Raw genomic sequence first — 171754 nt, 5'->3', positions numbered from 1 at the left:
CTGTCCGGGATTTAGCGGAATCGCTGTCCGGGAATTACTGAAAACTGTGGCCGGAGATTACCGGAAATCTTGTCCGGACTTTACCGAAACCCGCAATTCGTTTCCGCGCAGGCTTTTAACTCTAAATTATGGCCATAGCAGTAGCTTATCGACGTTTATTGCAGCAGCGGGTCTATGCTTGGCTTCTACTACGTCAGACATCAATGAGCGCCGATTGGTCGCGCTCGACCGGGCTTTGATCTTCTCGATCTGGCTGATACTGGCTGCCGCGCTCTGTTGGTTCGAAGTCGTCTGGCGGGACGAGGTTCGCGCCTTGTCGATCGCCCTACAGGGTAACAGCTTTGTCGACATGTTCCGTCATCTGCATGGCGAAGGGCACGCGGCACTATGGTACATCCTGCTTCGGGCGGGGTATCTTGTTACCGGAGCGCCGTTGGTCCTCAAAGCATTGGCTTTCGCAATCGCCGCGACGGCTGCCTATTTCCTTGTTTATCGTTTGCATCTTCCGCGCTCAGTCCAGCTGCTCGCGCTGTTCGGCAACTTCTCAATCTACGAATATGCAGCGATGTCGAGAAACTACGGCATCAGCATGCTTTTGGTCTTCATGATCGCTGCAGCCTATGAGCGCTGGAAGCACAACAGCTTGGTACTCGGACTGCTGTTGGCATGCCTTGCAAACACCAACGTCCATTCTGTTGTTCTCGTTTGCGGTTTGCTGGCATATTGGTTTCTGGATCTAGCGCTTGCGAAGCCGCGACCAGCCCTTTCCGAATACCGTTACTTTGCGGCAAACGCGGCTATCGCGGTCTTCGGCATCGTTCTTTGCGCGGTGACGGTTTATCCGCCCTTCAACGATGCAGCGCAGATCAATCGCGGCAGCGACGGTCTGGCCATGCTTGTTCTTCGTGCCGTCATTTTCCCCGGCCTGAATTTCATCGAGTTCTATCCGACAATCGTCATCAGCCAGCTCGCTGAGCATCGGGCTCTCTTCGTTGTATTCGTCCCGCTGATGTCCGTTCTGATCTATGGGAGCGTGGTCTCGCTGGCAGCCAGGCCAGCGGCCATGGTGGCGGCCTTCCTGACGCTTGTCGGCCTTTCGCTGCTTTTCACCGTCGTCTATCCCGGCAGCTATCGGCACGAGGCGCTATGGTTGGTTTTCATGATCGCCATGATTGCGCTTTCAGCCGATATTCAGCGCACACCAATAGATGCTTCAACGCCGAGCAAAACTAGACGCGCGGTCATTAAGTTTGGCCGCCTGTGCTTCCTGATCCTGCTCGCATTGCAGGTAGTATCCGGTATCGAGAAGGCCAAACAGGTGCTGGTGACAGACACCCCTTTGAGCCGGAGCCAAGATTTTTCCAACCTTGTGCTTTCTCGTCCCGACCTGCGGGATGCCATCATCATCGCCGATCCCGACTATCTCGTGGAAGCGTTGCCTTATTACATTCCGAACAGGACCTACCTGCTGCGGGAAGGACGCTTTGGTGATGTCGTCAAATTCACGAAAAATGCGAAGCTCGAGCTTAGCCTCGCGGATATTCTGCAGGCCGCCCGCAAGCTGCATGATGATCAGCAAGTACCCGTCATTATTCTGCTCTCCCAACGACTGGACCTTATCGCAGCGCCAGTCGCGATGTCCGAAGGCTACAATTGGCAGCTGACGATCACAGCCGCGGAAATTACTGAATTTCGCGATGCAACCGAATTGATCAGACGCTTTGGCGCAGTTGCCGGAAGCGACGAGACATTTGACGCCTATCTATTGAAATGACGGCGGGACAGCCCTTTCCGAGGTGATGACGTGAAGCAGCAGAATATCGATTTTACCGATACCGATCGTCCTCTGACCGGTCGCATTTCTGACTATATTGCGATTGCGCGCCTGGACCATGTCACTAAACAGATCTTCATCGTGCCAGGTGCGGTTTTTGCATATGTGCTTCGCGGAGTGCATAACGACAATGTCCTGGCGATGGTCGTGCTTGGCCTGACGGCGGCAATCTATATTGCATCAGCAAATTACGTCATCAACGAATGGCTGGATCGTGACTTCGACAAACACCATCCGACCAAGTCACAAAGGACGGCAGTGCGGAGGGAGCTCGATCCGCGACTGGTCGTCGTGGAATGGGCGACGCTCGTAGCGTTAGGGCTGTGGTGTGCCTATTCGGCAAGCTTGTCGATGCTCGTTGCAGCAGTGCTTTTTGCCGTACAGGGTATCGTCTACAACGTCCGCCCGTTGCGGACCAAGGAAACAGCCTATCTCGACGTAATATCGGAATCGGTCAACAATCCGCTGCGTCTCTGCATTGGCTGGGCGATGATCGACGCAGGAACGCTTCCTCCGGCATCGGTGCTGCTTTGTTACTGGCTCGGCGGCGCGTTTCTGATGGCATGCAAACGCCTTTCCGAATATCGCGAGATCACCGCGTCGCATGGCCATCAGACGCTTGCACGCTATCGGGCGAGCTTTGCTCACTACACGGAAGTATCGCTGACACTTTCCTGCTTCCTGTATGCGATCCTCTCGAGCTTCTTCCTTGCTGTCTTCCTGCTAAAGTACCGCATCGAATATTTGTTGCTGATGCCACTTATAGCAACTCTATTCGTCTATTATCTGGCAATCTCCATGCAGCCTGGATCGTCGGCACAGGCACCGGAAAAGCTATTTCGCGAGCGCGGATTGATGCTGCTCATCGTGATGATCGCAATCGTCTTTCTCGCTTCGACGTTCATCAATATTCCAATGTTGGAGCAGTTTACCGCACAGCAATATATCAGCCTCGGCTAGGCGCCATGCACGCGTGTATCGATTGGAGCCGTATAAACCTTGTCGTTTTTGATGTGGACGGCACGCTCTACAGGCAGAGACCCGTGCGCCTGCACATGGCCCGCGATCTCGTGCAATTCTCGTTACGCGAGGGCAGACTTGATGTCATCAGGGTGCTTCGCGCCTTCCGCCGGATTCGCGAGGAACTGGCGGAAGCGGAGATCGAAAATTTCGAGGCGGTGCTGCTTGAAAGAACAGCCATGGCCGGCGGCTGCTCGGTAGGCCGTGTCGTTTCGATTGTCGAGGAATGGATCGAGAAGCGGCCCCTGACTTATGTCGCGGCCGCCCGCTATGCCGGCCTCAATGAGGTTCTTGCGGGCATCAGAAGAGCCGGAAAACGGATCGGCATTCTCTCAGACTATGCCCCGGCAGCAAAGCTTAGGGTTCTCGATATATCTCCGGATTTTGCCGTATCCGCGGAAGACGATGCCGTGCATCTGCTCAAGCCTCATCCGCGCGGTCTCGACACGATCATGTCGCTCGCCGGTGTAACTGCCTCAGCGACTTGCATGATCGGGGATCGGAAGGAGCGCGACGGGCTTGCTGCGCGGCGTGCAGGTGCTGCATGCCTGATCCGCGCGCCGCGCGAGACCGCCGGATGGCTTAGTTTCAAGGATTACTCCGACCCGGTCTTCGAAACCTTCCGGCACTAGAAAATCACCACTCCCGACCATCGGTGTCGGTACCGACATCGCAATGATCAAATAGATAGGGAGAGTGAGGCTCGTCACATTAGATGATCCTTGTTCAATTGAAAACATTGAGTTTTCATTTGGTCATCGTCATCAACGTCGTATTCTGTCGTCACATTCGTTGCTCCCAGGGACCCATTTTCTCACATTCGTTTATCCTAAGACCCCATTTAAGGCCCTCACTTGACGGGAAAAAACAGCGCGAATTGCCAATTGTTCAATAAAAACAACACCCACCAGCGCAATCGTATTGACGAAAAAATCATCGTTTGTAACGAACTAGAGAGAGATGGTGGGCCCGGAGGGACTCGAACCCCCAACCAAGCGGTTATGAGCCGCCGGCTCTAACCATTGAGCTACAGGCCCGGCGCAAGAAAAGGCTCGCGCTTACGACTCCGAAGCAATGGTTCCCCGGAGCCGACTTGGCTCTAACCCAATTTCTCTTTTCCGACAAGGGACTGCCGTAATACCTTCACAATCAATCCGCAAAAGCGGATCTTGAGGGATCATCAACCAAGGAACGAACCATGCTACTGACGAAAACCAGAGATTTTACTCTTGCCGCTCTTGTCAGCGCCACTTTCTTCGTACCCGCGGCTGCGGCTTTCGCCGAAGATGCCAAGCCCCGCGAAGCCGTCATCACCGTCACCGGTGAGGGACATGCGGCTGTCGCGCCGGATATGGCCGTCGTAACACTCGCAGTCGTCCAGCAGGCCAAGGCCGCGCAGGATGCACTCGACCAGAACAACAAGGCTATGGGCGCCGTACTGGCGACGCTGAAGGAAAGCGGTATTGCCGAGCGCGATCTGCAGACCTCCGGCTTTTCCATTCAGCCGCAATACACCTATCCGAACGACAAGGACGGCCGTACCCAGCCGCCGGTCCTGACGGGTTATCAGGTCAGCAATGGCCTGACCGTTCGCGTGCGCGATCTCTCCAAGCTCGGTGGGTTGCTCGACCAGGCGGTCAAGCTCGGCGTCAACCAGGGTGGCGATATCCAGTTCACCAATGACAAGCCGGATGCCGTGCTCGAAGAAGCGCGCAAGAAGGCCGTTGCCGATGCCGCCGCCAAGGCGAAGACCCTGACGGATGCCGCCGGCGTCAAGCTCGGCCGCGTCGTCGCCATCCATGAGGGCGGCATTGCAGCGCCGCCGCAGCCCTACATGCGCACGATGGCTGCATCCGCCCCGATGGACAAGGCCGTCCCAGTCGCAGCGGGCGAGAGCCAGTATAACGCATCGGTGAGCATCACCTACGCAATCCAGCAGTAGTCATAACAAAACCGCCCTTCGCTCTGATCCATGTGGATCGAGCAAAGAGCGGTTTCGCGGCCCCCGCCAAAAGGCGAAAAGGTCAGAAAACGAAAAGCGGGCGCCTTGTGCGCCCGTTTTGATTGTCAGCGGCCCAGAAGCGGGCACCCGCGAACATTGGCAAACATCATCGTATCCGGACCACGGCGGCCAAAGCCATCGACGATGACACGACGCGGCGTCACATCCACGACGCGAGCGCGGCGCAGGCCATAGCTGCGGGCAACATCCAGGGCCTGACGCGGATCGCATCCACGGCGATCAAAGCGCGGCGGCGGACGATCATAGTCCGGCGGTGGCGGACGATGACGGCCCGGGTTGACATAAATATCCACACCCTGCGCAGAGGCAAAATCCGCAGTGCCCGACAACGCGGTCACTGCGACGCAGGCGGCGACCCCCAACTTTGCCAGCATTTGTCTCATTGTGTTCTCCATGAAGCAGAAGGCTACTCTCTCATGCCTGCAATAATTGCTGAGCGAATGCTCGAGAAGTAACGGCGCAATGCTGAATGAGCTCAGAATCAGCCATTCATCCACTATTCACGTACATTGAACGCTGAAGGGAAACCAGATGGCCGATAATAGCACAACATAAAAAAATAAAGCCGCCTCCGTTTCGGAGGCGGCTTCGAATCCATCGAATATATGTGGAAAACTCGGGATCGCTGCGATCAGCGGCGAATCAGCGGGCAACCCGGCGCGTTAGCGAAGACAACGCGATCCGGACCGCGACGACCGAAGCCTTCGACAACAACACGGCGCGGCGTGACATTGTCGATGCGGGCGCGGCGCAGGCCCATGTCGCGTGCCTTGTCAACGGCAAGGCGCGGCGAGCACATGCGGCCGCGACCATGGTCATAACGAGCCTGCTGCATGCCCGGATGGAAATCGTTGGCCGACGCGGTGACGGCGGTGGCGGAAATCGCCCCGAGCGCGATGATGGCTGCAATACCTGCCTTGGCGAAAAGATTGGTCATGGTGTTTCTCCTTCAAATCCTTGCTGCGGATCGTTGCAATCCCGTCTTGGTCCGTTATCGGCCAATGCCTCTGGGATTGGGGCCACGTTAGGTCAGCCAAGCTGAACCGAACGCGAATTGGCCATTCAGATTGTATTCATGACGGTTAACAATCGGTTGACGAGAATATGCGCAGGATTCAGGCGGAAAAATGCAAGACGATTTCGCGACGATGCGGCCGGTCGCGATGCTCGAAGAGATAGATGCCCTGCCAGGTGCCGAGCGCCAGCCGGCCGTGCATCACCGGAATGCCGATCGAAACCTGCATCAGCGCGGCCTTGATATGCGCCGGCATATCGTCCGGCCCCTCCATCGTGTGCGCGATCCAGCGCATCGAGGGATCTGACGATGGCGGCACGAGCCGGCTGAAGAAAGCCTTGAGATCGGTCTTCACATCGGGATCGGCATTTTCCTGGATCAACAGGGAACAGGAGGTATGGCGCACGAAGACGGTCAAAAGCCCTTCGCCGCCGGCCGCCACCGCGCGGGTGAATTCGGCCACCTTATCGGTGAACTCGTAAAGCCCCTGTCCGTGGGTGGCGAGCGTGACGACGGTTTGCGGCATGGCATTTTCCGAACATGGCGATAGCGATCCGCATCAGCTCGGGCGCAGTGGCCGGAAAGTCAAGTCCGGCCACTGCCTTCAGTCTATAGCGAGATGACGATGTTGAAGCCGCCATAGATCAGGCGCTTGCCGTCGAAGGGCATATTTTGCATGTCATCCTTCAAACGTGGATCGGCCATGACCTTCGCCAATATCGCGTCGCGGCTTTCGCGCGATTCATAGGTGATCCATGAGAACACCACGACCTCGTCTTCCGTCGCCTGCACAGCACGCGGAAAGGATGTGAGTTCCCCATAGGGCACATCGTCGCCTATGGCCTCGACATAGCTGAGCGCGCCATGTTCCCGCCAGACATCGCCGGCCCTGCGCGCTTGCGCCTTGTATGCTTCAATCTTGCCTTTCGGCACGGCAACGATGAAACCATCGACATAGGACATTTCTGCCTCCTCTGTTCTATGTTCACCTTTAGAGGACGATTGACTGGGATCAGATCCGACATTGCCGGCAGATATTTTCCGTGCCCCTTCCGATTGATCGGAAACGGACGCGAATTCGCCGAACGATCCCGCGAAGGAATGCCAATGACGATAGAATACCAGAATGATCCCAAGCTCGAAAATGCGGCGCTCGATGCCCTGTGGGCAACCGCATGGGGCAGCTCCTCCCCACGAGATTTCCAGCCCATTCTTTCGAGAAACCTCGCGCATGTCGGCGCGTTCTCGGGCACAAGACTGGTCGGCTTCGTCAACGTCGCCTGGGATGGAGGCATTCACGCTTTCATTCTCGACACCTGCGTCGATCCGGCATTTCGGCACAGGGGCATCGCGAGCACTCTGGTCGAACGGGCAAAAATCCTGGCTCGCGAACGCGGCGCGGAATGGCTGCATGTCGATTTCGAACCGCACCTGACCCGCTTTTATCGAAAGCTCGGCTTTGCCCCGACCGAGGCCGGCCTCATGCGGCTGGGCGATTGATGCATCATCGTCGGCTAGTCTGATGAGCGAACTTGCGAGAGCAGCCAGTTGCGGAAGAGAGCCGCGGCCGGGTTCAGCAAGGCGTTCGGCGGATAGACGAGGTTATAGCTGACGGTAGCCGGCTGCACCTCCACAAAGCACCTGACCAGCTTTTTCTCACCGATATCGCGCGCCACCAGCGAGCTGCGAACGAGAGCAAAGCCTCTACCCTGCCGGCAAGCCTCCAGCATCTCGGCGAAGGAATCGAACAAAGGCGCCTCTTCCACCGCCCGCGCGATATCGAAACGCGGATTTGTCTCGTCGTCGCTCCCGCCAATGATCTGCTCATGCCAGCGCTGCCAATCCAGGATCGTATGCCGCATGCCGGAATACCGCAGAAGCGGAGCGGCTCTTATCGCCTGACGCGGCGGCAGCCGTTTGGACAGTTCCGGCGAACTGACGACGAATTCCTCGTCCGCCAGCAGCTCTTCGTACGTCAGCCCCGCATCGGCACGACCGAGCCAGATGGCCAGGTCGGTGCCACCGGGCTGAAAATCAGGCCGCTGGTAGCCGACGGCGAGCTTCACTTCGGCCTCCGGGTAACGCTGGCAGAAATCCGGCAGCCGCGCCGCCAACCACTGGCTGGAAAATTCGGGCGAGACGGAGACCGCGACGCTGCGAACCGAAATGCTCGCACGCGCCTGGTAGAGCGCCGCTTCCAGGTCGAAGATCGTACCTGAAATTGCGGGATGCAGGCGCGCACCCAATGGTGTCAGCCGCGCGCCGTTTCGGCCGCGGTCGAACAAACGCCCTCCGATCCACCCTTCCAGCTGTGCAAGCTGATGGCTGACGGCCGTCTGCGTCTGCCCGATCCGATCCGCGGCACGGCCGAAGCCGCCGGTCTCGGCAATGGCGCAGAAGGTCTGAAGCACCGAAAGCGGTGGCAACGGCCTCTTTCCCATGAAAGTTCCTCATGTATTGCGGCACAAGGCTTCATTATACACCACCACGCTTCAGGCGCATCTGTCTCCTTACGAAACATCTCGAGGTCAGCGACGGATGAATATTCTTCATGTTTACAGCTGGAAGCGCTGGATCACGCGGCTCCTGACCCAACAAGGCGCTCTTGAAAGACGATCACACATGGAAGGCCGCCGCAAGCGAGACATGTTATGCCAGACAAACCAACATCTGCTACGGGACGTCGGGCTAAGCTGCCTGGCGGAAGAGCGTCCGAATGATGGGCGTCGCTAGCCTCTGAGTGTCTTCACCCTGGTCAGATCCGGAAAGAGGCGCATCCAGAGCAATACCACGACAATGGTCCCGACACCGCCGACGATACCGGTCAAGACAGGCCCAAGCGCGCTGGCAAGCATGCCGGATTCGAATTCGCCGAGTTGGTTGGATGTACCGATGAACAGCGAATTCACGGCATTGACCCGGCCGCGCATGGCATCGGGCGTCAAAAGCTGCACGAGCGAACTGCGCACGACGACGCTGACGGTATCCGCAGCGCCGACGACGAAGAGCGCGGCAACCGAAAGGATGATGTTGCTCGACAGCGAAAAGACTATGGTGGCGACCCCAAAAATGAGCACGGCAAACAGCATCTTCTTGCCGACATCCGTCTGCAGCGGCCGCCGCGCCAGCCAGATCGACATGACCAGCGCGCCGATCGCCGGCGCGGCGCGCAACAGGCCAAGCCCCCAGGGGCCGGCATGCAGGATATCGCGCGCGAACATCGGCAGCAGTGCCGTGGCGCCGCCGAGCAGGACCGCGAAGAGATCGAGCGAGATCGTGCCCAGCATGACCGGCCGGCTCTTGATGAAGGAAACGCCAGCAAAGACGGAACTCAGCGTCACCGGCTCGCGCGACGATGGCTGCTCCCGTTCGACCCGGATCGAAATGACGTTGATGCTCGCGATGACATAAAGCACGGCCGAAACCGCAAACGGCGCAATGGGGTTGACGCCATAGAGCAAGCCGCCGAGCGACGGCCCGATGATGAAGGCCGTCTGCATCATCGAGGTGGAGGTGGCGATCGCGACCTGCAGCATCGACATCGGAACGATATTGGGCAGCAGCGCCGCCATCGTGGGGCGCTCGAAAGCTGTCGCCGCGCCCATGACGGCAACGGCGGCGAGAATGCCGGCAGGCCCTATCCAATGCAGCCAGACGGCCACCCCCAGTACCAAAGCGGTCAGCGCCTCGATCAGCTGGCAGGCAAGACCGATGCGACGCCGATCGAAGCGATCCGCGACATGCCCGACGACAAAGGTCAGAACGACCATCGGCAGGAACTGGCAGAAGCCGACCAGGCCGAGGAAAAAGGCGCTGTGGGTCTGGTCGTAGATCATCCAACCCATGGCGACCGTCACGGACTGAAAACCTATCGAGGAAAAGACGCGCGACGCGACGAATGAACGATAGCCGGGGTGACCGAGCGCGCTCGGCCGGTCAAGGTTCTGCAGGGTATCCATGAGCCTTCTTCGTCTGCCGGCACGGACGCACGCAGACACGCTTCTCAACGGTCGGAAATTCTAGAGCCCCTGCTCTGCCTGAAAGCGCGCCCTGTCAATCTCGTTTTTGCTGCAGTTGCAAATCCAGCGCGGACGGCAGATCAAATCGCGGTGAAGACGGGCTGAGAACGCCACGACTGACCCCGATCGACCAGATGGCCGCCAACTCCGTCGCAATCGCATCGATCAGCCTTGGAATATCGCGGGCGGCCGACTCGTGCAGTGCCTCCGCCACGATCAGCACCGAGCGCGTATCGTCGCGCACCGCCGACAGGCCGCTTTGGCGATTGGTCCAGCGCCTGGCATGCGCCTGCCCCGCCGCATCGGCAAAGATCACCTCCCTCGGCTCCGGATGCTCCGTCTCACCGGCAAAGGTCAGATAGGATTCGCTGCCGTTCGCATGCCGCACTTCGAGATCATCAGATATTTTCGCGAAATCGAAAACGGCGACAGGAATGGCGAACGCAATCGAGATGGCATTGCAGAGGTCGACCAGCGGATGCAGCCGCGGCAGCGATCCCTCCTGGCGAAAGCGGCGAAGCAGCGCTTCGGACGCGCAGCGATATTGCGTCGGCTTCAATCCCATTTTGGAGAAACTCCGCCGCCATGCCTGGATTTCAGCCATCTCGCCTTCCGGGCCCGCCGCCAAACGCTCCGCTGCGATCGCGTTGTATCCGGCAATCCGATCCGCGACATCGACGGCCGGGGTGATCCCTTCGGCGAACAATACGCCGGGGACGAGTTCGGGAAATTCGCTCCACATCTCATTCGAATGGCGGAAAAACATGATGTCTCCTTCTGCTGATCCTTTTGGTGAGCAGAAAACCCCGTCGGCATTGTCCGGTCTTGAATAAAATTGCAGAGGCTTCAGCCGATGGCGGCCGCATAGGCGCCCGGCGAGACGCCGAAATTGCGGATAAAGAGGCGCGTCATATGGCTCTGGTCGGAAAAGCCGCTGGCAAAGGCCGCCTCCGCCAAAGATGTGCCCGCCGCGATCAGCCGTCGTGCTTCCTGGATACGGCGCTGCATGAGGTAGGCATGGGGCGTAAGCCCCGTCGCCCTGGTGAAGGCGCGCAGGAAGCGGAAACGACTTAGCCCACACAGCGCTGCGAGTTCGGCAAGGGTCAGCGGAGCGGCGGGATCATCATCGATCAACTCACGCGCCCGGTAGACGACCGTGGGAGCTGCAGCCCCCGCGCCGCCCGATCCCTCGCGCATGGCGGCGGCAACGAGCGACAGCAGCAACCCATCCCGCAAGAGGGAATTCTCGGCCGCATCCTCGATCAGAAGCGAAAACAGGGTTTTGAAATGCCCGGCCATCTCACCGCTGCGAATGACGGGCGACGGAAACTCCACCGCGCCCAACCTGCCCTCGCCGACTTCGCGCAACAGATCGCCGATCAGCCGAGGATCGAAATAGAGCATCGACCAGGCGCGGCTTTCGCCGACGGGCATGCCGTCATGCACCTCGTTCGGGTTGACGCTGATGATGTCACCGGCTTCGGCCTGCACCATGCCTCGCCCGCTGAGCGACGCCTGCGCGCCGGCTTCAATGATCCCGATACCGAACTGATCATGCGTGTGCTTGGGGAAGCTCCGACCTGTGTCGGCCCTGACCGGCTCGATGCCGGCAACGCCAGAGCGGTATATCCTGAACTGACCGGATTTCATCCGCATCGCCTTCTCATGCCGCCGATATCGCTGGGCCAGCGATGGCATTGCCTTCAAGACGGCAGTGTCGCGCGCCCGCTAGCGGGAAGCAAGGCTTAAGCGCCTCCGGCTGCTGGCTTGTCGTCTTCCGCCGTCACCAGGGCCGCCTGAGTATTGCCGGCGACAGCGGTCGGCAGCGGCGTGCCGCGCTTGCGCTCCCGCGCCAGCGTCAGCAGGCCGGAAAAGATGATGAGGGCAATGCCGAAGGCCATGGGCATATCGATGCTGTCATTGAACAGCAGATAGCCGAAAACGATCGCCCATAGCATCTGGCTGTACTGCGGCGGCGCAACCAGATTGGCCGGCGCCATGCGCGCTGCATTCATCAGCAGCACGTTGCCGACGGCACCCAGCAGGCCATAGCTCGCGAGGAAGATCCATTGCGTCGGCGTCGGCATCGTGACTTCGGAGAGCATCAGGAAGCCGCTGACGATGAGCGTCCCGAACAGGCCCGCGCCATAGAGCGAGATGCGCTTCTCCTTCGAACCGAGCGCGCGGTTGATGACGATGGAGATTGCCGCCGCAAGGCCACCGATCGCCGCGCAGAGGTGGCCGACCGAAAGCTCGCGAAAACCCGGACGCAGGACGATCAGCACGCCGACGAAGCCGAGAATGACCGCTGTCCAGCGCTGCCAGCGCACGTCTTCCTTGAGAAAAACCACGGAGAGAATGGTGACGAAGGACGGCAGCAGGAACAACAGCGCAAAGGCTTCCGCCATCGGCAGCATTGTGAAGGCGATGACCGAGCAGATGGCGCCCGTCGCGCCGCAGACGCAGCGCAACAGCCACAAGGGACGGTTTGACGTCCTCGCGATATCGAGCCAGCTATCATCCCGCTTCTTCAGGAAGGGCACGGCGGCGAAGCCGAACAGCGCGCCGATGAAGGCGACCTGATAGGAGGGAACCACGCCATGCAGGATCTTGATCGAGGCATCGCTGAAGGCGAAGACGGCATAGGACGCGAATGCCACAAGGACACCGCGCAAAACGGAGCGGCCCGCGGCCGCGGAATTGGAATCGGCTGTAATCGAGGACATCGGAATCGTTGGAAAGTGCGATGGGAGGACACTGAATCAGATAGATACAGGCAATAGTATGATGAAATGGGCTGAATTTCGATTGGGGCGGCAATAAACTATTGTTTCGGTTGGAAGCAGGAAGCGACCACTCAGCCTCAATTGCCAATGAACCCCAACTGACTGGGGGAAATATGTCCTCTGACGGTGTAGGAAAAAGCCGTAACCTTCAGAGCATCGCTATCCACTTCGCAAGTGAACGCCACTCTCTGCCACCCATTGGGGGTTTGCACGGCAACGCCGTCACCGAATGTGCTTACATCCGAAATCATCGTCTGCGATAGTGCAGAATTGTAATAGCCTACGGCGCGGAGATCATATCCAAATTGGAGCTTTTCTTCCGAGTTGCAAAGATAACGCACTCGTTCGCGCCGTGGCAGCTTCTTCCAGGCATCGTAGTCGCTCTTCGACAGGCGGGCCATCTCAGCACCCGAATAAAGCTTCTTGGCCTGAACAGCCCGCTTCGGCACAAGTGATTTAGGCCGCGGCGGCTCGGCGACCAGCGCAGTGCCTTCGGTCGGATTGCCCTGGCTGCTCGAAGCGGATTGACTGTCAGCACTCTGCTGCGAAGGAGATGGCTTTACCGCCGGAACGACAATCTGCGGCGGGTCTTTCGCGTCATCCTTGGCCTGCTCGGCCGGAGACTGCTGCTGCGGATCGGATGAGGGCGGCTGTGCGGCCGCTTGCGCCTGCGGATCATTCGGATCGCTTGCCGGGGCCTGCGGCTGCTGCACCTGCGAATCGGAAGGTTCATTGGTTGCCAGGACATCGGGTGCCGTGGAAGAGGCTTTGGCTGCCGAGTCGCTCGCCGGCGGCTGGGCCGCATTCGCCTGCTGGTCCTTGGCGTCAGCCTGCTGGGCTTCCTGCGCCTGTTGCGCGGCTTGAGCTTGAGCCTGGGTTTGTGCGGCAGCCTCCGCAGCCGCCTGCGCCTCTGCCTGTTGCTCGGCAGCCGCATCGTTCGGCGGGGTCGGCGGCGTATCGTTCGGCTGCTCCGACGCGTCGGCCTGCTGCGTGGTATTTGCGTCCTTCTGATCGCCCTTCATATCCGGAAGTGGCGTCTCGGTAGCGGAGGGCTGCTGCTCAGCTTTCTCAACGGGCTTGTCAGCACCGGGATCATCAGGCTTGGGTGCGGGCTTTTCCGCCTTCTCCACGGGCTTGTCGGCCTTGGCCTCATCGGGTTTGGCCGGAGGCTTATCAGCGGGTTCCTTACCCTGTGGGTCGGATTGCTTCGGCGGTTGCTCGTCCGGCTTCTTTCCCTCGGGCTGCTGCGGCTCGTCCTTGGCGTCGGCCGTCTGCTGCGCGGGCTTCTCGTCAGGTCTTGGCGTCGGCTTCGGAGGCTGGTCGGGCTTCTCGTTCTCTTTCGTCGCAATTTCCTGCTTTTCCTCCTGCTGCGGCACCAGCTCGACATTGACGCTCTGCTCGGGCTTTGCCTCGGGCGGCGCCGGCAGCAGCGGCAGCAGGAAAATCGCAACGAACAGGACGTGCAGAAGGATCGACAGGACAAAGCCCGGCCTCATCTCCCTATCCCGTTTCTCCGCAACCCTTTCCATCGTTCAGCGGATGGCTCGCGAAGAGAAAGTAATCAGGCGAAAACTGCGCATCGATTCATTCGATCCCTACCGGCAAACAGATCAGAAGACGTTCAAGCCGCTGACATATGGTATACGAGAACACGCCTAGAAAGAGGCCGCTGTCAAAATCGAACTTGTCAGGCCTCCGCGCGATCCGCAATGGCGCAAAAACAAACCTGCGTGATCAAAGCGCGGGAAAACCGGCCCATCCACCGTTAGAAGAACTCGTCCAGCAACCGATAGTAAACCATCTTTTCCGCCTGTTGCTCAAAGTTTCCATACGCTTCCAGAAATGCGGAAACGAGATCCTTTCCGAAATTATGCTCGATGCTGCCACAAGCAAGTGCGATATCCTGATGGCGATCGGCAATACCGAGACGGCCACAATCGATATAGCCGCTGAACCTGTCACCGTCGGCCATGAAATTCGGCAGGCAGGCATCGCCATGCGTGACGACCAAATCTTCCGCTAATGGTCTCATCTCCTCGAGTTCGCGGAAAAGATCCTGCCCCGACCTTCCCAGCCGGGTCTCATCGAAGTCATCCTCATCGACGCGGCCTGCAGCCAGGCGTGCCCGTGCCTCGCCAATTCTGCTTTCCAGCCGATGATCGAACGGACATGCGGCGATGTCGATCGCATGCAATCGCCGCAAGGCATCCGCCAGAAGGCGCACGCGCTCGACCGGCTGCAGCAGCTTCGCACGGACAAGATCGCTGCCTGGAAGCGCGCTCATCAAAAGCCATTCGCGCTTGCCGTCCTTCTCGTGGGCAATGATGTCCGGGCAGGCCAGGCCCTGAGAGGTCAGCCATCGCAGCCTCGCGACCTCGCCGGCAAGCTCGCCCAAGGGATCGGCAAGCTCGGTCTTGAGATAGACCGGCACACGCCCATCGGCCTCAAGGTGGAAGACATGGGCAGAGGAGCGGCCAACCGCATCCTGCCGCCATTCATATCCCGTCAACGCATCGCGTAGCCGGACTGGGATGGACGTTTCCATGAATTGCGGCTTGCTTGTCATCACCAACCCCTTGATGCCGATGTCGTCAATAAAAAACCCGGCTCGCTTTCGCGAACCGGGCCTGATTCCATAAGCGCCAGTAGCAGCTTAGCTGTCGAGGAAGCTTCTGAGCTTGCGGCTGCGGCTCGGATGCTTGAGCTTGCGCAGTGCCTTGGCTTCGATCTGACGAATACGTTCGCGCGTAACCGAGAACTGTTGGCCGACTTCCTCGAGCGTATGGTCGGTGTTCATGCCGATGCCGAAGCGCATACGCAGCACGCGCTCTTCGCGCGGCGTCAAGGATGCGAGGACCCGGGTCGTCGTTTCGCGCAGGTTCGCCTGGATGGCGGCGTCGATCGGCAGAAGCGCGTTCTTGTCCTCGATGAAATCGCCGAGATGCGAATCCTCTTCGTCACCCACCGGCGTTTCGAGCGAGATCGGCTCCTTGGCGATCTTCAGAACCTTGCGCACCTTTTCGAGCGGCATGGCGAGCTTTTCGGCCAGTTCTTCCGGCGTCGGCTCGCGGCCGATCTCATGCAGCATCTGGCGCGACGTACGGACGATCTTGTTGATCGTTTCGATCATATGCACCGGAATGCGGATCGTGCGCGCCTGGTCGGCGATCGAACGGGTGATAGCCTGACGAATCCACCAGGTGGCATAGGTCGAGAACTTGTAGCCGCGGCGATATTCGAACTTATCGACCGCCTTCATCAGGCCGATATTGCCTTCCTGAATGAGGTCGAGGAACTGCAGACCACGGTTGGTGTATTTCTTGGCGATGGAGATGACGAGGCGCAGATTGGCTTCGACCATTTCCTTCTTGGCGATACGCGCTTCGCGCTCGCCCTTCTGAACCATGTGGACGATGCGGCGGAATTCCGAGATCGAAATGCCGGTTTCGGTCGCAAGGTTCTGGATTTCCTGGCGGATGTCGCGGATCGTGGTATTTTCGCTCTTGGCAAATTCCTTCCAGCCGCGTGCAGCCAGGTTTCCGATCGACTTCATCCAGTTCGGATCGAGCTCCGCACCCTGATACTGCTCCAGGAAGCTGTCGCGCTTGACGCCATAGGATTCGGCAAGACGCAGCAAGCGGCCTTCGTTCTGCACGAGACGCTTGTTGATGTCATAGAGCTGCTCGACGAGGGCGTCGATGCGGTTCTGGTTCAGCGACAGAGACTTGACCGACTTGACCAGTTCATCCTTGAGCTCCTTGTAGCGGCGCTCCTGAGCCGACGACAGCGTGCCGGAAGCCGACAGCCGCTGTTCCACCTGCTGGTCCTGCAGCTTGCGCAGCTTCTTGTAGGTTTCGGCAATAATGTCGAGCGTCGTCATCACCTGCGGGCGAAGCTCGGCTTCCATGGCGGCAAGAGAGAGAGACGATTCGTCTTCGTCCTCTTCTTCTTCCTCCATCGGCTGGCCTTCACCGCCGACATTGGTGATGTCGTCATCGCCACCCGGGAAACGGCCCCGGCGCGACTTTTCCTTTTCCTCGGCAGCCTTGCGGTCGGCCTCAATCTTCTCGGGGCTCTGGAACTGCGGGGCAGCCTTGGCTTCGGGACCGGAATAGGTGGTTTCGAGATCGATGATCTCGCGCAGCAGCGTCGTGCCTTCGTTGAGTTCGTCGCGCCAGATAATCAGCGCCTGGAACGTCAACGGGCTCTCACAGAGGCCGCCGATCATGGTTTCGCGGCCAGCCTCGATGCGCTTGGCGATCGCGATTTCGCCTTCGCGCGACAACAGCTCTACGGAACCCATCTCGCGCAGATACATGCGCACCGGGTCGTCCGTACGGTCGGTCGGCTCTTTCTTCTTGGCGGTCGCAAGCGCGGACCCCGTGGAAGGCGCCAGCTCGCCGCCTTCGCTCTCCTCGTCGCCGCCGGCATCGTCGTCGTCGTTCGAAGGAGTACCCGCCTCCTCGACGTCCTCGTCCTCGATGACGTTGATGCCCATGTCCGAAAGCATGGCCATGGTGTCTTCGATCTGCTCGGACGTCACTTCTTCGGACGGCAGAACGGCATTGAGCTCGTCCATCGTCACGTAGCCGCGCTTCTTCGCGGCCTTGATCATCTTCTTGACCGCGTCATCGGAAAGATCGAGAAGTGGGCCGTCGGAGGTGCCGTCGCGCTCGACTTCAGCTTCTTCGTTCTCTTTGACCTTTGTTGCCATCTCTATATCGTCGCTTTCCCTGACGCTGCAAACTTACACGCGGTGAAACAATCACTCTGGCTGGCGCGCCCTGCACCGGCCGCGACTCACCGACGAACACCTAACGGAATGACCTTTAATGCCCGATTAACCACGATCACCGCTACCGGAGTGCAAAGCTGGATTGCGTTTGGATTTCCGGCCATGGTATTAGGTGATCCGCTTGATCCAGTTTACCGTTCTTTCCGAAGTCAAACGGTGATTCCCAGAATTTTAGTTCTCGTCAAGCTTTTCCAGCAAAAAAGCCCATTAAATATGCGAAAAAGCCTTATCCACAGGCTCCGCACGCCGCAATTAATTGTTTCCCGTATTTAGGAAGTCCCCGCGCGATGACAAGAGCTTCCTAAACAAAGCCTCACATTTCCAGCATCGGCAGGTATTGCAGACGCCGGAAGTGTGTCCGAATAGCATCAATTCCAGTCCATTACGACCTTGCCGGAGTTGCCCGAGCGCATGGCTTCGAAGCCATCGCGAAAATCATCGATGCCGATACGGTGGGTGATGACGGGCGATACATCGAGACCGCCCTGCACGAAGGCGATCATCTTGTACCAGGTCTCGAACATCTCGCGGCCATAGATGCCTTTCAGGTTCAGCATCTTGAAGATGACTTTGTTCCAGTCGATCTCGAAACCGGCCGGCGCGATGCCGAGAATGGCGATTTTGCCGCCATTGTTCATCTTGTCGATCATGTCGCGGAAGGCGGGAGCAGCACCCGACATCTCCAGGCCGACATCAAAACCCTCGGTCATGCCGACAGCCTTCATCACATCGGCCAGATTTTCCTTGGAAGCATCGACGACGTGATCGATGCCGACCTTGCGGGCAAGTGCCAGCCGGGTGGGATTGATATCGGTGATGACGACCTTGCGGGCGCCGGAGCGCTTGGCGACCATCGCCCCCATGATGCCGATCGGCCCTGCGCCGGTGACGAGCACATCTTCGCCGACCAGATCGAAGGAAAGCGCGGTGTGAACCGCATTGCCGAACGGGTCGAAGATCGCGGCGATCTCATCCGGGATATCGTCGGGGATCGGTACGACATTGGATTCGGGAATGCAGACGAATTCGCCGAATGAGCCGGGACGGTTGACGCCGACGCCGAGCGTGTTGCGGCAGAGATGGCCCCTGCCCGCCCGGCAGTTGCGGCATTTGCCGCAGACGATGTGTCCTTCGCCGGAGACACGCTCGCCGACGTGATACTTCGTGACGGCCGAACCGATTTCGGCGATCTCGCCGCAGAACTCATGGCCGACGACCATCGGCACGGGAATGGTCTTTTGGGCCCATTGATCCCAGTTCCAAATGTGGACATCGGTGCCGCAGATCGCCGACTTTTTGACCCGAATCAGGACATCGTTCGGCCCGACCTCGGGAATCGGGACGTGCTCCATCCACAGCCCGACTTCCGGCTTGGCTTTAACAAGCGCTTTCATCATGTTCGACATGATCGGTTCTCTCCAACCAATTCAAATGATTCCAAGTTCTTTTCCGGCTTCCGCAAAGGCCGCGATCGCCCTCTCGACATCGGCCTTCGAATGGGCGGCCGACATCTGCGTGCGGATGCGCGCCTGCCCCTTCGGCACGACTGGGAAGGAAAAGCCGATGACGTAGACGCCCTTTTGCAGCATCAGCGCCGCCATATCCTGCGCGAGCTTCGCGTCGCCGAGCATCACGGGAATGATCGGATGATCGGCGCCGGCAAGCGTAAAGCCGAGCTTGGTCATCTCGCCGCGGAAGAGTGCTGCATTGCCTTGAAGCCGCGCCCGCAGCTCGCCGCCCTTGTCGATCAGATCGAAAACCTTCAGCGATGCAGCGGCGATGACAGGCGCCAACGTGTTCGAGAAGAGATAGGGACGCGAGCGCTGCCGCAGCCATTCGACGATCTCGCCTCTGGCGGAGGTATATCCACCCGAAGCCCCACCGAGCGCCTTGCCGAGCGTGCCGGTGATGATGTCGATCCGGCCCTCGACACCGCAATATTCAGGCGATCCCCGGCCATGCTCGCCGACGAAACCGACCGCATGGCTGTCATCGACCATGACCATCGCGCCGTATTTCTCCGCCAGATCGCAGACGCCGCCGAGATTGGCGATGATGCCGTCCATGGAGAACACGCCGTCGGTCGCGATCAGCTTGAAGCGACTGCCTTCAGCCTTCTTCAGCTCTTCTTCCAACGCCGCCATGTCGTTGTTGGCGTAGCGGAAGCGCTTCGCCTTGGAGAGCCGGACGCCATCGATGATCGAGGCGTGATTGAGGGCATCCGAGATGATGGCGTCCTCCTCCGACAGCAGCGTCTCGAACAGACCGCCATTGGCATCGAAGCAGGAGGAATAGAGGATCGTCGCTTCCATGCCGAGGAAGGCCGAAATCCGCGCCTCGAGCTGCTTGTGCTCCTCCTGCGTGCCGCAGATGAAGCGCACCGAGGCCATGCCGTAGCCATAACGGTCGAGCGCCTTCTTCGCGGCCTCGGCAAGCTCCTCGTTGTCGGCGAGGCCGAGATAGTTGTTGGCGCAGAAGTTGAGAACGCGGGCCCCGCCGAGCACGGCGATCTCGCCGGCCTGCTTGGAGGTAATGACGCGTTCGGCCTTGAAGAGGCCGGCCTCTTTCAGGCCGGAAAGTTCGTTGCGCAGGTGCGATAGGAATTCAGAGGTCATTGTCGCATTCCGTTACTGGTCATGGCGGAAACAGGCCGAGAAATACCATAGGATTAGCACAGCTGCTGCATTCACCAGCGGCAAAAATGCATGAAGCCATGACGCTGGCGCGATATGGAGGCATGTTGCCAGATGCTATCGCCAAAATACGCCGAAACAGATCATTTGTTACGCTTCGCGCTTGTAGCTATTGCAAAAATTACTTGACTGAGTCCATTATATTCATGAACGCGGCAGAAGCTGAATGAGGATGTCATGAACATATTCGAACGATTTTCGCTGAAAGGACGAGTGGCCCTCGTTACCGGAGGCGGACGCGGCCTCGGATTTGAGATGGCGCAGGCACTCGCCGATGCCGGCGCTCACATTATCATCAACGGGCGGACCGCGGCGACGTTGAATAGAGCCGTCGAAACCATCCGGACGAAAGGTGGTTCGGCAGAAGCTGCCGCCTTCGACATTGCCGACCGCGACGCGCAGCGCGCGGCGATGAACGACATCGAGAAAAATCACGGACGGCTCGACATATTGATCAATAATGTCGGCGCCCGCGACCGGCGCTCCCTCGCCGACTTCGACGATGAGGCGATCCTTGCCTTGCTGAATACCGACCTTGCCGCCTCGATCATGCTCTCCCGCGATGCCGCCGGTCTGATGAAGCGGCGCAATCATGGCCGGCTGATCTCGGTTACCTCGATCAGCGGCCAGGTCGTCATGCCGGGTGACTGCGTCTATCCTGCCGCAAAACAGGGGCTGACGGGGCTTATGCGCGGCATGGCGGTGGAGTTTGGCCCCTATGGCATCACCAGCAATGCCATCGCACCGGGCTGGTTCGCAACGGAAACGAACGCCGCGATGGCCGCGAATGAAGAGCTGATGCCTTTCGTGCGCCAGCGCATTCCTGTTCAACGCTGGGGGCGGCCGAATGAGATTGCGGGTGCTGCGCTGTTTCTCGCCAGCGACGCCGCCTCTTTCGTCAACGGTCATGTCCTGACAGTCGACGGTGGTATGACGGTGCGGATGTAACATTTCGATTGCCGGGTTTCGGCATATCACCGGACGGTGAATTCCGAAATTACAGCGAGGAACGCGTCCCCATAGCGTTCCAGCTTCGATTGCCCGACACCCGATATTCCCAGAAGATCCTTGCTGTTCTTCGGCCGCTCCGTCGCAAAGGCGATCAGCGTGGTATCGGGGAAGACGACATACGGCGGCACGCCCAATTCCTTGGCGATCCTGGTGCGCTCGGCTCTGAGCGCGTCGAACAGGGCCAGCTCCTCGCCGGCAAGACCATGCGCCTGCTTCTCCGGCCGCCCCGCCTTCTTGCCGCGACGTCCAGGTTCCGGCCGGTCCTTGCGGAAAAAGACCGGCCGCTCGCGCTTGAACACCGCTCTTGCCTGCTCCTCCAGCTTCATGGCCCCGAAGGCCGTGTGGTCGATGCTGATGAAACCGTTGGCCAGCAATTGCCGGAAGATCGATTGCCAGGTACGGGAGGGGATATCCTTTCCAGCACCGAAGACCGGCATGTCGACATGGCCGAAGCGTTCGGTCTTCTCGTTGACCGTCCCCATCAGCACATCGATGACGTGGCCGGTGCCGAAACGCTCGCCGGTGCGATAGACCGCGGCAAGCGCCTTGATCGCCGCTTCCGTGCCGTCCCAGGTTTCCACAGGCTTGAGGCAGGTATCGCAGTTGTCACAACCGCCATCGTGGGCTTCGCCGAAATGCGCGAGGATGGACTGACGCCGACATCCTGCCGTTTCGCAAATGGCGAGCAACGCATTGAGCTTCGCACGCTCGACGCGCTTGATCTCCTCGGATGCGCCGCCTTCATCGATCATCCGCCGCCGCTGGATGACATCGGCCATGCCATAGGCCATCCAGACATTCGAGGAGAGGCCATCGCGCCCCGCTCGTCCCGTCTCCTGATAATAAGCCTCCACGGAACCCGGCAGATCGAGATGGGCGACATAGCGCACATTCGGCTTGTCGATGCCCATGCCAAAGGCAACCGTCGCCACCAGGCACAGGTCTTCCTCCTTCAGGAAGGCATCCTGATTGGCGTCACGAAGCGACCGATCCATGCCGGCATGATAGGGTAGCGCGCGAACACCCTGCCCGTTCAGCCACTCGGCCGTATCCTCCACCTTGGCGCGCGACAGGCAATAGACGATGCCGCTGTCGCCACGATGGCCATCGAGAAAGCGCAGCAATTGCTGGCGCGGCTGATCGCGCTCGACAATCTCGTAGGCGATGTTCGGACGGTCGAAGCTGGTGGTGAAGACCTCGGCATTGTCGAGGGCCAGCCGCTCGATGATGTCCTCACGGGTATGCGGGTCGGCGGTCGCCGTCAGCGCGATGCGCGGCACACCGGGAAAGAGCTCGGCAAGCCTGCCGAGATCGCGATATTCGGGCCTGAAATCATGACCCCATTGGGAGACGCAATGCGCCTCGTCGATCGCGAACAGCGCGATCTTCGCCCGGCCGAGCATCTGGCAGAAGCCCTCGGTTGCGATGCGTTCCGGCGTCACATAGAGCAGATCGAGCTTGCCCGCGGAAATGGCGCGATAGACGTCGCTGGCCTCATCGCGCGACAGGGATGAATTCAAGGCGGCCGCCCGGATGCCGAGCTGCTTCATCGCCTCGACCTGGTCCCGCATCAGGGCGATGAGCGGCGAGACGACGATGCCGATGCCATCGCGGCAAAGCGCGGGGATCTGGAAGCACAGCGACTTGCCGGCACCGGTCGGAAACAACACGACGGCATCGCCGCCGGAGACGACATGCTCGACTACCTGCTGCTGCTTGCCGCGAAAGGCCGAATAGCCGTAGACGCGCTTCAGGACATCGAGCGGCGCCGGCGCACCCGCACGCTCGCCGAACAATGCATCGTCTGCGGAAAATCGCGGCTCTTCTCTTTCAGGCTGAGGCATCTATTCCCTATTTTCCAGCGGCACCTTTGACGCGGCCGGAAAGCACGCCGAAACCATCGATGATCGCCTCCTGATTTTCCAGCCGCAGCGCCTCGAGCTGCACTTCCTGCAAGGCGCGAATCAGCGGCTCGATCGCTTCACCGTCGCCTTCTTCGGTTGCCTCCGCAATAGCGCCCTCCAGCTCGATCTTGTGCCAGCGCAATGCTTTCGATCGCTTGTGAAGCGCGAGCGCCTGGCGATAGCCCTCGCGCGCATCCTCCATTGCGGCCTGTTCCGTCGCCGTCCACAGACGGGCATTGCGAACCTGCTGCTCCAGGCCTTTCAGCAAGGCGCCGAAATCCTGTTCTTCCAGTTGCTCGACCAGCCGCTCGCGGACGAGCTGTGGCCCGACCAGGGTAGCAGCCACCCCGAGAACCGCGGACCAAAGGCGCTGAAGTTCGCGGCTGTCGTAGTCGATGGCGGCAATCTCGTCATATTCGTCCTGCAGCAGCGCCGGATGGTTGACGATGGTCAAGGCCAGAACGCTTTCGCGAAGACTTGGAATATCCTGATGCCCCTTGATCATGGCGGAGCGCTGCAAGCGATCGGACGCTGTCGTTGGCATTGGGGGAGCGCCGCGAGCCGGACCGCCTCGACCAGCAAAAGAACGACCATTGCCGTCGCGGGAAAAGCCACGCGCCTGCTGGCCGCCGCGCTGGAATTGCGGCTGAAAGAGCCCGTTCAGCCGCTCACGCATATTCTGCTGATAGTGGCGGCGCACATCCTCATCGCCAATAACGGTGACGATGCGCCGAAGCCGCGCTTCCAGCTCCGCCCGCGCTTCCGGCGTCTCGAACGCGCCGCTGCCGGCCTCCCTCGTCCAGATCAGATCGGCGAGAGGTTTTGCCTGCGCCAGCACCTTGTCGAAAGGCGCGCGTCCGTCGTGGCGGACGAGATCGTCCGGGTCCTTGCCATCAGGCAGCAGCGCAAAGCGCACAGTGCGATTCGGCTTGATATGCGGCAGCGCCAGATCGGCGGCCCGATTGGCGGCGCGGATGCCGGCGCCGTCGCCGTCGAAACAGAGCACCGGCTCCGGCGTCATCTTCCAGAGGAGATCCAGCTGGTTCTCCGTCAGCGCCGTGCCGAGCGGCGCAACGGCATTCTCGACGCCGGCCTGATGCAGCGCGATGACATCCATATAGCCTTCGACCGCAATGATGGTGCCGGCACCATCGGCGCCCTGGGATGCGCGGCGGGCGCGGGTGAAATTATAGAGCACATTGCCCTTGTGAAAGAGCTCGGTCTCGTTGGAATTCAGGTATTTCGCGGGCGCATCCGGCGACATGGCACGGCCGCCGAAAGCAATCACCTTTTCTCTGGAAGAGAGAATCGGAAACATGATGCGGTCGCGAAAGCGATCGTAGGAAACCGGCACGTTCTCATGCACGACAAGGCCGCAAGCTTCCATCTGCTCCTTCAGCACGCCCTTGCCGGCGAGATGCTCCTTCAAGGCGTTGCGGCTATCGGACGAATATCCCAGGCGGAAAGTCTCGATGGTGCGGCCGCTGAGGCCGCGGTCACGCAGATAGGCCCTCGCCCGCGCGCCATTGGCAGTCTGCAGCTGATCCTGAAAGAACTGAGTCGCCATCTCCATGACATCGAGCAGCGAGGTGCGTTCCTTCTCCCTCTTTGCCTCCATCGGGTCGGCAACGGGCATCGGAACGCCGGCCATATCGGCAATCTGCTGCACGGCTTCCGGAAAGCTCAAGCCCTCGAGTTCGGTCAGAAAGCGGAAATGGTCGCCAGTCACGCCGCAGCCGAAGCAATGATAGCGCCCCTTGCGATCCTCGCAGTGGAAGCTCGGCGACTTCTCGCCGTGGAAGGGGCAGCAGGCCCAGTAGTCGCCACGCGGCACATTGGTCTTGCGCCGGTCCCAGGTCACACGACGGCCGATCACGTCCGAAATCAAGACGCGGTCGCGAATCTCGTCGAGAAACGTATTGGAAAATCGCATGGCTACCTCTGGCTCATTCCATATAAACAGGAATGTCGGGCATTGCCACGACGACCAAGCCACCGCCCACGGTATTCACAGCCCTTTGTCGGTGATTGCATTGCCGCCTTTCGATCACAACTCCGTGAACACGATCCCGCATTTATCCACATTCGCCCCGATAACCGAGGCTAGATTAGCCGCATCAGAAACACCGCAAAGCTCCTTCACCGCAGCTGGAACGCGCCTCGCAACACCCATCGAAGTAACCGCCTCGTACGCAAAATTCCGCGAAAAAGCAAAGGCTTGCACAGCCTCCAGTCGCCAAGCGCGAACAAGATCGGCGACCAGGACAATCAGCGGATGCAAAGCAGCCGCACCGAGGCGACACTCTCTGACGGCGCATTTGCGGCAAGGTTCGTAAGCCAAACATTATTTTTTTGTAATTTGATTGTTGGTGTGCGCCGCAATAGCGTTCATCTCACAGGGCGAGACAAGCCGGCGAAGAAACTTCTTTGCGACGCGACATGCCGAGACGCCCTGACGAACCGGAAGCCATCAGGTACGGGCTTTCAGTTTAGGAGAGGGAAATGCGCATTCTTATCGTACCCTTGGCAGCAGCAGCCGTCTTCGCCACAGCTACTTATAGCTCGGCCACGATGACCAGCGGCGCCGGCGAAAAGAATGTGCTCTATGCCGGTGCAGGATATCAGTTGCCGGCGGATATGAAGGTCCCTGCTCTTACGGCAGGCGTAAAGGTTCAAATGTCCGAACTGCCGTCGCAGGCATTAGCTTTGCCCCAGCAGATCAGGATTCTCAGATAAGTTCACCAGATACTCAGGTGGGGCACCATCCCTACCCCCGGCGCCGCCCCACCTGAGTGCCTTTGCAATAGACGTTTGATTTTTGGGCCCCACCCTGCGTCATCAAACGCCTGCAAAGCGCAAGAAGGCAGGAGCTCCCCCAGCTCCTGCCTTCTCTAATTTCTGGCCCTCTCCGATTTCACGACAATACGAGCATTGAACATATGCTGCGAAACATCATGTTTCGTTGTCGCTAATATCTTGACGCAACGCTATCGATGGATATCTTTTATTATCTACGTATATGCGATCTTAGTAATAATATCTTCGGACAATTTGAATTTTGCTCAGTTCATCGGAGACGGCTGCATGTCTTTATCCGCGAAGGAACTTGCTCAAGACCCCGAATTTTTCACGGAAATCCTCAATTATACACGAGAGATTGTATCCACTTATGATGAGAATCAGAGCGTATGCTCTGTCTTTGCTTCACAGCAGCGTTGGCTGATGGCGTTGGCGGGCTTCGCCCTCTATTGCGGCGGCATCGATGGAGAGCCGCCCGGCATCCATGCCAACCGATTTGCCAACTATATCGTCGAGCACGAGATTGCCAGCCACAACACCGCGCTCAGCTTCATTCAGGAGATGCTGGCTCTCGGCTTCCTGCGCTACCTGCCTGTCACGAGCGATCGGCGCGCGCGGCCGTTGCAGCCCACGGAAGAGGCCGCAAGGCAGCTTGCGAAATGGCTGAGCATCCATCTTTCCGTGCTGGACCGGCTGGACGGCGGCAAGCGCAATGCGCTGTTTGCCAAGCGACCGGAGTTTATCGGCGTGCTGCAGCCGGCGATTTCGGTCGGCATCATCGACAGCGACGATCTGCGCCATCCAGGGGAAACGTTCGATCTGTTCACCTGGGCGAATTCCGGCGGCGTCATTATGGATTATCTGATCTCCCGCGTCGGGATGATCAATCCGACCACCCAAAAAGCAATCGTCGGACGGATCGCATTCACGGACCTATGCAATCGCTTCCTCATCTCCAGGACGAATGCAAAACGGCTCATGAACAAGGCCATAAAGATGCAAAGCATCGGATGGACGGGATCTTCGGGGCGGAGCCAGCTTTGGCTGTCCGACGACTTCATCCAGCAATATCGAAACTATCAGGCCGAAAAATTCGCCATCATAGACGCCGCCTGGCAAAGCACTCTCGGTCTGCGGCGAACGCGCATGCCGAGAGCAAAGCTGGCCTTTACTTCAGCAGTTCCTTCAAGATAGCCGAAGCCCTGGCGAAATCCATCTGACCGGCATAGCGCTCACGCAGGGCGGCCACGCACTTGCCCATATCCTTCAAGCCCTGCGCACCGAGTTCGGCGACGATCGCGACGCAGATTTCGCGCACCTTGTCTTCGGAAAGCTGCTCGGGCATGAAGCCCTGGATGACAGCAATTTCCTCGCGCTCCTTGCCGGCGAGCTCAGGGCGACCGCCGTCGATATAGATCTTCTCCGACTCTTCCCGCTGCTTGATCATCTTGGCGAGAAGCTGCAGGATTTCGTCGTCGCTCGCCTGTTCCTTGCCCAGCCCGCGATTGGCGATGTCCTTGTCCTTGATGGCAGCAAGGATGAGACGAACGGTCGAAAGCCTCGCCGTATCCCTGGCCTTCATGGCGTCCTTCTGGGCGTTGGAAAGGGTTTCGCGGATCATGTCTTTAACTCCTTCAAGCAAGCCGGCAACGATCGGTCCGGCCACCTATATCATCTTGCCTGTCTCTTAGACCAACAATGTCGATCAATGCAATTGCGGCCGCGAGCCCGAATTCCTTGACTGGAAAGCAAAAGCGCGCATTGACCGGCTCGCCTTGTTTAGCTATGTCCATCACCTGCACATTAGATCGATAGGAAGATCTCAAGCCGCGACGCATGTCGCCGGCCGTACCTTGCTACAAACATGGCGGAACCGCCGGTCTCTTCAAGGCCGCGCCCGACGCCGGAAACGGGATGAACATGACCGCGACAGCCCCATGGACCATTGAAAAGCCAACCGCCCTCCTCGTTCTCGCCGATGGCACCGTGATCGAAGGCAGAGGCATCGGCGCGACCGGCAAGGTCCAGGCCGAAGTCTGCTTCAACACGGCGCTGACGGGTTATGAGGAGATCCTGACCGATCCTTCCTACCTCGGCCAGATCGTGACCTTCACCTTCCCCCATATCGGCAATGTCGGCACGAACGACGAAGACATCGAGGACCTGACGCCTGCCGCCCGGCACGGCGCCGTCGGCGTCATCTTCAAGGCTGATATCACCGATCCTTCGAACTACCGCGCCGCCAAGCATCTCGACCAATGGCTGAAGGCTCGCGGCATCATCGGCCTCTGCGGCATCGACACCCGCGCGCTGACCGCCTGGATTCGTGAAAACGGCATGCCGAACGGCGTGATCGCCCACGATCCCAACGGCGTCTTCGACATCGACCAGTTGAAGGCGGATGCCAAGGCCTGGAGCGGTCTCGAAGGCCTGGACCTTGCAAAGGTCGCCTCCTCCGGCCAGTCCTCGCAATGGGCGCAGACGCCGTGGATCTGGAACGAAGGCTATGGCGAACTGGGCGCCGCAGACGCAAAATACCACGTTGTCTGCCTCGATTATGGCGTCAAGCGCAACATCCTGCGCCTGTTCGCCGGCCTGGATTGCAAGGTCACCGTCCTGCCGGCGACCGCATCGACGGACGAAGTCCTCGGCCTTAACCCGGATGGCATCTTCCTTTCCAACGGCCCTGGCGATCCGGCCGCAACCGGCGAATATGCCGTGCCCGTCATCAAGGATCTGCTGAAGTCTGGAATTCCTCTGTTCGGCATCTGCCTCGGCCACCAGATGCTCGGCCTCGCGCTCGGCGCCAAGACCGCGAAGATGCACCAGGGCCATCACGGCGCCAACCATCCGGTCAAGGACCATACGACCGGCAAGGTCGAGATCGTCTCGATGAACCACGGCTTCGCGGTCGACTCGAACTCGCTGCCGGAAGGCGTTGAGGAGACTCACGTCTCTCTGTTCGATGGCAGCAATTGCGGCCTGCGCGTGTCAGGCAAGCCGGTCTTCTCGGTCCAGCATCACCCGGAAGCCTCGCCCGGCCCGCAGGACAGCCATTACCTTTTCCGCCGCTTCATCAATCTGGTGCGCGAAAAGAAGGGCGAAGCCGCTTTGGCAGAGCGCGCCTGAAAGGCGCGCCCACCCAATCGCATGAGAAAAGCCCCGGATTGATCATCAATCCGGGGCTTTTCTCTTTGTGCGTCAACTTGGGAGGTCTCTCGTCACATCCGTTCATGCTTTGCTGAAGTTCAGGCCTGCAGGCGGCGCTGCTTGACCACTTCAAGCTCGCTCATCAGGATTTCCTCGAGGAACTCGAAATCCGATTGCCCGAATTCAACCAGGCCGAATCTCAGCTTGTAGCCCCAGTTCTTGTCCTGGGTGAAATCAAGCCAGCCCAGGAGAGGACGAAGCGGCTGTTCAGGCGCGTCCAGCCAGTCCACATCCTTGCGATAGGCCTTTCCGCAACCCATCTCGCCGAGATAGGGCTCGCCCTCACGGACGAAACCGATGGCGGTGAAGCTCTGAAAGCCATCCCTCTCGCCCATTTTGACGGATGGGGAGTAGTAGACGATGCCGTCACCCGGCTTGATGCGCTTCAAGGGGGCTCGCTTGCCGTGATTCACCTGCATGAAGCCATGCTGGCGCCCAAGGCGTACGTGCTCCGCACTGGCCACTGCCAGCCAGTAGGACTTCTGCTCGGGCTCCGGCCGCCGGGACGATGTATTGGCGTGTGGCAGGAGGCGTACGGCCGCGCCCCGATTGATCTGATCTTCCCGCGGGAAAAGCGCGGCATCATTATGATTGCTTGCCTTGAATATCATGGTCGTCTCCCGTCTTTGGTATGAGACTGTTATAGACGATCATGCTGTCAATTTTTGTCAGTAGTCTTGCGACCCGACAACCGATCTCCCCACGTCAGGCGGCAACCTTCTCCGAACGCACCAGCATGTAGAAGCGCGCGCAAAGCATCGCCGCCGCAGAGGCAAGGCCGAGCAGGAAGCCGAACCAGATGCCGATGCCGCCGAAACCAAGCGGGAACGCCAGCAGCCAGGCAAGGAAGAAGCCGATCGGCCAATAGGCGATCAGCGCCATAATCATCGGGACGCGCGCATCCTTCAGGCCACGCAGCAGACCGCTGGCGATCGCCTGCAGACCGTCGACGAGCTGGAACAGGCCGGCCACCACGATCAGCGGCGCCGCATAGGCAAGCACCTTCGCCGCATCAGGGGAAGAGACATCGAGATACCAACTTCCCAACCACGCCGGAACGGTAGCGAAGAGGATGCTGCCAAAGACAGATATGCAGCACGAAACGATGAGCACCACGATGGCCGCACGCTTCAGCCCGAAATGATCGCCCTGTCCATGAGCAACGCCGACGCGCACGGTCGCCGCCTGGCTGAGGCCGAGCGGGATCATGAAGGCGATCGACGCCCATTGCAGCGCGATGCCATGGGCAGCAAGCTCGATTGTGCCGATCTGGCCCATCAACAGCGATGCGGCGGTGAACAGGCTGACTTCAGCCAGAACCGTCACGCCGATCGGGAAACCAAGCCGGACGACATCCCACAAGGCATGCCAGTCAGGTCGCCAGAATCGCACGAAAATCTCGTAACGACGCGTTTCCTGATGGGCCTGAACATAACCGATGATGAAGAGCAAACCGGCCGTCTGCACGGCAACGGAGACAATGGCCGCACCATGCAGACCCATCGCCGGCAGGCCGAAATGACCGAGCACCAGAATGTAGGCAAGCACGGCATTCATCACCAACATGGCGATGGTGACCTTGAGGATGATGCCGGCACGGCCGATGGCGCTCACCAGTGCCCGGATGACATTATAAAGCAGCCCCGGCAACACGGCGAAGTGGCCGATGTCGATATAGCCGCTCGCCAATTTCGCGACGTCAGGCTTTTGCCCTGCTGCAAGCAGAATCTCTTCGGAATAGAAGAAGGCCGGCTGCGCCAGCAGCCAATAGACTGTCACGACCCAAAGGCCCATGCGCAGCGCACGGCGCACTGACGCAACGTCGCCCCTGCCATAGGCCTGTGCCACCAACGGCATGACCGCGATGGAAAAGCCCGAACCGAAAACCAGAATTGTAAAAAGAAACTGCGCGGAGAGCACCATCGCAGCCAACTGCTCGGCGCCCAGCCGGCCGACGATCATCACGTCGGTGGTATTGATGCCGAGCTGGGCCAATTGCGCGCCGATCAGCGGGATGCCGAGCGCAAGGGTTGCACGAAAATGCGCAGACCACGAATTATTGTTTTCAGGCGCGTATGGGCGCGCAGCTACCGGCATATCCATGATGAAAACTCGATTTCTAGAATCGCGCGAGCCGCCCTACCCAAGGGTGCGCGAGCCTGCCGCATTAGCGCAACTTGGCTCAAAAAGCCAGCCGACAAGCCCATAGTGCTAAAGAATTCATCATGACATCAAAATATCTGATGAATTTTTAGGCCGCCTCGCCGGCCTGCGATTGCACCGCTACCTTCGGCTCGGTCTTGCGAACTTTCGTCAAAAGCACGACAAGCCCGATAACCACGAGAATTGCGCCCATGATGAACGGCGCACCGGCGAAGACGACAGGCGCGGTCGGCGCGGTATAGTATTGAAACAGGTATGGGAAGAGCAAAGGCCCGACGATTGCGGTGATGCTCGTCAGACTGCCGAGCGCGCCTTGCAGCTCCCCTTGGGCCGATGGGGGTACCTTGCTCGCAGCGATGGAGCGAAGCGGCGCATCCGCGACGTTCTCGATGACGGTCAGGACGATAACCGCATAGACCATCCAGCCTTGCCACGCGAAGGCGTAGCCCACCAGGCCGAGGCAGGAAAACACCAATCCAAGCAGCGCGGTCTTCCACTCGCCAAGCACGGGCACCAGCCGCGGCAGCACCAAACCCATGGAGATGGCGGCACCGATCCCATAGACAGCGAGTGAGAAACCAATCTGTCCTTCGCTCCAGTCATAGCGATAGGAGGTGACGAAGGCCCAGACTGCCGGATAGACGCCATGCGCCAGCCAGTTCAGGAACATCACGACGCAGACCCAACCGATGCCCTGGTAGCGCCGTATCTGCTTCAGCGCTCCGAAGGGATTGGCTCGGCCGATCTCGAAGGGTCGGCGATGCTTTGCATCCAGCGTTTCCGGCAACAGGAAATAGGCGCCGACGAAATTCAGGAACGCCAGAGCCGCCGCGCCATAGAAGGGCACGCGTGGACCGAACTCGCCAAGGAAGCCGCCAATGACCGGGCCGAGGACGAAGCCGACGCCGAATGCCATGCCGATCAGACCGAAATTCTTGGCACGGTTCTCGTCATTGCTGATATCGGCAATATAGGCCGAGCAGGTCGAGAAGCTCGCACCGCTGATGCCTGCGAGAATACGGCCGACGAACAGCATCCAGTAGGTACCTGCGATCGCGCAGATGAAATTGTCGATCGCAAATGTCAGCACTGAGGCGAGCAGCAACGGGCGACGGCCGAAACGATCGCTCAGGTTGCCGATCAACGGCGAAAACAGGAACTGCATCGCGGCATAGGCCAGCAGCAACCAGCCGCCTTCCGTCGCCGCCGAGCTGACCGATGCGCCCGTCAGCTCCTCCAGATATTTCGGCATTACCGGCATGATGATCGCGATGCCGATGACGTCGAGGAAGAGAATAAGGAAGACGAGGAACAAGCCTCGACGGGCGAATTTCTGATCGATCATGGAGTTGCCTTTTGGGCTCCGTCTCCATGAAAGAGACAGAACGTGAACGAAAAACCGAAGCGTCCCCATACATAAAGATTTTGGCGGAAACAATCCGTGAACGCTTCAATCTTATTGATTTATTGACCGCTTTTTTTGATCCTTGGCATAAAAGCGACTATCTGTCGCGACCGCGTCGCTGCTCGCGATTGAGAAAGTCGACAAAGGCCCTGAGTGGTGCCGGCATATGCCGTTTGCTGGCATAATAGAGGAAAGGACCGGAAAAGGCCGTGTCCCATTCCTCGAGAATCGGCACCAATTCTCCGCTGGCAATTTGCGGCGCAAGGAACTCTTTGAATGTCCTGATGATGCCGAGCCCCGCTGCCGCCGCGCTACGCTCGATGTCGATGGAATTCGTCGCAACGACCATCGGCGGAGCGATGACGATCGTCTCTCCATTCCTTTCGAACTCCCAGGCCACGACCGAGCCGCTGAGGAACCGATGGCGGATGCAGCGATGCTCCAATATGTCGCGCGGATGCCTCGGCGTGCCGTTTGCGGCCAGATAGGCCGGCGCCGCGGCAGTGATATAATGCTGTTGCCGCGGCCCGATTGGCACAGCGATCATATCCTTCTCCAGTCTCTCGTCGTAGCGGATGCCGGCATCGTAGCCGGCGGCGACCACATCGATGAATGTGTCTTCTGCAACGATCTCGACTGAGATTGCCGGATATTCCTTCAAAAAGCGGCTGATAATGTCGGGCATGACGACTATCGCGGCGACTGTCGGCACATTCAGCCGCAACGTCCCGCCGACGCTGTCGCGAAAGCTGTTGATATCGTCGAGCGCGACGGCGATCTCGCTCATGGCGGGCGTCAAGCGTTCCATCAGCCGCTCACCGGCCTCCGTCGGCGTCACGCTTCGGGTCGTACGGTTGAGCAGGCGCACCGCCAGCCGCTCTTCGAGCCGGCGGACCGCTTCGCTCAACGACGAAGCGGAAACGCCGCGTTTGCGCGCTGCTTCGCGGAAGCTGCGCTCGCGGGCGACGGCGGTAAAGGCAACCAGATCGGCCAGCGGCAAATCATCCATTGTGCAAAATTCCAAACAAGCCGTTTCGATTTACCCGAGTTATCGCACAGAGGGCGATGGAGTAAAACACCATCGACATGGGCCTCCAAAACGGGAGTGCGCCTTCGAGCAAGGAGAGTAACGATGGAAAAGCATCAATTGGGAAAGACCGGGCCGCAGGTATCGGCTCTGGGGCTTGGTTGCATGGGCATGTCCGGCATGTATGGTCCATCCGATCGCGCCGAGAGCATCGCCACCATCCATGCCGCACTCGATGCGGGGATCAACCTGCTTGATACGGGCGATGTCTATGGCATGGGCCACAATGAGATGTTGATCGGCGAAGCCATCAAGGGGCTGAAGCGGGACGACTTCCTGCTCAGCGTCAAGTTCGGCGCCCTGCGCGATCCGGCCGGCGCATGGCTCGGCTACGATGCCCGGCCGGCAGCAATCAGGAATTTCGTCGCCTATTCGCTGCAGCGCCTCGGCGTCGATCATATCGATATCTACCGCCCTGCCCGCCTTGATCCCAATGTGCCGATCGAAGATCAGATCGGCGCGATATCGGATCTCGTCAAGGCAGGCTACATCGGGCATATCGGCCTGTCGGAAGTCGGCACGGCCACCATCCGCCGCGCGGCCGCCGTCCATCCGATCGTCGACCTGCAGATTGAATATTCGCTGATCTCGCGCGGCATCGAAGCCAACATACTTCCGACCTGCCGCGAACTCGGCATCGGCATCACCGCCTACGGCGTCCTTTCGCGCGGCTTGATCAGCGGCCACTGGCAGAAGGACAACGTTCAAAAAGGCGACTTCCGCACAATAAAGCCCGCGTTTTCAGGCCGGGAACGTCGAGAAGAACCTCGATCTCGTGGAGGCGCTGCGAGAGATCGCCGACGCGAAGGGCGCAAGCGTCGCCCAGATCGCCATCGCCTGGGTTGCAGCTCGGGGCAAGGAGATCGTCCCCGTCATCGGCGCCCGCCGTCGCGACCGCCTCACGGAAGCCCTGGGAGCGCTGTCGGTCGAATTGTCGGAAACCGACATGGCTGCGATCGAACGCGCAATCCCCAAAGACGCCGCCGCCGGCGGCCGCTACCCCGAGGCGCAGCTGACGCATCTCGACAGCGAGAGATAACGAACGGAACGACTAGCCCGCTCACGGGAACTCCGGGGCGGGCAAGTCAGATCAGACGGGATTGTTCAGCGTATCGCAATCCGAGAGCTTGCCGGAATCAAAGCCCTGCTTGAACCACTTCACGCGCTGCGCCGAAGTGCCGTGGTTGAAGCTGTCGGGAACGACATAGCCCTGCGAGCGCTTCTGCAGCGTGTCGTCGCCGATCTGCTGGGCGGCGTTCAGCGCCTCCTCGAGATCACCAGCCTGCAGAATGCCCTTTTGCTGCGTGAACTTGCCCCAGATACCGGCGAAGCAATCGGCCTGCAGTTCGATGCGCACCGACATCTTGTTCGCATCCACTTCGCTCATGTTGCGGCGGGCCTGATTGAACTTCGGCAGAATGCCGAGCAGATCTTGAACATGATGGCCGACCTCATGCGCGATGACATAGGCCTGCGCAAAATCGCCGGAGGCGCCGAACTGGTCCTTCATCTGCTTGAAGAAGGCCATGTCGAGATAGATCTTCTGATCGCTCGGGCAATAGAAGGGACCGGTAGCCGCCGAAGCCTGTCCGCAGGCCGAAGGGAAGCTGCCGGAGAACAGCACCAGCTTCGGGTCCGTATAGGTCTGGCCCATCGACTTGAAGATGCCGGTCCAGGTGTCTTCCGTGTCGCCAAGCACCGTCGCGACGAACTGTTTCATCTCGTCATTGGCGGGCTGACCATTGTTCCCGGTGGATGTGCTCTGCTGATATCCGGAGCCGCCGCCTTCCAGCATGCCCGTCTGCTGCAGCAGCCCCATGACGTCGACGCCCATGGCTCGGAGGATCAGGAAGATCACGATGAGCACGATAATGGTGCGAAAGCTCAAGCCGCCGCCGCCGATCCCTCCGCCCGGGAACCGGAAGCCGCCACCGCCCCCTCCACCCATGGGCGATGAGCCACGTTCGTCCTCGATATTGTCGGATTGCCGACGCCCCTTCCAATCCATAGCGCACCTCCTGGCGATGCCTAAAAATCAAAGTCCCTTGAGGCATTTATATATCCAGGAAGTGCAACAAAGCCAGTTGGCTATCGACAGAACATCAGCTTAAACGGCGGCGTCGCCATATTTCCTTGGACAACTGCCAGAAAAGAACGACCGCAATACCTGCGACGACGACGAGCGGCGCGATTTCGCCGCCGCTGAAAGCCACCTTGTTCATGATGCGGCCTGGAACAACCGTGAATATGCCAGCACCGACGATCCCGCCGAAATAGAGGCCTCTGACAATACGTTTATGTGCCTCGATATTGTGATTGCGGGCATTGACGATGGCGCCCCAGCAACCGAACAAGACGTATATCGACAGCAGATGGATGGGACTGAAGCCATAGAACATGTTGATCTGGTGAATGAAGAAGCTCGATAGCGCGGTCACGACCATCAAGACGAGCCATATCTTGCCGAGCAGCCGATGCGTCGGTGTTCCCTTGGGCCGCAAGAGAAGATAGGCGCCGAGCAAGGCAGCGGGGACAACAGCCGCGACATGGATCTGTATCGCGAATGGGGCATCAAAAAGCGGCTCGAAAGTCATGGTCCGTATCCGGTTGAGTTTGTCGAGCCTTTCCGTGATATTGTTCTTCCCTCAATCGAAATTGCGCAAGACAACGGAAAATCTTCGTGGATCACACCTTTCTGCAATCCACGCTTCGTGAATTGCAGGTCGTCCAGCGTTCACCGCGCTTCTGGGCGACCTTTGTCACGATCGTCCTGATCTTCGCGCTGACGGGGCCATACGGCACGCTTGATCGGCTGATGCCCGCAGCACGGCTCGGCTATTGGCTCGCCCTTCACGCCATGGCCTGGTCCATCTCTATCGTCTTTTCCGTCGTCGCCGAAGTCCTCCTGCGCAAGCATTTGGCGAGCACATTCGCCCGGCTGATGATTGGCTCCGTCGCCGCCGCGTTACCGATCGGCTTCGGCATCACGCTCGTCGACTTCGCGTTCTTTGGAACGATGTCCACGGTGACCGGCAGCCTGCGTCAATCGCTAGGCTCCGTACCGCTTTGCATCCTCTTCTGTATTCTCACCTATCTGACCATGCATCGGCAGATAGCGATGGCCACCGAGGGAACAAATCTCGCGGAGGCGAAAACAACATCCGTCCCAACAGCCGAGATTCGCCCGCTGACACAACAGCCGCCGATTCTCTCGCGTTTGAAGCCGGAAAACCGGGGAGCGCTGATAAGGCTAACGGTTCGCGATCACTATACTGAGGTCGTGACAACGCGCGGTCGCGAACTTGTCCTGCTGCGCTTCGGCGATGCTCTGATGGAAGTCGGCGACATTGAGGGCATGCGCCTGCACAGATCACATTGGATAGCAACCAACCACATCGCCAGCCTGAAGCGTGACAATGGCAAGCTTTTCGTCATCGCGCGCGACGGAATGGAGATGCCCGTCAGCCGCTCTTATGCGGAGGCTGTCCGGCGTCGTTTCGGCTAATGGCGGCAAAGCTTGCAGAATTCATGTCGATTCCGCCATTTATGGGGTTCCGTTTGCAAATACATTTGCCTATAAGCCGCTTCTAGCCTGAAAATATTGCCCATGCGCCCCCGGCCGGTGATCTCCCACCCTGGCCGGCTTTTCGCGCAACAAAAAACGGATGTGAGCCCATGCCGAAGCGCCAAGATATCAAATCGATCCTCATTATCGGTGCAGGACCGATTGTTATCGGACAGGCTTGCGAATTCGACTATTCCGGCACGCAGGCCTGCAAGGCACTCCGAGAGGAAGGCTACCGCGTCATCCTCGTCAACTCCAATCCGGCAACGATCATGACCGATCCGGGCCTGGCGGACGCAACCTATGTCGAGCCGATCACGCCCGAGGTGGTCGCCAAGATCATCGCCAAGGAGCGCCCGGACGCGCTGCTGCCGACCATGGGCGGCCAGACCGCGCTCAACACGGCCCTTTCGCTGAAGCGCATGGGCGTGCTCGACCGCTATAATGTCGAGATGATCGGCGCAAAGCCCGCCGCGATCGACATGGCCGAGGACCGCGCCCTCTTCCGCGAGGCCATGGCCCGCATCGGCCTGGAAACGCCGCGCTCCATGCTGGCGAACGCCACCGACATCAAGGATGCCGACCGCAAGACACACGAGGCCGAGCGCAGCAAGCTGAAGGCGCAGCTTTCCGGCGCCGAGCTCGACAAGGCGCTCGATGCGCTCGAAAATCAGTGGAACCTCGGCGAGAGCGACCGCAAGCAGCGCTATATGAGCCATGCCATGGCAATCGCCGCCCAGGCGATCGATCATGTCGGCCTGCCCGCCATCATTCGCCCCTCCTTTACGCTCGGCGGCACCGGCGGCGGCATTGCCTACAACCGCTCGGAATTCTTCGAAATCGTCGGCGGCGGCCTCGATGCCTCGCCGACCACGGAAGTCCTGGTCGAAGAATCGGTGCTCGGCTGGAAGGAATTCGAGATGGAAGTTGTCCGCGACACGGCGGACAACTGCATCATCATCTGCTCGATCGAAAACATCGACCCGATGGGTGTGCATACCGGCGATTCGATCACGGTTGCCCCGGCGCTGACGCTGACGGACAAAGAATACCAGATCATGCGCAACGCCTCGATCGCGGTTCTCCGCGAGATCGGCGTCGAGACCGGCGGCTCAAACGTGCAGTTCGCGGTCAATCCGAAGGACGGCCGCCTCGTGGTCATCGAAATGAACCCGCGCGTGTCGCGCTCCTCGGCTCTGGCGTCGAAGGCCACGGGTTTCCCGATCGCCAAGATCGCGGCCAAGCTTGCTATTGGCTATACGCTGGACGAACTGGAAAACGACATCACCGGCGGCGCGACCCCTGCATCTTTCGAACCGTCGATCGACTATGTCGTCACCAAGATCCCGCGTTTCGCCTTCGAGAAATTCCCGGGCGCCTCCCCGGTTCTGACCACGGCCATGAAGTCGGTCGGTGAGGTCATGGCGATCGGCCGTACCTTTGCCGAATCGCTGCAGAAGGCGCTGCGCGGTCTTGAAACCGGCCTGACGGGCCTCGACGAGATCGAAATCCCCGGCACCGAAGAGGGCGAAGGCAATCGCAACGCCATCCGCGCCGCCATCGGCACCCCGACACCGGACCGTCTGCGCATGGTTGCCCAGGCGCTGCGCCTCGGCCTGACGCCGGAAGAGGTGCATGAAGGCTGCAAGATCGACCCCTGGTTCATCGCGCAATTCAAGAACATCATCGACATGGAAGCCCGCATCCGCGAGCATGGCCTGCCGCAAGATGAGGCCAATCTGCGCATGCTGAAGTCGATGGGCTTTTCTGACGCGCGTCTCGCGACGCTGACCGGCAAGCGCCCGAAGGAAGTGGCGGAGCTGCGCAACAGCCTCAACGTTCGCCCGGTCTTCAAGCGCATCGACACCTGCGCCGCAGAATTCGCCTCGCCGACCGCCTATATGTACTCCACCTATGAAACGCCTTTCGTCGGCGCCGCTCGTTCGGAAGCTCAGGTTTCCGACCGCAAGAAGGTCGTCATCCTCGGTGGTGGCCCGAACCGTATCGGCCAGGGCATCGAGTTCGACTATTGCTGCTGCCACGCCGCCTTCGCGCTGAAGGATGCCGGCTACGAAGCAATCATGATCAACTGCAACCCGGAAACCGTTTCGACCGACTACGACACCTCGGATCGTCTCTATTTCGAGCCGCTGACGGCCGAAGACGTCATTGAAATCCTCCGCGCCGAGCAGGAAAAGGGCGAAGTCGTCGGCGTCATCGTGCAATTCGGCGGCCAGACGCCGCTGAAGCTCGCCGAAGCCCTCGAAAAGAACGGTATCCCGATCCTCGGCACCGCGCCTGACGCCATCGACCTTGCCGAAGACCGCGACCGCTTCCAGAAGCTCTTGATGAAGCTCGACCTGAACCAGCCGAACAACGGCATCGCCTATTCGGTCGAGCAGGCACGCCTGGTCGCCTCGGAAATCGGCTTCCCGCTGGTCGTGCGCCCGTCCTATGTTCTCGGCGGCCGCGCCATGCAGATCATCCATTCGGAAGGGCAGCTGCAGACCTATCTGCTCGACACCGTTCCGGAACTGGTGCCTGAGGACATCAAGCAGCGCTATCCGAACGACAAGACCGGCCAGATCAACACGCTGCTTGGCAAGAACCCGCTGCTGTTCGACAGCTACCTTGCCAACGCCATCGAAGTCGACGTCGACTGCCTGTCCGACGGCAAGGACGTCTACGTCGCCGGCATCATGGAGCATATCGAGGAAGCCGGTATCCACTCCGGCGACAGCGCTTGCTCGCTGCCGCCGCGCACCCTCTCGCCGGCAATGATCGATGAGCTGGAACGTCAGGCAAAGGCCATGGCCAAGGCGCTCAATGTTGGCGGCCTGATGAACGTCCAGTTCGCCATCAAGGATGGCACGGTCTACGTGCTCGAAGTCAACCCGCGCGCCTCGCGCACCGTGCCCTTCGTCGCCAAGACCATCGGCGCACCGATCGCCAAGATCGCCGCCCGCGTCATGGCGGGCGAAAAGCTGGATGCGACCTTTGCCGCCTATGGCGAAAAGCCCGATCCGCGCAAGCTGAAGCACATCGCCGTCAAGGAAGCCGTCTTCCCATTCGCGCGTTTCCCCGGCGTCGACACGCTGCTCGGACCGGAAATGCGCTCGACCGGCGAAGTCATCGGTCTGGACACAGATTTTGCTCTGGCCTTCGCCAAGTCGCAGCTCGGTGCCGGCGTCGAACTGCCGCGTGACGGAACGGTCTTCGTCTCGGTGCGCGACGACGACAAGCCGCGCGTGCTGCCGGCCATCCGCATGTTAGCCGAATTGGGCTTCAGGGTGCTCGCGACCGGTGGAACCCAGCGCTTCCTCGCCGAAAATGGCATCGAGGCGACCAAGATCAACAAGGTGCTGGAAGGCCGCCCCCATATCGAGGACGCCATCCGCAACCGTCAGGTTCAGCTCGTCATCAACACGACCGACAGCAACAAGGCGATCTCGGATTCCAAGTCGCTTCGCCGTGCGACGTTGATGCAGAAGGTGCCCTACTACACCACCATGGCCGGTGCCGAAGCAGCAGCCATGGCGATCAAGGCGCTGAAGGCCGGGAACCTCGAAGTTCAACCGCTGCAGAGCTATTTCTGAAGCGCATAATTCGACCGCGACGGGCGTGAGCATGGTAGCCGGCTCACATTCGTCGCGGCCCTGCAAAGCGATCGAATGGCCAAGGGGCTTCAACAGGAGCTTCTCCTTAAACCTTCGAATTTTCTAGCAATCGTCTGTCGCAATCTGCTATACGTGACAGAATAACTGCTCTGATGGTTCCGAAGTACCGCTTCGGGACCTGTTTTCTTTTGTGTCTGCAGCAGAGCAACACAGGGAGTGAAGGACGAAAAAAATGGTTGATAAGGTACCGATGACACAGAACGGGTTCGTCAAGCTGCAGGAAGAACTGCGCTGGCGTCAGCAGGGAGAGCGCCCGCGGATCATCGAGGCAATTGCGGAAGCACGCGCTCATGGCGACCTGTCCGAAAACGCCGAGTACCATGCAGCCAAGGAAGCCCAGAGCCACAACGAAGGCCGAATCACCGAACTCGAAGACCTGACGGCGCGCGCCGAAGTCATCGATCTCACCAAGATGTCCGGCTCAAAGATCAAGTTCGGCGCCAGGGTGAAGCTCATCGACGAGGACACCGAGGAAGAAAAGATCTATCAGATCGTCGGCGATCAGGAAGCCGATGTGAAGGCCGGCCGCATTTCCATCTCTTCGCCGATCGCCCGCGCGCTGATCGGCAAGGAAGTCGGCGACTCGATCGAGGTCAATGCGCCCGGCGGCGCCAAGGGTTACGAAATCCTCTCCGTCACCTGGGGCTGATCGCCCGTGCGCGATCGCGAGTCAACACGCGCGAGCGATCTCCGCGAGATCGAAATCATAGCGACGAATTTCAAACGCCGGCTTTCCGGCGTGACTTCGACGATCGTGCAGTTGATTCCCAAACAGGTCGAGCTCGGTTATCATATCGCAACGCTCGGTCCCGGCCTTCCGGAAAACCTGCCACGGCTCGGCTGGCTACGCCTGCCCGGCCTCTGGACGAAGCCGCGCCGCTATAGCGTGCGCATCTGGCATGCCCGCCGCAACAATGAGATGCTCGCCGGCTTGCTGCTGCGCTCGGTTCTGCGCATGCGCCTGAAGTTGGTCTTCACCTCGGCGGCCCAGCGTCGCCATACCGGTTATACCCGCTGGCTGATCCGTCGCATGGACTCAGTGATCGCCACCAGTACACGCTCCGGCAGCTTTCTTGAGGTGCCACACACCGTCATTCAGCACGGCGTCGATCTCAATCGCTTTCATCCGCCGGAAAAGCCCGACGACCGCATGGCCGCAACGGGCCTGCCCGGCACCTATCTCATCGGCTGCTTCGGCCGCGTCCGTCATCAGAAAGGTACCGATCTTTTCGTCAAGGCGATGATCGAGCTCCTGCCGCGCTATCCGGACTGGACGGCTGTAGTCTGCGGCCGCGTGACAACCGAGCATCGTGGCTTCGGCGATGAGTTGGAGAAGATGGTGGCCGCCGCCGGCCTTTCCGATCGCATCCGCTTCTTGGGCGAGGTCGACGACATCAAGCCCTGGTATCGCCGCGCCACCCTGTATGTCGCGCCGTCCCGCAACGAAGGTTTCGGACTGACGCCGCTCGAGGCCATGGCCTCCCGCACTGCCGTCGTTGCATCGGATGCCGGCGCCTATGCCGAGATGATCGTCCCGGGCGAGACCGGCGCTGTTGTGCCGGCGGGCGATGGCGAGGCGCTGACCAGAGCGATCGCCTTCTATCTGGCCAATCCGGAAGAGGCGCGTCTTCAGGGTGAGAATGGCGTTCGCCATGTGCGCAGCGAATTCGCCCTGGAACAGGAAGCAACCGCCATCGGCGATGTCTATAGGCGGCTGCTCGTCGCCAACAAGTAAGTGGATGGATCAGCGACCGAGATCGATACGGTTGCGCTCGATGAATTCGAGCATCGAACGATCCTCCACCATGTCTTCCTCGATGCTTTTGACGATGGACAACACCTTCTCCCGATATTTCGTGGCACTGCTATCGTAGGCCCAACCTCGTGCGAGCTTCTCCATCAGCTCCTGCCGGGATTTCGTATAATAGTGGTTGAGCTGCAGGAAACCGTTCGAATAAAACTCAGGAGACTTCCGCGCACGCCGCGTAAACCGCTTGCCGGCGTCATTGGCCGTCAGATCGCCGTAAGCGCGCGTCTGGAACTGATGCACGCTGACCTCGATCACTTCACACGGGTCGACGATACATTTGAAATTGCTGACATTTTCCTTTGATGTCATCGGATCGGCGCCGCGCATCGTATAGTTCAGCGTCAAAGGGCCATCCGTCGGCGTTTCATGGCCGCTGGTGGCAAACATGTGCCAGGGCAGCGACACATTCGGAAAATCGCCGACAGCCTCCAGCGCCTCCTCGACGGTTACCGCCTGCTTCGGCAGAAGGAATTCATCGACATCGATAAACGCCATCCAGCGATAATCGCCGCCGAAATTCAGGATGGCATGGGCGAAGGTGATGACCTGGCCGTTCAGCATCGCCGAAGTCGCGGCATCGCGCATGCGCCCCGCCCAGGGAATGATCGTCAGCGCGTCCTCATTGAGCAGGCTTCGAAGAAACGAGCAGGTTTCGTCCGTCGAACCGTTGTCATAGATATAGAAGTGACGAATGCCGACCGCCTGGTGGAAGCGCACCCATTCCTCGATGTAGCTAGCCTCGTTTTTCACACAGGCGGCAATGGCGATGCCTTGGCGCCCTGCGCTTGGCTCGGGCGGATCGATGGACAGCTTTTTGGCGTCCGACGCCTTGGGTTTCAGCCAGCGCATGAGCTTCATTTCAGCAACCTTGTTTTCAATCTGCGCACAGGCTCAGCGGCCTTCGGCAAGCGTCACGTCTTCGATTTCACGGCGAATTTGTCGTCGTAACCGAAATCATATTTCAGCAGGGCCGAAATCGGAGAATAGTTGACGAAGGATACGCTGCGCTCGGCCGCAATCCGCCGCGCGAGCACGAGATGCTCGATCATACGGCCTTCAGCCCGTGCAATGCCCGAAAAAGCGGTATCGCCGACGGTCTCGTAAAAGCGAGGCTCGCCGGCATTGGATATATCGATCCCCAGGAAACCGACCTGCTGCTGCGCACAATAAAGAGCAAATTGCAAAGCCGAGACGGCGACGGACCCGCCCAGAAAAACCCCACGATCCGGAGAAAGCGAAAAACCTGCCGAACCCTCGGTGTCCAATCGCACATATTGCAGCTTCTTGAGATCGTCGAGCGAGCGGCGGCGCGCTCCATAAGGCTTGCGGATGTCGTCGATCAGAATGATGGTCTTGTCCGCCAGCCAGCTTTTGTCGATCTCGCAAAGCGCGCGTAGCACCGCCACCGAAAACAGACAAAGCGAGCCGGGAGCCACCTTCTCCCGCAGCATGTCGAGATGCCGCCAGACAAAGCGCTCATCCTCGACGGCGATTGCCAATGGCTCGGCGATCCGATCGCCGGATAGGCCTATAGCGCCGTTCAGAAGAATGGCGCTGCGGAATTCCAGAGCGCTCAGATCGCAATCGCGAATCGATGGGCCCGAGCCGACAATGTAGATCGCATCGCCGCAGCGTTCACGCAGACGATCCATGCCGGCAAGGCTGGCAACCTTGGCGCCGCGGTAAAGCACCTCGCTGACATTTTGGCTGCGGACGATGCTGAGCCCCGGAAACCAGTCCTGCACGTGAGCCCGCGAGCCGCCCAGGAAAAGGCGCACGCCGGACTTGATCAGCGACCGGTGCCAGGGGCGATCCGCCATTCGCCTAGAGCTCCACCAGGCCGAGCTTCTTGACTTGCCGGATGGTCAACATGGTGCGCACGGTATCGACATGCTCATTCGCCGTCAGGACTTCGATGACGAAATCCTGGAACCGGGTGAGATTTTCTGCAACGCAGTGCAACAGAAAATCGCTGTCGCCCGATACCATCCACGCTTGCCGAACCAGCGGCCAGGCCGCAGTCGCATTGGCGAAAGCCTTGAGATTAGCCTCCGACTGGTGCTTCAGACCGACCATGCAGAAGGCCACGAGATCGAAGCCCAGTTTCGGGCTGTTCAGCATGGCGTGATAGCCTTCGATGATGCCGGCCTCTTCCAGCTTGCGCACCCGTCGCAGGCATGGCGGCGCCGAAATGCCGACCCTATCCGCGAGCTCGACGTTGGTCATTCGCCCGTCCCGCTGGAGTTCCCGCAGAATCTTGATATCGATGGCATCGAGCTCAGCGCGAAGCACTTTTTGGCCTTTCTTTAATTCCCCCTCGCCAGCTTCTATATAAGGCAGGAAAATACGCAAGAAAGTTTCTCTAGCGTAACTGATTCTTACACAAAGCAGATTTGCCCTGTGTGTAATGCAAGGCTGCCCTTGAATAAATGCATAAGGCAATCATAAATGAAGCAGCGGATCGCGAAATCGCCTGCTTTGCGCGTTTGAAGCCGCGGTTTCCCGTTCGCTGAAATTGAAAGGACTGACTATGCCTGCCCGCCACACGAAGGTGCTTATCATCGGCTCCGGCCCAGCCGGCTATACCGCCGCGGTTTACGCTGCACGCGCGATGTTGCAGCCGGTTCTGATCGCCGGTCTCGAACAGGGCGGCCAGCTGATGATCACCACGGATGTCGAAAACTATCCGGGCTTTGCCGATCCGATCCAGGGGCCCTGGCTGATGGAGCAGATGCTCCAGCAGGCCCAGCATGTCGGCGCCGAAATCGTCAATGATCTCGTGACCGAAGTCGACACCAGCAAGCGTCCCTTCGTCGCCCGCACCGATAGCGGCCAGGTCTGGACGGCCGACACCCTCGTCATTGCCACCGGCGCCAAAGCGAAGTGGCTCGGCATCGAGAGCGAGCAGCACTTCCAGGGCTTCGGCGTTTCCGCCTGTGCCACTTGCGACGGCTTCTTCTATCGCAACAAGGACGTGATCGTGGTCGGCGGCGGCAATAGCGCCGTTGAGGAAGCGCTCTATCTCTCCAACATCACCAAATCGGTGACCCTGGTGCATCGCCGCGATTCCTTCCGCGCCGAAAAGATCCTGCAGGAGCGCCTCTTTGCCAAGGCGAACGTTAGGATTCTCTGGAACACCGAAGTGGCCGAGATCACCGGCACGCCGGCCAAGCCGCCGATGCCGCCGTCGGTCACGGGTGCTCGCCTGCGCGATGTTCGCACCGGCATCATTACCGACATGGTGATCGACGGCGTCTTCGTCGCCATCGGCCACGCGCCGGCGACCGAACTCTTCAAGGGCAAACTGAAACTCAAGGACAATGGTTATCTCTGGACCGCTCCCGACTCGACCGCGACCAGCGTCGAAGGCATCTATGCAGCCGGTGACGTGACCGACGATACGTTCCGACAGGCGATCACCGCAGCGGGGATGGGCTGCATGGCGGCGCTTGAGGCGGAACGCTACCTGACCGGGCACATGCCCGTCGCCGTAGCTGCGGAGTGATGCAGCCGATGAGGGGAAACGGCATGCCATTGGATTGGGACAAGCTGCGTATCTTTCACGCGGCTGCCGAAGCGGGTTCGTTCACGCATGCGGCGGACAAATTGCATTTGTCCCAATCCGCCATCAGCCGACAGGTCAGCGCTCTCGAGCAGGATGTCGGCATAAAACTCTTTCATCGCCATGCGCGCGGTCTGATCCTGACCGAACAAGGTGAGCTGCTCTATCGCACCGCCCATGACGTTCTCTTGAAGCTCGAAACGGTCAAGATGCAATTGACCGAGACGACCGACAAACCGAGCGGCAAGTTGCGCGTGACGACGACGGTCGGCCTCGGCCAGGGCTGGCTGACCGACAAGATCCAGGAGTTCCTGCAGCTCTATCCCGATATGCAGATTCAGCTCATCCTCGACAACGAGGAGCTGGACGTGAACATGCGCCATGCGGATTGCGCCATCCGCCTGCGCCAGCCGCAACAGTCGGACCTGATCCAGCGCAAGCTCTTCACCGTGCATATGCACGTCTATGCCGCTCCCTCCTATATCAACCGCTACGGCGAGCCGCAGTCGGTGGAGGATCTGGACGAGCATCGCATCATCAGCTTCGGCGAGCCGGCACCGAATTACCTGCTCGACGTCAACTGGCTGGAGATCGCCGGCCGCTCATCCGACAACAAGCGCGTGCCGCATCTGCAGATCAACAGCCAGACGTCGATCAAGCGCGCCTGCCTGCTCGGCATCGGCATCGCCGTCCTGCCGGATTACATCGTCGGCCGCGACCCGGGCCTCATTCAGCTCGCGATCAATGCCGATGTGCCGTCCTTCGACACGTATTTCTGCTATCCCGATGAGATGAAGAACGCGGCTAAGCTCAAGGTTTTTCGCGATTTTATCGTGGCGAAGGCTCGTAACTGGAATTTCTGACGAAGGTAAGTCACTGATAACGAAGTCTTTTTACGGCTAGTATATCAGCCACGCATATGACGCATAGCTGATATGCACAAAATAGAGTTGAAGCCTGCACATTTAACTACCATATCGATCATAGCTGATGCACACGGTGGCTTTTCCTCCCAGTTCCACCGCATTGGCTGTTCCCCTCTGGAGGTTTTTGACCTTCATACCTATAGGGCCCTGGTTTACTCCGGCGGCCCTTTTTTTTGTCCTTTTGGCCCCGAGCCTGCAAACGCATAACTGCCATGCACAAAAAAGCATTGCGCACTGCACAAATTAGCATCATAACGCACACAGCTGATGCACATGGTGGCTTTTCCTCCCAGTTCCACCGCATTGGCTGTTCCCCTCTGGAGGTTTTGACCTTCACACCTATAAGGGCCCTGGTTTATACCGGTGGCCCTCTTTTTTTGCCCAATTTCTAAGCACACACTCCAGCTGCCTTGCAGAAAATAATATTCTGCGTCGCCCTTGATATATCGGAAACTATCGATACATATATCGCAATTATTCGATATTCATGCGGTGAACGCCATGGACAAGAACGAGATATTGAAGGCCCTGGCCAACCCAGCCAGGCTCGAAATCCTCAATCACCTGAAAGACCCACAGACACATTTCCCAACCCAGGAGCATCCGCTGGAATTGGGCGTCTGCGCCAGCCAGTTCGAGCGCTGCGGCCTGTCTCAGTCGACCGTGTCAGCCCATCTCAGCACGCTGCATCGCGCCGGCCTGGTGACGACACGGCGCCTCGGCCAGTGGATTTTCTACAAGCGCAACGAGGAGATCATCACCGAATTCCTCGAAGCCATGCAGAAGGAACTGTGACCATGCCTCTTGCGCTTCTCGTTCTCGCGCTCAGCTCCTTCGCAATCGGCACCACCGAATTCGTCATCATGGGACTGCTGCCGGAAGTCGCCTCGGATCTCGCCGTCACCATTCCGCAGGCCGGCTGGCTGGTCACGGGCTATGCGTTGGCTGTCGCGATCGGCGCACCGATCATGGCTGTCTCAACCGCCCATTTGCGCCGTCGTTCGGCACTGATCATGCTGATGGGCTTCTTCATTCTCGGCAATCTTCTCTGCGCCATCGCCCCCAACTACTGGATCTTGATGATCGCCCGCATCGTCACCGCACTTTGCCATGGTGCCTTCTTCGGCATCGGCTCGGTGGTCGCTGCCAGCCTGGTGCCGGAAGACCGCAAAGCTCGCGCCGTTGCCCTGATGTTCACCGGCCTGACGCTCGCCAACGTGCTTGGCGTTCCTCTCGGCACCGCATTCGGCCAGGCTTTAGGCTGGCGCGCGCCCTTCTGGATCGTCACGCTTCTCGGCGTCGCCTCCATCGCGGGCCTCGTTGCCGTGCTGCCAAAGAATGAAGAAGCACGTCAGGGCAGCCTTGGCCGCGAAATCGCCGCACTCCGTGGCCTCGGCCTCTGGCTGGCATTGCTGACGACCGTATTCTTCTCGGCGGCCATGTTCGCGCTTTTCACCTACATCGCCCCGATGCTGCGTGACGTCACAGGCGTCTCGCCGCAGACCGTCACCTGGACGCTGCTGTTGATCGGCGTCGGCCTGACGATCGGCAATCTGATCGGCGGCAAGCTGGCGGACTGGCGCCTCGGCACAACGCTCGCTGGTGTCTTCCTGGCGATTGCCGTGACCTCAGCAATCTTCAGCCTCACCATCCACTCCGTCGTCGGCGCCGAGATCACGCTCTTCCTGTGGGCAGCCGCCGCATTCGCCGCCGTGCCTGCATTGCAGATCAACGTCGTCAATTTCGGCAAGGACGCACCCAATCTCGTATCAACAATCAACATCGGCGCCTTCAATACCGGCAATGCGCTCGGCGCCTGGATCGGCGGCGTTGTCATCGACGAGGGCTTCTCCCTGGCACAGGTGCCGCTCGCCGGCTCGGCCATGGCAATCCTCGGCTTCCTCACCGTCCTGCTGACCTTCGCCACCCTACGCCCCAAGGACGAAGCTCTCGCTTCGTCTTGATCCCTCCCTTTTATCCTCCCCAGTAGAAAGGACATTCCCAATGACTAAACTGTTCGAACCGACGAAGCTAGGCGATATCTCCATCGCCAACCGCATCATCATGGCGCCTCTGACGCGCAATCGCTCGCCCAAGGCCGTGCCGAACGATCTGAACGTCAAATATTACGCCCAGCGCGCAACCGCCGGCCTGATCATCACCGAAGCAACCGCCATCACCCATCAGGGCCAGGGCTATGCCGATGTTCCCGGCCTTTATAGCAAGGAAGCACTCGACGGCTGGAAGAAGGTGACCGACGCGGTACACGCCAATGGCGGCAAGATCGTCGTGCAGATGTGGCATGTGGGGCGTATCTCCCATACGACCCTGCAGCCCAACGGCGCCAAGCCGGTGTCATCGACCTCGAAGCGAGCTGAAAACTCGAAGACCTACCTCGTCAACAGCGACGGCACAGGCGGCTTTGCCGATGTCTCCGAGCCGCGTGCGCTCGAAGTCGCGGAAATCCCGGGCATTATCGAGGACTATCGCAAGGCGGCCCGCGCCGCGATCGATGCCGGTTTCGATGGCGTCGAGATCCATGGTGCCAACGGCTATCTGATCGATCAGTTCCTGCGTGGCGATATCAATGACCGCACCGACCAGTATGGCGGCTCGATCGAGAACCGCACGCGCTTCCTGTTCCAAGTGGTCGACGCCATCACCAAGGAAATCGGCGCGGGACGCACGGCAATCCGCATTTCGCCGGTCACGCCATCCGGCGACGCCAGCGACCAGGCCCCGCAGCAGCTCTTCACCCATGTCGTGGAAGGTCTGGCGAAATACGGCCTTGCCTATATCCATGTCGTCGAAGGCCAGACCGGCGGCAAGCGCGACTTCCTGCCCTTCGACTACGATGCCCTGCATGCGGCCTATAAGGCTGCAGGCGGCAAGGCTGGCTGGATGCTCAACAATGCCTACACCCGCGAAATGGCGATCGAAGCCGTCGATAGCGGCAAGGCCGATGTCGTTGCCTTCGGCAAGCCTTTCATTTCGAACCCGGACCTCGTCCGCCGCTTGAAGGACAATGCACCGCTCGCCCAATGGGATCAGACGACGCTCTACGGCGGCGGCGCCAAGGGCTATGCCGATTATCCGACGCTCGACGAAGCGGCCTGATTTTGGTTTTCAGCCACATTCCGATAACGGCAAGGAGCCCTCGCAACGCATATTGCGGGGGCTCCTTGCCGTTTCAAACAGGCCGAGCCGGGCGGGCTTGCGCTTATCGCATGCCTGCCCGGGGTCGCCCTCATGCTGTCGGCAGGCAACCGATCGACGCCAGACTGTTCCGCACGGCTTCGTCGATCGGCGTATGCGGCTCTTCGCCGAGCACGGCCACCAGCTTGTCGTTTCTCATCTCCAGCGGCACCTTCCAGAGATAGCTCATTTCGCGCAGCTCCCGCATGAACGGAACGAAAGGTGCGGCCAACGGCACTATGATCCAAGGAAACGCCTTGACCTTCACCGCACGCCCCAGCACCCGCCGCACGGCATCGATCATCTGCCTGCCATCGCCATCCCAGTGACCGCGCATGTGATACACGGCGAAAGCGGGGAGTTCGTCGCCCTTTTCGATCAGCCGGATCATCGTTTCCGCAACATCCGGCAGGTAAGCCCATTGATGTCCTAGGCCGGCCTTGCCAGGATAGGTAACGGCGCTGACCGGCTTGCCTGGCGTAACCATGGCCTGAGAGAACCAGCTATTGGCGCGCGAGCCACCAAAGAAATCGCCGGCGCGGACAATGATAACCGGTGTATCGCCCTGCTCTGCCGCCGCTCTAAGACGCCGTTCCATCTGCACGCGGATAGCGCCCTTACGGGTCTTCGGCCGCTGCGCACTATCTTCGCTCACATTCGGAAAGACATCCGGGCCGAAATTATAAACCGTACCCGGCAGCACAATCCGCGCACCGACGCTCTTCGCTGCCGCAATGGTATTGTCCAGCATCGGCAAGACTAACTGCCCCCAGTTGCGATAGCCCGGAGGGTTGACGGCATGCACGATGACTTCGGCTCCGGCCGCAGCCTTCAATACATCCCCGACCAGCATGGCGTCGCCCTGAATCCAGTCGAACTCAGGTTGGCGACGAGCTGCCTGCGCTACATCGCGGGTCAGAGCCCGGATGCGCCAGCCGCGGGCGGCAAGCCCCTGGGCAACGGCGCCGCCGATGCCGCCGGTCGCTCCGAGTATCAAAGCAGTCTTCGCATTTTCTGTCTGGTTGCTCATCGTCATCTCCATCGGTTTCGATGGGCTGACTATCCTTCACACACACGATAAACGAAATTGCGGAAAAATCTGCAGATGATATACATAAATGTATGACATCATCTTCTGAGCCAAGCTGGGATTTCTACCGTACCTTTCTTGCTGTGCTGGAGCATGGGTCGCTGTCGGCCGCCGCCCGCGAACTTGGCCTCACGCAGCCGACGGTCGGCCGTCATATCGACGCTTTGGAGGAATCGGTTGGTGCTGAACTGTTCACGCGTTCGCAACAGGGCCTGTTGCCAACCGACGCCGCCCTTGTTCTGAAACCATATGCCGAGACATTGGCCAGCACGACCGCCGCCCTGTTGCGGGCGGCCTCCGGTTCGAAAGACAAGGTCAGCGGCACCGTGCGTATCAGTGCCAGCGAGGTCATCGGTACGGAAGTGCTACCGCCGATCCTTGCCAAGCTGCAGGCACGATATCCCGAGCTGGTCGTGGAGCTGTCCGCCTCCGACACCGTGGAGGATCTGCTGCAGCGCGAGGCCGATATTGCCGTACGCATGGTCGCGCCCGCGCAGGAGGCGCTGCTCTCACGCCATATCGGCATCATCTCCCTCGGCCTCTTCGCCCATCGCAGCTATATCGAACGTTACGGCGAACCGGAAGCGATCGAGGAATTGCATCGACACAGGTTGATCGGCTTCGATCGCCAAACGGCCTACATACGCCTGATGCTGAAACGCTACCCAATGCTCGACGGTGTCTCCTTCGGCTTTCGCTCCGATCACAGTATCGCGCTGCATAATGCCTTGCGCGCCGGCATCGGCATCAGCTTCATTCAAATCCCCTTGGCAAGGCGCGACCCAAGCCTCATGCGCCTGTTGCCCGAGATCGAGGTGCAGATCGATACCTGGATCGTCATGCATGAAAACCTGAAGACATCGCCGCGCTGCCGCGTGACATTTGACGCGCTCGTCGCCGGATTACTCGACTATATCAAGGAAGGCGGCGCGGAGGGGCGAACATGATCAGAAAAGCAGCGGTGGAGCTGGTGCCATACGACCCAAGCTGGCCGGGCGATTTCAAACGCATCCGCGAGAAGCTGGAACGATTGTTGGCGCCTTATGTCGTGACGATAGAGCATATCGGCAGCACATCCATTCCCGGCATCGCCGCAAAGCCGCTTATCGATATCGACATCATCCTGCGCAGTTCAGCCGATGTCCTGCCAGCGACACAGATTCTCCTGGATCAGAACTACGAACCGCGCGGCAATCGCTATGACGACGATGTCTGGGCATTCATGCGGCGCGACGGCAAACCGCCGGAGCGCGTCTATCTGTGCCCACCGAGCAACCAGACGCACGAACGCAGGGTGATCTTTCGGGATTATCTTCGCAAGCACCCGGCTGAAGCGGCAGCCTACGCGAAACTGAAGCTGAAACTTGCCGAAATTCATCGGCATGACGGCGATCGCTACACCGCCGAGAAGCGTCACTTCGTCAACGCGATCATCGAAAAGGCGAGCAATCCAGGACAGCCCTAGGCACCGGGAGCGGTATCTACCGGCGGGAAACGCATCTGGCCGTCAATGACCTCCGTTTCCGGGCGGTCACCGCCATCGGCATATTCCTCATGCCATTTGCCGCCTTCATCCTGCCAGCTGATTTCGGCCGAGTCGCCTCCGACCTGCTGTTCAGCCGCGACGATCCTGGCTGCCTCCACCGCCTCGGAGTGTGTCGGAAACGCCTCCGAATAAACGTCACGGAAACGATAAGCCCACCCACCGTCATGCGGCACGATTTCGTAAACGACCTTGACCATCCGAACCCTCCTTCTCATCTGCCAAGACCTTCGGACCGGACATTGCCGGCAAGATCGCGTGCATCTGAGACGGTTTCGAGGATGCCGCGGCATTTTGGTTGGGCAGACCTATCCGCGCAGTATTCCATTAAACCGCGTTAACTGCAAATTTCGCCCTCTTCCTCGCAAGCTTGATGTGCGAAATCCTTGCTTTAGAGTGCAACCGTTAATCGGCGCAAAGGTGGGGAAAGTGATCGCAGCGAAGTGGTTTAAGCAGGAAAAGGCCCTGTTGGTGGCATTGGCGATTGCCGTCATCGCCTATGCCAGCGAGCATTCCGTGCTGGAAATGGGTCAGACAGCATCGATAATCGCGGCCGCAGCTTTGATCGCAACGATTGTATTGGTCTCCATGCGTGTTGCCCATCATGCCGAGACGCTTGCCGTCAAAGTCGGCGATCCCTACGGCACGATGATCCTCACCCTCTCCGCGGTCGCAGTCGAAGTCATCATCCTTGCCATCATGATAAGCGGCGAAAGTTCGCCAACGCTGGTGCGCGATACCATCTATGCTGCCGTCATGCTCGACATTAACGGCATCCTCGGCCTCGCCGCTCTTCTCGGCGGCCTGAAGCATGGCGAGCAGCCCTATAATGACGACTCCAGCCGAACCTACGGCGTGATGATCCTCACCGCCATGGGCATTTCGATGATCGTCCCGGAATTCATCCCTGATGCGAAGTGGCACTATTACTCCGCCTTCACCATCGTCGCGATGATCACCCTCTATGCGCTGTTCCTGCGCATGCAGGTCGGTCGCCACAGCTATTTCTTCAGCTACAGCTATCCGCGCACGGAAAAGAAGCTCGCAGCCGCCGAAGCCGAGGAGTCTCATGACGAGGAATCCACGACCACCTCGATCGTGACAATCCTGATCGGCGTCGTCCTGATCGGCGCGCTTGCGGAATTCATGTCGGCCTTCATGGATACCGGCCTCAAGGGCACAGGCGCGCCGCCAGCCATTGCCGCCATCGTCGTCGCCGCCATCTCGGCGGCACCGGAAATTCTGACGGCATTGCGCGCGGCCCTTAGAAACCGCATGCAGGCGACGGTCAACATCGCACTCGGCGCCTCGCTGTCGACGGTCATCCTGACGGTGCCTGTCATGGAGGCGATCGCGCTCTATACCGGCCAGCCCTTCATCATGGCCATGTCGCCGGTACAGACGGTCATGGTGATGATCACGCTGATCGTCGCCGCCATCAACCTCAACGATGGCGAGACCAACGCCATCGAGGGCATGACCCATTTCATCCTCTTCGCCACCTTCATCATGCTGACGGCGCTCGGTCTTTGAGTCCGATTTCAAAGGCTTGAGGCCGCAGGCGGATTCAAATCGCGAGCCACTTGATTCAGTTGATGAGCCGATGGAGAAACTGGACAACAAAAAAGCCCGCCATCTCTGGCGGGCTTCCGTTTGATCCATTCTCGGTGCTTACTTGCAGGCGCCGCAGAAGCGCTGGATGCGGCGGCAAGCTTCTTCGAGCAGCTCTTCCGAGGTCGCATAGGAGATGCGGAAGTTCGGGCCGAGGCCGAAGGCCGAACCGTGAACGACGGCGACGCCTTCCGATTCCAGCAGCTCGGACACGAAATCCTCGTCCGTCTCAATGACCTTGCCGGTCGGAGCCGTCTTGCCGATCAGGCCGGCGCAGGACGGATAGACGTAGAATGCGCCTTCCGGAACCGGGCAGGAAAGGCCCTTCGCCTGGTTCAGCATGGATACGACGAGATCGCGGCGGCCTTCGAAAATCTTCTTGTTGCGCGGAATGAAGTCCTGCGGACCGTTCAGCGCTTCGACGGCAGCCCATTGCGCGATCGAGGTCGCACCCGAGGTCTGTTGACCCTGGATCATGTCCATGGCCTTGATGAGCTGCAGCGGGCCGGCCGCATAACCGATGCGCCAGCCGGTCATCGCGTAGGCCTTCGACACGCCATTCATCGTCAGCGTGCGGTCGTAGAGGCTCGGCTCGACTTCGACCGGCGTGGCGAACTTGAACTCGCCATAGGTCAGGTGCTCATACATGTCGTCGGTCAAGACCCAGACATGCGGATGCTTAACCAGCACGTCCGTCAGCGCCTTCAGTTCGGCGTGCGAATAAGCAGCGCCCGACGGGTTGGACGGCGAGTTGAACATGAACCACTTGGTCTTCGGCGTGATCGCCTTTTCGAGATCGGCGGGCTGCAGCTTGAAGCTGTTGGCCTGCGTCGTCGCGACGAAAACCGGCGTACCGCCGCACAGCGCCACCATTTCCGGATAAGAGACCCAGTAGGGCGTGGGGATGATGACTTCGTCACCCGGGTTCAGCGTCGCCATGAAGGCGTTGAACAAGATCTGCTTGCCGCCCGTGCCGACGATGGTCTGCTCGGGAGCGTAGTCGAGATTGTTCTCGCGCTTGAACTTGGCGGCGATCGCCTTGCGCAGTTCGGGGATGCCGGCAACCGGCGTGTACTTCGTCTCGCCGCGATTGATCGCATCGATGGCGGCCGTCTTGATATTATCGGGCGTATCGAAATCCGGTTCACCGGCGCCGAGGCCGATCACGTCGCGTCCTTTTGCTTTCAGTTCGCGCGCTTTCTGGGAAACGGCGATGGTGGCAGAAGGCTTTACACGGGAAAGAGCGTCGGCAAGAAAGGCCATGATGATCGGTCCTATTCGGTTGAAAATGGCAGAAAGCCTGTGGACCAGATTTCTGCGCTAAGTTCTATGTCGAATGTACGCCGTCGTTTCAAGCACAAAGGCGTCACAGTGGCTTTATTTCATGGCTTTCCGAGCCATGCGCGCGAGCTTTTCTTATCCGGCTAGAAGCCTGCGATACCAGGCCATACGCCTCTTTGGACCCAGGCCGGATCGATCATAGCCAGTCAGTCGCAATCTTTCCGAACTTGAATCATTACGCGAAGCACCTGAATCGGATTCTGAAGAAGGTGGAAATTTCCAATAAAGAACAAATACTTCCTTGGCATCAACACCTCGCGACTGTGCTCGGACACGCCTGAGCATGCAAACCATCCCCGCCCGCAGATGAGATCGCGAGATCTGAAGAGCCTCCGCCCACCGAAAGCGAGTACACAAAGACGTTATCGTTTCCGCGATCAGCCTTGAATGGCAACCGAACGGTCCCACCTTGCAAAGCGGGACTATTGGGGAGGTCGGATGGATGCGCGTGGGCAGAACGGAGTTTTCGATCGCTTTGATGGCCTGCGCCCTGCTCTCGGCGGCATCAGCGCTTGCCGAACCGGCTCAGACCATCAAGACGCAAAGGTGAACGTCAAGGTTGAGACGATAGCGACGGGGCTGGAACACCCCTGGGCGGTCGAAGCATTGCCGGATGGCGCCTATCTCGTGACCGAGCGGCCGGGCCGCATGCGACTTGTCCGCGATGGCAGGATTTCCGCACCTATTTCCGGCGTGCCCGAAGTCTATGCGCGCGGCCAGGGTGGCCTGCTCGATGTCGCGCTCGATCCGAAATTCTCAAGCAACCGCACCCTCTACTTCACGGCCTCGGTAGAGGGCGACGGCGGAAGCGGCACGGCCGCCTTTCGCGCCAGACTGTCGCCGGACGAAAAACAACTGACCGACGTGAAACGCATTTTCCTGATGAACAAGCTGTCGCGCGGCAATATCCAATATGGTTCGCGCATAGCCATCGCTCGCGACGGCAGCCTCTTTGTCAGCCTCGGCGACCGCGGCCAGCAGGATCGCGCCCAGGATTTCCACGATGACGCCGGCTCCATCATTCATATCGGCGCCGATGGCAGTATCCCCGCCGACAATCCGTTCAAGGACGGCAACCGCGCTTTGCCCGAAATCTGGTCGAAGGGCCATCGCAATCCGCAAGGCATCACCTTCGACAGCGAGACGAACAGGCTCTATACGGTCGAACACGGCGCCAGGGGCGGCGATGAAATCAATACGCCCGAAGCCGGCAAGAATTACGGCTGGCCCGTCATCTCCTATGGCGTCAACTACAACGGTACGAAGATCGGCATCGGCACGGCAAAAGCAGGCATGGAGCAGCCCCGCTTCTACTGGGACCCCTCGATCGCGCCAGGCGCCATAGTCGTCTATCGCGGCGAGATGTTCCCGGAATGGAATGGCGAATTCCTGGTGACGGCGCTGAAGTTCGAGCTGCTGTCTCGGCTGAGCCAGGACGGCAAGGGCAAGATCACCGAACAGGAACGCATGTTTGACGATAGGTTCGGCCGCCTGCGTGACATCGCGGTCGCACCCGATGGCGCGCTGCTGATGACGACCGACGAAGACAACGGCGTCCTTCTAAGGGTTTCAAGGGCGTCGAACTAGCGCTCCACTTCCAGCGCCTTTTGCCCTTGCCGCAAGTAAAAGCAACTGCTAACGGTCACCGCTCTTCCTCCCCTTCCCACAGGATGCCGATGTCTCGCATACAGGCGAATTTGTTGTTGTTGCTTGCCGCCGCGATCTGGGGCGGCGGTTTTGTTGCGCAATCGACAGCCATGAAGACGATCGGACCCTTCTGGTTCATCGGCCTGCGATTTGCCGTGGCCACCATGGTCGTCCTGCCGTTCGTCTGGATGGAAAAGAGGAAGGCAGCAAAGCCGCTGACATCCCGCAACTGGCGCTCCTTTCTGCTGATCGGCATCGCTCTCTTCGGCGGAGCGGCAACACAACAGATCGGGCTTCTGACAACGACCGTGACGAACTCCAGTTTCATTACCGGCCTTTACGTGGTGTTCGTGCCTCTGATCGCGGTCATCTTCCTGCGCCGCTCGCCGCACTGGATCATCTGGCCCGCAGCATTGATGGCGCTCTGCGGCATCTACCTGCTCTCGGGCGGTTCCATCTCGCGCCTGACCGTCGGTGACTTCCTGACCGTCATCTGCGCGCTCTTCTGGGCGGCACAAATCACGCTTGCCGGCTCGGCCGTCAACGAAACCGGCCGGCCGCTCGGCATCTCGGCCACGCAATTTGCCGTCACCGCCGTCCTCGCTCTCGGGGTTGCCGCCGCCATCGAGCCCATCAGCATTGCCGACATCCGGGGCGCGCTCGGTGAGATCCTTTATGTCGGCATCTTTTCCTCCGGTCTGGCTTTCGCGCTGCAGATCATCGGCCAGCGTTATACGACCGCGCCCCAGGCAGCGATCTTCCTGTCGTCGGAAGCATTGTTCGGAGCTTCGCTCGGTGCCTTGCTGCTCGGCGAGACCATCGGCCCGCTCGGCTATGCCGGCTGCGCCTTGATGTTTGCAGCCATGCTGGCCGTGGAATTGGTGCCGGAATTGACGCGCCGTCGCAGCGCCACAGCGTAAAAAACGCCGGAAATGCGCGCTTTTGGCCGCCTGAAGGGATGGCCGGCCGAAATTTTTCGAACAATCGAAAACGGCCGTTCACACCAGTCGATTTGGGAAAATTTAGCCAAAACTATATCGCGAGCGATGCAAAACCCTTAGAAACTTGTTTCAAAGTGGGAAAATCTGCGAATCGCAATAACATATTCGCGTTACGGTATTGTGCCTGTTGTGCCACGTTAAAAAACTTTTGCTTGCCAATTTCCCATAAACACAGCACTCTCAACGGTGTTCGGGCATTTTTAGAGCATGGGAAGTCCTAATAGAATTGCGAGCCGGAAACGCTAATATTCCGGTCAGCTTGGTCGAGAAGCGGGGTGGCAAACATCGCATCACGTCCATGCCGAGTTACGGGGACCTTTTCCTTCAAATTCCGAGAACTGCCTGCAAGCGCTCGCAAGGGCAACACAAGTAATGCTGCCCATGTGGATGGTGGGCAGAGAGAAAAGGACCTGAGGCATGGCCGAGACTGGCACTGTAAAGTTTTTCAATACCGATAAGGGCTTCGGTTTCATCAAACCAGACAAGGGTGGCGCGGACATCTTTGTACATATTTCTGCAGTTCAAGCTTCTGGCCTGGCAGGATTGTCGGAAAACCAGAAGGTAAGCTTCGACACGGAACCGGATCGCCGCGGCAAGGGACCAAAGGCCGTCAATCTGCAGATTGCTGGCTAAGACACCTTACGGCTATCAAATTCGAGTTGAGGCCCGGCAGCAATGCCGGGTTTTGTCATTCAGTCTGCATTCACTTTGCGACGTATAATTTGCCTCTCATGAACGAGCGGGAATAGCTGTTGTCCCGCTCCCGTTAGAGGATAGGCCAATGACCATACTCGGCAAAACGCTCGTCATGTCCGCGGTCGCCGCTGCATTGACGGTCACGTCCATGAGCGCCGCTTCCGCTGATGAATACTGGCGCCATCGCAACCGCGATGGTTGGGCGCTCGGCGCTGCCGGGCTCGCAACCGGCCTGATCGTCGGCTCCGCCATTGCCAGCCAGCCACGCTATGTCGAGCCGGCACCGGTCTATGTCGATCCCGATTACGACGCACCTCCCCCGCCCTACTACTATCGCGAGCCGCCGCGCCGCGTCTATGTCGAGCGTGACGTCAGCTACTATGCGCCGCCGCCGGCATACGGCCTGCGTCCCGGATCGTCTGCATGGATGCGTTACTGCTACGACCGCTACAGAAGCTTCGACGGCCGTACCGGTACTTATGTCGGCTATGACGGCATGCGCCATTACTGCACGGCTGACTGATTTCCGGGCCGCTGTTGGTTCATAGCACGGAGAACCGAAGTACTGCTTTCAAGCCCAGTGCCGGATTGAAATGCGGAATACTTGCTGTCGCGAAACGTCCACCTTCAAGAAGGTTTCGCGGCAGCGCGCATGCACAGCCCCATCTCGGCCGCTCGACGCTCGACGCTGCATCCTTGGAGTGGCCACTCGAACAACGGCGCCGATACCTTCGCGTCCGGAGCCGTTATCGAGACGTTCCGTGACAACGTCTTGCGGTTGTCACACCAGCCCCCTATGCCCGCAGTCGTCGCGCCCAGCAGCGCGAACAAGCTTTCCAGAGGTTTGACATGGGCGTTAGGAACTATTTGATCGAAGGCGTTTCCGGGACTGGCAAGACCTCAGTCGCCACCGAATTGCAGCGGCGCGGTTACCACGTCATCCATGGTGACCGCGAGTTGGCGTATAGGGGCGATCCGGAAACAGGCAAACCGCTGGACGGCTCCGCGCATGGCGAGCACCTCCTGAATGCAGCCTTTGTACATAGACACCATCTTTGGAATGTCGACAAAGTCAGATCCCTCGTCGCCGATCGCAGCCACCCGATCTCCTTCTTCTGTGGCGGCTGCAGGAATTTCCATCGCTTTATCGATCTGTTTGACGAGGTCTTTGTTCTGAGCGTCGACCCGGACACGCTAAACCGCCGGCTTGCCGGCAGGCCAGAAGACGAGTTTGGCGGAAGGCCTGCCGAACGAGCCCTCATTATGCGACTGCACGCAACGCAAGAGGATATGCCGAAGGACGCGACAAGCATTGACGCCACTATGCCGCTCGCCAGCGTCGCTGATGACATTCTCTCCAGATGCCGCGAGGGTGGACAAGTGGCCCGCTAGAGCAATTCCAGGAAAAGTGCATAGCGGTTTTCCGCCCAGAATTGCGTAAAAACAAAAGGATAGAGCGTTCTCGCAATTCCAGGAAAAGCGGGATGGCTCCAGCGAGCGCGACGCTTTCCTTATAAGCCGCGCAGGAAAGGATTGGTGCGACGCTCGTCGCCGATCCGGCTGCCTGGCCCATGGCCGCAGATGAAGCCGACCTCATCGCCGAGCGGAAAGACCTTGTCGCGGATCGATTCCAGCAGCTGCTGGTGATTGCCGCCAGGCAGATCGGTTCTTCCGATCGAACCGTTGAACAGCACGTCGCCGAGGTGGGCGAAGCCCTGCTTGCGGTTGACATAGATGACATGGCCGGGCGCATGGCCAGGGCAATGGAAAACCTCGAATTCATGCTCGCCGAAGGAGACCTTGTCGCCCTCCTTCAGGAAGCGGTCCGGCGTGACATTGCGGACGCCGCTGATGTTGAACATCTTGCCCTTGGCTTCGATATCCTCCAGCAGAAAACGATCGTCCTCATGCGGGCCGATCACCTCGATGCCGAGTACCTCGCGCACCTCGTCAGCACCGCCGGCATGGTCGATATGGCCGTGCGTCAGCCAGATAGCCTTCAAGGTGATGCCGTTCTCGCGCACGGTCTGCAGGATGATGTCGACGTCCCCGCCGGGATCGACGACCACGCCTTCCTTCGTCTCCGGATCGAACAGGATGGTGCAGTTCTGTTCGAAAGGGGTCACCGGAATGATACCGGCCTGGAGCATGCCCATGGAGCGCCTCGTCTGTTTGATCGTCGTATCGCCGGTATAGCCGCAAACATCAGGCAAAACAGCCCCTGCCGGTGTCAAAGTAGCGCGAACGCCGCGAATTCCGGCCTGTAAAATCGAAAATGATAAAGTAATTCCGATGGTTATTGGAACGCATCACCGACAGACGCCAAGCACATGCCGCCCCGACCGGAACACTGCAGCACGCGAAGCGTTGAGAATACGTCTTTAAAGGCAGAAGGAGAGAACCAATGTCCTTTAAGAGAAATCTGTTGCTGGCCGGCTTCGTCGTTCTCGGCAGCGCAGGTCTGGCTCAGGCCGAAATGTCCGCCACGACCGCCAGCGACATCGAAGTGCGCTCAGGTCCAGGCGCGGAGTTTCCGACGGTCGGTGTTGCGACGCGCGGCTCGGAAGCGACGCTGGATGGCTGCATCGAAGGCAGCCGCTGGTGCCGGGTCGATGTCAACGGCATGCGAGGCTGGGTCTATGCGCAATATCTCAACGTCGAACAAGACGGTGCCGCTGTCGTCGTCCAGGACCATCGCGATGATCTCGGCATTCCGATGATCACCTACGAGCAGACGGACCCTGTAGAAACCGGTAGCGTCCAGCCCGTTCAGCCTGGTCCAAACGACCAGTTGCTGGGTCCCGTCGATCAAAGCGGCGGCGATGTGGTTGCAATCACACCACCTGACGAAGTCCGAAGCTATATCGACGACAATCCGGTCGATACGGTTCAGTTGAATGGAGATCTGGCTATCGGCGCCACGGTTCCGCGAAGCGTGGAGGTGCATCGCATTCCGGACTATCAATACAGCTACGTCGAGGTGAACCACCAGCCCGTACTGATCGATCCCGGCACGCGCCGGATCGTCTACGTCTACCGCTGATTCGCCCGCAAGCCCGAACAAGATGGCGAAATTGACATGCAGCTGGACAGTCGCATGTTCAAACTGCGGATTTCCCCTGAAATTATTGCAGAATTCTCCCGTTTGAGTTGCCCTTCTATTTCCAGCGATCTGTGCATGATGTACTCCTAATATCACTGAGGATTATCGCCGCTCCCTGGCATCAATCCAGGACGCGGCGAGAGGGGACCCGGAAGCGTCTTCCGGAGCAATGGGAGAAGGGTAGTCATGGAAAGTCTAGGGCCTATCATTACGCAATTGATTGCCGGTGCGATCGGTGGCAACGCCGCGAGCGCCGTTTTGAAGCAGGAGGGGATAAACCTCGTCGCCAGAACAATTGCCGGCGCGATCGGCGGCCTTGGCGGCGGCCTGATCCTGAACCTGATCGGTAGCGAAGCTCTAACCGGTCTCGTGGCGCAGGGCATATCCTCGTTGGTCGCAGGCGGCGTACTCTCCGCGATCGTCGGCGCCGTTCTCGGCCGCAAGTCGTAAACAGATCGGATCGCGCAAGCCGGGCGTCGCAACATGCCCGGCTTGCGCGCATCGATACGCAATTCTGTCTGGCAACAGCCGCCCCTCGCCGGTGCCTCGAAACGAGATGGGAGGGAATGCCGGCTCAATTGACGTTAGCGTCTTTGAGATCGGGCATATGCGGCTTTCAGGCGATGGCGCCTGCCCCCGCCCGCTATTATCCCCTGCCGATCACGCCGCCTCATCACGGGGTTAATTGCTGCTTCCCATGCGCCCCACGCACGAGTGGCAGCGGATGAAAATACAGGATATGTTGGCGTTTTAGCGGGACCGCGCTTAATTTCCCGACAAGGCAACATCGTTTGCGCCGCATGGCATTGTGCGAAGGCGGTCGGCGACGTAAAAATGCGTCAACAGAACTGACATATTTTTGCGTAAGTTTCCCGAATGCTCCATAATAGGAAAGGAAATGCCACGGTGCCACGACAGATGAGCCAGAATGCGACAAAGACGGAGCTGCTGGCCACGCCGCTGCAGAACGCTGGGAGCATCGATTTCGAGATCATCGAGCTGCTTTTCTTCGCTTACCGCGATTTCGTCTCTGATCCGGACCAGATTCTCGTCAAGAGCGGTTTCGGACGGGCCCATCATCGCGTCGTCCATTTCGTTAACCGCGAACCCGGCATGACGGTTGCGGACCTTCTGGAAACACTGCAGATCACCAAACAGAGTTTGGCGCGGGTTCTCAAACAATTGATCGATTCGGGTTATATTCGCCAAGTCGCGGGTCCGGAGGACCGGCGACAGCGCAAGCTGTACCCGACACAAGCGGGCCGCGATCTGGCACTGGCGCTGGCCGAGCCGCAATCGCGCCGCATTGAAAGAGCATTCGAGGGCGCGTCGGAAGCGACGCGCGAAAGCGTGAAGCGTTTCCTCAGGGGAATGCAGACCGAGAAATGACGGCGATCAAGCCCGCGGGGCCGGTGTGGAACGCGTCAACTCAATCGATGGGTAGGACAGGATCGAGACGGATCGAATGACGACAAAAGCAGCAATCTCGGATGACGCAGCACATCTTCTGGTCGTGGACGACGACACGCGTATCCGCGCGCTCCTCAATCGTTATCTTATGGAGAAGGGTTTCCGCGTGACGGCTGCCGCCGATGGCGCCGAAGCCCGTCGCAAGCTGGAAGGGCTCGACTTCGATCTCATCATCATGGATGTGATGATGCCCGGCGAATCCGGCATCGAGCTGACGGCAAGCCTTCGTGCCATCAAGAACATTCCGATCATCATGCTGACGGCGCTTGCGGAAGCCGATTCCCGTATAGCAGGTCTCGAGGCCGGTGCGGACGATTATCTGCCCAAGCCCTTCGACCCACGCGAACTGGTGCTGCGTGTCAACAACATCCTGCGCCGCAATGCGCCCGCGGATTCTCCGAAGATCGAGCTCGTCATGTTCGGGCCATACACATTTTCGCTCACTCGCAAGGAACTCAAGAAGGCGGCGGAACTGATCCGGCTCACCGACCGCGAGCAGGAAATCATGCTTTTGTTTGCCAAGCGCGCCGGCGAGACGATCCCGCGCCATGAGCTCATCGGCAACGATGCCGAAGTGGGCGAGCGGACGATCGACGTGCAGATCAACCGGCTGCGCCGGAAGATTGAAGATGACCCGGCCAACCCTATCTGGCTGCAGACGGTGCGTGGCATCGGCTACCGCCTTAGCATAGACTGAGATCGGCTCCGCAGGATCAGGTGATGGTGACATTCGATTCGATCAGACGCGACCAGGATCACACGCCGTCCAACGGATTGCGGTGGCTTTCGCGCTGGATGCGTCGCTATATCTTGCCGACCGGCCTCTATGCCCGCTCGCTGCTAATCTTCATCCTGCCGATGATCATCCTGCAGGCGGTCGTGACCGTCGTCTTCATGGAGCGCCACTGGCAGATGGTGACGCAGCGACTGTCGATGGCGACCACACGCGACATCGCCGCCATCATCACCATCATCCAGACCTATCCGCAGGATGCCGACTATTCCGCCATAACCCAGATGGCGCGCCAGAAGCTTGATCTCGCTATTTCGATCGAACCGGGCGGCGAGCTGCCGCCGCCCGCCGAGAAACCCTTCTTCTCGATCCTCGATGGCATCCTGAGCGACGAGATAAGAGATCAGATCAACCTGCCCTTCTGGATCGATACGGTCGGCAACTCCAGTCTGGTCGAGATCCGCATCAAGCTGCCGGACAAGGTGCTGCGCGTCTTTGCCAAGCGCAGCCAGACCTATGCCTCCAACACCCATATCTTCATTCTATGGATGGTCGGCACCTCACTGGTGCTGATCGGCATCGCCGTCCTGTTCCTGCGCGGCCAGATCCGCCCGATCCTGGCGTTGGCGCAGGCTGCCGAAAGCTTCGGCAAGGGACAGCGGCTCGAGAACTATTCTCCCCGCGGCGCCGACGAAATACGCCGCGCGGGTCTTGCCTTCATCCTGATGCGTGAGCGCATCGAACGGCAGATCGAGCAGCGCACGGCGATGCTCTCCGGCGTCAGCCACGATCTGCGCACCGTTCTCACCCGCTTCAAGCTGCAGCTCGCCCTTGTCGGCGAAAATCCGGATCTTGTCGGCCTCGGCGAAGACGTGGAGGACATGCAAAGCATGCTTGAGGGCTATATGGCCTTTGCACGCGGCGAAGCCGAAGAAGATGTCGGGCAATTCAAGCTCAGTGATATCCTCGATAAAATCCAGCAGGACTTCACGCTGCATGGCAAATCCATGAGCTTCTCGATCGACGGCGACAATCAGATCTCCGTCCGGCCGAACGCATTTACCCGTCTGGTGACCAACCTCGCCACCAATGCCCGCCGCTATGCCAACAGCCTCCGCGTCGAAGCCAGGCACAGCGCCAAATGGCTGACGATCATCTTCGATGATGATGGCCCCGGCATCCCTGTCGCGGCGCGAGACGACGTCTTCAAACCATTCTTCCGGCTGGATGCGGCCCGCAATCTCGATAAATCCGGCACTGGACTCGGCCTTGCCATCGCGCGCGACATCGCCCGCAGCCACGGCGGCAACGTCACGCTCGGTGACAGCCCGCTCGGCGGCCTGCGGGCCACCATCCGCATACCTGCCTGAGGGAGGGAGCATATGCCGATCGATATCGATGGCATGCACTGGCTGAACGCGCCGCCAATGTGGGAAGTGAACCAGGGGCGCCTGTTCGTCCGTTCCGGCGACAAGACCGATTTCTGGCAGGAAACCTATTACGGCTTCCATCGCGATAACGGTCATTTTCTCGGCATCCCGCGTCGCGGCGATTTCACCGCCGAAGCCACCTTCGTCGGCCACTATCGCGAGCTTTACGACCAGGCAGGCCTGATGATCCGCCACGATGCCAGGCACTGGATGAAATGCGGGATCGAATATACCGACGGCGCCAGGCATTTCAGCGTCGTCGTCACCAACGGCAATTCCGATTGGTCAGCGTTCCGCATCGATCATGACTTCGACGCCATGTCCGCGCGGGTCACCCGCAACGGCGATGCCCTCTTCATCCAGTATCGCACCGATCGGATGAACGAGTGGCACATGGCGAGGCTCGCCTGGTTCGATCCCACACTGGAAGACGTATTGGTCGGCCCCGCTTTCTGCTCACCGCAGCGCGAAGGCTTCGAGGCAGAATTCCTCGACTTCAGCCTGACCGATCCGGTATCGAGGGATATTCATTGAGCCCCTCCCTTTCGATTGCGAAAGGGACACCGCTCACATCATCTTTTTGCCGTTCGGCACCGGTTGAGTGACTGAGGCCAGAACGATCGCACCGGACTCGTCCTCGAAACCGAGGGTCAGCACTTCGGAGCGCACCGGCCCGATCTGGCGCGGCGGAAAATTGACCACAGCCAGCACCTGCCGGCCGATGAGCGCCTCCGGCGTATAATGCACGGTGATCTGCGCGGAGGAACGCTTGACGCCGATTTCCGGTCCGAAGTCGATCCTTAGCTTGTAAGCAGGCTTGCGCGCTTCCGGAAAGGTCTCCGCTTCGATGATCGTCCCGACACGGATATCCACCCGCTCGAAATCGCCATAGGTGATCTCTTCCGCCATGTCCCGCCCCTTATCGAAAATTCAACCGGCCAGCTCCTGCGCCCGCTTGCGCGCTGCTTCAAGAGCAGCATCGAACAAGGGCTGCATGCCGTCCTCCGCCATCAGGACGCCGAGTGCCGCTGCGGTCGTGCCGCCAGGAGAGGTCACGTTCTGGCGCAGGCGCGAAGCGTCGTCGGGAGACTGGTGCAACAATTCACCAGCCCCCGCGACGGTTTCCCGTGCGAGCCGCATGGCGAGGTCCGCCTGCAGGCCAAGCTTTCGGCCCGCCTCCGCCATGCATTCCACGAGATAGAAAACATAGGCAGGCCCGCTGCCCGAAACCGCAGTCACCGAATCGATATCGGCTTCGCCAGGCACCCATTCGACCGGGCCGGATACCTTCAACAGGTTCTGAACCAGCTGCCGCTGGCGATCGCTCACTCGCTGATTGGCGAAAGCGCCTGTCACACCGCGCCCGACCATTGCTGGCGTATTCGGCATGGCGCGTACCATCGCCGCTTCTCCCAGATGCGTTTCAAGCGCAGAGAGTGTCTTGCCGGCCGCAATGGAGACGACGACCGTCGCCTTCCCCACGAGTGGCTTGAACGGCGGCAGAACGGCGTCCATGAGCTGGGGCTTGACGGCGATGAAGAGAACTCCCGCCGTCAATCCGTTCGGAACTTCGGTGACATGGCTTGCGCCGGCATCCGCAATCATTTTCCGCATCGCTTCGGCCGGATTGGGATCGACGACGATGACCGACGATCCCGGCACGCCGTTCTTCAGCCACCCCGTCAGCAATGCGCCACCCATATTGCCCGCGCCGATCAGGATGATCGGCCCGGATGATGCAAATGCATTGGCGGATTGTTCACCTGTCATGTCACGCTTCGCCTACCGTTTCGAAAAGCACGGCTTCCATGGCGCGGTTGGCATCGAGCCCGGACCATACAACGAATTGGAAAGCCTGATAGTAAGCCTCGCAGGTGTCAAGCGCGTTGGAAAGCAACACCTCTACCTGCCGGTTGGTGGGCTCTGCGCCGCCGGACAAGAGCAGCGACTGCCGGAAGATGACAATATCTTCCTGACGCCACAGATCGAAATGGCCCATCAGCACCTGCCCGTTGATGCAGGACAGAAGCTTGATCACCTCGTTGACGCGCGGGTCCGGAACCTTGACATCGAACGCGCAGGCTATGTGCAGCGCCTCGAATTCCTCCATCCAGGAGAACGAGACGTGATAGTCGGTCCATCGCCCTTCGACGGTCATGGCGAGTTCGTCCTCGCCGGACCGTTCGAACGACCAGTCGTTGTTGGCAGCAACGAATTCGATCATGTCGACCGGATTCGATTGTCGTTCGGCTTCCATTTCCATAAGGCTCATGCAGCACCTTCTTGACCGGATCGGTTGCAGTTTTCCCGTGGCTCAACACTGAAAGAACGCAAACAATTTTACTCCGGAAACATACTCGGGATGATGTTGAACGGCTGCCAGACTAACGCTTCCACCATGCCCGGGGCTTACCAAGTCCGTTTCGAATCATCATTTAAAATCAGTGTATAGCGGCATGCCCGGCATGCCAGCCCCTGAGCGGTGATTTTGGAAACGGCACTGTGGAAAGCTCTTCCGACGCCTATTCAGAAGGGAGTCATAACCGACTCTGGCGATTGGCTTTTTTGCCTATGTCCACAGGTGGAAAAACAGGCGGAAAATTTCAGAGGAAAAAGGTGCGGCAAACGGGTGCCGCACCGGCCTGCGGGCTGAAGATAGAACTTACTTGCCCTTGGCTGCGAGCTTGGCCTCGAGCGCTTCGATTCTCGAAAGCAGCACCTCGTTTTCGTCGCGCGCCTTGACCGCCATTTCGCGAACGGCCTCGAATTCCTCGCGCTTGACGATATCCATGCTGTTCAGCCAGCGTTCGGCATGAGCATTGAACGCGGTCTCGATCTCGCGGCGCACGCCCTGGGCAGCACCGGCGGCATCGGTCATCAGCTTGGCGAATTCGTCGAAGATTCGGTTCGGTCCAGTGCTCATGGCAATCTCCTTGCAACCGTCGGCCCTAGACGGTCGGGCATCGATATGGGCCAGATAGTGCTGAGGTAGGATTTCCAAGGGGCCGATGCAAGCAAATTGAGATAGGACTGGACAACCGCGCCCGCGATCTCGGGCGGATTAACAATCGACTTGACCGTTTCGATACCGAACGCCATGTTCCGCGCACATTTTCGATATTAAGCATGATGCCGTCCCGAAATGGCACGGTGCTTTCGGGAACATGCTACAACGGGCCAGACGATCTTGCTGACATCCGCCAATCTCGCCGCCATCCTGCCGTTTCCGGACATCGATCCCGTCGCCGTCTCCCTCGGCCCGATTTCAGTCCATTGGTACGGGCTCGCCTATGTCGCCGGCATTCTGCTCGGCTGGTTCTACGCAAGGCGGCTGGTCGACAACGGCAAGCTCTGGCTGAACGATACGGCGCCGATGACGCGCCAGCATCTGGATGACTTCATCCTCTGGGTCGCCTTCGGTATCGTTCTCGGCGGTCGCATCGGCTATATCCTCTTTTACGATCTCGATCCGGTGCTGGCCAATCCGATCCGCGCCATCGAGGTCTGGAATGGCGGCATGTCCTTCCATGGTGGATTAATAGGCACGACTATCGCCATGATCTTGTTTGCAAGACGCAACCAGATTCCGGCCTGGAGCCTGTTCGACATCGTCGCTGCCGTCGCACCGATCGGCCTGTTCTTCGGCCGCGTCGCCAATTTCATCAATGGTGAGCTCTGGGGTCGGGTGAGCGACGTCCCCTGGGCGATGATTTTCTGCAGCCCGCATGTGATCGCCGCCCATAACGGCGTCTGCCCCGCCGGCCCCGATCCGCGCCACCCCAGTCAGCTTTACGAGGCCGGCATCGAAGGCATTCTGCTGTTCCTGGTGCTCTTCATTCTCACGCGCTGGGCGCTGGCATTGAAGAAGCCGGGCACAGTCAGCGGTATTTTTGTCATCGGCTACGCTTTCTCGCGTATTTTTGTCGAATTCTTCCGTCAGCCTGATGAGCAGCTCGGGTATCTGCTCGGCACGAACTGGCTGACGATGGGCATGGTGCTGTCGCTTCCGATGGTCGCCATCGGCCTTTGGGCTGTAATCCGCGCCCGGCAGGCGGCAGCGAGCCAGATGGCTTGATGTGGGGTTGAAATCGCGTGGTCCTGGCCAGAACGGCTCCCAGTCTTTCAGGGTCACGCACTAGCGAAGGCAAAGAATGACGACGGCGCTCGGGGAAAAAATCAAGGCCATCATCCGCACCAACGGGCCATTGAGCATCACGGATTATTTTTCCCTGTGTCTCGCCGATCCGGTGCATGGCTATTACAAGACGCGTGAACCCTTCGGCCAGTCCGGCGACTTCGTCACCGCACCGGAAATCAGCCAGCTGTTCGGCGAGATGGTCGGCGTCTTCATGGTGCATGCCTGGCAGCGGCACGGAACGCCGGCCGAGGTAAGGCTCGTCGAAATCGGGCCGGGCCGTGGCACGATGATATCAGACATGCTGCGCGTCATCGGCAAGCTGGCGCCACCGCTCTACGAGGTCATGACAGTGCATCTGGTGGAAACCAGCGAGCGCCTACAAGACTTCCAGCGCCAGACCCTCGAAACCTATGGCACAAAAATCTCCTGGCATACGGATTTCGGCGAGGTGCCTGAAGGTTTCACCCTGCTCGCCGCCAACGAGCTCTTCGATGCCATTCCCATCCGCCAGTTCGTTCGCACCGCCAACGGCTTTCGCGAGCGAGCGGTCGGCCTCGACGTCAATGATGAATTGACCTTCGCCACAAGCGTCGCCACGCTCGATCCGGCACTTCTTCCGGACAGCAGACTACCACCGATCGGCACTATTTTCGAGATCGCACCTGCCCGCCAGGCCGTCATGACGACGATCTGCGACCGGCTGGCGGCCCATGGCGGCACGGCGCTCGCCATCGACTACGGTCATATGACGACGGGCTTCGGCGACACGCTGCAAGCCGTGCGCATGCACGAATATGACCCACCGCTGGAGCATCCCGGCGAGGCGGATCTCACCAGTCACGTCGATTTCCAGCATCTGGCGCAGACCGCGCTCGCCTCCAACATGCACATCAACGGCTGCTGCCATCAGGGCGATTTCCTTGTCGGACTTGGTCTGTTGGAGCGGGCGGCGGCACTCGGCCGCGACCAGGATGCAGCAATTCAGGAGAATATCCGCATCGCCGTGGAAAGGCTCGCCGGCGCCGGCGAAGGCAAGATGGGAGAGCTCTTCAAGGTGCTGGCGGTCTCCAGCCCGGCGATCGATCTCCTGCCCTTTCGTCCCGTCGGCTGACGCCTGACCATCGACCCTGCGGATTGACAGCCCGCGCCGGGGTGGGCCAACATCCCGGTCAAATCGAACTGCTTCGCCGCAGCTGCGTTATTCATCGCACGACTGGCCAACCAAGACATCAAGGAACTCTCTCGTTGCCGACACCACTAGCAAGCACGCTACTGAGCGCCGCCGAGGTTGCCGGCATTCGCCACGGCTATTTCACCCGCGCCGGCGGCGTTTCCGAAGGCCTTTATCGCGGGCTGAATGTTGGTCTCGGCTCGCATGACGATCGCGAGCACGTGCAGGAAAACCGCCGCCGCGTCGCCGACTGGTTCGGTCTGCCACTCGCGCAGCTTGCCACCGTGCATCAGATCCATTCGCCCGATGTCGTGACCATCGGCGCGCAATATGACGGCAGCCGGCCGCAGGCCGATGCGATGGTGACGGCAACGCCGGGCATCGCGATCGGCGTACTCGCCGCCGATTGCGGCCCCATTCTCTTTGCCGATCCGGAAAACCGGGTCGTCGGCGCCGCTCATGCCGGCTGGAAGGGCGCGCTGACGGGCGTGCTCGAAAACACCATCGACGCGATGGTCGCGCTCGGCGCGAAGCGTGAGGCAATCGTCGCCTGCCTTGGGCCTTCGATCAGCCAGTCGAGCTATGAAGTTGGCCCCGAATTCGTCGACCGTTTCCTGGCGCACGATCCGGACTACGCCGGATATTTCGCCCCATCCGAACGGGCCGGTCACGCCATGTTCGATCTGCCGTCCCTGACCGTCGACCGCCTGCGCAAGGCAGGCGTCACGGCCGAAAGCCTGAACCTTTGCACCTATCCCGACCCGGAGCGCTTCTTCTCCTATCGGCGCACGACGCATGCGCAGGAGCCGGATTACGGGCGCCAGATTTCTGCCATCGCCATCGAGGAGGCCGCTTGATATGGCTCTGCATTTCGAACGCAGCGAATTCGATGCTCGCCTCGCCCGACTGCTGGCGAGGATGCAGGAGGAAAAGCTCGATGCCATGCTGCTCTTCGCGCAGGAGAGCATGTATTGGCTGACCGGCTACGACACGTTCGGCTATTGCTTCTTCCAGACGCTTGTCGTCAAGGCGGACGGGTCTCTGACGCTGCTGACGCGCTCGGCAGACCTTCGCCAGGCGCAGCTTACATCCGTCATCACCGACATTCGCATCTGGGTCGATCGCGTCAATGCCGATCCGACCCTCGATCTCAAGGATCTATTGTCCGACCTCGATCTCCTCGGCGCCCGCATCGGCATCGAATATGATACCCACGGCATGACCGGCCGCATTGCCCGGCTGCTCGATCATCAGCTTGCCAGCTTCGGCCAGATCGTCGACGCCTCCTATCTCATCAGCCGCCTGCGCCTGACCAAGAGCGTCGCTGAGATCGCCCATGCCGAACGCGCCGCAGCACTGGCCGATGAAGCCCTCGACGCCGCGCTGTCCCTGGTCAAGCCCGGCGCCGACGAGGCCGATATCCTGGCCGCTATGCAGGGAGCCGTCTTTGCCGGCGGCGGCGATTATCCCGCCAACGAATTCATCATCGGTTCGGGCGCGGAAGCGCTGCTCTGCCGCTACAAGTCCGGCCGTCGCAAACTCGACGCCAACGACCAGCTGACGCTCGAATGGGCCGGCGTCGATGCGCATTATCACGCCGCCATGATGCGCACGGTCGTCATCGGCACTCCGAGCCACCGCCATCGCGAGCTCTACAGCGCCTGCCTCGAAACGCTGCAGGCGATCGAAACGGTCCTGATGCCGGGACACACTTTCGGCGATGTGTTCGATATTCACGCCAGGATCATGGACGAGCGCGGCCTTGCGCGCCACCGGCTGAATGCCTGCGGCTATTCGCTCGGCGCCCGCTTCTCGCCCTCATGGATGGAGCACGAAATGTTCCATATGGGCAATCCGCTCGAAATCCAGGAGAACATGTCGCTCTTCGTGCACATGATCATCATGGATTCCGACAGCGGCACGGCGATGACCCTCGGGCAGACCTATCTGACGACCTCGCAGGCGCCGAAGGCCCTTTCCCGTCACCCTCTCGAATTTCTTAACCGTTAGGGGCGTAAGATAGCGATCCTGGGCGGTAAGGCCGTCGGGAGAAAGGATCGCGTCGATGGGACTGGTCAGGATAACGTTGACTGTCGCCGGCTTTTGCCTCGCGCTCTCCGCCTGCAATACCACGGACGCCCTGACGCCGCCCGAAGCCATCGGCGATGCCGGCTCCAGCCCGGTCACCCAACGCGATGTCGAGCGGATGGCTTCAGCACCCCAGCGCCGCCAGGTCTACCAGGACACGCAGGACAGTTACGGCTATCAGCAGCAAACCTCCCAGCAGGCCTATCAACAGCAAAGCTATGGCGGGAGCGGCACACTCGACGAGCAGGCCTCGGCACTGAGGTCGAACGGCACCAATCCTTACGCCTCACGCCCGCTCGACGGCTCCCGGACCGCATCCATCGCTCCATCGAACAATCAGTTTTCGGAAGCCGACGAGCAGCGCGAGGCCGACCAGCGCCTGTCTGACGATCCGCAACCGCAGCAGCAACAGCAGGCTGCCGACGACCCTCAACCGGACCAACAGCAATCAGATCAACAACAGGCATCGCTGCCGCCAGCAGCGGCCGGCGGCAACAGCGTCCGCTTCCTGCCGATCATCGGTGCTCCAGTGGAAGCCGTCACGCCGCTGTCGCGCCAGCTCGGCGCCGACGCCCGTTCGCTCGGGCTGACGATCAAGAGCTCAAGCGATTCCAGTGCCGCCTATATCCTCAAGGGCTATCTTTCAGCCTTTGAAGACGGCCCGCAAATTTCCGTGACCTATGTCTGGGACGTACTCGACAGCAATGGCAACCGCGTTCATCGAATCCAGGGTTCGGAAAGCGCTCCGCTGAAGCGCGGCGACCCCTGGTCAGCCGTTCCTCCGGCCGTCATGCAGAGAATTGCCACCAAAACCATGTCGGAATTCAATTCCTGGCGCGAATCCAACGGTGGATAGCCACAAGCTTTTCAGAAATATGAAAGCTAACGCGTCTCTCCCCCTTGCATTCGAGAGCAAGGCGGTTAAAAGCGCGGCTATCAGGTTGGTAACAGGCGGGCCAAAATGAAGGTTTTCGCAGGCAATTCGAACCGGCATCTTGCCGAAGCGATCTGCAATTATCTCAACGTACCCTTGGGCAAGGCCAGCGTCAGGCGCTTCGCAGACCAGGAAATCTTCGTTGAAATCCAGGAGAACGTGCGCGGCGAGGACATTTTCGTCGTCCAGCCGACTTCGTTCCCAGCGAACGACCATCTCATGGAACTGTTGATCATGATCGACGCGATGCGACGCTCCTCGGCGCGGCGCATCACGGCGGTGCTTCCCTATTTCGGTTATGCCCGCCAGGATCGCAAGGCCGGGCCGCGCACGCCGATCTCGGCGAAGCTGGTCGCAAACCTGATTACAGAGGCCGGCGCAGACCGCGTGCTGACGCTCGATCTGCACGCCGGCCAGATCCAGGGCTTCTTCGATATCCCGACGGACAATCTCTACGCCTTGCCGATCCTGACGCGCGACATCGTGGCCAACTACGATATCGGCAACGTCATGGTGGTTTCGCCCGACGTCGGCGGCGTCGTGCGTGCTCGCGCGCTTGCCAAACGCCTCGACTGTCTGCTGGCGATCGTGGACAAGCGCCGTGATCGCCCGGGCGAGTCCGAAGTGATGAACATCATCGGTGAGGTCTCCGGCAAGGATTGCATCCTGATCGACGACATCGTCGATTCCGGCGGCACGCTCTGCAATGCCGCCGAGGCGCTGCTGAAGAATGGCGCGACCAGCGTCACGGCCTATATCACCCACGGCGTTCTGTCCGGTGGCGCCGTGACCCGCATCGCCAATTCGAAGTTGAAGGAACTGGTGATCACCGATTCCATTCAGCCGACGACGGCGGTGCAATCGGCACCCAATATCCGCGTCATCACGACGGCAAGCCTCATCGGCGAAGCTATCAACCGCACCAGCCAGGAAGAATCGGTTTCGAGCCTGTTCGATTAAGGCCGAACACCACTTTTATAGGCTGCCTTCGCACCGGATGGGTGCGTCTGCTTCCACGCTAGAAGGCCGATCCCGATCAAGCCGGAAATGAAGACGGCCGCACCCGACCCCATGATCGAAGGTCCGATGCCGAACCAAGCAAACAGGCTCGGCGACATCAGGTAGGCCAGGAGCAGGCCCGTGAAGATCGCGCACATCATCAGGCGGTAGACCTGTGCCAGACGATGCGGTTCAGCGCGTGTCTGCATCAGATGCAGCATGGCAAGGTTCTCGAAGGGACCGTTGATCGCCGCGAAACACGCCACGATCATCAGCCATATCCGATCATGCATCAGCGGCAGCAGAAAAACCCCTGACCCGAAAATGAGTTTCGCCGCGATGATCCAGACCACCGGCCGGCGCGGCTTGACGCTGCTAAGGATCAGATTGGTCGCCAGGTTGCCCACGCCGTAAGCCATCATCATCAAGCTGTAGTCCGTCAGCGGATCGGCGCTGGTTTCACGCAGATGCAGGATCATTCCGAGCAAAATCCCCATCGCCCAGGCGACGTTTCCCATCAGATTGGTAAACATGCCATAGAGGATTGCCGCGTGACCTCGCGCCGCACGCCACCCGCCGAGAATGCCGTCCACGACGGCGGCCGCCCCTGAAAAATCGCGACGCCTCGGTGCCTTGGGGAGTTTTGCCACCGCCAGCCAAACGGCAAGCGCCGAGAGCAGGAATGTGGCTGCCGTGACCGTGAAGAACTGCGATTTCGGCAGCAGCCCGTTGACGAGCGCGATCAGACTGGGACCGAGAATGCGCGCCATGCGGCGGGTGGCATCGAAGAGGCCGTTGGTCGCATGCCGGACCTCGGGATCGATGGCGATTGTCGGCAGGGTCGCCTGCAGCGACGGATCGAAAGTCGACGTCAGCAACGCGATGCTTCCGGCAAGCACGATCAATAGCGGCAGGCTCATCAGATGCAGAAGCCCAGCCAGAGACAGCGTCAGCAGCAGCGCCGCACGCAGCAGATCGGCCGTGATCATCGTCGTACTGTGCCGCCAGCGATCCGTGACGATACCGCCGAACAGACTGCCGAACAAAAGCGCGCCGGACTGCAGCGCGGAAACATATCCCGCCTTGCTGCCGATGAAATCCGCCGCGATCCAGACGACTGCGACCATGTAGAATTCGGAGCCTGTAGCTGCCAGCACCTGACCGGCCCATAGGAGAGAGATCGAACGCTGGCTGAGCGGCTTCAGGACAAACATGATCGCATTCTGACTTCGGAGTGACTTATTTCATGACCTGGCCGTTGACCGTGACACCGCCATCGTCGGAAATATCGATATCCCAACGCGAGCGTCCATCGGCATCCGTCTTGGCAAAGCCCTTGGCCATCATCAGGCCGAAAGAGACCTGAGAGAGATCGGCCTTCGTCTTTGCGGCCTCCTGGATGGCGGCGATCGTCTTGTCGAGATCGCGGGCAAGAACCGTCATCTTCATGGCGACGCGATCCTTCTCGGTCAGCCAGCCGCGCATGGTTCCGGAAGCCTCGACATCATAAAGACCCGAGACGGCGCTGATCTTCGGGAAGTTGATCGTCATCGTCCCATCGGGGAACATGGCCTTCTGCAACTTCTCGTCCATGGCCTTATCGCTCTCCGGATTCTTGAAATCGGCCTGTTGGAGAATGTCCGCCAGAGCGGAGAAATTCAGGTTCGGCACCTGCACCTGGATATCGGCCGCATCGGGAATGAAGGCGATATAGTCTTCGGGGACCAAGCCCGTTTCCAGGGTGAGCTTTTCGGCATTCAGTCCGAAATCCGCATTCATGGCTTTGGCTGGGCCCGCCACCTTGAAGAAATAGCCCATCTTCTGCAGGCCACCGTTGCCGAACGGCGTCGTGACCGCGATGTCCTTGACGGCGACCGACTCTTCGAAGGAACCGACGAGCGGCATCGCATCCATCAGCAGGGCCTTCACCGCCTTGCTATCGGCATCGGAAAGCGTCTTCTGATCCTTGTGCTCGGAGATAAACTGCAGCAGGGAGTTCATCGCCTTCAGGGGCAGCTTCGTCGCACCCATGTTGAAATCAATCGCCGCAACCTTGATTTCGCCGAGCGTCACATCGTCGGACGAGATCTTGTCATACAGCGACTGCAGACTGCCGTTCATCTTGAGATCGAGTTTGCCCGGCTCGCCACTATCTGCGGACGACAGGGTATAGGCGATGCTGTCGGCCGTGGCGTCATTCTTCTGGACACTGTTGTTTTCGTCGGCGGTCTTTGTTGTGAAGGTGATGCCTTGCCCCTTCATATCCATCGAACGCAGATAATGCAGTGCGGGATCGAAAACACCCTTGAAGGTCGACGAGGCCAGCGCGTAGCGAAATTCGCTGTCGGAGCCGCTGCCCGGCTTGGAACGCGCCGTCACATCCAGGGCATTGTTGCCTTCGATGTTCCAGAGACCGCCATCGAGCGGCGTCGCCAGCATCATCAACGGCTTGAGCCCGCTGATGTCGAAGCCGGTCACATTCAGCTTGTCGAGAAGCTTCTGCAGATCATAGGTGATCTCGTAGTGCGCGCTGACCGGCTTGACCGAGATCGCGCCGCTCTTGGCGATATCGTCTGGCAGGAAATAGGTCAGGTTGCCGTAAAGATCCTTCGCACCCTGTTCGCCGACGTCAGCCGCCTGCGCGCCACCGACAACGCCGGCAGCGACGACAGCCGCTGCCGCAATCGCTTTGAAACGCATAATTCACCCCCGAATATGATGGAAAAGAAACGTGAAAATCCGAAAAGGACCGACCGGCCTCTCGCGTGGAACTCTATCATCGCCCTGATACATGGGCTTGCCCTCAAACCTCAAGGCTTCTTCATCACCTGACCGTTGACCGTCACCGTCCGGTCTTCATCCATGGTGACGTCCCAGCGCAGACGGCCGTCCGGGTCGGTCTTGGCAAAACCCTTGGCAGCCAGAAGGCTGAAGGAAACGTTGTTCAAGCGAGGCTCCGCCTTGGCGGCCTCCTGAAACGCTGCAACCGTCTTGTCGAAGTCGCGCGCCAGGATCGTCGCCTGCAATGAGATGCCGGAATGTGGCTTGGTCGAACCCTTCAGCTCGCCGGAAACCTCGACATCGTAGACATCGGACTTTGCGCTGATCTTCGGGAATTCCAGCGTTCCGTAGCCGCTCGGGAACATCGTGCGCTTCAGAGCCTCGCCGGAAACCGGCGTTGTCCGCGCAGCAATCGAATCCAGCGCGGTGTCGATGAGGCCGGCGAAATTGATATTGGGCACGCCGAGCTGAACATCCAGCATCGCCGGCAGGAAGGGCGCATAGGCAGCCGGCACGAGATCGGCGTCCGGCGTGAACTGCTCGGCCCGCAGCTCCAGATTGACGTTGGACGCCTTGGTCAGACCATCCATCTTGAAACTGTAGTCGATGCGCTTGACGCCGACCTTACCCTTCTCCGTGGCCACCAGCGCGTTGTTCACAGTCACCGTCTTGCCGAGCGAGCCGAAGACCGGCAGGGCGCGGTGGACCAGCTGCTCGAACTTCTCGCTTCCGCTTTCCGAAAGCTGCTTGGCCTTGACGTGTTGAACGAAGAAACGGATGAGCGCGCGCAGGTCCTTCACCGGCAAGCTGGTGGCGGTGACGTTCGTATCGACGCTATCGGCGCTGAAGGTAATGGGCGAAGCGTCCGGCCGTATCGTGAACTGCTCGCTCAAGCGTTGCAGCGTGCCTTGCAGTTGCAGATCGACCTTGCCAGCTTCGCTGCTGTCGGTAACCGTATGGGCGAATGAAGCGCTGCCGATGGTGGCATCGATCTTGCGCCCGCTTCTGGGGCCGCTGCCGACGCTCGAGAATTTCACACCGCTGCTCTTGATGCCCATCGACCGCATCATTTCGATCGTCGGATCGAAAGTACCGTCGAAAGAGCTGGAGGCGATCGAATAGGCAATGTCCGACGTCGGCGAATGCAAGGCGATATCGAGGCTATTATCGCCGGTCAGATGCCACCTTCCCTGTTCGACGGGCTGCGCGAAGAGGGAGAGCGGCTTGAAACCCGTAACCGAGAACGCGCTCGAATTGATCTTGTCGAAGAACTTCGCGAGATCGTAGGTGATCTTGTACTGGTCGCCGGCCGGCATGACGGTCACGAAATCGCTGCGCGCGAGGTCCTGCGAAAGCGAATGGGTCAGGATGTTGCGGAGTTCCTTGGCGCCCTGCTCATTGACGTCGGCTGCCTGTGAAGCGCCGGCAAGACCCATGGAAAAAACCGCGGCGGCGATTGCTCTGGAACGCATGCCCGACTTCCCCTTCTGACCCTGATCGATTGGAGTCGACTGTTGATGGGGCCGAGGGTATATGTCAAGTCGTTGATAGAAATGGCGTCGCGGGCTTGTTCATGGCAGTTGCAATGTCACCACAAGGCTTCGCATTCCACAGGTGCTTGCACCTTTGATCGCTTTGTATTATACGCCACGCGTCCGCGTAGACACCCTTGGAGGCAACGCGGATGAGGCAGGGCACGCCCACCTCCAGTTCAATCGATACGGCGCATGACCGACCGAATGAACTCTCCAAATAACCTCGAAAGGAATAGCTATGAGCCACGAAAGCTACGAGCTCAAGGCCGAGGCGCGCGAACGGGTTGGTAAGGGGTCCGCCCGTGAACTTCGCCGCAATGGTCTCATTCCCGCTGTCATCTATGGTGATAAGCAGGCCCCCATTTCTATCGCTCTCAACACCAATGAGGTGACGAAGCGCATCCACGCCGGCGGCTTCCTGACGACGATCGCAACGATCGACGTCGACGGCAAGAAGATCAAGGTTCTGCCGAAGGACTACCAGCTCGATCCGGTCCGTGACTTCACGGTTCACGTCGACTTCCTGCGCGTTTCCGGCAACACCGAAGTTACCGTCGAAATCCCGGTACACTTCGAAAACCACGAGAAGTCCCCGGGCCTCAAGGCTGGCGGCGTGCTGAACATCGTTCGCCACGAAGTCGAAGTCCATTGCCCGGCCGATGCGATCCCGGAATTCTTCACCGTTGACCTCACCGGCCTGAAGAGCGGCGACAGCATCCACATCTCGGCCGTCAAGCTGCCGAAGAACGTGACCCCGGTCATCGCCGACCGTGACTTCACGATCGCAACGATCGTTGCCCCGGCAGCCGGCCTTGCTGAAGAAGAAGCAGAAGGCGGCGAAGAAGCCAGCGCCTGATTGGCATCTTCAACCTGAAGTATCGAGACCCGCCTCCCCTTCTCGGGGACGGCGGGTTTTTCATGCCCGAGGATAAATATTAGAGAAAGTAAAAATAAAAACGTCTTGGGATCTATACTATCGCAGATTTCCATTAACCCCAGAGTTTCAGCAACATTTAACGGATTCGTGAAAATCTACGCGAAAGAGTTGTAGAAAGCGGCGCCCCAAGATCCGCTGGTCTATGGCTGGGGAGCTAACGGAACTATGAGCCATTCGGTCGAAAACCGGTTTTTCGCGATCGTTTGCGGTGCGCTGCTGGTATTCGTAGCGCCGCTCTTCATCCTTTTCCTTTTTTTGTCGTCCGAACGCGCCGAGAAGGAAATCAAGGATCACATAACCGTCCTGCTCGTCGCCAATGCCCAGGCGCTTGCCAAACCTCTATGGGACCTGGACGAGGACAGTGTCACCCAGATCAGCGCAACGACCGTTGCCGAAGGCGCGATCGTCCGGGTAAACGTCCGCGACCTTTCCGGCCAGCTGGATGTCACGCAATCGACCATTCCCAGATCCTACAAGGGCGATCTTGAATCCATCTCCCGGCCGATCGTCTACAATGGCGTTGATGGTGCGAAGAAGCTCGGCGATATCACGGTCTATTACCCGCAGCTCGGCCTCTTTGACGGTCTGAAGAACGAAGAGATCGTCTTCATCTCCATCTTCATCTTCGCCGTGCTGACGGTCTTTGGCGCTGCATTGATCGGCAACCGCATCTTTGTCATTCAGCCGCTGATGCGCCTCACGCATGCGATCGAGGCGACGCGGCGGCTCGGCTCGCGCCATCATGTCGACTGGCAGTCGAATGACGAGATGGGCCGGCTTGCAAGCAGCTTCAACGACATGCAGAGCAAGCTTCAACGCGAGGAAAACGAACTGAAGCTTGCCCATCGCCGGGCGACCGATACCTACAATCTGACGCCCGCCATGCTCTTCTCCCTCGACAAAGAGGATCGCATCGCCGCCGTCAGCGATTATTGGCTTGCCGCCACCGGCTACGATCGTGGCGAGGTGATCGGCCGAGACTTCGTCAGCCTCGTCCTGCCGGAATCGCAAACGCGGTATGCGGAACGCAAACGCAGCAATCCCGACAGCGCCGGTCGTCTGGCCGTCACGGTGAAGTTCCTCTGCTGCGATCGCCGGATCATGGACGTGCTCATTCTCGAGACCACGGCGATCCAGGACGGTCTGACGCTTTCAGTCATGACCGACGTCACCGAACTCAAGCAGTCCGAAGATCGCAACCTGCGGCAGGCAATCACCGACCATCTGACCGGCCTGCTCAATCGCCAGGGCTTCGAGAGCGCTCTGGACGCCAAGATCAACGAGGCCGATCTGCGCAAGCGCGAACTTGCCTGCCTCTTCATCGATCTCGATCGCTTCAAATGGATCAACGACAATATGGGCCACGCCGCCGGCGACACGGCCTTGCAGGAACTGGTGTCGCGCCTGCAGAAATGCCTGAAGCCGGGTGACATCGCCGCCCGCCTGGGCGGCGATGAATTCGCGCTCCTGGTGCTGGCGGAAGATGCCGAAGCAAGAGCCATCGACATCGCGGCCCGTGTTGCCGAGATCTTCGAAGCGCCCTTCGTTGGCGATGCGCGGCTCAGCGCCAGCATCGGCATCGCGATCTACCCGCGCCATGCCGCCAATGCGGCAGAGCTGCTGCTGAAATCCGATATCGCCATGTATGCCAAGAAGCGCGACGGCAAGAACGGCGCGCAGATCTTCGACAACGGCATGCTCGACGACTCCCGCCGCCGTGCCGAACTGGAGAACCATATCGAAGCCGGCCTCAACGATGACTGGTTCGAGGCCTATCTGCAGCCCGTCGTGAACATCGACGATCGTTCTGTCGCCGGCTTCGAGGCGCTGATGCGCCTCCACCACCCGCAGAAAGGCATCCTGCCTCCCGGCCGCATCATCGAGGTCGCCGAGGAGACCGGCTCGATCATTCGCATCGGCAACCGCATCATGGAGAAGGCGATCGCAAATTTTGCGCGCCTTTCGCGGATCGAGGGTATGCAGGACACCTATCTTGCCATCAATTTCTCGCCACTGCAGTTCGAACCCGAGCTGCCGCTGCGGATTGCGACCCTGCTGTCGCGTCACCAGATTGCCGCCCGGCGCATCGTCGTCGAGATCACCGAAGCCGTGCTCATGGATGACAATCCGGAAACGCGGATGGTCATCAACGAGATCTGCCGCTATGGCTGCCGCATCGCGCTGGACGATTTCGGCACGGGCTATTCGTCGCTGAGCTACATCAACCGCTTCCCGGTCGACATCATCAAGATCGACCAATCCTTCATCCGCGCCATCAACGACACAGCCTCCGATGTCAGCGCCAAGAGCCGCATGCTGGTCGAAAGCATCACCACCCTGTCGCACAAGATGAACTGCACGGTGATTGCGGAAGGCGTCGAAACCGAAGAGGAATGCGCGACGCTGCGCACGATGGGCATCGACTACGGGCAGGGCTATCTGTTCTATCGGCCGCTGCATCCCGACAACCTGATGAAGACGCTGACCGGCCAGCAGCAAGATCACCCTTCTCCCGTAGCGCAAGCGTCGTAGCAATGAGGAACCGGATGCGAAAACCGCTGCTCATGATTGCAACCAGCCTGTTTTCGCTATCGTTTCTCTCCCCAGCCTGTGCCGAAACCGTTCATTTCACCACCGAAGAGTATCCGCCGTTCAACTATCGCGACGGCAAGACGCCTGTTGGCGCAACCACTGACCAGATACGGAAGGTGATGGCCGATATCGGGGTCGACTATACGATCGACGTCATGCCCTGGGCGAGAGCCTACAACCAGGCTCTTATGGAGCCTATGACCTGCGTATTCGTCACTGCGCACAATGAAGAGCGCGATCCGCTCTTCAAATGGGTACAACCATTGCTGATAGATCGCAGCATCCTGATCAAACACAGCGGGTCGAAGGTGACCGCAACGACCATCGATGAAGCCAGGAAATATCTCGTCGGCACCTGGCGGGAGGACTATACCGAAACGATTCTACGCCAGAATAATTTTCCACGCATTGACGTCGGCAACGATTTCAAGGCCACGCTGAAGAAGCTGATGAGCGATCGCGTCGACCTGATGCCGATCTCGGAATTCTATTTCGACAAGCTGAGGAAAGAAGGCAATGCCGTGGAGAAGGTAACGATCCTCTCCCAGCAGCCCATGGGGATCGCCTGCCAGAAGAATTTCCCCATCGACCTTCTGAACCGGATGCAGGCGGCGCTGAACGCGCTGATTGCCGACGGAACCCAGAAGCAGATTTTTCTGAAGTACGGCCTGAACCTCGGCGACTGACCGCATCCCGCCTTGACTTTGCCGTCAAATCCCTGTCGTGAAAGGCATCGGCATTTTCCAAGGGATGAAGCGCATGCTTCTCATTGCGGGCCTCGGCAATCCGGGCGCCAAATATCAGGGCAACCGCCACAATATCGGCTTCATGGCCGTGGATGCGATCCACCGCCGTCGCAATTTTTCGCCCTGGTCGAAGAAATTCAAGGCGGAGATTGCCGAAGGCGAGCTCGGTGGCCAGAAAGTGCTGCTCATCAAGCCGCAGACCTTCATGAACCTCTCGGGCGAAGCCGTCGGCGAGGCCATGCGCTTCTACAAGCTCGAACCATCCGACCTCGTGGTGATTTACGACGAACTTGATCTCGTCGCCGCTAAGGCGCGGCTGAAGACCGGCGGCGGCCATGGCGGTCACAACGGCATCAAGTCGATCGACGCCCATGTCGGTCGCGAATATCGGCGCCTGCGTCTCGGCATCGGCCATCCCGGCGCCAAGGAACTCGTGCACAATCACGTTCTCGGCGATTTCGCCAAGGTGGACCGGGACTGGCTGGAACCCTTGTTCGATACGCTCGCCGACAATGCCGACATGCTGGTGCGCGGCGAGGATTCGCAGCTGATGAACAAGATCGCGCTCGCTCTGGGCGGCAAGGCGGAAGATGACGCGCCGAAGCCGGAGAAGAAGGCGCCGGCCAACAAGTCGCATATTCATCAGGCGCGCAATCACATCAAGCCGAAGATACCGGAAACCGGTCCCATGGCGGAAATGCTGAAGAGGATGTTCGGCAAGAAGGACGATTGAAATGCCGAACGCGCCTCTCGACCCAGCCACAGATATCGTCATACGACCGGTCGCGATCGCCGACCTGCCGACGCTCCTCGGACTCTACGGGCATCTGAATGCCGAAGACCCGGTGCCGGAGTTGTCGTTGGCGGAAAGCCGCTTTGCCGAAATCCTCGCGCAACCCGGCATGACGATCTTCGCGGCCTTTGACGGCGAGAAAGCCGTCTCTTCCGTCACGCTGGTGGTCATTCCCAATCTCACCCGCGGCGGCGCCCCCTATGCCTTGATCGAGAATGTCGTGACGCATGGCGACTACCGCCAGCGCGGCCTTGCCGGCGCAGTCATTCGTCGAGCGACAGAGGTCGCGTGGGAGCAGAACTGCTACAAGGTCATGCTGCTGACGGGATCGAGGGACCCGGCAACGCTGCGCTTCTACGCCAATTGCGGATTCACGCAGGACAAGACCGGCTTCCAGATCCGCCGTCCCGCCATCGCCTGAGGGGGGTAGCGCGACCCTACTCTTCCGGCTCCGTCGTGAACATCAGCGGGAAGCCGCCGCTCTTCGCCAGATCCACCGCCTCCTGCGCCTTGGTCTCGGCGATGTCACGCGCACAGACCATGACAACGCAGGTTCCGAGCTTGTGCGCCGTCATCATCACGCGATAGCCGGTCTCCTCGCTCATGCGGAAGACGGCTTTCAGCACCATGATGACGAATTCCCGCGGCGTGTAATCGTCGTTCACGAGAATGATCTTGTAGAGCTTAGGCCTCTCGACCTTCGGCTTGGTTTTGGTCTTTGGTTTCAGGACAACATCATTGTCACTCATCGGCATCACCGTTGACGACAGGGAAAGGGGCTTTGGGCTAATAGTCAGATTATAGTGCAGCGCACCACATCCTTCAAGGATGGTCGTGTCAGGGAGACAATACGGCAGATATCCGCTCTCAACCCCTTCTGCCAGCAGAAAAACAGCTCGCTTCCCGCACAAGGCTTGACCCGCAACGGCCCTTCCCTCATAGGCACTGCAAAGATTTTCAAGATATGGACAAGGTGCCATGGGTTTCAAATGCGGTATCGTCGGGCTGCCGAATGTCGGCAAGTCCACTCTGTTCAACGCGCTGACCAAGACGGCGGCGGCACAGGCCGCGAATTATCCGTTCTGCACGATCGAGCCGAACACGGGTGAAGTCGCCGTTCCCGATCCGCGCATGCGCAAGCTTGCCGACATCGCCAAGTCGAAGGAATTGATCCCGACGCGCATCTCCTTCGTCGATATCGCCGGCCTCGTGCGCGGCGCGTCGAAGGGCGAAGGCCTCGGCAACCAGTTCCTCGCCAACATCCGCGAAGTCGATGCGATCGTCCACGTCCTGCGCTGCTTCGAAGACAGCGACATCACCCATGTCGAAGGCCGTATCAATCCGGTCGCCGATGCCGAGACGATCGAGACCGAGCTGATGCTCGCCGACCTCGAGAGCCTTGAGCGCCGCACCGAGCAGACGCGCAAGCGCGCCACCGGCAAGGACAAGGAATCCATGGCGATGCTGCCGCTCATGGATGCTTCTCTGGCATTGCTGCAGGAAGGCAAGCCGGTTCGCACGCTGCTGTCGAAGCTGGACGCCGAAGAAACCCGCATCCTCAAGAGCCTGAACCTTCTGACTTCGCATCCGGTGCTCTACGTCTGCAATGTCGCCGAAGGCGATGCCGTCACCGGCAACGAGCACACGGCAGCCGTCGCCGCCATGGCCAAGGAGCAAAATTCGGAAGTCGTCATCATCTCGGCCGCCATCGAGGCGGAAGTGGCGCAGCTGCCGGAAGAAGAGGCGACGGAATTCCTCTCCGCGCTCGGCCTCGACGAAGCCGGCCTCGACCGGCTGATCCGTGCCGGCTACAAGCTCTTGCACCTCATCACCTATTTCACCGTAGGTCCGAAGGAAACGCGCGCCTGGACGATCGAACAGGGCACGAAGGCGCCGCAGGCTGCTGGCGTCATCCATTCAGATTTCGAGCGCGGCTTCATCCGCGCCGCCACGATCGCCTATAACGACTACATCACCTACAACGGCGAAGTGGGCGCCAAGGAAGCCGGAAAGGCCCGCGACGAAGGCAAGGAATATGTCGTCCAGGACGGCGACGTCATCCATTTCCGCTTCAACACCTGATCGCCTTTCGGATGCCGGCGCCAAAGCAGTTCCAGGAAAAGTGCATTGCGGTTTTCCGTCCGGAATTGCGTTAAAATAAAAAGATAGAGTGTTTTCGCGATTCGAAGAAAAGCGGAAAAGCTCTATCTGAGCGCCGGCAATCTCGCCTGCATACCAGCAGGCAAACGCCGCACGATGATACGGCGGAGATCGGCCCAGCCGATGCCGATCACAAGCACGACCAAGCCGACAATCATCAGCACCAGGAAGCCGACCTTGTCGAGACCAGCGTCGTTGTGCCGAAGAATGGCCGCGGTCGCGAGACCGAGCGACACGAGACCGGCAGTCACGAAGGCACGGCGGTCGATGACGAGGCCGATCAGCATCATCGCCAGAACGGCCACCAAGACGGTCACCGCCTGCAGGTAGCCTCCAAAGAGGGCATCGGTGAGATTGGTGAAGACGGTGCCGCTACCGGCAAGCTCCAGGCGCAAGGCCAGAAGCACGGTCGAATAAAGTAGAGCCGGAGCGGTTGCGAGATGCAGCCAGAACGCCACATCGGAACGGCGCGTAACCCTCTGCGGATCGCTGAGATCGTAGCGCATCGCCAGAGCAAAGCTGCCGAGCGCGGTCACCAGCAGGATCATGAGCGTCTGGATCGGGTAGTCGACCGGCACATTCGTGGACCCCGTCACAGTGCCGGCGACATAGAAGACAGTCGCAAGGAACAGCCCGAACAATGAGAACAGGAATAGCGCCAGCGACAAGGGAACGCGGTAACGCCAGTAAAACAATGCCAGCAGCAACGGGAACGGCGCCACCAGGACAAATGCGCCGATAGTGAAATTATTGCCCAACACCGGCGTGGAGGTGACATAACTCACCACGGTATGAAACAGCCAGACGACGAGCGCGATGGTCAATACCACGGCTGGAAGCGCCAGGCGCTGGCGGCGCACGAGGATTTCGGCCAGAACGACGATGGCAAGCAGCGACACATAGCGGCTCGCCAATCCCCACAATCCGACCAGCAGCACGATGACGCCGATGGTGATGAGCACGTCGTGAAAGCCGCGCACGAAACGCGGCGCTTCCGTATCTTCCAATGGATTGGAATCATCAAGTGAGCGCGGTGCCGAAAGATCCTCAGCCGTCGGCAACACGCCGATGTTCTTTCCCGTCAGATAGGGCAGCAATCGCTCGGCCTGGGTCGAGGATATAAGTCCTTCGCCGGCTGCTTCATCCAATATGATTTTGAGTTTACTCATTCCCGCTCTCGTTCCATCTCGTCACGACCAAGCCTCACCATATCGCCGCCACACAATCAAGAGCTGCCGGACACCGGCAGGCAATCGCCTCGGGCATCGCCCGCCATTGTCATGAAAATGCTTGCACGATCCCTGCGGGCCATGCGATTGCCCATGAACAAGTTGTGGAGGACGACAGAAGACATGACGAAACTCGTCTACGAAGACTTCCAGCGAGGACGGGAATTTGCACTCGGCCCCAAGCATATGACGGCGGCGGAGATCATAGAATTCGCCAGCGAGTTCGACCCCCAGCCGATGCATCTGGACGAGGAAGCCGGCCGCGCCAGCATTCTCGGCGGCCTTGCCGCCTCCGGCTGGCACACCTCGGCGGTGTTCATGCGCATGATGTGCGATTCCTACATCCTCGCCGCCGATGCGCAGGGTGCGCCGGGCATCGATTTCATGGAGTGGAAGAAGCCTGTTCTGGCCGGCGATACCCTGTCGGGTCGATCCATCGTGCTTGAGGCACGCCCGATGCGCTCCCGCCCCGGCATCGGCATCGTCAAATTCCGTCATGAGGTCGAGAACCAGCGCGGCGAACTCGTTTGCCTCGGGGAGAACGCGACCATGATCCGCATGCGCGCCGGCGCGGAGGTTTCGGCATGAAGATGAGCGAACTCTATGCCATCGGCGAACGTGTCGAGATCGGCAGCCACACCTTCGCGCCCGAAGGCATCGTTCACTTCGCTTCGCGTTTCGATCCGCAGATCTTCCACATAGATGCGGAAGCGGCCAAACACTCGTTGTTTGGCGGTCTCTGTGCCTCAGGCTGGCACAGCTGCTCCATGTGGATGCGCAGCTTCGTCGATTACTGGAAGTCTGAAACCGCCCGGCTGATCGCCGAAGGCAAAACCCCGCCCAATCTCGGCCCCTCGCCCGGCTTCAAGAACCTGCAATGGCTGCGACCGGTCTTTGCCGGCGATACGATCACCTACGGCGTCGCCATCCTCGGCAGCCGGCCGCTGGCCTCGCGCCCCGGCTGGACGCTCTACACGCTCGCCTGTGACGGCGTGAACCAGCACGGCGCCCCGGCCCTGCGCTTCGAAAGCACTGTGCTGGCCTTTGAATAGCAATCTGCGAGGCCGTCCGTAACGGCCCCGCCAGTCTTTTGAAGACGGTCAGTGTCCGGAAAACTCCACCAGCGTATGAACCGGTACATCGAGCTCCTCGAGCTTCTTGCGGCCGCCGAGATCGGGTAGATCAATCACGAAACAGGCTGCGACGACTTCAGCGCCGATCTGACGAAGGAGCTTCGTCGCGCCGACGGCCGTGCCGCCCGTCGCGATCAGGTCGTCCACGAGAATGACCCTCTCGCCTGGATTGACGGCATCGCGATGCATCTCCATCTCGTCGACGCCATATTCCAGGCTGTAGGCGATGCGGACGATATCATGCGGCAGCTTGCCCTTCTTGCGGATCGGCACGAAGCCAGCCGACAGCTGATGCGCGACCGCGCCGCCGAGAATGAAGCCGCGCGCTTCCATGCCGGCGACCTTGTCGACCTTCGAGCCGGCATAGGGCTGCACCAGCGCATCGACAGCGCGGCGGAATGCCCTGGCATCGCCGAGCATGGTCGTAATGTCGCGGAAGATGATACCGGGCTTGGGATAGTCCGGAATGGAACGGATGCTGGCGGCGAGCTCCGAAGCGATAGTGTTCATGAAATATGTACTCTCAGGCTATGATAGGGCCGGCGGCACACTATCAAGACCAGGGCGCTATACCAACAAAAAAGGCGGCCACGATGGGCCGCCCTTTTGCTTAATCGTTACAAGGCTCAGTGCGCGCCCGCCCTCGCATAGACCGACCGCTTGGTGAGATAGATCAGCACCGAGAAGATCAGCAGGAAGATTATGACCATGAAGCCGGTATGCTTCCGGGCCTCGAGATGCGGCTCGGACGTCCACATCAGGAACGCCGACACGTCGCGCGCATATTGATCGACGGTCTGCGGCGCGCCGTCGTCGTAGGTCACCTGCCCGTCCGAGAGCGGCTTCGGCATCGCAAAGGTCGCAGCCGCATCGAAATACGGATTGTAGTGCGAGCTCTGCGGCACCACAAAACCTGCCGGCGGTTCTTCATAGCCAGTCAGCAGCGAGTAGATGTAGTCCGGGCCGCCTTCCTGATACTGCGTGAAGATATCGAAAATGAACTGCGGGAAGCCGCGTTCGATTTCACGCGCCTTGGCAAGCAGCGACATGTCGGGCGGCACGGCGCCGTTGTTGGAAGCAGCGGCTGCCTCGTCGTTCGGGAACGGCGAGTTGAAATGGTCAGACGGAAGCGCCTTGCGGGTGAACATCTCACCTTGAGGGTTTGGTCCATCCTGCACTTCGTAATTGGCGGCAAAGGCCTTCACCTGGGCTTCCGTATAGCCGAGATCTTCCAGCGTGCGGTAAGCCACCAGCTTCATCGAATGGCAGGCGGAACAGACTTCCGTATAGACTTTGAGACCGCGCTGCAGCTGTGCCTTGTCATAATAGCCGAACGGGCCGGAGAAGGTCCAATGCTGCTCGCGCGGCTCCTTCAACGGATAATGCGGTGTCTCGGCTTCAGCGGCAGGCTTCGTTTCAGCGGCAATGGCGGCAACGGTAGCCGAACCGCCAATGAGCGTGAGCGAAAGAAGGCCGACAATAAACTTCTTCATCGTTTTCTTCCTCTATCGCCGGTTATGCTTGAACCGGAGCGGCAACTTTACCGCCCTGCTTTTCAAGAACCGCTTCCGTAATCGAATTCGGAATGCGCTTCGGTGTCTCGACTATGCCAAGGATGGGCATGATGACGAGGAAGAACAGGAAGTAGAACAGCGTCGCGAACTGCGCAGCCGTCGTATAGATGCCTTCCGCAGGCTGCGAACCGAGCCAGCCAAGCAGAATGGCGTCGGCGACGAACAGCCAGAAGAACAGCTTGTACCAGGGACGATAGACGGCCGAGCGGATCTTCGACGTATCGAGCCAGGGCAGGAAGAACAGCACGATGATCGCGCCGAACATCGTCAGAACGCCGCCAAGCTTGGAGTCGATCGGACCGATGTTGAAGGTGATCGAGCGCAGCATCGCGTAGAACGGCAGGAAGTACCATTCCGGAACGATGTGAGCTGGCGTCTTCAGTGGGTTGGCCGGGATGTAGTTGTCGGCATGACCGAGGAAGTTCGGCAGGTAGAAGACGAAATAGGCGAAGACCAGCAGGAAGATGGAAACGCCAAGCGCATCCTTCAGCGTCGCATAGGGCGTGAAGGGCACGGTATCGGTCTTCAGCTTGACCTCGACACCGGTCGGGTTCGTCTGGCCGGTCACATGCAGCGCCCAGATGTGCAGGATGACGACACCGGCGATCATGAACGGCAGCAGGTAGTGCAGCGAGAAGAAGCGGTTCAGCGTCGGATCGTCCACGGCGAAGCCGCCGAGCAGGAAGGTCTGAATCCAGTCGCCGACCCATGGGAAGGCCGAGAAGAAGCCGGTGATGACGGTCGCGCCCCAGAAGGACATCTGGCCCCAGGGCAGAACGTAGCCCATGAAGGCGGTCGCCATCATCAGGAGGTAGATGATCACGCCGAGAATCCAGAGGATCTCGCGCGGTGCCTTGTAGGAGCCGTAGTAAAGGCCGCGGGCGATGTGCAGATAAACAGCGACGAAGAAGAAAGATGCGCCGTTGGCATGCATATAGCGCAACAGCCAACCGTGATTGACGTCGCGGACGATCTTTTCGACCGAGTTGAAGGCGACGGTGGTATCCGGCGCGTAGTGCATGGCAAGGACGACGCCGGTCAGGATCTGCAGAACCAGCATGACGGCCAACATCGCGCCGAACGTATAGGCATAGTTCAGATTGCGCGGGACCGGATAGGCGATGAAACTATCATAGACCATGCGCGGCAGCGGAAGCCGCGCGTCGACCCATTTTTCGAGCCCTGTCGATGGCTCGTAAGACGAATGACCACTCATGTTTCAGCTCCCCCTCAACCGACCTTGATCTTCTTTTCCGACGTGAACGCATATTGCGGAATCGCAAGATTCATCGGCGCGGGCCCATGGCGTATGCGGCCGGCGGTATCGTAGACCGAGCCATGGCAGGGACAGAACCACCCGCCATATTCCCCTGCCTGACCGAGCGGAATGCAGCCAAGATGGGTGCAGACGCCGATCATGATAAGCCAGTTTTCCTTCCCGTCGCCAGCGGAGCGGGCAACGTCCGTCGCCTGTGCATCAGCTGGAAGGTTGGCATTGCGGGCGATCGGATCTTTCAGGTCCGAAAGCTGCGTGCCCTTGGCATCGTCGATTTCTTTCTGCGTGCGGTTGCGGATGAAGACGGGTTTACCGCGCCATTTCACCGTCAGCGACATGCCAGGCTCAAGGCTCGACACATCGACTTCGATGGATGCAAGAGCGAGTGTCGATGCATCCGGTCGCATCTGGTCGATAAACGGCCATGCGACGGCAACTGCACCAACAGCGCCGGCCATACCTGTCGTCAAATAAAGGAAATCGCGGCGTGTAGGCTCGCCGGTGGACTCACTTGTCGTACTATGCTCGCTCAACGCTGCACATCCTCTTCCCGCAAACCACGGCAAAACCGCGGCACCCCTCTCACTAACGGCGAATCAACGCGACCATAATTCCGCCATAGATTCCTCCGTAACCCGCTGCGTTCTAAGCTTGATCGCAAATTATGTCCAGTCTTGGCAAGGGGTAAGGGCACAATGTCGCGGCAAAACTGCGCTATTGCGTCGCAAGGCCGGGGTCTAAACTCTCTCTGCATCAATGTAAAAAGTTAAGCCCATGAAAAACCTGGGGATTTCGATAGAGCTTTCTCCTATTGCACGGCAAAATAGACAATGATTTCAATGCTGCATTGCAGAAGACGACCCAGTGTCGGCGCGTTCTCCCCCTCACAGGACTTACGCTTTACCTCTTAAATCCAAATGGATTTCCCCCTCGATTTATGGAGGATTGCATTCGTTGTCTTGGCCCATACAAAGCAGCGAAAAATGAAGCGCGAGAACTTCTCATGAGACACACGGTTTATTGCGTTCTATGCGTTCTCGCCACGCTGGCGGTCGGCATCCTTGCGGCGCGTTACGTCGCCGATACCTGGCTACTGGCCTTTTTCGAGAGCCTGCAGACCCATATAAGCCTGTTTGCGGTCCTGCTTGCCTTGATCGCCTTCGCCTTCAAGCGCCACTGGTATGCGCTCTTCCTGACCGCGGCCGGAATCATCCTGCTGGTTCACTCGGTCCTCATGCTGCAGGAATATACTACGTCCTCTCTCGTCGCTTCGGCAGAGGCGAGCGGTAGCCATTTCAGGTTGCTCTCCTTTAACATCGAGGACAGCAATTTCGAAAACGGCCCCCGCATCGCCGATCTCATCGTTGCCTCGAAAGCCGATGTCGTCGAAATTTTCGAGGCGGGACCAGTCTTTTCCGAGATGGACCGCGTCCTCAAAGTCTATCCCTACCGCATCGGCTGCGGCGTGATGACGACTGATTGCGACTCCCTGCTGCTGTCGAAAAGGCCGTTCCAGAGCCAGTTGATGCGCAGCCTCGGCAGCCTTTGGGACAATCGCTTTATCCTGGCGACCATCGACATGGACGGTCAGCCAGTGAATTTCGCCTCGGTTCATCTGAGCAAGCCCTATTTCGATGCGTTCCATCAGATAGAACTCGGCCTCCTCGCCTCCGCCCTCAACGACGTGAAAGGGCCGTTGCTTCTCGCAGGAGACTTCAACGCCTCGGTCATCACACCAGACATGCGGGATTTTCTGGCGACAACCGGCCTTCGCCATGAATTTCCCGAGCCCGCGACCTGGCCGATTGCGGCGGGTGCCTATGGGATCACGATCGATCACGTCTTTGCCCGCGCTCCGCTGCGGCTGATATCCGTGAAGCAGATCCGCGACGCGATGGGCTCGAACCATTTTGGCTTGATGACGGAATTCAGCGTGCCTCGGCACCCGTAGCCCCGAGGTGGCGCAGTCGATTGGACCGAATGCGATCAATCGGCATCCGCGGCGATGAAGCCGCCGGACTGGCGTGCCCAGAGTTCGGAATAGAGGCCGCCGCGGGCGATCAGTTCCTCATGCGTGCCCTCTTCGATGATCTTGCCCCTGTCGATGACGATCAGCCGGTCGAGCTTGGCGATGGTCGACAGCCGGTGCGCAATCGCAAGAACGGTCTTGCCCTTCATCAGCGTATCGAGATTGGCCTGCAGCACGGCCTCAGCCTCGGAGTCCAGCGCCGACGTCGCCTCATCCAACACCAGGATCGGCGCATCCTTCAGCATGACGCGAGCGATCGCGATGCGCTGGCGCTGGCCGCCCGAAAGCTTGACGCCGCGCTCGCCGACATGGGCCGCATAGGCGGCGCGCCCTTTCTGATCCTCCAGAGTGGTAATGAAGCGATCAGCCTCCGCCTGTCTTGCCGCCTCCACCATCTGCTCGTCGCTGGCGTCGGGGCGGCCGAAGAGGATATTGTCGCGAATGGAGCGATTGAGGAGCGCGGTATCCTGGGTCACCATGCCGATGGCGCCGCGTAGCGATTCCTGCCTGACTGCGGCGATATCCTGGCCGTCGATCAGGATACGGCCACCTTCAAGATCGTAGAAGCGTAGCAGCAGGTTGACGAGCGTGGTCTTGCCCGCACCCGAGCGGCCGACGATGCCGACCTTCTCTCCCGCGCGTACCTGGAGAGAAAAATTGTCGATGATGCCGCCGCCACGCCCATAGTGAAACGTGATGTCGTCGAAGCGGATCTCCGGACCGGTGATCGTCAGATCCCTGGCATCGGCCCGGTCCACCAGGCCTATGGGCTCCGAGATCATCTCGGCAGAATTCTGTATCGTGCCGAGATTGCGCATGATGGCGTTGAACTGCGACATCATCCGCCCGAAGAGCATGTTCAGCCGCAGCACCATGCTAAGCGTGAAGGCGACGCCGCCGGTCGAGATCTCGCCCGCCAGCCAGAGATGCACGGCCAGCGCGCCGATGGTGGTGATCATCACGCCCGATAGCAGCGCCAGCGACGATCGCACGCCGGTCAACAGCCGCGTAAACGGCATGACGGCAGCCTGGAAGCGGTCAAAGCCCCTGCGGATATAATCATCGTTCTGCTCTTCACGACCAAAGAGCTTCAATGTCTGGATATTGGCATAGACGTCGACCATGCGCCCGTTCAGCATCGAGGATGCCTCGGCCGCATTGCGGGCATGCTGCCGAATACGCGGCACGAAGTGACGAGCCAGCAGCGAGAAGACGCCGATCCATATCGTAATCACCAATGCCAGCCGCCAGTCGAGCCCGCCGACCAGCGCGATGGTCGAGGCCGCATAGATGATGATGAACCAGACGACCTGCAGCAGCGACACGACGAGATCGCCCGTCGCCTGCCCCGCCGACCAGACCTTGGTGACGACGCGGCCGGAGAAATCGTTCTGGAAGAATTCGACGGATTGCCGGGCGACGTGCCGATAGGCCTGCCAGCGCACGAGATTGAGAAAACCGGGAACGACCACCTGCTCCTCGACCAGCGCGCCAAGGCTGACGATCACGAAGCGCACGACGAGCACCACGAAGACCATGCCGAGCAGCGCGCCGCCGTGGCCGGCAAGCAGCCCGCTCCACCCCTCGCCCGGCTTCACCTTGTCGAGAATGTCGACCAGATGGCCGACGAACCAGAACAATGCTGCCTCCAGCATCGCCACGGCTCCACCGAGTACCGCCATCGCCAGGAACGGCCCCTTCGCCTGCCCGACATAATACCAGATGAAGGCGCCGAGCGACCGCGGCGGACGAAGATCGCCGCTGCGGTAATAGGGATCAATCCAGGTCTCGAACAGACGGAACACGGAACGGATGAACATGTCTGCGATATAGGCAATTTCGTAAGGCACGCAAAGTAAATGGCGGCGCTGCAAAGGTTATATTTTTGTTAGAATTCAGGCAGGCCACTCACCTTGCGAGCGCTGCAAACGGAAAGGGCGGCTTTCGCCGCCCTTTCCTTCATCCCTATTGCGCCGCCGCTTCGGCCTCCTCGTGGTCGGCGAGGAAACCGCCGGACTGGCGGCTCCAGAGCTCTGCATAGATGCCGCCGTTCTGGACCAGTTCCTGATGCGTGCCCATCTCGATGATCCGGCCCTTGTCGAGAACGACAAGGCGGTCCATCTCGGTCAGCGTCGACAGGCGGTGGGCGATCGCGATCACCGTCTTGCCGTGCATCAGCGCGAAGAGGTTTTCCTGGATCGCCGCCTCCACTTCGGAATCGAGCGCCGATGTTGCCTCGTCGAGCACCAGGATCGGCGCGTCCTTCAGAAAGACGCGGGCAATCGCGATACGCTGCCGCTGGCCGCCTGAGAGCTTGACGCCCCGCTCGCCGACCTGCGCATCGAGCCCCGTTCGACCCTGCATATCGACCAGACCTTCGATGAATTCCCAGGCGTTGGCACGCTTGGCCGCCTGCATCACCTCTTCGTCGGTCGCATCCGGGCGGCTGTAGGCGATGTTATCGCGGATGGAGCGATGCAGCAGCGAGGTGTCCTGCGTCACCACGCCGATCATCGAGCGCAGACTGTCCTGCGTCACTCCTGCGATGTCGTGGCCGTCGATGGTGATGCGGCCGCTCTCCAGATCGTAGAAGCGCAGCAGCAGGTTCATCAGCGTCGTCTTGCCGGCGCCGGAGCGGCCGACGAGGCCGACCTTTTCGCCCGCACGGATATCGAGGGTCAGGTTCTCGATCACGCCCTTCGTCTTGCCATAATGGAAGCGAATGTGATCGAACTGGATCGCACCCTGCTTGGCCGCGATCACCGGCGCCGTCGGTCTATCGACGATGTCATGGGGCTTGGTCATCATCTCCATGCCGTCATAAACCGTACCGATATTCTCGAACAGCGCCGAGACTTCCCACATCACCCACTGCGACATGCCGTTGATGCGCATGGCAAGGCCGATGGCGATGGCGATCGAGCCGACCGCGATCGAGCCGTTGAGCCAGAACCAGATCGACAGCGCCGAGACGACGAACAGGGCCGCGCAGTTGTTGGTGTAAACAGCGGCATTGAACAGCGTTATCTTGCGCATCTGCTTGTGCACGGTGTCGAGGAATTCCTCCATACCGGCCCTGGCGTAACTCTCCTCGCGGCCCGCGTGCGAAAACAGCTTCACCGTCGCGATGTTGGTGTAGCTGTCGACGACGCGCCCCGTCATCGTCGAACGGGCATCGGCCTGTTGCGCGGCGATCTTGCGCAGCTTCGGCACGAAGTAGGAGACAATGCCGATGTAAATGCCGAGCCAAATCACGATCGGAATCACCAGTCGCCAGTCAGCCATCGCGATGACGAAGATCATCGACAGAAAATACGTCACCACATAGACGAAAACGTCGAGAACCTTCATGACGGTTTCGCGCACGGCGAGCGAGGTCTGCATCACTTTGGTAGCAACGCGGCCCGCAAACTCGTTGGCGAAAAAGGTCATGCTGTGGCGCAGCAGGAAGCGATGCATCTGCCAGCGCGCGATCATCGGGTAGTTGCCGATCAGCACCTGGTGCATGATGAAGCTGTCGAGCGCCGCCGCAAGCGGCAGGCCGACTAGCACCATCGCTCCCATCCAGAAGAGCTTGTGCCATTCCGTTTGCAGGAAGGTCGCCCTGTCGGCCTTCGTCAGCCAATCGACGATATCGCCGAGGAACTGGAACAGCGCCACCTCGCCGATCGCGATCGACATGGTGAGGATGCTCATGGCGATCAGCCAGGGTGCGGCCGGCTTGGTATAGTGCCAGCAGAAGGCGATCAGGCCGCGCGGCGGCGTATCCGGCACCTCGCTTGGAAATGGATTTAGTCGGCGTTCGAACCAGCTAAACATTGAAATGCTCCAAAGACTCGACCCTTCGACCACCCACTGCGCGCAAAGGTCGCAGATTTATATGGTGATCGGGCGGTAAAACGACGAGGCCATATTGGCCGCGCAATGACTTGAAGAAGGGGGGTACTTGCGAATACGCGCCTTACGGCGCTCTCAATACATCCGTGGCTTCACGGCGAGGAGGCGCATCATCACAAACGAGATATTATCCATCTGAGCCTCCTTCTTTCGCAAGTTGTAGAGCGCTTGCCTTTTAGCGTGCCTTTTGTCGTTTGAAAAGCAGAATATGCCGCAAAAATGGACCAGATGCTTCAATTCTGCTGATGGGAAACATCACAGAATCGAGGGCCCGCGAAAAACCGGAGACAAATCAGGGCGATTTCGCTAGTTGCAGCACATGACCACGCTCCGCATCGCCCTCTACCAGCCCGATATTCCCGGCAACACCGGCACGATCCTGCGGCTGGCTGCCTGCCTCGGCCTTGGCGTCGACATCATCGAACCGGCCGGCTTCGACATATCCGACCGCAATCTGAAGCGCGCCGGCATGGACTATCTCGCTGCCGTCGCCCTGACCAGGCATGTCAATTGGGAACGCTTCGACAGCTGGCGCCAGCAAAGCGGACGACGGCTGGTGCTGGCATCGACGAAGGCGGCACAGCGTTACACGGATTTTGCCTTCCGCAGCGACGATATTCTTCTCTTCGGCCGCGAGAGTGCCGGCGTACCGGACCACGTCCATGAAAGGGCTGACGGCCGCATCCTGATCCCGATGGTCGAGGGCCAGCGTTCCATCAATGTCGCCATGTCCGTCGCCATGATTTCGGGTGAAGCGCTGCGGCAGACACAATGACAGCCACGCTCGGCACCGAGCCTGAATGTCGCACCCGAATAGGCGTTGGCAGGCCGAATAAAGTGTGAGAAGCTTCGTCTTGGAATGCTCTAACTCAGGCAACCTTGGCGAGGTGACCCATGTTCCAGACGGCATTCACGCTTTCCCTCACACAGTTCGCACGCAGCTTGAGCCTCCCCGAACGGCTCCAGCGCTCGCCTGCCCGCAACCTCGCTCTCGAAGGCCTCCGCCAACGGAATCTTGCCCTCGATGCGCTATTCTACGACGTCACGGTCATCACGCCGGAGGAAGCCTTCTACATCAGCGACTCGCTGGCCGCCGAAGGCGCGATCATGATCGTGCCGCCGAGCGGCCTTGGGGCGCTCACCCTCTGCGAGACCATCGATGAATTCGTCCTGCGCGGCGGCGCCGATGCCCGGGCGCTTGCGGTCGCCGGCATCGGCGGTTCGGCACTCGGGGCAGCAGCCTTTGCACGCAATGTGGCCGATGCGGTCGATGGGCCGGTTGCCGTCGTCGTCTCCGGCTACGGTATCGCCGATGTCATTACCGAAGCCCTCGGCGGATTGTTTTTCTTCGGTCACCTGAGAGGTCTGCGGCCCTTTCTCGAAAGCCTGGACGACCTTGCCGGTCGCCCGAAGGTCGGAGCGCAGGGGGATGCGACGACTGCCCGCACCAGCCTCGACACGAGAACCGTGCAGGCGCTTCTCGCCGACCCCCGCCTCTCCTTCCGCCTGCTGGCGGGCCATTCCAAGGGTAATCTGGTGCTGTCAGCCGCACTGCATGACCTCTGGAAGCAGGATGAAGGACGGGTCGCCAAGCTCGCACGAAATACCAAGATCGTGACGATCGGCACGCGTATCGCGATGCCGCCTGTCTTCACCGATGTTGTCGATGTCATGGGTGAATGGGACTGGTTCGGCGAAATCAACTCCCGCTCGTTCATTCATGCCGATCAGCGCGTTGCGCATGCATGGCATCACACGAACACCGATCTGGGCGGCCATCTGCCGGTGACCATCACACTCATGGAGATTCTTGCGGCATCGCCGATCATCGACGATGCGAAGACGAAAGAACATCAAGCTGCAAAGCTCAATGTCGTCGCCGAGCCGCCGACAACGCCCGCCTCACCGCCGGTTCCAGCCGGTGGAAACACGGCCACGATCGAGAAGGTCAAGAAAGCTTTCTCTGCGGGCCCGATGCCCGGTGCTCAACCGTCCGCATCCGGGCAGCCGGATGATCCACAATCACCCAAGCCGCATTGAGCCGGCGACAGGTAACAAGCCGGACTCAAAGGGACCGGCTGGCGCCCTGGCCCCTTCGCCGATCACTGCAGCAGCCATGTCGTTCGTGTCAATCCGCCGATGGCAAGCGCCGCATGGTGAATTCGATGCGATCGCCATCGATCTGACGCCAGCTTTCGACTTCGGTCCAATAGGCGGCTTTCGGGAATTCATCGAACCATTCGCGCGCCTTTTCACGCGCTTCGGGGCGGCTCAGACAAAAGGTCTCGCGAACGAATTCGCTCTTCCCACCTGCAGGGTGTTCCTGCCGATAACGGAATATTCTGTTTCTCAACCCATCCAGGGGCGGCGGTCCGGGTATCCTCATGATAAAACCTCGCCTTTGAGAGAGGGAACATAATACCGCATTGTGAAATTTGCGAGTCGATTTTCCTGCGACGTTGCTGCACTGGTTGCGCCGCAATCTTGCTGATATTCCAAATCACGATACATAAAATGCGAATCGCGGGCCGCCGGCCGCTCGCACCGTCGGAGAGCATGAATGGAACGACCCAATCTTCCCAAGGGATTACCCGAGGATATTGAAGAAAAGAAAGAGGCAGCGCGACACTGGTTCGAGGGCCTGCGGGACACGATCTGCGCGGAATTCGAGCAGCTGGAAAACGAGCTGACCGGCCCCCTCTCCGACCAGGAACCCGGGCGCTTCGTCGCCAAGGATTGGCAGAGGGACAAGGGCCAGGGCGGCGGCGGCCGCATGTCCATGATGGAAGGCCGCGTCTTCGAAAAGGTCGGCGTCCACACCTCGACGGTCTATGGCGAGTTCTCTCCGGATTTTCGCAGCCAGATTCCCGGCGCCGAGGAAGATCCCCGTTTCTGGGCCTCCGGCCTGTCGCTGATTGCCCATCCCGTCAATCCGAACGTGCCGACCGTACACATGAACACCCGCATGGTGGTGACGACGAGCCATTGGTTCGGCGGCGGCGCCGACTTGACGCCGGTGCTCGATCGCCGCCGCACCCAGGACGACCCCGACAGCGCTCTCTTCCACCGCGCCATGCAGATCGTCTGCGACCGTCATGCCGTTGCCGATTACCAGCGCTACAAGAGCTGGTGCGACGAATATTTCTTCCTGAAGCACCGCAACGAGCCGCGCGGCATCGGCGGCATCTTCTTCGACTGGCTGCACTCGACGGAAGAAGCCGGCGGCTGGAACGCCGATTTCGCCTTCACCCGTGACGTCGGTCGCGCCTTCGCAATGGTCTATCCGCGGATCGTTCGTTCCAATTTCAACGAAACATGGACGGAAGAGGACCGCGATGAGCAATTAATTCGTCGCGGGCGCTATGTGGAGTTCAATTTGCTGTACGATAGGGGTACAATATTTGGGCTGAAGACCGGCGGCAACGTCGAGTCGATCCTATCCTCCCTGCCGCCAGTGGTGCGTTGGCCCTAAGGCATGTTGCGCAAGAATGAGCAGCGATTTTGCGATGACGGCATGTGAAAAGCCAAGGGCGGCAAGCGCAGAGAACGAATCTAAGAGATCGCGATGCGCTTTGAGCGTTCAACATTAAATGATCGGACAACGCCCTGAAATCGGCGGGAGGAATGCCTAAGTGACCTAATGCTCGTTTCAATCGGAGGAGGTTGTAATGGCAGCAGACAAACAAGTCACGGAAGCTTCGAAAGAACAGAAACTTTCGCGCGCAGTCGATAGTCCAGAGTTCATCATGCGACTGGCCGAGGATATGCGGACCCGCAGCGGGTCCGATCTGCCGCTTTCCTGCTTCATCGAGCAGGTAAGGATGCAATTGGCAGGCAAGTCTCCGAACGATATCGCCAGCTTCGCGGCCGATCGTTCGGCCAGGCAAGCGCCCATTACCCGATATCAGTCATCGGACTGCTTCAAATCCTGGGCAATGCCGGATTGATGTCCACAAGACCGCCGCCGGCAAGCGAGAGACTTGCCGGACGGCAGAAACCTTTTCTCGTTCGTTGCGTTTAGGCCTTCATGCCCTTCGCATGAAGGGGCAGGAAACTATTGAAGGATGAGGAGGAAGACATGCGAATGTTCGAATGTGGTACGCTCGTGCCCGGCTGCGCCTGGCATACCCGCGCCAAGGATGACGCCGAAGTCGTGCGCCGCGCCATCGAGCACATGCGCGAAGCGCATGGCGAAACAATCATCCGCGAGAACATGGTCGACAATATCAAGGCACGGATTCGCGACGAGGCCCATGCGGCCTGATTGGGCCGCCCGCCCAATCAGATGCGCGGATCAGGCCTGAATATCAGGCGCTGGCCAAATCCTTGAGCCGGGCGAGAAGGCTCGCCCGTTTCATCGCAAAATTCCCGTCGAGCCACTCCTGCTCCAGCCTGCCGAGAAGCTCGCCGACGCGCGGCCCGGCGCTGACACCAGCGGCAAGCGCATCGGCGCCATTGAGCGGGAAAGCAGGCTTCTTCCATTTTGCCATGCGCGCCAGCAACCTTCCGAGCCGGGCAACCCGCGCCATCTCCTGGAAATCGCCTTCCGCCTTGCTTCGGGCAACCGACAGCGCCAGCTTCAGGCGAACAGCGACACCGGAAGGGTCGTGGCGATAAAGCAGGCGGTCGAAGGCCGCTTCCGAGATATCGTCCTTGACGGCAGGTGCGTTCGCCCACGCCTGAAGGTAAGCGCCTTCGGCCTTCGAGAGGCGTAGCCGCTCGGCAAGCTTGGCAAGCCTTGCTGCGTCGGGTGGTATGATGGCGGCAAGCCGCAGCAGAGGCTCCGCCTGCCAGCCGAGGGCCTGTTCGGCAGCGACAAGCCCGGGAATGGCGTCGATTCCCCATTTTTCGGTTTCCGGCAGCACTTCAGTCAATATGCCGACCTGGCGCATCCAGAGCAGCGCCCTGCCCGGGTCCTCAGCCGAAAGCAGCTTCTTCATTTCGGACCAGACGCGCTCGGCCGAAAGCGCAGCGATCTTCGACCGCGCAGCGGCGCAGGCGCGCAGCCCATCGGCATCAGGGCGGCCGCTGCCGTAATAGGCGAAGAAGCGGAAGAACCGAAGGATGCGCAGATGATCCTCGGCAATCCTGGTTGCCGCATCGCCGATGAAGCGAATGTTGCGGCGCTCCAAATCGGCAAGGCCGCCGACGAGATCCACGACCTCGCCATCGGCGGACGCATAGAGTGCATTGATCGTCAGGTCGCGGCGCTCGGCATCGGCCTGCCAATCCCGGCTGAACGCAACCACGGCACGGCGCCCGTCCGTCTCAACGTCGCGCCGCAAGGTGGTGATTTCGAACGGCTTTCCATCGATCACCAGAGTGACGGTGCCATGCGCGATGCCTGTCGGCACCGCCTTGATCCCGGCCGCTTGCGCTCTATCCACAACAACTTCCGGCAACAACGTGGTCGCGATGTCGATATCGGCAACCGGCAGCCCCATCAGACTGTTGCGGACGGCTCCGCCCACCACCCGTCCCTCGCCGCCATCGGCATCGAGCAACGCCAGCACCCGCTGCAATGCCTCATCGCGAAACCACGCCTCATCGGCTACGGACGTCATGTATAGAGCCTTTCATAAAGCGTGCGGACAATACCCGCGGTAATGCCCCAGATCATGCGCTGCTCGTAGGGCATGCGGTAGAAATGACGCTCGGTCCCCTGCCAGAGCATCGTGTCGGTCACGTGGTGGCCGGGGTCCATCAGGAAGGAGAGCGGCACCTCGAAGGCATCCTCGACCTCGGTCGGATTGAGAGCCAGATGAAAGCCCGGCTTCACAACGGCGAGAATGGGCGTGATGCGAAAGCCCGTCGCCGCCAGATAATGCGGCAGCCGCCCGACGGGTTCGATGAAGATATCGGCCAGGCCGATTTCCTCGCCCGCCTCGCGCACCGCCGCCATTTCCGGCGACGCATCCTCCGGATCGATGGCACCGCCCGGAAAGGCGATCTGGCCGGAATGCTTGCGCAGGGTCGAAGTCCTGAGCGTGAAGATCACCTTGGCATCGTCGCCGCTATCGACAACGGGCACGAGCACCGCGGCATCCTTGAGTTTCAGATCCGCGACCTGGGATATAGTCTCGGGATTGAGGCGATGATCGCCATGATCGCGCCAGGCAAGCTCCACCGGCCTGCCGCTCTGATGGAGGGCACGACGGCGGAATTCATCCGCGGAATAAAGGGGGAATTCATTCATCGAGTGAGCGCATCCAGTTCGGCAACCGGCATGACGGGAAAGATCGAGCTGCCGGAACGCACGCAGAAGATCTCCCGCCCGGCAATTTCGACGGGCTCGCCGAGCTCGATCAGATCGTACATGACCGCTCGCGTCACCAGAGCCTCCAGGCGTCCACGAACATGCAGATAGGGCTTCAGCTCGTCGTTGTCGCCGCGAATGACGAAACGGATCGGATGATCCCTGCCCGCCTCGACGACATCGCCGACATTCGTGCGGAAGGTCAGCACGCGTCTGCCCTCACGTTCCGTCACGCTCATCTCGACGGCCACGAACGGCGCGTCGACGACGCGAATGCCGACCTTTTCCACAGGCGTGACGAGATAGGTCCTTTCATCCGCATCCTTGCGCAGAACTGTGGAAAACAGCCGAACGAGCGGCGCACGGCCAATCGGTGTCCCGAGATAGAACCAGGTGCCGTCGGCACGGATCTCCATGTCGATATCGCCGCAAAACGGCGGATTCCAGCGATCGACGGGCGGCAGCCCCTTCTTGGAACCGCCACTATCGCCCGCCGCGCGCGAAATCAGCGCCGCGAGGCTTGGGGCATCGCCCGTTGTCCTGATTTCCTCGGTTGCCATTCTTCTGTCCCGGTTCGTCGTTAGTCAGGAATATGACAGTTCTCACGAGATAGTCATTTGAAACGTGCTTGTCAGCCGTCTTGCTGGCGATAAGTTGTATTGATTATGAGGCAAATGTGTAACGTCTGCGAATCACGCACACCGTTTTTCTGCCATTGGAGACGCAAATGGGCATGATCAAATCGACCGAAACAAGCCTCGACGAGCAGGCCATCATCGCTTCAGCCGAGAAGGCGCTGGGCGATATTGCCGCCGTTCGCCAGGAGGTGTCGAAGGTCATTTTCGGCCAGGAAAGCGTCGTGGAAAACACGCTTCTGGCCGTGCTGGCCGGCGGCCATGCTCTGCTGGTCGGCGTTCCGGGCCTTGCCAAGACAAAGCTCGTGACCACGCTCGGCTCCGTCCTCGGCCTTGCCTCCAGCCGCGTGCAGTTCACGCCGGACCTGATGCCCTCGGATATTCTCGGCTCCGAAGTCATGGATCAGGATGAAACCGGCCGCCGCTCCTTCCGTTTCGTCAAGGGCCCGGTCTTCGCGCAATTGCTGATGGCCGACGAAATCAACCGCGCCTCGCCGCGCACGCAGTCGGCTCTGCTGCAATCCATGCAGGAGTATCACGTCACCATCGCCGGTCAGCGTTACGACCTGCCCGCTCCGTTCCATGTTCTTGCAACGCAGAACCCGCTGGAACAGGAAGGCACCTATCCGCTGCCGGAAGCCCAGCTCGACCGCTTCCTGCTGCAGGTCGATGTTGATTATCCCGAACTTGCCGACGAGCGTCGCATCCTGCTCGAAACCACCGGCCTGAGCGAAGCGACGCCGCAGGCGGTCATCGATGCCGAGCGCCTGTTGGAAATCCAGCAACTGATCCGTCAGATGCCCGTCAGCGACGGCGTCGTCGATGCGATCCTGTCTCTGGTGCGCTCCGCTCGTCCCGGTCAGGGTAACGCCTCGACCGACAAGCACGTCGCCTGGGGTCCCGGCCCGCGCGCCGGTCAGGCGATGATGCTATGCGCCCGTGCCCGCGCCCTTTATGAGGGCCGGCTTGCACCGTCGATCGACGATGTTCATGCGCTCGCCGAGCCCGTATTGGAACATCGCATGGCGCTGACTTTTGCGGCTCGCGCCGAAGGCATGTCCGTGCGCGATGTCATCGCCGGGCTGGTCAAGCAGTCGAGACCGTAAGCTGGATGTCGAGGAGAATGTAAACGCGTGGCATCCATCGGACAGATCGTCAGACCGACTTCAGGCAATGATGCGCTTTCCCGTGCCCGCAGTCGCGCCGCCCTCGTGCCGGATTGCCTCGTGGAAGCCAAGCGCATCGCCAACACGGTGATTGCCGGGTGGCACGGCCGGCGTAAGCGCGGCATCGGCGAGAACTTCTGGCAGTTCCGACCCTATACCGAAGGCGAAAGCCTTTCGCGCATCGACTGGCGGCGCTCGGCTCGCGACGACCATACCTATATCCGCGATCATGAATGGGAGGCCGCGCACACGATCTGGCTCTGGGCCGATCTGTCGCCGTCGATGATGTATAAATCGACCTATGGCCATGCCTCCAAGGAAGGCCGTGCGCTCGTCCTCATGCTGGCGTTGGCGGAAATTCTTTCCCGCTCCGGCGAACGGATCGGCTGCCCCGGTATCATGGAGCCGGTTTCGACCCGCAACGCCGCCGAACGCCTGGCCGCAGCCCTGATGCACACCCCGCTCGAAGGCGGCCTGCCGCAGACGGCGATGATCCGCGGCTGGAGCGATATCGTGCTGATCGGCGATTTTCTCGACGATGCCGACGGCGTCATGGGCAGGATCGGACCATTGGCCCGCCGAGGGCTGCGCGGTCATGTGATCGAGGTTGCCGACCCCGCCGAAGAGCTCTTTCCCTATAGTGGACGCACCGAATTCAGCGATCCAGAAACGGGTTCGAAGCTGATCGCCGGCCGCGCGGAAAACCTGCGCGAGGATTATCAGCGCGCCTATCTCGCGCGGCGTGAAAATCTCGGCCAGTCGCTGCGCCATCTCGGCTGGACCTTCGTCAGCCATCGCACCGACCGACTGGCCTCCGAGGCGCTGGTCGCCGTACATATGTATCTTTCCGGCATGCCCGCCAGGGTCGCGTCTGGAGGACAGCCATGAGCGGCCTCTCCTTCGCATTCGCGTCGCCGGCCATCCTCGGAGCACTCATCCTGCTCCCGGCGATCTGGTGGCTGCTGCGGCTGACGCCGCCACAGCCACGAAGTGAAGTCTTCCCGCCGTTCCGCATCCTGGCAAGCATTCTCAAGCGCGAGGAAACGCCGGCCCGCAGCCCCTGGTGGCTAACGCTTTTGCGTATGCTGCTCGCCGCACTGGTCATCCTCGCCATTGCCAATCCCATGTTCAATCCGCGGAGCAACACGCTCTCGAGCAGCGGCCCGCTGGTGCTGATGATCGACAACAGCTGGGCGAGCGTCTCGGATTGGGAGCGCCGTGTGCGCACCGCCGACGCGCTGATCGACGATGCCGATGCCAAGGGCATCCCCGTCTCGATCGCCTTCACCGCCGAACAGGGCAATGACGCGACGCCGGGGGCGGCGACAGCGGCCCGCGACAAGCTGCATGCGATGAATCCAAGGCCGCTGGTGCCGGATCGACAGCGCGCCGCCGACGCCGTGAAAGCGGCGCTCAACGGCACAAAGCCCGGCACGGTCGCCTTCATCTCCGATGGCGTCGAGAGCAAAGACAAGGACGACATCGTCAGCCGGCTCGCCGCACTTCAGCCGAGCGAGCTGCGGCTGGTCGAAGGCGATGGCCACGACATCGTCGCAATCAGCGGCGCGTCCAATACCGCCAGCAACATGACAGTGACGGCAACGCGGCTGAGCGGCGCCGGCCCGATGCGTCTTGGGCTGACCGCGCAGGACAACCAAGGCCGGCCGATTGCAGCCGGTTCGCTTGATTTCGCGGGCGGGCAGACGGTCGCCAGCGGCTCGATCACCGCCCCCTTCGAAATGCGCAATGATTTCGCCCGCATCGGCATCGATCGCCAGGCAAGCGCCGGCAGCGTCTATCTGCTCGATGATGGTTTTCGCCGACGCCGCGTGGCGCTTCTCTCCGGTCAGGCGGCCGATGAATTCCAGCCGATCCTGTCGCCGCTCTATTATATCCAGCGCGCCCTTCAGCCCTATGCCGACCTGACGCAGCCCAACAGCGCCGATCTGGCAAAGTCGATCCCAGAACTGCTCACGGGCAATCCCTCGATCATCATCATGGCGGATGTCGGTCGCCTGCCGCAGGAAACCTATGCGCCGCTGCAGAAGTGGATTGAGAATGGCGGCACGCTCGTCCGCTTCGCCGGACCGCGCCTTGCCGCGGCACCCGCCGATGATCCGCTCGTTCCCGTCACATTGCGGCAGGGCGAGCGCACATTCGGCGGCGCGCTTTCCTGGGCCGAGCCGCAGCCGCTTGCCGATTTCCCCTCATTCGGCCCCTTCGCCGGCATGCCGAAGCCGACCAATGTCCTGGTCAAGCGACAGGTTCTGGCCGAGCCGACGCCGGATCTTGCCGAGCGCACCTGGGCGAGCCTCGCCGACGGCACGCCGCTGGTGACCGAAAAGCAGATGCAGGCCGGCCGCATCGTTCTCTTCCACGTCAGTGCCGAGCCGCAATGGTCCGATCTGCCGATATCAGGCGATTTCGTCGAGATGCTGCGCCGCATCGTGCAGCTGTCGCGCGCCGGCGGCGTCACATCGGCGGAAGGCTCAGCCTCCAAGGCAAGCGAAGCGATGCCGCCCTATCGGCTCCTGACCGCCAAGGGCGTACTGACCAGCGAGATCGGCAGCGCACGGCCGCTGGAACCGAGCAACAAGGGGGCGGCTGTCGCAAGTTTCGACAACCCGCCCGGCCTCTACGGTTCCGAAGAAGGTTTTAGCGCGCTCAATACCCTGCCGAACGGCACGGCGCTCAAGCCGCTCGATGTTTCGGCTGCCGGCGCCGTCGCACGCGAAGGTCTTATCGGCGGGGAAGCCTGGTCGGCAAAGCCGATCCTCTTCACCCTTGCCTTCCTGCTGCTGTTGGCCGACAGCCTGATCGTCTTGTTCATGAACGGTGCTTTCCCGCGCCTCGGCAGATCGGCAAAGACGATCGCGGGCGGTGCAGCCATGCTGCTGCTGGCAGCCTCGCTCGCCATCTTCCTGCATCCGGCAAATGCACTCGCGGACGATTCAAAACCCGGAGACGACGCCATCTTTTCGCGGCTGGACAAGACACATCTTGCCTATGTCGTCACAGGCGAAACGGACATCGATCATATATCGGAACGCGGGCTCGCCGGCCTCTCCGACTACCTCACCTATCGCACGACATTGGAGCCCGGTCCGCCGGTGGGCCTGGACCTCAACAAGGATGAACTGGCCTTCTACCCCCTGATCTACTGGCCGGTTTCAGCAACGGCGCCGATGCCGTCCAACGATGCCATCAACCGCATCGATGCCTATATGCGCAACGGCGGCACCGTGCTCTTCGACACGCGCGACGCCATCGACACGATGGGCGACACCTCGTCGCCGAGCCCGAACGGCCAGCGGCTGCAGCAGATCCTCGCCAATCTCGATATACCGCCCCTGGAGCCGGTGCCCGCAGGCCATGTGCTGACCAAATCCTTCTACCTGCTGTCGAGCTTCCCCGGCCGCTATGCCGACAGCCCGCTCTGGGTGGAGGCGCGTCAGGATGCACGCCGCGACGCAAACGCGGTCGCCACCTCCGACGGTGTGACGCCGATCATGATTACGGGCAACGACTTTGCCGGTGCCTGGGCCGTCGACGACAATGGCTCGCCGCTGCTGCCGACCGTACCCTCGGACGAGACCCAGCGAGAATATGCCTATCGCACGGGCGTCAACATCATGATGTACATGCTGACCGGAAACTATAAGTCCGATCAGGTCCACGTTCCCGATATCCTGCAGCGCTTGGGGCAATGATATGAATATCGGTTTTGCCCCTTTCCTCCCCTGGCCTGTACTTGCCGCTTTGGCGGTGCTCACGCTCGCCATCGCAGCGCTTGCCATTTACAGGCGTCTGCGCGGCAGCTGGGTTCGCGCATTGGCGGGCATCGCCCTGCTGGCGGCACTCGCCAATCCGGTACTCATGCAGGAGGATCGCGATCCACTGACGACGATCGTCCCCGTCGTCGTCGACCGCAGCCTCAGCCAGCAGACGCCGGAACGCGCAAAGATGACGGACGAGGCCTTGGCGATGCTCAAGGACCGGCTGGCGCAGTTCCCGCGCATAGAGCCCCGCATCGTCGAGTTCCGCGACCCGGCGGAATCGGATTCGCCATCGACACGGCTTTTCTCCGCTCTCTCCTCGTCAATCGCCGACGTGCCGCCCGCCCGCATCGGCGGCGTGATCTTCCTGACCGACGGCCAGATCCACGACATCCCAGGCGTCAATCAGCAGCTTGGTTTCGACGCACCCATTCACGGGCTGATAACAGGCAAGCCGGACGAATTCGATCGCCGCATCGAAATCGTGCGCGCACCCCGCTTCGGCATCGTCAACGACGAACAGCAGCTCGTCTTCCGCGTCGTCGACGACGGCAAGAGCCCCGGCGGCACCGCGGCCGTAACCGTCAAGATGAACGGCGACGAGATCGCCACGCTGCAAGCCACACCCGGCCAGGACACGCCCTTCAGCTTCAAGGTGCCGCGCGCCGGCAACAACGTCCTCGAATTCGCCGTCGCCGAGGTTCCCGGAGAAGTCACGCCGATCAACAACCAGACTGTCCAGCTGATCGAAGGCATCCGCCAGAACATGCGCGTCCTGCTCGTCTCAGGCGAGCCGCACGCGGGCGAGCGTGCCTGGCGCAACCTGTTGAAATCGGACGCATCAGTCGATCTCGTGCATTTCACCATCCTGCGGCCGCCGGACAAGCAGGACGGCACGCCGATCAACGAACTGTCGCTGATCGCCTTCCCGACGCGCGAGCTCTTCGTCGACAAGATCAACTCTTTCGACCTGATCATTTTCGACCGCTATCAGGACCGCCAGAACGTCCTGCCGACGATCTATTATGATTACATGGCGCAATATGTCGAAAATGGCGGCGCCCTGCTGGTGGCGGCCGGTCCCGAGCATGCCGGCGGCAGCTCGATCGCGCTGACGCCGCTTGCCTCGGTGCTGCCGGCCGAGCCGACCGGTCAGATGATCGAGAAGGCCTTTTATCCGCGCCTGTCGGATCAGGGTCGCAAGCATCCGGTGACGCGTGGCCTCGACGGCTCCGACACCGAGCCGCCGCATTGGGGCCGCTGGTTCCGCAGCGTCGATGTTGAAAAGCCGCAGGGCCAGACCGTTATGGTCGGAGCCGACAACAGCCCGCTCTTGGTGCTCAATCGCGTCGGTCAGGGCCGTGTCGCCATGCTGCTCTCCGACGAAGGCTGGCTCTGGGCGCGCGGTTTCGAAGGCGGCGGCCCGCATGTGTCGCTCTATCGCCGCATCGCCCATTGGCTGCTGAAGGAGCCGGCCCTGGAAGAAGAGGCGCTGACGGCAAACGCCGCCGGCCGCACGCTGCAGGTGACGCGCCAGACCATCGGCGACGACCCCGGCCCCGCCACCATCAAATTGCCGTCGGGCCAGACTGAGACCCTGCCGCTGAAGCAGACGCAACCGGGTCTTTATCAGGCTGAGAAGCATATGAACGAGATCGGGCTCTATCAGATCGCCAATGGCAATCTGTCGACGCTGGTGCATATCGGCGCCATCGATGCTCCGGAATTCAAGGCGATGATCTCGACCACCGAGACGCTGAAGCCGCTCGCACAGAAGACCAAGGGTCTGGTCACCCGCATTGCCGGCGCAAACGGCAGCGTCACGGTCCCGCAGGTCCTGCCGGTGCGCGGTGCGGTGCGTGTCGCCGACGGGCAGCGTCTGACCATCCGCATGACCGACGAAACCGTCTTGAAGGGGATCAACACCCTGCCGCTGTTTGCAGGCTTTGTCGGTCTTGCCGCCCTCCTCTTTGCCTTCTCCGCCACATGGTGGCGCGAAGGACGGTGAATCTGATGACGCAACTCGATGTGACCGATGCCCCCTCTGAAGGCGAACTTGCTGCGATCAGCGAGGGTTTGACGGCCTTCAATGCCGCCGATGTCGGCCCCTCCAAGCGCCGCTCGCTTGCGGTGCTGATCCGCGACGAAAGCGGCAAGGTCATCGGCGGGGTGTCGGGCTACACGGCCTGGGGCTGGTTGTTCACGGCATGGCTGTTCGTGCCGGAAACGCTGCGCGGCCAAGGCATGGCCGGAAAGTTGCTGGAAGCGGCGGAAGCCGAAGCAGTCGCCCGCGGCTGCTTCGGCGCGTGGATCGATACCTTCAACCCACAGGCGCTGAAGGCCTACCAGCGGCAGGGCTATGCCATCTTCGGCGAGTTGCCGGATTTCCCCGCCGGCCGCAGCCGCTTCTTTCTGCAGAAGAGACTGCTGCCCAGCTAATATCAAGCCGGGCAATCGTTCGCTAATGGAAACTTAGACCGCAATCGCCGTGATCTGAACGACATCGCCCAGATCATCGTCCTCGACATCGGCAGCCAGAGCGGCATCGTCGCGCCAGACGATGGAGCCGGGCAACCGTGCATGGGTGTCGGCGGCAACCGGCACGACCAACACCCGATTGGGATCGACGGGGCCCGGAAAAGCCAGCGCGTTATAGGCGACCTTCTCGAAACCGAGCGGGCCATAATAGGGCGGATCGCCAATCAGGATGACGGCTTCCGAGCCCTTGCGCTTCGCAGCTTCGACCGCGATCCGCACAAGCTCGCGGCCGATGCCCTTGTTCTTGTGCGAAGGGCGTACGGCGAGCGGTCCTAGCAGATGTCCGTTGACCGATCCAGCCAATACCGGCGTCATCCGCACGGAGGCGATGGTCTCGCCGTCGTCGGCGCAGATGAAGGATAGCGACCGATCGTGTGGCCCCTGTTCGCGAATGCGAGCCGCAGCGCGCGTAAACCGGCCAGGGCCAAACGCTTCTTCGTTGATGAGTTCGATGACAGCGTCGTGCGACGCATCCTCAGTGAGGTAGACCAGATCGTGCTTGTACATTAGACCAAGGAAACCAGATAGACAGACGGAATTGTTCTCGAAAGCGCTCGTCGAGCGTTCAAGTTCATCGGCGTCGTCGCAGGCTTCTGGTTACTTTCATGACAAGCGGTCCTTAAAGTGTGAAAAGCCGGATAGCAGGAAATATTCGGCGCGTCCAACGCAAAATGCATGCTGCCGTCTATTGATGCAAGATCGTGCCCGCATCATGTCTTGTCCAGGAGCACGACGCCGATGGGGGGCCTCTCTACAGCACATGCAACGCAGTGTTCATCATTTGTCGTCTCGAAATCCGGCACGCACCCGGTATTTTCATCGTGAGTTTTCGGCAGCACCTCCGAAAGGATTGAGCAATGGGCATATTGGTTGACGGCGTCTGGCATGACGTCTGGTACGACACCAAAGACACGCAGGGCCATTTCAAGCGCGCCGCGTCGCAATTCCGAAACTGGGTGACAGCGGATGGCAGCCCCGGCCCGACAGGCACGAGCGGCTTCAAGGCAGAGGCCGGACGCTATCATCTCTACGTCTCTCTCGCCTGCCCCTGGGCGCACCGAACCCTGATCTTCCGCAAGCTGAAGAAGCTCGAAGAGCTGATCTCGGTCTCGATCGTCGATCCGCTGATGCTGGAGAACGGTTGGGAACTCAACGGAAAGAACGGCGGAACCGGCGATCCTCTCTTCGGCGCCAAGGCGCTCTGGGAAATCTACGTGAAGGCCGATCCGCATTATTCCGGCCGGGTAACCGTTCCCGTTCTCTGGGACAAGCAGGCCGGCACGATCGTCAGCAACGAATCGGCCGAAATCATCCGCATGTTCAACACCGCCTTCGATGGCCTGACCGGCTCCAGGGCGGATTTCTATCCCGCCGATCTCAGCGCCGATATCGATGCCCTGAACGAACTCGTCTACGACACGGTCAACAACGGCGTCTACAAGGCCGGCTTCGCGACAACGCAGGAAGCCTATGCGGAAAATGCCATCCGCGTCTTTGAAACGCTCGACATGCTCGACCAGCGGCTTGCGACAAAACGCTATCTTTTCGGAGATCGGCTGACGGAGGCCGACTGGCGGCTGTTCACGACGCTCGTCCGCTTCGACGCTGTCTATGTCGGCCATTTCAAATGCAACATCCGCCGCATCGCCGACTATGCCAGCCTCTCAGCCTATCTGCGAGACCTGTATCAGATTGCCGGCGTTGCCGAGACGGTGGATATCGAGCACATCAAGAAGCACTATTATGGCAGCCACAAGACCATCAATCCCACCGGGATTGTGCCGGTCGGCCCCAAGCTGGACTTCGATCGTCCGCATGGGCGGGAGCGGCTGGCAAAGGCCGCATGATCCAAGGACCGGCCACTACCAATAACTGGAGGGAGCCAACGCTCCATCCAGCTCCTGGAGCCGGCGATAGGTTGCCTTGGTCGTGCCCGGCGGCAGCGCATCGACGGCAAAGAACCCGCTTTCAACGATTTCGCGATCCGGCTTGCGCGGTGCGGTTTGAGTGACCTCAACGCGGTAGAAGACGACGTGGTCGCGTTTGCTGGTGTGGTTGTTGAAATAGACGTGGAAGAGCTGCGGCTTGCCCGAGATCACCAGATTGCCTTCCTCGCGCAACTCCTTCTCCAGTGCCTGCTCCACGGTCTCATGGCGCTCGACACCGCCGCCGGGCATATGCCAGCCGGCGATATAGGAGTGCCGCACCAGAAAGATCCGCCCCTCGCGGTCGAAGCAGGCCGCACGCACGCCAAGCGTCATGCTGCGGGTCAGCATGAAATAGACATGTATTGCCCGGCCAAACAGCCGAGCGGCCAAACTCTGCCTTTCATCCCTTCGATTGTCGTTGCTCATGCCTGAACCCCGGCATCCCGATCTGCAATCGGATGGGGGATGTATTTGTTTTGACAATAGAGTGGGCTATGTCTCATCCCATGTTCAAACTCGCGCATATTTCCGATGTTCACCTTGGTCCGCTGCCACGTCTTTCAATCAGAGAACTCGCCTCCAAACGCATTACCGGATTTGTGAACTGGCACCGGAACCGGCGCAAGCATCTTTTTGGCGACACGCTTGACCTCCTTCTCGACGACATCAGGGCGAAACAGGCCGATCATCTGGCCGTAACCGGCGATCTCGTCAATCTTGCGAGCGGCATGGAGATCCAGACCGCGGCTGAATGGCTGAAGACGGTCGGCGATCCCCTCCACACGTCGGTCGTGCCCGGCAATCACGATGCCTATGTGCCCGGCGCCTACGAAAGGGCGATGCGCGCCTGGTATCCCTATGTCAGAGGCGATCGCGCACCTGCCGAATGGCAGGAAGACCAGCGGATCTTTCCGTATCTGCGTATCCGCGAGCAGGTCGCGCTGATCGGCTGCTCCACAGCCGTCGCCACGCCGCCCTTTGCGGCAAGCGGCTTTTATTCCGCCCGTCAGGCGCGCGAGACGGTGAACCTTCTGCGGGCAGCCGGGGACGCCGGCCTCTTTCGCGTCGTCATGATCCATCATCCGCCGATCAGGGGCGCAACCAGCTTCTACAAGCGCATGATCGGCATTCGCCGCTTCGCCGCCGTGATCTCGACGGGTGGTGCGGAGCTGGTGCTGCATGGCCACACCCACCTCAACACCCTGCACTGGATGCGCGGCCAGACGGACCCGGTGCCTGTCGTCGGTATCGCCTCCGCATCGCAAGGGGTCGGCGGATTAAAGCCGCGCGCCGCCTATAATCTCTTCACCATTGCCGGCCGTCCGGGTGCCTGGGAGCTGAAGGCGGAGCGCTATAGCCTCAATGACAAGGGTAGCGGCGTCGATCCGGGAGGCGTCGATATCATGGCGATGTGATGGGCGTTTGGACGCCACCGCCTGCATCGTTTCGATAGCGTTTTCTAAGATACGGCGCTACAATCGAACCATTGGAATCCTGGAGGATGAGATTGGTTTTGAAGCCGCGACAAGAAGCGCCGGATGCCGGTTTTCGCAACCGGCTTCACGTTTGCTGCCTGCCGTTGGAGAGCCTGGGCCACCCATTGAGACAGAGCGGACCGGCGTCTGATCGGATCACCACTCGAAGAAAGACAGTTCGGCGCGCGAGTGCTTTTGAAGACTTGCGAAACGGCACGGAAATGGTTCATACCAACACAGGACGATTGTTCCGCTCGCATCATCTTTCTCACGGGAAAGGTCGACCGTTGCGGAAGCACTTCGCCCAGACAACAACCTCCAACGCCTCCTTGGAACGATCATGCCAACGCCGGTAGCAGCCATCGATATCAGACGCGATCTGGTCGGCCTTCTTCCGAAGCTGCGCCGCTTTGCGGTGACGCTGACCGGCGATCTCGCCGAGGCTGACGAGCTTGTCCAGAGCATCTGTCAGCGCGGCATCGCCAAGTTCCATCTCTGGAACAGTGGCGGCAGGTTGGAGAGCTGGCTCTATACCATGGCCAGGCATCAATGGGTCGATGAGGCGCGGCGCCACAAGCTGCGGCCCGCGGCCAAGGGCAGCGCACTGGAGCAGGGCGAGCCGGCAGCCAGCTCGCATTTAAATCTGGTGGAAGCCGGTGAAGCGCATCGGCTTGTCACATCTTTGCCAGAAGGACTTGCCAGTGTCTTCCTGCTGGTCGATGTCGAGGGGCACGGCTATAAGCAAGCCGCCGACATCCTCGGCATTCCTCTGTCGGCAGTGACGTCAAGGCTCTCCAGCGCGCGCCTTTATCTTGCCTCCCAGGGTCATAGTCGCTCGCCTCGAAGGTTTTAAGCATTGCAAGACATGAAGAAAACGCCGCTCGAAGTCCGATTGTCCGCCTTCATGGACGGCGAAACGAGCCGTGAAGAAAAGGAAGAACTGGAAAAGCTCATTGCCTCCGACCCGGATGCACGGCGTATTTTCGATGAGCTGAAGCACGGCTCCGATGTCGGCCGCAAGGCTTTCGATGAGGTTCTGAAGGAGCCGGTGCCGTTGGCGCTCGTTCGTTCCATCAAGAGCGCTCAGCCTCCGAAGACTCGCGACCCCTCCCCCCGTATTGCCCGGCAATCCTTGAAACTGGTGCCGACGGGCAGGCAGTCGCTGGCCGCGGCCCTCATTCTCTTCGCTGTCGGCGGCGGCATCGGCTATCTTTTCGGCATCCTGCCCGCTGACGCCCCGGCAAGTCCGCCCCCGACGCCGGCGCAGGCCACCACGCGCAACTGGCTGGATGACATCGCCGCCTATCACCGCATCTATTCGCGCCAGCCGCAGCATATGGTCGAGCTGCAGGCAAGCCAGCTGGACGAGATCGCCAGGTGGCTGACAAGCACGGTCGGCGTCAAATTCAATTTTCCGGATCTTGCTGCCGATGGTCTGGTCTTCCAGGGCGCACGCATGTTCATTGCCGGCGGCAAGCCCGTCGGCCAGCTGATCTACAAGAACCTCGACGGCGATGTCGTCGCCATCTGCTTCACTAAGACCGACGGCGTTGCCGACGACGATTTCAGCGAAACCATCAAGGACGATATCAGCATCGTGTCCTGGCATCGCAACAGCACGACCTATGCGATCGTTGGCCCCTCATCGGATGCGATGCTCGACCAGATCGCCAACCGGGTATCCTCGGAAATCTGACAGCTCTCCCATCCGCTTTGCAGCTTGCAGCTGCCGGCCGGTCGATGGATAATGGACTGCGGTAATCGCACGGGTCCGATATTCTGACTGGAGTTCCGACATGTCCGACGTTCTGCTGACCATCCCTGAAATCGACAGGCGCATCGCGGCGATAAGGGAAAATCTTCGCGAGCTGATCGAACAGGCGGCCGCCTTTTCCGGCGCAGCCGATGAAGAACGGACGTCGGAGCGCATCGCAGAGCAGGAAGAAGAGCTCGAGCGCCTGACGAAGCAGCGTGCTGTGCTTACCAAGGATAAGTGACGGCCCTGCCCGCCCCAATATTCGCAACCGGCAAAACAAAAATCCCCCGGTATAACCGAGGGGACTTCAATAGAAGTTGCGGAAAGCCTAAAGCGCGTCGCGATCTTTCAGATTCGCTTCTCGCGCTTTAGGTCCTTGATTTTGCGCATGTCGCGCAAAATTGCTGCGCACTTTTGCGCGACATGCTTTAGGCCTTACGCGGCCTTGATCGCGAGGACGCGGTTCGCCGCCGAGACGATCGCCTCGAGGGAGGCAGCGACGATGTTGGTATTGATGCCGGCACCGAAGAGCTTGCCGCCCGGATGGGAGACCTCGACGTAGGAGATCGCCGCCGCGTTTGAGCCGTGCTGGAGCGAGTGCTCGGAATAATCCTCGACAGACATCGGGATGCCGAGATAGATCGAAAGCGCGTTGATGAAACCGTCGATCGGGCCGTTGCCGCGACCTTCGATACGCTTCACTTCGCCATTGTCGGTAATCTCCGCGGCGACGATGCGCTGGCCCTTGTGCTCGGGATCGGCAAACGTGTGATGGTCGACGAAGCGAATGCGCGCGTTCGGCTGGGTCACGTAGCGCTCGATGAAATGCTCGTAGATGCGCTTGGACGGCAGCTCCTTGCCTTCCTCGTCGGTGATGCGCTGGATCTCCTCGCGGTATTCGACCTGGAGGTTGCGCGGCAGGTTCAGCCCGTAGTCCTGCTGCATGATATAGGCGATACCGCCCTTGCCGGACTGCGAGTTGATGCGGATGATCGCCTCGTAAGTGCGGCCGACATCCTGCGGGTCGATCGGCAGGTAAGGCACTTCCCACACCGGATCGTTGGCGACCTTGGCGGCCTTCATGCCCTTGTTGATCGCATCCTGATGCGAGCCGGAAAAGGCGGTGTAAACCAGCTCGCCGACGTAAGGGTGGCGCTCGCCGATCACCATCTGGTTGGAATATTCAAAGACTTCCTTCATGCGCTCGATGTTGGAGCAATCGAGTTCCGGATCGACGCCTTGCGTGAACATGTTCAACGCCATCGTGACGACGTCGACATTACCGGTGCGCTCGCCATTGCCGAACAGAGTGCCTTCGACGCGGTCGGCACCGGCCATCAAGGCCAATTCGGCGGCGGCGATGCCGGTTCCGCGGTCATTGTGCGGATGCAAGGAGATGATCAGGTTTTCGCGGTTGTCGAGATTGCGGCACATCCATTCGATCTGGTCGGCATAGATGTTCGGCGTCGCCATTTCGACTGTCGACGGCAGATTGATGATCAGCTTGTTATCCGGCGTCGGCTTCATCACGTCGATGACGGCGTTACAGATTTCCAGAGCGACATCCAGCTCGGTGCCGGTGAAGCTCTCGGGCGAATATTCGAAACGATAGCCGCCGCCGGCCTTGGCCGCCATGTCACTGATCATTTTCGCCGCATCGACGGCGATCTGCTTGATGCCCTGTACGTCCTTGGCGAACACCACGCGGCGCTGCAATTCGCTGGTGGAATTGTAGAAATGCACGATCGGCTTGTTGGCGCCTTCCAGCGCTTCGAAGGTGCGGGTGATCAATTCGGGGCGGCATTGCACCAGCACTTGCAGCGATACATCCTCAGGCACATTGCCGTGCTCGATGCACCAGCGGGCAAAATCGAAGTCGGTCTGCGAGGCAGAGGGAAAACCGATCTCGATTTCCTTGAAGCCCATGTCCAGCAACAGCTGAAACATGCGGGCCTTGCGATCGTGGCCCATCGGATCGACCAGCGCCTGGTTGCCGTCGCGCAGATCGACCGAACACCAGACCGGCGCCTTGGTGATGATCTTCGACGGCCAGGTACGGTCGGAAATGTTGATCTGGGGATAGGCGCGGTATTTTACCGTCGCTTCGGGCATGCCTTTGGGGGAATGGCTGTTCGCGTCCATGGTCTCGTCTCTTCCTTTCCCGTCATTTTATCCCGCGTCTTAGCCGATCGGATGCGGCTTGGCGATGATAAATGCGGACCCCTTGCGGGTGAGCTGTCGATTTTAGGGTAAGTCGCGAGGAGCGATGGCCAGCGGGCTTTTCGGCCGCCGGGCGCTCCTCAAAGGACCCGACAACCGCGCGTAAGGCCGAGGAGAAGAAGCGAAGTAAGGGCGCGCGTATTGTCACGCAGGGCAACGCGCCCACGTGCAATCTGTTCGGAAATCTTTGCGCCAGTCGTCTTCATGGCCGCGCTTATAGCCGCCGGATCAGAAAGAAGCAACCCCTTGCTCACTTCTTCAGCATCTGCACGCCGCGCGACAGCGCCATCATCAATCCGCCGGCAAGCAGGCCCCAGAAGGCGCCGGAAACCCCTCCGAAGGAAACGCCCGATGCCGTCACCAGAAAAGTAATGGCCGCGGCCTCGCGCGATTCCGGTTGCTGGAAGGCATTCAGGGCGGAATTGGAAAGCGCGCCGACCAGCGCCAGGCCGGCAACCGCCTCGATCAGGATCGGCGGCGCGAGCGCCACGAAAGCCGTCACGGCACTCGCCAGCAATCCGAAGATGACATAACCGATCCCGGCGACGATCGCCGCCCAATAGCGCCGCTTGGGGTCGGCATGCGCATCCTGCCCGGCGCACATGGCGGCGGTAATCGCGGCGAGATTGACGGCATGGCCACCAAATGGCGCGGCCAACAGTGAAAATACACCGGTAATGGCAAACAGCGGACCTGGCTTCGGATCGTAATCGTGCACCTTCAGCACGGCGATGCCGGGGATATTCTGCGATGCCATCGTGACGATGAACAACGGCAGCGCGATGGAGACGATGCCGGCGACGGTGAACACAGGCTTCACCAGCTCGACGGTCGGCAGCAACGAATGCTGGAGCGAGGCAAGCGCGCCATCCGGTATCTTCACACCGAAGGCCAGCACCAGGGCAAAGGCCGCAAGTGCCGCCGGCACCGCCCAGAGCCGTTTGAACGAGCCGACGACGATCCATGCGAGAATGATCGGCAGGCCGAAGGCAGGATTGAAGGCAATCGCCTTCACCGGCGCAAAACACAGGCCAAGCAGCACGCCCGAAAGCATGGCGTTCGCCAGCGGCGCTGGGATCGAGGCGACCGCGCGGCCGAATGGGCGAAACAGCCCGGCAATAACGATCAGAACGCCACAGATGAAGAAAGCCCCAACCGCCGCCGGAAAGCCGCCTTCGATCGCGCCCGCGCTGGCCAGCAACGCCGCTCCCGGCGTCGACCAGGCGATGCTGATCGGCAATTTGGTCACGGCACTCGACAAGATCGCACAAAGGCCCATCGCAACCGAAAGAGCCATGAGACCCGACGCCGCCTGCGCATCCGTCGCACCCACGACCTGCAGACCGTGGAAGACGACGGCAAAGGAACTGGCAAAGCCGACAAAGGCGGTGAGGCAACCCATGAACAGGCTTTGGATGGAAAAATCTTTGAGCATGGCGAGGGAGACTCATACGAACAGCGATTGAGCCCGCATGGAGCATTACAAGCGTTGAGCGTGCAAGTGCAGTTTCTGGCCAAAATGGCGGCGGCGACCACCAAACCAATCGCGATCTATATCATCGCCGATTCAAATCGTGCATAAACGCGAATATTGACTCTCTTGTTTATGCACGGTACTGCAAATTTATGAGCAATTCACTCCCTTTATCCCGCCGGGATGTCATCGAAACGCGGCTTGCAGAGGGGCGGCAGATCATAGCCGCTTCGCTCGCGGCGGAGTTCAACGTGTCCGAGGATGCCGTGCGTCGCGATCTGCGGGCACTGGCCGCAGAGGGCAAATGCCGGCGCGTCTATGGCGGCGCACTGCCGCTGCTGACGCTCTCTCACCCCATATCCGCACGGATCGGACTGGAATCCGGCCGCAAGAAGGTCTTGGCGCAGGCAGCCGTCGCGATGATCGAACCGGGAGAATTCCTGTTTCTCGACAGCGGCAGCACGAATCTTGAAATGGTGGGATTGCTGCCGAAGGATCTTGAAGCGACGATCGCGACGAACTCCATCGACATAGCGAGTGCGATCATGAAGCGCGGCGACATTCCGCTCGTCCTGATCGGCGGCGCAGTCGATCCCGTCGTCGGCGGAAGCGTCGACGCCTCCGCGGTTGCGGCCATCGAAGCCATGAATATCGACCGCTGCTTCCTGGGTGTCTGCGCCATTTCGGCAAGAGGCGGCGTCAGCGTGTATGAACATGCAGATGCGATCTTCAAGCGGACGCTTCTCAAGAGAAGCGCATCCCGCATCGCGTTGATTACGTCGGAGAAATTTCACGAACGCGCACCGCACCGCGTCGGCGGCGCTGCCGATATCGATTGGCTTGTCGTCGAGAACGACCTGCCCGCCGACGATGAGAAGGCGGCCGCCGAGGCCGGCTTTTCGCTCGTGAAGGCGAGTGACGTCGCCTCACCCACCTGATCTCGAAGGACAAGGAATGACCATGCAATCCACCGATCGGCCGGAAACCCGGCTGGCAACACGACTTGCCTTTCTGGTCGGGGGCTTTGCCCTCGCCTGCTGGGCTCCTCTCGTCCCCTTCGCCAAGGCTCGTCTCGGGGTCGATGATGGCATGCTCGGCATGCTGCTGCTTTGCCTCGGCCTGGGCTCGGTGGCGGCAATGCTAGCGACCGGCATGCTGAGCGCGCGCTACGGCAGCAAGCCGATCATCATCGCCGGCGGTCTCGGCCTCGCGCTTATCTTGCCGACACTGGCCCTGGCCAGCACGCCGTTTACCCTCGGCCTTGCCCTGGCCGCCTTCGGCGCCTGCCTCGGGTCGCTCGACGTCGCCATGAACATTCACGCCGTCGAAGTCGAGAAAGGCGCTGACCGGCCACTGATGTCCGGCTTCCATGCGCTCTTCAGCATCGGCGGCTTCATCGGCTCCCTGCTCGTCACTTTGCTTCTGTCGGTCAAGGCCGGCCCCCTCGCCGCCACGCTTCTAAGCTCGGTCGTAATGGTCGTCGCCATGGTCGTCGCATGGCCGCGGCTGCTTCGAACAATTCAAGCGGAGGACGCGCCGCTCTTCGTCATGCCCCGCGGCTTCGTGCTGCTGCTCGCTGCTCTTGCGGCCATCACCTTCCTCGTCGAAGGCGCCATCCTCGACTGGAGCGCCTTGCTTCTCACCAGCCAGGGCCGCGTCGATGCCAGCCATGGCGGCCTTGGCTATATGCTGTTCGCCGTAGCGATGACCGCAGGCCGACTGGGAGGCGACGCCATCACCGCGAGGTTCGGAGACAGGGCGATCATGCTGTGGGGTGGCGTGATCGCCGTCGGAGGCTTCGCTCTCCTCCTCCTCGGCCCGAACGCGATCGTTGCCATGGGCGGCTTTCTGCTGATCGGCCTTGGCGCTTCCAACATCGTGCCGGTGCTGTTCCGCAAGGGAGGCTCGCAGAAAGTCATGCCCGCGGGCCTGGCAGTCGCGGCTATCACCATGACAGGATATGCGGGCGTTCTGGTCGGCCCTGCCGGCGTCGGTTTCGCGGCGAACCATCTCGGCCTGCCCGGTGCCTTCTGGATGCTCGCCCTGTTGCTCTGCGCCGCGCCTCTCTGTGCCGGTATCGTCACCCGCTCTCAGAAACAGGGAGAGGCAAATGCGCATCGCTCATACAGCTCTATGGACGCCTGATCTCGATGCGGCGGCAGATTTCTGGAAGACCTATTTCGGTGCCGTTGTCGGCGAGCCGTATAAAAGCCAGCGCCGCCCCGGTTTCGTCTCCCGCTTCGTCTCGCTGCCAGAAAGTGGCGACCGGATCGAGCTGATGAGCGGCCCCTGGCTTTCCCGCGATCCACATTGTGAACGCATCGGCTGGGACCACATCGCCATATCGCTCGGCAGCGAGACGTCGGTTGATGCCTTGGCGGAGCGCTGCAAAGAAGATGGCTGCCTGAAATCGGCGCCGCGGATGACAGGTGACGGCTTCTACGAGGCGGTCGTCACGATGCCGGACGGAACGCCGGTCGAAATCACCGTATAGGGCCGCCCAAGCCAGGCACGGCTGGTTATTGCAATCTTCCGAGTTCGTCACTCCTGGAAACGTTGCAACCTCCCGAGTGACGAAGGCTGGCGGCGGATACGTCCGCCGCCAGCTTCCCACGATACTCGAAACGAAACACCCTCGCCTGCCTTCCGGCAAACGAGGGCGCTCAATTCAATCAGGCAAATCCGCTAGATCAGATATCCGCCTGCGAGGTCACGATGCGCGAAACCAGGCCATAGGCCTTGGCTTCCTCGGCGGAGAGCCAATAGTCGCGGTCCGTATCCTTGGCGATGCGCTCGACCGGCTGGCCGGTGGCTTCCGAGAAGATCTTGTTCAGGCGCTCGTTCATCTTGATGATTTCGCGTGCCTGGATTTCGATGTCGGAGGCCATGCCGCGCGTGCCGCCGGACGGTTGATGCAGCAGGAAGCGCGTGTTCGGCAGGCAAATGCGGCGCTCCTTCGGAGCGGCGACATAGATCAGCGCACCGGCGGAAGCGACCCAGCCCGTGCCGATCACCCAGACCTTCGGCTTGATGAATTTGATCATGTCGTGAATGGAATCGCCTGATTCGACGTGGCCGCCGGGCGAGTTCACATAGATGCGGATGTCTTCGTCGCTGGCTGCGGCAAGCGCCACGAGCTGCGAGCAGACCTTCTGCGCCAGCTCCTGCGTGATGCCACCATAGATGAAGATCGAACGCGACTTGAAAAGATTCGCCTCCGCGTCCTTGCCCAAGGGCTGCTCGGTCTTCTTGTCTTCCTGTTCGTCTTCGTCGTTCATTCCACTCTCCAGCATGATGCGTCGTTCACCGCACATAGTGCGACTCAATGCGTAAAACAATGCCGGAAAAAGACAAGGCGGGAATAGCGACTGACAACATGGTGTTATGGTTGCGGATTACCGAAATGTAACTTGAATGGCTTTGAAAAGCCGAGATTTGATCCTACGTCAGCTCAACGCGATGAAAGATCGCGCCCCGAATTTGCAGCACAGATAGCCAAGGAGGCCATCATGTCGCCTGAAGAACGTCAATTGCTCGCTTCTCTCTTCGATCGCGTGCGCGGTGCGTCCAGCACCCAGCGCGACGCCGATGCAGAGACCTTCATCAACCAGTCGGTTCGCGACCAACCCTATGCGCCCTATTTCCTGGCGCAGGCTGTCATCATGCAGGAGCAGGGCATGAAGGCAGCGGCCGATCGCATTCAGCAGCTTGAAGCCCGTGTGCACGAGCTCGAACAGCAGGGCGCCGACAATCACCAGCAGGGCCAGAGTGGCGGTTTCCTGGGTGGGATAGGTTCGCTTTTCGGTGGCGGCCAGCAACAGCAGCGCGCCGCGGCACCGCAGGGCGGCAATCCGCAGCAGCAGGGTCGCCTCTATGACGATTATGCCCGCAATGCGCCTCAGCCCGGTCCCTGGGCTGGCCAGCCGCAGCAGCAGCCATCCGGCCCATGGACCCAGCAGGCAGCGGCGCCTTCGGCTGGCGGCAGCTTCCTGCGCGGCGCTCTCGGCACGGCTGCCGGCGTTGCCGGTGGCGTGATGCTGGCGGAATCGCTCTCCAGCCTGTTCAGCCCACATCTCGGCGGCACTGGCGGAGGTCTCTTCGGCGGCAATGCCGGCAGCGGCCTCTTCGGAGGCACGGCAGCCAACGCAGCCGAACAGCCCGTTCAGGAAACGATCATCAACAACAACTATTTCGGCAATGACGACAACAACGATCAGAATGATCAGAGCGCGGCCGATTATGCCCAGGATGCTGCTCAGGACGCTCAGGACGACGACTATGACGATTCGTCCGACAATAGCGACGACAGCTCGTTTGCCTGAGCGCGAACCGCAACGACACTAGAGAAAAGCCGCCATCCGAGAATGGCGGCTTTTTTTGTTCAGCCTCGGCCGCGATAGGGCTGCACGCCCTGGTCCGGCAGCCACACGCCTTCCGGCGGCTTGCCGGTCTGCCAGAAGACATCGATCGGAATTCCGCCGCGCGGATACCAGTAGGCGCCGATGCGCAGCCACTTCGGCTGCAGCAGATCCACCAGACGCTTGGCGATATAGATCGAGCAATCCTCATGGAACGCGCCGTGATTGCGGAAGGAATGCAGAAAGAGCTTCAGCGACTTCGATTCGACAAGCCATTCGTTCGGGATGTAGTCGATGACGATATGGGCGAAATCCGGCTGTCCCGTCATCGGGCAGAGCGAGGTAAACTCGGGCGCGGTAAAGCGCACGACGTAATCGGTGCCGGCATGGCCGGACGGCACCTTCTCCAGAACCGCCTCTTCCGGATTGCTGGCGGTCTCCGTCTGGTTGCCGAGCATCGACAGGCCGGACACATCGGTCTTTGGCATCTCAGGTCTCCTTGATCACTTTGACGCGGATACCATGGGCCTTCTCGCCCTCCGGCTCCACATGAATGGTTATTTCGGCGCCCGCATGGATCGCCCGTATGGCATCTTCAAGGCGGTCGCAGATGCGATGCGCTTCACGCACCGGCATGGCGGCAGGCACGACCATGTGGAAATCGACGAAGGTCACGGCCCCCGCCCGGCGCGTCTTCAGGTCATGCACGCCAAGCGAGCCCTCGGCATTCCCGGCGATCGCATCCTTGATGACGATCTCCTCCGCTGGCAGCACGGCCTTGTCCATCAATCCGTCGATGGAATGGGAGATGACCTTCCAGCCCTGATAGAGAATGTTGATGGCAACGAGAATGGCGAGCACAGGGTCGAAGATCGGGTATCCGCTGCCAAGCGCCAACAGCAGGCCGATGAGCACCCCGACCGAGGTGTAGACATCGGACATGATGTGCTGGCCGTCTGCAGTCAATGCCGGCGATCGATGCGCCCGGCCGGCGCGGATCAGCGTGACAGCCCAAACAGCATTGATGACGCCCGCGACGAAGTTGATGGCGAGACCCAGCACCGGCGCCTGGATCGGCTGCGGATTGCCGAGATGTCCGACCGCTTCCTGCACGATCATCAGCGCGGCGACGACGATCATGACCCCTTCGGTAACGGCGGACAGATATTCCGCCTTATGATGGCCGAAGGGATGATCGTGATCGGCCGGCTTCTGGGCATAGCGAATGACGAAGAACGCGATGAAGGCCGCGACGACATTGGTGAGGGATTCAAGCGCATCGGACAACAGCGCTACCGAGCCTGTCACCTGCCAGGCCAGCATCTTCAGCCCCAGCACGCCGAGCGATAGCGGAATGCCCCAGAGGGCCAGCCGCCTGATCGTATCGTTTCCCTGAGCGCTCATGCCCTTCTCCGATGTCCCTGCGCCATGCTTATGCGAATGAATTGCAAAAAAGGCGCCGTTGAAATGCAAAACCGCCCGCGCGAAATTCGCGCAGGCGGCTCATTGACGGCTGATATGATGCACAGCGGCGCATTTGTCAAAGGGCGTAATCCTTTTTCGCATCACGAACTGTTCTCACCACTCGGACCAACCAATGCACGATTGGATCATCCAAGCCCGAAGGATGGAGAAGGCTCCGCCTGGATCGCCGCTCCGAGGTGATCGCAAGCCCTCGCGATCACCTTGGCCGCCGGGCCTCCTGAGAGCGCTATTGAATTCCAGACAATTGTTGCGATCGCGCATAGTGCGTGGGTGGAAGCCCAACGGAACGTGTGAAGGCAATGCTGAATGCGCTGGCGGAACCATATCCAACCCGTTCGGCGATCTCCTTCATGCCGCCTTCGTTATTCAACAGCATGTTCTTGGCGAGCGCCATGCGCCAGGAAATCAGATACTCCATTGGCGAGACGCCAACCGCACGGCTAAAACGCTCGAAGAAAGCGGAACGGGAAAGACCGGCCGACTTGGCAAGCTCCGTCACGGTCCATTGCCTGCTCGGATTCTCATGCATCTGGCGGAGCACGATACCAAGACGCTCATCCGCAAGGCCACGTACCAGACCGCGCGAGGCTCCCGTTTCCGCGATGGATCGCAGCGCCTCGATCAGCAGCACCTCCAGCAAACGCTCGAGAATGACGTCACGCGCGGGGCGTTGCGCTCTCGTCTCCTCCCGCACGAGCTGGACCAGGGTCGTGAAGCGCGTTTCGCCGCGAACGTGGATGACACGCGGAAGCAGCGAGGCCAGGAGCGCGGCATCCGGGGATCGGAACGTGCAGTGACCAACGAGCGATCTGACATCGGGCACGCCATCGGGATCGCCGTTTCTGACTTCTCCATTGGGAAGCACCGTGTGCCGTGTGTCGCCATCCTCATGCGAAGGCAGAGTTGCGTTCGACATCGAGAAGTTGGTTGCAGAAGGGATCAGGACAAAATCCCCGGCCCGCAGAGCGATCGGTTCGTGGCCTTCGACTGCGAGGCAACAACAGCCTTCCAGTATGACGCAATAGAATGGCTGCCCGTTGTCCGAGCGCTTGACACGCCAGAGGCCTGCTCCCGTGGCGAGCTTCGATCGGGATGCCCCTGGCTGGAGCAAGGCGACAACCTCGGCAAGCGGATCGGACAAGACAGGACTCCCAGAAGCGCAATACGGACTTTTGATTATAGATAATCCGGCCGTCGAAACATACATTTTTCTGAGCCAATCGTTCAGGAGCATTCATCATGGCGCATGATAAACGTATAGCACTCGTCACCGGCGCAAATCAGGGCGTGGGCCTTCAAGTCGCAAAGGAACTCGTGGCGAACGCCGTCACCGTGTTCGTAGGATCGCGCGATCTCAAGCGTGGCGAAGAAGCAGCCAGGGAAATCGGCGCTGGTGCGATCCCAATCCAGCTCGACGTAAGGGACATCGACTCCATTGCCAACGCGGCAAAGCGGATTGGTAACGAATTTGGACGCCTCGACCTGCTCGTCAACAATGCGGCAATCTCGAATACGAGAAAGGGGAACTTGTCGCTTGAGGAATATGTCAAGATCAGCAAGGCGAGCAATGTCCCGCTCGATGAAGTCCGCGCGGTCTGGGAGACCAATGTGTTCGGGGTCCTTGCCGTCTATCAGGCCATGCTGCCGTTGCTGCGCCTGTCATCGGATGCTCGCATCGTCAACGTATCAAGCGGCGCCGGATCGCTGACAGCCAATGCCGACCCATCCTTTCCGCACCACGCGTATTTCGGTCCCGTTTATCCGGCATCGAAAGCAGCTCTAAACGCGATCACGCTTGCGATGATGATCGAGTTGGAGGAGACCGGCATCAAGGTCAATCTGGTATCCCCCGCCTTCACAAAGACAAACCTCAACGGATACCAAGGCACCGAGTCCGTGGAGGATGGCTCGCGCGAAGTCGTGCGCGTCGCGCTACTTGGACCGGAGGGTCCTACCGGAACCTTCACTCGCTGGGAGAACACCACAATTCCGTGGTGATGCACAGACGCTCATCCCATATCCAAGATTTCGAGACCTGGTCGAAGGCGGAAGGAGGCGGCGGATCACGCTCACTCGTTCGGCCTTTTGATCCGTAGTCCGGCACAGGCTCAAGCCGGCCGCAGACACTTGTCGGCCTGACACGGCAACAACGAAAGACCTTTGAGCGTGGCCGCCGACGTCAGCCTTTGGCGCACAGCTGACATCAAAGCGGCTGATAAGCAGGCCGACAGCATTTGCGACACAATGGCGCGATTATACGCTCGCCTGCGGAAAATCGTGCTGGTAGTTTCGCTTGCGATCCAGCACTAAGCTTTGCTTCAGCCCGATGTGCAAAGGTCGGCCGCATCGGCCGACGAACTGCCGCTCTTGATGAAACCATGGTTGAATATGTCCGCTCTTGACGATCCCGCCGATGCCAGCACTGCATCCCCCATCGCCGATGCCCCTGTCGGAACGTCCGATCACCTGGTTGCAGCCGGCGCTTTTTCGGAAGGAGAGCGCAACGCCGTCTACCGCGCCATCGAGACCCGGCGCGATGTGCGCGATCAGTTCCGGCCCGATCCGCTGCCCGACGATCTCGTCCGGCGCCTGCTCGAAGCGGCTCATTCAGCGCCATCCGTGGGCTTCATGCAGCCATGGAACTTCATCCTCATTCGTCAGGGCGAGACGCGCGAGCGCGTGTGGCAGGCATTTCATCAGGCCAATGAAGAGGCATGCGGAATGTTCGAGGGCGACCGGCGCGCACGATATCAGCGGCTGAAGCTTGAAGGCATCCGCAAGGCACCGCTCAGCATCTGCATAACCTGCGATACCAAGCGCGGCGGCCCCGTCGTGCTCGGCCGCACGCATAATCCGGATACCGATGTCTATTCGACGGTTTGCGCCGTCCAGAATCTCTGGCTTGCCGCACGCGCCGAAGGCGTCGGGGTCGGCTGGGTCAGCATCTTTCACGAGGATGCCATCAAATCGATCCTCGGCATACCCGAGCACGTCAAGATCGTTGCGTGGCTCTGCGTCGGTTATGTCGACGAACTCTACGACATGCCGGAACTCGCCGTGAAGGGGTGGCGCGATCGTCTGCCGCTCGACAAGCTGGTCTTCGAGGAAGGCTGGCAGGATTGCGAGGACATGTAGGGGCCGCCGCTCTATGGCGGCCCTCGACGGATCAAACGGTTACGATCTGAACGTGACAAACGAGATGACGTTGCCGTCCGGGTCGCGCACATGAAAATCGGTGCCGCCCCATGCCTGCTTGGTAAGAGGCTGAGCAAACTCCACGTCCCGGGACTTGAACTCCTCGAACAATCCCTGGACATTCGAAACCTCGATCGAAGCAAGGATGAGCGCTCCCTCCCTTGCAGCAGCCGCGGCAAAGTAAGGCTCATAGACGAGCCGCAAGTGAATCCAGATGCCATCACGAGACACAGCGCCATAGAACGGCGGCAACCCGTGCAGGAACTCCACCGCGAAGCCAAGCTTTTCCCGGAAAAAGGCGGCGCCTGCAGTTACGTCCCGCACGAACAGGATCGGTATGACGCTCTTGAAAACCGGCGGTTCCGCTGATGCCGCCGGCATCTTCGGCACATCCATTGCCACGGACTTCAACTCGGCCCAGCTCTTATGGCCCGCTTCGACCGCAACGATCTCCTGTGCCAGCGTCAAAGGAAACTTCATCGCCAGGATCTCGCGATCCGTCAACGCTTTGAAACGGTCGAGCGTTCGAACGCGCCCGCCGATGGAATAGTCGCGCTCGCGGTGCCAGCGCATCAAGAGCTTGGCTTGTTTACGGTAGGTGTCGAGGGTGGGCATAGACGGACTCCTGCTGAGTGATATCAGCGGGCAGGCCTAGCCCTTTCGGCCCAATGCCGATGTGCCCCACAGGAACGCTCTAAGACTAGTTTACAGCCTGCCATAAGTCAAACAAAGCTAAGGCAAAGCGTGGCTTGCGGCAAAACGCTCATCCTCATTATGCAGGCGCAGCGACCAGCGCAGCATGAAAGGCAATGACGTCCAAAAGCCGGAGGTCAAACCCGCCTGCCGGAGCGCGGCGGCTGTCCATGTATTGCATCCCATCAATGCGTTGAAATATCCCCGCGCCTCGAAGAACGCATCGTTCGGTCCGTAGTTGCTGCCAGGCAGGGCAACCGGTTTGCTATCGGCCTGTTCGAAACTGGCAAGGATGAACTGCTTGAGCCGCTCGAGCCCCTCGGCATCGATATTGATGACCGTCACAGCCGGCGCATCGAGCGGAATGTCGCCCGCCAGCTCCGCATGAATGACGGAACGGTCGAGCGCGAAGCTCTTCAGCACAGGACCTGCCTTCAAATCGGCCCAGGTCCGCGTCTCCGTATAGAAGCTCCGGCCGCCCCAGCCGAAGACGAGATAACGCAAATTGGGATTGTCGAGATCAAGCCCGGCGATCCGCAGGAATGCGAAACGAGTGATGAGATCGCCATCGACGGGTATGGCTATATCCGTATGGATGGGGTTGCTGAGCATGAGGATTTGCTGGGATCGTTCGGCGCGCCCAGCCGGTTCGTCAGGCCACAGAGGCCGCGGCAAGACAATGCCGAGACCGACGAGTGCCGCGACGGCAAGCATGGCGAAGAAAACGCCCTTGAATACCCTTGAGATCACCGATCGAAGCCCCCATCGACAGTGAATGTTTTCAGCGGTTTGTTGGCTGTTTCAAGGCAAAAGTACCCCTATGCACCTTTCCGAGCGCACAGGGATATCCAAACTCCGCGACTATGAGCGCTCGCCTCAGGCGGCCTTCGTCTTTGCCCGCCGCGCCAGATGAGCCACGACATTCTCGATCATCCGCATACCGGCATCGCCGCCGAGCGTCATGATCGATTCCGGATGGAACTGTACCGCCGCGATCGGCTCCTTCACATGCTCGATGCCCATGATGGTGCCGTCTTCGCTCTCAGCCGTAATCATGAAGTCACGCGGCAGGCTCGAAGGATCGGCAAAGATCGAATGGTAACGGCCGACGGTAACTTCGCGGCCAAGGCCGGAGAACACAAGGCCGGGTTCCAGCACGCGGATGCGCGACGGCTTGCCGTGCATCGGGATCGCCAGATGGCGCAGCTCGCCACCATAGGCTTCCGTCAGTGCCTGTAGTCCCAGGCAGACGCCGAAGATCGGCAGGTTGCGCGCCCTCGCCTTCTTGATGGTCGCCTTGCAATCGAAATCCTTCGGATTGCCGGGGCCTGGCGACAGCACGACCAGATCCGGATCGAGCCGATCGAAGACCTCCTCCGGCACCGGCGTACGCACGGTCGAGACCGTCGCGCCGGTCTGGCGGAAATAATTGGCGAGCGTATGGACGAAGCTGTCCTCGTGGTCGACGAGCAGGATCTTCACGCCCTTGCCGACGGACGCGACGTCACGTTGCTGTTTGCCGGAATTGCCGGTCTTGGCATCACGGATGGCGGAAAGCATGGCGGAGGCCTTCAGTTCGGTTTCGGCTTCTTCTTCCTCGGGGATCGAATCGTTCAGCAGCGTCGCGCCGGCCCGCACCTCGGCGATGCCATCCTTGATGCGAACGGTGCGCAGCGTCAGGCCGGTGTTCATGTCACCGTTGAAGCCGACCATGCCGATGGCGCCTCCATACCATGCGCGCGGGCTTTTTTCATGGCTCTCGATGAACCGCATGGCCCAGAGTTTTGGCGCACCCGTTACGGTGACGGCCCAGGCGTGGCTGAGGAAGCCATCGAAGGCATCCATATCGTCGCGCAAACGGCCCTCGATATGGTCGACCGTGTGGATCAGGCGCGAATACATCTCGATCTGCCGGCGGCCGATGACCTTGACCGAACCCGGCTCGCAGACGCGGCTCTTGTCGTTGCGGTCGACGTCGGAGCACATGGTGAGCTCGGATTCGTCCTTTTTGGAGTTCAGCAGCTTCAGGATCTGCTCGCTGTCGGCAATCGGATCGTCGCCGCGCTTGATCGTGCCCGAAATCGGGCAGGTCTCGATACGACGGCCGGACACGCGCACGAACATTTCCGGCGACGCGCCGATCAGATATTCCTGATTGCCGAGATTGATGAAGAAGGAATAGGGCGACGGGTTGATCGCCTTCAGCCGCTTGGAAATGTCGGAGGGTTTGCTGTCGCAGCGCTCCATGAACTTCTGACCGGGCACGACTTCGAAGAGATCGCCCTTGCGGAAGCTCTCCTTCGCCTTGACCACCAGCTCGGCATATTCACCCGGGCGATGATCGCTCTTCGGCGGAATGGCGTCCGTGTGATGGAAGGGCTCGGCGGCGATTTCGCCGGACTTGCCTTCGGTCGATTGGCCGTCCTTGGCGAAGTCATAGCGGTCGATCCAGGCCTTGGCGGAGTAGTTGTCGACCACCAGGATTTCGTCGGGCAGGTAGAGCACCATGTCGCGCTGGTCGTCGGGACGCTTGAGCTTCAGGTTGATGGCGTCGAACTGGAAGGCCAGATCATAACCGAAGGCGCCATAGAAGCCGATACTGGCGTCGGCCTGCGAATAGAACAGATCGGTCACGGCGCGCAGCACGGTGAAGACCGTCGGCATCTTCGAGCGCTCTTCCTCGGTGAAGACACGGTCGGGCATCTTGACTGTGAGATCGAGCCGGCGCGGTGTCGAAGCGCCGAGAACGACTTCGGAAACCGTCTTCAGCTTCTCGGCGATGAAGCCGAGAATGACCTCGCCGCGTTCGTTGTAGGCGTCGATCCAGACATCGCGTCCATTGCAGGACAGACCGAGCGGCGGGTCGACGACGGCGGTATCCCAACGGGTGTAGCGGCCGGGATATTCGTAGTTCGACGAGAAGACCGCGCCACGGCGTTCGTCGAGCTTGTCGATGTAAGACGATACGGCATCCGCGTAGGGCGTCGGCCGGCGTTGCCGGGTAACGGTGATCCCGCCCTTCGTCTCGTAGATTTCCGCACCATCATCCCGAAGGATCGTTACCATTGTTCCTCACTCCGTTATCGGGCCCGGATGACAGGCGGCCTTTATAACAAAAAAGCCGCCTCGAAATCTCGGGCGGCTCACTCGTCGTCTTTGAACACGATTGGTCGAGGCCGCTTTAGCGAGCCCACCACCACGATGCATTGTTGTTCAAAGCAATGTTCATGGCGGGAATTGTTAGCGTGAGATGCGATGATGCGCAAGCAGCAATCTCGGCGAATGGGCAGAAACGATTTTCCGTCTCTGCCCACCCTTTTGTTAGTCTTGCGTTCGGGCCGCTTCGAAGAACTCCTCCGGCCCATCCACTTCGATCAGCCGCTTCCGGTCGATCAGCCAAAAGCGATTGCCGACCGACCGCACGAAACTGCGATCGTGCGAGACGAGCAGGCAGCTTGCCTCGTTCGCCGTCAGTTCGTCTTCCAGAGCCTCCTGACCGTCGATATCGAGGTGGTTGGTCGGCTCGTCGAGCAGATAGAAGTTGGGATTGGTGAGCCTCAGCACCAGCATCGCCAGCCGCGCCTTCTGTCCGCCGGAGAGCCTGCCAATGGCGCGACCCTGCATCTCGATGTTCATGCCGGCGCCAGCCAGCAGCGTGCGGGCGCGTTGCTCGCCAAGCTCGAACAGCCGCGTGATGACGCCAAGCGGCGTATCCTCCTGGCCGAGATTGGACAAGGCCTGATCGCTATAGCCGAGCACCAACGATGGCGTCGGCTTGATCGCCCCGGCATTTGCCGGCTCGTCGATAGCCCTGCGGATCATTTCGACAAGCCGGGTCTTGCCGGCGCCATTGGCTCCGAGCAGCACGATACGGTCTCCCTGGCAAATCCAGCGCTTGCCGGTCTTGAACAGCACCACGCCGTCCGGCGTCTCGACGGAGGCATCGTCGAGCGTCACCAATATCTTCGCCTGCGTGCCGCGATTGGCGAGCTTGATCGCGCCGGCCGAACGCTCCTGATAGCCCGGCCGAGCGGCGTCCTCCAACTTCTCGGCTCTTGCCTTCAACTGCTTCGTCTTCACGGTCAGCAGATCGCTTCCGGAGTTGACGCCGATATTGTGGAGCTTGGCCGCCTGCTTGCGCAGCTGCTGCGCCGTCTTCATCTCTTTCTGATAGCGCCGCTCTTCCGAGGCATCGGCCTCGTCCAGCGCCGCCCGCGCCCGACTATAGGGCAACGCATAGATCTGCGACTGCTCCTGACGCAGGAACAGCGTCCGGTTGCTGACGGCATCGAGAAAGGCGCGGTCATGGCTGGCAATCAGCACGGCGACATCGCGCGGCAATGCATTCAGCCAGTCTTCCAGAAGGGCGATCTTGGCAAGATCGAGATGGTTGGTCGGCTCGTCCAGCATCATCACATCAGGCTCAGTGACCCAGACGCGAGCGAGCATGGCAAGCCTTTGCCAGCCGCCGCTGAGCTGGTCGAGCGTCCGCTCCCGCATCACCGCCGGCACATCGAGCGAATCGAGGGTGACATCGACCCGCCAGCTCTCGCTGACGGCCTGCTCCCTTGGCAGGGCGCGGAGAACGGCATCGTAGAAGGACACATCAAGCAGATCGGCGGGCACATTCTGCTCGACATACCCGATCCGAAGACCGCGCGCGCGCGTCATATCGCCAGTGGTTGGGTCAAGCCTGCCGGCTATGCTGTTGAGCAGCGAAGTCTTTCCGCGTCCGTTCGCGGCGACGATCCCGATGCGATCGCCGGCATCGACGGTCAGATTGAGATTGGAAAACAACGGCGCACTCATCGTGACGCCCAGATTGCGGAGATTGATCAGAGTCATGGTCTTTTCCGGTCTCGATCGAGCATTTCCGGGACATCGCCGGCGGCTCCCTTTGCCGCGCTACGCCGATGTCGGTGGCCACAAGCAGGCCAATGCTCGAAAACATGTCATGACGCAGCCGCGCAGATACGCAAGCTTACGTCGCCCAAAGGGCAGACCAGAAGGAATGGGTGAGTAACAGCCTCTGATCAGCCCTGCAAACGCATCCGCAGGGCGCGAGTCGGACCGAACTGGCGAATATGCCAGACTATCTTGGTCATAAGGTCCTCCTCTCTTTTCTCAACAGGTTTGAAGACTGGGCGCTTCCATTAGCATCGAACGTTGCGATTTACAATTGTGCAAATTTCCTGATGCCGCCTCATAAGGGCAAAAAAAGAGGCGATGCCGAAGCATCGCCCAAGTTTGCTGCATCGATGTAACGGCTCAGAACCGTTGTGTCAGCGTCAGCTTGAAGGTCCGGCCTGGCTCGGAATAATAGGAAGCAGGCTGGGTTAGCGTGCCGCTGTAGGACGGCGCATTGAGAGCGTCGTAATAGGTCTTGTTGAAGATGTTGTAGACGCCACCGCGAATGCTGAGGCCCTTCACCTGCTCCGGCTCCCACCAGGCGGTCAGATCGAAGATGCCGTAAGCAGGGGTCTGCAGCGTATCGCCCGTCTTCTTGGCCTCGCGAGCCGCGGTGACGAAGGTCAGGTCCGTTCCCCATACTTCGGTCGCATAGCCGACGGTAAAGGCGGCCTTCGCCGGAGCAACGGAATTGATCCATTGACCAGTGTCGGAATCCTTGCCGTTGACATAGGCAAGCGCGCCCTTGATGTGAATGCCGTTATCGAACTTCTTGTGCGCGTTGACCTCGACACCGAACATGCGGACGTTGGCGCGGTTGAAGTATTCGGTAATCCCGAGCGGATAGGTGCCGGTCGGATCGCGATAGTTCAGCGTATCGATGAAGTTTTTGTACTTGTTGTAGAAGCCACCGATATGGCCGCCGAAATCGTCATCGCCGAGATTGGTGCCGATCTCGATGCCGTTGCTGGTTTCCGGCTTCAGGTTGGGATTGCCGATATTGACGTAGCCGCCGGGCACGCCGTAGTTCACGTAGAGTTCGCTGACGTTAGGGGCACGGAAGCCCATCGCCCACTGCGCATAGATCTCGACATTCTCTTGCGGCTGATATGATGCACGCAGCTTCGGCGAGATGCGGCTGTCGGACTGGCTGGACGGCAGGCCCTCATAGTTGGCGCTGTCGCGATAGGCGGCCGTGTTCTTCGGCGAGTAATCATACCAGTCGAAGCGCAGGCCCGGCGTCAGATAGAAGTTGCTGGAGCCCAACTCGATCTTGTCATCGATGAAAGCGCCGACGCGCTTGCCGTCGACATCGGGCATATCGGACTGGTTGGTATGCAGGAATGCACAAGTAGCGCGCCAACGCGGGTTGCTGCAGCTATCCTTACCGGCCGAATACTGATGAACCTTGTCAAACGCGACATCGAGACCGAAAGTGAGCTGGTGATGTAGGTTGCCGGTGTCAAAAGACTTCGACGCGTTGCCGCTAAAGCCGATGCTGCGGTCTTCCATTTCATTGAGGCGCGACCAGTCGCCGATGACCGAGGTGTAGCGGTAGCCGTCAGTACCTGTTTCGCGCATCAGATTCTGCCAATAGAAAACGGCATTGGCGGTATCAAGCAGCGAATCGGCGCTATCGGCTTCATACTTGTAATCGAGCGAAACGCGATTGCGCTCGATATTGTCTGTCCCATTGTAGTTGCCGGGCCGATAGTTTCCGGTCGGGCTCTGCAGGGTCATCAGATCGGTGTCTTTATCCTTGTTGTAGTGCTCGGCCGTGATGCCGAAAGTGCCGATGTCGGTATATTGGCGGATCTTGAACAGACCGCTTCTCTGATTGTAATCGGCCGGGTTCGCCTCGGTGCGCTTGGTCGAATAGCCGCCGACATCGCCGTTGTTCTCAAGTTCATGACCGCGCGTGTAACCGCCCTGGAACAGTACGGCCGTATTGTCGATGCGCTTGGCAACGGCAGCCGAACCGCCGACACTCCGGTCGTCGCCATTATAGCCAAACTTGAAGACGCCACCCCAGGTGGAGCCAGGCGTGATCAGATCTTCCGGTTCCAGCGTGCGAAGCACGAAGGCTCCGCCGAGAGCGCTGGAACCGCCGCGGCTCGAATCGGCACCGCGCACGATATCAACGCTGGAAAGCGCGTTGAAGTCGAAGCTGTTGATGCCACCATCGGAATCACGAGACGCATCGAGAAGAAACGGAATCTTGATGCCATCGACCGTCGTCAGGACACGGTCATCGCCGAGACCGCGAATATTGACGCCGCCGGTGGTGCGGTTGAAGCCAACGCCGACCTCGGTGCTGCGGCCGAGATCCTCGATGCGCGTAATCTGGTTTTCGTCGATCTCCTTGGCCGTCGTCTCGCTGGTGGTCGGAGAGTCGGCGAGCACATCCTTGTTCGCCTTGCCTTTGCCCTTCACCACGATCGGTTTCAGATTGGTGACACGATCGCTCTTGGCCGCCTCACCCGTCGCCTCGTTATTCGGGGCTGCGGTTTGCGCAAAAGATGTCGTGGCCAGCCCAAGGGCCAGAAACGCGGTGCATGCCAATAGGACCGAGCGGGAGCGCCGGACAACCATAACCATTCCTTTCGAACTGCTTGACCGGGCTGGCTGGTTGTTGCGTCAGCATACAAGTGGCTGGCTAGGTTATCTTGTTAACGGGCGGAAATATTTCGCCTTCTTTCTGCCGCATAAAAAACATGAGTATTATTGTCAATATATCTGGCGCAGATAATCATGAATAAAATTGTCAGCTTTTAAGACAAAGGGAGAACGTTGCTGAATTGCAACGAAATGACAGCCTCGCGCGTTCTATCGGCATCATCATTAGAATTGGCTGAATTACTTGATGCTGTTTAGAATCGTTTCATTTGTTTCCACCGCCATCCTTCTCATGGCCGCCTCTCTGCCTCAGACCGGCCCGATACCCGTACAAAAGCCGGATAGCGAACAGGTCCAGCCAGATGGTGAGCCGCCGATCCCAGCAGAAAAGCCCGTCACATCGCCGGATAAGCCTGTCGTTCCCGCGGAAAAACCGGCTACCCCGCAAAACGAGCAGACGAGCGGACAGATTCAGGGGCCGCCACGCCCGCCTCTGACCGTTGCGTCCGAACCGGACAATGAACACCAAGCATGCCTTAGAGACCTGACCGCCATGGGAGCAACCTTCAAGGAGATCGCCCGCATCGATGACGGCAATGGCTGCGGTATCGACAAGCCGATCGCACTCGGCTCCCCGCTGCCGGGCATAGAGCTCAAACCCGAAGGCAAAATGCGCTGCGAAGCGGCTCTCGCTTTGGCCAAATGGGTGAAGGAAAGCGTTATCCCGTCGGCCGCCGCATTGGACAATGGCAAGATCGTCACCATCAACCAGGCCTCGACCTATGTCTGCCGGCTGCGCAACAACGCCTCCACCGGCAAGATTTCCGAGCACGCCCGCGGCAACGCCATCGACGTCGCGAGCTTCACCTTCGAAAACGGCAAGACCATCGCAATCGAACCGCGGCGCGAGGACCCAACGTTGACGGGCGCATTCCAGCGCGCAGCCAGCGCCTCGGCCTGCCTCTATTTCACGACCGTTCTGGACCCGGAGAGCGACGCCGCGCACGAAACCCATTTCCATCTCGACGTGATCGAAAGGAATGCCGGCTTTCGTTATTGCCATTAGGAACGATCAAGGGATCGACCGTCCCGCGATCACGTTCCGAGCGCCGCATTCGAGAACCAGAGATCTTGATAGACCGCAACGGCCGTCTCATCCGGTTCGCGGTCGCGCTTGAGCCAGATCGACTGGATCGAGCGAGCTTCACCGCCATTTGGCGTTTTCGTGGATTGCGTGGGATCGGAAGCGCCGATGCAAGGGATGAAATAAGCGGGCATCAACGCGCGGGCGCCGAAGCCCTGCTCCCTGCGCGTAATCACGACAGCGAGCCCCACCTTGTCGTTCGCCTGCCAGGGCAGGATGATCCGGCCTCCCGGCCGCAGTACCTGCAGCCACGACACCGGCGGCGCGACAACGCCGGCATTCACATAGATCAGATCGGTCTCCGGCAACTCCAGCGCCGTCGCATCGGCGCAGATGACGGAAACGTTCTCGAACGACGAGAGATTGACACGCGTGCGGTCGGCCAAAGCCTCGTCGATCTCGACGGCATGGACATGACCGCCGGGCGCCACCAACGTCGACAGAATGGCGGTGTAATATCCCGTTCCCGTCCCGATCTGGATGACCGTCTCACCCGGTTGCGGCGCAACAGCGCCAAGAAAAGCCGCGTGAAGAAGCGGCTCGCCATTGTTGATGCCTTTGGATTTATCCAGGGCAACGAGTACATTCTGGTAGAGATAGGCTGGATCGGTGCTTGGCGTCTCGAGATAGCGCCTGCCGACGCGGATTTGCCAGGGTCCTGCCCCCATGAAGGCCTCACGGCGAATGAGGCGGAAGGCTTGCTCCAACCTTTCATCCGAAGAATTGCTGGCAACAGCCATCATCTTCGCATGGAAATCTCGTATCTCATCCAAACTTGCGCGGCTATCAGCAGTCACGACCCGCCTCCGTCTTGGCAATACCTAGGCAAGCCAATTCTCGATCGGATTTCGGCAAGGTCAATGGGCCAGATATTGTACTACGATATGACACCGGCAATTGCAGCCGCGATGGCCGGATCGACGCTGGCCCACACCTTGCAGCAGGACAGCTTGAATCAGACTCTGAACTTAAAAGAGTCCTTCGATGTAGCCCTGATCATTGAGGAAAATCCTCTCCGCCGCCGGTGATTTCGGCAGGCCGGGCATGGTCATGATCTCGCCGGTGATGACGACGATGAAGCCCGCGCCGGCGGAAAGCCTGACCTCGCGGATGGAGACGATGTGGCCCTCGGGCGCGCCGCGGACATTCGGATCGGTCGAGAAGGAATATTGCGTCTTCGCCATGCAGACAGGCAGATGGCCGTAACCCTGATCCTCCCAGGATCGCAGCTGATCGCGCACGGTCTTGTCGGCCGTAACCTCGCCGGCATGATAGATCTTCGAGGCGACGATCTCGATCTTTTCGAGCAGCGGAAGATTGTCCGGATAAAGCGGCTGGAACTTTGCCTGGCCGGATTCGGCAAGCTCTACCACCTTATGCGCGAGATCGACGATGCCGGCCGAGCCCTCGGCCCAGTGACGGCAGAGGATCGCCTCGGCGCCGAGGCGAGCGACGTAGTTCTTCAGAGCCTCGATCTCCGCCTCGGTATCCGAGACGAAATGATTGATGGCGACGACGACGGGCACACCGAACTTGCGGACATTGGCGACATGCCGGCCGAGATTGGCGCAGCCCTTGACGAGCGCCTCGACATTCTCCTTGCCGAGATCGTCCTTCTTGACGCCGCCATTCATTTTCAGGGCTCGGACGGTTGCGACGATGACGGCAGCATCGGGCGATAGCCCCGCCTTGCGGCATTTGATGTCGAAGAATTTCTCCGCGCCGAGATCGGCCCCGAATCCGGCTTCGGTCACCACGTAGTCGGCCAGCTTCAGCGCCGTGCGCGTCGCGATCACCGAATTGCAGCCATGGGCGATATTGGCGAAGGGGCCGCCATGCACCAGCGCCGGATTATTCTCCAGCGTCTGCACCAGATTTGGCTGCATCGCATCCTTCAGGAGCACGGCCATGGCGCCATCGGCTTTCAGATCGCCGGCGAAAACCGGCGTGCGGTCGCGGCGATAGCCGATGATGATGTTGCCGAGCCGCTTTTCCAGATCCTTGAGGTCGGACGCCAGACAGAGGATCGCCATCACCTCCGAGGCGACGGTGATGTCGAAGCCGCCTTCGCGCGGAAATCCGTTCGAAACGCCGCCGAGCGAAGACACGATATCGCGCAGCGCCCGATCGTTCATATCCATGGCGCGGCGCCAGGTGATGCGACGGATGTCGATATTCTCCTCGTTGCCCCAGTAGATGTGGTTGTCGATCAGCGCCGCGAGCAGATTATGAGCTGACGTAACCGCATGGAAATCCCCGGTGAAGTGCAGGTTGATGTCTTCCATCGGGATGACCTGCGCATAGCCGCCGCCGGCCGCCCCGCCCTTCACGCCGAAGCACGGGCCGAGCGACGCCTCGCGTACACAGACCACTGCCTTCTTGCCGATACGGTTCAGGCCGTCGCCGAGGCCGACGGTCGTGGTGGTCTTGCCCTCGCCCGCAGGTGTCGGATTGATCGCCGTAACGAGGATCAGCTTGCCGTCCTTCTTGCCGGCCTGCGCCGCGATGAACTGGGCACCGATCTTGGCCTTGTCATATCCGTAGGGCGCCAGGTCAGCCGCCGGAATGCCGAGCTTCGCGCCGATCTCAGTAATCGGCAGCTTCTTTGCCGCGCGCGCGATTTCGATATCGGATGCCACGGTCGTCGCCATCAGTCCCGCCCCCAAAACATACGGTCATTTCCCTGTCGGGATAAACCAATATGTATCCAGTGTGAATAGCGGCATGGCACTCTGCTTGCCGAAACGCACCGCCTTGTCTCAAGACGGCTGCATGTCTATTTTCGGCGTCCAACGCAAACCGAGAAAGAAGGAAAAGATATGAAGTCCCTGGAATTGCTGGTCGAGCGCATCATCCTCTCCAGTCGCTGGCTCCTGGTAATCTTCTATCTCGGCCTTGCCGCCTCGCTCGCCGTCTACGCCGTTTCGTTTGCCTATAAGTTCTACAAGGTTGCGAGCAACGTTTTTGCCTATGAAGAGGCCGACATGATCCTGGCCATTCTCGGCCTCATCGACGCAGCCCTGGTGGCGAGCCTGATCGTTATGGTGATGATTTCGGGCTATGAGAATTTCGTCAGCCGCTTCGACGAAGCCGAAAGTGAGGGCGAGGTTTCCTTCATCGGCAAGCTCGATTCAGGCAGTCTCAAGATCAAGGTCGCGTCGTCGATCGTCGCCATTTCCTCGATCCATCTGCTGCAGATCTTCCTGAACGCCACCCAATATGACAACGCCAAGCTGATGTGGTTCACCATCATCCACCTCGCCTTCGTCGTCTCGGCACTGCTGCTCGGCTTCCTGGAGAAGATCATGGCGCAAGCCAAAGCCAGCAAGGACGGCTGAGGCCGGCGCTGCGACTACTTGCCGGCCATCGCCGATGCGCTGGTCATCGGTACATCGGTTGCCGGCGGCGGTGGCGATGGCGCCGCGCAATCGGAAATCGATTGATTTTCCTTGCAATTGCTTGCAGAGACGAGGGCATCGGCATCGGCAAGTTCCGTCGTCAGCTTCAGCCTCAGCGCCTCCATCTGCGAAATCAGATGAATGCCGTTCGGGTCGGTTCCAAGCATCAGATCAACAAGCCCCCTGTCGACGCCCATCTTGTCGAGGAAACCGACCAGCCTGGCCCTCTGCGCCTTGTCGAGCTTCGTCGTATCGTACCTGCCGACGAACTTGCGCCCGATCTCCTTCTTGGAAAGGACCTTGCGCTTGCCGTCCACCATCTCATATTCGGTGCGGTACTGGACGCGCACCTCGCTGTAGGTCGTGGTGATCTGATGAACACCCAGCAGCGCGAAGGGGCTGGACACGCGCTGAACACCGCCTGCAAAAAACAGCGGGCAGGCCGAAAAGCAGATGGCTCCGTAGGAGAATGGCTGCCCTTTGATCGAGCCGTCCTTGGCAACGGCTGCCGAGCAGATCGGTTCGGCATAGGGGCATGCCCGCGAGCGGGTGCGGCCAACTGCGATCGAAAGCTTCTGCTTGCGAATGATGCGAGCCATCTCCATCGCCGCCTTGACATCGCCGCCTGGCGAACTGACGACGATGGGCAGTTTGCGGTTGCCGATCTGCTTCAGGACCTTCTGCAGCTTCCTCGGTGTATCCGCCATGATCTGGCCTTCGGCGGAGATCCAGTCCGGGCATGCATTATCGGCTCGGCACTGGCCCATCTCGCCGTGAACGAGCAGGAACTGCATCGGCGCGCCACCGGCAACGCCGGCCGCTTCGACAAGCGCAGGCGAAACAAGCAGAAGCGAAGCGCCGGTGACGAACCACAACAGAGTTTGACAACACCGCGCCGCAAGCTGCGGGAGGAAGCGAAAATTCATGAGCTATACGCCTGCAAGCGATTACTTTGGCAAGACCGATAGCAACCGCTTTGGGCCTTCGCAAGGCACGCCTGCGCGGCTGCGCATCATTTGGTAAAACTCCCCGTCGCCTGCATCAAAAGTCACACATGCAGGAGTGGCGCCAAGAGAAAACTCGTCGCCATCCGATTTCAGCAGCATCGGACCCAGCAAAATTGACACTCATCATACCATATAAACAGTAAATTTCCGAAGGTAGACAGGAGACCGCTTTGGATCAAGCCCCGACCTCCCGCCGGCTCGGATCGTCCGGTCCAAAACCTCCATTCGGGCCAAATTTTGACACAGTGGATACACCTTACCAGGTTGCATCTTCAGCGCCTGCCGTGACACCAAATGTATGGTTTCGTCGCGATTGGGCCAATGGAAACGCTATTTTCACGCCTATTAACCATTTTGGGCAGAGATTCTGGATAATTCATAGGTTTAAATATTAAAATATATGAAAATGAAATTATTTCTGGTCCTGTGGTATTTTTGCGTCTAGCATTCACTCATAAATCGGGTATTTGATAACGATAACACGCTGTGGGCGCTTCAACTCATATGTCCTATATCATTACTGCCGAGAGACAATTGCTGCTTTCTGCCGAGCTGGCTGCTGCTCGGACACAAGCCGCATTTTCGCTGGCGCTGGAACGGACGGGGTCGGCTTTTGGCTTCAGCCATATGGCCCTCATGAATGCCCCGGTTCCCGACGATACCATGATGACGCCGCTGCTCATCGAAGGCACTGTGCCGGCACAGTTCGTGCGCGAATTCGATCGGCATCAGCTCGTGCGCCGGTGTCCAATGCTGCTCCGGACACGCGATTCGGTGATGCCGCGCTCGTGGCATCTGCTGGAAAAGGACGTCGAGCCGGACGCCGATCTGCCGCGCGAGCTTCGCACGCTCCTGATCAATTACAATTGCCCGATGAGCGTCATTATTCCGGCCAACGCCCCGGATGGTCAGCGCCTGGTCTTCTGGTTCATGGGCAATCGCAACAGTCTCGGCCAGAGTGAAATCAACGAGCTCACCCTGATCATGTTGCAGGCGCTCGATTCCTATAATTGCCTCAAGCGCAACGATGGCGCCGTGCCGCATTCGCTTTCGGCGCGCGAGCTGGAAGTGGTCCGCTGGACCGCCCAGGGGAAGACCTCGGTGGAGATCGGCCAGATCCTCACCCTCTCCGACCATACGGTCAACGCCTATATGATGAATGCGATCAAGAAGCTCGATTGCGTCAACCGCACACAGCTCGTCGCAAAGGCCATCCGCCTGAAGCTGATCAGCTAAGCCAGCCTTCGTTCAAGCGCGCTCCGGACTGAGCCCGGCGACCGGGCTCAGCGTTGACACGCGCCTGCCGCGCCCGAACGGGCGGACAACCCATCATGTGTTTAGCGGCCACCCAGAACCGTGCGGATTTCCACGAGGCTCGAACGTACCCGCAGAATATGGAAGCCCATGGTCGCGAGATGGCTCGGCATGAAGGAACTATCCTCCGGGCCATTGGAGATGATGAACGGCTGGATGCGCAGCGCCGCTTGTAGCTGCGTTATGACGTCGGCCCACAGCGTGGCGACGTTGCGCTCGGCTATGACCTGCTGGAAATCCGAGCGGGCCGCGGTCAGAATGCCGTAGCTCGCGTAGAGCTGACCGTAGGCGAACCAGAAGCGATCGTCAGCCCGCATGTCCAACCAGCCATAGCTGTGATCCGCCGCCCGCTTCGCCAATATGTCGGCTGTGCTGCCGAGATCGTTGGCAATATGGTCGACGAACTGCAGCAGATTGTCGGCGCGCCCGTCGAAAATCGCCTTGCAGCTGCCGAGATCGCTGTTGAAGCTGCGCAGATTGGTCATTGCGGCGCGATAATAGCTTGGGCTCGGCGTCTTCGGACCGAAGGGATGCAAGCCGAAATACCAGCTCGATTCATCGAACTGCAGGTTGCCGCGCGCCTTCTGCAAGTCGCCGTTTATGCCGGAGGTTCCACGCACGCGGCCGATCGTATCGACCAGCTCCGCCGAAGTGCGGCGAACCACCGAATTGATACCCCGCTGGAAGGAAGCCTTGTTGTCGAGGAAGGGCGTATCATCCCATGAGATGCCGAAAAAGCCGACCTTGTAGAGCAGCATCGAGGAGATCCAGGCGTTCTGATTGACGTTGAAATCGATCAGATCGGTGGCGACATCGACAACGGCTGAGGTCTGGCAGGTTTTAGGCGCGGTTGCCGCCGCCTGCTGGCCGTCCGTTGCAGGCAATTCCTGCCCGGCGGAATATTTGCGTTCGGAGAATTTATAGACGTCCGGATAGGCCGGATTGAATCCCGTCCAGACCTGCGTCTGCCAGATGAAATAGATATAAAGCAGGGCCAGCAGCGTGACGAAGGCGGCGACCGGCAGCTTGATCAGCCAGTTGCGCTGCCGATACCAGCCATGCGCCGCGAGAAACGGCCAGCTAAGCCCGACGAAAACCAATCCCAGCCATCGCACGAGAGCGGCCCAGATCCGCTTGAAGAACGCCGTGATCGAGTCAAGCATGGACACGCCTCCTAAACCATACCGCGCATCCCGCCGACACGCGAAGGACGCACCATACTAAACCTGCGCAATGGACTTCACGAACTTCATCGCGGTCTTCCGATGATAAGTCCTTATCGCCATTCACGTTCCAGCAAATATGTGTTCTTGGGAAAAACAACAACCGTCCGCATCGAATTTTCGGCGTCGACCGGCAATCAACCTTCCGGTTGCGCCTCATCCGCCACCTTGCCCATGTCCTCGGGCGCTGGCAGCAAATGCGGCTCCAGCCGTCTTCTGAACACGGCATCGACATGAGCCTTGCGGGCAGCCAGGTCATGTCCGGCCAGTACATTCGCCTCGAATGCCTCGATCAGGCTCTCGACCACTGCCGTTCGCGAGATCGTGGTTGACGCGGTCTCCGCCTCTGTCTCCAATGCCTTGAGCAAAGCAATCCGCTGTTCGATATCGACGGTCAATTTGCCGGCCATGGCACCGATGGCGGCGATCTGGCCATTCAGAGCAGCCGCCAGTCCTTCATAAATGTCTATGAGGCGCTGCCGCACCGTGCGGTGGGACTGAAGCTCCTGTTCCTGCCGCCGAACGTCATCCAGCTCGGCCACCTGGGCACGATAATCCGCCTCGAGTTCAGACTGCAGATCGGCGTGGCGCGAGGATGGGCGATTGCGCCGCTGATACATGAGCTTTTCAGCCAGGGCATCCGCCCGGCGCTGCACCTCCTCTATATCGAAATCGAGTTTGCGCCGGCGCTCGATCACGCCTTCGAGTTGAAGCTCGCATTCGTGAAAGCATCGGGAAAACACAGGCCGGGCCTGTTTGAAAAGGAGATCGAGTTCGGCCGAAGCAGCCAGGGTCGCGTCGAGATCGACGATGATCGCCTCCGGTCTCATGGGTCCACGCGCCAGCGTCCGGCTCAGCAGACCAGCATTTTCGAGGCCGACCTTCTCGTCGAACAATCGCCGATGCTGCAGATCCGCCTCCTCGGTCGCCCGGTCCAGCTCCTTGACCAGTGACAGCGCGACTGATTTCCAGCGGTCGAGCAGTTCGACAGCCTCGCGGACAAGTGTTTCTTCGACAGGGAAATTGACGGCTTCGACACGTCCGCCATCCCTGGCGTGACCGGCCAGTGTCGCCACTGCCGAATTCGCATCGCCGATGGCGTCATCAAGCGTCGCGCGCACCTTGTCGACCATGCCATCGAAGGAATGAGGCCTGACCATGAACACGTTCCCTCCCCTACCTTTGAGGCGAGACTAGCCGCTTCCCGGGGCGAAGGAAATGCTCGAAAACTATTGGGCCGCGGCAGGATTCTTCAGATAGGCAATCAGATTGTCGAGATCCCTGTCGCTTTTCAGACCTGGGAACGACATCCTGGTGCCTTTGACGAGGAATTGCGGCGCCGGCAGATATTTGCGCAGCAGCGCTTCATCCCAGACCTTGCCGTCAGCCCCGAATGCCTTCATCGCCGGCGAATAGGCATAATCCGGCTTGCTTGCGACGGGCCGCCCGACGACACCCATCAACGACGGGCCGACGCGATTGTCAGGTCCGGTCGCGGTGTGACAGGCGCCGCATTTCTTGAAGACGGCGGCACCGGCGACCGCATCGCCATCCGCAAGCACGGAGGAAGCCGAGGCGAGCATGATGGCCGCAGATACCAGACACAGCAGTTTCATCGTCCCTCCTCACCGGCTTCAATCGCGTCGGATGACCAGATGCCGAAGATCGCCTGGCGGCTTGATCGCATGGCAGAGCTTCACTCGCAGGTGATCGCCTCTTCCCAGTGGCGGCGGCAGAGCGAGACATATTTGTCGCTGCCGCCGATCTCGATCTGCGCACCTTCATGCACGACCTTGCCCTCGGCATCCAGGCGCACGACCATCGTCGCCTTACGGCCGCAATGGCAGATCGTCCGCACTTCGCGCAGCTCATCCGCGATGGTCAGCAACTCCTGCGACCCTGGAAACAGCCTTCCGTGAAAATCCGTGCGCAACCCATAGGCCATGACCGGAAGGCCGAGACGGTCGACGATATGGGCAAGCTGCCACACCTGCTCGCGCGTCAGAAACTGCGCCTCGTCGACGAAGACGCAGGCGAGCGGCTCGCTTGCGTGCATTTCGTCGACCAACGCATAAAGATCGTCACTCGTCTCGAAGGGCAAGGCGTCCATCGTCAAGCCGATGCGCGAGGCGATCATGCCGCGCCCGGCGCGATCGTCGAGAGCTGCGATGAAGGCTGCGGTGCGCATACCGCGCTCCTGATAATTATAGGCAGCCTGCAGCAGCATGGTCGATTTGCCGGCATTCATCGTCGAATAATGGAAATAGAGCTTGGCCATGACATTCTCCTTGAATGCTTCATGGGTGCTGCGGGACGAGAAGAAAAGATAGTCTCGGCGAAAACCACAGGAAACAGGAGAGGCTCGGTTGCATAACGCAGGCCTTCGCAACCTTCGACCCGAAAAATGGCGGCGTCGCAATCAGCCCCCTTAAACCGGCGCAAATACACTGTGATCGGTTGAAAATGTCAGTTATTGATGGTTGCTTGGGAACGTTAAACTGGGAGTCACCTAATGATAAAAATGACCCTTACCGCAGTCGCTTTCGCTTCAGCTCTTTCGGCTCTGACACTGGGTGCCACGGCGGCTTCCGCTGCCGAACCGGCAAGCTGTAGCACGGTACATTTCGCCGATGTCGGCTGGACGGATATCACCTCAACCACGGCAACCGCCTCCATTCTCCTGAAGGCACTCGGCTACGATACCGACGTCAAGGTCCTCGCAGTGCCGGTGACCTATCAATCCCTTAAGAACAAGGACATCGACGTCTTCCTCGGCAACTGGATGCCCTCGATGGCCGAGAACATCAAGCCGTTCGCAGAGGACAAGTCGGTCGAAACCGTCCGCGCCAACCTGGAGGGCGCCAAGTATACATTGGCGACGAACGAAAAGGGTGCCGCTCTCGGCATCAAGGACTTCAAGGATATTGCCGCGCACAAGGACGATCTCGACGGTAAGATCTACGGCATCGAGCCCGGCAACGACGGCAATCGCCTGATCATCGACATGGTCGACAAGAATACCTTCAACCTGAAGGGCTTCGAAGTGGTCGAATCCTCCGAGCAGGGCATGCTCGCCCAGGTTTCCCGCGCCGACAAGGAAGGCAAGCCGATCATCTTCCTCGGCTGGGCTCCGCATCCGATGAACACCACCTTCAAGATGACCTACCTCTCCGGCGGCGACGACGTGTTCGGCCCGAATTACGGCGGCGCGAACGTCTTCACCAACGTCCGTGCGGGCTATCTGCAGGAATGCCCGAACGTTGGCACTTTCGTGAAGAACCTCGTCTTCTCGCTGCCGATGGAAAATGAAATCATGGGCAAGATCCTGAACGACGGCAAGGAACCAGAAGCTGCGGCGACGGAATGGCTGAAGGCCAATCCGGCAGCAGTTACGCCCTGGCTCGCCGGCGTCACCACCAAGGACGGTGGCGATGGCCTGGCGGCGGTCAAGTCCAAGCTTGGCTTGTAATAGTAGAGCAAGGGGCGGCTAAACCGCCCCTTTCTTCTGCTTGGACGGATTGCTTCCTTCGCGTCCCGCCACCCCTGGGACCATAATCCCCGTGGCGCGACAGACCGTTATTCTTCGGCGGCCCCTTCCGGAATTACGAGATCATCGGATAAGCCGCCTCCAATCGTGGGCAAAGACGTGAACTGGTTAAACGATTACCGCCTCCCCATCGGGCCATGGGCCAAAGCAGTCGTCGATTGGCTGATAGCCAATTTCACTTGGTTCTTCGACGGCCTTTCCTTCGTTGTCGCGCATGGGATCAATGCGCTGCTATTTGTCTTGCAAGCCCCACACCCGCTGATCGTCGTCGTCGTTTTCGCCGCCGTCGCCTACTGGATGCGCCGGAGCATCACCATCACGGTACTGACTTTCATCGGTCTGCTCATCACCATCAACCAGGGCTATTGGAAGGAAACGACCGAAACGCTCGCGCTGGTGCTGGCCTCGACCTTCGTCTGTATGCTGGTCGGCGTGCCCATGGGCATCGCTGCGGCGCGCCGCCCCTGGCTTTATGCCATTCTGCGTCCGATCCTCGACCTGATGCAGACCATCCCGACCTTCGTCTATCTGGTGCCGGCGATGATCCTTCTTGGCCTTGGCATGGTGCCCGGCCTTGTCGCCACGGTCGTCTTTGCCATTCCCGCCGCGATCCGCATGACCCGCCTTGGCATCATCTCGACGCCGCCCTCGCTCGTGGAAGCAGCCGAAGCCTTCGGTGCGACACCGCGGCAGGTGCTCCGCAAGATCGAGCTGCCATTCGCCGCGCCGCAGATCATGGCCGGGCTGACACAGACTATCATGCTGTCGCTCTCCATGGTCTCGATCGCCGCCCTTGTCGGAGCGCCTGGCCTCGGCGTGCCCGTCCTGCGCGGGCTGAATAGCGTCAACGTCGCCAAGAGCTTCGATTCCGGCTCCTGCATCGTGATTTTGGCGATCATCCTCGACCGCATGTTCCGCGCCCCCGGCGAAGGAGACCGCTCATGACCGCCGCTGTCGCATTCAACAATGTCAGCATTATCTTTGGCGATCGCCCGGATACGGCGCTGAAACTTGCTGACGAAGGCAAATCGCGTGACGAGATCGGCAAGGCAACGGGCATGGTGCTTGGTGTTGCCAATGCCACGCTCGAGATCGAGGAAGGCGAGATCCTCGTTTTGATGGGCCTGTCCGGTTCCGGCAAGTCGACCTTGCTGCGCGCCGTCAACGGCCTGGCGCCAGTCGTGCGCGGCGATGTCGTCGTCAACTCTAAGAGCGGTCCCGTCAACCCCTACTCCTGCAGTCCAAAGGCACTGCGCGATCTGCGCATGCATACGGTCTCCATGGTATTCCAGCAGTTCGCATTGCTGCCCTGGCGCACGGTTGCCGACAATGTCGGTTTCGGCCTTGAGCTTGCTGGCGTCCCGGAAGCCGAACGCAAGAAGCGCGTCGACGAACAGCTCCAGCTCGTCAACCTGACGCAATGGGCCAATCGCAAGGTCAACGAGCTTTCGGGCGGTATGCAGCAGCGCGTGGGCCTGGCACGCGCCTTTGCGACCGGCGCACCCATCCTGCTGATGGACGAGCCGTTTTCCGCGCTGGACCCTTTGATCCGTACCCGCCTGCAGGATGAGCTTCTGGAGTTCCAGCGCCGCCTGAAGCGCACGATCCTCTTCGTCAGCCACGATCTGGATGAGGCGTTTCGCATCGGCAACCGCATTGCCATCATGGAAAGCGGGCATATCATCCAGTGCGGAACGCCGCAGGAGATCGTCAAGAACCCCGCCGATCAATATGTGGCCGACTTCGTGCAGCACATGAACCCCATCAGCATGTTGACCGCGCGGGACGTCATGCAGCAGGGCATCGGACATTCGGCCAACGCCGGCTCCGTCACCGCCACGGCAACCGCCGCGACACCGCTCGTCGATATCCTTGACGCCCTCACCCGCCAGCCGGGCAATATCGGCGTTGTTGACAATGGCACGATTATCGGAACGATCTCGGCGCAAGATGTGGTCGCCGGCCTCACCAGCCACCGCCGAAAGGAGTAGTCGTTCGCGACTGCTCCTCGATTCATGGAGCAGTTAATGAACGATAAGCCATCGGTCATCCGGGAAACGGACGAGGACGCGCGCATTCAGGCGCGCGACCTCATGCACGCGGCCGCCCATGCGGCCTTGGCCGTCATCGACCCTGAAACCGGCTTTCCCTCCGTCAGTCGCGTTCTGATCGCCATGGATGCTGACGGCGCTCCCGTCATCCTTGTTTCCGGCCTTTCCGCCCATACCAGAGCGCTGCTGAAGGATACCCGCGCTTCGGCGCTCTTTGGCGAACCCGGCAAGGGCGATCCTCTTGCCCACCCCCGCTTGACCTTGCGATGCAGCGCCGAGCGCATCGATCGGCAAAGCCAGGCGCATGCGCGAATTCGCGCGCTTTTCCTCGATCGTCACCCGAAATCCAAGCTCTATATCGACTTTCCGGATTTCTGCTTCTTCCGCCTCGTTCCGCTCGATGCCAGCCTTAATGGCGGCTTTGGCAGGGCCTATATTTTGGCCTCTGAGGACCTGATGATGCTTTAAGCCGAAAACAAAATTCGGCAATTGTTAAGAACATGCAACAGTGCGAGAATTAGTAGCCGCACAGCCTGACGTGGCAATGACCATTATTGGTAAGTTGTAAGCGCATTGTGACCAAAATTGGCATGTTTGCGACTCCGAAACGATAAGAATCGACCTATTTTGGTCTAATCGAGTCCTCGGATGGTACGTTTGGCACCCTGGCGTTATTGCGCGAGCATCATACGTACATACCTAAAACAGCATACTCGATACCTTAAATTTAGGTATATACAATCTTCGACCCCTCTTGGTATTGTTAGATATCGGTTAGGGCCGGGTTGGAAATAGCACAGTTTCTGATGTACGCTCCGCATTGGGAAGATTAACAGATGAAGACAAGAAATTTGGCCGAACACTCGAATGTTGCGGCAGCATTACTATCAGCAATGGCGAACCCAAAGCGCCTTTTGATCCTTTGCAGTCTGGTTAAAGGCGAAGTTCCTGTTGGCGTTCTTGCCAATCAGGTCGGATTGAGCCAGTCAGCACTTTCTCAGCACCTTTCGAAGCTTCGCGCTCAGAAGCTGGTGAAGACGCGCCGTGATGCTCAAACGATTTACTACTCCAGCACTTCGGAATCCGTGATCCGTGTTCTTGAAACGCTGGAAGACATTTATTGCGAGCCGGAAAAAAGTAGATCGGCAGCTTAAGAGCTTTTAATAGCTCCTGTCTGTCGGCGGCCGATCCGTGGGGGACACTTTAGACCCTGAAAGATCGACTTGCTTTCATTACCAGGTGTTTAACTGCTTTGACTGGCAAATCCTCGGATTTGCCAGTTTTTTCATGTCTGGGCGCCCCCGCGACACTTCGTCGGACAGCCCCTCGCCCGGCTTGTCGGCGCGCATCGATGCGACCTCTGTCCTGTGCCCAACCTCCCTGCGCCGCCGCCATCTTTGCCTTGACGCAAAGAGGCCGGCTGATAATTTGACCAAGCAGTAAATATAATCGCGCGGCGCGACGCCGCGGTCGGGAAATGGACCCCCGAATGGCCATTGGAGAACAGCATGTCGGACCGTTTGAACGCCACACCCAACGATCTCAGCGCCTTCTGGATGCCGTTTACGGCCAACCGTCAGTTCAAGAAGGAGCCTCGGCTCTTCGTCAGCGCCAAGGATATGTACTACACCACCCATGACGGTCGGCAGGTACTGGACGGAACGGCGGGACTGTGGTGCGTGAACGCGGGACATTGCCGGCCGAAGATCACCGAAGCCATTGCTCAGCAGGCCGGCGAACTCGACTATGCTCCCGCCTTCCAGCTCGGCCATCCGAAGGCGTTCGAACTGGCGAACCGCCTGGTGGACCTCGCGCCCGAGGGACTAGACCATGTCCTCTACACGAACTCCGGTTCGGAGTCCGTCGAGACGGCCCTGAAGATCGCGCTCGCCTATCACCGCGTGAAGGGCAATGGTTCGCGCTTCCGCCTTATCGGCCGCGAGCGCGGTTATCATGGCGTCAATTTCGGCGGCATTTCCGTCGGCGGCATCGTCACCAACCGCAAGATGTTCGGCACGCTGCTGACCGGTGTCGACCACATGCCGCACACTCATGTCCCCGGCAAGAACAGCTTCACGCGCGGCGAGCCCGAGCACGGCGGCGATATCGCCAGCGAGTTGGAGCGTATCGTCACACTGCATGATGCCTCGACCATTGCGGCTGTCATCGTTGAGCCGGTTGCCGGCTCCACCGGCGTGCTGATCCCGCCGAAGGGCTACCTGCAGAAGCTGCGCGAAATCTGCACCAAGCATGGCATCCTGCTGATCTTCGATGAAGTCATCACCGGCTTCGGTCGCCTGGGCGCTCCCTTCGCCGCCCAATATTACGATGTGAAGCCGGACATGATCACCACGGCCAAGGGCCTGACCAACGGCGTCATCCCGATGGGTGCGGTCTTCGTCACCTCGGAGATCCATGACGCCTTCATGCAGGGACCCGAACACATGATCGAGTTCTTCCACGGCTACACCTATTCCGGCAACCCGATCGCGTCGGCCGCCGCCCTTGCCACGCTCGACACCTACAAGGAAGAGGGGCTGCTGACCCGCGCGGCCGAGCTTTCCGACTATTGGGCCGATGCCCTGCATTCCCTCAAGGACTGCCCCAACGTCATCGACATCAGAAACACCGGCCTGATCGGCGCCATCGAGCTCGATCCCATCGCCGGCGAACCGACCAAGCGCGCCTTCACCGCCTTCCTGAAGGCCTACGAAAAGGGCCTGCTGATCCGCACCACCGGCGACATCATCGCGTTGTCGCCGCCGCTGATCATCGAAAAACACCACATCGACGAATTGTTCGGCAAGCTTCGCGAGATCCTGCAGAATAATATCTGAAACGAATGTCCCATCGACTCTTGTCAATGAGGCATAATGATATCGGCACATTCGAGGGTATCCCCTCTCCCCGCCTGCGGGGAGAGGGTTAGGGTGAGGGGCCGTTCACGAGGAAGATGAGATGCGCGGTCCGGAACCCAAAACGACACAGCGCGCAAGAATGCTCCGGCAATCCGACAACGATGCCGAGGCAAAACTTTGGTCGGAGCCTCGCAACCGGCGATTGAATAACTTCAAATTCGTTCGCCAGTTTCCAATCGGTCGTTATTTCGCTGATTTTGCCTGCAGGGAGAGATCTCTGGTTATCGAGATTGATGGCAGCCAGCACGCAGAGAGCAGACGCGACACCATTCGCGATGAGTTTATGACAGCTGAAGGCTGGTCTATCGCACGCTTCTGGAACATTGACGTCCTCACAGACATGCCAGCAGTTCTCGAAACCATCGTTGCGATCTGCGAAGGCAGGTTGACCGAAGCTATTATAGCGCGCGACTTCAAGTTTCTTCCTGCGGCGTGTTTGGAATAGCCCCTCACCCCAGCCCTCTCCCCGCACGCGGGGAGAGGGAGACCGCCACCTCTCCCTAGCCAGCAAGAAACACCGCCCTATCAACACATTCGGACAGATCCCCTCTCCCCGTAAAACGGGGAGAGGGCTAGGGTGAGGGCAATACGGAATCACAGCGAATGCAGGAAAATATCATGACCACCAAACTCGAACGCTATATCGACCAGGGCGTCGGCCGGGAGCCTGCCGATATCGTGCTGAAGAACGGCCGGTTCTTCGATCTGGTGACGGGCGAGTTGGTGGCCTCGGATATCGCCATCTGCGGCGACCGCATCGTCGGCACCTGTGGCGACTATAGGGGTCGCGAAGAGATCGATATTACCGGCCGCATCGTCGTGCCTGGTTTCATCGATACGCATCTTCATATCGAATCCTCGCTGGTGACGCCGCATGAATTCGATCGTTGCGTCCTGCCCTACGGCGTCACCACTGTCATCTGCGACCCGCACGAGATCGCCAATGTGCTCGGCACCGAAGGCATCCAGTATTTCCTCGACTGTTCGCTGGAAACCATCATGGATATCCGCGTCCAGCTATCCTCCTGCGTGCCAGCAACGCATCTGGAAACCTCCGGCGCCGACCTGCCGATCGAGAAGCTCCTGCCCTTCCGCAACCATCCGAAGGTTATCGGCCTTGCCGAATTCATGAATTTCCCCGGCGTGATCCACAAGGACCCCGTCTGCATGGCGAAGCTCGAAGCCTTCCAGAGTGGCCATATCGACGGCCATGCGCCCCTGTTGCGCGGCAACGATCTCAATGGCTATCTCTCGGCTGGCATCCGCACCGAGCATGAATCGACGACCGCCGAGGAGGCGCTGGAGAAGATCCGCAAGGGCATGCATGTGCTGGTGCGCGAGGGTTCCGTCTCCAAGGATCTGCATGCGCTGATGCCGATCATCACCGAGCGCCTGTCGCCGCATCTGGCACTTTGCACCGATGACCGCAACCCGCTGGATATCGCCGAACAGGGCCATCTCGATTACATGATTCGCACCGCAATCGCGCATGGCGTCGAACCGCTGGCGATCTATCGCGCGGCCTCCATTTCGGCCGCACGCGCCTTCGGTCTGCGGGATCGCGGCCTGATCGCACCCGGCTGGCGCGCCGATCTCGTCATCGTCGACAGCCTCGAAAATTGCAAGGCCGAGACAGTCTTCTCAGCCGGCCGCCGCGTCACGACCGAACTCTTCGCCACCCGCAAGCCCATAGCCCCCGTCGGTCTCGACAGCGTCAAGGCTCGTCCGATCAACGCCGCCGACTTCGGTGTGCCGGTCAACGAAGGCGAAAGCTCCGTCATCGGCGTCACCCCCGGCAAGATCATCACGCAACATCGCCGCTATCGCCTGCCCGCCAAGGGCAACCAGACCGATATCGACCTCGGCAACGACGTCATCAAGGTCGCCGTCATCGAGCGCCACGGAAAGAATGGCAATCATGCCAACGGCTTCGTCCAGGGTTTTGGGCTGAAGAAGGGCGCGATCGCCTCCACCGTCGGTCACGACAGCCACAATATCTGCGTCGTCGGCGTCAACGAGGATGATATGGCGCTTGCGGCCAACCGCCTGAGCGACATCAACGGCGGCTTCGTCGTCGTTGAAGACGGCGTGGTCACCGGCGAGATCGCCCTGCCCATCGCCGGCCTCATGAGCCTCGAACCCTACGAGAGCGTGCGCGACACGCTGCACCACTTGCGCCAGGCAGCCTACGTCCTCGGCGCAACGCTGGAAGAACCCTTCCTGCAGCTCGCCTTCCTGCCCCTGCCCGTCATCCCGCATCTGAAGATATCGGACATGGGGTTAGTCGATGTCGACAAGTTCATGCTGATCGGGTGATCAGGAGAGCATGCCGCAATAGACGTCGAGCGCGGCGAGTGCCACCGTCGCACCGGCGTCGGCGCTTGCGAAACCCGGCAGGGCGATGGTTCTTGCCAGCTTGATGCCCTTCGGCAGAGCAACCTTCACCGGCTTGCGAGCGAGATTGAAGACGAACAGCAGCGTCTCGTCACCCTTCGATCGCGTGAAGGCGAGAACATCTTCCGCCGTATCGAGAAAGGTCATGTCGCCGTCGCGCAGGGCTGCATGCGCTGCGCGGAAGGCCAGCGTCTGCCGATAATGATGCAGCACTGAATCCTCGTCGGCCTCCTGCTTGTCGACCGCAAGCGACGCATGCTGGTAGGGAACCGGCAACCACGACTTGTCGGCGGTCGTAAAGCCCGCATGGGCGCGGCTCGCCTCCCAGGGCATCGGCGTGCGGCATCCGTCACGCCCCTTGAAGGCCGGCCAGAAGCGGATACCGTAGGGGTCGCGCAGATCCTCAAAGGCAAGCTCCGCCTCGGGCAGGCCGAGCTCTTCCCCCTGATACAGGCAGATCGAGCCGCGCAGTGTGGAAAGCAGCGAGATCGCCAGCTTGGCAACGCGCGGCTGCTCTTCCTCGCTCTCGGCAAAACGGCTGACATGGCGCTGGACGTCATGGTTGGAAAAGGCCCAGCAAACCCAGCCGTCGACGACATTATCCTGGAAATCGCTGACGCAACGGCGGAAGTGCGCCGGGGTGAAATCCGGTCCCAGCAGGTCGAATGTGTAGCACATATGCAGCTTGTCGCCGCCGCTGGTATAGGCCGCCACCGTTTGCAGGGAGCGCGCGCCATCGCCCACCTCGCCGACCGTCGCGCGATCCTCATACTGGTCGAGCAATGCCCGGAACCGCTTCAGGAAGCCGATATTCTCCGGCTGGGTCTTGTCATAGAGATGGTTCTGCATGCCATAGGGATTGCTTTCAGGTGCATCGAGCCCAGCCGTTGCGACGAGCGCAGCCGGATTGTCGCGCAGCTTCTTATCGCAGAAATAGTAATTGACCGTATCGAGCCGGAAACCGTCCACGCCACGATCTAGCCAGAATTTCACGGCGGCCAGCACCGCATCCTGAACCGCGGGATTATGAAAGTTCAGGTCTGGCTGCGAGGTCAGGAAGTTGTGCTGGTAATATTGCCGGCGCACGCCGTCCCATTCCCAGCCCGGACCGCCGAAGATCGACAGCCAGTTGTTCGGCGCCGTGCCATCCGGTTTCGGGTCGGCCCAGACGTACCAGTCCGCCTTGGGATTGTCGCGGCTTGCCCGGCTCTCCACGAACCATGGATGCCGGTCCGACGTATGCGAGATGACCTGGTCGATGATGACCTTGAGGCCGAGCCCGTGCGCTGCCGCCATCATCTCGTCGAAATCGGCAAGCGTGCCGAAGATCGGATCGACGTCGCAATAATCGGCGACATCGTAGCCCATATCGGCCATCGGCGAGGTGAAGAAGGGCGCCAGCCAGATCGCATCGACCCCAAGTGCGGCAATGTGAGGCAGGCGTCGGGTAATCCCCTTGATGTCGCCAAGGCCGTTGGCGTCCGTGTCCTGAAACGACCGCGGATAGACCTGATAGATCACTGCCCCGCGCCACCAGTCGGCTCCCGCCGCTATATTCGTCGAATTCATCAACACGCCTCGATATCGCACAAGGTCTTGCAGTTTGCACACTCGGGCGCAGGCGGCAAGCTGCAATCGGTCAAGGCGACACACCGCAATCGACCAGGTGGTAGATTCAACCATCAGGTGGATAAATTCGCAGTATCAATTTTAGCGAATTATCAATATGAAAGTTCACACGCTAAGCATGCCCGACTTTTTTTAACTTGAAAGCGACGTTGCTTTCGATAGTTTCCCGCATTGACCTGCACGTACAGGTCACCTGCGGGATCAAAAACACCCTTGTAAAACAAGGACAATAACTCCAGAAAGGTGGGAAAACATATGACTCATATCACCAGGAAATTTATCGCTGCGGCTTTCGTCAGCACGATATTGAGCGTTTCCGCGCATGCCGCGACCCTCAATATCCACAACGGCGGCGACCCGACTTCGCTCGATCCGCAAAAAATTTCCGGCGACTGGGAAAACCGTATCGACGGCGATATTTTCGAAGGTCTGGTGACCGAGGACCCCAAGGACAACCCCATTCCCGGCCAGGCCGCAAGCTGGACCATTTCCCCCGACCAGAAGGTCTATACCTTCAAGCTGCGCGACGGCATCAAATGGTCCGACGGCCAGCCGGTGACGGCTCAGGACTTCGTCTTTGCTTTCCAGCGCCTGATGGACCCGAAGACCGCCGCCCAATATGCCTATCTGCAATACACGATCCTGAACGCGGAAAAGATCAACAAGGGTGAAATCAAGGACCCGACCCAGCTCGGTGTCAAGGCGATCGACGACAAGACGCTCGAAATCACGCTTGAGAACCCCACCCCCTACTTCCTCAATGCCTTGATGCACTACACGGCCTATCCGCTGCCGAAGCACGTCGTCGAAGCCAAGGGCGACCAATGGGTCAAGATCGGTAACATCGTCACCAACGGCCCGTACAAACCCACCGAATGGGTGCCTGGCTCGCATGTCAGCATGGTCAAGAGTGACCAGTATTACGACGCCAAGGATGTGAAGATCGACAACGTAAACTATTACACGCTGGAAGATCAGTCTGCTGCCCTCAAGCGCTACCGCGCCGGCGAATTCGACATTCTCACCTCGTTCCCCGCCGATCAGTATGAGTGGATTCAGAAGAACCTTCCCGGCCAGGCACATGTGGTTCCGTTCCTTGGCACCTACTACTACGTCATGAACGCCACCAAGCCGCCCTTCAACGACAAGCGCGTCCGCCAGGCTCTCTCCATGGCCGTCAACCGCGAGGTCATCGGCCCGAAGATCCTCGGCACCGGTGAACTGCCGATGTATTCCTGGGTGCCGCCGGGCACCGCCAATTACGGCGAGCCGGCCTATGTCAGCTGGAAGGACGAGCCCTACAAGCAGAAGGTCGAAGAGGCCAAGAAACTCCTGAAGGAAGCGGGCTTCGGTCCTGACCATCCGCTGAAGGCGCAGCTGCGCTACAACACCAACGACAATCACAAGCGCATCGCCGTTGCGATCGCCGCCATGTGGAAGCCGCTCGGCGTCGATATCGAGCTCTACAACACCGAAACCAAGGTGCATTACGATGAAATGCAACGCGGTGAGGTGCAGATCGGCCGTGCCGGCTGGCTCGCCGACTACAACGACCCGATCAACTTCCTGAACCTGCTGTCCACCGGCGTCGAGATGAACTACGGCCGCTGGAGCAACAAGGATTACGACGCACTCATCAAGCAGGGCAATGCAGAGATTGACCTGAAGAAGCGCGCCGAAATCTACAAGAAGGCCGAGCAGCTGGCTCTCGACGACAGCGCGGCGATCCCGATCTACTACTACGTTTCCCAGAACATCGTTGCCCCGAAGGTCCAGGGCTTCGTCGACAACATCCAAGACATCCACCGCACTCGCTGGCTGTCGATCAAAGAATAATTGGGAACAGGCTCCCTCTCGGACACAACCGGGAGGGAGCCGTCTAAGATCATGTTTGGCTACGCTCTCCGTCGTCTGCTGTCGACAATCCCCGTTTTATGGATTGCCGTGACAGTGTGCTTTTTCATTCTGCGCCTCGCTCCCGGCGGCCCCTTCGATGGCGAAAGGCCATTGCCGCCGGAAGTCAAAGCCAACCTTGCGGCTCATTACAACCTCGACAAGCCTCTGGTTGAGCAATACCTGATCTATGTCGGCGACGTCATGAAGGGCGACCTTGGCCCCTCTTTCGCCAATCAGGACTTCACCGTCACCCAGCAGATCATGTCCGGCTTTCCCTATACGCTGACCATCGGTGGCTCCGCCTTCGTGCTCGCGACCGTTGTCGGCGTTTTCATAGGCTGTCTTGGGGCTCTCTATCAGAACCGCGCGGCCGATTACTGGCTGGGTGGCGGCCTCCTCATCGGCCTGGTCATGCCGAGCTTCCTGATCGCGCCTATCCTTCAGCTCGTCTTCGGCAATACGCTCGGCTGGCTGCCGGTCGGCGGCTGGGGTGACGGGTCGATCCGGTTCCTGGTCCTGCCCATCATCGTCCTGACGCTGCCGCATGCGGCACGCATCTCACGCCTGATGCGCGGCTCGATGATCGAAGTTTTGGGTCAGAACTTCATCCGCACCGCCAAGGCCAAGGGCATCGGCCCGCGACTGACAATTATGCGCCACGCATTGAAGCCGGCGATGATGCCCGTCGTGTCCTATCTCGGACCGGCGGCAAGCTACCTGCTCACCGGTTCGCTGGTCGTCGAAACCATCTTCGGCCTTCCCGGCGTCGGTCGCTACTTCGTCGGCGCGGCGCTGAACCGAGACTACGGCATGGTGCTCGGCACGGTCATTTTCTACATGGTCCTGATCGTGGTCCTCAACCTCCTGGTCGACATCGCCTATGCCTGGCTCGATCCGAAAGTGAGAATGCGATGATCCTCAATTCCGCCAAGAGAGAATTGCTGGAAGCAGAACTGCTTTCGGCAGAGGGACTTGCACCCAAGGGCCGCTCGCTGACCGGCGACGCAATGCGTCGTCTGCTCCGCAACAAGGCGGCAGCCCTGTCGCTGGTCGTACTGGCAGTCCTGGTTCTGGCCGCCATTTTCGGCCCGTATTTCCTGCCCTTCAACTATGAAGACCCGGACTGGAACTCCTTCCGGGGCGCTCCGGACTTCGCCGCCGGCCACTATTTCGGCACCGATGGCAACGGCCGCGACCTGCTGGCCCGCACGCTCTACGGCACGCGGGTGTCGCTGACCGTCGCCCTGGTGGCGACCCTCGTCTCCGTTGTCATCGGCGTACTCTACGGCGCTGTCGCCGGCTATTTCGGCGGTCGCGTCGATGCGATCATGATGCGCTTCGTCGATATCATGTACGCCCTGCCTTACGTCCTCTTCGTCATCCTGCTGATGGTGATCTTCGGCCGTAACGTCTACCTGCTGTTCGCGGCGATCGGCGCGCTGGAATGGTTGACCATGGCCCGCATCGTCCGCGGCCAGACGCTATCCATCAAGCAGCGGGAGTTCATCGAGGCCGCCCGCGCTTCCGGGCAGCGGTCGTTCAAGATCATCCTCAAGCACATCGTGCCGAACCTCGTCGGCCCGGTCGTCATCTATGCGACGCTCACCATCCCGGAAATCATCGCAACCGAAAGCTTCCTCTCCTATCTCGGCTTCGGCGTTCAGGAGCCGTTGACATCGCTCGGCACGCTGATTGCGGAAGGCTCGGCCGGCATGGAAACAACGCCCTGGCTGTTGTTCTTTCCCGCCGGTTTCCTGATCGCGCTGCTGATGAGCCTGCTCTTCATCGGCGACGGTTTGCGCGACGCTTTCGATCCGAAGGATCGCTGACATGACAGATACGCTACTCGAACTCAAAGACTACTCCATCAACTTTCGCACGCCGGAAGGCGAAGTCGCCGCCGTCTCGAAGATGAATCTGAAAGTCGGTCGCGGCGAGCGCATCGCGATCGTCGGCGAATCCGGTTCCGGCAAGAGCCAGACCTTTCTCGGCCTGATGGGCCTGCTCGCCAAGAACGGCCGCACCAGCGGCCAGGCGCTGCTCGACGGCAAGGACCTGCTGACGCTGAAACCGCGTGAGCTCGACCATGTCCGCGGCAAGGACATGGCCATGGTCTTCCAGGACCCGATGACGGCGCTCAACCCGTCGCTGCGTATCTCGCGACAGTTGACCGAGCAGCTTGAGGTTCACGGTGGCCTGACGGCGCGCGCCGCTTCGGCGGCGGCTCTCGACATGCTGAAGCGGGTCGGCATTCCCGACCCGACACGCCGCTTCAACCTCTACCCGCACGAGCTCTCGGGCGGCATGCGCCAGCGCATCGTCATCGCCATGGCGTTGCTCACCAAGCCGAAGCTCCTGATCGCCGACGAGCCGACGACGGCGCTCGACGTGACGATCCAGGCGCAGATCCTCGATCTCTTCAACGAGTTGACGGCGGAAATGCACACGGCGCTGATCATGATTACCCATGATCTCGGCGTCGTTGCCGGCCTCGCCGACCGTGTGGCCGTCATGTATGCCGGCCGCATCGTGGAGGAGGCGCCAGTCGAAGAGCTATACGAAAGCCCCGCCCACCCCTATACGGCAGCACTCCATTCGGCGATCCCGCGGCCCGACCAGGATGTCGATGATCTCACCGTCATCCCCGGCAGGCCGCCGAACCTGATGCACCTGCCGCGCGGCTGTGCCTTCTCGCCGCGTTGCGCCCATGTGCAGGACGACTGTCTGGATGCGGCGCCGCCTCTCGCCCAGCTCGCGTCACGTCGCTGCGCTGCCTGCTTCCACCCCCTCTCGGCTGATCAGGAACGGAGCCTCGTCCATGGCTGAACAAACGCTTCTGAAGGTCGAACATCTGACGACCGAATTCGAACTGCCGTCGAAATCCTTCTTCAAGCCGCCAATGGTGCTGACGGCGGTCAATGACGTCAGTTTCGAGCTGAAGACCGGCCGCACGCTTGGCATCGTCGGCGAGTCCGGCTGCGGCAAGTCGACGCTCGGCCGCTCTATCCTGCGGCTGATCAAGGCGCAGAAGGGCCGCATCCTCTGGCAAGGTGGCAACCTGCTCGATCTCACCGAAGAGGAGATGCGTGCTGCACGCCGTGACATGCAGATCATCTTCCAGGACCCGATCGCCTCGCTCGATCCACGCATGACCGTCGGCGATATCATTGCCGAGCCGCTGACCGTCTTCGAACCGAAACTGAGCCGCGCGCAGCGGCAGGATCGCGTTCGCGAGATCATGGCGGCAGTCGGCCTCGTTCCAGAGATGATCAACCGCTATCCGCACGAATTCTCGGGCGGCCAGGCGCAGCGCATCGGCATTGCGCGGGCGGTCATCACCCGGCCGAAACTGATCATTTGCGACGAGCCGGTTTCGGCCCTCGACGTTTCGATCCAGGGACAGGTGATCACGCTCCTGCGCCGCCTGCGCAAGGAGTTTGGCCTCACCTTGATCTTCATCAGCCACGACCTCTCGGTCGTGCGCCTGATTTCGGACGACGTGCTGGTGCTCTACCTCGGCAAGGTGGTGGAAGCGGGCGAGGCCGCGACGGTCTTCGACCATCCGGCCCACCCCTATACGCAGGCATTGTTCTCCGCCGCCCCCATCCCGGACCCGAAGCTGGCGCGCGGCCGCGAGCGCATCCGCCTGCAGGGCGATCCGCCCTCGCCGCTCAATCCGCCACCAGGTTGCGTCTTCTCGCCCCGCTGCTGGAAGGCGACGGATGTCTGCCGCACGAAGATGCCGCCGACCGAGCACGTGCGTCCCGGCCAGACTGCCGCCTGCTATCACATGGACCGGCCATAGCACTTCAAAAGTGGGCGGCAGCCACTGCCGCCCACCTTGCCCCCGCCGCCGCTTGCGCGTATTCAGCAGCCAGACCAAATGCAGGAGGCAAGTCTTGGGCGGGCGTTTTCTATCGATCGGCGAATGCATGGTGGAACTGTCGCAGGCCGATGACGGGCACCTGCGCAAGGGCTTTGCCGGCGATACATTCAACACCGCCTGGTATGCCCGCGCCTGCCTGCCCGCGGACTGGTCGATCGACTATTTCACCGCGCTCGGTGATGACGCCATGTCGGACGAAATGATCGCCTTCATGAGCGGCGCCAGCATCGGCACGGAGAGCATCCGCCGCCTTCGCGGCAAGACGCCGGGCCTCTACATGATCAATCTGAAGGACGGCGAGCGCTCCTTCAGCTATTGGCGCGACAGCGCCGCCGCCCGCCAGCTCGCCGCAGATGGCGACGCCTTGCGTGCAGCAGTAGAAGCATCAGACGTACTCTATTTCTCGGGCATTACGCTGGCGATCCTGCCGCGCGAGGATGCCTATACGCTACTTGCCGAGCTTCGCCGCGCCAAAGCCGTCGGCAAGATCGTTGCCTTCGACCCCAATCTACGGCCGCGCCTCTGGTCCAGCCTTGACGCCATGCACACCATGATCGCGGATGGCGCCCGCGCTTCAACTCTGGTCATGCCGAGCTTCGACGACGAGGCCGCTCATTTCGGTGACGACTCGATCTCGAGCACCATCCGCCGCTACCGCCAGTACGGAGCCGATATGGTCGTCGTCAAGAACGGCCCCGAAGGCGCCACCATCGGCGACGGCACGGGGGAAGCCCTTGTTTCAGCGGTTAAGGTCGCCAAGGTCGTCGATACCACCAGCGCCGGCGACAGCTTCAACGGCGCATTTCTGGCGCATTACCTGCAGCATCGGGATGCGATCGCTGCCGCCGGCTTCGCCGCAAGGATCGCGGCAAAAGTCATTCAGGAATATGGTGCGCTCGTCTCGCCCGAGAAGCTGAAACCAGTCAAATAAGCGCTGTAATATTTCCATCATGGACACCCCCCACAATAGAGTGGGCGCGGGAATCATGTTTGAAACACCGCAATCGCTGGCACCGTCATCATGAGGATGCGGTGCAGATGGGCTGTTTTGGGCATGTTGCTACGCTTGTCAGACATAGATCAAACCACCTGGGCACAGGCGGCGACACCAGTCGCGGTACCCGAACGGCTGCTCATCGTCAGCGATGCTTGGCACCCGCAGGTCAACGGCGTCGTCCGGTCGATCGAGAACACCAATCGGGAACTGACGCGCATGGGCATCGAAGTCTCGATGATCACGCCGGACGGTTTTCGCAACATCCCCTGCCCGACCTATCCGGAAATCCGGCTTTCGATCGCCAGCTATGGCAAGGTCGCAGCGAGAATAGAGGCGATCCGGCCGACCTATGTGCATATCGCCACGGAAGGTCCCCTTGGGCTTACAGCAAGGCGCTGGTGCCTGAGAAACGACATGCCCTTTTCAACGAGCTATCACACCCGCTTTCCCGAATATGTCGCCGCGCGCCTGCCGATTCCCGAAAGCTGGCTCTATGCCTTCGTCAAATGGTTTCACAATGCCGGCTATGGCTGCATGGTGGCGACACCCAGCCTTGCGAGCGAACTCAAACTGCGCGGCATCCATAATCTGCTGCCCTGGAGCCGCGGTATCGATTCCAACCTCTTCCGACCGCATCCGCAGGAAGACAATCCCTTTGGTCTGCCTCGTCCGATCTTCATGACCGTCGGCCGCGTCGCGCTCGAAAAAAACCTGCCCGCCTTCCTTGATCTTGACCTTCCTGGATCGAAAGTGGTGGTCGGCGATGGCCCCGCGCGAGCGGAACTGCAGAAGCTCTATCCGGATGCTCATTTCCTGGGATCGAAGTTCGGCGAGGAACTGGCGCACGCCTATTCGCAGGCCGACGTCTTCGTCTTCCCGTCCAAAACCGACACCTTCGGCAATGCCATTCTGGAAGCGCTGGCAAGCGGCGTCCCGGTCGCCGCCTATCCCGTCACAGGCCCTGCGGACATTCTGGGGGGAGACAGGACAGCCGGCGTCGTGGATGCCGATCTCGCGACGGCTTGCCTCTCCGCGCTCTCCTGCTCACGCGAGGCAGCGCGCGCGCTGGCACTCAACTATTCCTGGGAGGCCGCCACAGCCCAGTTCATCGGCAATGTCCGCATCGCCAACCACCGGGGTCGGTTACAGGTCCACAGGCATTGAATTCCTGACGGATGGGCGTCGCTGGTGAAATTGGCTTTCAGGCTTCGCGCTCATAGCTTCCACGGATCACCGTGCCGCCCTGACGGCGTAGCATAACCCGGCATGCGGATTGGATAGCTGCGTCTTGTCCAGCACGATGAAGCCGGCGTCGAGCAAGGGAGAGATGAGCGTCATCTGGTTCTTGTCCTTGGACCACCATTTATGCCATTCGATAACCATGGCATTGATCGACCCGAAAAGGCCGTGCCTCGCCAGGGTTTCGAAAATTCCAAACTCCGATCCTTCGCAATCCATCTTGATGACGAGGTCCATGCCGGCATTCCGGGCATGCTCGGCCAGCGGGCCGATGACACCGGCAGCTTCCTTGATACGGATCGTCTCCGGCTTGCCCGTATCCGCTCCCCTTACAGAAATGCCGATCGTCGCATCGGAACGAACCATCACCTGCATCTGATCGTCTTTTTCGCCAAGTCCGAATTGGTTCGGCCTGATCTTGCTAGCCGTCTTCGGGTTCAATGCAAAATTCTTCAATGCTCTGGAATGAGGCAGGGAAAAGGGCTCGAATGCATGTATTTCCCGCACCGAAGGGTCCCTTGCCAGGAAAAGTGAGGCCAGACCGGCATTCATGCCGATATCGATGACGACCTTGTCGCGCCCGGTGATGAAATTATACTCGTTGTGAATGAAAATCTCGCTCAGGACCTGAAAGTCTTCGGGATTGTTGATATGGAATCTCGTGCCAGAAAATTCAGCGATGATTTCCTGCGCCGTGACCTCAAAGTTGAAGCCGTTCTTCTCGAAGAATCTGAACTTGGCGAGGTGGGCGTGAAAGAACGGATTGGCCATCTCCGGCAGGATGACGTCCAGCATCTGACCGCTTTGGCGATCGATTCGTTTGAGGGGACGGTGGGCTCGGGCGGCAAGTGCTCCGATCCCGGTCGAGGCAATCCGGAATTCGAACACGTCTTCCGCATCCACATCGAACTGCAGGGCAACGCGCTTGTCCGAGCGCCGCAAATCGGCTTCCGTCAGTTGCTCTTGCGCCAACAGCCGAGCGCCGAAACCGGCAACGACGTCGACGTTGCAACAAACAGCCTCTGTTGGTGCGGACGGGTCACCCTCGATATGAAACTCGACGACGTAGCGCCCGGGAGAAAGGATGGCATAGGGACCGTAGAGCACCCAACCCACCTCCCCCTTCTTGACGGACACCCGTTCATCCCCTTGGACCTTCTCAAGCTGCCCGATTTCAGAATAGAACAAAGTCAGTTTCCTCCTCGATGACGGAGACAGAAGTGGGCCTCTCATCAATGAACAAGACCCGCCAGTCTTAGATGTGGCGCGAGAGTGACCACTAAGCCTATGTTTGACAAGAACAACTTTCGATTGATCGCAACATCGGCGCGTTCAGTCTGAACGAGACACAATCTGTCTTTAATCGTTGCCTGATCTGTTCAGCGACGGCCGAAATAGCCAAATTCGAGAAGGCGGCGAGCATGTCGCCTGTATGGCTGTTGAAAGTCATTTTCCGAGACGAAATGTCGACAAATCTCTTCTTCGAACAGCCTCCCAAGAAAAGGAAGAAAACCATAGCCGAGGCATAAATTTGGGTGTACAATTATTTATCGCACGACTTACATAAGACCTCTCAGGGAGTACTTGAGATGACCGACGACCCGTTGAAGCTGGATACCTTCATCTGCTTCGCCCTCTATTCCGCAAACCACGCGATGAACCGGCTATACAAACCCATGCTGGACGCGCTCAATCTCACCTATCCGCAATACCTCGTCATGGTGACGCTATGGGAAGAAGATGGCCAGACCGTCGGTGGTATCGGCGAAAAGCTGTTTCTGGAATCAAGCACGCTGACGCCGCTGTTGAAGCGCCTGGAAGCGGCCGGCTTCATCAAGCGCACGCGCAGCAAGCAAGACGAGCGCCAGGTGCTGATTGAGCTGACCAATGAAGGCAAGGCGCTGAAGAAGAAGGCGGCAACCGTGCCCCCTTGTATTTTGGATGCTACCGAGCAAACCGCCGAGGAACTGACACGACTAAAGGCGGAGATCATCACGTTGCGTGAGGCGCTGAACAAGAATGCAGCCTGACTAGGTGTTTAGTTCCTTCATTTGCGCATAGGCTTCTTGGGGCGCTCTTTTTCCGCGCCCCAGAATGTGAGCCGCGCGTCTGGCGCTTCCTTTAGAATAGCAATTTGCATATGAGCCCGAAGCTCCCTGCGGAAACGTGAGGCGTTACGTGCGCCCCATACGCCGACAAAACATTCCCCAGACGCATCGTTCTTGAAAACAGCCGCTCCACCAAAGGCGGAAGACAGGCCGCCTTCGCTACCGTAAACCGTGACAACGCAGTCCAGCGGCGCAACGCAGACCACAGTGTCGCCAGATGAGACGAACCCTCCGCGTCTGAAAAAGTAGACGGGACAATGAGAAGTCATCATTCCTTGAGGATACCTCGGTCACCGGGGCGGCAAGCTCTTGATGCAATCTTGTCAATACGACCCCAATGTGCCCTCGCCAATCATGCGGCAAGGCAAGGCGTGTCAGGACCGCTTCCTCTTGCTTTCGTATGGATTACTCTTCTTGTTTTCGAAAGGATTTTCCGACGTACGAAAATGGATGCGGATCGGCACGCCGGGCATGGCAAAATCCGCGCGCAATCCGTTGATCAGGTAGCGCACATAGGATTCCGGCAGCGCGTCGGAGCGCGTGCAGGAAATCATGAAGGCCGGCGGACGTGCCTTTACCTGCGTCATGTACTTCAGCTTGATGCGCCGTCCGGAAACGGCCGGTGGCGGATGCTGAACCTGCTGCGTCTCAAGCCAGCGATTGAGCTTGGCGGTGGCTATGCGCTTGTTCCAGACCTTGTCGGTGTCGACGATCGCCTGCATCAGGCGGTCCAGCCCCTCGCCGGTCTGACCGGCAATCGGTATGGCGCGAATGCCGCGCGCCTGCGGCAGCAGCCGGTCGGTCTTTTCGCGCAGATCCGCAAGCACGGCCTGGCGATCCTCGATCATGTCCCACTTGTTGAAGGCAAGCACGGCAGCGCGACCTTCGCGGATCACGAGATCGACGATCTGCAGATCCTGTTTCTCGAAGGGAATGGTCGCGTCGAAGACAATCACAACGGTTTCGGCAAAGCGAATGGCGCGCAGCGCGTCGGCGACCGAGAGCTTCTCCAGCTTTTCGGTAACCTTCGCCTTGCGGCGCATACCGGCGGTGTCGAACATTTTCACCGTACGCCCGCGCCAGCTCCAGTCGACGGAGATGGAATCGCGGGTGATGCCGGCTTCCGGGCCAGTCAGCAGCCTGTCTTCGCCGAGGAAGCGATTGATGAGCGTCGATTTGCCGGCATTCGGGCGGCCGACGATTGCAACGCGCAGCGGCCGCGTCTCGTCATAGGCGGGCTCTTCATCGATCTCCTCGCCATCCTCGCCGCCAGCCGAGCGGGGAATGTTGACATTCGTCTCCGCTTCATCGTCGTCTTCCGGGAAGGCGCGTTCGGGACCGAGGGCCTCGACGATCGCATCACGCAGATCCATCATGCCCTGGCCATGTTCGGCCGAGATCGGGCAAGGCTCGCCAAGCCCAAGCGTATAGGCATCATAAAAGCCGCTATCGGAGCCGCGGGCCTCGGACTTGTTGGCGACGAGCACGACCGGCCGGCCGCGCTTGCGCAGCATTTCGGCCAAGGTCTTGTCGACATGCGTCAGGCCCATCTTGGCATCGACGACGAATAGCGTCAGATCGGCTTCGTCGATCGCCGCCTCCGTCTGGGCACGCATGCGGCCCTCCAGCGTCTCCTCACCAGCCTCTTCGAGGCCGGCAGTATCGACGATGCGGAAACGCAGATCGATCAGCTTGGCATCGCCGGGGCGGCGATCACGCGTGACGCCCGGCGTATCGTCGACGAGCGCCAGCTTCTTGCCAACCAAGCGGTTGAACAGCGTGGACTTGCCGACATTCGGGCGACCGACGATCGCGACCGTAAAACTCATTGAGCGATCCTTCAGCCTTTTGCGACCGGAGCCTTGCCGGATGCAGTGATGAGGTCGAGCAGCATCTGGGCACGGTTGGCAACGTTACGCGGGCTCTGCGGATCATCGACGATCGCCTGGAACCACTGCCGGGCCTTGGCGAAATCGCCGGCCTTGTAGGCGGCAAGACCAAGAACGTCGCGCGCCGAATGGCGGAAGGCGTCGGCCGGTACGGCGAGCTCCTGCACTTCGGCGGCGACCTGATCGTAAGTGCCGGTATCGACGAGCAGATAGGCAGCCCGCAGGCGCGCCGCATCCCGGATAACGACGGGAAGGTCCGTCTGCTTGCCGATCGCCGAGAAGGCGGCAATGGCACCTGCCTTGTCACCCTTCTGCGCCTGCAGCGTCGCGGCGCGCAAGCGTGCCAGCACCGGATAGGAGCCAGGGCCATTCTTTTCGATGGCCGCGAATGCGGCAAGCGCCTCATCCGTCTTGTTCTGATCGGCAAGCGTCAGCGCTGCAATGAACTGATCGCCGCCG

Annotated in this window: 158 protein-coding genes, 1 tRNA gene and 3 pseudogenes (1 of these 162 only partly in view); 88 read left to right on the top strand and 74 right to left on the bottom strand. The window is 60.0% G+C overall.

The window, feature by feature from the left end; translation table 11 throughout:
- The first annotated feature begins 178 nt into the window (after positions 1-178).
- Genes ACIQWP_RS07925 through ACIQWP_RS07915 form a run of 3 tightly spaced genes read left to right on the top strand, consistent with a single transcriptional unit; the run spans position 179 to position 3486 of the window.
- Positions 179-1774: a hypothetical protein gene (locus tag ACIQWP_RS07925; RefSeq protein WP_402784398.1), complete on the top strand. Its 1596-nt coding sequence runs from the start codon at positions 179-181 to the stop codon at positions 1772-1774.
- Between the two features lie 30 nt (positions 1775-1804).
- A complete protein-coding gene (locus tag ACIQWP_RS07920) occupies positions 1805-2794 on the top strand; it encodes a UbiA family prenyltransferase (RefSeq protein WP_402784326.1) in 990 nt (329 codons plus the stop codon).
- Positions 2795-2799: 5 nt separating this feature from the next.
- The gene (locus ACIQWP_RS07915) at positions 2800-3486 is read left to right on the top strand and encodes an HAD family hydrolase (protein WP_402784324.1); all 687 of its coding nucleotides are present in this window, start codon (positions 2800-2802) and stop codon (positions 3484-3486) included.
- Between the two features lie 329 nt (positions 3487-3815).
- Here ACIQWP_RS07915 and ACIQWP_RS07910 read toward each other — a convergent pair.
- Positions 3816-3891, bottom strand: a tRNA-Ile gene (locus ACIQWP_RS07910).
- A 161-nt stretch (positions 3892-4052) separates the two neighbouring features.
- Here ACIQWP_RS07910 and ACIQWP_RS07905 point away from each other — a divergent pair.
- Positions 4053-4796: an SIMPL domain-containing protein gene (locus tag ACIQWP_RS07905; protein WP_402784322.1), complete on the top strand. Its 744-nt coding sequence runs from the start codon at positions 4053-4055 to the stop codon at positions 4794-4796.
- 125 nt (positions 4797-4921) lie between these two features.
- Here ACIQWP_RS07905 and ACIQWP_RS07900 read toward each other — a convergent pair whose 3' ends face one another.
- The 4 genes from ACIQWP_RS07900 to ACIQWP_RS07885 form a co-directional block, all read right to left on the bottom strand.
- Complete coding sequence (locus tag ACIQWP_RS07900; RefSeq protein WP_402784320.1) at positions 4922-5260, bottom strand: hypothetical protein; 339 nt, start codon at positions 5258-5260, stop codon at positions 4922-4924.
- A 248-nt stretch (positions 5261-5508) separates the two neighbouring features.
- The gene (locus tag ACIQWP_RS07895) at positions 5509-5814 is read right to left on the bottom strand and encodes a hypothetical protein (RefSeq protein ID WP_402784318.1); all 306 of its coding nucleotides are present in this window, start codon (positions 5812-5814) and stop codon (positions 5509-5511) included.
- A 178-nt stretch (positions 5815-5992) separates the two neighbouring features.
- Positions 5993-6418 carry a secondary thiamine-phosphate synthase enzyme YjbQ gene (locus ACIQWP_RS07890; protein ID WP_402784316.1) on the bottom strand — a complete coding sequence of 142 codons (426 nt, stop codon included), beginning with the start codon at positions 6416-6418 and terminating at the stop codon, positions 5993-5995.
- Between the two features lie 83 nt (positions 6419-6501).
- Positions 6502-6855 carry a DUF1428 domain-containing protein gene (locus ACIQWP_RS07885; RefSeq protein WP_402784314.1) on the bottom strand — a complete coding sequence of 118 codons (354 nt, stop codon included), beginning with the start codon at positions 6853-6855 and terminating at the stop codon, positions 6502-6504.
- A 144-nt stretch (positions 6856-6999) separates the two neighbouring features.
- Here ACIQWP_RS07885 and ACIQWP_RS07880 point away from each other — a divergent pair, with 144 nt between their 5' ends.
- Positions 7000-7392, top strand: a complete 393-nt coding sequence (locus tag ACIQWP_RS07880) for a GNAT family N-acetyltransferase (protein WP_402784312.1) — start codon at positions 7000-7002, stop codon at positions 7390-7392.
- A gap of 14 nt (positions 7393-7406) precedes the next feature.
- On the opposite strand, the gene ACIQWP_RS07875 is transcribed toward ACIQWP_RS07880, so the two are convergent.
- The 10 genes from ACIQWP_RS07875 to ACIQWP_RS07830 form a co-directional block, all read right to left on the bottom strand.
- On the bottom strand, positions 7407-8333 hold the full coding sequence (locus tag ACIQWP_RS07875; protein WP_402784310.1) for a LysR substrate-binding domain-containing protein: 927 nt from the start codon (positions 8331-8333) through the stop codon (positions 7407-7409).
- A 288-nt stretch (positions 8334-8621) separates the two neighbouring features.
- Positions 8622-9851, bottom strand: a complete 1230-nt coding sequence (locus ACIQWP_RS07870; protein ID WP_402784308.1) for an MFS transporter — start codon at positions 9849-9851, stop codon at positions 8622-8624.
- Positions 9852-9945: 94 nt separating this feature from the next.
- Positions 9946-10677 carry a B3/4 domain-containing protein gene (locus tag ACIQWP_RS07865; protein ID WP_402784306.1) on the bottom strand — a complete coding sequence of 244 codons (732 nt, stop codon included), beginning with the start codon at positions 10675-10677 and terminating at the stop codon, positions 9946-9948.
- An 80-nt stretch (positions 10678-10757) separates the two neighbouring features.
- Positions 10758-11561, bottom strand: coding sequence for an AraC family ligand binding domain-containing protein (locus tag ACIQWP_RS07860; protein ID WP_402784395.1), 804 nt, complete (start codon positions 11559-11561; stop codon positions 10758-10760).
- Between the two features lie 95 nt (positions 11562-11656).
- A complete protein-coding gene (locus ACIQWP_RS07855; RefSeq protein ID WP_402784304.1) occupies positions 11657-12637 on the bottom strand; it encodes a DMT family transporter in 981 nt (326 codons plus the stop codon).
- A gap of 137 nt (positions 12638-12774) precedes the next feature.
- The gene (locus ACIQWP_RS07850; RefSeq protein WP_402784301.1) at positions 12775-14193 is read right to left on the bottom strand and encodes a DUF930 domain-containing protein; all 1419 of its coding nucleotides are present in this window, start codon (positions 14191-14193) and stop codon (positions 12775-12777) included.
- Positions 14194-14462: 269 nt separating this feature from the next.
- The gene (locus ACIQWP_RS07845; RefSeq protein ID WP_402784299.1) at positions 14463-15263 is read right to left on the bottom strand and encodes an APH(3')-II family aminoglycoside O-phosphotransferase; all 801 of its coding nucleotides are present in this window, start codon (positions 15261-15263) and stop codon (positions 14463-14465) included.
- 87 nt (positions 15264-15350) lie between these two features.
- Positions 15351-17411 carry an RNA polymerase sigma factor RpoD gene (gene rpoD / locus ACIQWP_RS07840; protein ID WP_402784297.1) on the bottom strand — a complete coding sequence of 687 codons (2061 nt, stop codon included), beginning with the start codon at positions 17409-17411 and terminating at the stop codon, positions 15351-15353.
- A 449-nt stretch (positions 17412-17860) separates the two neighbouring features.
- Complete coding sequence (gene tdh, locus ACIQWP_RS07835) at positions 17861-18898, bottom strand: L-threonine 3-dehydrogenase (protein WP_402784295.1); 1038 nt, start codon at positions 18896-18898, stop codon at positions 17861-17863.
- A 21-nt stretch (positions 18899-18919) separates the two neighbouring features.
- Positions 18920-20107 carry a glycine C-acetyltransferase gene (locus ACIQWP_RS07830; protein WP_402784293.1) on the bottom strand — a complete coding sequence of 396 codons (1188 nt, stop codon included), beginning with the start codon at positions 20105-20107 and terminating at the stop codon, positions 18920-18922.
- A gap of 255 nt (positions 20108-20362) precedes the next feature.
- Here ACIQWP_RS07830 and ACIQWP_RS07825 point away from each other — a divergent pair, with 255 nt between their 5' ends.
- The gene (locus tag ACIQWP_RS07825) at positions 20363-21133 is read left to right on the top strand and encodes an SDR family oxidoreductase (protein WP_402784291.1); all 771 of its coding nucleotides are present in this window, start codon (positions 20363-20365) and stop codon (positions 21131-21133) included.
- A 26-nt stretch (positions 21134-21159) separates the two neighbouring features.
- On the opposite strand, the gene recQ is transcribed toward ACIQWP_RS07825, so the two are convergent.
- Complete coding sequence (gene recQ / locus ACIQWP_RS07820; RefSeq protein ID WP_402784289.1) at positions 21160-23040, bottom strand: DNA helicase RecQ; 1881 nt, start codon at positions 23038-23040, stop codon at positions 21160-21162.
- A 7-nt stretch (positions 23041-23047) separates the two neighbouring features.
- Complete coding sequence (dnaG, locus tag ACIQWP_RS07815) at positions 23048-25033, bottom strand: DNA primase (RefSeq protein WP_402784287.1); 1986 nt, start codon at positions 25031-25033, stop codon at positions 23048-23050.
- A gap of 569 nt (positions 25034-25602) precedes the next feature.
- Between dnaG and ACIQWP_RS07810 the strand changes: the two genes are divergently transcribed.
- Together ACIQWP_RS07810 and ACIQWP_RS07805 are read left to right on the top strand one after the other, a co-directional pair.
- A complete protein-coding gene (locus tag ACIQWP_RS07810) occupies positions 25603-25836 on the top strand; it encodes a hypothetical protein (RefSeq protein ID WP_402784285.1) in 234 nt (77 codons plus the stop codon).
- Between the two features lie 240 nt (positions 25837-26076).
- Entirely contained in the window at positions 26077-27093 is a 1017-nt protein-coding gene (locus ACIQWP_RS07805) for a hypothetical protein (protein ID WP_402784283.1), read from the top strand.
- On the opposite strand, the gene ACIQWP_RS07800 is transcribed toward ACIQWP_RS07805, so the two are convergent.
- Complete coding sequence (locus ACIQWP_RS07800) at positions 27068-27520, bottom strand: GatB/YqeY domain-containing protein (protein ID WP_402784281.1); 453 nt, start codon at positions 27518-27520, stop codon at positions 27068-27070. The genes ACIQWP_RS07805 and ACIQWP_RS07800 overlap by 26 nt on opposite strands.
- A gap of 299 nt (positions 27521-27819) precedes the next feature.
- Between ACIQWP_RS07800 and carA the strand changes: the two genes are divergently transcribed.
- Positions 27820-29028, top strand: a complete 1209-nt coding sequence (gene carA / locus ACIQWP_RS07795) for a glutamine-hydrolyzing carbamoyl-phosphate synthase small subunit (protein WP_402784279.1) — start codon at positions 27820-27822, stop codon at positions 29026-29028.
- A 119-nt stretch (positions 29029-29147) separates the two neighbouring features.
- On the opposite strand, the gene ACIQWP_RS07790 is transcribed toward carA, so the two are convergent.
- From ACIQWP_RS07790 to ACIQWP_RS07775, 4 genes are all read right to left on the bottom strand, one after another.
- Complete coding sequence (locus ACIQWP_RS07790; protein ID WP_402784277.1) at positions 29148-29720, bottom strand: EVE domain-containing protein; 573 nt, start codon at positions 29718-29720, stop codon at positions 29148-29150.
- Positions 29721-29814: 94 nt separating this feature from the next.
- Positions 29815-31212: an MATE family efflux transporter gene (locus ACIQWP_RS07785; RefSeq protein ID WP_402784275.1), complete on the bottom strand. Its 1398-nt coding sequence runs from the start codon at positions 31210-31212 to the stop codon at positions 29815-29817.
- A gap of 148 nt (positions 31213-31360) precedes the next feature.
- Positions 31361-32617: a TCR/Tet family MFS transporter gene (locus tag ACIQWP_RS07780; protein WP_402784273.1), complete on the bottom strand. Its 1257-nt coding sequence runs from the start codon at positions 32615-32617 to the stop codon at positions 31361-31363.
- Positions 32618-32774: 157 nt separating this feature from the next.
- Entirely contained in the window at positions 32775-33686 is a 912-nt protein-coding gene (locus tag ACIQWP_RS07775) for a LysR family transcriptional regulator (protein WP_402784271.1), read from the bottom strand.
- A 123-nt stretch (positions 33687-33809) separates the two neighbouring features.
- Between ACIQWP_RS07775 and ACIQWP_RS07770 the strand changes: the two are divergent.
- Positions 33810-34803, top strand: a pseudogene (locus ACIQWP_RS07770) (aldo/keto reductase).
- 51 nt (positions 34804-34854) lie between these two features.
- Here ACIQWP_RS07770 and ACIQWP_RS07765 read toward each other — a convergent pair.
- Positions 34855-35772, bottom strand: coding sequence for a neutral zinc metallopeptidase (locus ACIQWP_RS07765; protein WP_402784269.1), 918 nt, complete (start codon positions 35770-35772; stop codon positions 34855-34857).
- Positions 35773-35866: 94 nt separating this feature from the next.
- Entirely contained in the window at positions 35867-36358 is a 492-nt protein-coding gene (locus ACIQWP_RS07760) for a DUF2306 domain-containing protein (RefSeq protein WP_402784267.1), read from the bottom strand.
- 86 nt (positions 36359-36444) lie between these two features.
- Here ACIQWP_RS07760 and ACIQWP_RS07755 point away from each other — a divergent pair, with 86 nt between their 5' ends.
- The 4 genes from ACIQWP_RS07755 to ACIQWP_RS07740 all read left to right on the top strand — a co-directional run bounded on the left by ACIQWP_RS07755 (position 36445) and on the right by ACIQWP_RS07740 (position 42741).
- Positions 36445-37269, top strand: coding sequence for a LytTR family DNA-binding domain-containing protein (locus tag ACIQWP_RS07755; RefSeq protein ID WP_402784265.1), 825 nt, complete (start codon positions 36445-36447; stop codon positions 37267-37269).
- 170 nt (positions 37270-37439) lie between these two features.
- Positions 37440-40925, top strand: coding sequence for a carbamoyl-phosphate synthase large subunit (gene carB / locus ACIQWP_RS07750; protein ID WP_402784263.1), 3486 nt, complete (start codon positions 37440-37442; stop codon positions 40923-40925).
- 253 nt (positions 40926-41178) lie between these two features.
- A complete protein-coding gene (gene greA / locus ACIQWP_RS07745) occupies positions 41179-41655 on the top strand; it encodes a transcription elongation factor GreA (protein ID WP_402784261.1) in 477 nt (158 codons plus the stop codon).
- Between the two features lie 6 nt (positions 41656-41661).
- The gene (locus ACIQWP_RS07740; RefSeq protein ID WP_402784259.1) at positions 41662-42741 is read left to right on the top strand and encodes a glycosyltransferase family 4 protein; all 1080 of its coding nucleotides are present in this window, start codon (positions 41662-41664) and stop codon (positions 42739-42741) included.
- A 9-nt stretch (positions 42742-42750) separates the two neighbouring features.
- On the opposite strand, the gene ACIQWP_RS07735 is transcribed toward ACIQWP_RS07740, so the two are convergent.
- From ACIQWP_RS07735 to ACIQWP_RS07725, 3 genes are all read right to left on the bottom strand, one after another.
- A complete protein-coding gene (locus tag ACIQWP_RS07735) occupies positions 42751-43665 on the bottom strand; it encodes a glycosyltransferase family 92 protein (protein WP_402784392.1) in 915 nt (304 codons plus the stop codon).
- A gap of 62 nt (positions 43666-43727) precedes the next feature.
- Entirely contained in the window at positions 43728-44636 is a 909-nt protein-coding gene (locus tag ACIQWP_RS07730; protein ID WP_402784257.1) for a glycosyl transferase, read from the bottom strand.
- Between the two features lie 4 nt (positions 44637-44640).
- The gene (locus ACIQWP_RS07725; protein ID WP_402784255.1) at positions 44641-45108 is read right to left on the bottom strand and encodes an Lrp/AsnC family transcriptional regulator; all 468 of its coding nucleotides are present in this window, start codon (positions 45106-45108) and stop codon (positions 44641-44643) included.
- A 238-nt stretch (positions 45109-45346) separates the two neighbouring features.
- On the opposite strand from ACIQWP_RS07725, the gene trxB reads away from it, so the two are divergent.
- The 5 genes from trxB to ACIQWP_RS07700 all read left to right on the top strand — a co-directional run bounded on the left by trxB (position 45347) and on the right by ACIQWP_RS07700 (position 50421).
- On the top strand, positions 45347-46321 hold the full coding sequence (gene trxB / locus ACIQWP_RS07720; protein WP_402784253.1) for a thioredoxin-disulfide reductase: 975 nt from the start codon (positions 45347-45349) through the stop codon (positions 46319-46321).
- Between the two features lie 23 nt (positions 46322-46344).
- Positions 46345-47241, top strand: a complete 897-nt coding sequence (locus tag ACIQWP_RS07715) for a LysR family transcriptional regulator VtlR (protein ID WP_092711607.1) — start codon at positions 46345-46347, stop codon at positions 47239-47241.
- 564 nt (positions 47242-47805) lie between these two features.
- A complete protein-coding gene (locus ACIQWP_RS07710; protein ID WP_402784250.1) occupies positions 47806-48099 on the top strand; it encodes an ArsR/SmtB family transcription factor in 294 nt (97 codons plus the stop codon).
- 2 nt (positions 48100-48101) lie between these two features.
- A complete protein-coding gene (locus tag ACIQWP_RS07705) occupies positions 48102-49268 on the top strand; it encodes an MFS transporter (protein ID WP_402784248.1) in 1167 nt (388 codons plus the stop codon).
- Positions 49269-49308: 40 nt separating this feature from the next.
- Complete coding sequence (locus tag ACIQWP_RS07700) at positions 49309-50421, top strand: alkene reductase (protein ID WP_402784246.1); 1113 nt, start codon at positions 49309-49311, stop codon at positions 50419-50421.
- A 130-nt stretch (positions 50422-50551) separates the two neighbouring features.
- Here ACIQWP_RS07700 and ACIQWP_RS07695 read toward each other — a convergent pair whose 3' ends face one another.
- Positions 50552-51529 carry an NAD-dependent epimerase/dehydratase family protein gene (locus ACIQWP_RS07695; protein ID WP_402784244.1) on the bottom strand — a complete coding sequence of 326 codons (978 nt, stop codon included), beginning with the start codon at positions 51527-51529 and terminating at the stop codon, positions 50552-50554.
- Positions 51530-51621: 92 nt separating this feature from the next.
- Between ACIQWP_RS07695 and ACIQWP_RS07690 the strand changes: the two genes are divergently transcribed.
- Both ACIQWP_RS07690 and ACIQWP_RS07685 read left to right on the top strand, forming a co-directional pair.
- On the top strand, positions 51622-52536 hold the full coding sequence (locus ACIQWP_RS07690) for a LysR family transcriptional regulator (protein WP_402784242.1): 915 nt from the start codon (positions 51622-51624) through the stop codon (positions 52534-52536).
- The gene (locus ACIQWP_RS07685; protein WP_402784240.1) at positions 52533-53054 is read left to right on the top strand and encodes a GrpB family protein; all 522 of its coding nucleotides are present in this window, start codon (positions 52533-52535) and stop codon (positions 53052-53054) included. The genes ACIQWP_RS07690 and ACIQWP_RS07685 overlap by 4 nt, the downstream gene beginning before the upstream one ends.
- On the opposite strand, the gene ACIQWP_RS07680 is transcribed toward ACIQWP_RS07685, so the two are convergent.
- Positions 53051-53332 carry a DUF2188 domain-containing protein gene (locus ACIQWP_RS07680; protein WP_047632072.1) on the bottom strand — a complete coding sequence of 94 codons (282 nt, stop codon included), beginning with the start codon at positions 53330-53332 and terminating at the stop codon, positions 53051-53053. The two genes, ACIQWP_RS07685 and ACIQWP_RS07680, sit on opposite strands and share 4 nt — an antisense overlap.
- Before the next feature lie 325 nt (positions 53333-53657).
- Here ACIQWP_RS07680 and ACIQWP_RS07675 point away from each other — a divergent pair, with 325 nt between their 5' ends.
- A complete protein-coding gene (locus ACIQWP_RS07675; RefSeq protein ID WP_402784389.1) occupies positions 53658-54665 on the top strand; it encodes a calcium:proton antiporter in 1008 nt (335 codons plus the stop codon).
- A 138-nt stretch (positions 54666-54803) separates the two neighbouring features.
- Here the strand turns inward: ACIQWP_RS07675 and ACIQWP_RS07670 are convergent, their stop codons facing one another.
- The gene (locus ACIQWP_RS07670; RefSeq protein WP_402784237.1) at positions 54804-56006 is read right to left on the bottom strand and encodes a pyridoxal phosphate-dependent aminotransferase; all 1203 of its coding nucleotides are present in this window, start codon (positions 56004-56006) and stop codon (positions 54804-54806) included.
- 520 nt (positions 56007-56526) lie between these two features.
- Between ACIQWP_RS07670 and ACIQWP_RS07665 the strand changes: the two are divergent.
- The 5 genes and pseudogenes from ACIQWP_RS07665 to ACIQWP_RS07645 all read left to right on the top strand — a co-directional run bounded on the left by ACIQWP_RS07665 (position 56527) and on the right by ACIQWP_RS07645 (position 60820).
- Positions 56527-57671 (top strand): annotated as a pseudogene (locus tag ACIQWP_RS07665) (PQQ-dependent sugar dehydrogenase).
- Between the two features lie 89 nt (positions 57672-57760).
- Positions 57761-58651 carry a DMT family transporter gene (locus ACIQWP_RS07660; protein ID WP_402784235.1) on the top strand — a complete coding sequence of 297 codons (891 nt, stop codon included), beginning with the start codon at positions 57761-57763 and terminating at the stop codon, positions 58649-58651.
- Between the two features lie 498 nt (positions 58652-59149).
- Complete coding sequence (locus tag ACIQWP_RS07655; protein ID WP_004116423.1) at positions 59150-59365, top strand: cold-shock protein; 216 nt, start codon at positions 59150-59152, stop codon at positions 59363-59365.
- Between the two features lie 148 nt (positions 59366-59513).
- Positions 59514-59951 (top strand): BA14K family protein, encoded by a 438-nt coding sequence (locus tag ACIQWP_RS07650; protein WP_402784232.1) that lies wholly within the window; start codon positions 59514-59516, stop codon positions 59949-59951.
- A 326-nt stretch (positions 59952-60277) separates the two neighbouring features.
- The gene (locus ACIQWP_RS07645; RefSeq protein ID WP_402784230.1) at positions 60278-60820 is read left to right on the top strand and encodes an AAA family ATPase; all 543 of its coding nucleotides are present in this window, start codon (positions 60278-60280) and stop codon (positions 60818-60820) included.
- A gap of 119 nt (positions 60821-60939) precedes the next feature.
- On the opposite strand, the gene ACIQWP_RS07640 is transcribed toward ACIQWP_RS07645, so the two are convergent.
- Entirely contained in the window at positions 60940-61584 is a 645-nt protein-coding gene (locus ACIQWP_RS07640) for an MBL fold metallo-hydrolase (protein WP_402784228.1), read from the bottom strand.
- 248 nt (positions 61585-61832) lie between these two features.
- On the opposite strand from ACIQWP_RS07640, the gene ACIQWP_RS07635 reads away from it, so the two are divergent.
- The 6 genes from ACIQWP_RS07635 (at position 61833) to ACIQWP_RS07610 (ending at position 66698) form a co-directional block, all read left to right on the top strand.
- Complete coding sequence (locus ACIQWP_RS07635) at positions 61833-62471, top strand: DUF1236 domain-containing protein (protein ID WP_402784226.1); 639 nt, start codon at positions 61833-61835, stop codon at positions 62469-62471.
- A 246-nt stretch (positions 62472-62717) separates the two neighbouring features.
- Positions 62718-62981 carry a hypothetical protein gene (locus ACIQWP_RS07630; protein WP_120664552.1) on the top strand — a complete coding sequence of 88 codons (264 nt, stop codon included), beginning with the start codon at positions 62718-62720 and terminating at the stop codon, positions 62979-62981.
- 468 nt (positions 62982-63449) lie between these two features.
- Complete coding sequence (locus tag ACIQWP_RS07625; protein WP_402784386.1) at positions 63450-63920, top strand: MarR family winged helix-turn-helix transcriptional regulator; 471 nt, start codon at positions 63450-63452, stop codon at positions 63918-63920.
- A gap of 76 nt (positions 63921-63996) precedes the next feature.
- Positions 63997-64698, top strand: coding sequence for a response regulator (locus tag ACIQWP_RS07620; RefSeq protein WP_402784223.1), 702 nt, complete (start codon positions 63997-63999; stop codon positions 64696-64698).
- 23 nt (positions 64699-64721) lie between these two features.
- A complete protein-coding gene (locus tag ACIQWP_RS07615) occupies positions 64722-66104 on the top strand; it encodes an ATP-binding protein (protein WP_402784221.1) in 1383 nt (460 codons plus the stop codon).
- 12 nt (positions 66105-66116) lie between these two features.
- Complete coding sequence (locus ACIQWP_RS07610; protein WP_402784219.1) at positions 66117-66698, top strand: DUF1349 domain-containing protein; 582 nt, start codon at positions 66117-66119, stop codon at positions 66696-66698.
- Positions 66699-66731: 33 nt separating this feature from the next.
- Here ACIQWP_RS07610 and ACIQWP_RS07605 read toward each other — a convergent pair whose 3' ends face one another.
- The 4 genes from ACIQWP_RS07605 to ACIQWP_RS07590 all read right to left on the bottom strand — a co-directional run bounded on the left by ACIQWP_RS07605 (position 66732) and on the right by ACIQWP_RS07590 (position 69087).
- Entirely contained in the window at positions 66732-67073 is a 342-nt protein-coding gene (locus tag ACIQWP_RS07605; RefSeq protein WP_402784217.1) for a tRNA-binding protein, read from the bottom strand.
- A gap of 21 nt (positions 67074-67094) precedes the next feature.
- Positions 67095-67934, bottom strand: a complete 840-nt coding sequence (gene proC, locus ACIQWP_RS07600; protein ID WP_402784215.1) for a pyrroline-5-carboxylate reductase — start codon at positions 67932-67934, stop codon at positions 67095-67097.
- A gap of 1 nt (position 67935) precedes the next feature.
- Entirely contained in the window at positions 67936-68436 is a 501-nt protein-coding gene (locus ACIQWP_RS07595) for a YbjN domain-containing protein (RefSeq protein WP_041677603.1), read from the bottom strand.
- Positions 68437-68826: 390 nt separating this feature from the next.
- On the bottom strand, positions 68827-69087 hold the full coding sequence (locus tag ACIQWP_RS07590; protein WP_402784213.1) for an accessory factor UbiK family protein: 261 nt from the start codon (positions 69085-69087) through the stop codon (positions 68827-68829).
- 264 nt (positions 69088-69351) lie between these two features.
- Between ACIQWP_RS07590 and lgt the strand changes: the two genes are divergently transcribed.
- The 6 genes from lgt to ACIQWP_RS07560 all read left to right on the top strand — a co-directional run bounded on the left by lgt (position 69352) and on the right by ACIQWP_RS07560 (position 75455).
- On the top strand, positions 69352-70239 hold the full coding sequence (lgt, locus tag ACIQWP_RS07585) for a prolipoprotein diacylglyceryl transferase (protein WP_402784211.1): 888 nt from the start codon (positions 69352-69354) through the stop codon (positions 70237-70239).
- A gap of 76 nt (positions 70240-70315) precedes the next feature.
- A complete protein-coding gene (locus ACIQWP_RS07580) occupies positions 70316-71413 on the top strand; it encodes a class I SAM-dependent methyltransferase (protein WP_402784209.1) in 1098 nt (365 codons plus the stop codon).
- A gap of 134 nt (positions 71414-71547) precedes the next feature.
- On the top strand, positions 71548-72330 hold the full coding sequence (gene pgeF / locus ACIQWP_RS07575; protein WP_402784207.1) for a peptidoglycan editing factor PgeF: 783 nt from the start codon (positions 71548-71550) through the stop codon (positions 72328-72330).
- A gap of 1 nt (position 72331) precedes the next feature.
- The gene (locus ACIQWP_RS07570) at positions 72332-73483 is read left to right on the top strand and encodes a M24 family metallopeptidase (RefSeq protein WP_402784205.1); all 1152 of its coding nucleotides are present in this window, start codon (positions 72332-72334) and stop codon (positions 73481-73483) included.
- 55 nt (positions 73484-73538) lie between these two features.
- A complete protein-coding gene (locus tag ACIQWP_RS07565; protein ID WP_402784203.1) occupies positions 73539-74417 on the top strand; it encodes a hypothetical protein in 879 nt (292 codons plus the stop codon).
- 105 nt (positions 74418-74522) lie between these two features.
- Positions 74523-75455, top strand: coding sequence for a ribose-phosphate pyrophosphokinase (locus ACIQWP_RS07560; RefSeq protein ID WP_402784201.1), 933 nt, complete (start codon positions 74523-74525; stop codon positions 75453-75455).
- Here ACIQWP_RS07560 and ACIQWP_RS07555 read toward each other — a convergent pair.
- The 3 genes from ACIQWP_RS07555 to ACIQWP_RS07545 form a co-directional block, all read right to left on the bottom strand.
- On the bottom strand, positions 75452-76708 hold the full coding sequence (locus ACIQWP_RS07555) for an MFS transporter (protein WP_402784199.1): 1257 nt from the start codon (positions 76706-76708) through the stop codon (positions 75452-75454). The genes ACIQWP_RS07560 and ACIQWP_RS07555 overlap by 4 nt on opposite strands.
- A gap of 25 nt (positions 76709-76733) precedes the next feature.
- Positions 76734-78194 (bottom strand): hypothetical protein, encoded by a 1461-nt coding sequence (locus ACIQWP_RS07550; RefSeq protein ID WP_402784197.1) that lies wholly within the window; start codon positions 78192-78194, stop codon positions 76734-76736.
- Between the two features lie 110 nt (positions 78195-78304).
- A complete protein-coding gene (locus ACIQWP_RS07545) occupies positions 78305-79747 on the bottom strand; it encodes a hypothetical protein (RefSeq protein WP_402784195.1) in 1443 nt (480 codons plus the stop codon).
- A gap of 301 nt (positions 79748-80048) precedes the next feature.
- Here ACIQWP_RS07545 and ACIQWP_RS07540 point away from each other — a divergent pair, with 301 nt between their 5' ends.
- The 5 genes from ACIQWP_RS07540 to ACIQWP_RS07520 all read left to right on the top strand — a co-directional run bounded on the left by ACIQWP_RS07540 (position 80049) and on the right by ACIQWP_RS07520 (position 85299).
- Positions 80049-80666 carry a 50S ribosomal protein L25/general stress protein Ctc gene (locus ACIQWP_RS07540; protein ID WP_402784193.1) on the top strand — a complete coding sequence of 206 codons (618 nt, stop codon included), beginning with the start codon at positions 80049-80051 and terminating at the stop codon, positions 80664-80666.
- Positions 80667-80912: 246 nt separating this feature from the next.
- A complete protein-coding gene (locus ACIQWP_RS07535; protein ID WP_402784191.1) occupies positions 80913-83279 on the top strand; it encodes an EAL domain-containing protein in 2367 nt (788 codons plus the stop codon).
- A 14-nt stretch (positions 83280-83293) separates the two neighbouring features.
- Positions 83294-84025, top strand: a complete 732-nt coding sequence (locus tag ACIQWP_RS07530; protein WP_402784189.1) for a substrate-binding periplasmic protein — start codon at positions 83294-83296, stop codon at positions 84023-84025.
- Between the two features lie 73 nt (positions 84026-84098).
- Positions 84099-84818 (top strand): aminoacyl-tRNA hydrolase, encoded by a 720-nt coding sequence (pth, locus tag ACIQWP_RS07525; RefSeq protein WP_402784187.1) that lies wholly within the window; start codon positions 84099-84101, stop codon positions 84816-84818.
- Position 84819: 1 nt separating this feature from the next.
- Positions 84820-85299 carry a GNAT family N-acetyltransferase gene (locus ACIQWP_RS07520; protein ID WP_402784185.1) on the top strand — a complete coding sequence of 160 codons (480 nt, stop codon included), beginning with the start codon at positions 84820-84822 and terminating at the stop codon, positions 85297-85299.
- Between the two features lie 16 nt (positions 85300-85315).
- Here the strand turns inward: ACIQWP_RS07520 and clpS are convergent, their stop codons facing one another.
- Positions 85316-85627 carry an ATP-dependent Clp protease adapter ClpS gene (clpS, locus tag ACIQWP_RS07515; protein WP_075851864.1) on the bottom strand — a complete coding sequence of 104 codons (312 nt, stop codon included), beginning with the start codon at positions 85625-85627 and terminating at the stop codon, positions 85316-85318.
- A gap of 229 nt (positions 85628-85856) precedes the next feature.
- Here clpS and ychF point away from each other — a divergent pair, with 229 nt between their 5' ends.
- Positions 85857-86960 carry a redox-regulated ATPase YchF gene (gene ychF, locus ACIQWP_RS07510; RefSeq protein WP_402784181.1) on the top strand — a complete coding sequence of 368 codons (1104 nt, stop codon included), beginning with the start codon at positions 85857-85859 and terminating at the stop codon, positions 86958-86960.
- 122 nt (positions 86961-87082) lie between these two features.
- Here the strand turns inward: ychF and ACIQWP_RS07505 are convergent, their stop codons facing one another.
- Positions 87083-88207, bottom strand: a complete 1125-nt coding sequence (locus ACIQWP_RS07505; RefSeq protein ID WP_402784179.1) for a hypothetical protein — start codon at positions 88205-88207, stop codon at positions 87083-87085.
- Positions 88208-88390: 183 nt separating this feature from the next.
- Between ACIQWP_RS07505 and ACIQWP_RS07500 the strand changes: the two genes are divergently transcribed.
- Positions 88391-88855 (top strand): MaoC family dehydratase, encoded by a 465-nt coding sequence (locus ACIQWP_RS07500; protein WP_402784177.1) that lies wholly within the window; start codon positions 88391-88393, stop codon positions 88853-88855.
- Positions 88852-89319 carry a MaoC family dehydratase gene (locus ACIQWP_RS07495; RefSeq protein WP_402784175.1) on the top strand — a complete coding sequence of 156 codons (468 nt, stop codon included), beginning with the start codon at positions 88852-88854 and terminating at the stop codon, positions 89317-89319. The genes ACIQWP_RS07500 and ACIQWP_RS07495 overlap by 4 nt, the downstream gene beginning before the upstream one ends.
- Positions 89320-89367: 48 nt before the next feature.
- On the opposite strand, the gene ACIQWP_RS07490 is transcribed toward ACIQWP_RS07495, so the two are convergent.
- The 4 genes from ACIQWP_RS07490 to petA form a co-directional block, all read right to left on the bottom strand.
- Positions 89368-89910, bottom strand: a complete 543-nt coding sequence (locus tag ACIQWP_RS07490) for an adenine phosphoribosyltransferase (RefSeq protein WP_068388331.1) — start codon at positions 89908-89910, stop codon at positions 89368-89370.
- Between the two features lie 116 nt (positions 89911-90026).
- Positions 90027-90893, bottom strand: coding sequence for a cytochrome c1 (locus ACIQWP_RS07485; protein WP_402784172.1), 867 nt, complete (start codon positions 90891-90893; stop codon positions 90027-90029).
- Positions 90894-90915: 22 nt separating this feature from the next.
- On the bottom strand, positions 90916-92190 hold the full coding sequence (locus tag ACIQWP_RS07480) for a cytochrome bc complex cytochrome b subunit (RefSeq protein WP_402784170.1): 1275 nt from the start codon (positions 92188-92190) through the stop codon (positions 90916-90918).
- Positions 92191-92204: 14 nt separating this feature from the next.
- The gene (gene petA, locus ACIQWP_RS07475) at positions 92205-92783 is read right to left on the bottom strand and encodes a ubiquinol-cytochrome c reductase iron-sulfur subunit (protein ID WP_402784168.1); all 579 of its coding nucleotides are present in this window, start codon (positions 92781-92783) and stop codon (positions 92205-92207) included.
- A 470-nt stretch (positions 92784-93253) separates the two neighbouring features.
- Here petA and ACIQWP_RS07470 point away from each other — a divergent pair, with 470 nt between their 5' ends.
- Positions 93254-94201 carry an endonuclease/exonuclease/phosphatase family protein gene (locus ACIQWP_RS07470; protein ID WP_402784166.1) on the top strand — a complete coding sequence of 316 codons (948 nt, stop codon included), beginning with the start codon at positions 93254-93256 and terminating at the stop codon, positions 94199-94201.
- A 35-nt stretch (positions 94202-94236) separates the two neighbouring features.
- Here ACIQWP_RS07470 and ACIQWP_RS07465 read toward each other — a convergent pair whose 3' ends face one another.
- Positions 94237-96099, bottom strand: coding sequence for an ABC transporter ATP-binding protein (locus ACIQWP_RS07465; protein ID WP_402784164.1), 1863 nt, complete (start codon positions 96097-96099; stop codon positions 94237-94239).
- A gap of 145 nt (positions 96100-96244) precedes the next feature.
- Entirely contained in the window at positions 96245-98098 is a 1854-nt protein-coding gene (locus tag ACIQWP_RS07460; protein WP_402784162.1) for an ABC transporter ATP-binding protein, read from the bottom strand.
- Positions 98099-98495: 397 nt separating this feature from the next.
- Here ACIQWP_RS07460 and ACIQWP_RS07455 point away from each other — a divergent pair, with 397 nt between their 5' ends.
- On the top strand, positions 98496-98951 hold the full coding sequence (locus ACIQWP_RS07455) for a tRNA (cytidine(34)-2'-O)-methyltransferase (RefSeq protein WP_402784160.1): 456 nt from the start codon (positions 98496-98498) through the stop codon (positions 98949-98951).
- A gap of 119 nt (positions 98952-99070) precedes the next feature.
- Complete coding sequence (locus ACIQWP_RS07450) at positions 99071-100216, top strand: hypothetical protein (protein WP_402784158.1); 1146 nt, start codon at positions 99071-99073, stop codon at positions 100214-100216.
- Between the two features lie 88 nt (positions 100217-100304).
- Here the strand turns inward: ACIQWP_RS07450 and ACIQWP_RS07445 are convergent, their stop codons facing one another.
- Positions 100305-100562: a hypothetical protein gene (locus tag ACIQWP_RS07445; protein ID WP_402784383.1), complete on the bottom strand. Its 258-nt coding sequence runs from the start codon at positions 100560-100562 to the stop codon at positions 100305-100307.
- A 174-nt stretch (positions 100563-100736) separates the two neighbouring features.
- Here ACIQWP_RS07445 and hemF point away from each other — a divergent pair, with 174 nt between their 5' ends.
- From hemF to ACIQWP_RS07430, 3 genes are all read left to right on the top strand, one after another.
- Positions 100737-101648 carry an oxygen-dependent coproporphyrinogen oxidase gene (gene hemF / locus ACIQWP_RS07440; RefSeq protein WP_402784157.1) on the top strand — a complete coding sequence of 304 codons (912 nt, stop codon included), beginning with the start codon at positions 100737-100739 and terminating at the stop codon, positions 101646-101648.
- A gap of 196 nt (positions 101649-101844) precedes the next feature.
- Positions 101845-102123: a hypothetical protein gene (locus tag ACIQWP_RS07435; protein ID WP_402784155.1), complete on the top strand. Its 279-nt coding sequence runs from the start codon at positions 101845-101847 to the stop codon at positions 102121-102123.
- A gap of 131 nt (positions 102124-102254) precedes the next feature.
- Positions 102255-102440, top strand: a complete 186-nt coding sequence (locus tag ACIQWP_RS07430; protein WP_402784153.1) for a DUF1059 domain-containing protein — start codon at positions 102255-102257, stop codon at positions 102438-102440.
- Positions 102441-102483: 43 nt separating this feature from the next.
- Here the strand turns inward: ACIQWP_RS07430 and ACIQWP_RS07425 are convergent, their stop codons facing one another.
- The 3 genes from ACIQWP_RS07425 to ACIQWP_RS07415 are packed head-to-tail and all read right to left on the bottom strand — an operon-like array spanning position 102484 to position 104992.
- Positions 102484-103740 (bottom strand): CCA tRNA nucleotidyltransferase, encoded by a 1257-nt coding sequence (locus ACIQWP_RS07425; protein ID WP_402784151.1) that lies wholly within the window; start codon positions 103738-103740, stop codon positions 102484-102486.
- Positions 103737-104372 carry a CoA pyrophosphatase gene (locus ACIQWP_RS07420; protein WP_402784149.1) on the bottom strand — a complete coding sequence of 212 codons (636 nt, stop codon included), beginning with the start codon at positions 104370-104372 and terminating at the stop codon, positions 103737-103739. Before ACIQWP_RS07420 ends, ACIQWP_RS07425 begins: the two co-directional genes overlap by 4 nt.
- Positions 104369-104992: a DUF1285 domain-containing protein gene (locus tag ACIQWP_RS07415; RefSeq protein ID WP_402784148.1), complete on the bottom strand. Its 624-nt coding sequence runs from the start codon at positions 104990-104992 to the stop codon at positions 104369-104371. The genes ACIQWP_RS07420 and ACIQWP_RS07415 overlap by 4 nt, the downstream gene beginning before the upstream one ends.
- A 167-nt stretch (positions 104993-105159) precedes the next feature.
- On the opposite strand from ACIQWP_RS07415, the gene ACIQWP_RS07410 reads away from it, so the two are divergent.
- The 5 genes from ACIQWP_RS07410 to ACIQWP_RS07390 are packed head-to-tail and all read left to right on the top strand — an operon-like array spanning position 105160 to position 112448.
- On the top strand, positions 105160-106173 hold the full coding sequence (locus tag ACIQWP_RS07410; protein ID WP_402784147.1) for an AAA family ATPase: 1014 nt from the start codon (positions 105160-105162) through the stop codon (positions 106171-106173).
- Between the two features lie 27 nt (positions 106174-106200).
- A complete protein-coding gene (locus tag ACIQWP_RS07405) occupies positions 106201-107121 on the top strand; it encodes a DUF58 domain-containing protein (RefSeq protein WP_402784145.1) in 921 nt (306 codons plus the stop codon).
- Positions 107118-109943, top strand: coding sequence for a DUF4159 domain-containing protein (locus ACIQWP_RS07400; RefSeq protein WP_402784143.1), 2826 nt, complete (start codon positions 107118-107120; stop codon positions 109941-109943). The genes ACIQWP_RS07405 and ACIQWP_RS07400 overlap by 4 nt, the downstream gene beginning before the upstream one ends.
- 1 nt (position 109944) lies before the next feature.
- On the top strand, positions 109945-112017 hold the full coding sequence (locus ACIQWP_RS07395; RefSeq protein WP_402784141.1) for a hypothetical protein: 2073 nt from the start codon (positions 109945-109947) through the stop codon (positions 112015-112017).
- Positions 112018-112022: 5 nt separating this feature from the next.
- Positions 112023-112448: a GNAT family N-acetyltransferase gene (locus ACIQWP_RS07390; protein WP_402784139.1), complete on the top strand. Its 426-nt coding sequence runs from the start codon at positions 112023-112025 to the stop codon at positions 112446-112448.
- A 33-nt stretch (positions 112449-112481) separates the two neighbouring features.
- Here the strand turns inward: ACIQWP_RS07390 and ACIQWP_RS07385 are convergent, their stop codons facing one another.
- On the bottom strand, positions 112482-113054 hold the full coding sequence (locus ACIQWP_RS07385; protein WP_402784137.1) for a GNAT family N-acetyltransferase: 573 nt from the start codon (positions 113052-113054) through the stop codon (positions 112482-112484).
- Between the two features lie 350 nt (positions 113055-113404).
- On the opposite strand from ACIQWP_RS07385, the gene ACIQWP_RS07380 reads away from it, so the two are divergent.
- A complete protein-coding gene (locus tag ACIQWP_RS07380; RefSeq protein WP_402784135.1) occupies positions 113405-114394 on the top strand; it encodes a glutathione S-transferase family protein in 990 nt (329 codons plus the stop codon).
- 15 nt (positions 114395-114409) lie between these two features.
- On the opposite strand, the gene ACIQWP_RS07375 is transcribed toward ACIQWP_RS07380, so the two are convergent.
- Entirely contained in the window at positions 114410-114901 is a 492-nt protein-coding gene (locus ACIQWP_RS07375) for an NUDIX domain-containing protein (protein ID WP_402784133.1), read from the bottom strand.
- Between the two features lie 50 nt (positions 114902-114951).
- Here ACIQWP_RS07375 and ACIQWP_RS07370 point away from each other — a divergent pair, with 50 nt between their 5' ends.
- The 4 genes from ACIQWP_RS07370 to ACIQWP_RS07355 all read left to right on the top strand — a co-directional run bounded on the left by ACIQWP_RS07370 (position 114952) and on the right by ACIQWP_RS07355 (position 117947).
- Positions 114952-115890: a metallophosphoesterase family protein gene (locus ACIQWP_RS07370; protein ID WP_402784131.1), complete on the top strand. Its 939-nt coding sequence runs from the start codon at positions 114952-114954 to the stop codon at positions 115888-115890.
- A gap of 400 nt (positions 115891-116290) precedes the next feature.
- Complete coding sequence (locus tag ACIQWP_RS07365) at positions 116291-116803, top strand: RNA polymerase sigma factor (protein ID WP_402784129.1); 513 nt, start codon at positions 116291-116293, stop codon at positions 116801-116803.
- Between the two features lie 3 nt (positions 116804-116806).
- Positions 116807-117646: an anti-sigma factor gene (locus ACIQWP_RS07360; RefSeq protein WP_402784127.1), complete on the top strand. Its 840-nt coding sequence runs from the start codon at positions 116807-116809 to the stop codon at positions 117644-117646.
- A gap of 100 nt (positions 117647-117746) precedes the next feature.
- Complete coding sequence (locus tag ACIQWP_RS07355) at positions 117747-117947, top strand: hypothetical protein (RefSeq protein WP_402784125.1); 201 nt, start codon at positions 117747-117749, stop codon at positions 117945-117947.
- Between the two features lie 194 nt (positions 117948-118141).
- Here the strand turns inward: ACIQWP_RS07355 and leuA are convergent, their stop codons facing one another.
- A complete protein-coding gene (gene leuA, locus ACIQWP_RS07350; protein ID WP_402784123.1) occupies positions 118142-119848 on the bottom strand; it encodes a 2-isopropylmalate synthase in 1707 nt (568 codons plus the stop codon).
- 328 nt (positions 119849-120176) lie between these two features.
- The gene (locus tag ACIQWP_RS07345) at positions 120177-121361 is read right to left on the bottom strand and encodes a benzoate/H(+) symporter BenE family transporter (RefSeq protein ID WP_402784121.1); all 1185 of its coding nucleotides are present in this window, start codon (positions 121359-121361) and stop codon (positions 120177-120179) included.
- 191 nt (positions 121362-121552) lie between these two features.
- Here ACIQWP_RS07345 and ACIQWP_RS07340 point away from each other — a divergent pair, with 191 nt between their 5' ends.
- Genes ACIQWP_RS07340 through ACIQWP_RS07330 form a run of 3 tightly spaced genes read left to right on the top strand, consistent with a single transcriptional unit; the run spans position 121553 to position 123894 of the window.
- Complete coding sequence (locus tag ACIQWP_RS07340) at positions 121553-122338, top strand: DeoR/GlpR family DNA-binding transcription regulator (RefSeq protein ID WP_402784119.1); 786 nt, start codon at positions 121553-121555, stop codon at positions 122336-122338.
- Positions 122339-122360: 22 nt separating this feature from the next.
- Complete coding sequence (locus ACIQWP_RS07335) at positions 122361-123545, top strand: MFS transporter (RefSeq protein ID WP_402784380.1); 1185 nt, start codon at positions 122361-122363, stop codon at positions 123543-123545.
- Positions 123511-123894 (top strand): VOC family protein, encoded by a 384-nt coding sequence (locus ACIQWP_RS07330; RefSeq protein WP_402784117.1) that lies wholly within the window; start codon positions 123511-123513, stop codon positions 123892-123894. The genes ACIQWP_RS07335 and ACIQWP_RS07330 overlap by 35 nt, the downstream gene beginning before the upstream one ends.
- A gap of 196 nt (positions 123895-124090) precedes the next feature.
- Here the strand turns inward: ACIQWP_RS07330 and ACIQWP_RS07325 are convergent, their stop codons facing one another.
- A complete protein-coding gene (locus ACIQWP_RS07325) occupies positions 124091-124678 on the bottom strand; it encodes an ATP-dependent Clp protease proteolytic subunit (protein WP_402784115.1) in 588 nt (195 codons plus the stop codon).
- A gap of 231 nt (positions 124679-124909) precedes the next feature.
- Here ACIQWP_RS07325 and ACIQWP_RS07320 point away from each other — a divergent pair, with 231 nt between their 5' ends.
- A complete protein-coding gene (locus ACIQWP_RS07320; RefSeq protein WP_402784113.1) occupies positions 124910-125722 on the top strand; it encodes a DUF2076 domain-containing protein in 813 nt (270 codons plus the stop codon).
- Positions 125723-125781: 59 nt separating this feature from the next.
- Here ACIQWP_RS07320 and queF read toward each other — a convergent pair whose 3' ends face one another.
- The 3 genes from queF to ACIQWP_RS07305 form a co-directional block, all read right to left on the bottom strand.
- Positions 125782-126246: a preQ(1) synthase gene (queF, locus tag ACIQWP_RS07315; protein WP_015340658.1), complete on the bottom strand. Its 465-nt coding sequence runs from the start codon at positions 126244-126246 to the stop codon at positions 125782-125784.
- Between the two features lies 1 nt (position 126247).
- Positions 126248-127162: a cation diffusion facilitator family transporter gene (locus ACIQWP_RS07310; protein WP_402784109.1), complete on the bottom strand. Its 915-nt coding sequence runs from the start codon at positions 127160-127162 to the stop codon at positions 126248-126250.
- A gap of 307 nt (positions 127163-127469) precedes the next feature.
- Entirely contained in the window at positions 127470-128384 is a 915-nt protein-coding gene (locus tag ACIQWP_RS07305; protein WP_402784107.1) for an AraC family transcriptional regulator, read from the bottom strand.
- A 98-nt stretch (positions 128385-128482) separates the two neighbouring features.
- Between ACIQWP_RS07305 and ACIQWP_RS07300 the strand changes: the two genes are divergently transcribed.
- Positions 128483-129241, top strand: a complete 759-nt coding sequence (locus ACIQWP_RS07300; RefSeq protein WP_402784105.1) for an SDR family NAD(P)-dependent oxidoreductase — start codon at positions 128483-128485, stop codon at positions 129239-129241.
- Positions 129242-129631: 390 nt separating this feature from the next.
- Complete coding sequence (gene bluB, locus ACIQWP_RS07295; RefSeq protein WP_402784103.1) at positions 129632-130378, top strand: 5,6-dimethylbenzimidazole synthase; 747 nt, start codon at positions 129632-129634, stop codon at positions 130376-130378.
- Between the two features lie 39 nt (positions 130379-130417).
- Here bluB and ACIQWP_RS07290 read toward each other — a convergent pair whose 3' ends face one another.
- From ACIQWP_RS07290 to ACIQWP_RS07270, 5 genes are all read right to left on the bottom strand, one after another.
- Positions 130418-131053 (bottom strand): glyoxalase superfamily protein, encoded by a 636-nt coding sequence (locus tag ACIQWP_RS07290; protein ID WP_402784100.1) that lies wholly within the window; start codon positions 131051-131053, stop codon positions 130418-130420.
- A gap of 117 nt (positions 131054-131170) precedes the next feature.
- On the bottom strand, positions 131171-131881 hold the full coding sequence (locus ACIQWP_RS07285) for a TIGR02117 family protein (RefSeq protein WP_402784098.1): 711 nt from the start codon (positions 131879-131881) through the stop codon (positions 131171-131173).
- 126 nt (positions 131882-132007) lie between these two features.
- Entirely contained in the window at positions 132008-134197 is a 2190-nt protein-coding gene (locus ACIQWP_RS07280; RefSeq protein WP_402784096.1) for an anthranilate synthase, read from the bottom strand.
- Between the two features lie 255 nt (positions 134198-134452).
- Positions 134453-135976 carry an ABC-F family ATP-binding cassette domain-containing protein gene (locus tag ACIQWP_RS07275; protein ID WP_402784094.1) on the bottom strand — a complete coding sequence of 508 codons (1524 nt, stop codon included), beginning with the start codon at positions 135974-135976 and terminating at the stop codon, positions 134453-134455.
- 423 nt (positions 135977-136399) lie between these two features.
- Positions 136400-138631 carry a TonB-dependent hemoglobin/transferrin/lactoferrin family receptor gene (locus ACIQWP_RS07270; protein ID WP_402784377.1) on the bottom strand — a complete coding sequence of 744 codons (2232 nt, stop codon included), beginning with the start codon at positions 138629-138631 and terminating at the stop codon, positions 136400-136402.
- Between the two features lie 271 nt (positions 138632-138902).
- Between ACIQWP_RS07270 and ACIQWP_RS07265 the strand changes: the two genes are divergently transcribed.
- Entirely contained in the window at positions 138903-139721 is an 819-nt protein-coding gene (locus ACIQWP_RS07265) for an extensin family protein (RefSeq protein ID WP_402784092.1), read from the top strand.
- Positions 139722-139750: 29 nt separating this feature from the next.
- Here ACIQWP_RS07265 and ACIQWP_RS07260 read toward each other — a convergent pair whose 3' ends face one another.
- Positions 139751-140596, bottom strand: coding sequence for a protein-L-isoaspartate O-methyltransferase (locus ACIQWP_RS07260; RefSeq protein WP_402784090.1), 846 nt, complete (start codon positions 140594-140596; stop codon positions 139751-139753).
- Positions 140597-140767: 171 nt separating this feature from the next.
- Positions 140768-142450, bottom strand: a complete 1683-nt coding sequence (locus tag ACIQWP_RS07255) for a formate--tetrahydrofolate ligase (RefSeq protein ID WP_402784088.1) — start codon at positions 142448-142450, stop codon at positions 140768-140770.
- Positions 142451-142618: 168 nt separating this feature from the next.
- Here ACIQWP_RS07255 and ACIQWP_RS07250 point away from each other — a divergent pair, with 168 nt between their 5' ends.
- Positions 142619-143137 (top strand): TIGR00645 family protein, encoded by a 519-nt coding sequence (locus tag ACIQWP_RS07250; RefSeq protein ID WP_402784086.1) that lies wholly within the window; start codon positions 142619-142621, stop codon positions 143135-143137.
- A 14-nt stretch (positions 143138-143151) separates the two neighbouring features.
- Here ACIQWP_RS07250 and ACIQWP_RS07245 read toward each other — a convergent pair whose 3' ends face one another.
- Complete coding sequence (locus tag ACIQWP_RS07245) at positions 143152-144123, bottom strand: hypothetical protein (RefSeq protein ID WP_402784083.1); 972 nt, start codon at positions 144121-144123, stop codon at positions 143152-143154.
- Between the two features lie 585 nt (positions 144124-144708).
- On the opposite strand from ACIQWP_RS07245, the gene ACIQWP_RS07240 reads away from it, so the two are divergent.
- Positions 144709-145440, top strand: coding sequence for a LuxR C-terminal-related transcriptional regulator (locus tag ACIQWP_RS07240; RefSeq protein WP_402784081.1), 732 nt, complete (start codon positions 144709-144711; stop codon positions 145438-145440).
- A gap of 101 nt (positions 145441-145541) precedes the next feature.
- On the opposite strand, the gene ACIQWP_RS07235 is transcribed toward ACIQWP_RS07240, so the two are convergent.
- The 4 genes from ACIQWP_RS07235 to ACIQWP_RS07220 all read right to left on the bottom strand — a co-directional run bounded on the left by ACIQWP_RS07235 (position 145542) and on the right by ACIQWP_RS07220 (position 149019).
- The gene (locus ACIQWP_RS07235) at positions 145542-146681 is read right to left on the bottom strand and encodes a DUF2333 family protein (protein ID WP_402784079.1); all 1140 of its coding nucleotides are present in this window, start codon (positions 146679-146681) and stop codon (positions 145542-145544) included.
- 197 nt (positions 146682-146878) lie between these two features.
- Complete coding sequence (locus ACIQWP_RS07230; protein WP_402784077.1) at positions 146879-147901, bottom strand: hypothetical protein; 1023 nt, start codon at positions 147899-147901, stop codon at positions 146879-146881.
- Between the two features lie 69 nt (positions 147902-147970).
- Entirely contained in the window at positions 147971-148357 is a 387-nt protein-coding gene (locus ACIQWP_RS07225) for a c-type cytochrome (RefSeq protein WP_402784075.1), read from the bottom strand.
- Positions 148358-148437: 80 nt separating this feature from the next.
- The gene (locus ACIQWP_RS07220) at positions 148438-149019 is read right to left on the bottom strand and encodes a thymidine kinase (RefSeq protein ID WP_402784073.1); all 582 of its coding nucleotides are present in this window, start codon (positions 149017-149019) and stop codon (positions 148438-148440) included.
- A gap of 234 nt (positions 149020-149253) precedes the next feature.
- On the opposite strand from ACIQWP_RS07220, the gene ACIQWP_RS07215 reads away from it, so the two are divergent.
- From ACIQWP_RS07215 to ade, 8 genes and pseudogenes are all read left to right on the top strand, one after another.
- A complete protein-coding gene (locus tag ACIQWP_RS07215) occupies positions 149254-150210 on the top strand; it encodes a choline ABC transporter substrate-binding protein (protein ID WP_402784071.1) in 957 nt (318 codons plus the stop codon).
- 177 nt (positions 150211-150387) lie between these two features.
- On the top strand, positions 150388-151233 hold the full coding sequence (choW, locus tag ACIQWP_RS07210; RefSeq protein WP_402784069.1) for a choline ABC transporter permease subunit: 846 nt from the start codon (positions 150388-150390) through the stop codon (positions 151231-151233).
- On the top strand, positions 151230-152279 hold the full coding sequence (choV, locus tag ACIQWP_RS07205; protein ID WP_402784067.1) for a choline ABC transporter ATP-binding protein: 1050 nt from the start codon (positions 151230-151232) through the stop codon (positions 152277-152279). The genes choW and choV overlap by 4 nt, the downstream gene beginning before the upstream one ends.
- Before the next feature lie 36 nt (positions 152280-152315).
- Positions 152316-152801: pseudogene (locus ACIQWP_RS07200) on the top strand (HugZ family protein); the annotation flags it as partial.
- 374 nt (positions 152802-153175) lie between these two features.
- Positions 153176-153493, top strand: coding sequence for a helix-turn-helix transcriptional regulator (locus ACIQWP_RS07195; RefSeq protein WP_004116664.1), 318 nt, complete (start codon positions 153176-153178; stop codon positions 153491-153493).
- 354 nt (positions 153494-153847) lie between these two features.
- A complete protein-coding gene (locus ACIQWP_RS07190; protein ID WP_402784062.1) occupies positions 153848-155176 on the top strand; it encodes an aspartate aminotransferase family protein in 1329 nt (442 codons plus the stop codon).
- A gap of 121 nt (positions 155177-155297) precedes the next feature.
- Positions 155298-155702: an endonuclease domain-containing protein gene (locus ACIQWP_RS07185; protein ID WP_402784060.1), complete on the top strand. Its 405-nt coding sequence runs from the start codon at positions 155298-155300 to the stop codon at positions 155700-155702.
- A gap of 173 nt (positions 155703-155875) precedes the next feature.
- Complete coding sequence (ade, locus tag ACIQWP_RS07180; RefSeq protein ID WP_402784058.1) at positions 155876-157573, top strand: adenine deaminase; 1698 nt, start codon at positions 155876-155878, stop codon at positions 157571-157573.
- Here the strand turns inward: ade and ACIQWP_RS07175 are convergent, their stop codons facing one another.
- Positions 157574-159220, bottom strand: a complete 1647-nt coding sequence (locus ACIQWP_RS07175) for an alpha-glucosidase family protein (RefSeq protein ID WP_402784056.1) — start codon at positions 159218-159220, stop codon at positions 157574-157576.
- A 315-nt stretch (positions 159221-159535) separates the two neighbouring features.
- On the opposite strand from ACIQWP_RS07175, the gene ACIQWP_RS07170 reads away from it, so the two are divergent.
- The 7 genes from ACIQWP_RS07170 to ACIQWP_RS07140 all read left to right on the top strand — a co-directional run bounded on the left by ACIQWP_RS07170 (position 159536) and on the right by ACIQWP_RS07140 (position 167223).
- Complete coding sequence (locus ACIQWP_RS07170; RefSeq protein WP_402784054.1) at positions 159536-161116, top strand: peptide ABC transporter substrate-binding protein; 1581 nt, start codon at positions 159536-159538, stop codon at positions 161114-161116.
- 51 nt (positions 161117-161167) lie between these two features.
- Positions 161168-162091 (top strand): ABC transporter permease subunit, encoded by a 924-nt coding sequence (locus ACIQWP_RS07165; RefSeq protein ID WP_402784052.1) that lies wholly within the window; start codon positions 161168-161170, stop codon positions 162089-162091.
- The gene (locus ACIQWP_RS07160; RefSeq protein ID WP_402784050.1) at positions 162088-163005 is read left to right on the top strand and encodes an ABC transporter permease subunit; all 918 of its coding nucleotides are present in this window, start codon (positions 162088-162090) and stop codon (positions 163003-163005) included. The genes ACIQWP_RS07165 and ACIQWP_RS07160 overlap by 4 nt, the downstream gene beginning before the upstream one ends.
- A gap of 1 nt (position 163006) precedes the next feature.
- Positions 163007-164002, top strand: coding sequence for an ABC transporter ATP-binding protein (locus tag ACIQWP_RS07155; protein ID WP_402784048.1), 996 nt, complete (start codon positions 163007-163009; stop codon positions 164000-164002).
- Complete coding sequence (locus tag ACIQWP_RS07150) at positions 163995-164981, top strand: ABC transporter ATP-binding protein (RefSeq protein WP_402784046.1); 987 nt, start codon at positions 163995-163997, stop codon at positions 164979-164981. The genes ACIQWP_RS07155 and ACIQWP_RS07150 overlap by 8 nt, the downstream gene beginning before the upstream one ends.
- A 94-nt stretch (positions 164982-165075) precedes the next feature.
- On the top strand, positions 165076-165993 hold the full coding sequence (locus ACIQWP_RS07145) for a sugar kinase (RefSeq protein WP_402784044.1): 918 nt from the start codon (positions 165076-165078) through the stop codon (positions 165991-165993).
- A gap of 123 nt (positions 165994-166116) precedes the next feature.
- Positions 166117-167223 carry a glycosyltransferase family 4 protein gene (locus tag ACIQWP_RS07140; protein ID WP_402784042.1) on the top strand — a complete coding sequence of 369 codons (1107 nt, stop codon included), beginning with the start codon at positions 166117-166119 and terminating at the stop codon, positions 167221-167223.
- 66 nt (positions 167224-167289) lie between these two features.
- On the opposite strand, the gene ACIQWP_RS07135 is transcribed toward ACIQWP_RS07140, so the two are convergent.
- Complete coding sequence (locus ACIQWP_RS07135; RefSeq protein ID WP_402784040.1) at positions 167290-168486, bottom strand: FkbM family methyltransferase; 1197 nt, start codon at positions 168484-168486, stop codon at positions 167290-167292.
- Between the two features lie 401 nt (positions 168487-168887).
- On the opposite strand from ACIQWP_RS07135, the gene ACIQWP_RS07130 reads away from it, so the two are divergent.
- Positions 168888-169328 carry a MarR family winged helix-turn-helix transcriptional regulator gene (locus tag ACIQWP_RS07130; RefSeq protein WP_402784038.1) on the top strand — a complete coding sequence of 147 codons (441 nt, stop codon included), beginning with the start codon at positions 168888-168890 and terminating at the stop codon, positions 169326-169328.
- Between the two features lie 452 nt (positions 169329-169780).
- Here the strand turns inward: ACIQWP_RS07130 and der are convergent, their stop codons facing one another.
- Together der and ACIQWP_RS07120 are read right to left on the bottom strand one after the other, a co-directional pair.
- The gene (der, locus tag ACIQWP_RS07125) at positions 169781-171235 is read right to left on the bottom strand and encodes a ribosome biogenesis GTPase Der (RefSeq protein ID WP_402784036.1); all 1455 of its coding nucleotides are present in this window, start codon (positions 171233-171235) and stop codon (positions 169781-169783) included.
- A gap of 11 nt (positions 171236-171246) precedes the next feature.
- Positions 171247-171754, bottom strand: partial view of a tetratricopeptide repeat protein gene (locus ACIQWP_RS07120; protein WP_402784034.1) — the 3' portion only. It continues 176 nt past the right edge of the window; 508 of the gene's 684 nt are visible here — the last part of the coding sequence; its start codon lies beyond the right edge, outside the window; its stop codon occupies positions 171247-171249.

The sequence above is a fragment of the Rhizobium sp. NPDC090279 genome, assembly GCF_044769665.1.
In the GTDB taxonomy this organism is placed as follows: Bacteria; Pseudomonadota; Alphaproteobacteria; order Rhizobiales; family Rhizobiaceae; genus Rhizobium.
Note: the sequence above shows the minus strand (reverse complement) of the source record. Positions and strands in the feature narration are given on the sequence as shown.

Excerpts from the sequence above, each read along its gene's own strand:
- ACIQWP_RS07915 (WP_402784324.1), top strand. The coding sequence starts at position 2,800 with ATGCACGCGTGTATCGATTGGAGCCGTATAAACCTTGTCGTTTTTGAT.
- ACIQWP_RS07905 (WP_402784322.1), top strand. The coding sequence starts at position 4,053 with ATGCTACTGACGAAAACCAGAGATTTTACTCTTGCCGCTCTTGTCAGC.
- ACIQWP_RS07900 (WP_402784320.1), bottom strand. The coding sequence starts at position 5,260 with ATGAGACAAATGCTGGCAAAGTTGGGGGTCGCCGCCTGCGTCGCAGTG.
- ACIQWP_RS07895 (WP_402784318.1), bottom strand. The coding sequence starts at position 5,814 with ATGACCAATCTTTTCGCCAAGGCAGGTATTGCAGCCATCATCGCGCTC.
- ACIQWP_RS07890 (WP_402784316.1), bottom strand. The coding sequence starts at position 6,418 with ATGCCGCAAACCGTCGTCACGCTCGCCACCCACGGACAGGGGCTTTAC.
- ACIQWP_RS07885 (WP_402784314.1), bottom strand. The coding sequence starts at position 6,855 with ATGTCCTATGTCGATGGTTTCATCGTTGCCGTGCCGAAAGGCAAGATT.
- ACIQWP_RS07880 (WP_402784312.1), top strand. The coding sequence starts at position 7,000 with ATGACGATAGAATACCAGAATGATCCCAAGCTCGAAAATGCGGCGCTC.
- ACIQWP_RS07875 (WP_402784310.1), bottom strand. The coding sequence starts at position 8,333 with ATGGGAAAGAGGCCGTTGCCACCGCTTTCGGTGCTTCAGACCTTCTGC.
- ACIQWP_RS07870 (WP_402784308.1), bottom strand. The coding sequence starts at position 9,851 with ATGGATACCCTGCAGAACCTTGACCGGCCGAGCGCGCTCGGTCACCCC.
- ACIQWP_RS07865 (WP_402784306.1), bottom strand. The coding sequence starts at position 10,677 with ATGTTTTTCCGCCATTCGAATGAGATGTGGAGCGAATTTCCCGAACTC.
- ACIQWP_RS07860 (WP_402784395.1), bottom strand. The coding sequence starts at position 11,561 with ATGAAATCCGGTCAGTTCAGGATATACCGCTCTGGCGTTGCCGGCATC.
- ACIQWP_RS07855 (WP_402784304.1), bottom strand. The coding sequence starts at position 12,637 with ATGTCCTCGATTACAGCCGATTCCAATTCCGCGGCCGCGGGCCGCTCC.
- ACIQWP_RS07850 (WP_402784301.1), bottom strand. The coding sequence starts at position 14,193 with ATGAGGCCGGGCTTTGTCCTGTCGATCCTTCTGCACGTCCTGTTCGTT.
- ACIQWP_RS07845 (WP_402784299.1), bottom strand. The coding sequence starts at position 15,263 with ATGACAAGCAAGCCGCAATTCATGGAAACGTCCATCCCAGTCCGGCTA.
- rpoD (WP_402784297.1), bottom strand. The coding sequence starts at position 17,411 with ATGGCAACAAAGGTCAAAGAGAACGAAGAAGCTGAAGTCGAGCGCGAC.
- tdh (WP_402784295.1), bottom strand. The coding sequence starts at position 18,898 with ATGTCGAACATGATGAAAGCGCTTGTTAAAGCCAAGCCGGAAGTCGGG.
- ACIQWP_RS07830 (WP_402784293.1), bottom strand. The coding sequence starts at position 20,107 with ATGACCTCTGAATTCCTATCGCACCTGCGCAACGAACTTTCCGGCCTG.
- ACIQWP_RS07825 (WP_402784291.1), top strand. The coding sequence starts at position 20,363 with ATGAACATATTCGAACGATTTTCGCTGAAAGGACGAGTGGCCCTCGTT.
- recQ (WP_402784289.1), bottom strand. The coding sequence starts at position 23,040 with ATGCCTCAGCCTGAAAGAGAAGAGCCGCGATTTTCCGCAGACGATGCA.
- dnaG (WP_402784287.1), bottom strand. The coding sequence starts at position 25,033 with ATGCGATTTTCCAATACGTTTCTCGACGAGATTCGCGACCGCGTCTTG.
- ACIQWP_RS07810 (WP_402784285.1), top strand. The coding sequence starts at position 25,603 with ATGCGCATTCTTATCGTACCCTTGGCAGCAGCAGCCGTCTTCGCCACA.
- ACIQWP_RS07800 (WP_402784281.1), bottom strand. The coding sequence starts at position 27,520 with ATGATCCGCGAAACCCTTTCCAACGCCCAGAAGGACGCCATGAAGGCC.
- carA (WP_402784279.1), top strand. The coding sequence starts at position 27,820 with ATGACCGCGACAGCCCCATGGACCATTGAAAAGCCAACCGCCCTCCTC.
- ACIQWP_RS07790 (WP_402784277.1), bottom strand. The coding sequence starts at position 29,720 with ATGATATTCAAGGCAAGCAATCATAATGATGCCGCGCTTTTCCCGCGG.
- ACIQWP_RS07785 (WP_402784275.1), bottom strand. The coding sequence starts at position 31,212 with ATGGATATGCCGGTAGCTGCGCGCCCATACGCGCCTGAAAACAATAAT.
- ACIQWP_RS07780 (WP_402784273.1), bottom strand. The coding sequence starts at position 32,617 with ATGATCGATCAGAAATTCGCCCGTCGAGGCTTGTTCCTCGTCTTCCTT.
- ACIQWP_RS07775 (WP_402784271.1), bottom strand. The coding sequence starts at position 33,686 with ATGGATGATTTGCCGCTGGCCGATCTGGTTGCCTTTACCGCCGTCGCC.
- ACIQWP_RS07765 (WP_402784269.1), bottom strand. The coding sequence starts at position 35,772 with ATGGATTGGAAGGGGCGTCGGCAATCCGACAATATCGAGGACGAACGT.
- ACIQWP_RS07760 (WP_402784267.1), bottom strand. The coding sequence starts at position 36,358 with ATGACTTTCGAGCCGCTTTTTGATGCCCCATTCGCGATACAGATCCAT.
- carB (WP_402784263.1), top strand. The coding sequence starts at position 37,440 with ATGCCGAAGCGCCAAGATATCAAATCGATCCTCATTATCGGTGCAGGA.
- greA (WP_402784261.1), top strand. The coding sequence starts at position 41,179 with ATGGTTGATAAGGTACCGATGACACAGAACGGGTTCGTCAAGCTGCAG.
- ACIQWP_RS07735 (WP_402784392.1), bottom strand. The coding sequence starts at position 43,665 with ATGCGCTGGCTGAAACCCAAGGCGTCGGACGCCAAAAAGCTGTCCATC.
- ACIQWP_RS07730 (WP_402784257.1), bottom strand. The coding sequence starts at position 44,636 with ATGGCGGATCGCCCCTGGCACCGGTCGCTGATCAAGTCCGGCGTGCGC.
- trxB (WP_402784253.1), top strand. The coding sequence starts at position 45,347 with ATGCCTGCCCGCCACACGAAGGTGCTTATCATCGGCTCCGGCCCAGCC.
- ACIQWP_RS07715 (WP_092711607.1), top strand. The coding sequence starts at position 46,345 with ATGCCATTGGATTGGGACAAGCTGCGTATCTTTCACGCGGCTGCCGAA.
- ACIQWP_RS07710 (WP_402784250.1), top strand. The coding sequence starts at position 47,806 with ATGGACAAGAACGAGATATTGAAGGCCCTGGCCAACCCAGCCAGGCTC.
- ACIQWP_RS07705 (WP_402784248.1), top strand. The coding sequence starts at position 48,102 with ATGCCTCTTGCGCTTCTCGTTCTCGCGCTCAGCTCCTTCGCAATCGGC.
- ACIQWP_RS07700 (WP_402784246.1), top strand. The coding sequence starts at position 49,309 with ATGACTAAACTGTTCGAACCGACGAAGCTAGGCGATATCTCCATCGCC.
- ACIQWP_RS07695 (WP_402784244.1), bottom strand. The coding sequence starts at position 51,529 with ATGAGCAACCAGACAGAAAATGCGAAGACTGCTTTGATACTCGGAGCG.
- ACIQWP_RS07690 (WP_402784242.1), top strand. The coding sequence starts at position 51,622 with ATGACATCATCTTCTGAGCCAAGCTGGGATTTCTACCGTACCTTTCTT.
- ACIQWP_RS07685 (WP_402784240.1), top strand. The coding sequence starts at position 52,533 with ATGATCAGAAAAGCAGCGGTGGAGCTGGTGCCATACGACCCAAGCTGG.
- ACIQWP_RS07680 (WP_047632072.1), bottom strand. The coding sequence starts at position 53,332 with ATGGTCAAGGTCGTTTACGAAATCGTGCCGCATGACGGTGGGTGGGCT.
- ACIQWP_RS07675 (WP_402784389.1), top strand. The coding sequence starts at position 53,658 with ATGGGTCAGACAGCATCGATAATCGCGGCCGCAGCTTTGATCGCAACG.
- ACIQWP_RS07670 (WP_402784237.1), bottom strand. The coding sequence starts at position 56,006 with ATGGCCTTTCTTGCCGACGCTCTTTCCCGTGTAAAGCCTTCTGCCACC.
- ACIQWP_RS07660 (WP_402784235.1), top strand. The coding sequence starts at position 57,761 with ATGTCTCGCATACAGGCGAATTTGTTGTTGTTGCTTGCCGCCGCGATC.
- ACIQWP_RS07655 (WP_004116423.1), top strand. The coding sequence starts at position 59,150 with ATGGCCGAGACTGGCACTGTAAAGTTTTTCAATACCGATAAGGGCTTC.
- ACIQWP_RS07650 (WP_402784232.1), top strand. The coding sequence starts at position 59,514 with ATGACCATACTCGGCAAAACGCTCGTCATGTCCGCGGTCGCCGCTGCA.
- ACIQWP_RS07645 (WP_402784230.1), top strand. The coding sequence starts at position 60,278 with ATGGGCGTTAGGAACTATTTGATCGAAGGCGTTTCCGGGACTGGCAAG.
- ACIQWP_RS07640 (WP_402784228.1), bottom strand. The coding sequence starts at position 61,584 with ATGGGCATGCTCCAGGCCGGTATCATTCCGGTGACCCCTTTCGAACAG.
- ACIQWP_RS07635 (WP_402784226.1), top strand. The coding sequence starts at position 61,833 with ATGTCCTTTAAGAGAAATCTGTTGCTGGCCGGCTTCGTCGTTCTCGGC.
- ACIQWP_RS07630 (WP_120664552.1), top strand. The coding sequence starts at position 62,718 with ATGGAAAGTCTAGGGCCTATCATTACGCAATTGATTGCCGGTGCGATC.
- ACIQWP_RS07625 (WP_402784386.1), top strand. The coding sequence starts at position 63,450 with ATGAGCCAGAATGCGACAAAGACGGAGCTGCTGGCCACGCCGCTGCAG.
- ACIQWP_RS07620 (WP_402784223.1), top strand. The coding sequence starts at position 63,997 with ATGACGACAAAAGCAGCAATCTCGGATGACGCAGCACATCTTCTGGTC.
- ACIQWP_RS07615 (WP_402784221.1), top strand. The coding sequence starts at position 64,722 with ATGGTGACATTCGATTCGATCAGACGCGACCAGGATCACACGCCGTCC.
- ACIQWP_RS07610 (WP_402784219.1), top strand. The coding sequence starts at position 66,117 with ATGCCGATCGATATCGATGGCATGCACTGGCTGAACGCGCCGCCAATG.
- ACIQWP_RS07605 (WP_402784217.1), bottom strand. The coding sequence starts at position 67,073 with ATGGCGGAAGAGATCACCTATGGCGATTTCGAGCGGGTGGATATCCGT.
- proC (WP_402784215.1), bottom strand. The coding sequence starts at position 67,934 with ATGACAGGTGAACAATCCGCCAATGCATTTGCATCATCCGGGCCGATC.
- ACIQWP_RS07595 (WP_041677603.1), bottom strand. The coding sequence starts at position 68,436 with ATGAGCCTTATGGAAATGGAAGCCGAACGACAATCGAATCCGGTCGAC.
- ACIQWP_RS07590 (WP_402784213.1), bottom strand. The coding sequence starts at position 69,087 with ATGAGCACTGGACCGAACCGAATCTTCGACGAATTCGCCAAGCTGATG.
- ACIQWP_RS07580 (WP_402784209.1), top strand. The coding sequence starts at position 70,316 with ATGACGACGGCGCTCGGGGAAAAAATCAAGGCCATCATCCGCACCAAC.
- ACIQWP_RS07570 (WP_402784205.1), top strand. The coding sequence starts at position 72,332 with ATGGCTCTGCATTTCGAACGCAGCGAATTCGATGCTCGCCTCGCCCGA.
- ACIQWP_RS07565 (WP_402784203.1), top strand. The coding sequence starts at position 73,539 with ATGGGACTGGTCAGGATAACGTTGACTGTCGCCGGCTTTTGCCTCGCG.
- ACIQWP_RS07560 (WP_402784201.1), top strand. The coding sequence starts at position 74,523 with ATGAAGGTTTTCGCAGGCAATTCGAACCGGCATCTTGCCGAAGCGATC.
- ACIQWP_RS07555 (WP_402784199.1), bottom strand. The coding sequence starts at position 76,708 with ATGTTTGTCCTGAAGCCGCTCAGCCAGCGTTCGATCTCTCTCCTATGG.
- ACIQWP_RS07550 (WP_402784197.1), bottom strand. The coding sequence starts at position 78,194 with ATGCGTTTCAAAGCGATTGCGGCAGCGGCTGTCGTCGCTGCCGGCGTT.
- ACIQWP_RS07545 (WP_402784195.1), bottom strand. The coding sequence starts at position 79,747 with ATGCGTTCCAGAGCAATCGCCGCCGCGGTTTTTTCCATGGGTCTTGCC.
- ACIQWP_RS07540 (WP_402784193.1), top strand. The coding sequence starts at position 80,049 with ATGAGCCACGAAAGCTACGAGCTCAAGGCCGAGGCGCGCGAACGGGTT.
- ACIQWP_RS07535 (WP_402784191.1), top strand. The coding sequence starts at position 80,913 with ATGAGCCATTCGGTCGAAAACCGGTTTTTCGCGATCGTTTGCGGTGCG.
- ACIQWP_RS07530 (WP_402784189.1), top strand. The coding sequence starts at position 83,294 with ATGCGAAAACCGCTGCTCATGATTGCAACCAGCCTGTTTTCGCTATCG.
- pth (WP_402784187.1), top strand. The coding sequence starts at position 84,099 with ATGCTTCTCATTGCGGGCCTCGGCAATCCGGGCGCCAAATATCAGGGC.
- ACIQWP_RS07520 (WP_402784185.1), top strand. The coding sequence starts at position 84,820 with ATGCCGAACGCGCCTCTCGACCCAGCCACAGATATCGTCATACGACCG.
- clpS (WP_075851864.1), bottom strand. The coding sequence starts at position 85,627 with ATGAGTGACAATGATGTTGTCCTGAAACCAAAGACCAAAACCAAGCCG.
- ychF (WP_402784181.1), top strand. The coding sequence starts at position 85,857 with ATGGGTTTCAAATGCGGTATCGTCGGGCTGCCGAATGTCGGCAAGTCC.
- ACIQWP_RS07505 (WP_402784179.1), bottom strand. The coding sequence starts at position 88,207 with ATGAGTAAACTCAAAATCATATTGGATGAAGCAGCCGGCGAAGGACTT.
- ACIQWP_RS07500 (WP_402784177.1), top strand. The coding sequence starts at position 88,391 with ATGACGAAACTCGTCTACGAAGACTTCCAGCGAGGACGGGAATTTGCA.
- ACIQWP_RS07495 (WP_402784175.1), top strand. The coding sequence starts at position 88,852 with ATGAAGATGAGCGAACTCTATGCCATCGGCGAACGTGTCGAGATCGGC.
- ACIQWP_RS07490 (WP_068388331.1), bottom strand. The coding sequence starts at position 89,910 with ATGAACACTATCGCTTCGGAGCTCGCCGCCAGCATCCGTTCCATTCCG.
- ACIQWP_RS07485 (WP_402784172.1), bottom strand. The coding sequence starts at position 90,893 with ATGAAGAAGTTTATTGTCGGCCTTCTTTCGCTCACGCTCATTGGCGGT.
- ACIQWP_RS07480 (WP_402784170.1), bottom strand. The coding sequence starts at position 92,190 with ATGAGTGGTCATTCGTCTTACGAGCCATCGACAGGGCTCGAAAAATGG.
- ACIQWP_RS07470 (WP_402784166.1), top strand. The coding sequence starts at position 93,254 with ATGAGACACACGGTTTATTGCGTTCTATGCGTTCTCGCCACGCTGGCG.
- ACIQWP_RS07465 (WP_402784164.1), bottom strand. The coding sequence starts at position 96,099 with ATGTTCATCCGTTCCGTGTTCCGTCTGTTCGAGACCTGGATTGATCCC.
- ACIQWP_RS07460 (WP_402784162.1), bottom strand. The coding sequence starts at position 98,098 with ATGTTTAGCTGGTTCGAACGCCGACTAAATCCATTTCCAAGCGAGGTG.
- ACIQWP_RS07455 (WP_402784160.1), top strand. The coding sequence starts at position 98,496 with ATGACCACGCTCCGCATCGCCCTCTACCAGCCCGATATTCCCGGCAAC.
- ACIQWP_RS07450 (WP_402784158.1), top strand. The coding sequence starts at position 99,071 with ATGTTCCAGACGGCATTCACGCTTTCCCTCACACAGTTCGCACGCAGC.
- ACIQWP_RS07445 (WP_402784383.1), bottom strand. The coding sequence starts at position 100,562 with ATGAGGATACCCGGACCGCCGCCCCTGGATGGGTTGAGAAACAGAATA.
- hemF (WP_402784157.1), top strand. The coding sequence starts at position 100,737 with ATGGAACGACCCAATCTTCCCAAGGGATTACCCGAGGATATTGAAGAA.
- ACIQWP_RS07435 (WP_402784155.1), top strand. The coding sequence starts at position 101,845 with ATGGCAGCAGACAAACAAGTCACGGAAGCTTCGAAAGAACAGAAACTT.
- ACIQWP_RS07430 (WP_402784153.1), top strand. The coding sequence starts at position 102,255 with ATGCGAATGTTCGAATGTGGTACGCTCGTGCCCGGCTGCGCCTGGCAT.
- ACIQWP_RS07425 (WP_402784151.1), bottom strand. The coding sequence starts at position 103,740 with ATGACGTCCGTAGCCGATGAGGCGTGGTTTCGCGATGAGGCATTGCAG.
- ACIQWP_RS07420 (WP_402784149.1), bottom strand. The coding sequence starts at position 104,372 with ATGAATGAATTCCCCCTTTATTCCGCGGATGAATTCCGCCGTCGTGCC.
- ACIQWP_RS07415 (WP_402784148.1), bottom strand. The coding sequence starts at position 104,992 with ATGGCAACCGAGGAAATCAGGACAACGGGCGATGCCCCAAGCCTCGCG.
- ACIQWP_RS07410 (WP_402784147.1), top strand. The coding sequence starts at position 105,160 with ATGGGCATGATCAAATCGACCGAAACAAGCCTCGACGAGCAGGCCATC.
- ACIQWP_RS07400 (WP_402784143.1), top strand. The coding sequence starts at position 107,118 with ATGAGCGGCCTCTCCTTCGCATTCGCGTCGCCGGCCATCCTCGGAGCA.
- ACIQWP_RS07395 (WP_402784141.1), top strand. The coding sequence starts at position 109,945 with ATGAATATCGGTTTTGCCCCTTTCCTCCCCTGGCCTGTACTTGCCGCT.
- ACIQWP_RS07390 (WP_402784139.1), top strand. The coding sequence starts at position 112,023 with ATGACGCAACTCGATGTGACCGATGCCCCCTCTGAAGGCGAACTTGCT.
- ACIQWP_RS07385 (WP_402784137.1), bottom strand. The coding sequence starts at position 113,054 with ATGTACAAGCACGATCTGGTCTACCTCACTGAGGATGCGTCGCACGAC.
- ACIQWP_RS07380 (WP_402784135.1), top strand. The coding sequence starts at position 113,405 with ATGGGCATATTGGTTGACGGCGTCTGGCATGACGTCTGGTACGACACC.
- ACIQWP_RS07375 (WP_402784133.1), bottom strand. The coding sequence starts at position 114,901 with ATGAGCAACGACAATCGAAGGGATGAAAGGCAGAGTTTGGCCGCTCGG.
- ACIQWP_RS07365 (WP_402784129.1), top strand. The coding sequence starts at position 116,291 with ATGCCAACGCCGGTAGCAGCCATCGATATCAGACGCGATCTGGTCGGC.
- ACIQWP_RS07355 (WP_402784125.1), top strand. The coding sequence starts at position 117,747 with ATGTCCGACGTTCTGCTGACCATCCCTGAAATCGACAGGCGCATCGCG.
- leuA (WP_402784123.1), bottom strand. The coding sequence starts at position 119,848 with ATGGACGCGAACAGCCATTCCCCCAAAGGCATGCCCGAAGCGACGGTA.
- ACIQWP_RS07345 (WP_402784121.1), bottom strand. The coding sequence starts at position 121,361 with ATGCTCAAAGATTTTTCCATCCAAAGCCTGTTCATGGGTTGCCTCACC.
- ACIQWP_RS07340 (WP_402784119.1), top strand. The coding sequence starts at position 121,553 with ATGAGCAATTCACTCCCTTTATCCCGCCGGGATGTCATCGAAACGCGG.
- ACIQWP_RS07335 (WP_402784380.1), top strand. The coding sequence starts at position 122,361 with ATGCAATCCACCGATCGGCCGGAAACCCGGCTGGCAACACGACTTGCC.
- ACIQWP_RS07330 (WP_402784117.1), top strand. The coding sequence starts at position 123,511 with ATGCGCATCGCTCATACAGCTCTATGGACGCCTGATCTCGATGCGGCG.
- ACIQWP_RS07325 (WP_402784115.1), bottom strand. The coding sequence starts at position 124,678 with ATGAACGACGAAGACGAACAGGAAGACAAGAAGACCGAGCAGCCCTTG.
- ACIQWP_RS07320 (WP_402784113.1), top strand. The coding sequence starts at position 124,910 with ATGTCGCCTGAAGAACGTCAATTGCTCGCTTCTCTCTTCGATCGCGTG.
- queF (WP_015340658.1), bottom strand. The coding sequence starts at position 126,246 with ATGCCAAAGACCGATGTGTCCGGCCTGTCGATGCTCGGCAACCAGACG.
- ACIQWP_RS07310 (WP_402784109.1), bottom strand. The coding sequence starts at position 127,162 with ATGAGCGCTCAGGGAAACGATACGATCAGGCGGCTGGCCCTCTGGGGC.
- ACIQWP_RS07300 (WP_402784105.1), top strand. The coding sequence starts at position 128,483 with ATGGCGCATGATAAACGTATAGCACTCGTCACCGGCGCAAATCAGGGC.
- bluB (WP_402784103.1), top strand. The coding sequence starts at position 129,632 with ATGTCCGCTCTTGACGATCCCGCCGATGCCAGCACTGCATCCCCCATC.
- ACIQWP_RS07290 (WP_402784100.1), bottom strand. The coding sequence starts at position 131,053 with ATGCCCACCCTCGACACCTACCGTAAACAAGCCAAGCTCTTGATGCGC.
- ACIQWP_RS07280 (WP_402784096.1), bottom strand. The coding sequence starts at position 134,197 with ATGGTAACGATCCTTCGGGATGATGGTGCGGAAATCTACGAGACGAAG.
- ACIQWP_RS07275 (WP_402784094.1), bottom strand. The coding sequence starts at position 135,976 with ATGACTCTGATCAATCTCCGCAATCTGGGCGTCACGATGAGTGCGCCG.
- ACIQWP_RS07270 (WP_402784377.1), bottom strand. The coding sequence starts at position 138,631 with ATGGTTGTCCGGCGCTCCCGCTCGGTCCTATTGGCATGCACCGCGTTT.
- ACIQWP_RS07265 (WP_402784092.1), top strand. The coding sequence starts at position 138,903 with ATGCTGTTTAGAATCGTTTCATTTGTTTCCACCGCCATCCTTCTCATG.
- ACIQWP_RS07255 (WP_402784088.1), bottom strand. The coding sequence starts at position 142,450 with ATGGCGACGACCGTGGCATCCGATATCGAAATCGCGCGCGCGGCAAAG.
- ACIQWP_RS07250 (WP_402784086.1), top strand. The coding sequence starts at position 142,619 with ATGAAGTCCCTGGAATTGCTGGTCGAGCGCATCATCCTCTCCAGTCGC.
- ACIQWP_RS07245 (WP_402784083.1), bottom strand. The coding sequence starts at position 144,123 with ATGAATTTTCGCTTCCTCCCGCAGCTTGCGGCGCGGTGTTGTCAAACT.
- ACIQWP_RS07240 (WP_402784081.1), top strand. The coding sequence starts at position 144,709 with ATGTCCTATATCATTACTGCCGAGAGACAATTGCTGCTTTCTGCCGAG.
- ACIQWP_RS07235 (WP_402784079.1), bottom strand. The coding sequence starts at position 146,681 with ATGCTTGACTCGATCACGGCGTTCTTCAAGCGGATCTGGGCCGCTCTC.
- ACIQWP_RS07230 (WP_402784077.1), bottom strand. The coding sequence starts at position 147,901 with ATGGTCAGGCCTCATTCCTTCGATGGCATGGTCGACAAGGTGCGCGCG.
- ACIQWP_RS07225 (WP_402784075.1), bottom strand. The coding sequence starts at position 148,357 with ATGAAACTGCTGTGTCTGGTATCTGCGGCCATCATGCTCGCCTCGGCT.
- ACIQWP_RS07220 (WP_402784073.1), bottom strand. The coding sequence starts at position 149,019 with ATGGCCAAGCTCTATTTCCATTATTCGACGATGAATGCCGGCAAATCG.
- ACIQWP_RS07215 (WP_402784071.1), top strand. The coding sequence starts at position 149,254 with ATGATAAAAATGACCCTTACCGCAGTCGCTTTCGCTTCAGCTCTTTCG.
- choV (WP_402784067.1), top strand. The coding sequence starts at position 151,230 with ATGACCGCCGCTGTCGCATTCAACAATGTCAGCATTATCTTTGGCGAT.
- ACIQWP_RS07195 (WP_004116664.1), top strand. The coding sequence starts at position 153,176 with ATGAAGACAAGAAATTTGGCCGAACACTCGAATGTTGCGGCAGCATTA.
- ACIQWP_RS07190 (WP_402784062.1), top strand. The coding sequence starts at position 153,848 with ATGTCGGACCGTTTGAACGCCACACCCAACGATCTCAGCGCCTTCTGG.
- ACIQWP_RS07185 (WP_402784060.1), top strand. The coding sequence starts at position 155,298 with ATGCGCGGTCCGGAACCCAAAACGACACAGCGCGCAAGAATGCTCCGG.
- ade (WP_402784058.1), top strand. The coding sequence starts at position 155,876 with ATGACCACCAAACTCGAACGCTATATCGACCAGGGCGTCGGCCGGGAG.
- ACIQWP_RS07175 (WP_402784056.1), bottom strand. The coding sequence starts at position 159,220 with ATGAATTCGACGAATATAGCGGCGGGAGCCGACTGGTGGCGCGGGGCA.
- ACIQWP_RS07170 (WP_402784054.1), top strand. The coding sequence starts at position 159,536 with ATGACTCATATCACCAGGAAATTTATCGCTGCGGCTTTCGTCAGCACG.
- ACIQWP_RS07165 (WP_402784052.1), top strand. The coding sequence starts at position 161,168 with ATGTTTGGCTACGCTCTCCGTCGTCTGCTGTCGACAATCCCCGTTTTA.
- ACIQWP_RS07160 (WP_402784050.1), top strand. The coding sequence starts at position 162,088 with ATGATCCTCAATTCCGCCAAGAGAGAATTGCTGGAAGCAGAACTGCTT.
- ACIQWP_RS07155 (WP_402784048.1), top strand. The coding sequence starts at position 163,007 with ATGACAGATACGCTACTCGAACTCAAAGACTACTCCATCAACTTTCGC.
- ACIQWP_RS07150 (WP_402784046.1), top strand. The coding sequence starts at position 163,995 with ATGGCTGAACAAACGCTTCTGAAGGTCGAACATCTGACGACCGAATTC.
- ACIQWP_RS07140 (WP_402784042.1), top strand. The coding sequence starts at position 166,117 with ATGTTGCTACGCTTGTCAGACATAGATCAAACCACCTGGGCACAGGCG.
- ACIQWP_RS07130 (WP_402784038.1), top strand. The coding sequence starts at position 168,888 with ATGACCGACGACCCGTTGAAGCTGGATACCTTCATCTGCTTCGCCCTC.
- der (WP_402784036.1), bottom strand. The coding sequence starts at position 171,235 with ATGAGTTTTACGGTCGCGATCGTCGGTCGCCCGAATGTCGGCAAGTCC.